Raw genomic sequence first — 227,521 nt, 5'->3', positions numbered from 1 at the left:
TCCCCCGATCCCAGCCATGGACCGATGTTCTCGTCAACAAGGCCCCGGTGAGGGCCGTTTCATTCACTTGCCAGCAAAAGCATCACCCATACGGCGCCTCCTGCTGAGCGCCTGCTGCACACAGGTCGAGCCCGACACCCCGGTCGCTCCCGGTCAACTGCGCGAAGACACCCGCCGGGCGGCCGAGCGGGCGAAGCAGACCTTTCGATGCGTACGGCCGTCGGCGAGCCGTCTGCCAGACGCGGTTGATCAGTCGCCCCCGGTCGGCGACCGGATCGGCGGTCACAGGCTGCGGTGAGGTGCGCTTGTCCGACTACGGATGGTTGCGGATCGTGGGAGTCGGTGTGTTCACGACTGCAGTGGCATATGCCTGCGATGCGCTGGAAGTCTCCCGCGAGGCGCCACAGTGATCGTGACCCCGGCTCTGCTCGTCGGCGGCATGCTCGTCGGTAGTCATCGGGCCGCCGCCGTCTGCTCGACTCGCGGTCCCGGCTTGTACCACACGACGGTGCCCGGGTTGCGTGCCTCCATCCCGATGCCCATCACCGTCCTGCGGCACTGCTCCTCCTTCATCTGCGCTCCCTCCTGCCCGTCGAACCAGGTATCCAAGGGAGTGTCATCCGCGCTGACGAGCTGCCTTAGGCCGGCATGCCGGCCCAGGCTGACGAGCACCCCCTTGAAGCCCTGATCCAGCACCGCAGGGGCGGTTCCCGCGATGCGGCTCAGCACGGTGTCGGCGGCCTGCACGCCAAGCGGTATCGCGGCCTGGCAGCTCATCCGCAGCGGCCGGCCCGACGGTGAACCGGCGTCACCCGCCGCCACAATACGGTCGTCATCGACGCTGGTGAGCGTTTCGTCGGTGAGCAGCCGACCCAGCTCGTCCACGCGCAACCCACTGGCCGCCGCCAGACCCGGCACGCCGAAACCGGCCGTCCAGATGGTGAGCGCGCTCTGCCGTACCGCTGAATCGGTGAGGACGACCGCGTTCGGACAAACCTCAGCCACCCCGGTCCCCTCCAGCACAGTGACACCGTTCTCCGACAGCCACATCGCGACGGACCGGCAGGCAGGAGCGCCGAGCGTGGGTGCCAGGGTCCTCCCGGCGACCAGAGTGACCTTGCGCCCTTGTTCGGCGAGCTCCGCAGCGGTCTCGATGCCGGTCAACCCGCCACCGACCACGGTGACCACGGCATCGGCCGGCAGCTCCGCCAAACCGGCGCGCAGCCGCTGGGCGGATTCGAGCTCGGCGACGCAGTAGGCGAAATCGGCCGCGCCCGGCACACAGGAGGGGACCGCGCCGGTGCTGCCGACCGCGTAGATGACGTAGTCGTAATCAAGCGCGTGGCCCGAGGCCAGCTCCACCTTGCGCAAGGCGGTGTCGATGCGGGTGGCGTGGTCGACAACCAACTCGATGCCGTCACCGAGGATCGTGCCGTAGTCGACCGAGGGGTCATAGTTGCCGGCCACGAACTGATGCAGCCGGATCCGTTCCACGAACCTCGAGCGGGAATTGACCAGAGTGATGTCGACGTCGTCGCGCAGCCTGAGATGGTTGGCCGCGACCGTTCCCGCGTACCCGCCGCCGATGACCACGATCTTGTGTGAGGTGCTGTGTTCAGTCATGCCCCCAAGACACCGAGGACCGCAGCGACGTGACAGGACACGAAAGTGACGCCCGCCACCCCACTGAGGAGCAGGCCGGCCTTCACAGCGCCGTGATCATCACCGGAGTTCAAGGCCAGCCGCCGGCGCCCGCACACCCACGCGCAACGCCACCGCGTCCGCGAACGCGGGGTGGGGGGGCCGACGACGTGCTCTTGGCTTCCCCATCGGAACTCCTGGGCGATGACGGGCACTTGACCGCCGCGGGCTGTCTGGGAGTACCCGGAACGCCTTGTGGCTGCCCAGAAGGCGGCGCACCGCGATCGGGCCGCTTCTCATTCGACCCGTTATTGCACAGTTGTGACGGTGAGAGCACAGCTCCGTCATGCGCCGTGGGAAAACTCCTTCTGATCGCGAAGAGCAGCAGGCCGAGCGGACCAGTTCGGGTCCCGGGGACGGCGGGTGGCTCCCGCGAGAGTCTCGTCGCAGCGTCATTCACATCCCTGGGGGAACCTCGATGTCCATTCGTAACCGTCGGAGCACCGCAGCCGTCCTCACAGCAGGTGTCGCCGCGCTGCTCGCCCTGAGTGGCGCGGCCGCCACCGCGATGGCCGTACCGTCCCCCGGCCGCGACGCCAGGAGCAGCGCCGCGATGGTCGCCGCGTCCGCGTCCGCCCACACGCTCAGCGTGCCCAGGGGTCTGACCATCAGCGACGGCACCCGCCATGTCTGGGTCAACGGCAAGTCGGTCGACTTCGGCACCGTCGTCCGTGACCTGGCCTGGAATCCTCGCGGCACCAAGGCCGCCTTCATCGACGGGCACGGCAACCTGGAGGTCTCCGACCCCGACGGCAGCCACCGCAGGACCGTCGCCGCCAACCCGGGCGGGCAGACTTGGTCCCACCCCACGTGGCAGGTCACCGCGGCCGACCGGGCGAACGGCATCCCCGCGAAGAACAACCTCATCTTCTCGGCCAAGGTCCACGGCAGCACCGTCCTGGAGCGCGTCAAGGCCACCGCCGACCACGGCACGCCTGCCAGGATCAGCCTGAACAGCGACGCGGACGGCGGCGGCCTCCCGAAGACCGACAACACCTGGCCCAACGTCGGCGGGACCTACGGCACTTCCGTCTACGAGAACACCCGCACCGGCGAGGTCTACATCCGTGACGACTACCTGCGTCAGCAGGGCGGTGCGCTGACCAGGGGTTCCGAGCCCGCGCTCGCACCCGACGCGGAGGAGGTCGTCTTCGTGCGCTCCATCGGCGGGCACGACCACCTCTTCGTCGACGACCTGAGCACTGGCAGCAATGCCGTCAAGGACATCACACCGCACGCCACCACCGACTACACCGAGCCCACCTGGTCACCCGACGGCAAGACCATCGCCTTCCGCGCCCCCACCGGCACGTACACCGTGACCAGGACCGCCCACGGCTTCGGCAAGCCCGTGAAGGTCACCCGGCACACCGGCCTGCCGGCCTACCGCGGCTGACCGCCGGCGGGCCGGCCGCCGGAGCGGGCGAGTTCGGCCCGCAGCTCTTCCAGATGCTGGTCGGCCGTGTCATGCGGCAGGTACTCGACCACATCGAGAAAGCGGAACAGGACCTGGGCCGAGGTGACGGCGAACTCGTAGTCGCCGAAGCCGACCACGGCGCCCAGCTCACCACGAACGGCACCCCGGACGACATGCGCGGTCATGTCGTCCGGGTTTTCCGCTGTCAGCCCCCGCCGCGCGTTGGGGCGCGCCAGATACGGGCAGACCATCGAGGCGTAGAGCATGCAGGCGCGGTGCCCCGGAGCTTCCAGCGTCGCCGCCATGTTGCGGTACGGCCGCCCGGCAGCGAGCGCCTCGCGGATCGCCGAGCTCTCCGCGGCGCCGACCACCCGCCACACCGGCCCCTTGGGCATCAGGGTGTTGCACACGGAACACAGCCGCCGTCGCGCGCACTCGGCGCTGCGCCCGTAGTCGGTAAGCGCGAACTGGGGTTCGTCGCCCTCCCACGGGGTGATGGCGGGTACCGGATAGCCACGGCTGTCCCGAGGCCGGGCCTCGACGCTCGCCGGCATGGGAACGGAATCGAATCGCACACCTCATGTTCAACCACATGACCCTCGCACCGCGACGGGCAATCAGGCATGCCCACACCTGGGAAGTCCCGGGACGGCGTTGCCCAGGCGGGCTTCCGGGCGTTGCTGGGGTGGAGTCCATGCGGGCTCCAGGTGGAGAACGGCAGGTCGTGCTCGGTCGGCTTCGACTTCGCGATCTTCTTGATCTCGCGCCGCTCGGGCAGCGTGAAGGTCTTCGGCCTGCCGCCCTTGTACTTCGGGTACAGCGAGTCGAAGCCGTCCGTGTTGAAGTTGTGGATCACATCCCTCACCCGGTCCGCGCTCGTGAACGACACGTCGGCGATCTTCGCCACCGGCATGCCCTGCGCGGACAGTAGGACCATCTGGGCCCGCCGCCATGTCACCACTGACCCGGTGCCTCTGAGGATGATCCGCAGCAGGCGCTGTTCCTCGTCATCGTCGATGTGTCGAACCTGAACTGTGTCGGCCACGCCGATCAGTTTCAGTGAACGCGCCGAATCGGGATCCGGTTCCCGATCGGCGCGTCGCGGACTGCATGCGGCGGTATCAGCCGAGGTGCCGGGCGAAGAACCTCAGCGTGCTCTCCAGCTCGAATGCCGGGAGTTCCCCGTGCTTGCCGGGGTTGGCGTGCAACGTTTTCTCGGCCGAGGCCAAGGCGTCGAACAGCGCCAAGCTCTGAACCCGCGGCACCCGCTCATCGTCCCACTGCACCAAGAACTCCACTGGGATGGTGATCCGCGCGGCGGCCTCGGCCGACGCCAGCACTCCGCCCAAGCCCAGTACCGCCGCGCGGACTCGCGGTTCGGCAGCGACGAACGGAACACCGAGTCCGCATCCCAGCGAAACCCCCCAGTAACCCACCGGGCCAGCGCCTATGTGCTCGAGTTGCTGAACCGCGTCCAGGACCGCTCGCCATTCCGGCACAGTCTGGCGGGCCACGAGCGCCTGGAAGCCGGCGATCAGCGGGGCCAACTCTTCACCGGCTTCCACGCGAGCCTGGTTCTCAGTCGCGATCCGGTCGTACTCCTCAACCTTCGGCCGGTCGCCATGGGCGGGAACGTCGACCGCCACAACCGCGAAACCGCATTCGGTCACGAAGCTGCGTGCACGAGCCAGGACGTCAGGGGCCTTCTTGTGCTGACCGCCACCGTGTCCCATCAAGACGACCGGACGAGTGGCGGCGGCACCTTCAGGCGTCCACAACACGCCAGGAATGTCGCCGAGGGTGAAGAGCTGTTCGCGGACGCCGTCGGACGACGTCTCAGATATGAAGCGCATAGCGGTTCATGCCTTTCGGGATGCCTCTGCGGGGGCTCCCTAGGCCATGCGAGGGAGGGAGGCCCGACCTGTCACAGCGTTGATCGGTCTCACCTCCTCAGTTCGCAGAAATGCACGGCGGCAGGAACGTATCACGCAGCACTCCACCCTGGCCCGGGCAGGGATGCCGACAGGGCAAACGCTGTCTGATGCGGCACTAGCCGCCTTCATCTCCCTGCCTCCAGCCACCACGAACTGCAGGAGCACCGGAGAGCGGGGACGGCGCGCGTGGCTCGGGGGCGGGGATGCACGTCCTGGCCAAGGCGCACGAGATACGGCTGGAACGGCGGTGGGGGGGAGGAGAGGTGGCCCGGGCTCACGAGTGGGGGCGGCAGGACGAGCGCATCGCCCAGGCCGTGGACAGCGCCGGACGCTACGGCATAGCCGAGTTCGCGCAAGAGCGGGGGCTGAGTCATGCGGCGTCGACGTGCAGCCGTCGCCGGCGGTCCGTGCCCGGCCCCCATCCACGCTGGTTGCCGTCGCACCCGTACCGCATCTGCACCGCAGGCACCGGGACTTCGGCATCCCTCAGGACGCCTCCACCGCCGCTTTGATGCGCCGCGCGAACGCGGGCGCGTCCTTGCGCGCGGCGCCCAGTGCGAAGCCCACCAGTAGCTTTCCGATGCCGTGGCCTTCGAGGACGTTGAAGATCCTCACCCTGGTGGTGCCCGGACCGGTGGACTCCAGGTCGTAGCCGCCTTCGTCGGCCGTCACGATGTTTTTCGAGGTTTCTGCCCAGCGGATTCGGTGAGGGGCCTCGAATTCGGTGATCCGGAACTTTCGGCCCGTCTTCATGCCGGCGTCTTTGACCGTGCTCGTAAAGACCGTGCCGACTGCTGTCGGTCCCTCCGGAGTCTTCGTGATCGCCTGGACCCTCGGGCTGAACTTGGGGTCGTTCGTGCCGTCGGAAAGGAAGGCGAAGACTTCCTCGATGGGACGGTTGATCTCGGCTGTCGCCTCAAACTGACCGGCCACGATTCCTCCTGTGCTGCGGTCGCTGGAGTTGCGGCTATGCGCACGCTGGTTTGCCGAGCACCCTCAGCGTATCGCCGCGGCTCCGCCCACCGCTCGTTATGGGCGCCAGGACGCCGACACGGAGATCGGGGACCTGTGCCGAGGCACTGACGAGGGGGGAACTGTTCAAGTTGCTGTGGGCCAGAGAATGAAGTCGGCGAACGCGCGTCGAGCGGGTTCAGGCCCGACTTCGTCCAGGGCGGCGCGCACGGCGTGCAGGTGGGCCGGGGCCATCTCCAGCGGGGGTTCGTCCGGCTGGTACGTGGTGCGGATCGGGTAGTCGACGCCGGGCTCGCGGGTCATCTCGATGTGGCAGCCCAGTACGTGGGTGACGGCACGGCGGTCGGCGAATGCGATCAGCCGGTCGATGGTCCGTGAGAAGGCTGGCCAGTCCTCGATGTACAGCCGTCCGCGGTAGACGGTGTCTCCGGTCAGCAGGAATCCGGTCCACGGGTCGTAGAAGGTGATGGCTGCGGCGTCATGGCCTGGGGTCGCGAGAGCTTCCAGCACCCGCCCGCCGAGGTCGAGGGGCCGTACCGCCTCCGGGTCGTCGGCGAACCCGAAGTACGTCCAGGACGCATCCCGATCGGCACCGACCACGATCGTGTCCGGTCGGTCGAAAAACTGGCTGTCTCCCGCGACGTGATCGCCGTGCGAGTGCGTGTGGAGTACGAGAAGGCCATAGGAGTCGCGGGGGTTGTGCGCCAGCCACGTCTCGACAAGGTCATCGACAGTCCGGCGCACCGGAAAGAATTCGGGTGACGCCGTGGCACCCGTGTCGATCAGGACCGCCTGGCGATTGCCGAACAATAGGTACAGGAACGGGGCCTCGTAGTTGATGGCCTTGTTCTGTCTGAGCAACACCGTGTGCTCGTCGTACCAGTGCACTTGAAGATCGGGGTCGGTGTTGTGCTTGGCCGACGGTGACCCGTGAATCCAGTCGACGCCCAGGGGCTTTGCGCTGAACTTCCGGACATCTGGTTCGCCCGTACCGGACACGATGCCTCCCGCAGTGCGTCGTCTTGGCGGGCCGGTACGTCGCACAGCTCGTCCGGGAAGGCACGCGGCTTGCGGCTCCAGCAGGGACGCTATCACCGGACATTGTGTACGAGGTGTGCGAGCGAGCAGCTGCCCGGTGGCGGATCAGGGCGCGGTGAACAGCGTCGGGAAGCGGGGCGCGAGCCAGGGTTTGCGTCCCCAGGCAACGACCTGCCCCCGCCCGATGGCCCGCCACGGGTTGCGGCGGCCCAGCGCGATAAGGAGGAAGGTCACGGGTTCGATCAGGATGGTGCAGTCGGGACGTCTTGGGGGCGCCGGGGTCACGTGCACGGCGCCGTCGTCCAGGCTGACGCCGAATGCCGGGCCGCCCCGGAGGCGGATGGCGTAGCGGACGCTCAGGCCGGCGATGGCGGCCGTGTCGGCCACGCGTGGCATGACTGAGAGCATGAACGGCATGCACAGCCCGACACGGTCGTGGTCGATCATGTGCGGGCGGTTCAGGGCGCGAGCGAGGTCGTAGCCGTGGCCCAGCATGTGTGTGAGCAGGTAGGACGCGAGGACGTGCCGGTCCATGGGACCCAGCGGCGTCACGAGTGCGGGGGCGCTCTCGTCGCTCGCGGCTCGATCCGCGGCGTCGAGGAACGCGGCGGCCTGCTCGACGATCATCGACGCCAGCGGTTGTGCCCGGCGCTCTGCGAACACAGTGAGGGACTGTGCGTTGGCGGCGGCCAGACTCTGCGGCGTACCGTCGCCGTAGGGGCGTGCCTGTCCGGATGCGAGGTGGGCCATCAGCTCGTTGGCCAGTGCCAGATGGGCGGCGGCCTCACCGACCGTCCACTGCGAATCCGGTACGGGAACGGTCGTGTCGGAGGCGTCTTTCAACAGCTTGGCGATGTCAGCGGCGGTCTGCCGTATCGCTCCTGCGAGCCCTCGGGGCAGTGGCCCCTGGATGTCCTGCTGCGCCGTAGGCTGCACGCTGCCCGTTCCCTCCCGCCGACCGCGCCCCTCGCGTATCCGGCGCGCCGTACCCAATCAGACCGGGGGACGCACGACAAGCCGTCGTACCTGATCGGGAGTGCCGGAGCCCTGACAGCCGCTCCCCGGCGTCTGGCCCTCCTCGCCCGGCGTATGGGCGGTGGCCCGCGGCTACACGGCTACGTAGCGTGCGGATGAGGCGACCGCTACGCCGGAGGACGTCCAGTGGAGACACGGGTCGATGAGATCACCGACGGCATCCGGAATTGTGGGCAGAGCCGTTCTCAAGGAGCCCGATGAGCGTCCTGGCCAGCCTGATCTGCCCGGAATCCAGCCCCGCCGAGGAGCACGTCGAGGCGGAGGGGAAGGAGGCCACGCGCGACTACGCGGGCGCAGTGCCGGACGCAGCGGTCCGACCGGTCGTTGCCCCGTTCCTATCAGGGCTGAGTCGGTCCGCATGCTAGATCGAGGCTAGAGGGAATGTCGCCGGCAGACCGGCGCCTGAGGTGGCTCGAATACTCGAGACCCTTCGGTCTCGTCGGCGGAAAAGACAGCGACATCTGCGACAACCCTTTTGCAGTACAACTGGTTTTCCGGGGAAAAGTCGTCCCCTACCTCGCCTCACTAATCTCTGCCGTTAAGGCGTCACGCAGGTGATCGCCGGCCGTACGAATCTTCTGGACGGCCGAATCCGACGGAATCTACGGCAGGAGCGCCAAGGCCCGCATCCTGGGCTTGGGCAATTCCGCGCTCATGGCAGGATCTGCCCGGCCCGCTGCAGGAAGCTCACCCCCACGCCATTCCCGACTCCCCTTGCGAGACGGCCTACCCCGGCGTCTTCGACTCCACGAAGAGCGTCTGCGTCAGCAACGAAAAAAGGCGGTGTCGACTTCTGCGAGGGCCGACAGACGTTCTGGCGGGCGTCGCCTCGCGGGGCGGCACACAACCCCGGTGTGAGAACCTCCTGGGACTATCCGCGGATGTGTCAACAGTTGCGATGCCCTCATCGCCGTGGGCGGTAGCTGGGGCACCCTCAGCGAGATAGCCCTGGCCCTGCGCGCGGGAAAGCCGGTCGCTTCCCTGCACGGGTGGGATCTTCCCGCGCAGTCCGTCACCCTGCCCGAAGCCCGGCTGTTCGCCGAGGTGGCCACGGCCGAGGAAGCCGTCCGGGCCGTCCTGCCCTCCGTCGCACAGGGCGATGCCGGATGACGGGGTCCGACCCGGTGAATCCGCCTGAGCCCCGCCGCTTTCCGCGTTGTGGAAGGCCTATGAACTCGCCCAGCAGTACTACGACGCCGACCTGGAACTGCACTCCAGCCGCATGAACCTCTTCCTCGTCGTCCAAAGCGCCCTGGTGGCCTTCGTCGCCAGCCAGCGCAGCGCCGTCGACCGGTACTGGCTGGCCCTCTTCGGCATGACCCTGTGCGCAGGCTGGCTGTTGGTGGCCGTCAGTTCCTACCAATGGATCAAGACATGGCACCCACATGTCCAGCCTCGGGCAACAGATCAAAGACACTACCGGCGTGGCCCCCTCGAGCCTGCTGTTCGAGCACGCTCACCGCCACAATGCCGTCGCACCGAGGGGGGCTTCTCACGCTGTCTGGAATGGTTCTCCTGGCACATCCGCCCCACCCTGATCACCTGCTGTCCCCGCCCTGTTCCTGGCCAGCTGGATCTACCTCAGCTGCACCACCTGAACCCGCATGCCTCGACCCCGCGCCAGCGGGCCTGTGCACGCCGGGCTTTGCGCACGGGGCCGGCCGTCCGCGCCGGCTGGTCCAGCGCCTCCAGGCCGAAGCCGCGGTCAAACCCGTTCAGGAGCGGCTCCAACTCCTGGGCGGCCCCGCACAGCGTGCACAGCCGTACGCCAGCCTTCTCCGCAGCGTCCAGGCCTCCTTCCAGCCTCAGCACCGACGCCTGGTCACAGCCCGGGGCATGCAGGACACTGCGGTCGAGCCCGCGTCGTCCGTCCAGCCGCTGCAAGACCCAGCCCGCCGACCGGCGGGCCCGAGCATCTCCCGCCCCCACGGCGCACTCTGCATCCGCTCCGAGGGCACATGGCCGTAGGAGACCCCGTCGACCGGGCTTAGAGGTCCTAACAAAGGCGTCGGACGTGTCTGTAGGTGATGAGGCAGGTGGCGAGGCCGAGGAAGGCCTCGTGGATGTCGTCGCGTCGTTCCCATCTGATGCGCAGTCGACGGAAGCCGTGCAGCCAGGCGATCGTTCTTTCCACGACATACCGAAAGATGCCCAGGCCGGAGCCGTGGGGCTGGCCCCGTTCGGCGATGACCGGGCGGATGCCGCGCTGCCACAGCAGGCGCCGGTACTTGTCGTGGTCGTAGCCGCGGTCGGCGAGCAGCGCGTCGGGACGGTGTCGCGGCCGTCCGACGGTCCCGGCGACAGCGGGGATCTTGTCGATCAGGGGCAGGAGTTGGGTGACGTCGTTGCGGTTGCCGCCGGTCAGCGACACTGCGAGCGGGATGCCCTGGGCGTCGACGATGAGGTGGTGCTTGCTGCCCGGTCGTGCGCGGTCGACCGGGCTGGGACCGCTTTTGGGCCCCGGCGAGCCGCTCGGACGTGGGAGGAGTCGATCACCGCCCGGGACCAGTCCAGCTTCTTCGCTGCCCGCAGCTTCTTCAGCAGCACGAGATGCAGTTGGTCCCACACCCCGGCCTCGTTCCAGGCGGCCAGGCGCCGCCAGCAGGTCATGCCCGAGCCGAAGCCCAGCTCCTGGGGCAGGTACTCCCACTGGATGCCGGTGTGCAGCACGAACAGGATCCCGCACAGGGCCTGGCGGTCCGGTACCCGCGGCCGGCCCTCGACCAGCTTCGGCCCCGGCACGGGCAGCAACGGCTCGATCAGCGCCCACAGTTCATCCGACACGATCCACGGCCGCGACTGACGTTTCCCCACGACCAGACCAACGAGCGGACAAGCCAACAGTCACACCATCAACCACTTCTGTTAGGACCTCTTACACGGAAGGGGCGTGCACCCACACCGTGTATCAGACCGGATCCACGCCGCCGTCCTCGGTGTTCGTCCAGGCCGGGACAGAGACCTCGTACAACCAGCCGCCGGAGGTCTGCCGGCGCGCGTGGAGGCGCGGCCGGCAACCTTCTGACGACCAGTCAAGACCACCCAGGCCGACGGGGGTTCATCGGGCGAAGGCATCGCGGCTCCCCGGCTTCAGGACCGGTGCTGGGTGCCTGATCCCGCCTCGACAAGTCGCCCCTGCTCCCATGCCAGCCGCACCCGCTCACTCCCGTCGCTCTCCTCGGCGAGCCGGATGACCGCCTGCTCGCCGCTGCCGTACAGCCCGACCCACTCATGCCAGGGCCCGGCGAGCGGTCGCATCCTCGGCCCACTCCCCCGGGCCGGCCACGAACTGCAGGCGCACCAGATGGGTCACGGCCATCACCCCAGGGCACGGGCCCGACGAGGTAGCGACCGACTTCGGGGTCGTAGTGGCGGAAGTAGTTGTAGTGGACGCCGGTCTCGGGGTCGTGGTACTGGCCGGGGAAGCGCAGCGGCGTGTAGCTGGTGGCGTCGCGGTTCCATGCCGTCGAGCCTCACGGCGTCATCAGGGTGTGCCACGCGATCGTGCCGTGCTCGTCGAGGAGTTCGGTGGGGGTTCCGACAAGGTCGGTGATGATGGCGAAGAAGCGGGAGTCCCGGGAGTCCGAGGAGGCGGAGGTGCTGGAACCCGCGGGTGCGTAGTCAGTCCATCCGTGCAGAGGTCCGGCCCGCGCAACCGTGCGGGCCGGACCTTTGTGAGGACGGTCAGAGGAAGTCCGCGGTGTCCAGCTCGAAGGCGAACGGCTCGGGGAAGGCGAGGGATGGCCGAAGGCGAGGGTGCAGCCGCTGCTGGTAGCCGCGTTCCCCGCGGTCACTGAACAGGGAGACCCGGCCCTTCTGGTTCATGCCTTGAGGCAGCGATTTGCCAGCCGGTGGCCTGAATGAAATTCTCCGTCCATCGCTTTTCAGATATCTCAAGCTGTTCCATATCGACTCCCGGGTGATATCTCAGATTCCCTCGGGGAGAGAGGCAAGGAATGCCTCGACCTCTTGTTTCACGTAGCGTGACAGTCCAGTCAGCATGCTCAGTGTGGTCTTGAGTTCACCGGCGAGCTCGGGATTGGCCGTCCACACCTCTGGACTCCTGGTGACGACTGCATACAGCAGGTCGCCGTCGAAGAAGCCGTCGGCTGCCTGTTTGGCTGCCTGTTCCTGAAGGATCTCCACGCCTAGGGGGAGCAGCCATGGCAAGCCAACGTTCTGGCCGATCAAACGCGCCAGCTCATGAGGCTCCAGAGTCCCGATAGGACGTCGGCGCCACTCGTGGACGGTCCTGACTAGCGATGTCGCGTCTGCGGGTGGGTCGCCCCAGCGCTCGCCGTCCAGTTGCTCCAGCGACTTGGTGCGATCGATGGACTGAGTCATCTTGGGATCCTTTCAGGGTGCGCCCGCTGTGACACACCGGGAATTTCTACATGATGTCAGTTGAGCTCACATCGCGCACCGCTGTCACCGATGTCCTATGGAGTGCAGAAATCCGTTCAGTCGATCGAGCTCTTCAATGGTTTCCTTGCGTTTTTTCATAAGGACCTCAAGTCCGCGTTCCGTTATCGAGGCAGGCGGATTTTGCAACTCCCTTTCAAGAGCCATCCGAACATTTTCCAAACCATTGCGCGCTCCCTTCAGGTCTGCAATGTGATCGAATGGTGTACCATCCGCTTTCCGCGCCACGACTTCACCCTGTGCCTCGCGACGAGCAGCGCTGTAGTGGTTGTGATTCGGTTGCGAATTAATCTCTCCAAGTGGGTCCTTCTTGATATTTTCGAGTTTCCTGATCGCGTCTATAGCGGGGTGTGTCAATTTAACGGCTGATCTTGGTTGTTGAGTGGTCAGTTGTTGCTCGGGGTGAGGCGGCCCTCGAAGGCGATCTGGAACGCGTTCAGGGGTGCTTTCCAGCGCATGGTCCACCGGTTGCGGCCCTTCCCGGTCGGGTCCAGGCTCATCAGGGCCATGTAGATGCACTTGAGGGCGGCGGCCTCGTTGGGGAAGTGTCCGCGGGCGCGGACGGCCTTGCGGATGCGGGCGTTGACGCTCTCGATCGCGTTCGTGCTGCAGATGACCTTGCGTATCTCGACGTCAAAGGAGAGGAGGACGGCGACGGGGCCAGGCAGGGCTAACAGCGGCTAACACAATGAGGTGGATCAGTTCTGGCTGCCGTGTCCGGGACGGGAGTTGAGCGTTCGGTCCGGTGTGGGGACGTCGCCGTGGATCGTGTCGGATGAACTGTGGGACCGTCTGGAGCCGCTGCTGCCGCGGCGTGAGCGCAGGTTCCGGTATCCAGGTCGCAAGCCGTTGCCGGACCGGTCGGTGCTGTGCGGGATCTTGTACGTGCTGCACACCGGGATCCAGTGGGAGTACTTGCCCAGGGACCTGGGCTTCGGGTCGGGCATGACGTGCTGGCGCAGGCTGCGGGACTGGAACGAGGCCGGCGTCTGGCAGCGGTTGCACGAGGTCCTGCTGGCCGAACTGAACGCGGCCGCACGTCTGGACTGGTCCCGCTGCGTGGTCGTCTCCTCGCACGTCAGGGCGCTAAAAAGGGGCAGCACACGGGCCCGTCGCCGGTCGACCGGGGACGAGCCGGCTCCAAGCATCACTTGATCACCGACGGACACGGCACCCCGCTCGCGGTCCTGCTGACCGGCGGCAACCGCAACGACGTCACCCAGCTCCTGCCCCTGCTCGACGCGATCCCGCCGGTCCGCGACAAGGTCGGGCGTCCTCGCCGGAAGCCGGACTCGCTGTTCGCCGACCGCGGGTACACGACATCTACCGCGACCAGGTCTGCGCCCGCGGCATCGTGCCCGCGATCGCCCGCCGCGGCACCCTGCACGGCACCGGACTGGGCACCAACCGCTGGGTTGTGGAGAGGAGTTTTGCCTGGCTGCACGGCTTCCGTCGCCTGCGCGTCCGCTGGGAACGGCGAGCCGACATCCACGCAGCCTTCCTCAAGCTCGCCTGCTGCCTGATCACCCACCGACAACCCAGGTCCTTGTGTGACTTGCCGACAGCCGGTTGAGAACTTCGTCGGGGGTGAAGCTCCAGCCGACCAGGCGCGGCCCGCTCCAGTTGATGCCGATCACGAGTCGATCCCGGGCGGCGTCGGGCAGCATGCGATCGCACCAGGTGTCCAAGGGCACGGACTCAACGCGGAGTCCATGCCCCCAGATCTTTGCTGCCCTCTGGGCGCGGGGTGAGGTCGACCAGAAGGGAAGACTCCGCGTGCCGTCCGCAGAGAGGTGTGTCGGGCTTCCGTTGTCATCCCGGACAAGCCAGACCACGCTGCTCTGGCGGACGTCTCGGAAGAATGCCGCCGCTTGCGAACCGCTCTGACTCATGGCCACCGAGCCTACCGTTCTCCAACACTCATTTGACCGGCGCGATGCTGCGCGGCAAGATCGGGCCCGCGATGCTGACTGTCCAACGGGCTCCCCGACGAGTGATCGAAGCCCGGGCGCAAGTGCAGTAGATGGTTCCGGACGCTGTGTCAGCGTCCGGAACCACTCTGAATGGCGACGCCCGATCGGGCCTTATTTTCTTTGTTGTTCAGGAATCTTAGTCACTCACCTTGTGCGGCTTTTTCGCCACAGAGGAGAGCGTGTGCTTCGCGTGCGGCGTCGTTGAGTTTCATATTGATGCCGCACTTGAACTCGCCTTGGATGGGGCGATACCAAGTCGTCACGGTGCCGTACGCCGGGGCGCTCTTTCCGGTTTTGTTGCTGACGCACCCGTAGGCGAAGTCCGCTGTCACGACATGGACTCCGAGATATCCGACGAAGTCGCCCTTCGTGTTCCCCGGGTCGGTGCTGAACAATCCCTCCTTCCCGGGGATGGGCAGGGTTTTTCCGGATTCGGCGAGGTCGGAACGGCCCATTTTTGCGCGGAGTGACGCGAGTACCGCATGGGCGTCCACTTTCCCGCTGGACTCGACCGAGGCTGTGACGTGGCGTACGGGAATGGCCGCGTAGGTGGTGAGACCGAGATGGCTGCCTGAAGTCACGCGAACCACCTGGGAGGCTGCCACGAGAGGCGTACTCTCGGACAACCTGCCCCAGTGGAACGTGGTTTCGGCGCACGTCCACGCGTGTACCGGGTTCTCCGCCTTCGGCGTGGCCGAGGCGCTCGTCGTGCTCTTCGCATCCTGCGAGGATGCGCATCCTGCGAGCAGGGTGGCCAGGCCGCTCAGGACGGCGAGGGAAGCCGCAGCTCGCCGTTGGAATGATCTGCTTTTCACGACAGCCTCCTCCTCAGAAGCAGTACTTCTTCTTGGCCAGCTTGGCCAGCCCGTTGGTGGTCGACTTGTCACAGCGAATGGATCCGTCGCTGGTTCCCGAGAAACTCTTCACCTTCTTGTATGCGGTGATGTGCCAGCTCTGCGCGGAGTCGCAGTGGAAGTGCGACCATTTGCCCCACGCTTTCCGGGTGCCGTTGTAGAAGATGTACAGGTGGTCGCTCGACGGGATCGTGAAGCTCGACGTAATGGACGACTTCTTTGTGGAGGCGTGTTCGTAGTGCAGATTGAGTCCGACGGCCACCTCCATCTTCCCGATGACGACGTTGGTCTTCTCCGACGTGTTGAACGTTGCCTCGGCGCCCGCGGTGACGACGGTCTCGACCTCTTCGGTGATGGAGTAGGACCGAGTGATGCCGGTGTTGTTGTACTTGTCGTTCTCGTGTGTGATCACGTACGCCTTGTGCGTGTAGCTCCAGGCTGTCCAGCTGCTGCCCGGATCGCAGGCGGTGACGATGGTGGGTGCCGCGGCGAACGCATGCCCCGTGGTGACCGCGGTGAATGCCAGGGCTCCCGCCAGGAGCGCGGCGAGTCTTTTCGTGCGCAAAGTTGTCTCTCTGTCCGGTGATCGCGGTGACGTTGACGTGGCCGCCGGCCGCCCGCCGTCCGTGCTCAGGACGTGGGCGGCCGGCCGGCGATCAGCCACTCACTGCGGGGTGTCGGTCGGGCGGATGGCGTTCACCGGATCCGCGTCGTCCAGGGTGTACGTCGTGTAGGCGGCGCCGTGGATGTCAGGCTGCAGGAAGCGGCCGGCCGCGGGCTGGTAGAGCCTGCCGCGGACCAGGACGAGGCCGCTGCTCTGGCGGTCGGCGAGCAGCGTGTTGCCGAACCAGCCGTAGCGGGCGGACGCGTCCGTCGCTCCGTACTCCGTGTAGGAGTGGACCGTGGCACTCCCATCGCTCGTCGAGAGTTCCACGCCGACGTCGCCGTGAAGGTCGGTCAGCTGCAAGGCGACGTTCTTCGTCGCTCCGGTCGTGGCCAGCAGATTGCCCTCGGGATCGGTCACCCAGCGAACCACCGTGGTGCCGTCGGTGCTCCACAAGGGGAGCGATGTTCCCGCGCCGAAGTGCGTGCTCGTGACGGACGCCTGCGTCCACGTACCCGTGGCGTTGCTGGCCAGCGTGGCGACGGACGGGCGGGCCTCGGCGTCCACGGACCAGGTGACACGGTCCGTGCCCTTGGTCGACTGGTACACGGTGCCGTTGGTGAAGTAGCCGACCGCGGTGCCGTCGTCCAGCTGCGTGGCCTCGCCCAGGGCGTCATAGGTGAGTGCGCCGGCACGTCCCATGGCGTCGTACGAGGCGGTGGCCGTAGATGACGTCGAGTTGGTTCCGTCCGTGCAGTTCGCCGTGGTGGTCTGCGACTGGGTGCGGTTTCCGGCGGCGTCGACGGTGTAGGCCCGCGTCGTGCAGGTAGTGCCTTCGTTGACGGCCGTTTGCGTGAGTCGTCCGGCCCGGTCGTAGTTGTAGTCGAGGACCGCGGTGGTGCCCGCCGTCCTGCTCTCGTGGGCACGCTGGTCCTGGACCGTGTAAGAGGCGTTGTCGGAGAGTTCCGCCGTACCGTCCGAGGCGGAGTAGGCGCGGGTCGTCGTGTTGCCGGCCTCGTCGTAGGCGACGGCGAGCGTGCTGCCGTCGGCGAGTGTGCCCGACTCCAGGCGGCCGTCGACTCCGTGCGTCAGCGTGAAGGTGCCCGCGATGGAGTCGGTGACCGTGACGACCGAGTCGCCGGCCGTAGTGGTGCCGTAGGCATAGCTGGTGCTGGAGGGCACGCTGTTGTTGACCTTGGTCCTGCGGTCCAGGGCGTCATAGAAGGTGGCCACGGTGTTGCCCGAACCGTCGTCATAACTGATGACGCGTCCGAGCTTGTCGTAGCCGTACGCCGCCGTCTTGCCGTTGGTGGTGATGGTGGCCACCAGACCGTTCGAGGCGTTGTACGTGCGCGTGGTGTCGGGTGTCGTCGTCCCAGTGCCACCGGAGACCGACGTATTGGTCAGACGTCCGGCACCGTCATGGGTGTACGTCGTCACCCGGGACGTTGCGGACGACGTCTCGGTCGCCTTGGCCTGGTTGCCCCAGCGGTCGTAGGTGACCGTCTTGGTGACGGCCTCCCCGGACGCGCTGCCGGACACGGATGCCGTGGTGACCTGGCACGTCCACCCGGCCCACTCCGCATGTCCTGAGCAGTCTCCGCTGCCGCTGCCGCTCCAGTACGTCGTCGTTGACTTGACTCCCTGAGAGGCGCTTGAGCCGGGGACGGTGCTGGTCGCGGTGGACCCGGACGAGGTGTAGGTGGCGGATGTGGTCAGGGCCAGGCCGCTTGCGTCGGTGACCGTCTTCGTGGGCAGCCCGCTGCTCCAGTCGTACTCCGTCGACACCGTCACCTTGTCGCCGTCGGCCGGGTATCCGTCGACGGAAGCACCCGTGGTGGTGCTCGTGACCAGACCCTGGGTGTCGGATCCGGCCGGGCGTCCCTCGTCATAGGTGTACGTGGCGTGCTTGCGCGCGGGTATCTCGGTACCGGCCGCGAGCTTCGCGTCCGACACCCCGCCGGAGAGGGCGTTCTGCAGGGTGACCCGGTGCAGCGGGCCGTATTCCTCCTTCTCCTCGGTGCCGTCGTCGCTGTAGACGTAGCGCGTGGACAGCCGCTCGGCCCGATCGGCGGTCGAGTATCCGGAGATACCGAGGCGTGCCAGTTCGATGTCGGCGCCGTCGGCGGTGCCGAGGGCCAGTTCGCGGTTGGCCGCACTGAGTTCGCGGACCACGTTGCCATAGGCGTCGTAGTCCTTGCTGCTCAGATGTCCGCCGTCGGTCGCGGTGTTGACCTCGTTGCCGGCCGCGTCCAGGTAGGAGACGGTGGCCAGGCGATAGTTCGACGAGCTCAGGTCCGAACCCAGGCTGGAGGCGGGCACGTTGTCCGCGGAGAACACGGCGGCGGCGTCGGTGGGCCGGTCGCTCTGTCCCCAGGACCCGACATCGCTGCTCGTCATCTGGTGCGGTGCGCTGCTGCCGCTGAGCGGGACGTCGTACACGACGGTCGTCACGCTCGTGCCGGCGGTAGACGAGGCCGAGCCCGCGGCGAGCGCGGGACGGGAGGCCGTGAGCAGCATGCCGGCCCCGGCGGTGGCGCTGTCACCCACGGAGCCGTAGGTGAAGGTCCACGCGAGCTGGCCCGGCTTCGTGTACGAGGTGACCCTGCTGTCGGAGTCGTAGCCGTAGGTGGTCTTCAGCGCGGATGTCACGCGTGGATCCCATGCCTGGGTCAGGCGTCCGGCCGTGTTGTAGGCGTAGGCGGCCACCGCTGTGGAGGTCGCTGTCGAGGCGCCGGGGTCGGCGGCCCACAGGTTGATCTTCTTGACCCGGCCGGTGTAGTCGCCGTCCGTGCTGGAGGTTGCCGTGGTCGAGTCGGCGTACACGTATTCCAGTGCACGGCAGCCCGCGACGGTCCGGTCGGTGAAGCAGTCCTTCGCCGAGACCGTGCCGCTGCCGGTGATCGCGTACTTCGGGCGGGCGAGAACGGAGTCACCGCTGATCACCGCTTGGGAGACGTCGATCTCGTCGGTGGCGGAGGTGTCGGCCACGGTATCCAGCAGCCAGGCGGTGGTCGAGCCGGACGGCTGCGTGTACGTCGCGACGGTGCCGACGTCGTCGGTCAGGGTGAAGCTGGTTCCCGTGACCGAGCCGGTCAGCGTCACGTCGGTGACATCGCTGGACGTCCAGCCGCTCGTGCCCTTGGTGAAGTCGACGGTCTCACCGTCCATGTCGGTCAGCCGGATGCTGCTGGTGCTCAGCTCGTCGATGCGCGAGTACCGGGCGGCCTGTACGTCGGCTCCCTGACCGGCGACCCATCCGTTACCGAAGACGGGGACGAGGGTGTCGGAATCGACGTCGTCGCTCAGGACACGCGACGCCGCCGTACGCTGGGCAGTCAGGCCCAGCAGGGACACATCGGTCTCGGAGATCGTGTAGTTGCCGGTGAGCAGATTGACCTGCCCGGGCCCGACCTTCTTCTGCGGGGCGGCGCCCGCAGCCCGGTCGAGCGTCAGCCCGACATTCTGGGTATTGCCCGGGGTCGTGCCGTCCGTGAAGGTGGCTCGTACGTCCAGGTCGGTGTCCACGCCCAGCGTCGAGGCGACGTTCCAGATCACGTCCGTGGCCTTGCCGTCGGTGACGGACACGGGCCATGTGATGGCGGTGCCGCTGCTCGCGGTCACCACGTCACCGGCCGGTACCTGAACCCAGTCGTCCACTCCGTCCGGGCGGTAGTACCAGGTCACCGAGGTGTAGCTGGTCTTGCCGCGAGCGCTCAGGGTGACGCGCCTTGCGGTACTGGTGCCCTCCTTCGGAGAGGTCACGGCGGCGCCGTCGGCACCCACACCGAACGTGTAAGCCGTGGTGGCCGCCGACAGGTTGCCGCCGGAGTCGACCGTCTTGGCGTAGAGGGTGTGCCAGCCGTTGTCGGGACTGATGCTGACCGTGAGCGCGTCACCGCCATTGCCGTCGGTGGTGTCGTCGACCCTGTTCGTCGCGTTGGAGTCGTCCAGGCTCCAGTAGTAGCCCTGGCCGTCCGCGGACGAGGTGTCCAGCGTGCAGTCCACGGCCGAGGCGGCCTTGGCGGTCCAGGTCTGCTCGTCGTAGGTCTCGCAGGAGACCGCCGGAGCGGCGGGCAGGCCGGTGTTGAGGGCGAAGGCGGTGTAGCCGGACCAGGCCCCGTAGTCCGTGCCGTCGTAGCCGCGCACCCTGAACCGCAGGTGCTTGGCCGCTGGGAACGCGGAGTCGGAGGGCACGGTGAGCTTCGCCGTCGAGCCGGAGGAGACCGACGACGAGGTGGCGGTGTAGGAGTACGCGGTGTCCGCGTACGCGGGATCGGCCGTGACCTCGAACTGCCCCTTGACCGAACTCCCGTCCGCGTCCGTGACCTTGGCCGTCAGCGTGGGGGTCAGCGACGTGACGTACCGCTTCCCGTTGTACGCGTTGACCACGGAGGGAGCGATGGCCGCCGAGGCGTTCACGGCATAGGAGTTGTACGTGACCGTCAGGTGCGGTTCCACCGAATTGTCGCCGGAGACGTAGTTCGCCGACCGGAACCGGCGCCAGGTGGTGGAATCCGCCTCATCGGCGCCCCGAACCTGAAGGCCGTAGTTGGCCGACCCGTCCGCCCACGCCTGGACGATGCCGTCGATATCGAAGTTCATCGTTCCGGCGGCACAGGACGAGGAGTAGCCGAGTGCCGCCTTGTTCGTCACCGCGTCGGTCGTGGTGGTGGACGGCTGGGTGGACCAGGTCACGTCCGACGACGACCAGGTCGACGTGATGCGCCGCACCTGCGTGCCCGCACCGGAGGTGGAACAGGTCGACGAGTAGTACGAGTACAGCGCAAGATTGGTGTCCAGGATGTGCTTGCCGCTGAACTTCGACACGTCGAACTTCAGGTAGGAGCGGGCCTTGTCCGTTCCGCCGTCGTACGTGCCCGACTTCAACTCGGCCGAGGAGACCTGGGAGTCGGGGTAGTCGGGGGTCTGTACCCACGTGTCCGTCGTCACCGCGAGCGTCGAGGTGGGGTCGACGGTCACCGGATAGGTGGCGGTGGCCAGGAAGTCCTTGTCCGGGTTAAGCACGAGGGTCTGCGAACCGTCGGACGCGGTCTCGATCCTCGTGTCCACCCGCTCGTTGTGCTCGGGCTCGCCGGAGGAGTCGTTGTGCGACGAGTCCCACATCATGGGTGCGGGGGCCTCGGCCACCAGCTTCCCGTCGCCGTCCTTCAGCAGCAGGTGGCCGGAGTCGGCCTGGGACAGCTTCAGACCCTGCAGATCCAGGGGGATCCGGTAGGACACCGCCGCGTCGGGCTGCTGAGTGAGGGCGATGTTCTCCGAGAAGCCCTGTGCCAGCGCGGTGACCTTCAGCGTCTGACCGTCGCCCAGGTCGTAGGAGGCCGTGTCGTCCTTTACCTTCGGGCTCGGCAGCTTCTCCTGCCAACCCAGGCCGAAGGATTCGCTGCCCTTGGCCACCGAGGCGAGCTGCCGGTCACCGCCGTCGGACACGGCGATGTCGGCTGCGGCGACCTGAGGCTGGAGAGCGTCACCGGTGTCGGACAGGGATGTGTCGACGTCCTGCCACTTCCCGTCCTGCTTCACGCGGATGGGACCGGCGTACGTGTCGGTCCGCAACGTCCCGTCCGGCAGCGCCCAGGTGGTCGCCGCGCTGGTGCGCTCCGAGAGCACCTCGATCTTCCGGTTCTGCAACCGGGCCATGAGCAGAGCCGACGCTTCGTCATGCCCCTCGGCAGCGCCGAGCGACGAGGCCGACGAACTGCTGATGGTGGCAGCGTCGTCGGCGACCGCGGTGGTGTCTGTGCCGGCGGTAGCCAACAGTGCGGCCTCGGCGATCAGCACGAATGCGAGCGAGCCGGAGATCCGACGCACCCGCCCCCGCAGAGGTGATCTTCCAGATACGCCCGGCGGCGCACCTGTCCTTCGAACACCCATTGCCCCTCCTTCATGTGATCTCCGTGTGGAGATCAGGAGGAGAGATGTATCCCGGCCAAGTCGCGGTGAGTGCACCCGGCATCGAGTCAGTCGGCCCGGAGCTGGTCAGGGCTGGCCGGTATGTGCCATATCGATCGATGTCGGCAGGGGGTTTGCAAGCCTCTCGGGGGCATTAAGTGCAAAGTAAGGGTAAGGTTAGAGTCAAGTGAAATGTTTACCAAATGCATGAGGGTGTAAAAGGTTGGGCCGCAAGTCGCCGTGGATGCAAGAGACTTCGACGGTTGGCGCGCCCGGATGGCGCGGTTCAACTGGATGATGCCGAGCGGGGCTTCTGGGCTGTATGCACTCTCTATATGCTTCTGTCGATTGGCTTGAACGTGCCGCTGATGCCTAACGAGCTCATGCATGGCTGGTCGCGGTGTACCAAGGGCGGATCCGTTCTTGGTACACACCTGAGAACCGCTGGGCCGCGTGGCGTTCTGCTGGTGTGAGGGCAGTCCGCCAGGTCTCCAGCAATCTGGAACGTGGTCGCCAACGGACGCGGGCAGCCGACGACGTAATCGAACGGATGGCGCATCATCAGCAATGCGCTACGCGCGAGGTGGCGCCGGGGCAGCGGTCGCCAGTTCAGGCAGAAGATTCATCCGGGATGTGGCCTACCCGCGACCGCGTTAGGCGGTCCCGCCTGACCCGTCTGACACTACGGACAAGCGCATCCGAGCACCTACCAGAACCGGGACGCTCTCGCTCATTTCGCCACCCCGGGCAGCCAGGTCACCCGCTGGGCAGCTGCGAGTTCCTCGCGCGCTTGGTCGAGTTCGAGTGATAGCTCGGCTGCGGGGCTCACGAGGGCGCGAACCCGCTCTCGTTCTGCGGCGAGTTCAGCCCTGGACTTCGCCAGGGCGTCTCTCAACGCTGTGTTGTCCTCGGCCATGCTCTGGGCGGCCTTCGGGGTGAAGTTCTGTGCCTGGGCCCGCGCCTTTAAGCCCCCGTCTCGACCGCCTGCTGGACAAGCTGCTTCAGGCCTTTAGGGTTGGCTCCCCTCAGCTCGCCGAGCTTGTTCCCGTCCTGGAAGGCCATGAAGGTCGGCACGACTGCGACGCCGACCTCCTCCTTGATGTCCTCCAGCTTGTCGACGTCAACCGTGTAGAAAACGACGCCGGAGTTTTCTGGATCTTCCGAGAGCTCTTCCAGCACCGGCCTGATCTTCCTGCACGGGCCGGACCAGGCTGCCCAGAAGTGGATGACGACCGGCCTGGAGCCGTTGACGATCTCCTTGAACTGGGTGCGGCTCGTGATGGGAGTGACAGACATGCTCAGGCACCTCGCTTCTCATGACTCACAGCGATCGAATAATCACCTACAGTGATATTAGCGCGAGAGGGCCGACCCGACCCGTCAGCCTTCCCGCCCGGCCGGCGAGCTGCTCGGCCACGCGCACCCGCAACCCTCACCGGCCTGTTTTCCGATACACCGCACAAGTCGGTAAACACCCGTCGTGCAGATCACAGTGGGCTCGGGTCTCCGCCGTATGGGTGCGCGGCCCGGACGTACTGCATTGCTGTGCAAGGGGACAGGCCGAAGAGGCGGATGAGGTGGACGGGGTCGGAGGTGTGTTTGGCCTCGTCGAGAATGCGGTCCATCCGCAGGCGTCCGACCTGCAGGCCCAGTCGGCGCAGTGGTTTGGTGATCGCCTGCGGGTTGACGGCGGGGTGGGTGTCGTCGACGGCGGTGCACACGGTCACGAGCAGATAGGGGTTGGTTCTGGTCGGCCAGCGGCGATGGCGTTCGGCCCGCCACCATCGGGCTAGGCCCTCGGCCTCCTGCTCGCGGTCCTGGTCACCGCGGCCAGCGTCCAGGACTCCAACGCCGGAACCCGCCTGCTCGACCATGTCGCCGCCCGCCACCCCACGATCCGCAAGACCTGGGTGGACGGCGGCTACCGCAAGCACTTCGTCGAGCATGCCGCCACCCTGGGTATCGACATAGAAATCACCGCCCGCGCCCCCGGGACCAGGGGATTCACCCCGATACCCAAACGCTGGGCGGTGGAGCGGACCTACGGCTGGCTGATGCTCCACCGCCGCCTGACCCGGGACTACGAGACCCTCCCGGCCCGCTCCGAAGCAATGATCCACCTGGCCATGACCGACCTCATGGCCCGCCGCTTCACCGGCGAGAACACCATCTCCTGGCGTGACCCGACATCACCGGATCAAATCCGCATCCCGGGATGAAATAACGGGAGAAAACGACCTCTGAGGCAGCCAAACAGCCGGCCTGCGCCCAGGGGCGGTCCCTAAGCAGGGCTGCCCCTGGGCCGCCAGGCGGATCGCCTCAGGCCACGGGCACGATCGGGACGCGGAACTGGCTGGCATCGCCACCGAGGAGCCTCGGGAGGGATGCGGCCGCCACTTCGTGGGGCTGGCCCAGTGAGACGCCGCTGACCTCGTCCAAGCGCGCATAGTGGGCAGCGTCGAGCTGCACGTCGAGCGCGGCCAGGTAGTCCTCCAACTGTGGCAGGGTGCGCGGTCCGATCACCGGAACCAGCGGGGTGGCGGCCCTAGAGGCGAACTCGCGGACCCAGGCGACTGCGACCTGGGCGGCAGGCAGGCCGGTCTCCTTGGCGACAGCGAGGACGCTGTCCACGACGGCCGTCTTGCGCTGGGTGTCCTCGGTGTGAACGATGCGACCCCAGTCACTCAGGCGCCCTTCGCTGCTTGTGCGGTACTTGCCCGTGAGCAGCCCGCCGCCCAGAGGCGACCACAGTGCGCCGCCGAGCCCGAGCGCTTCGGCCATGGGGAGAATCTCACGGTCCGCGGTGCGCTCCACGAGGCTGTACTCGAACTGCACGCCGATGACCGGTGCCTGGCCTCGCAGCTCGGCCAGGGTGACCGCGCGGGAGGTGCGCCAGGCGGGGAAGTTGGACAGTCCGGCGTGCAGGATCAGGCCGCGCCGGGCCAGGTCATCCAGACCCCGCACGATCTCGTCCATGGGGGTCACGGTGTCGGGCATGTGGACCCACAGCAGGTCGATGTGGTCGGTCCGCAGCCGCTGGAGGCTGTCCTCTACGGCCCGTCGCATGTTCTGGCGGCTGTTGCCCACGGCCAGCACCCCCGGGTCGACGCCGACCCCGTAGGTGAACTTGGTGGCCAGGGTGAAGTGGTGACGCCGGCCGGTGAGCAGTTCGCCGAGGATCTCCTCCGACTCGCTGCCCTGGTAGCTCTCGGCTGTGTCGAGGAACGTACCGCCGGCCTCGGCGAAGCGGTCGAGGATGCGGCGGGCCTCGTCCCGGTCTGTGCCGGCGGCGACTGTGGTGCCGAACGTGCCGGCACCGAGCGCCACCTCGGACACGCGAAGGCCAGTGGTGCGGCCGAAAGTCGTGTACTGCATGGAAGTCTCCCAAGGGACAGCGAGCTCAGGATCGGGGTGCCGGCCTGGACGTGACGAGGCGCGCAGGTCGACCCCCCAGCACAGGGTTCGATTTTGAGACTTATTCGTCAATATGGTGTTGCGGGTATGAAAGCGAAGCGAGTGAGGCGATGGTCGAGCAGGCGCTCGTGCCGTGGGGCCGGCCGTCAGCCGACCCCGTATACACGGTGCGGCCTCACCAGCACAGCGGCGCGACGCTCCGTCGCCATCACGTGGTCGTACTCCTCCCAGTCCCCGTGCCGCCCGCCGGCGGCGACGAAGATCTGCCTCAGGAGAATGCGGGTGCGCTCCGCGTCGAAGGCCGGGTGGTGGTCGTCAGGGCCGATGATCTCGGCCGTGCCCTCCACCGTGGCCCACGACCAGCCGACGCGCGCGGTCGCCGCGAGCCGTGGGCGGGCCCTGAGGTTGTTGAGCTTGACCTTGCCGGCGGCCACGAAGGCGACGACGCTCCCGTCGTCAAACGGGTGGGGCATGACGGCGAGGTTGACCACTGACGCGTGCACGGCGCCGTTCGCGCGCAGGGTCGAGACCACTCCGAGGCCGTCCGCGGAGGCGGCCAGGGTCTGAAAGTCTTGCAGGGTAGTCATGTGCAGCTCCTGGCGAGCATGCGCTCTGCAGTCCTGTGGTCCGCTCGTCGCCTGCTCACGCTGTGGGTTCGAAAAACATACGGACTACACTGGCAGCAGCCCGAGCAGAAGGAGGCGGCGGTGACGGTAACCGAATTCGACATCTTCGCGAGTGATGGGACGCGCGTCTGCTCGATCGCCGATGCCCTCGAACTCGTCGGTGACCGGTGGTCACTGCTGGTGATCCGGGAGCTGGGCTTCGACGTGCGCCGCTTCGACCAGATCCAGTCCCGCACCGGGGCCCCGCGCCAGATGCTCGCCGCTCGCCTGCGCAAACTCGAGGACGTGGGCATCGTCGAGCGCAGCAAGTACCAGGACCGGCCAGTGCGCTACGAGTACCTGCTCACCGCTGCCGGCCGCGAGCTCATCCCGATCCTGTCCATGCTGCGGCAGTGGGGAGAGCGGCACGCGCCGCCCCGTATAGCGAGCAACGGCCTGCCGGCCACTGCGGCCACGCCGGTCGAAGCCGACTGACCCCTCCCATCTGGCGCGCAGGCGTGCCGCCACCACCGAAGTCGTCGGGTCCCCTGCCAGGGGGCCCGACGACGGGCTGAGCCTCAGGCCGGGAGGAAGGGCTCGTCGTAGCGCGCGGCGTCCCTGGCGCCGAGGACGTGCTGGGCGACGGGCCCGATGGGAACCCGCAGCGGGACGGTGCCTGCCTCGACGAGGTCCGCAAGAGCGGATGCCACCTGTTCGGGGCTGCTCATCATCTCCGGCGGAATGCCACCCTCCAGCAGGGCCGCGTAGGGGTCGTCGTCCAGGGCGTACGTGGTCATGTTGTCCAGTGCGCCGGAGCTGATGGGACCGGGCTCGGCGAGCGTGACGTCGATGTCCAGCTTGGACAGCTCGATGGCGAGACTCTCGCCGAACGCTTCCAGCGCCCACTTGCTGGCCGCGTACGCGGAGTTGCCCGGCATGGCGATGCGTCCGCCCATGCTGGAGACGAGCACCAGGCGGCCGTTGCCTCGCCGGCGCATCTGAGGCAGCAGTGCCTGCACGACGCGGAGCGCGCCGACAGTGTTCTGGGCGTACAGCCGCTCGATCTCTTCGAGCGGGCTCGCCTCAACGGCAGCACGGAAGATCACACCCGCATTCGAGATCAATGTGTCGACCTCGCCGGCCTGCTCGACAGCGGCATCCACACTGGCCTGGTCGGTGACGTCCAAGCGCAGACGCTGCGCGACATCGAGGCCGTCCAGGGTGCGCGGGTCGCGGGCGGTGGCGACCACGCGGTGGCCACGCCTGGCCAGCTCGGCAGCGGTGGCTCGGCCGACACCCTTCGAGGCTCCGGTGATCAGGATCGAAGTCATGACGTGCTCCTTGTTCACACTGCGGGGACAGCCCTCGGGCCGCCCGCATCAATGGTGAGTTCGATTTTCGAACTTTATAGTGAGTTCCGTTTTCGAACTCTCTTGTTCAACGGTACCCCAGTGAGTCAGAAAAGTGAACTGACTCGGGGGCTACTCCCATGCGGCACCCGCGCGGGCCAGCTCATGGGCCCCTGACCTGTGTGCGCAGCCCGCCGACCACGGGAGCAGGACCCCCGAAGAGCCCCAAGAGAAGGTTGAAGTACTTCAGGGCGCCGGTGACGTCGCGATAGGCGGCGGAGTGGCCCTGTCACGGGGTAAATCAGACGGAGACCTGCAGGGGCTGCAGGGTGTCCACGGAACCGGCGCTCGCGGGTCAGCGCCCGTACGCCAAGCGCCGACGGCCACGGCAGAGGCCGCGGCGATTCTTCCCGTGCGGACCGTGTGGAGAGTGGTCTCCCGGTGCTCGATCGTGTCTCGGGCCCTCTCCTGGTTCTCCCAGGCCCACCAGCCGCCCGAGTCAGGCACGCTGAAGAAGGTCATCCGGAACACGAGGCGCTGCCACCCGGCCCGGTACGACGACCTCGAGACGCGGGCCTCCACCTTCGGCAGGACGCGGCTGGCGGGACGCTGGAACGTGGCGTCGGCGCTGGGGTGCTACGCGCCCCCCAACCTGACCGTGTAGTCGGCCAGTTGCGTTCGACAGGGCGGCGACGGAGGCCAAGATCGGGAACAGTAGCCAGCCACGGCGAGGTAGTCGATCAGGTGCATTTCACGACCAGCGCCTGTTCGCGTAACTCCTCCCGGCAGCGGGGGGAGGAACTATCGCGATCAGGCCCTGTGGGTATCGTCTGACTCTGGTTGATCTGCTATCGAGCCGCCTTGCCCGTCGTGGTGTTCACGGTCTCACCGCCTTGACCGAGGAGCGCTTGACAGGCCGCGTCCGCGCTGTCGAATATCCGGCAGCTCATACCGACCCCGGTCAGATCGAGCAGACGTCGCACCACTTGACTGGGAGCGGCCAGGGACACGGATCCGTCGATGCTCCGAACCTCATTTATGGCTCGTATGATGACGCCCAGTCCAGCGGAGTCCATGAACGGCACTTCCGCCAAGTCCAGCACCAGGTGACGGCGTCCATGCACTACCTGGCCCGCGAGCTGGTGCTGCAGGACGAGGCCCGTGTCGACGTCCAGCTCCCCACTGATGGTGATGATCGCGGCGTCGGAGCTGATCACGGACACCTCTACACTCAGACCTGCCGGCTCGGTCACAAGCCCTCCTCGAACGGGGTATACGCGGCAGCAGCTCTGCTACCCCGTCCGACTGCCTTCATCCCTGGACTGCAATGGGCCGTGGCCTGACGGGGCCACGGGCGATCGGACGGAACACCCGGCGTGAGGTCAGTGGCTGGAGGCGATACGCATCGGCCCCGCAGACAGGAGGAGCAGGGTTCCACTGCTGAGTCTGAGGGGCCGGTGCATGACTCACGTACCCTGCGGTGCGCCCGATAAGCCGGATCTCTCCCAACTGCCGCACATAGGCCTCTCTTTCACGCCAGTGGGCCCGGCCGTATCGGCCGGGCCCACTCATGGCTCGTGCGTGGCGCGCTCCTCGCGCCGGTGTCCTTCGTCTACCAGCGGTACCAGCGGCCCCTGCGGCCTGCGCTGTCCGCGGAGCGCACGACGAAGCCGAGCAGCCACACGATGAGCACGATCACCGCGATCCACCACAGTGCCTTCAGGGCGAAGCCCGCGCCGAAGAGGATCACAGCCAGCAGAAGAACCAGAAGCAGGGGAACCATCGTTATCAACCTCCTGGCAACCGGATGCCCTTACTCCAGCCCTACAAGCACACAAAATATGAGTTACTTCCAAGGAATGAGGGGCATACGCGCTGTCGCACGCCGTGGACGGTTCCCCCTTTCTCGCACCTCACGCAGCGTGCATCGCTCAAAGCCATGCCGTGGCCCCGGGTTGGACCGGTACGGGACGCGCACGCTGCCGGCACCCCAGACCGGCGACCGAGGGAGCTCAGCTCCACGACCGTCATCGAAAAGGCCGAGCGCAGGCCGAATATAGGGAGCGCACGGCTCTGTAGGTCCCGTGAACCGCAACCGGCGGGCGAAGCTCACCGCCGACAAGAGCTTGCCGCGCTCGCCGGCCTCGGTCTGGAGTGGGCCGCAGCCTGACGGAACAACGACGGCGCCCGCCCCGGGATGCCGCCCCGGGGCGGGCGCCGTGTTTGGTCGTGGGCCCAAAGGTCTTGGACGGCACGCAGGACCTGGTCCACCCGGGCCATGGCCCCAGGGGCAACGGAGCCGAGGAGCTTCGCGCCCTCGAACCGGTTGACCCGGTGATGTTGACGGCGACCGCGGTGCACGGGATCGGGTCGCCGATCACCACCGACATGGCGGTATCCGGGTACTTGCCGCTGTCGTGCAGCACGATCACGAGCACCGCGCCGTACGTCTCAGGACGGGCATCAGGGATGCGGCCCAGGCGGCGGATGCCGGCGCCGTGGTAGCGCAGGGCGCCCTTCAGCTCCACCAGGGCCGCGTGTGGACGATCGCGAAAATTCCCAGGCGGAAGTTCACGTAATTCCCCAGCTACTGACGTGAGCTGATGGTGAGGCAGACCGTAAGCTGTTTCCAACCTCAGCTTGAGCAGGTCAGATGCAAGGTGAGGACCGCACCCGCAGCAACCGCTTCCAGCGCTGAACACTTCGCGAAGCGCTGCAGGCGGTCGCGAACTGGCAGGTCGCTAACAACGACGACGAAAGACGGATCAGCGCGCCGGCTCAGACGTGCCTCGCACCTGGTCACGGCTGGCGACCACCAGGTATCCATCGCTCTCGGGGTCGAAGTTGGTGGACTGCACCGTGAGCCCAACGCTCCGCATCTGCGCCACGAGGTCCTCGTACCGGTAGGGCCAGATGGACAACCGCTCCGAACAGGCTCGTACTGCCCCATCCCGCTCGATCTGGGCGACCACGATCTCGAGGAAGTGTTCCTGCTCCCAGCGCTGCTCGATCTGCCAGTAGTAGCTGACGACCGCATCGCGGTCGTTGCGGCGGATGAGTCGATCGCGGACGTCTACCCGTGAGCCGGCGGAGCGCACGAGCTCCCAGTTGCGTGAGTGGAGCACAAGGCGTCCGCCCGGCTTCAGCAGCCGCGACATCGCGTCCAGTGCGGTCAGGCGCCCGGCTGTGCCCTGGGCGTGCCCGAGCGAATTGCCGACACAGAACACCAGATCGAACGTGGAGTCCTCCAGGTGGTCGGGCAGCTCGTCCCAGCTCGCGCGGAAGGCTCGAAGCGAGACACCCTGCTCGTCGGCGGCCTTTTCGGTCCGGCGAACCATCCCACTGCTGGCGTCTGCGGCGACCACGTCAAGGCCAAGGCCCGCAAGACCGACGGCGAGCTGGCCGGTTCCACACGCGCAGTCGAGGACGCGCGCGTTGGGCGGCAGAGAGCCCACGACATCGCTGTAGTAAACCGCGGCTGCCTTTGCGGGGGTCAACCTGTCGTCCCCGATCAGCCACTCGTATACGTCGGAAAGCGCCCCATAACCAGCCACCGCGATAACCTCCATCACCCGCGACACGCGGGCTAGACCGCGCCTGCGATTCGGACCTTGCGCCTCGCACTGTGCCGGGCCGTGTCAGCGAAGCATTGAGCAGGACCCAACCACTTCCGGCCGCTGAGACTCCACCGGATTTCGTGGGAAAGCGCGGCACGCCGCACCGACGCAGATCCCCACTGCAGCGGCGCCCCATCGGCCACGATGGGGACCGCGGCCGGCAAGGGCGTGTTCACTGCGGAGCGCTTTAGGCACAGCCATCCAAACTGATTGCCGAAACGCCGCGTCCGGATGAAGGACCGCCAGCGACCGCCTCTACTGCCACGTATCCCGACGACGTCCACCGGTTTTTCCTATTCGGTCTTGTCGGTGGGGTCCTAAGAGCTCATAACACGATCTTGGTGGTGTCATCGAGGCATCGCGTTGGTCGGATCCATGCTGGGCCGCTCCGGCGAGCTGCCAGGCTACGGACTGGTCCTGGAGAGCGGCGCTCTCTGAAGGCCGGCTGGTCTCTTGGCGATGCGGCTCGGGCTTCCGATACGTTTCGTGGCATGAGTGGCAGCTTCGACGTGGCCCACGCTCTGGACGGCGGGATTGCCGACCAGGAGCGGGCCTGGACATTCATCCGCAGCTTCGCTGCCGCTTGGGGCGATGCGCTGGCCGAGGACGACGGCACGCCCAGGGCGGAACTGGCGCAGGCCGAGGCGATGCTCGGCTGCTCCCTGCCGACGGCGCTGCACGAGTTCTATACGCTCGCGGGTGGCCGGACCGACCTGGTCGCCAACCAGGATCCGCTGCTGCCGCCTCACGAGGTGTTCGTGCATGACGAGTGTGGCGGTGTCCTCGTCTTCCGCAGTGAGAACCAGGGCTGTGCCTTCTGGGGCGTGCGCCTTACCGACCTTGATCGGGACGATCCTCCGGTGCTCGTTCAGGCGCGGCACGGCTGGGTGCCGTTCTTCGAGCGGGTGTCCCTGGCCTGCGTCGAACTCGTACTGAGCGAGGCACTGTTCGGCGCTGGAGGACGGCTGTATAACGCGTGCGAGCTGCCCGCGGACCTGCTTGGTGCGGTGCCCGAACGCTTTCAGCGGGTCCAACTGCCGGACTACCCAATGTGGACAGGTCCGGAGGACTCCCCCGTGCGTTGGTTCTCTGCCCCGGGCAGGCTGCTGCGCCAAGATGGCCTGGGCGTCCACAGCTGGCTTCACGTCCGGGGCCGGACCCGCGCCGATCTGGATGTGATCTGCGCCGCCGTTCCTGGGCGGTGGTCCTTGGGATACACCGAGTCACTCAGCTCCGACCCGCTGCCCTTCTGATCTGCTGCGGACCTTCTTGAGGCGTCTCCAGCAGATGAGGCCGCAGGCCAGGCAGGCGAGGGCGTCGTGCAAGTCGAGGCGTCTTTCCCAGCGGACGGCCAGGCGCTTGAAGTGGTGCAGGAGCGAGAAAGTCTGCTCGACGACGTAGCGGAGCGTGCCCAGGTCCTTGATGTTCGGGGCGCCCTTACGGGAGATCACCGGCAGGATGCGCCACCTGCGCAGCTGACGCCGGTTGGGGTTGCTGTCGTAGCCCTTGTCGCCCAGAAGCGCGTCGGGCCGCCTGCGCGGACGGCCCGGCTTCCCGGCAACGAGCGGGATGCCGTCGACCAGGGCGAGGGTCTGGGTGACGTCGTTGACGTTGGCCGCGGTGGTGATGACCTTGCGCGGGGTACCTTTCCCGTCGCAGATCAGGTGGTGTTTACTGCCCGTCTTGCCGCGGTCGACCGGTGACGGGCCGGTGGCCTCACCCCTTTTTCGCGCGGATGTGGGAGGCGTCCACGCAGGCCCGCGTCCAGTCCAGGGCGTCGGCCGCGTGCAATTCGGCGAGCAGGGTGTGGTGCAGCGTCTCGAAGACGCCGGCTTCGTGCCACCGGCCCAGTCGGCGCCAGCAGGTCTGTCCGGAGCCGAACCCCAGCTCCAAGGGCAGGAGTTGCCAGCTGACGTCGCTGTAAAGCATTTACAGGATGCCCTGCAGACACAGCCGGTCATCCACCGGCTTCGGACCGGGTGCCTTCTGTGGCCAGGGCGGCAGAAACGGCTCGATCAACGCCCAGAGGTCATCGCCCAAAATCCACGGTCGAACACTCACACCCTCCCAAACGGCCGAATCGTCACACCGGTCACGCCCGTCCCGCTGCGGCAGCGGAACGCGCATCTACGACGGCCAGGGCGATTCATCGGCGGCCGGGGCGCCTTCCAACGGAAGGCGATCGCGGTAGTACTCCGACTCCAACCAGTCCTCCCTCACGAAAACCGGCCGCGACATCCGCACGCCGCCGACCTCCTGTGAGCGCAGAAGGACCCCCAGATCGGTCAGGGCGAGGGAGTCATCGAGGGTGTACAACAAGCAACTCCCGTGCTCGGCGGCGTAGTCAAGGAGGAACTGGTCCGCCTCCTCGGAATCCCGGCCGGCCAGTGCAAAGCCCGCCAGCGAGACCTGCGGACCCGTGACCGCATCCAGGGCAATGCACGCCAACGTGCCCGCGTCGTAGAACACCTTCACCCCGCTGGCGAAATCTTCCTGCTCGTAGGGACCGCCCACCCGTTTCTGCGGCTCAGAGACCCAGAGCGCGTCGGCAACCTCGGCCGGGCTCATCCCGAACCGCAGTGGCCCCAGCCCGGCTCCGGGCAGCAACTGCCAGTTCTCCCGTCCCCCGTTTGCGCTCACGTGATCCACCCCTTCAAATGGCCATCCCCGGTGTCCTGCATCGCGTGCGAGACCAGCGCCCAAAGTGCCACCTGAACTGACCGAGCACCAACTGACGTGCTTGGGCACACCGCGTCCCTCAGCAAGATCGTGTTACGAGTTCTAAGCACGCTTGTTCGGGCGGTAGCTAGGCCCATTCATGATCACCTGATGGCTGGTGTTGATGAGCCGGTCCAGGAGGGGCTCGGCGACGACGGGGTTGGGGAAGAGGGGATACCAGTCGCTGGACGCCCTGTTGCTGGTGATGATCAGAGACCGTCACTGCCGCTCGGAGACGAGTTCGTGGAGGTCGTCGGCCTGGGCCGCGGACAGCCGGCGCATGGTGAAGTCGTCGAGCTGCCGCTGCCCGTCGGCTACGCAGTCCGGCTGCGGGCCTTGCGGGAGGTGATGGGTACCCTCGACCAGCAACTCGCGGTGCTCAACCAGGAGATATCGACCCGCCTTGCTGACGACGTGGGCTACCGTGCGATCCAGAAGATCGGCGGAATCGGGCCGGTGCTGGCCGCGGTGTTCGTCACCGAGATCGGCGACGTGACCCGCTTTCCCGCCCCGAAGTACCTGTGTTCGTGGGCCGGGCTCACTCCGCGCCACCGCGAGTCCGACCTGAAGGTCACCTGCGGCCGGCTGACCAAGCAGGGCTCCAAACTGGTGCGCTGGGCGGCCGTCGAGGCCGTGCAGCACGCCCCCGAGAACACCCCGATGCGCGCCCACAGGGACCGCATCGAGGCACGCCGCGGTAGTCAGGCACGCAACCTCGCCAAGGCCGCCGCGGCCCGCAAGCTGCTCACCCTGGTCTACTACGGACTGCGCGACGGCGAAGTCCGCTTCCTGGCCCGCGCGGACGAGGCGTGATTAGCATCCGGACCGCGACCGACGCGCGATCGCCGCTAGTTCTGGCCTCCGCACTGCGGCAGGGCCGTTTCTCTGAATTGATTCCGTCGGTCGTGTGCCGAACGACACCATGCCGCACCGAACATCACCAACACGGGCGCGGCGAAGGGATGAACGGCAGCCGGAGCGCCGCCAACTCAGCATCACACCTGGTGAAGAGCACACCCCACAACACCCGCCCGGCGGGGCCACAGCACACCACCCAGGAACGGGGACATCCCCGCACCGCGATTCAGCACGGCCTCACGCCGGATCCATCCGACAAACCCGGACACGCACGGCACTGGACCAGCCCCGCCCTTTCAGGGATGAACTTGGCGGTGAGGAGCTCCGCGAACTCAGTCGTCTCCGTGATCAAGGAAGAGCCGGGCCAGTCCGGGAAGACGGGAATGCATCTCCGAGGCGTCGTCGAAATCGAAGCTCTCGCCCATATCAGCTGGCCCGTGGTCAGCTCGGGGTCCGCAGAACTCGTCGTAGTCGTCGTAGAAAGTGCAGTCGTCCTCGTCACCGTTGATGCGCTCGTAGGCGTAGGAGGCCGCGTAGTTGACCGTCTCGTTGAACAGCGCCTCGTCGCTCCCTGCGGCCGCCGCAGCGATGACGTCCGGATGCTGGGCGAGAACATCGGGTGCAACAGCGGCCCGGTCGTACCACTCTCGGCCCTGGGCGATGAGGCCGGCGCGGAAGTCCATGAAGGCGTCGTCGGAGCAGCCTCCACCGATCAGATAGCCGGCAGCCCACACGTCCCAGCGGTAGAGCGCCCCGTGGAGCTGATCGAAGCACTGCTGGTATTCGAGGACCGTCTGCTTCGAAGTCGCCGCGAGCCGCTCGACCAGGGTCGATGCGAACGCTTGGCCCGGGTCTTCGGAGGTCGAAGCGGCGTCGGTGCGTACCGTTTCGATGACGGTCCAGAATTCGTCGATGTTCATGGCCGCACCCTCTCACCTGGCGCTGACAGCCGACTCCGGGGTCCGGTCGTGGCAGTAGGCATGGGAAGGTCAACGGTTCGCGGAACCCGCCGGTCGATCTGGGCGAGCTTGTCGTCCGCTCCCGCGAGGGTGACCTGGAGTCCTTCGACCTCGCCGAGCCAGCCCTCTCGCTCGGCCTCCGCGATGCGGGCGATGATGTTGTCCCGGATATCGACGATCCATGCCCGTTGGGCAGGGTCGGGCCAGTGCATCGAGCATCGCAGACAGGCATTCTCATGAATGCAAGGGGTTGAGAAGGCCCGTCCGCAGAGCCCGGTGGCGACCTTGCGCCGTTCGAAGTGACCAAGGAACTCCTCCCATTCGGCGTCAGTCGGGGTGCGGTATTCCTCGCTGGGCCGCAGTGCCCGGCGGCGAGCCAGGAAGCCAGGTGGGACTTGATGGTCTCCTCCGGATAGACGGCTTTTAGCCGATGGTGACGCTGATGTCCTGGTGGCCGGCGATGACCTGGGCGATATGCGGTGGCAGCCCGTTCATGATGGCGTCGGTGATGAAGATCCTTCGGAAGTCGTGCGGCGTGCAGTGCAGTGGTGTGCCGTCGGCGTCGACGAGCCCGGTCCGCGTCAGAGCTTGGTCGAGCAGAGTGGAGATGCGTTCGCGGCCGATCCGGTGCGGTCCGGCGCCGACACGATGCTGGCACACCAACGGGGCCGGATCCATCCAGACCAGCTCGTGGTAGTCACAGGCACGGATCAGCGGCACCGTGCCGCCGGCGCCGCTGAATCTGCAGATGATCGTCGACAGCACGTCGGCCAGTTCCGGGCCGACGACCAGGAGTCGTTCGATGTCCGCGCGTTCCTCAGCCCGCTCAAGACCCTGCGACAACGCCGGCCCGAGCAGAAGCTGTGCGTGGTGCTGGACAACCTCTGCCCGCACAAGCACGCCGCAGTCCGCACCTGGGCCGCCGACCACGACGTCGAACGGGTCTTCCTGCCGACCCACAGCCCCTTTCTGAACGCGATCGAGTCAGAGTTCGCCGCCCTGCGCTGCGTCGCCCTCCACGGCCCCGACCACCGCACCCACGCCGAACGAACGCCGCCCTCGCCGCCTCCATCCGCCGGCGCAACGCCCACGCCGAACCAAGACCCGTTTCGCGCCCGGGTCACCGATCCGCCAGCAGACCGATGACCCGGCCGAAGCCGCGTGACCCTGCCCAGCGACAGCGATCTTTGCCGGATGCGCATGGGCGGACGGGCGGCCACGGCCTGACCGGCGAGGAACGCATCCAAGGTCAGGTCACCAGGGCACGACGCCGCTGTCGTCGAACAGCTGGCCGCTCGGGCCGTCGTCCGGCAAGGCCGCCAGCCGGATGGCGATCGCCGCGCCCTGCTCGGGGGTCTGGGTGCCGCTGAATCCGTTGAGGTCGGTGGCCACGTAACCGGGACAGGCGTTGTTGATCAGGACGTTGGTGCCGCTCAGCTCCTTGGCGTACTGGATGGTGACGGCGTTGAGGTAGGTCTTCGTCGGCGCGTAGGCCCCACTGATCCCCCCAAGATCCACGCCGGGCGTGGTCTGCAGGGTCAGGGAGCCGACGTGGCTGGACTGGTTGACGATCCTCGGGTGCGTCGAACGCAGCAGCAGGGGGAGCATCGCGTTGGTGACCCTGATGACGCCGAGGACGTTGGTCTCCAGCAGCCGCCGCACGGTCTCCAGGTCGATGGTCGTCGGTTCCTCCGGCCAGCCGCCGGCAACGCCGGCGTTGTTGACCAGTACGTCCAGCCGTCCTGCCCGCTCCTCGATCAGGTGGACTGCGGCGGCCACGCTCCCGGCGTCGGTCACGTCCAAAGGCACGCCGAACGCGTCAGCACCAGCCGCACGCAACTTCGCCACCGCGTCATTGCGGCGTTGCTCGTCCCGGGCGCCGACCCCGACGCTCCAGCCCCGCGCCCCCAGCCCGGCCGCGATCTCATACCCGATTCCCTTATTCGCGCCAGTGACCAGCGCGATCGTCTTCTCACTCATGAAAACGAGCATGCCTGCGCTGCAGCCGGGCACCAACACCCACTCGGTAGTGCAGCGATACCCGAGCGGTATCGGTCTCGGCGGTCTGCCGTCCTAGCCTGGTCTCATGGACATACGCGAGCTGCGGTACTTCGTCGCCGTCGCCGAGGAGTTGCACTTCGGCAAGGCTGCCCAGCGCCTCGGGATAGCCCAGCCGCCGCTGTCCCGCACCATCACCCAGCTCGAGCGGCGGCTCGGCATCGCCCTGCTGGAACGCAACAGCCGCAAGGTCACGCTCACCGAGGCCGGAGCCGTGCTGCTGGCCGAAGGACGCGCAATCCTCAGCGCAGTAACCGCGGCCGAGCGGCGCACCCAACGAGCCGCCACGGCACACCCCAGCCTCGTCCTCGCCGTCAAATCCGGCACCGGTGGTGAACTGCTGACCAAACTCCTCGACGCCTACGCCGCCGAGCCCGGCGCAGCCACCGTCGATCTGCTGATCTGCGAGGCGCACCAGCACCGGCAGCTGCTGCAGGAAGGACAAGCCGACGTGGCTCTGCTGCACTTGCCCTTCGACTCGGCAGCCGGGCTCGACACCGAAACCCTGCGCACCGAGGGACAAGTCGCGATCCTGCCGGCCTCACACCCGCTCGCCAACCGCCCCCACCTCCGGATGGCCGACATCACCACACTGCCCGAACTCCCGATGGCCCGCTGGCCCGGCCCCGACGGCAGCTACCCACAAGGACCGGGCGCGGAGATACGCAACCTGACACAAATCTTCCAGCTGATCGCGCTCGGCCGCACCACCGTGGTCATCCCCGAGTCAGCCGGCACCGACCTGCGCCGGGACCTCACCGCCGTACCGGTCCTGGACGCTCCGCCCGTAACCACGGTGATTGCCTGGCCGCCGAACAGCCGCCTTCGCGCAGTCGCCGACCTGGTCCGCGTCGCCACACTCCTTTAAACCCGGATCAGGAGGGCGGCCACCCCACGACAGCCTCGATCAAGCAACCGGCAGCTCAACACCCCTCCCCCGGCAGGATCATGTCCTGACGGACTGCCGCCCCGAGCGGACATCAGCACCACGATCACCCGCCGCAGCTGCCCTTCACCGTCCCGCCAATCCGCTGCAAACGGCAGCCCTCCCCCCTGCCGACCAGCCGACCCACGAACTCGGGCCACCTCCCACAACCAACACCAAACAAGATCCTGCAGACAATCCCCTGACCACCGGCCAGCACATCGATCACCCGGCCCACGACGCCAGACAAGACCACCAGCTGCCATGGCCGGGCTCATGGCCGGGCCGACCACGGCGCCTTCACCCCGGGCGCTCAGTGAGCTCTTTCAGAGTGACCACTGATCGAATGATGGCTGGGCCGAAACACGCTGGATGCCCCATAGGCAGGCTTGCTGTCGATGTCGCCGAGGCTGCATGCGTAGGACCTGACCGGCTGATCACCGATGTCACCGAAGCTGGTTGAGGCGGCCAGGGGCTGTCAGTGGCTGGTGGCAGGATCACCGACATGGTTTTCGTACGTACTACTCCGCCGCGGCCCGTGGACGTGACCGCGGTCTTTCCCGAACTGGTGCCGTTGGCACGTCCTGCGATGCGCCTGCACCCTCGTCCCGGATCGCCTTCGGCCAGGGAGAGTTCGGTCGGGGGGCCGTTGCTGTGGCCGGCGGAGGAGCCGTGGCCGCACTGCGAAGCCTCGCACCTGCACGTGGACAGCGGGTTCCGCCAGTCGCCTGCCGACGTGCGGCTCATGAGGCGCAGCCAGACCCGGTGGCACCGTGATCACGATGGTCGTGGTGGGATGACGCCCGAGGAGGAGGCGATCAAGGAGCGGAACGCCGCGAGGCTCGCGGAGCGCCTCGACGCCGGCCCTCCGCCCGCGGACTGCCCGGTCCCCATGCTGCCCGTGGCCCAGCTGTATCTGCGCGACATACCCCTGCTGCAGCCGCCCGGACAGTCCGATCTGCTTCAGGTCCTGTGGTGTCCCTACGACCACGATCCGGATTACAAGCCGTCGACCTCGCTGTTCTGGCGATCCGCCGCCGCGGTCGTCGACATCCTCGCCACACCGCCGGAGCCGTACGAGGTGAACCATGAGGGCTATGTGCCGGAGCCGTGCACGCTGGCACCGGAAGCAATCACCGACTACCCCAACAGCCTCGATCTGAGCCCGCAGACACGGCTGATGCTGGCGGACTGGAGCAGATGGCAAGCAGCCGGCGCCGACGTGGACAGCTCCTATGCCGATTACCCGCGAAACCTCTATGACACCCATCTGGCAGACGCGCCCGGATGGAAGGTCGGCGGCTGGCCTCCATGGGGCCGCACCGACCCCAACCCCCGATACTGCACTGTCTGTGATGCGCAGATGGTCCCACTGCTCACCATCGCCTCCTACGAATGGGACGGCGGCGAGGGCCACAGCTGGGCACCCCACGAAGAACAGGCCGCCGCCTACGCCGCCAACACCACCGGTCATTGCTGTGGCCAGGACCCCTCGCAGCCGACCAAGGTCGAAGTCGGCAGCACCGACAACATGCAGATCTACGTCTGCCCCGCCTCCCCCGAGCATCCGCACACCGACCTGATCCAATGAGCTGCCCAGCCTGTCACGTCCCCCCGCAGCAACCAGCGACAGAAGTACCGCCGCGTACGAACTCACCCCGACACGCGCCCTCGCTGCTTGACAGACGACATTAGGAATCAGGGATTGCGCAGCCGACTGCGCAGCCCCGCACGGGCGTTGCGCCATCGGGCTGCGCAACCGGCCCGGGGATCCTGCGCAGTCCAGTTGTGCCGGGGCGGCTGCGCAGTCGACCCGGGTTTCCCGGTCTTCTCTTGCGCAGGTCCGTCTGGCGCACTGCGCAGGGGTCTGATGCGGCCCGGCCGGCTTGCGTCTGCGCATCGGTGTCCGGGCCCTGTGGCCCGGCGGCACGTGATCGCACAGCCGGCGCCGGTCCGGGACTTCAGCGCCGGACACGCTGGCCTGCCGCCGGCGCCGGACCGGTGGTCGGGGTCATGGTCGGGCCGACCACGACCCCGACCATGGACTTCGTGTCCCCATCGTGACCATGGTCGGGGGTTCGTGGTCGGTGGTCGGGTCGGGGCCGCCGGGTTTTGTCTTGGTCACCAGTAGTGGCGTCGGCCAGCGACCGCGTGACCCATGGACCCCATGATCCACATCACGGCGCCGACCACGGCCAAGATGATGCCGATGGTCCACAAAATCGATATGCCGGTGAGGAAACCGACGACAAGCAGGATGATGCCGAGAGCGATCATCACGTACCTCCTGGCGTGGGCTGATCTGCTGGCTCCCGAGTGCCCCGAATCAGCAACATCAGCCCAACTCCAGGGACGGCAACCAGAACCCCTACTGGTGCACGTACGGCCGCCAGTCCTGAAACCGGTCGACAACGTTTTCCGGCGATTCGACCCACGGCCCGGCACTGGCGTCGAATGGCGCGGCTCTCGTGATGGCGCGGAAGGGTTCCGGCGACGACAACCACCTCTCGCGGGCCGGCTACGGCAACGGCGGCTGGTCGCCACGGCCCCGCACTGCGACGATTGGACAAGCGCATCGTCATGACACGGCAGGGGGCGGGAAGCGACGAGCGGCTGTGGTGGACGCCGGACACCTTCCACACTCAACTGCCGGTGCATGACGGCTACACCAGCAGCAACATCCCGCGATCATCGCCGTCAATTTCACCGACCTGTGAACCCCGGCCGTGCCTACGACATTGCGACGGCACTGTCCCCCCCCCCCCACACACACAGCGCGATGCAGGGAGTTGGACGTCTGAGTGCCTGTTTCTGAACCGGCCCCGGGGCCTCTACACCGGGGCCGCTGCGGCCCCTCCCTCTGCACCTTGCTGAGGATGTGGCAGAAAAACCACGTGGCGCATGGGGTGCTTCTTCAGGGGGTCTTCCGTGCGTCGCCCCTCCGCCTCGGGCGTTGGTCCGCAATGATCACTCAGAGCGATCACTTGATCGGCGTCCGGATTCAGTAGGGAGAGGCTCACATGCTGGAAGGCATCGACGACGACATGAAGAAGACCATTATCGAGGAACTGGCCCTCGATGTGGATCACCTCGGGGACGCGTTGAACAACCGCGCGACGCTTGACTGGATCACGGACGATCTTGGCAGGGTGAATCTGGCTGCGAGGTTGGAGCAGATGTACGGCGTCGAGGACGTCGCTTTCGATAAGTGGGTCACTGTTCAGGACGTCATCGACACCATCCATTCGCTTCAGACAAGGTGAGGCCAGCAGCGGAGCGGGAGCCAGCCGTCGCAGAGCTGCCGGGCTTCCCGGTCCCTGGATGACCCTTCTGATGAGCTGCCACAGCACGTACGCCGCATCTGTCACGCGTTGTCACGCGAGCCCCACCGGTATCCGTTCGGGGAGCGGTCACAGTGACCGCTCCCCGAACGGATACCAAAGCTCTCATTCCGGGCTGTTGGCCGTTGACGTGCTGGTATCGGGTTCAGAAACAGGCACTGAGGCGGGTTGACGCCCCTGCACCCCACCGTGGTCAAGCAGCAGGTCGTCTGCCTGCGACGAGAGCACCGCATCGGACCGGTGCGGCTTGCCGCCCGATGCGGGATCGCAGCCTCCACCGCCCACCGCATCCCGTACCGCCACGGCCTGCCAGCCCAGGCGTGCGCCGGTCTGCCGAGCCGGGATGGGCACCCCTGTCACCCCGCGCATATACCCACGCCTCACCGGCGACCCTGCGAACAACCGGCAGCGGGTGCGAGGCACGGCTCGCCCTGGTCGAACCTCTCATGGATGGCAAGGCGGTGCCGTGCCCTCTCGACGCCTCGCTGCCGGGCGAGATCGGCGACGTTCTCGATCTCGGAAGCCGGCGTGAAGACGAGCGGACCGTCGCCGGCACAGCCACTCCCCTCGGGCACCGCCTTCCCCACATCCCCGCACCTCAGCAGGCCTTCGATCCCGCCGAGGTACGGATCAGCCCGTCCACGGCCTTGATCTGAGCGGCGACCTCACGGACCGGAAGCCCGTCCCGGGCGGCGCGGGTCAGCGGCACAACGCTGTCCAGGCCAGCACTTACCGGCGTACCACACGCCGACAGGTAAGCCGCGGTCACCTTGGCAGCGAACAGGGGGAACGACCAAGCCGTCCTTCCGCGACGGACGCTAGTTCAGCACGATGCGCCAGCGGTTGTCGGCGGTGCCGTCGTCCGCGTCCTGGACCGCGAACGCGCCGACCGCGGTGGAGTTGCCCGCGATGGCGAGCAGTTTGCCGCTGTTCACGTTGCGGATCTTGTAGGTCCCGTCGCCCTGGTCGAGCAGGGTCCATTTGTGGTCGGCGGTGCCGTTGTCCGACCACTGCAGAACGGTCGCGCCGTCTGCCGTGTCCATGTTCAGGACGCCGAGCACCTTGCCGCTGTTGGCGTTGCGGAAGCGGACCGCGCTTCCATCAGTGATCATTTCCCAGTCGTGGTCGGCGGTGCCGTTGTCCGTCCATTGCAGAGCGCGGCCGCCGTTGGACGTGGACATGTTCTGGATACCCAGCAGGAGACCGCTGCTCACGTTGGCGAGACGGACGGTATTGCCGGTGGTGTTCCAGTAGACGGTGTAGTTGAAGCCGTGCGCGTCGTAGAACGGGCCCAGGTTGACGGTGGAGCCGCCCGCGGTGGCGGTGAAGGCGAGCGAACTGCTGCTGGTCCGCTTGACCGAGGACGTGTTCAGCGTGGGGAAGGAGCTGAGAGCGGTGTCGCCGTAGTTGCCGGCCAGGACCACCGGCCCGTAGGTGATCGCGGCGACGTTCGCGTTGTCGTTGGCCGGTCGGATGCCGATCCGCATGGGCAGGCGGACGGTGACCGTGTCGCCGGAGGTCCACGAGCGATTCAGGGTGGCGTAACTGCCGGGCGTGGTGGTGATGTTCTGCGCGACCCCGTTGACGCTGATAGTGGCCCCGGTGGTCCAGCTCGGTATACGGATACGCATCGCCCACGTTCCGCTGACACTGCCGGTGACCTGAAGGGTCGTCGTGTCGCTGACAGGGTAGGTCGTCGTCTGGGTGACGGTGATACCGCGCTCCGTCCAGGTGAGCACCGACGGCACGAACATGTTCACGGTCAGCGTCGTGTCGTTGTGGAAGTAGATGCAGTCCATCAGCCTGGTGTGCATCTCCAGGCCCGTGCCCTGGCAGCACCAGAAGGTGCCGTAGTCGGTGCTCCAGGTGCCGCCGCCCAGCGCCGGGCCCACACCGCGCCGCCCTCCCGGTTTGAGGGGGGTGAAGTAGGTGACGTGGCCGTGGTCGTCGGCCGGGTTCTGCTGGCCGATGATCTGGTTCAGCCATGCCCGCTCGTAGTAGTCGAACAGCGCCACGCGGTTCGGGTCCAGCGTGAACAGCTCCCGGGTGAGGGTGAGCATGTTGATGGTGTTGCAGCTTTCGCACGTGTCGTTGGTCAGGTAGCCGGCGATGGCGTTCGGGGCGCGGAAGTGCTCCGCCTGGCTGTTGCCACCGATGGCGTAGGTGTGCGCGTTGACAGTGATGTTCCAGGCGTTCGTGGCGATATCCCGGTAGCGGGTGGTGCCCGTGGCCTTGTACTCCCGGGCGGCACCGATCCACTTGGGCACCTGGGTGTTGGCGTGAATTCCGTTGAGCTGGTCCTGGTTGGCCGCCAGCGGGTCGAACACCGCGGCGTGGTCGAACCGCTGGGCGACGGTGAGCCACCGCGCGTTGCCTGTCTGCTGGTAAAGATCGGTCAGCACGGCGTTCATGCCGCCGAACTCGACGCGCAGCATGGTCTGCATCTGCTGGGTGGTCAGCCGGCCGGTGCGCCAGTCGACCCATCCGGCCAGGGCGAGGAGCACGTCCCGGGCTTGGGTGCTGCCGATGTGACGCCATACGTCCAGCAGACCGGTGAGGGTCTTGTGGATGGTGTAGTACAGCACCTCGCCACTGGTTCCCTGCTCGAGAGCAGTGAAGTTGGACTCGGGATAGCCGGAGAGGTACCCGGGGTTGAAGCCGGCGGCGCTGTTGTTGGCCTGGCACTTGGCCAGTTCCGCGACCATGTAAGTGGCCTTGTCCCGGCAGGTGGTGTCCCCGGTCACCGCGTACGACTGTGCCCATGCCGTGAGGAAGTGTCCCTGGATGTGGGTGCGGAAGCCGAAATTGGGCGCGTCCCAGCCGCCGTTGGCGGTCGCACCGTTGGTGGACAGCTTGTGCGTGGCGCGGAAGTTGTACAGCAGCCGGTCGACATCGATGAACCGCAGGTAGTTCTGGGTGCGGTTCTGGTTGTCCAGCCACCGGCTTGCCGTGAGCCGTACCTGGCCGAGTTCGAAGGGGTGCGCCAGAACCCCGATGTCGGTCCTCGCGGGGGCGATGGCCGCTCGGGCGGAAGACGCACCGAGGAAGGATCCGGTGGCAGAGGCGGCCACGGTGGCTCCGGTCAGTTGCAGGAGACGACGCCTGCTGACGGAGGAAGACATCTTGAGCCTTTCGATACGGCAGAGCGACTGCTTGGACATTTGATGTGCCGGCTCACACGTCCGACGGTGGGCGTGGCGCTTCACGGGCTTGTGTGCTGCCGACGCGGCGCCCTACGGCCGACAGGTCGACGACATCTTCCGCATGTGGTTCGACTTTTCGAACGGCGTCCGAAATATAGAACAAGGATCTTCGCTGACACATGGGATGGATTAAGGGATATGGACGTTGCTTGTGTCTAGCCGTGTGACACAAAATTCTTGCCGGCTGTCGGTCGTCCCGTAGTTCTGCGGCCACGTGCTGCGGGGGCAGTTCCACTCCCCGGTACACGATGGCCCGGGAAGGGCCGTGCAGCCGCTCTGCACATGCGGGTTGGCGGTCAGCTTCGCGTAACCGGCGGTGTAGGGCGCGGCGCCGACCTTCACCTTGGCGGCCATGCGGGCGAGGTCAGCGCCGGCATGGAGGAGGCCGGGTGTGCCAAGGCTCCGCCCGCGGCCCCGCGGGGGTGGCGACGCCGGCGAGGCCGACGGATGCGACGCGTGGTCTTGAGCATGGTGCGCCGACTGATCTGTCGTGTCGCGCGCATGCACTGGAGACGGGGCGGATGTGTCGGATGTATTGACGCGCTCTCTTTCCCGGAATTAGCCTCTGCCCGATTTCACGAACAGAGTTCGATATATCGTCAACATGCCTGATTGGACAGCGAGTTGGCTAGAAGGCTTCCGGCCCAAGCGCCACCCATCTGAAACGCATTTACGGGCGCTGAGAAGCACAGACACCGGCCCGCGCCGCAACCGCCCCACCCGGGCGGACGCACGTGCTCGCATGCCCTGACCCGCCGTCACCACGGCGCCCTGGGCGAAGCGATGAAACACCGTCGTTCGGATCCCCCCTTCCGGCCCACGCGGTGCCCGGGTCCTGTCCCGCCCCCTCCCAAACCAAGCTCCCCGCCACCCCGATCCCCCTCCGCCCGACGGTGGCACCCGCACCCAACAGGAGATCCGATGCCTGCGCTCCGCGCCCGGCTGATGCGCTCACGCACCACCCCCCACTGGGAGACACGATGAGAGATCGTCACTCCACTGCCGCATGCCGCCGGGCAGCACGCGTTCTCGCCATGCTGCTGGGCCTGATCGGAGCACTGCTCGCTCCTGGTCCGGTTTCCGCGGCACAGGCGGCCCCCAGCACGTCCGCCATCGAGCATGCCGCCGTTGCGTCGCTGCCCACCAAGCTGCGTGGCGTCAACCGCTCCGGCACCGAGTTCATGTGTGTGCAGAACCGGGGCATCTTCGACGGCCCCGCTGACAACGCCTCCATCCAGGCCATCAAGAACTGGCGGGCCAACGTCGTCCGTGTGCCGCTCAACGAGGACTGCTGGCTGGGCATCAACGGAGCCAACCCCGCCTACAGCGGCGCCAACTACCGTGACGCCATCTCCGACTACGTCTCCCGGCTCCGCCAGGCCGGCCTCTACGTCATCCTCGAACTGCACTGGAGCAGCGGTCTTCACATAGGCATCGGTTCCAACTGCTGGGCGTATGCCTCGCGGTGCCAGAAGCCAATGCCCAACAGCGACCACACCCCGGACTTCTGGAAGTCGGTAGCCAACACCTTCAAGAGCGACCAGGCCGTCGTCTTCGACCTGTTCAACGAGCCCTTCCCGAACCTGTTGATGTTCGACGCCAAAGCCTCGTGGAGGTGCTGGCGCGATGGCGGTTCGGCCTGCATCGGCTTCCTCTACCCCGTGGCCGGTATGCAGACTCTCGTCAATGCCGTGCGGTCGACGGGCGCGACCAACTACATTATGGTCGGCGGCATCAACTACGCCAACGACCTGTCGGGCTGGCTGACGTACGCGCCCTCGGATCCCGAGGGCAAGCTCGTGGCGTCCTGGCACTCGTACAACTTCAACAGCTGCAACACCCAGAGCTGCTGGGACTCCCAGATCGCACCCGTCGCCACCCGCTACCCGCTCGTGGTGGGCGAGATCGGCGAGGACGACTGCGCCCATGCCTACGTCGACACCCTCATGAACTGGCTGGACAGCCGGGATCTCGGCTACCTGGGCTGGACCTGGAACACGTGGGACTGCAAGTCCGGCCCGTCGCTCATCACCGACTACGACGGAACCCCGACGGCCTACGGGCAGGGCCTCAAGAACCGCCTCGCATCCGGCTGACCAAGTGCGCGAGGGGGTCTGTACGCTCACCGGGCCAGACCCGCTCGCTTTACAGACCCCCGCTTACGAGAGCGAGGGAGTGTCAACTTGCGCGCCCTGTCTCACATTCGGTGGTGACGGAGCGTACCGCTATCCGAGGAGGGTGCGGTGGCGAAGAAAGCAGGAACCTCAGCCGAACCGGTGATAGACGACGTCAGCGAGATCCGCACGGTCGGAGGCGGAGACATTGGTCAGGTGGCTGTCGAACGGGCCCACCTTCGACACCGAGCAACCGCGGCGAAACACGATCTGAAGACCGTGCTCGGGCTCCCAAGCGCACTCGCACTCCACGGAGACATACACCTGCCGGTCGCCATGGGCGTCCTCCCGCTGGACCGACACCTCGCCTCCGGGCCGGACATGCGACCAGACGTCGTCCGGGCCAGCGACGGACACGAAGTCCTCGTCGCCGCTCACCTCGGCCTTCACATCCAGGTAGTACTGGAAGACCGGCACCGACGCGGACTTCAGAGCCGACTCGTCAAGCCCCAGAAACGCGCTGATGGCCGCCTCGAAGTCGACCTTGGCGTCGTCATCGTCATAGCCGGCGACGACGAACCGGCACAGGGCGTCCCCGAAGACGGGAACCGGAAGCGGCGGACTCACGTAGTCGCCAAAGTCAGCATCGGCGGTCACAGGGCCGAGGCCGGGGATCTCCATGCAGGCACTCTACGGCCTCCATCGAGAGCGCACGGAACAGCAGATGGCTGCCGGGTGAAAGATCTTGGTGACCCATCATCTTTTCGCGGGCGAGCCACCAGGATGGGAACCTCGCACCAGCCCTTGCTCAAGTCGCTCGTGGAGCGTGCTCAGGTGCCCCCGCCCGCCATTGGTCTTCAGTCATCCGCCAGACGACATCGATCCCCACTTCGCCAGGAGCGCAAGGGCCTTCAGGCGCTTGTGTGCGTTCGATCTCAGTGAAACCCAAGCGGCGGGCGACGGCTCCACTGGCTGAGTTGGCTGCATCGTGATGGATCTCTATACGGTCGATGCCCGCCAGCTGGAAGCCCTGGCTGACAAGACCCGATGCAGCCATCGTCGCGAGGCCTTGTCCCGTCCAACGAGGGTGAATCCAGTAGCCGATGTCGAGGCCGCCCGCACCGATGCGGCGATGCAGGCCACAACTGCCGATCACCGTGGCACCTGACGTGATCGCATAACCGAAGGCTTGCTTGGTCTCCCACTCGTCGTGGCTTCGGGCCAGGAAGTCGACGGTTTGCCGCCTGTCGTGGTTGTTCGCCCAGGGCATCCACGGCACGAGATGGTCCAGGGATTCGTGGATCGCCTGTTCCAGGGCGTCGAGATCGGTCATGCGCCACCGGCGCAGTTCAACCCGGTCAGAACTGAGATTTTCGGAAGGTTCTTCCATGCCCCGGATGCTCTCGCAGCCCAGCTGGGGCCTACAACGCAATATCACCGGCCCGCTTCCAACCATGCACGGTCACGCGCAGCGGCCAGGAGTGCCGTCATTTCTGGTGAACATCCGCGGAGACGCGGTCTCCTGACGGCCTCCCGAACCGGTGGACAAACGCTGCTACTCGAAGGGTTCTGGTACGACTTCCGTGAAGCGCGCACGCTGAGTGACGGCCGCTGCTCCAATCAGGCTTCGGGAAGTTGCCTGAAAACGACCGGGGCCGATCTTGGTGTGGTCGACAGTGCAGCGTCGTGGAAGAGACATCGCCTCCCGCGGAGGGCCTGCTGTTACCGTCCATCGCGCACATGTCGGTGCCGTCTGGATGTGAGCCACGAGGCGATACGCGTCAACGTCAGCAGTACGTCGGCCGGGGCGGCATGCCCGGACTGTGGAAGCGAGTCGACCCGGGTGCACAGCTCTTACCTGCGGTTTCCCGCGGACGTGCCGAGCGAGGGACGTCTGGTGATCCTGCAACGGCGAGTTCGGCGGTTCTTCCGTCCGCAGTCGTCGTGTGCTCGGCAGACGTTCGCTGAGCAGTTGCCCGGGCTGACCCGGCGGTACAGCAGGTGGACGGAGCGGTTGCGGTCGACTCTCGCCACAGTGGGGCTCGCCCTCGCCGGCCGGGCCGGCGCCCGGATGGCGCGGGCCTTCGGGGTGTCCATCAGCCGCAGCACACTCTTACGGCTGGTCAGTGCCTTGCCCGAGCCCGAAGTCTCGACCCCGCGGGTAGTCGGTGTCGATGAGTCCGCCACTCGCAAGGGACGGGTCTACGGCACGGTGCTCGTCGACGTCGCGACCCGTCGGCCGGTGGATCTGCTGCCTGACCGGGAGGTGTCCAGCCTGGCCGCATGGCTGGCGTAGCGACCCGGGATCGAGATCGTCTGCCAGGACCGCTCGCCGTTCGTCGCGGAAGGCGCCACAGCCGGGGCACCCCAGGCGACGCGGGTCGCCGACCGCTGGCATTTGTGGCACAACCTCGGGGAGGCTGCTCAGCGGGCTGTACCGGCCGCCTTCCATCCACGCTATGACGCCACACTCGATCCAACTTGTCACGCTCAGCAACATGACCGGCGCTACTGACATACCAGCGCACAGAGCCGCCCGTCGACGCCAAGACCAACCGCCTCGCCCGCGCCGTCGACATGCTCAGGCACAGCCAACCGCCGTAACCCACACCATTAGAGATCTCTAGTGCTGTCCGTGCCCGTTGATAACGTGCTTCGTCCAGTCGTGGAGTTCATGAAGGGACGCGGTACGTGCGGAATGTGACATCCCATCAGGTCGCCGAGCAGCGGTTGGCCGAGGCGCTCGACGACATCAACGGGCGGGCCTACACGCGGTGGCACTCGCTGCGGTACGGCAGCATCTCGCCGATGCTGATCCGGGCCATGGCGGACGAACTGCTCGACCATGTCGCCGCGCGAACGGTGACGGAGCCGGGGCTCGACGCTGCGGCCGGCACGGTCGCCGTCACCGCCGCGGAGTGCGTGCACGGAGTGCTGAGCATCATGTGCTTCCCGAACGGGGACCAGGAGATCCGGTTCCCCCTCATCGGAGAGATGATCAGCACGGACCCGGACGACGACGAGTTCGGGGACGGGCCCCTCACCTTCCGGGACGTCGTCACGGAGGCGCCCACCGCGCGGACCTGGCTCGACATGTTCGAGATATGTGTCGTCAGCGGGCATGTGTGGGACTGGGAGAGGGTCACCGGGCTGCTGCTGCGCGGCGACTACGCGCCCGCCATCCGTGACGGCGTGCCCTACAACCAGTACACCTCCGTCTCCGAGCCCGCCGACCTCGCCGCCATGGACGCCCTGTGCCCCTATCTCACCGAGGCGGCCGGCCATCTGCCCCGCGACTGGCCCACGGTTCCGCTGCGAAAGCCGGACGCCAAGGAGCGCACGGAGGCCGCCCGGCGGCTCGACGAGGTCGGCGACGCGCTGAGCGCGGACCAGCGGCTGCTCCGCGTACTCCTCGACGACGACCAGCACGCCTTCGAGGACGCCCTCGTCGCCCGGCTGGTGGCATACCGGGAGAGCGTCGAGGCCCATGCCGGTGATCCCGCTCCCCGGTCCCTCCTCCCCCTCGGCACCCTCGCCCTGGCCTGCCTCGCCGTCCAGGTCCACGGGTGGGAACTCGGTGTCGAGTCCGGGTATCTGCCGTACGGTGTGCTGGGATCGCCGGACGCGCCGCGCCGTGCGGCGGAGAGGAACCGGAACAACTTGGGCTACTGGGCCGCCAAGTAGCCCACCCAGGGTGCGGAAGTGGGCCTGGCCCCGCATCCAGGACATCGTCGTGGAGAGGGACTCGCCCCCAGCGAGGCAGCGCGTACCTCTGTGCCACAGCCAAGGACAGAAGACCACCCCCACCTCGGCGAACGCCATCTGCCGGATCCCCACGACCTGCGACCCCCGTAGCCCCGACGGCGCCGAGCCTCAGTCCATGCCTTTCACGGTGATCCCAAAGGCATGGACCAAACTAGGACGGCAGCTGGCGCCCGGCCGCAGCCGATTCGAGCTCGCCGGAGCCCTGGAGTTGACGCATTGCAGCCCTCCGGCTCCCCGCGGGGCCGCCGTCGTCCCGGTCCCCTCCACCATCCGGCCCTGCTCGCCGCGCCGGTTCGTGACCGCCGCCCTACGCTCGGGGCATGCAACGCCGCCTGATGCACATGTCTGCTGAGGCCCAGGACGCTCTGCGCACCGCGCTGGAGGAACTCCGCGCGGAGCTGAAGGTCCCCCTGAGCTTCCCCAAGCGCGTACTGAAAGCAGCCGACAAGGCCGCGGGTGAGGCGCGCCTGCCCGACAAGGACGCCACCCACCTGCCGTTCTTCACGATCGATCCGCCGACCTCGAAGGACCTCGACCAGGCCATGCACCTGGAACGGCGGCCCGGCGGCGGCTACCGCGTGTACTACGCCATCGCGGACGTGGCGGCCTTCGTCAAGCCCGGCGGCCCGGTGGACGCCGAGGCGCACGACCGGGTCGAGACGCTGTACTTCCCCGACCTCAAGGTGCCACTGCACCCGCCCGTCCTGTCCGAGAGCAAGGCCAGCCTGCTGCCGAACGAGAAGCGTCCCGCCCTGCTGTGGCAGCACGACCTCGACGCGCACGGCAACCTGACCGACTCGTCCGTGAGTCGAGCCATGATCCGCAGCCAGAGGCAGCTCGACTACGCGAGCGCCCAGCAGGCCCTCGACAACGGCACGGCCGGGGATTCCCTCAAGCTGCTGCGGGAGATCGGCGAACTGCGCGAGGCGGTCGAGGTCGCGCGCGGCGGCATCTCGGTGAATCTGCCGGACCAGGAGGTCACCCTCGAGGACGGATCGTTCCATCTGCGCTACGTCGCGACGCTGCCGGTCGAGGGCTGGAACGAGCAGATCTCCCTCATGACCGGGATGTCCGCGGCCCAAATCATGCTCGACACGGGTACCGGCATCCTGCGAACCCAGAAGGAGCAGGCCGATCAAAACGTGATCAAGCGCCTGCACGACATCGCGAAGGCCCTGGGCATCGTCTGGCGTCCCGGCATCTCGTACGCCACGCTGGTCCGCAAGCTCGATCCCCAGAACCAGCAGCACATGGCCTTCCTCACCGAGGCCACGAGCACGATGCTCAAGGCGGAGTACACCGTCTTCCGCGACAACCAGAAGCCGGCGTACACGATGCACGCAGCGATCGCGGCCCCGTACGCCCATTGCACGGCTCCGCTGCGGCGCCTGGTCGACCGGTACACCGGTGAGCTGTGCGTGATGGCGTGCGCGGACAAGGCCCCACCGAACTGGGTGCTCGACGCCCTGTCCTGCATCCCGTGCGACATGGCACGGGGGAAGGGCGGCCTGGCGGACCGGCAGACCGTGGACCTGGCCGAGGCCGCGGTGCTCAAGGACCGCGTGGGCGAGGTGTTCGACGCCGCGGTCATCGACACCGACGCGGAGCGGGGCAGGCCGCGTGAGGGCAAAGTGTTCCTGGCCGACCCCGCCGTGCTGGCCAAGGTCGTCTCGACCAACGGCCTGGATCTCCAGCTCGGATCCAGCATCAGGGCCAGGCTCAAGCAGGCGGACCCCGCCGCCGACGAGGACAAGGTCCTCTTCACCGTGTCCTAAGGGCCAGCCGTAACGGCACTGTCCTTGGCCCTGCTCCCGCAGTTTCTCGCCAACCGGGGTCAGCAGGTGGCCAATGGACCGACGGTCGGCGGTCGGCTGTCGGCGGTCGGCGGTCGGCGGTCGGCGGTCGGCGGTCGGCGGTCGGGAGGGACATGCCGGCTTCCAGGGCGTGAGCCAGGTACTTTTTCCGCGCTGAGCGCGACAATATGCGCGGCCACCTCAGATGAGGTCGCTTGGATTGGCCCCGCAGAGGACGACGCAGGCCTTCTCGCCCTTGCCGGGCCGCGGTAGCTGCGGGCCGGCACGGTGGAGCGGTCGGGCGTGTTCTGGTCGGGTGAGCTGAGGGCCGCGAGGGCGGTAGCGGAGCCAAATTCGACTGCCACCTTGCGGTGATTCCACAGTGCCTGTCGGGCCCGGGTGATCTCTGCGTCCGGGACGAGTACGGAGTGCACTCGGTCCTGTCGGGCGGCATGCAGGGTCATCCGGGAGGTTCGGCGTGCGCCGAGGGAGTCGGCGGCGATCGAGTCCACGGTGAGATCGGGCCGTGTCCGGCTGGGTCGGTGGCGCGCTCGACGAGACGGGGAATCTGCTGCGGCACAGGGTGGAGTTCTTGATGTACCAGTTCCACGGGGGCGACGCGATGGGGGAGCCCGTCCTTGCCGCGAACTTCGATAACCGGCGTCCATCCCCTCCGTCGTTAGAGATCGCCTAGTCCGTCCGACCCGTACTGCCAAGGTTGGAGTGCACCAGGCAGTCTTCGGGTTCGTACCGCGGCACTTTGCTACTGACTGGCTCGCCTTCTATCACCCAACCGTCGAAGCCTTCGCGGACGAAGATCCGGACGGCCCCAGGCTGTACCGCAAGTGCCTGCCGGTAGTCCTCAACCACCCGGTCGGCGAGGCCTGGAGTGGATTCCAGGACCTCCGCGGGCAGTCTTCGTACGAGGCCCTCTACGGCACAGTACGTGCAGCGTTCCGCTACTCGGCGGCGCACCGTGCGCCAGCGCATCGAGCGGTTGTAGCCAAGAGCGACCAGCCCCAATGTCCCGTCGCGGGGAACCATCACGGACAGCTCGCGCAAGCCGCGCGTCCCAAGGATCCGGGCGACCTCGCGGTCCAGGCTCACCGCCGTCCGGGACAGCACCACGTGTCGCGACCGATGCCGCCAGCTACCCATCGTCCCCCTCCCATCGCACCGTACCCCCAGGGTAGTTCGACTCGTCCACCCATTCGGTGTGCACGGCTCTCACGCAGCCGAACCGTGTTACAGGCAGCGGACCTTCGGCGATTTCTACAGGCTGCCCAGTCGCTTGTTCATGGTGTCGAGTGTCGGCCAAGGAGGACCGCCGCGCAGTGCGCTCAGGAACTCTTCTCCAAAACGCCTCCCGTTCGGAAACTGGTCGCGAAGCTCCCAACGCCACGCGGCGACCATGGCAAGAACGAGCTGTCGGCACTCCTCCAGAAGCCCTTGGTCGACGTTCGGGTAGTGCTCGCAGACCGGCTCGGGAACATGGGCGAGGTCGAACTCGACGGGTCCGCGGCAGCACGTCTCAAGGTCGATGAACAAAGGGCCGTTCCTCGTGCTGAGCACATTGCCCGGGTGCGGCTCGCCGTGGAGCAGCTGCTCTACGGCGCCGCGCTCCTCGATCGCGCGTCGCAGACTGGCTAGCCTGCCGCTGAGGAAGACGCGGTCTGCGCCGGCGAGCGCCGGGGAGCGGTCCGGGTCTGCGACAACGTCTTGCGCCTCCCTGATCCGGTCAGTGAACCTCGGGCTCGGCACATCGACGTTACGCATGCCGGCGTGCAGCTGCTCCAGCGCCTTGGCGTAGTCGACCGGTGAGAAGTGCGGTGCCACGGGCTCGTAGTAGGTCCACAGCGTCACTGCGAATCCATCGCGCGTGTACACACGCGGGCCCGCCCGGGGCTCCAAGGGGCACATCGGGCATCCGACCTCGGTGAGCCGCTGAGCGAGCTCGACTTCGAACTGTGCAACCTCTTGTCCCACAGGGGCGACCCGGGCAAAGACGTTGCATGGAGTCAGCCGCAGTGCCAGCTTGTTCGAGTTGTGGAGAACGATCGCGTCGTCGGCCGACAGGTCGAGCAATGCGGCGACCGAAGTCGCAGCCGCGATCGCACGCGTGACGTCGCTGATCTCCACCCTCGAATCTTGGCACAGACGAGCAAGAGCGGTGCCAACCATCGTGGCTCGGCACAGCTATCGGAAGGCGCACCCCTAGCCCGCTTGACGGTCACGGACTTCACTGCGGGAGCAGGCAGTGGCTCACCGGGGGCGGGGACGCACCCAGCGCCGCTTCTCCATCGCCGCTGGCCTGCTCCAAGAAGGGCCAACGCTCACGCCTGATCTACCGGCCCACGCGGCACGCCGACCACAAGCGCGGCGGCAGACACAGCGTCACCTGCACCGACCACCGCGACCTGCTCCTCGCCGCCCACCAGCAACCCGGCGCACCGATCGTGCTCGTGCGGGACAACCTCAACGAGCCTGGAGACCGCCGGCTGCGGGAGTTCATCGCCACCCACGAACGGGCTACCTGCTACTTCCTGCCGTCCTACGCACCCGATCTCCCACCCCGTCGAGGGCATCTGGTCACTGCTGAGACGCAGCAGCCAGGCCAACACCGCATTCACCGACCCCGACCACCTCACGAGCACGCTTCGGCACCGTCTCCGTCAGATCCAGTACCGCAAGCAGCCTCGTGGAGGGATGTCTCGCCGAAAGCGGCCTCACCTTGACGGCATCACGGCAACAACGTCAGTAACGCACGCGGGGTGTGCGACAAGCTCACGACGCGTGCTCGCGGGCCGTCCGCAGGATGTTTGCGGGAGCCTGTCCGCACTGGGCCCATGCGATGCCGGCACCGGCGTGCATACGCACGACCTGGTCGTCCAGAGTGATCGGCAGGTGGATCTGGGCCTGCAGCGAGACCGCGGTGGTCTGCGCATCGGCGGGCGCGAGTTCTGCGGCGAGGACGACGAACTCGTCACCGCCGTACCGGAAGACCGTGTCGCCTTCGCGTGCGGCCTGGCGAAGCCGCCGGGCGACTTCGATGAGCACGCTGTCCCCCGCGTCGTACCCGAAATGCGTGTTGAGTGCCTTGAAGTCGCGGAGAGCGAAGAAGATCACGGCGAGGCCGCGGGGGTCGTCAACCACGGGAGCCCCTACGTGACGGTGCGCGGTCCCAGCAGGGTCGGCGTCGTCGAGGAACGGGCCGTCGAATCCTGGCGCGGCGGCCTCGGGCCTTAGTTCCCGCAGTGTGCAGAGCCGGGCCTCCATGCGGGCGTGCAGCTCGGCGGCGTTCGGCAGGCCGGTGAGGGCGTCGTGCGAGGCGCGATGGGCGAGATCGAGCTCGCGGCGCTTGCGGTCATCGATGTCCTCGATGTGGGTGAGCAGCAGTCGAGGCCCCTCGCTTGCGTCCGCGACCACGCTGTTGCGCAGTGAGACCCACAGGTAGGTTCCGTCGCGGCGGCCGAGGCGCACTTCCGCGTACCCGCCCTCGGGGCTGGTGGTGAGGAGGGTGCCTATGTCCTCGGGGTGGATGAAGTCGGAAAACGAGTAGCGGCGCATTGCCGCGGCGGGGCGGTCCAGCATGCGGCACAGTGCGTCGTTCGTCCGGAGGATGCGCCCGTGGTCGCCGCCCATCTCGGAGACGGCCATGCCGTTGGGGGCGTACTCGAAGGCCTGCCTGAAGCCCTCTTCGCTGGCGCGCAGGGCCTTCTGCTCCCCCTCCAGCCGGACGAGTGCGCGCTGCATGTCGGACCGCAGGCGCGTGTTGGTGATCGCGATGGCGGCTTGCAGGGCGAACTCTTCCAGGTTCCGGCGCTCGTCCGGCCTGGGGCGGCGGCGGGTGAGGGGCAAGTCCACCGAGATCACACCGATCAACTCATCGCTGGGGACGCCGGAAGCATTCGGGTAGTACATGGGTGCGAACAGCCGGTCGGAGGGATGCCATTCGTCCTCGAATTGAGGTTCGGGGCCCTCGGTGTACCACTGCGGCACGTCGTCATCGTCCAGGACCCAGCCCTCGGTGTGGGGTATGAACCGCAGGCCGCCCCACTGCCGGCCCATGGACAGCCGGCGCTCCCAGGATTCGCGGGAGCCGACCCGGCCGGTGATGAGTGCCTCGGCGGAGGAGTTGCCGGCGAAGGCGGCGACGATGAGGTCGCCGTCCGGGCGGACCAGATTGACGCACGCCAGCTGATATCCCAGATGAGCCACGACGCCATCAGCGACTGACTGCAGGGTGTCCGGGAAACTGCGGGCGAGATGGAGGTCTTGTACCGCGGCCTGGAGATCGTGGCTCTTGTCGATGGCGAACGCGCTGCGCACGCCGTACTCGGCGACCACCGACAGATCAGCCTCCTGGAAGGCCTGGCCGGCGCGATCGCGAAGGAGCACAGCCATGCCGATGACGCGGCGGCGACCGTGCAGCGGTACCAGCACGGTGTGGCCCCCGCCGAATTCGCCCCCCTCACCGAGCAGTTCCGGAAGGGCAGTACCGCCGACCGGCGTGTCGGCGGTGACCGGCAGGGCCCCGTTGAGTACGTCGAAGAGCGCGCTGCCGGGACGTACCTCGCACAAGGCGGCACCGGCTACGGCGTGCAGCGGGTACACCTGTTGCAGCCGCAGCACCAGCGGGCCCTCGTGTTCTGCGTCGCCCACCGAGGCCGGGTCCCGTAGATAGACCATGACCGAGTCGGCGATCGCGGGAACGACGGCCCGGCCCAGCCGCATCGCGATGTCCTCCGCATCCCGTCCTTCCGAGATCCGGTGGACCGCCTCGGAGATGCCCCCGGGCGCGCCGGCCGGCGGAGACTGCGATTCGAGGGCAGGCAAGGATGCGTCCTGGCTGGTCGGCGGGTTGTTCGGGATTGTCCCGGACAACGCGTCAACCGCTCGTCCCGCTTCCGGCACAACAGCAGAGGGAATCGCAGACGACGACCAGTAGCCCATCTCGTCGGCGGCCTGCTGAACGGCCTCGTGCCCCTCGTCCAGCACGGCACGCGCCTTGTCCAGCGCACGGTCCACGTCGTCGAGCGCGGCACCGTCCGAGCCGAAAGCACTCAACTCGGGCCCGGACAGCAGTGGTTCCTGCGTCTGCGTCTGCGTCCGGGCGGGCTCGTCCTCCCCCATGCGCAGCCTCAGCTCGGCCAGCTCGGTTTCCAGCTCATGGATGCGCCGCGCCGCGTGGTCGGCGACCTGCTGGGCAATCCCCCGCTCCCGTTCGGCACGGACCAGCTGCTCACGCAGTTCCGTCTCCTGCCGTTGCACCCGGGACAAAAGCTCCACCACCCCCTGGCCGCCCGGGGTCCCGATCGCCGCCGCCTCCAGCGCGTCAGCACGGCGTGTCAGCTCGGCGACTTTGGCCTGGGCCTGACCGAGCATGACGAACAGCAAGGTAGCGATCGACAGCGCCTGTTGCCGCCCCTGCTCGCCGGCTTCATAGGCCTGCCGGGCACGCTGCATCTCCTGAAGAACCTCGATGGTGCGGTCCTTGGCCGCCAGCAGCTCCCCGGCGGGCACCAGCTCCTGCGTGTCCCCGACCGCTGTGGGGCTGGCGGCCGCCCGGTCCCACCACGACCTCGCCTCACCAAGACGTCGCTGGGACAGGCCGGCCTCTTCATCGGGGAAACACACGTCGGCCACAGCCTCGACGAGATCCCACTGCAGCGACTGACCAGCCAGCTGGTCACGCAAGCGACGTAACTCAGGCACCACCCCGGCCAGGAAGTGCTCGGGCATCAGCCGCGTGTGCAACTGGCGGACCGACACCCGTGACTCGTCGAGCCAGGACCGCACCAGCACGACCAGCTCGTTGATCTCAACGCACGAGCCCCGAGCCGGCCCCCACGGCCGACCCGCCCGCTTCCCTTCGCCGGCCACTCGCTCTCCCCCATGCATTTGTTCGCCGGACAACCCCCTGTTGTCACTGAAGAAACATCCAACCGTCCCACCTGCGCGTCCGCCCGGAGATCCTCGTAATTCGTCAACGACCCCACACGAACCAGGCGGTGCCCTCATGAAACCCACCCTGTCGGCGTTGCTGCTCCTCGCGCTGGCCGTCGCCGTCCTCGCCTCCGCCGCCGCAGCAGCGATCGCCTTCGCTCTCGCCCGCTGGGAAGGCGCCGCACTGCCCACCGCACTGTCCCGCAGCGGCATCACCTTCGCCGCGAGCCTGACACTGTGCCTGGCCGTCCTTGCGGCGCTGAACCGGACGTAGCGCCCAGTGGATCACGGCCCTTCGGTGCCCAGGTCCTGCCTGCCCGGCAGCATGGTGGAGAGCGCGGTCGCGGGCGGGCCCCGTCCGCTACCCCCGCTCAAAGCCGCCAGCGCACTCACCGAGCCGCCCCGGTTCACGCCTGGTGCGCCCCGACCGGGGCGCACGGCGCTGCGCTGCTCAGTGGGTGAGGCGACAGCCGGTGACAAGACCGGCCCAGACGCGGACGATCTCATCGGCATCCCGGCCCGTCCCAGGGACCAGCAGCGCCCGGCAGCGGACAGCCTCCCGCCCGCCATCCGCGCCATCAGGTCCTCGAACACCATCTGCCATCTGGCAGGTACCACGCTGTCCCCCGCGGCCACCGCAAGATTGTCAGTCTTCACAAACCGATGATCAGCGGTGGCCGCACCCGTCCCCGCGCCGGCCTCCACCAGCCAGATCACGAGACCACTATGGGTCTTGGATCTACGAGTCGAACCAGCGGTACCAGATGGGCGTGCCTACGCCTGCGTGCCAGCTCTCGTGAGCGGCACGGCGCTGTTCGGGCGTCGTCAGCGACTCCTCGTGGGCGAGCCAGTCGAGGTACCACTCCGCGAATGTCGCGGCTCGGTGGTCATCGTTGAGCAGCGGGTTCAGGCGATCGCACGTTGCACGCCCGTCGAACCACACGGTCCCTCGCATGGGCCCGCTGACCACGAGAAGCGTGTAGAAGCCGCAGCCGTCGTCGTGGAGAAAGACGGCCCCGGTGACCCGAGCGGCTTCGATCGCATCGGCGGCCTCCTGCCAGGCGTTGTGATCGGCTTGGTAGACCGCATCGGACAGGTAGTCCTCCCGCTTCGGCTGGCGGTCCCACGCTTCCTCGCTTGCCGCCAACGCGGTGTCGTGGTCAGGAAAGGGGACATGCAGCTTCTCGTGGTCCCCATACCGAGCGCCTTCCCAATCCCAGCGCGACCCGTTGAACTGCAGCTTCCGCACCCGGCCGCCCGCACTGACATGTAGCAGATACTGGCGGTAGTCCTCGGGGAACTCCACGCCGAACTGTTCCTCAGCCTGGCGCACCTGCGTCTCGCTCAGGACTTGCGGGAGCTCCTGTCTGCCGAGACCGGTGCTCTGGCGTGCATAGAGAGTGACGGTCCGATCCCGCACCTCATCCCAGTTCACTGCCTGCATGCCCGGCAAGATAGCCGGTCGACTGACAGTCGCGTCGGCCTGACCCCGGCGCCAGCGGCCACCGCAACAGCCCGGTAACGGAGATCACGATCTACGGCTGGAGTATCAGGCGGCTGAACCTCGTCACCGAGCACGGCGCCGACCTGGACGCGGCGGCGATGTGGCGGGCGCTTTAGACGGAGATCGGGCCGAGGGACGAGGTCGAGTCCGCCGCGTCGCCGCTGGACGATGACCGAGCCCTTCCTGCCCCCGTCGCCGGGCCGGCCGACCGGCCCGGCATGGGGGCCGCGAGGTGCCCTGGAGTGGCCGGGACGTGTGAGGCGTCGCAGCCTGGATACGCGGTGTGCACGGACACCACGACCCGTCCGGAAGACGCTCCTTGCCATGACCAGCGAAAAACCGCTCGACCCGCACTCGAAGATCACCCTCCGGGTCAACGGCAAACCCCATACCCTGCTCGTCGACCACCGGCGGGTCCTGCTGGACCTGCTCCGTGAGGACCTGGGCCTCACCGGGTCCAAGAAGGGCTGCGACCACGGCCAGTGCGGCGCCTGCACCGTCCTGGTGGACGGGCGCCGCGTCAACGGCTGTCTGCTGCTCGCCGTCACCCTCGACGGCAGCGAGGTCACCACCATCGAGGGCCTCGGCGGCGACGGCGAGGAACCGCACCCCCTCCAGCGGGCCTTCCTGGAACGCGACGCCTTCCAGTGCGGCTACTGCACACCCGGGCAGATCTGCTCCGCGGTGGGCATGATCGCCGAGGCCGCTGCCGGTCACCCGTCCCACGTCACCGACCCGGCGGAGCCCTCCGGCCGGCCCGTGCCGCTGGACGGGCCGGAGATCCGCGAGCGGCTCAGCGGCAACCTGTGCCGGTGCGGCGCCTATCCGCGCATCGTCGAGGCGGTGGAGGACGTGATCGGGTGAAAGGCTTCGGATACCTCAGGCCCACCGGCGTCGAGGAGGCAGTCGAGGCCTACGCGGCCCACCCTGGCGCCCACTACCTCGCCGGCGGCACCAACCTCGTCGACCTCATGAAACTCGGCGTGGAAACCCCTGGCGTCCTCATCGACGTCGGCCGGCTGCCGCTGGACTCGGTCGAGGAACTGCCGGACGGCGCGCTGCGCGTAGGCGCCACCGTCCGCAACAGCGATCTCGCCGCCCACCCGCTGGTCCGCGACCGCTACCCGGTACTGTCCCAGGCGCTCCTCGCGGGCGCCTCCGGACAGCTCCGCAACGCCGCGACGACCGGCGGCAACCTGCTCCAGCGCACCCGCTGCCCCTACTTCCAGGACCTCGGCAAACCCTGCAACAAGCGGCAGCCGGGCAGCGGCTGTGGTGCCCGCGACGGCCTGCACCGCGATCACGCCGTGCTGGGCCACTCCCCGCACTGCATCGCCACCCACCCCTCCGACATGGCCGTCGCCCTGGCGGCCCTCGACGCCCGGGTCGAGCTGTACGGCGCCGAGGGCGGGCGCAGCATCCCGGTGGCCGACTTCCACCGGTTGCCTGGGGTCCGTCCGGAGCGGGACACCGAGATCCGCCCCGGTGAGCTGATCACCGGCGTCCTGCTGCCGGCCGCCCGGGCCGGTGTGCCCTCCGCCTACCGCAAGGCCCGCGACCGTGCCTCGTACGCCTTCGCCCTGGCCTCCGTGGCCGTCGTCCTGCGGGTCGCGGACGGCGTCGTGGACCAGGTGGGGCTCGCCTTCGGCGGCCTCGCCCACCGGCCCTGGCGAGCCCACCACGCGGAGACGGCGCTGCTGGGCGCGGCGGCGACCCCCGAGGCCTTCGAGGGCGCCGTGGCCCTGGAACTGGACCGCGCCGAGCCGTTGCGCGACAACGCCTACAAGGTGCCCCTCGCCCGCAATCTCGCCCTGGACGTCCTGAACCGCCTCGCCCCCGCACCCGCGACGGCCTGACCTCTTCCGGACCCGGCCGACCCCAGGAGAACCGATGGCGAACGACCCACTGGAGCATGGTGGCCCGCTGCCCGGGACCGATCTGCCGCACGACGATCCGATGGCCGCCACCGGGCTGCCCCGGGACGATCCGCGGGCCGGCGCCGCTCTGCCGCACGACGACCTCGTCACCGGCGCCGTCTCCGCCGCCTCGGGTGAGTCCGGCGAGGGCCGGCAGCCCCGTACCGGCGCCCTGGAGCAGAATGCCCACCCCACCCCGCGCACCGGCACCGCCCTGGGGGCGCCCGCCGGGCGGCGGGAAGGGCGGGAGAAGGTCACCGGTAACGCCCGTTACGCCGCCGAGTACCCGGTGCCCGGCGGCGTCCACGCCTGGCCCGTGCCGGCGGCCGTGGCCCGGGGCCGGGTCACCGGCGTGGACACCTCGGCCGCGCTCGCGCTGCCCGGCGTCCTCGCCGTGCTGACCCCCGGCGACGCCCCGCGCCTCGGCGAGACGGACGACGCCACCCTCGCCGTCCTGCAGAACCGCCACGTGCCGCACCGGGGCTGGTGCGTCGCCCTGGCTGTCGCCGAGACCCTGGAGGCGGCCCGCGCCGCCGCCCGGGCCGTCCGCGTCGGCTACGCCACCGAGCACCACGACGTCGTACTCCGCCCCGACCACCCGGACGCCTACGAGCCCGAAGGGGGCGCTCAGCCGGTCCGCCTCGAACACGGGGACCCGTACGGCGCCTTCGCCGCCGCCGATGTCCGCCTGGACACCGAGTACCGGGTGCCGCCCCTGCACAACCACCCCATGGAACCGCACGCGAGCACCGCGCACTGGGACGGCGACCGGCTGACCGTGTACACCTCCAGCCAGGGCAGCACGACCGTCCAGTCCGTGCTCGCCGGTCTCTTCGACCTGCCCGAGGAGCACGTCACCGTGGTGGCCGAGCACGTCGGCGGCGGCTTCGGCTCCAAGGGCACCCCGCGCCCCGACGTCGTCCTCGCCGCCATGGCCGCACGGCACACCGGCCGGCCGGTCACGGTGGCCTACCCCCGCCGGTACATGCCCACCGTCGTCGGCCACCGGGCCCCCACCCTGCACCGGCTGCGCCTCGGCGCCACCGCCGAGGGACACCTCACCGCGGTGCTGCACGAGGTCACCACGCACACCTCGCACGTCAGGGAGTACGTGGAGCAGGCCGCGGTGCCGTCCCGCGTCATGTACGCCACCCAGCACCTGCTCAGCTCCCACCGGGTGGTGCCGCTGGACGTCCCCAGCCCGTCCTGGATGCGCGCCCCTGGCGAGGCCCCCGGCATGTACGCCCTGGAGTCGGCGGTCGACGAACTCGCCGGGGCCCTCGGCGTGGACCCCGTCGAGCTGCGGATCCGCAACGAGCCGGAGAGGGAACCCGGCAGCGGCAAGCCGTTCAGCAGCCGGCACCTCGCCGAGTGCCTGCGCGAGGGCGCCCGCCGCTTCGGCTGGGAGCGGCGCGACCCGCGCCCGCGCTCCCGGACCGAGGGCCCACTGCTCATCGGCACCGGAGTGGCCGCGGCGACCTACCCGGTCCTGATCCGGCCGTCGACCGCCACCGCCGAGGCCCTGCCCGACGGCACCTTCCTCATCAGGGTGAACGCGGCCGACATCGGGACCGGCGCGCGCACCGTCCTCGCCCAGGTCGCCGCCGACGCCCTCGGCGCGTCTCTGGACCGGGTGCGCACCGAGGTGGGCCGCAGCGACCTGCCCCCGGCGTCGCTGGCCGGCGACTCCTCCGGCACCGCCTCATGGGGCTGGGCCGTGCACGAGGCGTGCGCCGCCCTGGCGGCCCGGCTCGCCGAGCACCCGGGTCCGCTGCCCGCCGAGGGGCTCCTGGTCCGTTCCGACACCGCCGGCCGGGCGGACGCCGACTCCCCGTACGCCCGGCACGCCTTCGGCGCCCACTTCGCCGAGGTCGCCGTCGACACCGTCACCGGCGAGGTACGGGCCCGCAGGATGCTCGGCATCTTCGCCGCAGGGCGGATCCTCAACGCCCGCACCGCGCGCTCCCAGTTCGTCGGCGGCATGATCATGGGCCTGGGCATGGCCCTGACCGAGGGCAGCACCATGGACGCCCCGTTCGGCGACTTCACCGAGGCCGACCTCGCCTCCTACCACGTGCCCGCCCACGCCGACGTCCCCGGCATCGAGGCCGACTGGATCGAGGAGGACGACCCGCACCTCAACCCCATGGGCAGCAAGGGCATCGGCGAGATCGGCATCGTCGGGACCGCCGCCGCCCTCGGCAACGCCGTCCACCACGCCACCGGCATCCGGTTCCGCGAACTCCCCCTCACCCCGGACCGCGTCCTCACCGGCCTGCTGGCCGAACGGTGACGACCGCGACGAGGGACACCGGAAGGGGAACCGCCCGAGTGCCGGGACTGCTGTGGGAGTACGAGGGCTACGAGCCCGCCGAGGAACGCCTGCGGGAGTCTGTGCACCCTGGGCAACGGCTACTTGGGTGCGGCTCTTCCTCAGTGAGCTGGTGATGACGTGGCGTAGGTGGGCCTGGACGGCGGCGGTGTCGGGCTGTTCAAAGACTCTCGTTGACCATGCCCATGTGCGCGTCGAAGACGACCAGTTGGACGCCGGACAGGCCGCGGGCGATCAGTGAGCGCAGGAAGGCCACCAGCCGGCGCCGTCCTGGCGGTGGCCACGTCCAGGCCGAGGATCTCGCGGTGTCCGTCGGCGTTGACCGAGCAGGGTCGCAGCTCGTGGCCCATCCGGTGGTAGTCCCAAATCAGCGTTGCGTCGTCGAACTGCTCGTCGGCGATCTGGCGCTGCTGGTGCTCCGGCCGCTGGCACCCTCTGGCTCATCCTTGCTGGCCCGTCGGATGCCCTCAATATTGCGCAGCTGGTGGCTCAGCCCGTGCTGGCGGGCCACCTATGCCGCCTGATCGAGGACGGACAGCCCACATTCCGGGTCGCCGCATCCGACAGAAATGTGCCCTACGCAGTGTCCAACCGCACCCGCTGCATCGGGAAGTCCCGACCGTGCCGGTGGTACGCGCGACGTCGATGGAGTGCAGAGCCTGCTTCAGGTTGTCGGCACGGCGGTGGGCCAGGGCCAGCTTCTGGTGGGCGACCGACCAGTCCTCCATACGGAGCCCGGATACTTCTTCCCCGCGTGGGCAGCAACGTGGTACTCGATCGGCGTCACTGCAAAGAGGGGGACTCGGGTGGCGGACGATGACGACCCGCCGACGGGGTGGGACGAGGGCGAGCGCCGGATGTGGGAGGCCTACCGGCGCGGCGAGTGGTGCGAGGGTGTGCCGGAGGTACGGGGAGAGGCCGTGCGCGAGCTGTTGCTGATCACTCCGCCCCCGCGCTCGGGCCACCTCGCCCGGCTCCGGCTGCGCGGCGTGCGGATACGCGGGGAGCTGGACCTGTCCGAGGGCGTCGTACGCGGGGCCGTACGCCTGCGTCGGTGCCGGCTCGACGGGGCGCCGCGCCTGGACGGCGCACAGTTGGAGGCGCTCGAACTCGACGAGTGCCGGCTCCCCGGGCTGCGGGCGCACAGCGTGCGGGTCGCCCAGGAGTTCAAGGTCACCCGCTGCACGGCGAACGGGACACTGGACCTGCGCTCGCTGACCGTCGGCACCCATCTCTCCCTCGACGGCACCAAGGTCCGCCCCGGTCCCGGGGAAGCCGCCATCGACGCCCGGTCCGTCGCCGTGGACGAATCCCTGTCGGCGACCGGTCTGGAATGCGCAGGCACCTTCTACCTGACCAATGCCCGCGTGCAGGACCTGCTCATACTCCGGGGAGCGACGATCAGCACCCCCAGGGGAAATCTCCAGATGTCCGAACTCACCGTCGGCGGCGGCCTGTACATGGGTCGCGGCTTCTCCTGCGCCGGAACCGTCAACCTCTGCGGGGCCTCGATCGGGGCGTCCCTGGAGCTCCTCGACGCGACCCTCACGGGCCCGGGCTTGGACGCGGGCGAGTACGCCCTTCATCTGGGCTGCGCCCAGGTCGGAGGCGATATCCAGGCCGAGCGGGGGCTCGTCGTCGACGGACCGATCACCCTCGCAGACACCTCGATACGCGGCAGCGTCGTCCTCAAGGGCGCCCGCCTGAACCACCCTTCGGGTACGGCGCTCACGGCGGCCCGCGCACACATAGGCGGCGACCTCGACTGCCGGGACGGCCTCTCCGCGCACGGCACCGTCGACCTGTGCGACGCTCGGATCGGCGGCTCGCTCCTGCTGGACGGGGCCGAACTGACGGCACCCGCAGACGACTCGAGCGCCCTGAGCGCCAATGGGATCGACGTGGGCGGGGTGGCACACTTCGGCCGCGGCCTCACAGCTCACGGCAGGATCGGCATCAGTATGCCACCGTCCGCAGTTACGTGTCCTTCCACGGCGCGATCCTGGACGCGGCCGGAGCAGAGGAGGCCCTCGCCTGCCGGGGCACGACGGCGGCCCAACTCTCCCTGCAGTTCGCGGAGTCGCCCAAGGGACACGTTGCCCTCAGCCGAACCAAAGTGATGCTGATCCGGGACAGCCCTGCCCACTGGCCGACATCCCTCAGAGTGGACGGCACCGTGTACGACATGCTGCGTCCCACCCTGCCCGCCGCAGAACGCCTCCCCTGGTTGATGCGGGACCCGGAGGGTTTCAAGCCCCAGCCCTACGAGCAACTGGCCGGCGTCTACCAACGCCACGGCCGGGACGCCGACGCCCGGACCGTCCTGGTCGCCAAGCAGCGCAGCCTGCGGCCGACCCTCGCCTCCCCCGCCCGGCTGTGGAGCCTGCTGCAGGACGCAGCGGTCGGCTACGGATACCGCCCGCTGCGGGCCGTATGGCTGTTGCTGTGCCTGCTGGCCGCCGGCTCGGCACTTTTCGGGACCTGGCACCCCGAACCCGTGGGCGGCGGACCGTACCCGCGCTTCCAGCCGGTCATCTACACCCTCGATCTCCTACTGCCGCTGGTCGACCTCGGCCAGGAGCGGGCATACGAGCCGTCCGGCGCCATGCAGTGGGTGGGGATCGTCCTCATCGGCACCGGCTGGCTACTGGCCACCACCGTCGCGGCCGGCGCAGGTCGAGTCCTACGGAGAACCTGACTCGATGGTCACCACACTTCCATGATGACTGCGGCGCATGGCCAATCCGGCCACACACTCCCGGCAAAGCTCCACCATGTCGGCGCCTAGAACTTCTCACGAAACGCGTGGCGGGGAACGTCAGTCTCGTTGGTCATGAGTCAAAGTGGTTCGCAGGCGGCGGCATTCTTCCGAGACGTTCGCCAGAACCAAGTCGTCTGGTTTGTCCAGGATGATGACGGAAGCCCAACTTCCCTCTCCTGGACGGCACGCGAAGTCTTCCCTTCTGGTCGACCTGGGCCCGCGCCCAGAGGGCAGCGAAGATCTGAGGACAGGGGCTCAACCGATTGGCGGCTGGGTCCGAGGGGAACCGAATCACCGCCTCGGGTCGGCGTGCGGCGAGACACGCGGAGTCGTCGGCTTGCCGGGCTCGGACTCGGCATCGCCGAGGTAGTAGACAGCTCCGGATTCACGACGCTGTGTGCTCACGATCACCCAGCCCACGATCTGCCCCCGTGCGTCGCGAACTTGCCAGGGATCCAGACCGGCCCCCCAGAACACCTGCTGGTCGCTGCGTTCTCCGGGGGCGAGTCGGCCGCTCATGTCATGGCAGTCACGTCCACGGCTGTCACCGCACTCGAACAGGACAGCTGGGGAGCCGGTGTCATTGACGAAGGCGACGGAACTGAAGTTGGTGGGGTCCGTGGGATCCATGGTCGCCGGATCGCAAGCACTCAGAACTCCCACGACCAGCGCGGCGACCGGCCAGGCTCCGTGCCGACGAGTACCCAAGTCGAACCTCCCGTTCGGCGACGAGAGCCTACCGAGGGCGAATGTTGCCTGATGCTGTATCGGCGGATCATGCTGCCCTGCTCCTTGTGGCCGACGTGGTCGGTGCCGTCGAGCGTGGCCCGTACGGCCGATCGATGTGATCACTCGATCGTGAGTTCTTCCGTGTTCGCGCCCGGGGGACGCGATGCTCGAACGGACGGCCTGTGACCGGTGCCGCCGGGATGTGCTGTGGGTGGGGGAAAGCATGACGCGAGAAGTGGGACGGCGTGCGGGCTTGGACGAGCAGGCCGTGCTGCTGGTGGCCGGGCTGGCCGATCTGGCGGTGAGCACGCTGGGTTCGGCCGTGGGGACGGTGCGGGGGTTGCTGCGCCGCTCGGACGCTGCTGAGCTGGCGGCGCAGGCCGAGCACGACCTCGCGGCACGTGGGCGCCTGGTGTTGGACCGGTACGCGGCCGTCCCGCCAGCCCACCTGGAGGTCCTGGCTCGGCACGCCCTGGCTCGGAAGACCGCTGCTGATGACTGACCGGTGGGAGCAGGCCGCGTTCAAGATCCGTGTCGACGAGGTGGTGCGCCGGTTCGTCGCCCAGGAGGCCGATCTGTTCGCCGCGATCGATCCGCTGCTTGCCCCGGTGGCCGAGGAGTTGGAGGCCGCGGCCGCGGACGGTAAACGGCTGCGGGCGGCGTTTTGCTACTGGGGCTGGCGCGCGGTGGGACAGCCGGACAGCGCCGCGCTGGTGCGGGCGGCGGCGTCCATGGAGCTGGTGCACGCCGCCGCAGTCGTGCATGACGACCTCATCGACGACAGCCCGCTGCGGCACGGGCGACCCACGACTCATGTCACCCTGCGCGGCGCCGTGCGAGGTCGTCCGCGCACCGATGCCGCCGCCAGGTCGCTCGCGATGCTGGTGGGTGACCTACTGATGGCACTGGCTGGGCAGTTGTTCGCCACCAGCGGCCTGCCCGCCGCGTACCTCGCCCGCGCCCGCCCTCTGTGGTCGGTGATGGCCCGCGAACTGGTCGCGGGCGAGTGCCTGGAGATCCTGCGCACCGGAGCCGGTCCGACACCGAGGCGTCACTGAAGGTGATCCGCTACAAGACCGCCAAATACACCGTCGAGCAGCCGCTGCTGATCGGTGGTGCTCCGGCCGGGGCCGGCGCGCGGCTGCGTGAGGGCTACTCCGCGTACGGGCTGCCGCTGGGCGAGGCGTTCCAGTTGCGGGACGACCTGCTCGGCCTGTTCGGAGACCCGGAACGCACCGGCAAGGCCAACGCCGACGACGTACGCGGCCACCGCCCCACCGCGCTGCTGGCAGAGACCTGGCGCCTCGCCGGCGCCGACGACCGCGAGAGACTGCACGCCCTGCTGGGCCGTCGCCGTCTGGACGCGGATGCTCTGAACGCGGTCCGTGAGGTGATGCGCCGACTGAAGGCACCCGACCGCGTCGAGGAAATGATCAGCGCACGGGTCGAGGAGGCGCTCGGCGCGCTTCACGAGCTGGATGCCCCCACTCACGCCGGCGCTGCCCTGACCGCGCTGGCGCAGTCGGCGGCGGACCGTCTCTCTTGACCCTTTGCACCCGGTGTGGCGCAACCCTGCTGCCATGTCCGGCCGCTGCCGTCTCCGGCCGCTCATGGACGATCCCGTGGAAGACAAGGAGCCCCGCCATGACATACACCGAGGCATCGATGGACGCCCTGCGGCAGGTCGGTGACGAACTCGCCGACGCCACCGTCGCCGCACTGTTCGAACGTGGCCAGGTAGGCACGTTCAACACCCTGATGCGCTACGTCTCCACCGCCGGCGCTCCCCTTCCAGAGGGTCTGCCGGACGTGGCGCGCGAGTACCTTGAGGCCACCCGAATCCCGCCGCCCTGGGTGGACTGGTCGGAAATGGAGAAGGCCCGGCTGTTCTTCATCGACAACAACGTGCACATCTCCACCGCGCTGTCCTTCGCCTCCATGCCCGCCTGCTACGTCGTACCGCATGTGGCGAAACTGCTGTCGGCCACCCACGGGCTCAAGTACCCCTCCAAACGCATGGCGGAGACGGGCCAGTTCACCGTCTACCTGATGCAGCCCGACGCCTTTGAAGCCGGCAGCCGCTTCATCCCCGCCGTTCAGAAGGTCCGCCTCCTGCACGCCTCCATCCGCCACCACCTGGGGCGCGAGAACCGCTGGGACACCGACGCTCTGGGAGTGCCGATCTGTCAGGAGGACATGATCGGCGGGCAGATGTTCTTCTCCCTGCTCGTGCTGGACAGCCTGCACCGCCTCGGCATCCACATGTCGCAGGAAGGGGCGGAAGCCTACTACTACGCGTGGCAAGTGGTCGGTGCGATGCTTGGCATCGACCAGGACGCGGCCCCCAAGACGCTCGACGAGGCCCGCCGTTTCCTGGACCTGTACATGATCCGGCACATGGGGCCTTCCGAAGAGGGCGCGCATCTGACCCGGCAGCTCATCGACCTCTACGAGGAGATCGTGCCCGGCACCTTCTTCGACCCGATCGTCTCCGCTCTCATCCGCTACCTCATCGGCGACACCTGCGCCGACTGGCTCGACGTGCCGCACACCCCGTGGGACACCGTCGTCAAGGCCGTGCCCCATCTCCTCGGCGTCCTGGAGATCATCGAGGACCGCTCCCCCCTCGGGGCCTGGGCCCTGGACCGTCTCGGCCACCTTACGACTGTCTTCGAGCTGTCCTCTCTCACCCGCGGACGCGTCATGCACTACGCCATCCCCGAGCAGCTCAAGAAGGACTACGGCATCTCCAGCGCGATGCCCCGCACCCGCCGGTGGACCCCACCAGCCGCCACAGTCTCCTGACCGCCACGTCGCTCGAACTCCCTGCGTTGTTCTGCGGGAGGCGGTGAGCCGACGAGGGTGAGGCTGCAGAGGAAGCAGCTCGCTGACCTTCGGCCGCTGGAGGGGTGGAGGCGGCTGGAGGTGTCCGGGTCCTCCTCGAAGACGACCGGGTCCTCGACCCCGGCCTCGTCCAGGACGGGGTTCTGACGGTCGGTCGACTGCCGGTCGTCGACACCCGCTTGTGGACGAGATTGGCCGCGTTGTCCCTCGCTTCTGGCCTTCATCGGACGCCAGGTGTCATCCAACCCCGTCTTCAACCGCCGTCGGATCTCATTGGATCTGAGTTGCCATCAAGCCCGGAACGCCAGGGTTCATTGGACGCGCGCGGCGCCCGTCGTTATGCGATCGCTTGCGAATACCATCCAGCCGGGCGAGAAGACCGGTGTGGCTGTCCTCTGGCACTGAACGTTGACCGTTTGTCACTGATCCGTGAGCAGCCGTCTCGGGACACTGAGTGTTGGCCCCGCTGGCTAGGGAGGGCCGACCGCCTGCCCCGATCAGGCGACCCGCCAGTGACGACCTGACCGTGAGGCAGTTGAACTCGGGAACGAAACCCCCTGCTCCGCTCAGCCAGAAAGCGATCCTCATGCGACGCGTTCTCACCACAGTCACTGCGCTTGCCGCAGTCACAGGCGCCGCCTTCTCCGCACCTGGCGCGGAGGCGGCGGCACCTCGTCAGCCCGGGCCGGGGCAGGTCAGCTTCTGGTCGGACCCCAACGAGCAGGGCACCAAGTGGACCTACACGGCGCCTGGCTACCAAGAGGCATCGCCGTACGTGAAGCGGCACGCCTATTCATTCAGCTCCAACACCAGCGTCAGCGTGTTCGCCATCAGCCACCGTGCGGACGGCACCTGCCTGTACCGCGAGATCCGGCCCGACGATGTCGAGAACAACTGGACGAGTTGGGCCACCAAATTCGACGGGGTGAGCGACAGCAATATGGGGTGTTCCCCGGCCTGAGGTCGTCACACGAACAGCACGCCGGTCCGCTCCCGAGTCGGAGCCGGCCCGGCTTGTCGCACCCCACCGGAAGGCAGACGCTTATGAGGCAGTCCCGGTGTCTCCGGTTCGCGTGTGAGTGGTCAGGCCGGTCAGGACCAGGCTGAGCCAGCGGGCACGGGCGGCGGGTGGCTGGTCGGTGGGGGCCGTGCTGAAGAGCAGGTAGATGTCGTCGACAGTGACGTCCTGGTGGATGTCTCCGTCGGCCTGTCCCGCCTGGATCAGCGCGGCCAGTGCGGCGCCGGCGCGGGCTTCGGCATCCCGGTCCACGGGGTCGGCACCGAGGGCGCGGGCAGCTGCCTTGACGGCGTGGTTGACGGCGATCGCCTCGGTGACGCGGGCAAGGAAGTCGGTGATCTCGTCGACGGCGCGGGCGCCGGTGGCGAGGCGTTCACGGGCGGCCTCGGCGGCCTCGGCCACGTGCGTGGTGTATTCGGCGACCACTGCGGCGACCAGGTCGGTCTTGGTGGGGAAGTGCCGGTACAGGGTGCCCACGGCCACGCCCGCCGCGGCGGCGATCTCGTCCATGCCCGTGTCGGGGCCGTGCAGGGTGATCTGTTCGCGGGCGGCGTCGAGGATCTTCTTGCGGTTGCGGACCGCGTCGGCGCGCGGTGCTCGGGTCTGGGCCATGGGCTCTCCTGCGGTGGGCATCTCGGCTTGCATTAACGTGAACCAGGGTTCATGATGGATGGTGAACCGAAGTTCATCTTACTCCGACAGGAAGTCCCCATGACCGCCAAGACCGCTCTCGTCACCGGTGCCTCGTCCGGCATCGGCGAGGCCACCGCCCTCAAGCTCCAGTCCCTGGGGTACACCGTCTACGGCGCCGCCCGCCGCACCGACCGCCTGCAGCAGCTGGCCGACCGCGGCATCCGCCCGCTGGCCATGGACGTCACCGACGACGCCTCCATGCGCGCCGGCATCGACCGCATCGTCGCCGAGACCGGCCGCATCGACGTGCTGGTCAACAACGCCGGCTACGGCTCCTATGGCGCCATCGAGGACGTCCCGATGGACGAGGCCCGCCGACAGTTCGAGGTCAACGTCTTCGGCGCCATGCGCCTGGCCCAGCTCGCCCTGCCGCACATGCGCGCCCAGCACTCCGGCACGATCGTCAACATCACCTCCATGGGTGGCAAGATCTACACCCCGCTCGGCGGCTGGTACCACGGCACCAAGTTCGCCCTCGAGGCCCTCAGCGACTGCCTGCGCCTGGAGGCCAAGCCCTTCGGCATCGACGTCGTCGTCATCGAGCCCGGCGGCATCGCCACCGAATGGGGCGGCATCGCCGCCGACCAGCTGGAGAAGTCCTCCGCCGCCGGTGCCTACGCCAAGCAGGCCGACGCCGTCGCCTCCTCACTGCGCTCCGAGGCCAACGCCAAGCGCAACTCCCCGCCCCAGGTGATCGCCGACGCGATCGGCAAGGCCGTCACCGCCCGCCGTCCCAAGCCCCGCTACGCCACCGGCTTCGGCGCCCGCCCGCTCATCGCCCTGCGCCGCATCGTGTCCGACCGCGCCTTCGACACGGTCATCTCCCGCGCCACCGGCCTGCCCACCTGACCCTCACCGGGCCCGCCTTCGCCAACAGCCCTGCGCCGCGGTCACCATGGCGCGGGACGAACCGAACCTCATGTCTTCACCGCAGGCCGTACCGTGCCTTCACCGGTTTCCCCGGCGGCAGCCGTCGTCCTGCCGCAGCGCCTCCGCCCTCATCTGCACCGCGGCCCGCCCGTCCCCGGCCGCGTGCTGAATCGCCGGCCCCCTGCCCCTGGCCCTGCCTGCGACGCCGGACACCTCGCGTCCCACCGATACAGACCTGGTCGAGGCAGCCGTCCGGGCCCCGCAGGCACCTCCTGCTCCTAGCAGCCCGCCGCCTTCCTGCTACGCACGTCACCTCAGACCGGGGCCGCTCATGAGCGGGGGCGGTCCCGCCGCGCCGGATCCGTGGGGACGGGACCGGCGCGCCGCCCGGGCCCGGCGGCAGGATCCTCCCCCGGTCCGCCGCCAGGCCCGGGCCCCTCCTTCTTCCTTCTCCCTCCGTCACGAAGTCCCGAAGTGGGTACCCCCATGTCCGCAACAGCTCCCAAAACCTCCGCCGCCCCGAGCGGTGAAGCCAACCGCTGGAGGGCGCTCGTCTTCATCGCGCTCGCCCAGCTCATGGTCGTGCTCGACGCGACCATCGTGAACATCGCCCTGCCCTCCGCCCAGGCCGACCTGGGCATCTCCGACGGCAACCGGCAGTGGGTCGTCACCGCCTACGCCCTCGCCTTTGGCGGTCTGCTCCTGTTCGGCGGCCGCATCGCCGACCTGTGGGGCCGCAGGCGCGCCTTCCTCATCGGCCTCATCGGCTTCGGCGCCGCCTCCGCACTCGGCGGCGTGGCCACCACCGGCGCGACGATGTTCGGCGCCCGCGCCCTGCAGGGCCTGTTCGGCGCGGTCCTCGCCCCCGCCGCGCTGTCCCTGCTCGCCGTGATGTTCACCGACGCCAAGGAACGCGCCCGGGCGTTCGGCATCTACGGCGCAATCTCCGGAGGCGGGGGCGCCGTCGGCCTGATCCTCGGCGGCTTCCTCACCGAATACCTCGACTGGCGCTGGACGTTCTTCGTGAACATCCCGTTCGCCCTCATCGCCGCGGCCGGCACCTGGCTCGTCATCCGCGAGCCTGAAGGCGGCCGCAACCGCTCCCCCCCCTCGACATCCCCGGCGTGCTCCTGTCCGCCCTCGGACTGGTCTCCCTGGTCTACGGCTTCACCCGTGCCGAGTCCGACGGCTGGAGCGACGCCCTGACCATCGGCCTGTTCATCGCCTCGGCAGTCCTGCTGCTCGCCTTCGTCGTCACCGAGTCCCGCGTCAAGGCCCCGCTGCTGCCCCTGCGCGTGATCACCGAACGCAACCGCGGCGGCGTCTACCTCTCCCTCGGCCTCGCCATCATCGCCATGTTCGGCATGTTCCTCTTCCTCACCTACTACCTGCAGGTCGTCAAGGGATACAGCCCGGTCAAAACCGGCTTCGCGTTCCTGCCGTTGATCGCAGGCATGATCGCAGGCTCCACCCAGATCGGCGCCCGCCTCATGCCCCGCATCGCGCCGCGCCTGCTGATGGGCCCCGGCTTCCTGACCGCGGCGGCAGGCATGCTCCTGCTCACCCAGCTGGAGACCGGCTCCTCCTACACCGGGCTGCTCCTGCCCGCGCAGCTGCTCCTCGGCCTGGGCATCGGAACGGCGTTCATGCCGGCCATGTCCCTGGACACGTACGGCGTCCAGGCCCGCGACGCCGGCGTCGCCTCCGCCATGGTCAACACCTCCCAGCAGGTCGGCGGCGCTATCGGCACCGCCCTGCTCAACACCATCGCCGCCTCTGCGACCACCGCCTACGTCAAGGACCACATGCAGGCCGCCACCACCAAGCCCCAGCAACAACTCGTCCAACTGCAGGCCATGGTGCACGGCTACGCCAACGCCATCTGGTTCGCCGTAGGCATCCTGATCGCCGCCGCCGCACTCGCCCTGACCCTCGTCAACGTGAGCCGATCGGCAACCGACTCGACCACAGACGACGCCGAGTCACACATGCCAGTGATCACACACTGACAGGCTCCCTCGCCCGCGTACGTCGGCCCGGCCGCCACCCAGCCCGTGCTCCGCGCTCGCATTGCGCCAGCAGCCTTGCGGGACGCGGAGCCGCTCCCGTCTGCCGCCGTGGCATCATCCACCGGCCAACCCGGTTCGCCCGATCCGGCGATGGCACCACACATGTCGCATCCGCTGCCGACGACGCTGGCGCTGAGCTGCATCAAGACAACGCGCTTGAGCTCCTGGGACTCGTTCTCGGGAGGGTGTGGCTCTGCGGCGGGTTGCTGCACGACTCGCCGCAGAAGTTGTCGGTGTGGGCATTTCCTGTGGTGATGCCGTCCGGGCAGAGGCACTGGACGGTTCTCGATGCGGCCCGGGAAGCCAACCGGCCAGCTGACCAGGGCCCTGAACCAGAGCGCGTGCCCTGGCCGTCAGCCGGACGCCACTTCCGAGATCAGCACCCGCACGCGGGTCTCGATCGCGTCGCGGATGGGGCGTACGGCCTCAACGCCCTGCCCGGCCGGGTCGTCGAGCTGCCAGTCGAGGTACCGCTTGCCGGGGAAGACGGGGCAGGTGTCGCCGCACCCCATGGTGATCACGACGTCGGAAGCCTGGACGGCCTCCACCGTGAGGATCTTCGGGGTCTCGGCGGAGATGTCGATGCCGACCTCCTTCATCGCCTCCACGACGGCCGGGTTGACGGCGTCCGCGGGAGCCGAGCCGGCGGAGCGAACCTCGATGCGGTCGCCCGCGAGGTGGGTGACGAAGGCGGCGGCCATCTGGGAGCGGCCGGCGTTGTGGACGCAGACGAACAGCACCGACGGACGCGGCGCGGCGGAAGAGCTCATGAGCGGGGGCTTTCTCGGGAGAACGGATCGGTCAGGAGACGGCGGGTTCCGGCTGGCCGTGCGCAACGACGACTTCATCTCGGACGGGAGCAGGACGGCCGTAGACCACAGCGACGGCCCCCAGCCCGAACACGGCTCCCAGCAGCTGGGCCGCGATGAACGGGGCGACGGAAGCAGGGGCGATGCCGGCGAAGGTGTCGGTGAACGCCCTGCCGATGGTCACCGCAGGGTTCGCGAAGGACGTGGAGGAGGTGAACCAGTACGCGGCCCCGATGTAGGAGGCCACCGCGGCCGGGGCGAGCGCGGCGCGCCCGATCCGGCCCAGGCCGAAGATCAGGAGGATCAGCCCTGCCGTCGCGACGACCTCGGCCAGCAGCAGGTGACCGGCAAACCGGTCGTGGGCAGAGAACTTGACCAACGGCTGGGCGAACATCGCGTCGGCCAGAATCGTGCCGCCGATGGCGCCGGCGGTCTGGGCGGTCACGTATGCGGCGGCGTCCCGCAGGGCCAGGCCGTCCGGATCACGACGGCCGGTGAACCAGGCGACGAGCGTGACAACCGGGTTGAAGTGCGCGCCGGAGACGGGCCCGAGCAACAGGATGAGCACGCCCAGGCCGAAGACCGTGGCGAGGGAGTTGGCGAGCAGTTGCACGCCGACGTCGTGCGACAGCTCGGTGGCCTGGATGCCGGAGCCGACCACCACCGCCACCAGCAGTCCGGTGCCGATCGCCTCGGCGGCGACGCGGCGGCCGAGGGAGGCGTTCACGCGGTGGCTCCGGCGGGCTGCGGGGTGGTCAGGAACGCGGCGAGCTTGTCCAGGACGCCGGGCAGCACCCAGTAGTAGACCCAGGTCCCGCGGCGCTCGCAGTCGATCAGGCCGGCCTGGCGCAGGAGCTTGAGGTGGTGGGAGATCGTCGGCTGGGACAGGTCGAAAGCCGGGGTCAGCTCGCACACGCACACCTCCCCGCCCACTCCGCGGGAGGCGATCATCGACATCAGGCGCAGCCGGACCGGATCGCCCAGGGCCTTGAAGACTCTCGCCAGATCAGCGGCCTGGTCCTCGTCCAGGGGCGCGGCGGACAGGCCCGCGCAGCAGGCGGCGTCCTGGCCGACCCCCTCAAGCTCTTGTTTCGACATGCCTCTATGTTGACGTTTTTCAATCCAAGGCGCAAGGTTGCATCAACGAACGTCAATACAAGCCGTTCCGGGCCTGTGCTGCGGCCCGTCACCTGGGAGTGAATCATGAGCGAGCAGACCACCACCGACCTGCGCGAGACCGTCCGCCAGCGGTACGCCACGGCGGCCCTGAAGGTCACCGACGGCAACGCCGCCTGCTGCGGACCTGAGCCGGTCGAGATCGACGACAACTTCGGCTCCACCCTCTACGCCGCCGACGAGCGCGACGCCCTGCCCGCCGAGGCCGTCGCCGCCTCCCTCGGCTGCGGCAACCCCACCGCCGTCGCCGAACTCCGCGAGGGCGAGCGCGTGCTCGACCTCGGCTCCGGCGGCGGCATCGACGTCCTGCTCTCCGCCCGCCGCGTCGGCCCCACCGGCAGGGCGTACGGGCTCGACATGACCGACGAGATGCTCGCCCTGGCTCTCGCCAACGCCGCGAAGGCCGGCGCAACGAACGTCGAGTTCCTCAAGGGCACGATCGAGGCGGTCCCGCTGCCTGCGAACACCATCGACGTCGTCATCTCCAACTGCGTGATCAACCTGTCCACCGACAAGCCCGCCGTCTTCGCCGAGACCTTCCGCGTCCTCAAGCCCGGCGGCCGGATCGGCGTCTCCGACGTCGTCGCCGACGACACCCTCAGCACAGAACAGCGAGCCGAGCGCGGCGACTACGTCGGCTGCATCGCCGGCGCACTGTCCTTCGCCGAATACCGCGCGGGTCTGGAAGCGGCCGGGTTCACGGACATCGAGATCACCGCGACCCACCAGGTTGCCGACGGCATGCACTCCGCCATCGTCCGGGCCACCAAGCCGGTGGCGGCAGTCGTCCGGACCGAGGTGCCGGAGTCGGCCGATGGCTGCTGTGGAGTGAACGCGTGTTGCACCCCGACCGAGACATCCGCCGACCCCGCCCTGAGCGTCACCGAGGCCAAGGACGCCTCCGGGTGCGGCTGCCAGGGCTGACGTGGCGGCGGCTGCGGGTCCGCCAACGTCCGAGCCTGCCGCCTGGCGTTACCGGGGCAGGGTCTGGGTGACGCGCCACAGCCGGCGCGGCAGGTCGCCCTCCTCGAAGGCGTGGACCTCCTCCAGCGTCCAGCCGTCGGCGAGGGCGTCGACCAGGGCGCGGTCGAAGAAGTGCACGGCGAAGCCGCCGTGTTCGAAGATGTCATCCCCGCGGGCGGTGCCGGCGCCGTAGTGGGCGTCGCCGGTGTGCCGGACGGTGTAGACGAAGACACCGCCAGGCCGCAGTACGCGCCGTACCTCGCCGACCAGGGCGTGGATCTCCTTCGTGGACAGGGCCATGCACAGCAGCATGTGCGCGAAGACCGCATCCACCGACGCGTCCGGCATCCGCAGCGGGTCCCGCACGTCGTGCACGGCGGTGGTCACCCGTTCGGCCACCTCCAGCCGCTGGGCAGCGTCGCGCAGCTGCTCCAAGCCCGTGACGGAGAAGTCGGTGGCCTGGACGGTGAAGCCCTCGCGGGCGAAGTGCAGCGCATCCCGGCCGTGCCCGGCGCCCAGCTCGAGCACGTCCCGGGCGCCGATTGCGTGAAAGACCGCGGCGGCATGGACGGCCGGAGTAGACGGCTCGGCCCCGTACATGCCGGGATGGGCGGTGTAGGTTTCCTGCCAGTGCTCCCGCTGGGCATCGGCCAGGTCCTGCCCGTCGTCCGTCATAGACGTCATCCTCTCCTACTGGCGAAGCGAAGCGCAGGCCGAAGATCCGGCTTGCATCGGGGCCCTGGCATCCCTCACCGGTCGTACACAGCCGAGCCCGCCATCGCCCGAATCAGCGACGGTGCCACACCTGTTGCACTCGATACTGGGTCGGGTGAACCCCGCCGGATCGCCGCTGTACCTTGCCGCGCAGTTCTCCGCGTCAGGGCCGGCGGGAGTGGGATGACGGCTCCGACTGCGGGGCGCCTTCGCGCTGTTGGGCAGAGACCCAGTACAGCTCCTGGGAGATGGTGATCAGTTCCTTGCGCTCCTCACGCGATCCGACCATCGGCTGTGAGCCGTTGAGCGGGACCTGTGCGGTCTCCGGCAGGAACTTCACCGTCGCCAGGCCGATCACCCCGGCCAACATCAGGTAGTAGGCGGGCATCATGTCGTCGCCGGTGACGTTGATCAGGGCTTCGGTGACGAGCGGGGTGGTGCCTCCGAACGCCGCGACCGCGATGTTGAAACCGATGCCCATCGCGGCGTACCGGACAGCTGTCGGGAAGAGCGCCGGCAAGGTGGCGGCACTCGGCGCCGCGAAGCAGGCAAGAAGCGTGGAGAGGATCAGCACGCCGAAAATCGGCGGCCACGTCCCGGACATCTTGATCAGCAGGAAGGACGGCACAGCGAGCACGATCATCGCGGCCGCCGAGACCCCGTAGACGGGACGCCTGCCGATCCGGTCGCTGAGGCGGCCGATGAAGGTGATCAGCACGACGATCCACACCATGCCGGTCAGGACCAGCACGTCGGCCGAGCTGCTGGAGCGGTTCAGCGTCTCCGTCTGATACGTCGGCAGGAAACCGGTGACCATGTAGTTCGTGACGTTGTACAGGAGCACCAGCCCCATGCAGATCAGCAGCGGCCGCCAGTACTTCGTGACGATGGATTTGAGCTCGCTGCCCGCCGACTTCTGGGCCACGCTCTTCTCGTGCTCATCCAGCTGCTGCTGGAAGGCCGGCGACTCCTCCAGCTTGAGCCGCATGTAGAGGCCGATCACACCCAGCGGTCCCGCGATCAGGAACGGCAGCCGCCAGCCCCAGGCCAGCATCTGATCGTCGGTGAGCGCCAGGTTCAGCACGGTCACCAGTGCGGAGCCGAGTGCGTAGCCCACGAAGGTGCCGAAGTCGAGCCAGCTGGAAAGGAATCCGCGGCGCCGGTCCGGTGAGTACTCGGCCACGAACGTGGTGGCGCCGCCGTACTCGCCTCCGGTGGAAAACCCCTGCACCATCCGGGCGACGAGCAGCAGGATCGGCGCGGCGATGCCAATCGTCGCGTAGCTGGGGATGAGACCGATGGCGAAGGTGCCGATCGCCATCATGATCATGGTGGTGGCCAGTACCTTCTGGCGGCCCAGGCGGTCGCCCAGAGGGCCGAAGACCAGACCGCCGAGTGGCCGCACGACGAACGCGGCCGCGAACGTGGCGAAGGACGAGACGACCTGCGCGCCCGGAGAGGCTCCCGGGAAGAAGACCTTGCCGATGGTGGCGGCCAGGTAGCTGTAGACGCCGAAGTCGAACCACTCCATGCAATTGCCGAGCGCCGAGGCGCCGACCGCGCGGCGCAGCAGCGGCGGCTCGACGACCTGTACGTCGTCAGTTCGGAAGGCGTACTTCTTGCGCCGCAGCCTGCGCGTGAGCTCCTCGCGCACCTGCCGGGGCAGTTCCGCGACCGCCTTCGACACCTGCGCCGGCCTCGGATCGGACCCTCCGTCGGACACGGCACCGGCCACGTTTCCATCCTCTCTCCACCATATGCAGCTTCGCTGAGGCGAATTCTGCGGCAGGCCCGAGCCCGCCGCATGCCAGGCTTCTGCCCGTGGTCGTTGAGGTCACACGTGTGGGATCGCCGACCCGGAGGGGGATACCGGGCACCGCCCCTGGCGCCTTGCCGTGGCACAAAGGGCCGGGTCCGGGCCACACGGAGTCCGGCTCAGAGGGCGTGGGCGCCGTGGCGGAAGAGCCATTGTGAGCTGGGTGTGGCCCTCCTCGTGGGACGCGTTGAACTGCCAGTCTGGTGATGGTTACCTGTTTGAATTTCTGCTGCGTTCCCCGCCGCAGCCACCGCCGACCGGGGCTCCCGCGGGTTCCGGCTTTACTGGTGTGTGAGCACGCGGAACATGTTGCCGTCGGGGTCGGTCAGCAGCACCGCGCCGTCTTCGCCGTGGGCGGAGTCGAGACGTTTGGCTCCGAGGAAGAGCAGACGCTCGACCTCCTCCTGCTGATCGCCGTCCGGTGCGAGGTCGAAGTGCAGGTCCTTGCCGGGGTCCGGCATCAACGGCGGACCGCCCCACGTGATCTTCGTTCCGCCGTTCGGCGACTGGATGGCGGTCTCCTCGTCCTGGTCCCAGACCAGCGGCCAGCCCAGCGCCTCGCTCCAGAAGTAGCCCACGGCCTGCGAACCATCGCAGGCGAGCGCTCCGATGAAGCCACAGCCGGAGAGGAACCTGTTGCCCGGCTCGATGACACAGAACTCGTTGCCTTCGGGGTCGGCGAGCACCACATGGGACGCGTCCGGTCCCTGACCGACGTCGGCGTGCTGCGCGCCAAGGTCGAGCGCCCTGGCCACCGTCTCCTGCTGATCCTCCAGGGAGGAGCTGGTCAGGTCGAAGTGCAGCCGGTTCTGGGCGACCTTCTGCGCCTGGGTGGGACGGAAGCCGAGGCGGTAGCCGGCGTCATTCCCGGACATCAGGGCGACGCCGTCGTAGGAATCGTCGGCTCTCGCCAAGCCCAGGACCCCGGACCAGAAATGCGCCAGGCGCTCCGGCTGGTGCGCGTCGAAGGAGAGTGCGATGAGTCGGCTGGTCATTCCGCCACGCTTCCTGGGTCCGTTGAGTGCCAACTGTCGTCAGGGCGCCATGTCAGCGCCTCAAACGAGGATAGGCACAGCTCTCCTGCGTCGAAGTGCTCCTTTTACCGTGACGGTGGAGGAGGCGGTGTCGATGGTGTCGCTGATCGAGGAGTTGGAGGCGCGGGAAGCCGCGGCCCGGGTGCGAGTCGAGGAACTCGAGTCCCCCATCGCGGAGTTGACGGTGCGCCTGGAGGCCGAGCGGGAGGCGTGGTCCCGGTTGCAGGTGACGCGGGCGACGGTGGCCGAGGTGGTCGCGGAGATGTCCGGTTCGGACGGGGCATCGGTCGCGGAGCAGCCCGTGGAGCCGGCGGCGGTGGCCAGCCGGTGCGAGTGGTCGGGGCGATCATGGTGCCGCACTGACGGGAGGTGCTGTCGCTGGATGCGCTGCCGGATGTGTACCGGGCCATCGTGGAGGTGATGGCGGACGCGTCGACTCCAATGCAGGCGAAGCAGATCGTGCCGCGGATCGGGCTGCCGTCGGTGACGGCGAAGATCGAGGGGACGCGGGGGAAGCTGAAGCGGCTCCATGGGCGCTTCCCAAACAGCCGAACGCATCGCATGGACGCCCTACTCCCGCACGGCCATCGCCATCGCGGAGGCGCGGTCCGAGCAGAACGGCTCCGAGCACATCGACTGCGACGACCTGCTGATCGGCCTTGCCCAGGTCGGTCGCTGATTGGCCGCCAACGTCCTGACCGAGGCCGGCTTCGACCCGGCCGCCCTCAACGCCACGACGGCGGACACCCACTCATCGCAGAACGGCTCACCAGTATGCGCATCACCAGGACGGCCAGGGCGCCGACGGCGGCGTAGGCAACCAGTACGGCGGGGCCGGCAGTACGGCGGGTCCGGCCTGGCGGATGGCGCTGCCGCTGCCGACGAAGAGCCCGGCGCCGATGACTCCGCCGATCGCGATCATGGACATCTGCCGGTTGCCCAGCGCGCCGCGCAGTGGGGTGGAGCCGTGGGTGTGAGCGGAAGGTTTCACAGGGTTCCTGACCTTGGGGAGAGGGGCGGGAACCACACGATATGCAATCAGAATTGCAGGATTTAGTATTGCTGCAATTGAATTTACGCCACGGGTTGCGGCAAGCGGGTCCGCGTGAGCGGCCGGCGCAGCCCCACCGGCAGGAGGTCGGAGGATGGCGGCAGGCATCCGTGAGCAGGAACTCGCCGGGCTGCGGTGGCTGGTCGTCTCCGGGGAGCGGACGGAAGTGTTCCGAGCCCTGGGCCGGGCAGCACCCGCCGAGGTGCACGCCGTCCAGGACGCCCTGCCCGAACGCTCCGCGCTGCGCCGTTGGGCGGCGACCGAGCGGGGGCGGAGGCGGGTCGGCCGACTGCTCGACGCCACGCACGCCGCGTGCGGGCGGCAGTTGGCCGAGCTGCGCGCCCTCGCCGCCGGCGCCGGCGCGGACTTCCACGATCTGCTGCTGGCCAACCTCCGCGGCGACCTCGGGGTCGACGACGGCACCGGCTGCACGGACCTCGGCTCGCGCCGGACGCGTTCGTACGTCGCGCACAACGAGGACGGGGCGCCCGCCCTCGACGGCCGGCTGCTGCTCACCCTGCTCGTCGACGAGGATGTGCCGGTCACGGTCCAGTGGTATCCGGGCTTCCTGCCCGCCAACACCTTCACGGCCACCGGCCACGGCCTGGTCTGGGGCATCAACCACGTCCAGGCGACGCGTCCGGCTGACGCCCCGGGACGGCATTTCGTCGCCCGCGCCCTCCAGCAGGCCCCGACCCTGGACTCCGCCGTCGACCACCTGCGCACCCGCCCCTGCACTGGCACACCAACCACCTGCGCCACCTGCCCGACCCGGCCGACGCGCCCAGCGCCGCCGAGGACGCGAACGACGGCGCGCGGGCGGCACACAGCCTGGGCCAGTTCGAGGAGAGCGTCGCCCGCGGCAAGGTCCTGAGCGGTCTGCCGGTCCCCGCCGACGACCCCGGCGCGCAATGGTTCCTGGACGCCCTCACCTCGGCGCCGCTGCCCCAGGGGGTGCACCGCACGGCCGCGGGCACCGACCCGCTGATGACCCTGTGCTCAGTGGTGGCCGACCTGACCGACGACCGGATCACGGTGCGCGGACCGGTCGGGAAGAGCGCCGAGATGGCGCTGTCGGACTTCTCGCAGGGGCGTGCCGGCGCCGCCACCGGGTGACCCCGCGACCGCGGCACGGCCGCTCCGGGAGAGAATTCCTCGTATGGCCACAGCATCGCGGCGACCTCCGCAGACCTACGACGCGCTCGTCGCCACACTCCACAACCCGGCGACGTCGCTGACCCGCTCCCAGCGGCTCCTGGCCGAGCGCGTCATGGCCGACCCGGAAGGCGTGGCGTTCATGACCATCTCGGAGCTGGCGTCCGCCGTCGGTGTCAACGAGGCCACCGTGGTGCGCTTCGCCACCAGCCTCGGCCTCGAGGGCTACCCCGGGCTGACCAGACTGTGCCGGGAGCACCTGCGCGAACAGGTGCACCTGCTACGCCGCTACGACAACCTGGAGCAGCTGGGCGCCGACGGCGGAAACCTGCTCGAACAGGCAGCCGCGGCGGAAGGGGCCAACATCGCCCGCACCTTCGCCCGGATCAACCCCGAAACCTGGCAGGCCGCCGTCAAGGCGCTGGCCGAGGCGCCCCGCGTCCACGTCATGGGCCTGCGCAAGTGCCACGCCCCGGCCTATCTGCTCGGCTACCTGCTGCGGATGCTGCGCGAGGACGTCGAAACCGTCACGCTGGGCACGGGCACACTCACCGACGACCTGCGCCGGGTCCGGGAGGGCGACTGCTTCGTGACCATCGCGATCCGCCGCTACAGCGCCGAGACGGTGCGGGCCGCGGCCTGGGCCCGAGCACGCGGAGCCCGCTGCGTGGCGCTGACCGACAACCCCTCTTCACCGCTGGCGTCCTCGGCCGAGCAGGTCTTCTTCGTCGATGCCTCCAGCCCGTCGGTGCTGCGCTCGCTGACCGCGTTCACCGCACTGGTCCAGGCGCTCGCCACCGGGGTCGCCCAACTGCGCGGGCACCAGGTGCGTTCGACGTTGCTGCAGGAGGAAGAACTGCTGGAGGAGTTCGGCGCCTACGTCCCGGAGTCGCCCCAGCCGTGAGCCGCCGGGCCGGCGCCGCACACCGTCCGCGGCCCGCCCGGCGGCAGCCCGCCTCAGCCGCGTGCCGTCAGCGCGGCGAGCGCCCCGCGCAGGTGCTCCAGGGAGGCCGCGATCCACGGCAGCCGCAGCGGGTCGTCGCTGCGCAACGCCTCCCAGCGCTCTGCCTCGGACTCCCCGTACAGCAGGCTGGTCGCCACCCGGGCGCGCAGTCCGCCGACCGCGTCCCCGAACGCCTCACCGGCGAGCACACCGACCCCGTGCTCCTCCAGCAGGGCCGCGGCCAGCCCCGCACCGGTGTCGATGCCCCGGGCGGCGAGCACCGGCCGTATCGGCTCGAAGTCCGGGTAGAGGTAGAAGCCCGCCTCGGGACGGCGGCAGACCGCACCGGCCGCCGTGAACTGCTCGTACACCGCCGCTGCGACCGTGGCATGCAGCCCGCGCGTGGCATCGATGTGGGCCAGCACCTCGGGGGGATCCTGCAGGATGTGCGTGGCGGCGGCCTGCATCGGCGCGGCCAGGCTCGACCACACCTCACTGGCCACCCCGACAAGCTCGCCCATCAGCCGCTCGCCCCAGGGACCCGACGGCACCCGGGCGAACCCGATGCGCCAACCGCCCAGAGCCATCGACTTGCTCAACCCGCTGGTGACCACGGTGCGTTCGGGCAGATAGTCGAGGGCGCTGGGAGCCTTGCCGAAGTGGCACACCTCGGCGTAGATCTCGTCGCAGACCACTGCGAGACCATGCCGCTCGGCGATCTCGCAGACCGCACGCAGGTGCTCCTCGCGGGCGATCGTCCCCGTGGGATTGTCCGGCACCGTCACCACCAGGACGCCGGGGTTTGCCCCGGCCGCGCGGGCGTCGGCCAGCGCCTGCTCCAGCAGGGCCGGGTCCGGAACGCCGCCCGCCTCCGCGGGAATCGGCACGCTGATGGTCTTCTTGCCCACCAGTGCCGTCTGGGCCGCATAGCTGACCCATGCCGGGCACGGCAGCACCACGTCCCCCGGCAGCGCGGCGAGCAGCGCGAACAGCAGCGCCTTGCTGCCGGGGGCGAACAGCACCTGCTCGGGTTCCGTCTCCACTCCACGCCGGCCGAACCACCCGGCAGCGGCCTCGCGGGCCTCCAGCGACCCGACGACGGCCCCGTATCCGTTGCGCCCGGCCGCCGCCGACAACACCTGCGCGACCGAATCCGGTACTGGCAGCCCCGCCTCGCCGAACCCGAGGTGCAACACCCTCTCCCCCGCCGCCCGGCGGGCCCGGAGTGTCTCGTTGATGGCCAAGGTCGCCGAATGCATGGTCACGGCGCCCCACTAGCATGCCGTCGACGATCCGTGCCACGCTCGGCCGCACCGTCGGCCGAACCGTCCGCTGCCGGGTTCGCGCCCCGGGCGCCGGTCCTGCGGCGCGGGCGAGGTCGTACAGGTACGTGCGCTCGGTGTCGTCGAGCCGCAGGGCGTGGGCGAGGGCGTCCAGCACGCTGTCGGAGACTCCTTTGAGGTTGCCGCGCTCAAGGCGTGTGTAGTACTCGACGCTCACCCCGGCGAGCAGGGCGACCTCACTCCGGCGTAGACCGGGCACTCGCCGCTGGCCGTACGCCGGCAGACCCGCCTGCTCGGGCGTGATCTTGTCGCGTCGGGAGCGGAGGAATGCGCTGACTGCGTCCCGGTTGTCCATGAGGACAGGCTAGGCGGGCCGCGCGACGGGTGGGGGGCCCTGCCAGTACCTCTCACAGCAAGGACTCCCCCGTCACGGCCGTCTCCCGTTGCATGGTGCGTGCCCCGATCACCCCGGGGCGCGACCGGTGCGAGGAAGCACACGTCCCGGTCGGCCGACCTTTCCCGTACCGAGTTCCGCATGAGGGCTTGAGTACCTGAACAAGACTGAAAGGGCACACACGATGAGCACTCAGACCGAGACGGTGACGGAGAGTCCTGCGGATGTCGTGCGCGGGCTGTATGACGCACTGGGCAAGGGCGACGTGCCGGGCGTCCTGGCCAAGCTCGATGCCGACGTGATCGTCGACGAGCCGAACCAGCTCCCCTACGGCGGCGTGCACCAGGGCCGCGAGGTGTTCGTGGAGTCGATCCTGGGCGCGATGATGGGCTACGCCAACGTCGCCATCACCGATGCCAACGTCTTCGAGGGCCCAGCCGGCGTCGTCGGAACACTCACCGGAACGTTGACGGCCCACACCACCGGTGAAAACTTCCCGCTGACCATGGTCGAGATCCACCAGGTCGAGGACGGCACGGTGCGCAAGATCGACGTCTACACCAAGAACCCCCACGAACTCGCCGCGTTCTACGCGCGCGCCGAGGCGGGCACCCGCTGACGACGACACGCTTCACAGTCCGGCCGAGTTGCCTCACAACACGCGAGCAGCTCGGCCGGCTCATGCCCAGGCCCGGGCCGTCGCATCGACGCCCCTCTTGCCGGCATCAGCGATACCGCGGCCGGCCACTCGGACTGCGCGCGTGGCCTCAAGCCGACTCGAAACCGTAGTCGGCAGTCCGCTGATGCCGACGGCGAGGGCGACGACCGCGTTCTGTTCGTCGGCGTGCCGGTCGCGGCACTGGCGGCGGACGCGGCGGACGCGGGCGAGGACCGAGGCAATCCGGGCCAGCGTGGCGGTCGGCTGCCCGGAGTGCGGAATGCTCTGGACGCTCGGAGTCGAACGTCCAGTCTCGGCAACGTACTGCTCTCCCCGCTGCCGAAACCAGGCCTGGAATGGGCGGCGCACACAGCCGCGCGGGGTGTGAGGCCGGACGTCCGACGGTCATGAGGCCACTCCACGCGCCGGGACCGCACGCCCTCTCCGACGGCCTCCGGTCATCTGACGGTGCGAAGTGATGGGCCGCCAGGGCAAGTTGACGTCACATACAGGACGCCGCACCCGGGCCCGGAGCGGTGGTGTCCGGATGCCCGCGATGATCGGCAGTGTGACCCGGGAACGCTACGGCGAGCTGGTCAAGCGGGGGCGGGACTGGGTCGCCACCATGAACAGCGCCCAGTGGCGGCCCGGCGCGCGGCCTTGAGATCGAACCGATGCGCTCATATGGGGGTGCGCATTGCCGAGCTCCCGCCCGATCGGATAGATCGAGCGGGATCTCGGCGCTTCCGGGGGTTGCTCAAGGTGGTGTCCGAACGTGAGCGCCGGTTGAGGCGATTGTCCGGCAGGCCCCGGCCATCGCTTTCGACTACATGACGGTCCGATTCGAGCTGGCGTGGAGGGAGCCGAGCAGGTCAAGGGCCTGGGCGCCGGGGCTGCCGGGTTCGGCCTGGTAGATGACGAGTTGCTGGCCCGGAGCGTCGCGTACGTCGAAGGCCTGGTAGGTCAGGGTCAGGGGTCCGACGTCCGGGTGGAGGAAGTGCTTGGCGTCCTGGGTCTTGCCACGCACGGCGTGGGAGTCCCACAGGCGGGTGAAGTCCGCGCTGTGCTCGGTGAGGGTGCGGACGAGTTCGCGCAGCCGTGGGTTGTCCGGGTCGAGGCCGGCCGCCTGGCGCAGGTGGCACACGGTGGCCTGTGCCGTGTGGCTCCACCGGGTGTAGAACTGTCGGCCTACCGGGTCGAGGAAGGCCATGCGGGCCAGATTGTCCGCCTGCTCGAAGGGTGAATGCAGGGCCTCGGCCAGGGCGTTGGTTGCCAGGAGGTCCAAGGTCCGGTTGATGACGAACGCCGGGGCGCCCGGGTAGCCGTCCATCAGCTGGCGAAGGGCGGGACTGACGCGGTCCGTGGTGTGGGTGAACTGGTTACTTGGCACGGTCCCGGCCAACTGGTGCAGGTGCGCGTGTGCGTCGGGGCCCAGTCGCAGGGCGCGGCCCAGTGCGTCGAGTACCTCGGCCGAAGGGTGGCGTTCGCGCCCCTGTTCCAGGCGGGTGTAGTAATCCGCGTTCACCCCGGCCAGGACGGCGACCTCCTCGCGGCGCAGTCCACTGACTCTGCGCACGCCGTAGCTCGCCATGCCGACGTCCTGCGGCCGCACGGCTGCCCTGCGTGCACGTAGGAACTCTCCCAGGTGGTTGTCGGTCATGCCCCCAGGCTAGGCCGCTGGGCCGACATGCTGCCTGGGTGTGGCGCACCCAGGCAGAACACGTCCTGGTCGGCGGTCTTCGACCTGTCCAGACTCGGTCGGGCAGGACAGATCCGCACCCATGGACAAGGAGAGTCCGCCATGACAGGGAACACGCAGGACGGCAACGCCGACGTGGTCGGTATGTGGGTGACCGCGGACGGTCACATCCGCCAGGAGTTGCGGGCGGACGGCCGGTACGACGAGGCCCGCGGTAACCGGCGCAGCGCGTACACAGGCCGCTACACGGTGACCGGCAGCCACCTCGATTACGTCGACGACTCCGGGTTCACCGCGACGGGCGACATCCGCGGTGGAGTGCTCTACCACGAGCACCTCGTGCTCTACCGAGAGGGAAAGCAGGCATGACAGACACAGCCAAGGTCGTGGCAGTCACCGGGGCAAGCAGCGGCATCGGAGAGGCGACCGCCCGTCGGCTTGCCACCGACGGCCACAGCCTGCTCCTGGGAGCACGGCGAACCGATCGTCTCGATGCGCTTGCCAAGGAGATCACCGCCGCGGGCGGCACCGCGGCGTTCCAGCGGTTGGATGTCACGGATGCCGCCGATGTCCGGGCCTTCATCTCCGCCGCCCGCGAGCGCTACGGCCGAGTGGACGTGGTGGTCAACAACGCCGGAGTGATGCCGCTCTCGCCACTGGAAGCCCTGAAGGTCGACGAGTGGGACCGGATGATCGACGTGAACGTGCGGGGGGTCCTGCACGGTATCGCCGCCGCCCTACCCGCGATGCGCGCTCAGGGCGGCGGGCACTTTGTGAACATCGCCTCCGTCGGCGCGTACGAGGTCTCTCCCACCGCCGCCGTCTACTGCGCCACCAAGTTCGCTGTCCGCGCGATCTCCGAAGGACTACGCCAGGAGTCCACCGGGAACATCCGAGTCACCCTCGTCTCCCCGGGCGTGACCGAGTCTGAACTCGCCGACAGCATCTCCGACGCTGCAGCCCGGCAGGCCATGAAGACCTACCGCGCCGTAGCACTGCCTGCCGCCGCCATCGCAGACGCCATTGCCTACGCCCTTTCCCAGCCCCCGCAGGTCGACGTCAACGAAATCGTCGTCCGTCCCGCCGCAAGCGCCCAATGACCCGCGGTAGCACCAGAATGAGTTGCACGCGACAGTGTCGACTGCACCGGCGCTGAGCTGCACAAAGTGGACTCCACTCGCCTCGCGCTCGCCACGCGGGCACACCCCGGAGAAGCCGGCATCTCGGGTCGGCGCTAGACAAGTTGAGGGCGACGACCGGCTGGATCGAGACCGCGGTGGCCACCGGCCGGACCGATCTGGACGAGCCCCTCGCCCAGCTGTTGCGGGACCAGTAGCGATGGCCGGGCGAGGAGTACGCGCCCATGTCCGGGTGACGCGGCGCGCAAGGCGCCGATGGAGGCAAGGCCAGCCGGGGCAGCCCGGCCCAGTTGTGCCAGTCGACCAAGCGTCACGGCTTCTGGAGCGCGTTCTCCGAACCGGAACGCCCGGACACCCGCAGCGGTCCCAGGCACGCCGTCCGTGCCCGTGTCCGTGTCCGTGTCCGCGGACATGGGCACGGACGGCGGAAAGCAGGAGGCGTAGCCGTAGCTGAGTCAATCCGGCAACGACAACCCCTCCTGGTTGTCCTTCCGGCTGGGAGGGACGTCGGGCCGCGAAGTCACCGTGGCTGGTTGTGCAGTGGCGCCGCCACCCGGCAGCGCGGACACCTGAGTCCGGGCGACCACAACCATTTCCGCACCTCGCGGGTCAACCTGTGAAGCACGGCGGGTCGGGACCCTCCCGGCGCACGGGAAGGGTTCGGTCGGATGGCACGACGATCACGGGTACGCGCGGTCGCGACGGCGGCGGCGGGCGCGGTGGCGCTGGTGGCGGGGGTGTTCGGCACGGTTCCGGCCCGCGCCGACACGGCGGACGCCGCACGAGAGATGACGGTCAAGTTCGCCGAGCACGAGCTCTTCATCGGGACGGAGCCGCCGAGCGTGGCGCTGTCCTACCGGTGGAAGGTGGCCGGCGGGGGCACGGCACACCACGTCCACCTGACCGTCGACCTGTCCAAAGTGGCCGACTTCGCCGAGCCGGAACCGTCGGAGCACTGCGAGGGCAACCTCTGCACGCTGGACCTGGCATCCGCCACCTCGGACTTCCACGCCTTCAGGCTGGTGCCGAAGCCCGGTGCGGCCATCGGCAGCAGCGGCACCGTGACCGTCTCCGGCACGGCGTCGGACGCCACCGTCACCGGCGACCACCTGACCCTGACCAACGGCAAGACGCAGCTGAAGGTCAGCGCGTCCGCCGAGCAGCTGGACCAGGTGCCGGGCGACATGCTGACTTTTCCGCTCGACGTGTGGAACAACGGCCAACTCCCGGCGGCCAAGGGGGTGGAGCTGCGGATCGACACCACCGCCGGGCTGCACCTCCAGGGCCACTGGGCCAACTGCCGCGACGTGCCCGCGAGCGGCCGCGGGGGGCACATCGTGCGCTCGACCCTGTGCGACTTCCCCACCCCGGTGGAGCCCGGCCGGCAGTACGCGTTGTCCTCGCCGCTGCGCGTCAAGGTCGGCGACGAGGCCCTGCGCGACAAGATTTTCTACGAATTCACCCCGCTGAGCAGCGCCGCCCCGGCGAACGGCCCCGGGTCCCCGCTGACCCTGGTCCCGAAGGGCGCGATGCCGTCCGACGGGAACAGCGCCCCGTACTTCACCACCTACGTCAACAGCGTCAACCACGCCGACTTCGCCGTCACCGGGGACACCGTCACCGGGCGGCGCGGCGGTCACGCCACGCTGCACGCCACGGTGATCGACCGGGGACCGGCGGTGGTGGAGGACCTCCTCGACGAGGACGCATGGCTCCCGGTCCTCGTCAAGCTGCCGCCGGGCACGAAGGCCACGAAGATCCCGGACAACTGCCAGCCGCCGCCCACGGACGACGGGTCGGACCCCGGCCCCCGGATGGGCCGGTCCTCCTACCAGTGCGACTTCGGCGACCCCGCCCCGGGGGACAGACACGACTTGTCGTTCACCGTCGCTATCGGCCCCCGTACCCCAGCCGTCTCCACGGGCCAGGTCCGCACGCTGGAGGTCATGAAGGGGCTCGACCCCGACGCCTCCAACGACAGCGCGGCGCTGACCCTGCGGCTGGCGCAGGGCGGCTCCGCGGGCGGCGGTACGCCCAGCGGGCCCGGCTCCGGGGGCTCGGCCGGAGCGTCCGGCTCCGTTTCGGGCGGCCCTTCCGCAGGGTCCGGACCGCTGGCCGACACCGGATTCGGCGGCGGCGGGATCGTCTGGGCGGCCGGCGCGCTGTTGCTGGCCGGTGGTGTGGCCGTAGCGCTCTCCCGCCGGTCCCGCGGCGGAAACTGACACGTCGCCAGGTTGTCAGTACCAGTGCAGGGTGCATTGCCCGTCTTCTACGGAGAGCCGGCGATGGTGTGTACCACCGCCGGCTGCCCCGCGACTACGAAGCTCACGGTCCGCTCTGCCGCCACGATCTACCTTGCGCTGATCGCTCTGATGGCCAGCCCACTCACCAGAGATCCGCCCCAACCCGGCAAGGGCTCTAATCCCTCATCAAAACCGCATCTAGTGACGAAACATCAGGAGAAAAAGCTCTCTCAGGACCCTCCGCCCGCTTCGAACCCCGCGAAACGTGAGTTTTCCGTCATGGCCGACGGGCAACTTCACCTGGGAGCATGATTGCCCATCGGGTGGACGGGGGGAATGCGGGATGACCACTGCGCACAGACGGGTTCGTGCGGCCATGATCGTTGGGGCGGTGCTGGCGGCCGCCGGCTGTTCCGACGGGGGCGGTGACGACGCCGCCTCCAGCCCCTCCGCGACGACGACCGCGACGGCCCCGGCCACCACCCCTTCGACGGTCTCGCCCACCCCTGCGGTCAAGCCGTCAAACGCCTACCCCACAAACGCGGCCGGCTGCCATCCGAACGCGAAGTGGAAAACGGCGAAGGCGGTTGACTGGGTCGACTGGGGGCAGATCGGCACGCCCGCCCTGGGCCCGGGAGAGGTCCGGTTCCCCAAGTCCATACCCGGCTTCGACGGGCCCCTGTGCGGCCGGGTGACCGTCCAGGTCGAGTACTGGCGCGTCAACTACCGCCCGTCCAGCGCCACTTCGGCCGCCGACCCGCTTTCGAGGGAGGTGAACTACGACTACGTCCTGCAGTCCCTCAAGCGCACCGAACTGCACATCGACGGCCGCAAGGTCCACGATGTGAAGCCGCCGAAAGGCTTCGCCTCGGCCAAGGCCAGCTCCTGCGACGGTTTCCTGGAGGCGATCTACGTAGGCGCCCCGCTCAAGAACCGCGAACTGCCGACCAAGATCAGCACGGGCGACACGATCATCGGCGACGACGTCACCTTCCCCACCAAGCGCGTGGTCAACTACCACGTGTTCGCGCCGTCCGCGCCGCAGCTCTGCGACGACAACGGCGTCCCCACGGCGTCCCCCGCACCGTCCGGCTACCCGTCGTCCGGATTCGGGCTGCCCACGCCGTCCTACCCCTCCTTCGAACTCACCCCGAAGAGCTGAGCGACCGGGGGCTACGCCGGCAGGCGCGCCGGCGCGAAGCCGTCGTGGCCCTTGCTGCCCACCGTCTACAGCGCCGTGACCGTCTGCAGCGCCGTTCCGGTCAACCTCGGGTGGATGCCCATCAGTTCGATCACGGCACGCTGCCCACCCTGTCCGGCGTGGTGACCCTGGGCTGCCCGCGCTGGTGAGGCGGAGCGCCCACTCCAGGTACCGCGGGTTGTTGCTCTTGTCGGCGTCGATGACGACCCGGTCGAAGGGGGCCGGTTCTCGTCAGCGAGCTTGGGCAGCGAAGGCGAGAACGACTTGAGCGACACAGCCTCGGCTGGGTCTGCGCCTGGGAAGACGGCTCGCTGATCGGCTTCGTCAACGTGGCCTGGGACGGAGGAGTCCACGCCTTCATCCTGGACACGGTAGTCGCCCAGCACCGCAAGCGGAGCGGTGTTGGCGGCGCGCTGGTCGCAGCTGCAGCTCACGACGCTCGTGCCGCGAAGTGCGAGTGGCTCCATGTTGGCTTCGAGGAGCACCTTCGAGGCGAGAACCGGTATCAACAAGCCCTCACCAGACCCCCGCCTCAATCTTGGACAGCACCGAGAGTGACTGCACCACACAAGAAATGGCCCAGAGCTCTCGCAAAGTGACACAGCCATGCCGCTGCCCGGACCGGTGAGTCCGGGCAGCGGTGTGCCGTCTTGGGGTCAGGGCGTCAACTGCCAGCGTGCGATGTATCCGACGTCGATGGATGCCCGGTCCTGCACGCGCAGTTTCCAGGTGCCGTTCAGCGGCTGCGCGGAGGCGTCGACGGTGAAGGTCTGGTCGACGTTGTCGGCGGAGCCGCCGCTGCGGTTGAGCAGGGAGTAGACGGTGCCGTTGGGGCCGACCAGGTCGACGGTCAGGTCACCGCGGTAGGTGTGGACGATGTTGACGTAGACGGAGGTGGTCGCAGAGGCGTTGCCGTCGCGGCCGGTGATGGTGACCGGTGACTCCACGGCGGGCCCGTTGTCCGGTATGTCCACGCGGGTGGCGTTGGCGTACACGTAGGCGATCCGCCAGCTGAAGGTCTTCGAGACGGACGCTCCCGTGCTGTCGCTGACCTTGACAGTGACGTCGCCGGTGCCGAGCGTCGTCGGCGTGCCGGTGATCAGACCGCTGGGGCTGATGCTCAGGCCGTCGGGCAATCCGGTGGCCTCGTAGGTGAGTGTGGCTCCGGTGTTGGTGGTGTAGGCGTCGAGTTGAAGGCTGACCGCCTGGCCGATGCCGCTGGTCTGGTCGGCGATCGGGGCGAGGTTGACGCCGAGGGCGATGCGGTTGCCGACGTTGATCGCGGCCCAGGCGTCGGCGACGGCGAGGTAGGTCGGGCTGTAGGCGCCGAACAGGTCGGCGGCAGCCGACAGGGTGGCGGTGCGGGCCCCGGCGTAGTTGGTCGTCGAGGTCATGTAGGTCGTCAGGGCGCGGTACCAGATGGCGGCGGCGTTCTGGATGCCGATGCCGGTGACGGGCTGGCCGTCGTAGGTGGGACTGTCGTAGGAGACGCCGTTGACGGTCTTGGCGCCGCTGCCTTCGGAGAGCAGGTAGAAGAAGTGGTTGGCGGGGCCCGAGGAGTAGTGGACGTCGAGGCCGCCGAGGGAGGGGCTCCAACTGTCGGCGGAGGCACCGTCCTTGGAGGGCTTGTCCATGTACCGCAGCGGGGTGCCGTCGCCGTTGATGTCGATCTTCTCGCCGACCAGGTAGTCGCCCGGGTCGGCCGGGAGGTTCTCGTAGAACTCCACGGCGGCGGCGAAGATGTCGGAGGTCGCCTCGTTCAGGCCGCCGGACTCACCCGAGTAGTTCAGGCCGGCCGTGGCCGCGGTGACACCGTGGCTCATCTCGTGGGCCGCGACATCCAGGGCGGTCAGCGGGTGGTTGTTGCCCGAGCCGTCGCCGTAGGTCATGCAGAAGCAGGAGTCCTGCCAGAAGGCGTTGACGTAGTTGCTGCCGTAGTGGGCGCGGCTGTAGGCGGCGACACCGTCATTGCGGATCCCGTTTCGGCCGTACACCTGTTTGTAGTAGTCCCAGGTGGCCGCGGCGCCGAACGCGACGTCCACGCCCGCGGTCTGACGGTTCGACGGCAGGCCATTCCCCCAGACATCGTTGTCGTCCGTGAAAAGGGTGCCGGTGCCCGAGGTGCCCTGGTTGAGGTCGTACGTCTTGTGCCCGGCACGGTCGGGGTCGGTGAGCTGATACGTCGATCCCGACTGGGTCGTGCCCAGCGGGACCGTGCCGACGTACTGTCCGGTGCCGGTGCCGGTGTCCACCTTCTCGGCCGCCAGGAGCTGTTTGCCGGTGGTGGCGTCGGTGACGACCTGCAACTCGCTGGGGGTGCCGTCCCGTTGGACGCCTTCGACGACGCTCTCCCAGGCCAGGACGGGCTTTCCGGAGCCGGCCCAGATCACCAGGCGGGGCTTGCGCTCGACCTCGGAGCCCTTGACCCGGGCGCGCTTCGAGGCTGCCTCGGCCTTGTCTGCGGCAGCGGCTGAGTGGATCCTCGGGCTGAGCGAGGGCACGGCAAGGGCCGCCCGGCTCGGCCTGGTGACGGTGGTGCGACCGCTGCTTTCGTGGACGACGAGATCGCCGCCGAGGACGGGCAGGCCGGCGTAGGTGCGCTCGTAACGGGTGTGCGTGGTGCCGTCGGCGTCCGTGATGACGTCCTTGACGACGAGTTTCTCCTTGACGCCGAGGCCGATACGGCGTGCGGTGTCGGCGGCCGTGCTCTGGGCGTTCTTCAGCAGAGCGGTGCGGCGGGCGGGCGACAGGGACGCCGGCAGGGCACCGGCCCGGGGCTTGGCGGTGATCTTCGCGGGGCTCGGGTCGGCGGCGGGGGCGGCGGTGGCGTGGCCGGGAAGGGTCAGGGCGAGTAGAGACCCCAGGGAGGTGAGAGCGAGGGCGGCGCGTCTGCGCCCGGTAGGGGTGCGGTCTCGCAGGGGCAACGGTTTCTCCTTCGATATGACGGCCCATGGGGGCCGCGGGCGGCACAGAGCGGCAGAGGCGCCGGCCTGGAGGCTGCACGGCATGCGGGTGGAAGGAGGTGGGGGGTGAGGGTGGGGCTGGGGGTGACGCTGCGGGTGTACCGCGTGGTGAATCTGTCAAGGAATGGTGAACTTCCTGCAGAAGACTGACACCACACAGCCAAAGTGTCATGCGCCGGTCAAGTTATCGGCTGGAAATGGCTTTGGAGATCAGGCAAATCGGAACGGACGACGCCGATTTTCGGCCGCACCGGACGCGGGACCGTCGTCATCGTCGCGGATGTCGACGGGCGGAGACGCGCAGGGGGCGTCGACTGGGCGAACGGGGCCCAGGTGGTGCCCAGCCGTGGCAGGATGACCCCATGCTGATCCGAAAGGGCAATGCCGCGTAGGCATCCCAAGGCCGTCCGCGCACAGCGGTGGCGGCCACGATGGCAGTGCCCGGTCCTGAAGGTCCACGGCGTTTCCGCGCAAACTCGTGCAGCGATCCGCCGGGTCGAAGACCAAGAGATGTGGCCCAACGCGGTCGCCAACGCGCTCTCTCGTATCGAGTGGGCTTTCAAGCAGCCTGGCCGGTACCTGGATGCCTCCGCGTTCTGCTCGCCCGGGATAAACGATGCCCGGGATGACTTGGAGTGGGCGATGCGGCACCTTCCTCCGGGAGCCCAACGAGACCTGGGCCGACTGATCACGCGCATCGATGAGGAGTTCGAGCGCCGTACATTGCCAGAACCCCACTACATCGAGTTGGCGACGTGCGGCTGGTGGTGGACCAGAATGCGTGAACGCTGACGGACCTGGAGCTCGTGTACCTGCCCTCGAATCAAACGACACCGTCACCCTCCGCGACCTCCCCCCAGATCGATACTGCTGGCGGGGTGGCGCCTGGCGGGAAATGCCCGCCGCGTCGGACGATGCTGGTTCCGGCAGCGGTGAGAACGCGGGTGAGGCGGCGGGGCCGGTGTAGTCGAGCCGGCCCTGCCGCAGCACATGGTCCGCGACCACGAGGACCTCGCCGCTCGTGGTAGCTTCACGGCGGAGGCGCTCAGGTGCCGGCCCCGGACGAGATGTGCGCCGTACCCGGCCTGCCAAGACGACGCACTCAGGAGGCGTCATGGCCGCAGGCACATCCTTCATTGCTTTCGACAGCCCGGTCCCCCGGCCTCGCGAGTTGGACGTCCGCTGGATCCACGGCTCACCGTCGTCCAAGCACAACACCGACCCGGACATCCAGGTCTATGCGTACGACGAGCACACGGTCATCCTGCGGCAGAACATGGCGATCGACTACGAAGCGCCGTTCCTGTTCCTGCTGTTCGGCAACGCGCGGGCGGTGCTGATCGACACCGGAGCCACCGCGTCCACCGAGTTCTTCCCCCTGCGCCAAGTGGTTGACGAACTTGTCGAGGACTGGCTCGCCCGCCACCCCCGACAGGACTACCACCTGCTGGTGCTGCACACCCATGCCCACGACGACCACATCGCGGGCGACAGCCAGTTCGCCGACCGCCCCGACACCACCGTGGTCGACGCGGACCTCGCCACGGCCTGGAAGTACTTCGGATTCGACGAGGACGCCACCGCCGTGGCTCGGGTCGATCTGGGGGGCCGCACGCTCGAGTGCCTGGCCACTCCTGGACACCACGAGGCAGCGGTCACGTTCTACGACCCGTGGACCGGGATCCTACTCACCGGCGACACCGTCTACCCCGGCCGGCTCTACGTCCAGGACTGGTCCGCCTTCACCCGGACCATCGACCGCCTGATCGAGTTCTCCGAGCACAGACCCGTCACCCATGTCCTGGGCTGTCACATCGAAATGACCACCGAAGCGGGCGTGGACTACCCGGTCCGCACCACCTACCAGCCCCACGAACCCCCGCTGGAGATGACCACCGGCCACCTGCGCGAAATCCGCGCCGCGCTCAACGAGATCGGCGATCAACCCCGCCGACTCGCCTACCCGCTCTTCGTCATCTGCCCGGACGACTGAGCCACGCCCCAGGAGCACCGCCCGCCCGGCCGCAGCCAAAAGCCAGGTGACCGTGGAAGCCGTGCACGTCCTCGGCGACCGTCAAGGTGGGCCCCGCAAGAACCGTCCAGTAGGCCAGCGTGTCAGTGATTACGGCCTCGCTGACGAGGACGCCGACAGGTGCCCTCGGTGTGACCCTGCGTCAGGGGTGGGCGGGCCGATCGGCTGAGCACGGAACGGTAACAAAGCAATGATCATGTGTAGTTGAATGATTGCGCACCGTAGCATCGCTGCCCCGGGTCGTCGCGTTTGAAGTCCCGGTGGGGGCAGGGGGCGTTGTGACATTCCATTGTGGGGCGCGTTCACGGTGGGCCCGCGTCGTGGTGGCGGCCGGTGTGTGTACGGGGCTGCTCGGCGTACTGCTGACCGGCTGCTCGGCCGGCGGATCGCCCAACTCGGCAGAGTCGAAAGGCCCATCCGCGTCCGCGGCGGACAGCGCCACACCGTCGCCCTCCCTCACCGAACCCTCCTCCCCACCCGCGGATTCCCCTGCGGTCGAGACCGCGGCCCCTCCCCCGTCGCCCTCCACAACCGACACACCGCGGAGTGAGCCGACCGGTGCTTCCGCGCTGTGGGGAAAGCAGTACAGCGGGACAGCGCAGGTTACGGTCGATGTGTACGACTACTGCAGCGCCGATGGTTCACGGCGGTTCGCGGACACCAAGACGTACTCCATGAACACCACACTGAACCTCCACCGCCCGCGCTCCGGCGGGGGCGAGACCGAGGCCAACCCGTTTTCCTTGCTGCTCGCGGTGGGACAGCCTTCCGAGGCGGGAGCGGTCTCGTTCGGGTCGTCGGCCATCAGTACCGGTTCGAGCCAGGATCTGGCGGGGAACCCGCGTGACCCGGACCTGCTGCTCACCTATTGGGAGTTGGAGTGGGACGACGGCGAACTGAGCGGACGGCTCACCGCCCCCCACACCGAGCAGGCTGTCGCCCTCAACCTGCTCAACTGGCCCAATCTCGTCGTCCCCTGCCGCTCCGACCTCGGCGAACTGCCGGGCGGATACCCGCACGCCGTGGCCGAGGGCACGACGCTCGACGGAGCGGTCGACAGCGACAGCGCGGCCCTGACAGCGCAAGGCAGCACCGGCGACGGCCAGTTGGAGTTCCGCTTCGACTTCTCCGGGGCCTCGACGTGATCCGCGCGACGGGACGCACGGCGCACTCGGCGGCAGCGGGAGACGGAGGACATCGTGGCCGGTGACGACCTCGACCGGTGGGGTGTGCAGATAGCCCGATGGGCGGCACCTGACGAAACCGTTCTCGCCGCGCAGATCACCCGCGATTACGCCGCCGGCGGGAAAGCACGCAGGGAACTGTTCCGGACCGGCGGGCTCGCGCCCGGCGGGTTCGGCGGCGGAATCACTACCGTGCTGCCCGACCTGCTCGACGCCCTGGCCTACGCCGCCGACGCGGTGAAGGCAGCCCTGGGCAGCCAGCAGTTCGCCAATGCCGTCTCCGCAGCGGCGCTGATGGTCAGCCTGCGGGCGCAGCGCACCGGGCAGGAGCCGCGCCCACCGTCCCATCCCCCAGACACGCCCGCCGCCGACGAGCAGGCGCGAGGGGGCAACGGAGGGCCTACGAGTGCCCGCACCGACGAAGAGAACGCGGGCAGCCGCACCCCGAGCGCGCCGCCGCAGCCCTCCGGCGAGGCCGTGCTGGCCGCGTTGCGCATGTGCGGGCGGCTGCGCGCCCGGGGAATCGCTCCTGCCACCGCCGAGGAACTCGTAGCCCAGCTGACCGCCCAGCTGGTCGCCGCCGGGGACCGCGCCGGCGCCGCGGCCTTCCTCGACGCCCTGGTGGCGAACGAGCCTCCCGAACCGGCCGTACGCGGATCCCGACGCTTGCCTACCCCCGTGCACCGTCTGACCGGTGCGCTCTCGGGCCTGCTGCGCCGCCGCACAGCACCCGCAGCCGAGCCGATGCAGGGGAGGCCTCCCACGACCTCGGAGGAGACCAACGGCGCATGAGCCCGGCGCATCCCGGTCGCTCGGCCCAACCGGCACCCGGGCCCGCCGGCCGGCCCACACGGCTGTGGGGGCCTCCGCCCTGGCTCTGGCTGACCCTCGGACTGTTCGCGGGTCAGGTCCCGTTGCTGGTCGACTGGCTGGCGTGGACGGCGTCCTGGAGCGGCACCGAGCACGGCCGCGGCCCTGCCCTGCTGACGGTACTGGCACTGACCTTCGTGCAGCTGCTCCCCGCGGTCTTCCTCCTGGCCGGCGCGCTCTCCGTGGTCCCGCCCCAGCCACGCACCTGGTGGGTCGAGTGGCGCTACAAGCTGCAGTCGCCGGAGCACGAACCGGACGGCACACCGCACGTCTACGACCAGATGCGGCGCTTCCTCACCCTCCAGGCACCGAGCACCGAACTGCGGGTCACCGTGCGCCGCGACCTGCTCGCCCGTGTCTATCCCGGTGGTTGGCGCACCACACGAGTCGGCGTCTTCAGCCCGCTGGTCAGCCTGTGGGAGAGAGACCGGGAGGCGGCCGAAGCGGTCCTGCTGCACGAGATCGGCCACATCCGGTACGGCGAACAACATGTCGCCGGGCTCGGCAGCCCGTTCACCGGCCTGGTCAGGGTCTGGCCGTACGTCTTCGCGGTGTTCGGCCTGCTGCCCGTGGCGCTGCTGCTCGCCTCCGGGAACGCCGCCGCTCCCCTGCTGTCCGCTCAGATCGTCCTGGTGGTCCTGGCCGTGCCCAAGATCCTCCTGATCGTGGTCGGCGCTCTGTGGACGGCGGAACTGACCGCGGACCGGTATGCGGCCGGGACAGCCGCACCAACAGCGCAGCAGCGGGCACTGAACGCCCTGGCACAGTCCCCCCACGACGCTCTGGCCGGCTCTACCACCCGCCCGTCCGCATGCGGCTGTGGTTCACCGACGGCACCGAACAGCCGGTGCCCCAACTCCTGCTGGTCCTCCTGTGGCCCGCGGCGGTCCTCGCCGAAAACCTGCTGGACCTGGGCGGCGCCGAACTGGCCTACCGTCTGCTCGACGACGCGACGGCCGCAGACGCCACCCGCAGGTCTGTCTCACTCGCCCAGGAACAGCTCGCCTCGGGTCCCACGTGGTGGGCGACGCTGGGCACGCTCGCCGCCTGGCCCCTCCTCACCGGCGTCTGGGCACGGCTGTGGGGGTGGCGCGGGCGACCGGTGGGCACCTTCTCACCCGCCCTGTACGCGACCTCCGCCCTGCTCCCCGTGGGGATTCTGGTCCTCGGACTCCTCCCTGCCGGCCCGAAACCCGGCGCACCCTCCCAGGCCGACTCCCGCGCCCCGGATGCCACAACCGCCCCTCCGGCAGGCGGCAGCACGACCTGGGGAAGCATGCCGCCGACGCCCTGCCCCAGTCCCTCGAGGCCCGCGGCGCCGATCCGACCCAAAGGGCTCCCGTCCTTCCACAGCCCACGGGTGGCGGACACCACGGGCTCCGCCTCACCCACCGACAACCGGATGCGCTCCTTCCGCACGCTCCGCGTCACCTCGACAGAACCGCTGTCCGGGTCACTCGCGCAGGCTCAAGACGTGGCAGACCGTCTCACCGATGTCCACTGGACACTGAGCCCGGACGGGACGCTCAGCGCCTCGGGCGCCGACCTCCCCGAACTGCGCACCGCCGTGGTGCACGACGGCACACGCCTTCTGCGCGGCGAGCGCACCCGGACCACGGACGTCAGCGCCACCACCACCTGGGTGGACGCGCGGCTGCACACACAGACGGGCCGCACCGCACGACTCGACCTGATCCGCGCGGCGACCGGCGTCACACACGCCGTCGTCGCGTGCCGGGAATTCGACTCCACCGTCACCACCGCCGCCCGACTGACCCTGCAACTCGAAGAGCGATGAGCAGACGCCAGCCGGTATCCGCAGTCAGGCGGAATGCACGAGCATGATCGACTTCGTCGCGGGAGAAGTCCCGGACGCCCTCGGTCGAACCGCTGATGCGACAAAACCGCCCGCCGGTGTCCCCCGTGGCGGGCGGCTTGCGCCGTGGTGTTCAGAGATCAAGATCGGTGGCGGCGACACAAGCGTCCTGGGCCGCTGGACGACACCGGCCAAGGGCCGGCGACGGGATTCGAACCCGCGTTGCTCTCTTTGCAGGAGAAGTAGCCGCAACCTGCGCACCTGAACGACGTTCACCGTAATACGGCAGTCCCGGACGAGCATCTGAATTACACCGGGGCGTGACCGTCGGCGACACGCACGAAGCCAAATCGCAGCGAAACGTGGACGGACCCCATTCCGCCTGGCCCGCAGCGCCCGGCTCGGACCGGTTACGTCAGTGGCATGGCGCTGTAACAGTCCTGACGGAGGCTCATGGCGACGCACCTCCGATCTCCTCAGCAACTCGCCCCCCACGTGACCGTGTTGACCGAACGACCGCTCCCCGGACGGCGCACGCCCCGGGGTTCGGACGAGGAGGAATTGATGGCTGCAGAGCAATCCCCCGCATCCCGCCGCAGCTTCCTGAGATCCGTAGGCGCCACAGGCGGTGCCGGAGTGCTGTACTCGGCGATGGGCGCACTCGGGCTCGCCCCGGTGCCCGACGTACGGGCGGACGAGTACCGGCCGCCCCAGCGAAGCGACTTCACGCTCACAGGGCGCGCCGGCAAGAAGGTGCTCGTGCTCGGCGGCGGCATAGCCGGCCTGGCGACGGCGTACGAGCTGGGCAAGGCCGGTTACGACTGCCGGATCCTGGAGGCCAACGACCGCCCCGGGGGCCGCAACTGGACGGTCCGCGGCGGCACGAAGCTGACCGACCTCGACGGGCGTACGCAGACGGCGTCGTTCACCAAGGGCCAGTACATGAACGCGGGCCCCGCCCGGCTGCCGCAGTCCCACGTCACTCTCGAGTACTGTCGCGAACTCGGCGTCGAACTCCAGGTGTTCACCAACCAGAACGCCAACGCGTACATCTACCACGAGAGCAGCGCCGCCCTCGCGGGCAAGCCCATGCGCTGGCGCACCGCGAAGGCCGACGTCTACGGCTACCTCTCCGAACTGCTCGCCAAGGCCACCGACCAGGGCGCCCTTGACGCACAGCTCACCGCGCAGGACAAGGAGCGGCTGATCGCCTTCCTGCAGAGCTTCGGCGCCATCAAAGGCAAGGCCGACGGCTACGCCTACACCGGCAGCGACCGGCGAGGCTACTCCGTCGAACCGGGCGCGGCCTTCGAAGAGGGCACGGTGCTCGGCCCGGTGCCAACGTTGTCGGACGTCGTCGCCAGTGGCGTGGGGCAGCGCTTCGCCTTCGAATTCGGCTACGACCAGGCCATGTTGATGTTCCAGCCGGTGGGCGGCATGGACGCGATCCCGTACGCCCTGGCCAAGGCGATCGGCGGGCACCGCATCACCTATGGCTCCACGGTGCAGGAGGTCAAGGACCTGCCCGACGGTGCCGAGGTCACGTACCAGGACGCCGGCGGCCACAACCGCACCCAGCGCGCCGACTTCGTCGTCGCGGCCATGCCGCCCATGGTCATGGCCCGCCTCAAGCACAATCTGGGGACGAACGTCACCGCCGCGCTGAAGTACGCCGTCCCGACCCCCGTCGGCAAGGTCGGGCTCGAGTACCGCAGCCGCTGGTGGGAGACGGACGAGCACATCTACGGCGGCATCACGCCGACCGACACGGACCTGTCGACCATCTGGTATCCCTCGTACGGCTACCAGGGCCGCCGCGGCACACTCATCGGCTACTACAACTTCGGTGCCAACGCCGTCGCGTACAGCGATCTGCCGCACGCTGAGCGCGTCACGCGGGCGGTGAGCCGGGGCGTGAAGATCCACGGTGACAAGTACCGCACCGAACTCGATCACTCCTTCAGCGTGGCCTGGCATCGCACGCCGCACATCGAGGCCGGCTGGGTGGGCTGGCCCTCGCAGACCGGTCCGGAGTACAAGCTGCTCAACCAGCCGGCCGGGCACGTCTACTTCGCCGGCGACTGGCTCAGCCATGTCATCGCCTGGCAGCACGGCGCGTTCACCTCGGCCCGCAAGGTCGTGACCGACATCCACACAAGGGTGATGGCCGCTTGACGCTCTCCCTCCTGAAGGAGGGAGAGCGTCAACCGCTCCTTCAACTCCGCAAACACCCGCGCCGTGCCCACGTGATGCACACGAGCCTGCTCATACAGCAGCGCGGCCGCGGCCGCCCGCGTCCGCTTCCCCCGCGTCGCCTGAACGATCCGCCAGTTCACCGTCGGGTCTACCTGCTCCAGCAGCAGTCCAGGGCCTATGCCTCGACCTTGATGCCGTCACCTCAAAGCGACAGACGTACGGCCGAGCCGCGTTCCGCCTCCTCCCTGTCCGGATCCTGCTGCGATCATGACCTGGGGAATCACGGAATCGCGGGCTGAACCACTTACACGCCCGCTGACAGGAAGGAACCGTCGCCGGACCGGACATCACCGCCGATGCCATCGACCTCACGCTGTTCGCGACGGTGCGGCGCGCTGACGAGCCGGAGTGATCCCCGCAGCCGGCTTCGTGTTCCTCCCTGCCGCGGCATAGGTCGTCAGTCGAGGCCTTCGATGATGCGGAAGTCACGCTCGACGCAGTCGGCGAGTACGGCCAGCGCCTCCTGGTAGGCCGCACTCGCGCGTGCGGCCACCGCCTGTTCGAAGCTGTCGAACTCGATCAGGATGGTGCGCTCGGCGATTCCGGCGTCGTGTACGACGACCCGGCTGCCGCGGGAGAGCACCTGCCCGCCCGCGGCCCTGACGGCTGGACCGGCCAGCTTGTCGTAGGCAGCAAGCCTCTCAGGGTCTGCGATGGTGCGGTAGACGCTGACCCAGTAGCCCTTGGCCACGGTTACCTCCTGTGTTCGGAATTGATGATCAGAAGCATGCTCGGGTCCATGGCCGACGCGCCTTGGGCCAGCGAGCCGACGGAGACGCCGTCGAAGTCGGACGGCTTCGATCAACCGGCTGGGGCTGCGATCGGTTGAGGCTCGCGTGAGCGTCGGGGGGCGATGACGAGCCAGAGCCGGTCGAGTCGATGACTGGCATCGCGGAAGGGCGGCGGTGCCCGGACTGGAATGAAGCGGAGCCGACAAGCAGGTCCGAGTCGCACCAGTACGACGTGACTGGCCATCAACCCTTCGCCTCTGCCCCAGATGCCGTCAGAACTGGCCCGGCTCTCACCGGAGCAGTCGGACCTGCTGCGCACCGGCACCCTCGCCTTGACCGCCCGGGCCTCATCGCATGACCGTGCGCACGATCGCCGCCTGGCCGCCGACTCGGATCCGCTCTCCCGTGCGGTCGCGGTGGACGGTCGCCGTGATGGTGGACGGGCTGCCGAGGTGGTCACCCATGTCGACAGCGAGGCGGTATGTACCGAACCCGGCAGCATGCGCTGCCAGGCAGGCCGTGCTGTTGGCGTTGGCGATGTCCTCGGGGACGCCGATCGACGGGGCGAACATCCGGGCTGCTGCTCGGCCGTGTCGGTCCGGGGGTGAGTAGGCGTAGCAGCCCAGCAGACCGTAGCGGTCACAGGCTGCGCGCAACAGGGCGAAGTCCGGCGTGAGTTCGGCCAGTACGGCGCGGGATCGGAGGGGCAGCAGAAGCCTCGGCCGCCCGTTCGACGCCACGCAGGCGTCGCCGGCGACCGCGTCCTTGGGCCGTCCGAAGCCGCTCGCGACTGCCCTCAGTTCGGGTCCACCGGCGCTGCGCAGGCTGACCGGGCCCGGGTCGAACGACGCGGTCAGGCCGTCACCGTTTCTTCTTGCCCGACCGTCGAAGCTGCGGTGGGCCGTACGCAGGACGGCGCGGTAGTCGTGGTCGCCGCCTTCCCGTTCGGCGAGCACGGCGAGGGCGGCGACGGTGCCGTGGCCGCAGGCGGGCAGTTCGTCCTGGGCGGTGAAGAACCGCAGTGTGTACGCGGGCCGACGACGCTCGATTCCGGTCGCGCGGAGGAAGACGGCGTGCGATGTCCCCAACTCCGTGGGAATGCGACGTCGCTCCTCGTCGGTGAACGGCCCATCATCCACAACGGCGGTCGGGCTGCCACCCGCGCCGTCTCGCTGACACGCGTCGACGACCGCTACCTCGGACATGGCACCGGGCCGGTGGTCAGCAGCATGGTCAGGTCCAGTGCGGGCGCGCTGTGCGTCAACGCCCCGACCGAGATGAGGTCGACGCCCGTCCCGGCGATGGCGCGAACTGTGTCCAGGCGGATGGTGCCCGAGGCCTCCAGCAGGATCCGGGAAGCATCGGCCCGCCCGACCCGGACCTTCACGACCTGCTCGATGTCGGCCACCGGCATGTTGTCGAGCATGATCCAGCGGGCTCCGGCGTCGAGGGCCTCCACGGCCTGGGTGACGGTCTGCACCTCGACATCGCTCTCCACCATCTGCCCAGTGCGCGCCAACCCGCGCCCGACCGCCTCGATCGCGGCGGTCACCCCGCCCGCCGCGGCGATGTGGTTCTCCTTGAGCAGGACCATCGCCGCGAGATCGAGGCGGTGGTTGTGGCCACCGCCCGCGGTGACCGCGTACTTGTCCAGGGCGCGCAGGCCCGGCGCCGTCTTGCGCGTGTCCAGGATGCGCGCCCTGGTCCCTGCCACAGCTTGGACGTAGCGGTCGGTCAGCGTCGCGATGCCGCACATGCGCTGCAGGAAGTTCAGCGCCGTACGCTCCCCGGTGATCAGGCTGCGCGCCGGACCGGACAGGTGCACCAGGACCTGGCTGTCGGCCAGTCGGGCGCCGTCGGCGACGGCCGGCTCGACCTTGACCTCGGGGTCGACCTGAGCGAAGACCTCGGCGACCACGGGGAGGCCGGCTGCGATGCCGCTTTGCCGGGTGCGGATCTCGGCCGTGGCCGCCAGGTCCTCGGGAACGCTTAACTCGGTGGTGATGTCCTTCCCTGACGCGTCCTCGGCCAGGGCGGCAGCGACGGCGGCCCGTGCAGCCGCCGAGGGAAACTCGGTCGTGGTCATCTGGTCTCCAGCTCTGAGTGGACGTGGGCTTGGTGGCGGCAACCGCTGACGAGGCAGCACTGAGGTTCCGCCGGACCGGTTCACAGGACCTGGAGGATCCTGCACTCGATCTCCCGCGTGCCGGTCGCCCCTCCCCGCCACGCACAGGCTCCGGATGAGTCGTCCGTGCGACTCGGCACCGACCTCGAACTCCGGACACTGTGCGCATGTACCGGTCCTCCCAGCCGGTCTCGCCTCCGTCGACAGGGGACTTCAGGAACGCCGCTCGCCCAGCTCGTCAGGGCAGGTGCCACAACAGCCCCCTCTGATTCGATTTCCGAAGCGGTCACCGATGCTAGCGTGTCGGAATCCGAAGCATCAACCCTGGAGAGCTGGACACCCCGACATGGCAACACCCAGACCTGGCAGTCCTGTTCGCGGCTCGACCACCGGCCGCCCCCTCATGGCCGCACTCGATCTGTTCGGGCGGCGGTGGAGTCTGCGCATCCTGTGGGAGCTACGCGAGGGCCCGCTCGGATTCCGCCCCTTGCAGAAGCAGTGCGACGACATGTCCTCCAGCGTGATGCGGCAGCGCCTGACCGAACTGCTGGACGCCCAGGTGATTCACCAACTACCGGACAGCCGCTACGAACTCACCCCGCTGGGGCAGGAGGCGCGCCAGGCCCTCAACCCCCTCGCCCGGTGGGCGGAACACTGGGCGGCCACGATCGACCCGCAAGAGCCGGACCACACCGACGACCAGCCCGCCGGCCGCAGCCCACATCCGGACACCATGGACGACCGGACGCCGGAGACGGACTCCGCGGACTGACGTTGGTGTCGATGGACGGGCTGGTCAGCACCAGCTCGGAATCCGTGCAGCCGCGGAACTGGCCGAGCTTCGGCCGGGACCGGGCGAAGAAGAAGATCTCCGCCGCCCGCATCCCCTACCGCCTGCCGCGCCCAGCCGAGCTGCCGGACCGGCTGACGGCCGGGCTCGGCGTGCTCCACCCGCTGTTCACCGCCGGGCACACGGCCCCCTCGGGCCCCGCGCTCATGCGCACCGACCTGGCCGACCGCGCGCTGCACCTGGCCGCACCGACTCGACGGGTCCGTGGACTCATTCGGGTGAAATCCGAAGACCGGTCGTCGCATATGTGGGAGGCATATCCCAAGTCACCCGCACACCCGCACAGAGACAACCGAGGTGGATCACATGAACGTCATCGCGCCCAGGCCCGTCGCCCAGGACAAGGGAATGGGCTGGCTTCCCGACCGAGTCGACATCCGTGACTACACCAAGAACACCAACGGCGTGCCCGAGCTCCTCGAGCGGACCGGCGTGCTCAAGGCAGCCCTCGGACCGCTGCCTTCCCGGGTCGACCTCCGCTCGAAGTGCTCCCCGATCGTCGACCAGGGCCGCCTCGGATCGTGTACGGCCAACGCCGCGGCGGGAGTGCTGGAGTACTTCGAGCTTCAGGCGTTCGGCAACTACATGCCCGCGTCCCGGCTGTTCATCTACAAGGCCACTCGCGACTATCTGCAGTGGACGGGGGACTCCGGAGCGTTCCTGCGCTCGACGATGGGGGCGCTGAGCCTGTTCGGAGCCCCGCCGGAGCGGTTCTGGCCGTACAACGTCTCGAAGTTCGATGTGGAACCCACCTCGTTCTGCTACTCCTTCGCCAGCAACTATCAGGCCCTGACGTACTACCGTCTTGACCCGCCCAACGTCTCCCGGCAGGACGTCCTCGCCGACATCAAGGCCCATGCCGCCGCGGGCCTTCCCGCAATGTTCGGCTTCCCGGTGTACGCGAGCATCGACTCCGCGCCCAACGGGGAGATCCCCTATCCCGCAAGCGGCGAGTCAACGAACGACGGTCACGCCATCGTGGTGGTCGGTTACGACGACAACCGGGAGATCACCAACCCGATCGACGGCAGTACGACGCGCGGCGCCATGATCATCCGCAACTCCTGGGGTGCCGACTGGGGGGAGGCCGGCTACGGCTACATGCCCTACCAGTACGTGCTCAACGGACTGGCTCAGGACTTCTGGGTGCTCGTCAAGGCCGAGTACCTCGCGACGGGCAATTTCGACATCTCCGCCGGGTAGCGCGGTGCGCGTCGGCCGTCACAAGTACAGCAGGCGGTCCGGGACTTGATTCGGCCACGCCGCCTCGGGCCGGTTGAGCCAGCCCGAGGTGGCGTGGATTTTGGCTGCACCCCATCCACTTGGATTCCCCATACCCTCCTGCGAGGGACGGGTCTCGTCGGGCGAGTCCAGGCTCTTGCGGACCATGCCCGGAGGAGGCCGTGCACCGCGGTCTCGCCCTGGCTGGACGCACCCGCTCACATGCACCAAGGACCGAGAGCCTCAGGGCGCGACGAGTCGCAGGAACCGGAGACGTCGAGTGGACCGACGTCCTGATTTCGAGGGACCGGTCTCGCGGCTGCCGAGCCGGTGTAACGGCGCTCTGCGATCCGCTCAGCCGAAGCGGCCATTGACGTAGTCAGCGGTGCGCCTGTCCTGCGGGGAGTTGAACATGGCGTCGGTCGGGCCGTGCTCGACGATGCCGCCCGGTTCGCCCTGCTCGGCGAGGAAGAAGGCACACCGGTCGGAGACCCGGGCCGCCTGCTGCATGTTGTGGGTCACGATGACGACCGTGACCTCCTGTGCCAGGCCCTGGATGGTTTCCTCCACGCGGCGCGTGGACGTCGGGTCGAGCGCCGAGCACGGTTCGTCCATCAGCAGCACCCGTGGCCGTACTGCGAGCGCCCGTGCGATGCACAGACGCTGCTGCTGGCCTCCGGAGAGCGCGCCACCGGGTTGGCGCAGTCGGTCCCGGACCTCGTTCCACAGACCGGCGCGTATCAGGCACTCCTCGACCAGCGCGTCCTTGGCCGCGCGGTCGGCCTTGACGCCGGTCAGCCGTAGTCCGGCCACCACGTTGTCGTAGATCGACATGGCGGGGAAGGGGTTGGGTTTCTGGAACACCATGCCGATGTCCCGGCGTGCCTGGGTGAGTCTACGTCCGGGTGCGTAGAGGTCGGCGCCGTCCAGCAGTACCTCGCCGGCGAAGGCCGCGCCGCTGATCAGTTCGTGCATGCGGTTGAGGGTGCGCAGGAAGGTGGACTTGCCGCAGCCGGACGGGCCGATCAGCGCCGTGACCCGCCCGGCGGGCATGGTCAGGGAGACGCGGTCGAGCACCTTGTGGCTGCCGAACCACGCGGACACACCGCGGGCGTCGAGTTCGGCGGGGCCGACGCCCGCGGTCGGACCCGCAGGGGTCGTGAGGCCGAGGGCGCGGACGGCGGGCTGTTCGACCGTCTCCGCCTCGCCCTCGGCTCCTGCCGCTGTGTCGTACTCGACGGTGTTCAGTTGTGCGGCCTCTGCCGCCTCTTCGGTGGCGGCGGTGGTGTCGGTCATGTTGAGAACCTCAGTCCTGGGCGGGTCAGAGCAGATTGGGCAGGAGCCGGGTGACCTGTTCCGCCACCTGGAGACCGATGGCGCCGAGCAGTCCGGTGAACACGATCCAGGTCTGGCGGCGCCCCCAGCGGAACCAGGCCCAGACCGCCGCCGCGGAGGCGGCTGCCAGCGCCTGGAGCCAGAGCAGCACCTGCCACCAGACGACGGAGTCGCCGCGGAGCGGGAGTTCGCTCGACGGGAGGGAGTCGGGGGCGATCCGCAGGGCCGGTGTGTCGGCCGCGGCGCCGATCAGGTCGGCGTCGAGACGCAGTACGCCCTTGGGGAGGTACGGCGGCCCGGTCGCGGTCATGAGGACGACACGGCCCTTGCCCGCGGCGGGGGCGGTCGGAGCTCGGTCGCCTGCGTGGCGCTGGTCGAGGACGCGGAAGGTGAAACGTCCTTGGCCCGTCGTGATCCGAAAGGTGTCGCCGGGGGTCAGGTCCGCCAGGTGCCTGAACGGTCCCCCGTAGGCGGCGGCCCGACCCATGATCACGCTGGTTCCGGCCTGGCCGGGCAGCAGGGTGTCCCGGCGGTGGCCGGGGCCCTTGGCCAGTACGTCGGAGTCCGTACCTTCGAAGACCACTTCGTGGACGTGCAGTTTCGGGATCTCCAGGAGCATCAGCGGTGTGCCCGGCGTCAGCAGGCGTCCTTGCAGGTCGCTCTGGGACACCGCCACTGTTCCGGCGGCGAGTTCGGCGCGCAGCTTGTCGAAGCCGGACGACTGGGCGGCGCGGTGCTGCAGCGGGCTGAGGAGGACCAGTTGGGCGCAGATGCCGATCAGCAGCACGCTGATCGTCAGCAGGGCGCCGGCGGCCACGAAGGGGCCGAGCAGGGCGCGCTTGCTGCCCTTGGCCGCGTTGCCGCCGGGGGACGGACGGAGGGCTTCCTGCGTCCCGGCGGGCGTGTCGATCGTCGCGGTCACCTGTGGAACCTCCCGCCGAGTCGGCGAGTCGTACGGCGGACGAAGGCCTGCGCTGCGGCGAGTGCCGCGGCGCTGCCGCGGGGACGCCAGCCGGCCGCGAAGGGCGCGATCAGTCCCGCGAAGGCGCCGAGCCCGGCTCCGACGGGCAGGGCCAGGCGGAGCGGGACAGCCGGGTCGGCCGGGGTGAGGCCGCTCGCGGTGCTGATCAGGTCGGGCGCGGTGCTGCCGTGCGGGGCGGTGGAACTGCCCGACGGGGAGGCGCTGGTGCCGGTCGGGGTTTTGGCGGTGGAGCTGGTACCCGAGCCGCCGGTGGTGGTGCTGTCCGCTCCCCCGGTGCCTCCCGTGCCCGCGCCGTTCACGGAGCCGGTGGTGTCACCGGCCGTGGTGGCGCCCTTGTACGACTCCAGCGTCTTCGCGGCGGCGAGCGCCTTGGCGCGCTGTTCGCTGTCCAGCGGTGCGTAGCCGGGCGGCAGGTCGCCGAGGTCGATGCCGGTGTGCTGGCCCGCCCGCACGGCGTAGCGCAGCAGGTCGGCGTAGCTTTTGCGCTCCGCGGGCTTGATCTGGCCGGGGCGGACCACTGCGTCGACCAGCATGGTCACGGGGTAGGCGCCGGTGCGGGAGGCGGTGACGGGTACGACGGCGGGGCTGCCGGTGGCGGAGGCCGCCGCGGCGGTCAGGGACGCCGACGTCGGGGCGATGTACTGGCCGGCGGTGTTGCGCAGGCTGGCGGTCTGCAGACCGTAGCGTGCGGCGGAGGCGGCGTCGGTGACGACGAGTTGGAAGCGCTGGCCGACGTTCTGGGGGCCGGGTGACTTCCACATCGGCGGGTTGGCGTTCGCGTCCCAGCTGGACTTCCACAGCTGGTCGCCGCGGCGGGCGTGCTGGGCGGCGAGGAGCATGTCGTCCACGTAGGGGTGGAAGTCGGTCATGCCCTGCTTGACGGTGGCCTCGGCGGAGCCCGGCGGGATCGTGGTCCACGGGTCGGCCTTGGGGTAGTCGTCCCGGGCCGCGGTGAAGCCGTAACCGGTCGGGTTCAGGTCGGCGTTGGTGCTGTAGTACGGGTTGACCTGCGTGCCGTACTCGTCGGGTACGCCGGCCAGGAAGCGCCGGGCGTTCTTGTCGACCAGGACGTAGTTCCACAACTGCCGGGCCGCATCGGTGTGGCCGAGCGCGACCTCGAGGTCGGTGTCGGTGCTGGGGTTCTCGGCGATGGACTGGTTGGCGTACTCGGGGTTGAGGTCCAGGAACTCCGGGTCGGACAGCAGACCGGCGGGGTTGTTCTTCGCCCAGCCGTAGCCCGGGGCGGCGGTCACGGTGGCGGTGCCACCGGAGTAGACGGTTCTGACCGCTCCCCAGGGAGAGTTGCGGTACGACTCGGTGAGCAGCTTGGCGATCAGCCGCGGAGTGAGCTTCATCGAGGTGAACCGGGTTCCCTCCAGGGCCTTTTGGTCCTTGGTGGCGGTGGAGCCAGGTTGCCGTTCGATGGTGAAGCCGATGACGACGCCGGAGAGCGCGACCGGGGCGTAGGTCACCTTGCCCGTGGGCGGGGTGGTGCCGTCGTCCGAGCCGAGCGGTCGGGTGACGAATCCGAGGGTGTCCGCGCCGGAGGCGATGCGGGCGCGGGTGTCGGCGTCGCCGAGCTGGGTGAAGCCGTAGACGGTACCGGTGGTGCAGAGTCTGGCCTGCCAGCTGGTCATGGCCTCGGCGACGAGTTCGCTGCCGATGGTGTCCTGCTCCTCGGCGCCGATCTTGCAGGAGGCGCCGACGGGGTTGAAGCCGAGCTTGACGGCGATGCGGTTCTTCCAGTTGGTCGAGGACACCGGTGAGCCGGCGTTGACCTGGGTCTGGTCCTCGTAGGGCCTGCCGTCGAGGTCGAGGTGGCCCTGCGGGACGATGACCAGCCAGCAGGAGCGGCCGCTGACGGTGCCGTCGGCCTGGGTGACCGGGGCACCGCAACCGAGCTGCGGGGCCTCGTTGGCGGTCTGCGTCTCGAAGATCTCCGAACCGGTGCCGTCCGCCTCGGTACGGGCGAAGTCGATCTCGTTGGTGGTGGAGTGGTTGAACAGCTTGTTGTTCTGGGTGCCGCTGATGATGACCGTGCCGTCGACCGCCTTGAAGGGCACCTCGCCCAGACCGTAGGGCATGGTGGAGCCGTAGGTGTCGTCGTCGCCGTAGTGGCCGGGCCTGGCCCGGTAGACGACGGCGCGAGTGTCGTCGTCGCCGTTGCCGGGCCAGTTGGAGCGGTCGGTGGTGGGTGAGGCGCCGTACTCGCACTGGGTGCGCGGCGGGCCGGGGTTGCCGGGGACGGTGCCGTCGTCGTCGCCCCAGCACTGCATGATCTGGACGAAGTCCGTGTTGAACTGGCTTCCGGCGAAGGTGGTGGGTGTGCCGCCGCTCCAGGAGACGGTGACGGCCCGGTCCGTGAGTCCCTGGGTCTGGCTCACGGTGAACTTCGTGCCGGCGAACTCGCCGCGCCCGGAGACGGTGACGGCGGAGCCGGTGGCCGATGACGTTGCGTCGGCGGGCGCCGCTCCCGCACCGGGCGCCACCGCCACGGAGACCAGCGCGCCCATGAGGGCACCCGCGGTCGCTCCCACGAGTATGCGGACGAGCTGATGTGTCCTCACTTCTGCTCCCCCTTGTCGGCCCTGGCCGTGCCGGCTCGGCGGCCGGCCAGCACGTGTGCGGTGACGGCGGGCACCAGAACCACCACGAGCAGGGTGATCCCGGCCAGGACCATCAGGGTCTGGCTGGCGCTCCAGCCGTCGTCGGCCGACAGGGAGACCGGGGAGGCGAGCACGGTCGTGGCGCCGCTGCCGCCGGTGGCGGACGCGTTGACGGCCTGACCTGTGTCCGGGTCGACGCTCGCGCCGCTCGAAGGGCCGCTCGATCCGGCCCCTCCCCCGGTGGCCGCCGTACCGCCGCTCGCCCCGGCCACGGAGCCCGAGCCACCAGTGGTGCCACCGGAGGAACCACCGCTCGAGCCGCCGCTGTTCGCGGTCGTCTGTCGGGCACCGCCGGAGCCGGTGGCGCACTGCTGCGTCGCGCCCTTCTTGTCGCAGGCGGGTGGCATGGGTGCGGTGGTGGCCAGCCGGTTGGTGCCGTCCGCACTGAAGGTGGGGTTGTTGCAGCCCTTGACGTTGATGTTCTTGGCGACCACGCCCGGAATCTTGCGGATCTGGTCGAAGCCCGCCTTGACCAGGTTGATCGGCAGCGGCGAGTAGCCGAGTTCGGGCGCCTGTTGCTGGCCCTGGCACATGAAGTAGTAGGAGAACGCGCCGAGTGTCGTGCCCTTGGCGGTGGTGAAGGTCCCCTGCACCCTCAGCGGGAGGATCATGTACGAGTAGCTGGAGAGCACGTAGGAGCGCGGATCGCTGTCGGTGTAGACGGAGTCCAGGTTCTGGGTGAGGTAGTCCGCGGAGCTCTTGTTGGTGTTGATCTTCGCCTTGAGCAGCGACACCGCGACGTTCTGCGCGGTCGGTTCGGTGTAGTAGCCGGCCGCGTTCAGCAGCTTGGCCACGGGGTAGTGCGCGTTGAGGGCGTAGGAGTAGTTGACGTACCCGATGGAGCCCTCGCCGTAGCCCTGGGAGATGTAGCCGGCCACGCCGAGGTCGCCGGACTGGGCGATCATGCCGGTGACGGTCGGGTAGTACGAGGTCTCGCCGCAGGCGTTGCTGCGGCCGACCTTGGCGCAGTACGCCTTCCACAGCGCGGCCTGCCGCTTGGCCATCCAGAGCGTGAACTGGGCCGAGGCGCCGGAGCCGTCCGAGCGGACGACGGGCACGATGGCCCGGTGCGGCAGCTTCAGGCCCGGGTTGTCCGCGCGGATCGAGGAGTCGTCCCAGTACCGCACGGCCGCGGTGAAGATCTTGGTCAGGGTGGGCTGGCTCAGCCGCAGGTTGGTGACCCGCTGACCGTTGATCGTCAGGTGGTACATGAAGGCGGTGCCGCCCGCCACGATCGGCATGTACGCGTACGACCCGGCCACCGGCCGCTCCGGGGCGGACCCGTCCGTGGGGTTGGTCTGGAAGGGGATGTCGGAGACCGCGAAGTCCGTGGTGCCGGCCAGGAACTGCTGGCGGCCGTAGGAGGAGCCCTGCGGGGTGTAGGAGATCTGCATGCCGTACTGCCGGACGTCGCGGCGCCACTGGTCGACGGCGTTGAAGGCCCAGCTGGAGCCGGCTCCGCTGATGGGGGTGTAGCTCGCGGCGGTCGCGGGAGCGGCGGCGCCGAGCAGCAGGGCCGCGGCCAGGACGAGCGCCGCGACGGCGGCTCGCGGGATGGAACGTATCCGACGGAGCATCAGTCCACCTCGGTGGGAGCGGGATTCGGGGCCAGGGGGGCGGTCGGGCCGTCGACGGCCCTGGTGGCTGCCTCAAAACGGTCCAGGTCGTACCGTGAGCGGCGGGCCGCACGCCGGGTCTGGCGGGGGCTCAGCTGTCCGGGACCGCGGCCGCCGACGACGCGGGCGAGTGAGAAGAGAAGCAGGACCAGCGCGAGCAGCACCAGCGCGGTGCCGAAGGCGCGGGTGATCATGGCCGGTTGGGGCGATCTGACGAAGGTGAACACCGCCAGCGGCAGGGACATCATCGGGCCGTGCGTGGGGTCGGCGTTGAGTGCGGCCGTCGCTCCCGCCGTGAGGAGCACCGGCGAGGTCTCGCCGATGCCGCGCGCGGTGCCCAGGATGACGGCGGTGGCGAGTCCGGAGCGTGCGGAGGGCAGCACCACGTGCCACACGGTGCGCCAGCGCGGGGCGCCCAGTGCCTCCGCGGCCTCGGTGAGAGTGCCGGGCACCAGGCGCAGTACAACGTCCGACGCCCGGATCACGATCGGCAGCATCATCACGCTGAGGGCGAGCCCGGCCGCCAGGCCCGACTTCTCGAAGCCCAGCATGAGGATCCAGCTCGCGTAGACGAAGAGGCCGGCCACGACCGACGGCAGTGCGGTCATCGCCTCCACGATGGTGCGCACGAAACGGGAGAACCGTCCCGGCACCTGGCCGAGGTAGACGGCGCAGGTGATGCCCAGCGGAATGGTGACGGTGAGGGCGATGGCGATCTGGACGAGGGTGCCGACGACGGCGTGTTTGACGCCGCCGACGGTGACCGGGTCCAGCGGACCGGCCGCTTGCATGTCCTGCGTGTAGAAGCTCGCATGCGGCAGCGCGTGCCAGCCGCGGGCCATGGTGAAGCCGATGACCAGGGCCAGGCCGGCGAAGAGCAGGGCGGCGGCGGAGCCCAGGACGACGGTCAGCAGCCGGTCGCGCACGGCGGGCGCGGCGGAGGCTCCAGCGGCCGAGGCATCCATCCACACCAGTACGGCGTAGACCACCAGGAAGATCAGGTAGGCCACGATGGTGAAGCCCAACACCCCGGAGAGCGGGGCGAGTTGGCCGAACAGCAGCCAGGCCAGGGTGAGACCGGTGGTGGCCGCGCCGCCGAGGGCGAGCAGGTCGTCGCGGCGCGCTCCGCCCAGCCGGCGGTGTTCCTCCGGCTCCGTCAGCGGCTCGGGCCGCGGTACGACGGTGGTCGTGGGACCGGGGCCGGGCGTCGGAGCCGGGGGCTTGTCCAGCGTGGTCGTCATGGGCTCAGGCCTCGCTCTGTGCGCCGGACCGGGAACGGGCCACGATCGAGGACGCGGTGAAGTTGACCACCAGGGTCAGCAGGAACAGGGCGAGCCCGGCCGCCATCAGCGCGGAGACACCGAAGGCGGAGGAGTCGCCGTAGTGCAGGGCGATCAGGGAGGACACGGAGTTCGAGCCGGTCTGCAGGATGTGCGGCTGGATGGTGAAGACCGGCGAGATGATCAGATAGACGGCGATGGTCTCGCCCAGGGCCCGGCCGAGTCCGAGCATGGTGCCGCCGATGATGCCGGCGGCCCCGTACGGCAGGACGACGCTGCGGATCATGCCGGCCCGTGTGGAGCCGAGCGCGTACGCGCCCTCGCGCTCCCCCGCCGGTGCGCGGCCGAACACCTCACGCATCACCGAGCACTGGATCGGCGCGACCATCAGCGCGACCACGATGCCCGCGACGAACGTCGAAGCGGTGTACACGCTGGCGGAGGCGAGCGGGTCGTCCTGGTGCGCGCCGTCGACGTGCAGGAACGGGATCCAGCCGAACCAGGCCGACAGCCACCGGGACAGGCCGATCACCTTGCTCTGCAGGAAGAACAGCCCCCACAGGCCGTAGACCACCGACGGTACGGCGGCCATGAGGTCGACCAGCGCGATCAGGGTGCGCCGCAGCCGGGCCGGTGCGATCTCGGAGATGTACAGCGCGGTCCCGAGGGCCAGCGGCACCGACACCACGACGGCCACCGCCGCGATCAGCAGAGTGCCGGTGAGTACGGCGGCGATGCCGAAGTCATGGGTGTCCGGTTCCCACCGCTGGGTGGTGAGGAAGGAGAATCCGGCGGTGCGCAGCGCCTGCAGGGCACGCAGCAGCAGGAACAGGCCGACGGCCGCCATGATGGCGAGCACGGCGAGGCCGGAGCCGCGCAGCGCGCCCCGGAAAATGCGGTCACCGGTGCCCCGTGCGGTGGACAGCGGCCGTGGCGTGTCCTCGCCCGGCGCGGTCAGCGGGTGGCCCAAGGTCCTTGTGCTCCTTCCTGGTTTCGGCTGTTTCGGGTACGACGGCGCCCGGGGCCGGAGCCGGCGCGGTGCCGGCTCCGGTCCTTCCGGGGGTGCTCAGTAGCTGGTGATGCTGATGCTCTTGGACTTGGCGTTCACGTGGCTGCTGCCGCCGTAGCGGATGCTGAGCGTGTGCGTGCCCTTGGAGAGCTTGGCGATGGTGATGGTGACCTTGCCGCCGCTGAGGGTGCCGCTGCCGACCTGGGTCGAGCCGTTGTAGATCCGGACGGTGCCGGTCGGGGTGGTGCCGGTGGCGCTCACCTTGACGGTGATCGCGGCGTGCTGGGTGTGGCTGACGCGGGTCGGGGCGGTGACGGTCAGCGTCGGGGTGGCCTTGACGACGGTGAAGGAGACGTTCTTGCTGGAGGCGGCATGGGCGCTGTCACCGCCGTAGCGGATGCTCAGGGTCTTGCCGCCGACCGCGCCGAGCTTGGTGGTGGCGACCCTGACGGTGGCCTTGCCCGAGGTGTTCAGGGTGGCGGAACCCACCTTGGTGGAGCCGTAGTAGGCGGCGACGGTGCCGGTCGGGACGGCGGCGTCGCTGTGGCCGACGGTCACCGCGACCGACTCTGTGGTTCCGTAGGCGGGCTTGGCCGCCGAGGCCGTGGCGGTGACGGTCGTGGCCGTCTTGACCGTCGCGGTGGCCGTGGTCGCGTCGCTGTTGCCGTTGATGTTCGCCGCGTAGACCGTGACGGTGTACGTGCCTGCGGCGAGGCCGGTCAGGCCGGCACCGGTGGTGGAGGCCGCTACGTCCTTGTAGGCGTAGCCGCCGACGGGGGCGCCGGTGCTGTCCTGCACGGTGACGCGGTAGTCGCTCACGGTGGCGCCGGCGGCGGGGGCCCACGACAGCTTCAGCGTGCCGCCGCCCGGCGTGGCGGTCACGGTCGGGGCCGCGGGGACTGCCGTGGAGAGGTTGGCATCCTCCAGGCCGCCGCGCTTGACGTGCTTGTTGGTGGGGTCGGCGACGCCGTTGTAACTGACGTTCAGGAAGCCGAACTTGGCGATCACGGACTGGGCGGCGGCGGAGTCCAGCGCCGCCGTGTGACCGGCGTCGGTCACGAAGACGTCGTAGAGGGCCTGGTTGAAGAAGACGCTGGTCGGGTCGATGGCCCGGGTGGAGACCACGTTGGAGACGTCACGGCCGAAGGTGGTGTCGGCGAAGAAGTCCGAGTTGGAGGAGAGGGTGCCGTCGCCGTTCTGGATCACCGGCGCGGTGTAGGTGCCGCTGTTCTCCTCGTCCAGCGAGCCGACGAACGCGCCGCCCGTGACGGCGGTCGAACTGCGGTCCGGCGCCGTGCCGTTGTGCTGGGCGACGAAGCTGGCGACGGAGAGCGGGACGATGTCGCCGTCGTTCTCGATGACGTTGTTCAGACGGTTCTGCTGGACCGCCTTGCCGTCGTAGTCCAGCGTGTCGACGTTGCTGCCGAGCTGGGCGTCGGTGACTCCGATGGCCTTCTGGAAGAAAGTGCGGGTGCCGGCACCGGAGTTGGGGATGAACGGGTGGATCTTCACTCCGTTGATCTCCGTCAGCGCGCCGGTGTAGATGTCGTGCAGCTGCTGCTTGGTGAGCTGGGCGAGCGCGGAGCCCTTGGCCGCGTAGTCCACGGCGTCACGGGCGAAGGGGATCGCGGTCAGCGCGGTGCCGGAGACGGCGGGCGCGCTGGTGTTGCGGGCGAAGTCGATCTGGTCCTGGATGCCGACGGTGCCGTCGCTCTGGCTCGCGGAGACCGCGTAGTTGCCGCCCGCGACCGAGTCGCTGAGGGCGAGGCGGCCGGCATTGGCGCCGTTGGGGCGCAGGAACTTCGGGCCGCTCGTCCGGGTCTGGATCTGCGAGGTCGTGGAGCCGGTGCCCGGCTCGGTGGCGTCGTAGGACGCGAGGGTGTAGCCGTCCGCGGTGACCGCGGTCGAGGCGTAGCTGGTGCCGTTGACGGTCTCACCGGCCAGCGCGTCCAGGACGTCCTGGGTGACGTCCGAGCCGACGCCGACGAGCTGGTGGGCGGTGATGCCTGCGCCCGGGTCGGCGTAGGCGGCGGTGGAGGTGAGGGCGAGCGGGGTGGCGACCGTCGCGATGACGACGGCGGTGGCCACGACCGAGATACGTCTCTTGCGCATGGGTGAACTCCTCGGAAGGCGTGCCCGCAAGGCCCACCGCATCCGGGCGGGGGCGCGCGGAGGCGGTGGACGCGGGCAGGGGAAAGCGCGGGAAAGCGGAAGACCGCGGAACTGAACGACCAGAAGGGACACCGCTGGTGCCGGTCGGACGTCCGGAGGGAGAGGAAGGTGCCTTGGCGTGCCCGCGCACGTGGGGGTCACGGCCGGGAGGAGTGAGCGCGCGTGTGAGTGTCGGTCCGACTCAGCAGCAGGCCACGGCGACGCCGGGGCAACAGCTGGCGCTGCCCACACGCATCAGATCGACGACGCGACGTCGAGTCAGCGTCGGAAAGGATGTCCGAATCACGGCGGGAACAGTAGCAGCGACCTCCACAAAGACAACACAAGTTGACGACCGTCTCGCATGTCGACACAACCCACGCGAAAAATGAGGGTTTCACCCCGGTTTACTCACGTCACTTTTGAGACAGGGGCGACCTCACAGACTGGCCGCCGCGCTACCTGCCGCTCACAGTTCCGCCGCGCACACCGACACCCCACCTCCACCAGGCAGACGCCACCGTCCACGCATTCCCTATAATTCCTATCGGATTACTAGGAATAGCTGCCCGGTCCTCCCGGCGGAGGAATACACCACGCCAACCGACAATCCTGAGGAGACCACCCACCATGGGCGTTGCCACCATGCCGACCCAACCCGCCCCGGCGTCCGACCGCATGGGGCCCGGCCGCGCCCACTGGCTGCATGTGGCCCGTGAGACGGCGGACGACCTCGCCACGGACGCGGCGGCCAGGGAGCATGCGGGCAAGGCCCCCTTCGGCGAGGTCTCCGGACTCCGTGAATCCGGACTGCTGACCCTGCTCATACCGGCCGAACTCGGCGGAGGCGGCGCGGACTGGCCCACCGCGTACGCGGTCGTCCGGGAGATCGCGTCCACCGACGCCGCGATCGCCCAACTTCTGGGCACGCACTACTTCCTGTCATGGAGCGCCCGGTCCTTCACCGAACCCGACCTCGCCACTCGGATCGAACGGCTGTCGGCAACGGAGCAGTGGTGCTGGGGAGGAGGCCTCGCCGCTCAAGGTCCCCCGCTGATCCTGACCAGGAAAGGCAGAGGCTATGTACTCGAGGGCCGGCAGAGCTACGCCACCGGAGTTCTGGTCGCCGACCGCCTCGCGGTGCGGGCCGAGCGGGCCGGCAGCCGCGAACCAGTCGCCGTCGTCGTCGCACCCGCCCATCCCGGCGTGCGGATCGACCCCGCGGAAGGCTTCGGACAGCGGCTCGCGGCCGGAGGTGACGTGGAATTCGACGCCGTACCCGTCACCGTCCACGACGTGCTCGGCTCCCTTGCCGCCGACGACGACGTACTTTCACCGTCGGCCGCTCTGGCCTCACCGATCGGGCGTCTCCTCTCCGTCCAACTCCTTCTCGGCCTCGCCGAAGGCGCACTCGCCGAAGCGCGCGAGTACAGCAGGGCGGGCCGGTCGTCCTGGCACCCTTCCTGGCCGGACGACTCTCCCCAGGATCCGCACGTACTGACCACCTACGGGGAGCTCACGATCCTCACCCGCTCCGCCGCCGCACTCAGCGATCTGGCACTGGCAGCCGTCCACGGAGGCCTGGCACGCGGCGAAGACCTCACCTACGACCAGTACGCCGACATCTCGGTTCAGGTGACGATGGCCGAGGCCGCCGCTTCCAGGGCGGCGCAGGAATCCACCAGCCGCGCCCTGGACGTCGTCGGCTCCCGCTCCGCCTCCGCACGGCTGGGCCTCGACCGCTTCTGGCGCAACGCCCGGGCCCACACCCTGCACAGGCCCGTCGCCCACCAGTTCCGCGACGCCGGGGACTATTTCCTCAACGGCGCCCATCCCCCGTTCGTACTGCCGGCCTGATCGGGAAACCAGTGACGCCGGATCAGGCGGCAAGGGCCACCGGTCGCCGACCGGGCAAGGCCCGAGCTTTTGCACGGTACGGGCCTGATCAGGTCGAGTGCGCGGTCGGGACGGAGGGTCGTCCACCGCCCATGCTACTTGCACCGTGCGGGACCGGAGCCACGACTCTAATCAGTCGGTGACCCCGGCCAGGCGCTCAGGACACAGGGTTGACATCCCAGTCGGTGTTGTCGTCTGAGACGTCAACCGAACGCCCTACTTGGCCGCCCGGTCCTTCCAGCAGCGTCTCGAAGGTGATGTGGTCCTTGAAGCAGAGCGTTGAGTACTTCGCCAGGCAGGCCTGGAACACGGCCACGTTCCTCAGCCGGTAGCGAGCCCCGCTCATCTCGAGCGGCGTACCCGTTCCTTCGATGCTTTCGAACCCTGCACCGTAGAGGATGTCACCCCAGGTGGTGGTGCTGCCTTGCAGGTAAGTCGCTGTCGGGGCCGCGAGGGTTCCGTCCGGCAGGGTGCAGCGGTTGATCGTCAGCGTGAGGTCGGCCGCGTGCGTGCCAAAGGCAGCGTTGTCCACCTCGTAGTGCAACACCTCGGAGGAACAACTGCTTGTGGCGTGGGCGGTACAGGTCAGCAAACCGGTTACGCCCATGGTCATGGCAACGAGTGCAGATCCGACCTTGAGCTTTCGTAACTTCACTTTCCCCCATCTCCGCGGGGCGGGTGCCGCGATGCCGCACTGCATCCCCGTCGTCTGTTGAGCGGTTCTGGACTCATGGTGCGAAAGGGCGCAAGCGGGGATGGCATGTTCACGCAATTCATGCAAAGAACAGACAATCGGGTCACTTCATCACCACATTGCCCATTGTTGATCAAGTATCTCTTTGGTTCCGTCGGCGTCGTCACTCGACGCTGTTGACCAGGGGATTGTTGTGCCACCTGTCCGCAGCGTGGGTCATCAGAGGCGGCGACAGCACGTCGCTGCAGAAAAGATCTACGTGCTGGACAGCTGATGAGGCTCCTTCAAATGGAGAATCCCCGGCATCGCTCTTCGTCTTCACTTGGTTGCGGGCGCGCCCAAGAAGCGGTCCGCCTGATGGACCGCAAGAATCGGGGACTTCGCGGACAGTCAGCGGACAGTCAATGGCGGCCGTAGCCGGGCTGCGGGCAGCATTCTCCGATCACTTCTCCGCGGCTGTCGATGCGGCGAGAGGTCGTACGCTGGGTTGCTCACCCGTCCGGCTTCGGCCTGTCGCCCTGCTGCGCGATAAGGCATCCTCATGCCCATGCGAACGGGGGACACACGTGGTGACGGCGGCAACAGCAGGCGTGGACGCTACAGAGCATGGGCCCTGGTTGCGGGAGCTGTCGCGACTGTCGGACTGGTCTTGGCGAAGTCGGCTCAGCGGGGCGGCGGAGCGAGCGCCGAACACATCCTGGGGATCGCCGGCACCGCCGTGGGCCTCGTCGTCGGCGTGGCGTCGCTGTACATTTCGTGGCTCGGCTACCGGGCCGATCGGCGCGAACACGCCGACAGCCTCGGCCTGACGGCCATGACCGACGAACTGGCGTTGGCGGTGCGCACCCAGTGGCAGGCGGAGGCGAGAGTCCGGCGCCTCGATGAACCGTACGCACTGCCGGTCCCTTGGCGGCCCGCCCGTGCCGATCTGGTCGACCCCTGGGACATTCTCGTACGTACGTCCACCGGGGCGCCCGCCGACCAGACCGCACTGCCGCCCGCCTGGACATCCGGCCCCGAGGGCCTGGCCGGCAGCGACGGCGAGATCGTTGAGGTCTTCACCGCCCGCGTACCGGGCAGACGCCTGCTGATCCTCGGTGAGCCGGGCGCGGGCAAGACGATGCTGCTCGTACGCCTCCTGCTGGGTCTGCTCCAGTCGCGCGAGGCGGGCTCGGCGGTCCCGGTCATCTTCCCGCTGGCCTCCTGGGATCCCGACCGCCGGGAACTCGACGCATGGCTGGCCGATCGTCTCGCGACCGACTACCCGGGCCTTGCCGCGCCAGTTCCCGCTCCGGCCACAGGCGGAGTTGGGCAGGTAACGTCGCGTGCCCGAGCTCTGCTGGACCGGCGCCTGATCATTCCCCTGCTCGACGGACTGGACGAACTGCCCGCGCACACCCGAGCTGTGGCCCTGGACGCCGTGAACCGCGCACTGCCTCCGGGCACCCCCCTTGTGCTGGCCAGCCGCACCGCCGAGTACCGGGACGCCGTCGATCCGCCCGCTGACGCAGGCGTTCCCGTGCGCCTCAGCGGGGCAGCCGGCATCGAACTCGATGCCGTGGCTCCTGAGGAGGCCGCCGCCTACCTGCGCCGCGACGCCGGCGGAGAGGGTACCCCTTCCGCCGAGCGGTGGCGGCCCGTGCTCGACCTCCTGCCCACCGATACCCCCGTCGGCCAGGCCCTGCAGACGCCCCTGACACTGTTCCTGGCCCGAACGATCTACAACCCGCGTCCCGGCGAGCGCCTCACGGCGTTACCCGACCCGGCCGAACTGTGCGACACCACCCGCTTCCCCACCGCCACAGCCATCCGCGCCCGGCTCTTCGACGGTTTCATCCCCGCCGCCTACCGCCCCCTTCCCGGCCACCAGGTGCGGTGGACCAGCCGCCAGGCCCAGCAGACGCTCACCTTCCTGGCCCGGCACTTGGAGGTCGATCTGCACGGCGGAGCCGACCTCGCCTGGTGGCAACTGCGGCTGGCCGTGCCCAGAACCACGCGACGGCTGCTGTCGGGCGCGGTCCTGGGTGCGGCGATGTTCCTGCTGACGCTCCTGGGCACAGGCCTTGCCCTTCTGGGACTTCTTACCGGGGGCAGCCTCGGGCAACTCGTGGCGCTGTTCTGCTCCGCGCCCAGTGTCACGCTCCTGTTCGGGGACTGGGACGGTGGCCTGCTGGGGCCCCCGCTCTGGATGTTGGCCATGTTGGCCGCCTACCTGCCCGCGGGATGGCTGCTCAGCCACGTGTTCCGGCTGCGAGAACGAAACACACCCACAGCTCGGGGCCACTGGTCCTGGAACCGCAGCCCCCTCCTTCTCGGGCTCGGGACCTCCCTCCTCGTCGGCACAGCCCTCGACGTCCTCCTCGACAGGGTGGCCGGCGTCGGCTGGGGTGCCGTGGCCGGACTTGTCTGCTGGCTGGTCACGTCATGGAGCGCCGCCCCAGCCGACCTCTCCTCGGTCACAAGCCCGGAGGAACTGCTCCTCCAGGACCGCAGGGCTTGCCTGGGTTTCGTACGCACCGGCGCCCTCCTCGGACTCCTGGCCGGACTCCTCCTGGGCACCCTGCTGGGGTATCTGAACGGTGACCTGCGCGACGGCGATCCCGTCAGCAGACTGATCGAGAGCACTGTGATCGGCTGCAGCATCGGCTTCTGGAGCGGACTCGTGCTCGGTCTGGCCGCCGCTCTCCACCGCACCGCCTGGGGCGATTTCACCCTGAGCCGTCTCTACCTGGCCGCCCGGTATCACGGGGCTCTGCCACGCCACCTCATGACGTTCCTCACCGACGCCCACCAGGTGCGGGGCGTCCTGCGGCAGGTCGGACCCATCTACCAGTTCCGCCACATCGACCTGCAACGCCGTCTCGCCCGCCACCCCGAAGCGCCGCCGCCACCGGCCCCGCCCTCGGCGACACGTCCAGAAGACGCAGAGGGACGACCGTTGACGTAGCGGGCGCCTCACGCCGGCGACACTCGCAGGCGGGCATGACTCGGGCGCGTCCGTCATGCCAGGCCGAGCGGTCCGCCCAACGCCCTTTCGGGCGCTGCGAGAAGATCCGGGTCCGGCTCGTATGGAACGCGCCCGGAATGCATCTCGCCCCCCCCTGGCAATCGGCACCGCCGTCGGGCTGATCTTCCTCGTCGAGCGCCCGGACAGGACCATGTCCGCGTCGCTGGCCATCGGCACTCGTATGCGTCCGCTCTACATGGGGTTCGGCAGCTCGAACCGCTTTGATCGTGGACGTCGCCATCGCCGTCGGCGCCGGCCTTTTCGTCAAGCTCGTCTCCGCCCTGCTCGTCACCTTCGGCGCCTTCATGCCGCTGCGCGGCGGAGACGCGGAGGCGGACGGCCGACGAGGGCGGCAAGACCGTCACAGGATTCTGGCCCGCGTTGATGACCGCCTTCATCAACGAGTGCGGCGACCTGACGCAGATCAACCAGCGCGGCACGACGCCCGGCGGCCGGTGTCATCCTCCGGCACTACTGGAGCGCAAGGAATTGGCCAAGGCTTCTCAAAATCGACCCACAGGGATCTATTAGGCAAGGCTTGCCTCATCTAGTTTCAGGAGGTACTTCTCCGCTCATCCAACTGGAGTCCCCCCTAATGTCCAGTTCCCAGGTAGCCCTGCTCGGCGCCATCGCAGGGTTCACCATCTACCTCGGCCTGCCCCTCGGCCGACTGCGCAACCCGAGCCCCCGGCTGCGCGCAGGTCTGAACGCCGTCGCCATCGGCATCCTGATCTTCCTGGTCTGGGACGTCCTGACTCACGCCTGGGAGCCGGTCGACGAGGCGCTGGGCAAGCACGACTGGGGCACCGTGGCCTCCGGGGGCCTCACCCTCGCCGTGGGCCTCGGAGTCGGGCTGATGAGCCTGGTGTACTACGACGGCTGGATCGCCCGCCGTGCCGCCTCCGCAGCGCGGCCCGTCGGCCCCGGTGCTGCCGCCTCCGCCGAGCTCGCCCCCAGGGTCCGCAGCCAGGCGGGCTCGCTCGCGCTGATGATCGCCACCGGCATCGGCCTGCACAACTTCGCCGAGGGCCTGGCCATCGGCAACTCCGCAGCCCAGGGCGAACTCTCCCTGGCCGTACTCCTCATCATCGGCTTCGGCCTGCACAACGCCACCGAAGGGTTCGGCATCGTCGCCCCACTGGCCGCCGAGGGTGAACGCCCCTCCTGGGCCACGCTGCTGCTGCTCGGCCTGATCGGCGGCGGCCCGACCTTCCTCGGCACCGTGGTCGGCCAGCACCTGGTCAACGACACCGTGTCGATCGCCTTCCTGGGGCTGGCCGCGGGGTCGATCCTCTACGTCGTCATCGAGCTGCTGGCCGTCGCCCGCAAGGCCGCGCTGAAGACCCTGACCACCTGGTGCATCCTGCTGGGCCTCGTCCTCGGCTTCGCCACCGACGCCATCGTCACCGCCGCCGGGGCCTGAGGCTCCCGTACCGTCTCCCGTCAGCTGCCCGCGAGAAGAGTCGCGGGCAGCTGACGTGCGTATTCCCTGTGAAGTTCTGAGCGTTGAACCAACGGCCGGGGGATGCGGACCACTGGTGTACGCGTGGCGCGCCCTCGCCGGCGCGAGCGGAGTGCTTCGCCTTGCGTGGCCGTCGGCCCCGAACTGAGCACGCGGTGACACCATGCACGCGTTCCTGTTACGCACCGCCCGGCCCTGCCTGGGCGGTCAGAGTGAGCGAGCCGTCGCCAGTGTGTGGCGTGTCGGCGCGATGGGCACCTCGATGGTTCGTACCTGCACCTCGTACGGGCCCGCGGCAGTGAAGAGGGCCTGCAGCCGCGCCGGCCGAACACGCCGGGCCCATCAGGTAACACCGGCAAGCCGAACACCTCCGTCAGCGGCTAGGACCCGCCCGTGCCGATCTTGTTACAGGCCCTCAGCTGCCGAGCGAGCCGATGAAGCCGTCCAGCCGGGAGACGACTTGCCGCAGAACCTCAACCGATCCTGCGGCATCGCCGGCAAGCTCCAAGCCATGGTCCGCCGAGGGCACTTCCAGGACATCGTGTCGCAGGGACGCAGCAATTCGTGAATCCCAGAGCTTGTCGGCGCTTCCGCCGATGAGGAGGGTCGGCTCCGTAGTTCGCTGGAGAGCCGCGGCAACGTGGTCGATGGTCAGCACCGGGGTGAGCCAGGCTGCCGGGATGTTCCTGTCGGCTGTGATGCCACAGGCGAGAGAGCCCAGGGACTTGCCGACGACAAGCCGACAAGCCCCCGCCTCGGCTTCGATGGCCCCGGCGACCTGCCGTTCCACCCATGCGATCCGGTCGTCCACCGTGAACTGCGCGAACCCATCGGGGATCTGCCACCACAGCTCCTGGACCGTCCAGCCGTGCTGGAGCAGGACGCTCCGGGCGAAGTGCAGCAGCGGCCGGGCAGGAGAGTAACCGACACCTGGGACGACCACCGCGACACGATCTCGGCCTCCGTCGAAACGGGTGGGCATGGCGAAGGGCACGGGATCAGACATGGCCGCAGAATACTCGTCAGCTGATCACGTGACTCCCGGTGCGCGAACGCCACCACGGCCACCACCTGGGGAATTACGTGACCATAAACCGGGGTAAGTACGTGGCCGCCGAGTGACCAGCTCACCCTGCCATCTCGGCGCTCTTCGTCGGCATTTGCTCCTACGGTGAGGCGCCGGCGGGCCCAGCGCAGCATCTCCTGGTCCACCCGAGGGCGGCCGGTGCGGGCCAGGGCGGTGCGGACCGCTTCCAGATGCGGAAACAGCCTCTCGGTCAAGCCCTCACGCGTCAGCCAGGATCCCGGCGACATGACTGCATGTCACCGACGCATGCCAGCATGACCGTCCCCATGGAAGGCGTGCGAGGACTCCAATGGCGCCGCCCCGGCCAACCGGGAATCAGGCCGCGACGAGTTCCCTCTCGCGTTCCGGCATCTTGACGTCGGGCTTCTTGTTCGGCAGCGAGAGGCGGAAGACCTTGCGCCATGCGGAGAACACCTGCTTGGGCAGCGGCCCGGTGACGTACTCCAGCTCGTACTTCTCGAACAGCGCGCGCACCTTCACCGCGACCTCGGCGTACCGGTTGCTCGGCAGGTCCGGGAAGAGGTGGTGCTCGATCTGGTGCGAGAGGTTGCCGGTCATGAAGTGCATGGCCTTGCTGCCGCTGATGTTCGCCGAGCCCATCATCTGGCGCAGGTACCACTGGCCGCGCGTCTCGCCCTTGATCGACCGGCGCTCGAAGACCTGCACGCCCTCGGGGAAGTGCCCGCACATGATCACCGAGTGGGACCAGAGGTTGCGGACCAGGTTCGCGGTGAACGTGGCGGCCAGCGTGGGCAGGAACGACGGGCCCGACAGCAGCGGGTGGATCACGTAGTCCTTGAGCACCTGCTTGTGGATCTTGCGGCCCACGGCCTTGGCCCGCGCGCGGAACTCCGGGTTGTTGCGGCGGCGCTTGTGCAGGTTCTTGCCGAGCTCCAGGTCGTACGCGGCGATGCCGTACTCGAAGAAGCAGGCGTTGAGGAAGTTCCACAGCGGCTGGCCGAGGTGGAACGGCTGCCACTTCTGGTCCTCGTCGACGCGCATGATGCCGTAGCCGAGGTCGTTGTCCTTGCCGATCACGTTGGTGTACGTGTGGTGCAGCTCGTTGTGCGAGTGCTTCCACTGGTCGGCCGGCGAGACGTGATCCCATTCCCAGGTGGTGGAGTGGATCTTCGGGTCCCGCATCCAGTCCCACTGGCCGTGCAGGATGTTGTGGCCGATCTCCATGTTGTCCATGATCTTCGCCACGGAGAGGCCGGCGGTGCCGATCAGCCACGCGGGCGGGAACATCGAGAACAGCAGGACGCCCCTGCTGACCAGCTCCAGCTTGCGCTGCGCGGCGATGACTTTACGGATGTAGGCGGCGTCTTTCTCGCCGCGGCCGGCGATCACCTCGTCGCGGATCGCGTCCAGCTCGCGGCCGAGCTCCTCGATCTGCTCCGCGGTCAGGTGGGCTGTGGGGTCGATGGCGGTCAAGGTGCTCCTACCGTTCGATGTCGCAGGGGCCCGCGGCGGCGGACACGCAGGTCTGGATGAGGACGCCCGGCTCGGCCTCGGTGATCTCGCCGGTGCGCAGGTCGCGGACGGCGCCCGCCTTGAGCGGCGTGACGCAGCCGAAGCAGATGCCCATACGGCACCCGGAGGGCATGAGCACGCCGGCCTCCTCGCCGATGTCCAGCAACGGTGTGGCGCCGTCCGCGGCGACGGTCTTGCCGGTGGTACTGAACGTGACCTCGCCGCCGTCGCCGGTGGCGACGATGCTGGGGCGGAAGCGTTCGGTGTGCAGGCGCTCTGGGACGCCGTGCTCGCTCCAGTGCTTCTCGGCGGCGTCGAGCAGGCCTGCGGGCCCGCAGGCCCAGGTCTCGCGCTCGGCCCAGTCGGGCACGAGTTCGTCGAGACGGGCGATGTCGAGCATGCCGTCCGTGTCGGTGTGCACCTCGGTGAGCCGCAGTTTCTTGTCCGCGACCAGGTCGTGCAGTTCGCTGCGGAAGATCACGTCTTGCGGCTGTGGCGCGCTGTGGACCATGACGACGTCGTCGAACTCGGTGTCGCGCAGCATGCCCATCACGGGCGTGATGCCGCTGCCGGCCGTCAGGTAGAGCACTTTGGCGGGCTTGGTCTGCGGCAGCACGAAGTCACCGGTCGGCTGGTCGAGCTGGATCAGCGTGCCCGGTTTCGCCCTGCGGACCAGATGGTTGCTGACCTTGCCGTCCGGGATCGCCTTCACAGTGATCGTGACGCGGCCGTCCGGGCGGTCTGTCGGCGAGGTGAGGGAGTAGGCACGCCACAGGCGCACCCCGTCGACGTCGACCCCGATCCGCACGTACTGACCGGCCGTGTGGCCGCGCCAGCCCCGTCCCGGTCTGATCACGATGGTCGCGGCGTCACCCGTCTCGGGGTGGACGGCCTCGATGCGCCCGCGCAGGTCAGCGCCCGCGCGTAGCGGGCTGATCAGGTCGAGGTAGTCCGACGGCAGCAGCGGCGTCGTGACCATCTCGAGCAGTTTCCACGCCCGGCTCCGGAGGGCTGTACTCGTCATGATTCCAGCTTGCTGTGCCTCAAGGCGTAAAGTCCTGACCGCAGGACGTGAATCTGGTCGGTTGAATTGTTCGCAGGGAACAAAAACGTGAGCCATGCAATGCGGAGGGTCAGCGAGCTGGCCCTGGATGAGACGACGGTCACCGCGCTTCGGGCCGCGCTGAAGACCACCGCCGACGAGGTCGTCCAGGCGATCATCGACGAGGTCCCTTCGTACGCCAACGCCCTTTCGGGCAGCATGGGCGGCACCATCCGCCGCGCCGTCCGCACCGCTCTGGGGCACTACCTGGACCTCGCGAGCGGGAACGCCACGGGCGGTGACGCCGGTGACGCGGCCTATGAGCTGGGCCGCGGCGAGGTGCGCGACGGCCGTTCGATGGACGCCCTGCTCAGCGCCTACCGTGTCGGCGCCCGCGTGGCCTGGCGGTGCCTGGCAGCGGGTGCCGTACCGGCAGGTCTGCCCGCCGCCGAGGTCGCCAAGTTCGCCGAGCTGACCTTCGCCTACATCGACGAGCTCTCCGCGGCGAGCGCCGCGGGGCACGCCGACGAACTGGCCGCCCGGGGCAGGGCCCAGGAGCGCCACCTGGAACAGCTGGCCCGCGACATCCTCGCCGGGGCGAGCCCGGACGAGCTGTCGGCCTCTGCTCAACGGGCCGGATGGCAGCCCCCGGTTTCGCTGACCGCGGTCCTGCTGCCCGCCGACCAGGCCCGGCCTGCCTACCGCGCGCTCGACCCGAGCACCCTCGTCCTCGACGATCTGCCGGACGCCACCGGTGTGCTGCTCGTGCCCGATGCCGACCGATCACACCTCCTGCGGCAGCTGATCGACCGCAGGGCCGTGGTCGGCCCGCCCCGGCCATGGACACGTGCGTCCGCCTCGTACGCACGCGCCGCACGCGCCCGCTCCCTCTCCTGCGACATCCGCGACACGGAGGACCACCTGCCCGAGCTGGTGCTGAGCGCCGACGCGGACGCGTTCGCAGACCTGCGTGCCCGAGCCCTCGCACCTCTGCGGACCCTGCCCGACGCGACCGCACGGCGGCTGGAGAAGACACTGCGGGCATGGCTGCTGCACCAGGGCAGACGGGACGAGGTGGCAGCGGCGCTGTTCATCCATCCCCAGACAGTCCGGTACAGGATGTCGCAGCTGCGGGAACTGTTTCCCGATCTCGCATCACCACACCGCATCCTTGAACTGACACTGGCCGTCGGCCTCCCGGTCAGCTGACGCATGCTTGGACCGTCCACGACCACGTCTGCGCGAGGCCCCGGAACCGTACCTCGTTCCTACCGGCACACCGCCTCATGCCGAAGGAATACGAAACTCGAATTCGGGACGGTCCCACGGCACGGCGGGCGGGTTCGCGAACACGGTTCCGGTCCGCACCGCACCGACGCGGTGGTAGAAGTTCTCGGCGGGAAGATGCGACACGACCCTGAGACGGTCGAGCCCGGCGGCACGGGCCTCGGACTCCATGTGCGCGACGAGCTGTCGTCCAATACCCCGCCCCTGCACGTCGTCTGCGACGAACAGCAGGTCGAGCTCCGGTGGATCGAGGACGAGCGAGTAGAACCCGAGGACCCGACCTCCGGGCTCGTCGGCGCCGACGGCCACGAAGGCGCGGTGGGCTTCGATGTAGTCAGGACCGACCCGGTAGCCCGCGACTGCGGCCGCGTACTCACCCTCGTAAGCGCCTGAACCACGCACGAGCCGTGTGAGCCGTTTGGCATCCCGCGCGACAGCCCTCCGTATCGTGATCGGCTGACTGACCGGGGAAGTGCGTGAACCCATCCGGAGAGTATTTCGCACCCGGAAGCACCTTCCCGCGGCGGGTCGGCTCCTCGCACAGGGCGCTCTGACGCCGCCTCCGAAAACCGCTCGCCCAGGTCCCGATCGGCGCCGTCCCCGTCCCGGCCGCCGAGACCAGTCACTCCAAAGCATTCGATGCAAAGATTCCATTGCAAGCACTCCTTTGCATCGTTATCTTTGTAAGCATGAACGAGCCCCAGGACTCCCCCGTCCGCAATCTCGATGCCCGATCCCTGCGCGGGCTCGCGCACCCACTGCGCATGCAACTGCTGGACGCCCTGCGCTTCGGTGGCCCGGCCACCGCGTCTCAACTCGCCGAAAAGCTGGGCGAGTCAAGCGGTGCGACCAGCTACCACCTGCGACAGCTCGCCGCTCACGGCTTCATCGAGGACGCCCCCGAGCGCGGCAAGGGCAGGGAACGGTGGTGGAAGGCGGTCCACAAGGGCCTGCGCTTCGACGACGAACTGCTCACGAACTCCAACCCGGACGTGCGCGGGGCTGCCGACCTGTACCTGCACGAGGTCGCCACCGCCCAGACCCGGGAGCTGTCGACCTGGCTCGGCAACCGCCAGGCATGGCCGGAGGAATGGAACCGCACCTGGGACATGAGCAGCGACACCCTGCGGCTGACGCCCGAACTCACCCGGGAACTCGTCGAGAAGATGCACGCGCTCGTCGACACCTACCGCGACCGGGCCGCCGACGAGGACGACTCCAACACCGCCCAGGTACGCATCCACACACACGCATTCCCCCTCACCACGGAATGAAAGGCCACAGCCCCATGCACCCCGAGACCCACCTCGCCCTGCACGACGCCCGCGCCGCGGAACTCCGCGCCGAGGCAGACGCGTACCGTCTCGCCGCCACGGCTCGGCACCCCCAAGACCTCCGCACCCGTCTCGGCTGGACCCTCGTGGAACTCGGCCTGCGGCTGGCCGCCGCCCCCAAGACGGCAGCCGCGATTCCTTAGCGCCGTTCGCCAACGCCGCCTCCGGGGAACCTGACCGCAAGCATGGGGAATTGACTGACGCCAAACCCACCTGAGGCGGGGAATTCAGCTCGGGGATCGCTTGGCCGTGCTCAAGGGAGAGATCATCATGTGGGAATGTCTGAGAACTCATCCTCTGCGGCACCGACTGTGCTGCGACTTGCCCAGTACACGAAGGCGGACCAGGAGGAGATCCTCGGCAAGAGCGATGACCCCTTCGGTGTCGCCTGGACAGGTCTGACCTGGCGGCCGAAGGAAGATCACTTCGGCATCCGACGCGACGCCCGGCTTGTGGCACACACCGGCCTGCTACGACTGCCTGTCGCGATCGGCGCCACCGAGACAGAGGTGGTGGGGGTCGGCGGAGTCGCCGTCGCACCCGACATGCAAGGCCAAGGCCTGGCTCGGCTCGTCGTCACAGCTGCCCTGGAACACGCCCGGACCATGGGTCCCCAGTACGCACTCCTGTTCTGCCGGCCTCCCCTCATGCCGCTCTACCAGCGCCTCGGGTGGCACCCGCTCGACACGGACGTACTCGTCGAACAACCCGAAGGCCGACTGGCGACCATGCCGCTGCGGACCATGGTGACGCCCCTGCGCGACGACGTCCGCTGGCCATCGGGACCAGTGCGGCTGTTCTCGCTCCCCATGTGACGGTGTACCAGCGCGGCAGCCCGCGCGTAAGGGCCGTCATAGACGGCAGTTTCCCGGGTTTCGCCCCGGTGACAGGCGGCGGGCATGGGCATCCCGTAATCGCCGACGGGGGGATCTGCCGGGCCCGCGATCTCCCCGCCCCGTGGCCCGCGCGACAGAAGTAACCGATTCCCTGAACACACGCGCGGGCTGGAGTTAACCTCGTCTTCCACTCGCGTGAACTGACGTGCGTCGAACGTGACTTCGGGGGATTTCTTGTTAGGAGAGCGGCCGGTGCCGGCGGACGATGCGGCTGCCGCGCTGCGGCAGACCGGTGCCTCCCCACTGCGGGTCGGCGACCCAAGGCGCGTCGGCCCCTACGCGCCGATGGCGTTGCTCGGCAGTGGTGGCATGGGACGGGTCTTTCTGGCCCGCCCCATGGACGACAGCCCCGGTCTGGTCGCGGTGAAGGTGATCAGGCCTGAATACTCCGAGGATCCCAGGTTCCGGCGCCGGTTCGAACGGGAGGCGTCGGTGCACGCCCGTCTTCGTACACCGCACGCTGCACGACTGTCCGGCACGGGCTTCGACGACGAACTGCTGTGGATGGCCACCGAGTACCTCCCCGGCTTCGATCTGGCGGAAGCCGTACAGGAGGACGGCGCCCTGGAGCCCGCCGCGGTCTGGCGGCTGGTGGCAGAGCTGGGGCAGGCACTCGCAGACCTCACCGACGAGGGAATCGTCCACCGGGACCTGAAGCCGTCCAACGTACTGCTGTCCGTCCGGGGCGCGCACGTGATCGACTTCGGTATTGCGAAGGCCGCGGACGCGAGTGCGATCACCGGTACCGGAAACCGAGTGGGGACTCCCGCCTACATGTCGCCCGAGCATCTGAGGGAGGGACGGTCCGGCACGGCGTCGGACGTGTTCTCGCTGGCCGGGACGCTGGTCTACGCGGCAACAGGGCGGGCGCCGTTCGGCGACGGGACCGGCGTCGACGTGATGCACCGGGTGGCGTTCGAGGACCCCCGTCCCGAGGTGATCGGTCAGATCTCGACGGCGGACGCGGAGCTCGGTTCGCTGCTGACCGCCTGCCTGGCCAAGGAGCCCGAGCGGCGGCCCACCCCACAGGAGCTCATCGACGCGGCCGGAGCGCGCGCCGTCCTGTCCAGCTGGCCGGAGCCATTGGGCGGCAAGGTGCTGGCCCGGCAGCGGGCATACGAGGCGCTGCACCGCGTGCCTGTCGCAGGCATGCCCCGTTCAGGGTCTCCGGGTGATCTGCCGCCGGTCCCGTCCGCGCAGGCGCCCGAGCCTGCTCCACCTGTCGTGGAGCCGCCGGTCAAGGCCGAGGGCGGCCCGGCGAGAGCCCCTGCCCAGGCGCGGAGAAAGCAGTGGCTGATCGCCGTCGCAACCATCTCGGCCTGCGCCATTGTCGCTGTGGCCTTACTGCTCACACGCCAGAGCCCTCCCTCCACCGACTCCGCGAGAGGCGGTGTCACAAAGGCCGTCGGCACCGCGCCCGGTGGCGGCTCCAGCGCCCAGGTCTCCCCCAGCACGAACGGACAGCCCCGCCCGAACGTCGACGGCGTCGCGGTCAAAGAGCGTGAGAGCAAGACCGGCTCAGCCCTGCGGCCCGGCGCGTCAGGCTCAGCCGACGGCCGGCACGACGTCGACGCCTCTGCTCCGGGTGCCACGCCGGACACCTCCCTCTCCCCCGTACCGTCCGCCGACAGCCCGTCCGCCGGCGCCGACCCCGCTCCCTGGCTCTCCGACTGCACGTATTACTCCGGCAACGGACGCACACGCCTTGGCGACAGCGGCAAACGCGTAGAGCAGGTTCAGTGCATGCTCACCAAGCGCGGGTACAGCGTGGGAAGCACCGGCGTGGACGGCGAGTTCGGATCCGACACGGAAACCGCAGTCCGGACCTTCCAGACCGACCGCGGGCTGAAAGCCGACGGCATCGTGGCACACGACACATGGGGCGCGCTGCGCAGCACAACTTGACGCTCCGTCGGCTCGCTCGCCGGAATCGTTCCGCAGATCATGCCGTCCGCGCAGCTCAAACAGCCAACCGAGACGAGACCGCCGTCGCCCGCGGTCGGGGTTAGGTGCGGGCGGATGAAGAACCGGTGGGCGGCCCCGGTCCGGAGCCGCCCACGGGTTCGGGCCCTCGTCAGTTCCAGGGAGCCGCGGTGAGCCAGCTGGTGTCCTGGGCCCATGACGTCGTGGAGTCCCAGGCGTTGGTACCGCCGTTGCTGGCTATGTAGACCGTGTAGTTGTAGTGGCGGAGGTACTTCGTCGGGAAGTTGACGGACTGGAACGAGGTGCCGACGCCGCTGTTACCCGTGGTGGGGCAGAAGGTGGCGTCCTTGGCGAACGCGCTGCCGCCGTCGTCGAAGTTCAGGTTGAGCTGGTAGTTGTAGTGGCGCAGGAACTGGCCGGGCTTGTCGACGGACTCGAAGGACAGGCAGGAGGTGTTGGCCAGTCCGGCGCGGACGATCCAGGTGGCGTCGGCCTTGTCGGTGGCGGAGCTGGCTGAGGTGATGTTGGAGATGACGACCTTGGAGTCGGCGTCGTTGTGGCGCAGGTAGTGCGAGGTGCAGCAGGGCGAGGTGGTGGCCTTGAGAGAGATCCGGGAGCCGGGGGTGAGGGTTCCGGTGCTGGTCGAGCCGCTGCTGTAGCCGGCGGCGGTGATGTTGGCCTGGACGGCGTTCTCGGTGGCGTCCGAGGGGTAGCCCTGGGTCATGACGCCTTCGTAGAAGGTGCCCTGGGCCCACTTGCTGTTGTCACCGCCGATGCCGAGGATGATCGCGCCTTCCTTGTGCATCGGGTTGTAGCCGGAGACGGTGGGGCGTATTCCGTTGTAGAAGGTGGACAGGCCGCCCGACTGGGCGTCGCCGCCGCGCAGGGCCCACTGGTTCGCACCGCCCTTGAGCATGGCGGTCAGGAACCGGTGGTCGACGCTCGGGTCATTGGCGTTGAATCCGCGGTTGACCCCGGAGAACAGGCCGTTCTCCAGGTCGGCCATGACCCAGGGGCCGTTGTCGCTGCCCCAGCCCCATGCCTTGCTGTTGCCGAAGTAGAGGGCCTCCATGTGGCCGTTGCCGGTGTCCAGGTTGTTGGTCTCGGCGTTGCCGTAGTCGAAGCAGCAGCCGCCGTTGAAGTGCTTGCCGTTGAAGATCGCGTACATGCCCTCGGGCTGGTCGCCGGTGGCGATGCCGTTGGTGTTGTTGTTGCGGTAGCCGGTGCCGGGGGCGATGTAGACGCCGTACGCCTTGTGTCCGGCGACGGTGACCGGCGCCTCGACGGCGTTGGCGAGGTTGTCCGGACCGCCGGCGGCTCCCCCTCCGGGTGCCTGGGTGAGGTTGTTGCCCTTGGGGGACTGGTCGTAGATGACGGTGATGACGCAGCTGGTGTTCGCGCAGAAGGAGTCCTGCGCGGCGGCGTCGGCGACACCGCCGGCGGTCAGCAGGCCGATGTCCTTGGTCGCGTTGTCGGAGGCGCGCCTGACCTGGTACAGCGGGCCGTTGTACGTCCCGTACAGGGCGCGGGTGGTGCTGTGCGCGGCGACGCAGGGGGTGTTGCCGGCGGCGTAGATGTCGCACGGCCCCTGGGTGGCGGCCTGCGAGGGGGCGGCCGTCGCGGTGAGCAGGCCGGCGGCGAGCGCGGCGGTGGCACCGGCCGCGAGAAGCGCGCGTCTGACGCTGCGTATCCACGGTGGCTTGATCATGAAGGACTCCTTCGCGAGGTGGGTTGTGAGGTGAGGCGTCGACGAACCCGTGGTGACCGGCTGTGTGACGGCGCGGGTTGCGTTGACGCTCCGGGGCCGGTGCGGCTTCAGCCGTCTTCGGCACCGCCCCGGAGGCTGGTTGATCGTCGGATCCAGGGAGCGACGGGTGGCGGCGCAATGGGCGATCCCGTCATGGGGGCTTGAGAGAGAAGCTGGGATTCATCTCCCCTGCCCACCCCTTACGACATCGCCGTCGCCGTCGCCGGGAGGGAGATGTCGGTGTCGGGTCAGCTCGTCACACGGAAGGTGGCGTCGCCGCGACCCGTCTCGGTGGTGATCGGGTCGAGCTTCAGGTAGTAGGCGTAGTGGCGGATGTAGCGGTCGGGGAAGTTGTACGACTGGAACGACGACCAGGTGGAGTCGGCGAGCCCGGCGACCTTGCGGAAGGTGGCGTCCGCGGCGAACTGGCTGCTGCCGTCGTAGAGGGCCAGCTGGAAGTCGTAGTTGGCGTGCCGCAGGAAGTAGCCGGGGTGGTTCACCGACTCGAAGGAGACGGTGCCAGTGCCCGCGAGGCCGGGCCGCAGCCGGAACTGGGAGTCCTCGACGGGGCTGACGTTCGGGTCGATGCGCACGTCGAAGTTGATCTGGCGCACGTATCGGTCCTGGAAGTTGTACGACTGGAGCCGCTGCGCCGGGGTGTTGGGCCAGCGGGCGAGCACGCGGCTCTCCTCGGCGGCCGTGAGGGTCATGATCGCGCCGTGCCGCTTCGGGGTGCCGCCCATGTCGTAGCTGGTCGCATCCTGCAGCCGGTAGGTGCTGACGTCGAACGGGTTGGTCGTCAGAATCGGCCGGTATTCGCGGACGCCCTGCGGGTTGTTGTAGTCGATGTAGAGGGCCCACTCGTTGCGGTCTCGGAACTTCATCCAGACCGGGCCTTCGACCACGTTGCCGGTGAGGCCGATGCTGGAGAGGTTGCCGAGGTTGGTCCACGTCCCCAGGATCGAGTTGCTGCCCTCGACGTTGTTCTGGCCGTCGCCGGAGACCCGCAGGTAGCGGTAGGGGCCGGTACCGGCGGGCACCTCCGTCATCTGGGTGTCGACGACCGGCGTGCTGCCGGGCGGGTCGATCCAGATCTGCGGGGTGGTGATGGTGCGGAAGTCCTTGGTGCGGGCGGCGTAGATGCGGTACTTGAAGATGCCGTTGACCGTGGCGTTCGTCGCCCAGTACAGGACGTAGTCGTTGGTCTCGGGGTTCCAGATCGCCTCCGGCGCCCACGCGTTCTTTCCGCCGGGGATCAGTCCGGCGGCGCCGAGCAGCCACGGCTTCGACCAGGTCACCAGGTCGGTCGACTCCCACACCACGAAGTTGGGGCTGCCGTTGGTGTACGTCGAGCCGCAGCGGATGCACAGATCGGTAGCGATGATCCAGTACTTGCTCCCGTCGGGAGAGCGCACCAGTGCGGGGTCGCGCACCCCCTTCGTGCCGATCGTGGAGTTGAGGACCGGCGCTCCGCCGTTGAGGTCGTTCCAGTGCAGGCCGTCCGTGCTGTGCGCGAGGTACAACATCTGACCGGTCGCGGAATCGCCGGTGAAATGCACCATCAGGTAGCCGGGGTCGGCGGCGGCCGCCCGCTGGGGTGTGGTGAGGGCTTGGCCGGCGAAGAGGAGGCAGACGGCGAGCAACATCACCGTCAGCCGGGCGCGGAGCGCAGACATCGGATCTCCTGTTGGGTGCGGGTGCCACCGCCGGGCGGAGGGGGATCGGGGTGGCGGGGGGAGCTTGGTCTCGGAGGGGGCGGGACGGGACCCGGGCACCGCGTGGGCCGGAAGGGGGGATCCGAACGACGGTGTTTCACCGCTTGGCCCAGGGCGCCGTGGTGACGGCGGGACAGGGCGTGCGAGCCCGTGCGTCCGTCCAGGTGGGGCGGTTGCGGCGTGGGCCGGTGTCTGTGTTTCTCAGCGCCCGTGAAGGCGTTTCGGGTGGGTGGCGCTGGGGCCGGAAGCCTTCATAACCAACTCGCTGTCCAATCAGGCACGTTGACGATATATCGAACATCGTTCGCAAGATCGGGCAGAGGCTAAATCCGGAAAAGAGAGCGCGTCAATACATCCGACACATCCGATTAACCGAACGTACAAATGAGCGATCCGGTACTCCCCCGGCCCCCTGGGCGTGGCACGCGACGGGAGACGCGACGCGTCGCTGACCAGGTCCGCAACGGTCTCCGGCGTGGCAGCAGCGGCGGTCGGCCTCCGGGCCTTCGACGAGCACCTCTACAAGCGGCGCAACGTCGTGGAGCGGTGTTTCAACCGGCTGAAGCAGTGGCGCGGCATCGCCACCCGCTATGACAAAACCGCTGATTCCTATCAAGCAGCCGTCACACTCGCATCCCTGCTGATGTGGGCGTGCCATTTGACGACAGGGCCTAGCCCCCGGCCCCGGCCCCAGGGGGCCACGTCAGACAGCCAGAACCGAGGCGAGTTCTTCGGTGGCGTGGACCAGTTCGGCATCCTGATCGTTCAGCAGTCTCGGGATGGCAGCGCTGTGTGCGCGGACCGCGCGGCGGGCCGCGTCTTCCCAGACGACGTAGTGGCCATGGCGGCGCCGGAGTTTCGGGTATGCGGCGGCCGTGGTCTCCCACTGGCGCGCGCCGGCGATCTTCCGCAGCAGATCAAGAATCTGGGCCCGGCAGGTGACCTCGGGGCGCTGGGCGAGGTGCCACAGGAAGGGGACCGTGACTGCGGTTGCCTGGTCGACGACGAAGCCGTATCGGCAGATCCGGTTGCGCAGCCTGTCCAGCGCGGTGCGCGCTGCGCCCGCGTCACCCGAGGCGAGGGCGGCGAGCAGGAAGGGGATGGCCGCAGCGGACCCGGTGGCGTCCTTGATCTCGCGCCAGGGCACCTGCGCGACGTCTCCGAGTGTGGCGGCCGGCCGGTCGTGTCCCACAAACATGCTCATCGTGTCAGGGCGTCGCCGTATCGTCCGGCCGGGCGCCGCGCCGGGTGGGCAGCATGGCCCAGACGGTCTTGCCGGTGGGGGCGGAGCGGGTCCAGCCCCAGTGTTGGGACAGGGCATCGATGATGTACAGGCCGCGGCCGTGCTCATCGAGCTGGTCCGTCGTCCTCGGGCAGGCCGGCAGCGCGCTGCCCGGGTCGGTGACGGCACACACCAGGTGGTGGGGGCGCAGGGTCAGCTTCAGCCACACCCCGGGCTGGGCGTCGCCGAAGTCTTTGTCCGACCCGGCGTGCACCACGGCGTTGGCCACGAGTTCGGAGACGATGCTCAGCGCGTCGTCACGGCAGTGGTCCAACTCCCAGCTGGACAGGGTGCGGCGGGTGAAGGCGCGCGCCTGGGCGCATTCTTGGCCCGAATCGGGCAGACGCAGGGCGGCCGTCCGCGGCGCGCCATGCATGCGCACATCCAGCGGCGCACTCCGGTCGGCCGTGCTCGTAGCCGGGCTGAACAGGGCTGCTCGGTGCGCGGGCGACACAGCGCCTCCCTGAGAGGACGTCAGGACGGGGCGTCTGCATGGAGGTTGACGCCTTGGCTATTATCCACGCCGAGAGCGACTCCGTGCAATTTCACGGGAAATTGCGCGCGTCGAGAGGAAGACCGGCACCGCACGCCGCCGGCCCGCACCCGTGGGGCGACAGGCGGTCGGTGTGACGAGACACATGCAAGGAGAGCGCCATGCCGTCAGTTCAGAATGGGGTGCGGGCCAGTTCGCTGGGCGTGGAGTGGATCAAGAGCCGTCACAGCAACGCCGAGGGAAACTGCGTCGAAGTGGCCGCCTTGCCCGACGGGGGGATCGCCGTGCGCAACTCCCGTGACCCGCACGGGCCAGCGCTCGTCTACACGCCGGTCGAGGTGGCCGCCTTCCTCGCGGGAGCGAAGGACGGAGAGTTCGACCACCTGCTGTGACACTCTCACCGCCGACCGCTTCGGCCGAGCCATGCCCGGGCAGACGGCAACAATGCGATAATGCGGACTGCCCATATCTGCCCACGGGGAGTCACGATGCACTCCGAGTCACCGCGCATCTCCCGCCTCGAACCGTATCTGAATCGCACCGAGCCCGCTCCGACGTTGCTGAAGATGCTGGTCGGCGTGCAGCTGGCGGGAATCCGCGAAGACGCCGGCCTGGCGCAGGAGCAGGCCGCCCGTGCCGTGGGGTTCAGCCCCGCGAAACTGTCGCGCATCGAGGCGGGCAAGGGCCGCCGCCCGCCCACCGAGGGCGATGTCCGAGCCCTGCTGGAGCTGTACAAGACAGGGGACTACGAGACGTCGGTGCTGCTGCAGTTGTTGCGGCGGGCCGGGGAGCCGGGATGGTGGCAGCGCTTCGACAAGCGGCTGATGCCGGAGTGGTTCGACCGGCTGGTCGGCCTGCAGGAAGCGGCGCAAGCGATCCGTACGTTCGAAATCCAGTACGTTCCCGGACTGTTGCAGACTCCGGCCTACACCCGCGCCGTGGTGGAGCGTGGCCTGCCCTCGGCGCCCGCCCGCGAGGTGGAGCGCCGCGTCGAACTCCGCACACGGCGCAGCAAGTTGCTGCAGCGCGCCGATGCGCCCGGGCTGTGGGCGATCGTCGACGAGTCGGTGCTGCTGCGCGTCCTGGGCAGCCGCGAGGTGATGCGCGGGCAGCTGGAGCACCTGATCACCATGGCACAGCTGCCTCATGTGACGATCCAGATCGTCCCCTTGGACGTGACGAACGCCTCCGCGCCGGCCATCCCCGTCACCTACCTGCGCTTCGGCGGCCTCGACCTGCCCGACATCGTCTATCTCGAGCACATCAGGAGCGCCACCTTCCTGGAGGATCGCGAAGAGACGGAGGAGTACCGGTTGACTCTGGACCGGCTGGGCGACGAGGCCCTCAACCCCCGCGAGTCGCTGGCCCTCCTGCGCGACACCGTCGAGCGGCGCTACGCGGGGGAATGACCCCCGCGCGCCTCACTACCGGAGCCGGCCCACCCCGCCGAACTCGATCCACTCCTGGGTGAGCTGACGCGGCGCCGCTTCGTTGTCCGGCCGCCAAGTGGACACCTCCACCAGGCCCGGCTCGAGGATGTCCGTCCCCTCGAACCACTCCGCGACGTCCTTCTCCTGCCGCACCCGGCCCCAGTGTCCCTGCGTGGCCTGATCCATGAAATCGGTGACGAACTCCCGCACCTTGGCGTCCTCGCTGACCAGCTGACACATCACCAGACAGCTGCCGGGCACGAGCCGTTCGACCACGCGCCGCACCACCGCCGGCGGCCCGTCACTGTCGCTGTCCGGGATGCAGTGGAACACCGAGTTGAACAGCACCGCCACCGGCTGCGAGAAGTCGATCAGCCGCTGGGTGTCGGGATGGGAGAAAATCGCCTCGGTCTCACGCAGGTCGGCCTGGATGACGGCGGTGCGCTCATTCTGCTCCAGCAGCGCACGGCCGTGCACCAGGACCATCGGGTCGTTGTCGACGTAGACCACACGCGAGGTCGGATCGACCTGCTGTGCCACCTGGTGCACGTTGTTCTGCGTGGGAAGCCCCGATCCGTGGTCGAGGAACTGACGCATGCCGTACTCCCGCGCCAGCGTCCCCACCACCCGCTGCAGGAAACGCCGGTTGTTCAGCGCCAGGGCACGCGTGCTCGGGACCACCTTGTCCAGTTCCTCGCAGGCAGCCCGGTCGACGGCGTAGTTGTCCTTGCCGCCCAGGTAGTAGTCGTACATACGAGCGGCCGTCGGCACCGTCGCATCAATCTTCGTCGACAATTGCTTTCCCGACTCCATCGTCGCCCCCACTCCCGCACCATCCCGGCGCACCAGCATGCAAGGCAATACATCCTAGAGACACCGCAGTTGGCCCAACCACCCGATTGATCAAACCCTGCTGAAACTGCAGCCTCTGCCGCCCCAGGGGTACGTCGGGTAGTCCAGCCAGCCGGTGACTTGCGAGCCCAGAAGGAGGCCGAAACCGGTCCCGGGCGGGCACCCACCTGCGGCCCCACCGCCTACGCCCCCCACGCCAGCGCCGCAACGGGGTGTAACAACGGCTAACACAATTCAGCGGTCGGCCGTCAAAGCCACTTGCCTGCTCGTCAACGAGCAGTTGCTGTCGCCTGGCTTGCACGCCTGCTCGTCAACTGCGCCCAGGAGTAAGACGATTGCCTCACCCAGCAGCATGTAGTGTCCCGTAGCGTGCTGGCTGAACAACGACACCAACTCATCCTGCGGTCCCTGCGTTCCGGCGGCACCGCCTCCGTGGCCGACCTCGCCGAGCAGCTTGACGCCAGCGCGGCAACCATTCGCCGGGACCTCCTCAAACTGGAGGCGGACGGGCTGATCACCCGCGTACACGGCGGAGCAGTCATCGAGGAGAATCAACCGCCCTTCAACGAGGCCGCCGAAGTTCAGGTGGCAGAGAAGGACGCCATTGCCGCCCGAGCAGCCGCAATGATCGAGGACGGTCAGTCGGTCATTCTCGACAGCGGCACAACGGTTCACCGGCTGGCACTTCAACTGCGCGGTCGCCGAATCACTGTGATCACCAATAATCTCGCTGTGTATGAGGAACTCATCGCGGACGAGAACGTCGACCTGATGCTGCTGGGGGGCATGGTCATCCGTGAGTCACGCATGCTGGACGGCTTCATGGCCGAGGACAACCTCCGCCAAGTTCACGCCGACTGGCTCTTCATGGGTGCTTGCGGCCTCCGGCCTGGGGGTCAGGTCATGGACACCACCGTCGCTGAGGTGCCCGCCCGCCGCGCCATGATCGCCGCCAGCGACAAGGTGGTCCTCTTGGCTGACAAGACCAAGTTTCCCGGAACCGGCATGGTGAAGATCTGCGGTCCCGAGGACCTGGACGTGATCATCACCAATGCATCCGATGACGACGCGACCTGCGTAGCCTTGCGGGAAGCCGGTGTAAAGGTCGTGCCGACAGCTTCGGCCATTATCGACGGCTGATTTGTTCACTCCGCGCTCTCCGGCTGCCTCGAAGGCGATCTTCGATCAGTCGAGGAATTCGGCCGAGGACGTGCCGCCTGTGAAGCAGCGGCGTGACAGACCAGTCAAGGGCATGACTGGGCCTCCTTTCCTGCATGTTGGAAAAGTCTGATGACCTGTCTGGTCGCGAACCACAGAAGGACCGCGGCGGCAGCCAATGCGACGACTCCGCAGACCGCGATCGTCGGGTTGACCCAGGCAGGGACCAGGTCCGCGTGCGCGTTGCACATGTCGTGCAGCGGGAAGACCTTGCTGAATTCGGCGGCGTGGGAATGCCGGTACGCCTCGTCGTATCGTTCGTGGTGGACGAAGAGGCAAGTCTTGCGGGTGTCCAGGCCAGTGGCGAACAGGCCTCGGATCCATGCGGGACGCCGACGAAGAGCGCGACGGAGCACAGGCGCGTCCACCACATGGGACGCCACCACGAGCCGTCCCGTACGCCGGTGACGAGGCGGAACAGGCTCCACGTGTTCCACACCAGCCATGCGCCGAGTACGGCGATGACCGTGAGGAGTCCTAGTGCCTTCATGCCATCTTGCCTAGCTCTCTGCTGCGTTCGGCCTCGTCAGCGGGCGCGCGTCGGCGCCGTCGGCGTACTTGGCGATCACGGGCGGCCTCGGCCTGACCCGAGCCCGCGCCGCCGGCCAGTAGCCGTACGTCATGAAGGCTCTTCCTGCTCCGCAAGGTCCTTGATCGCCTCGAGGCGGCGGTCCCACTGGGCAGCTAGGGCGTTCAGCCAGTGGGTCGTACGCTCCAAGGGTTTCACGTGCGCTTGGTAGCGGACTTCCCGTCCTGTGCGGTGGCCGCGGACCAGGCCGGCACGGTCCAGGACGGCCAGATGCTTGGCCACCGCCTGGCGTGTCACCGGGAGGGCTGCGGCGAGCGAGGTGGACGTCGCGCCGCCTTCGCCGACGAGGGCGTTGAGGATCTGGCGGCGGATCGGGTCGGCCATCGCCAACAGGACATCCTCGAGGGCCCGTTCGTCGTCGTGTGTGCCGGTCATGCCTCGGTGTGCTCACACTCTGCGCGCAGCAGGTCGAGTTTGCCGGGCCAGTTCAGGCCGTTCGCGCGCCGACGGTCAGCCGCCTCATCGGTGGGCAGCGCGAGGCGCGCGAAGCCGGTCTCGGTCATCGTCAGCCGGGTGCCTGCGCTTGCCTCGTCCACGGTGAGGGTGAACTCGACGAGCGTGGCGTTGGAGTCCGTCGGTTCTTCGCCTGCGGCGCCCTGCGACCAGCGCCAGGAGAAGGTGTGCGGCGGCTCGACCGTCTCGATTCGGGCAGGGATGGCACCGTGGACGCCGTGGTCGAACAGCAGCAGCCCGCCCGGCCGCAGGTCGATCTTCACGGGTTCCCCGCCGCCGAACCACTCCCCCAGGAAGGCCGGTTCGGTCAGCACCGACCAGACCCGTTCCACGGAAGCGTTGATCACGATGGTGCGTTCGATGGAGTCGGGAATCACGGCAACCTCGTCTCGTCCGGATGCGCTACCAAACGGTTCCACATCCGCCACCGAATGCGCAACCAGATGGTTGCACATATGGAGGTCGAGCCTACCCGGGTCGCCATGCCACAGGCGCCACAGACCGCCAACGGCGTAACCTCGGCGGCGCGTTCGCCGGTGACCAGGTAGACGACCCGGCGCCCGACCGACACCGCGTGGTCGGCGAACCCCTCGTAGGAACGGTGAACCGAGGGCGCTCAGCTTGCCCGGATGCCATCGGCCCTACTCTCCGCGCCAACGGAGGTGAACCGCAGCGTTGGCACTGAAGTGACCCAGAACCACTTTCCAGAGGCCACGACACGAGGGCCTCAGAGAGGCGTCTTCTTGTCCCCTTCGTCAATCTACGGTCAGGTGTTGTCACATACGGGGCTCAGGTGTGACCGGCAGGTATGCGGACGCGGTCCTGTGGGATTCCGGGGGCGGAGACAACGAAATCGTTTCGTGCCGCTTTCATTCCTACGGCTGCTTCCGGTATGACCACGCCGAGCAGGAGCAACAGTGGCAGGGTCCAGCCGTCGCTTGCGCCGTGGAGGAGACCGATCGTCAGCGGCCCGGCGCCTGCGAGGAGGTATCCGCTGGTCTGGGCCATGCCCGACAGTTGTGCGGCTGTCTGCGGATCCGGGGAGCGCAGGGTGAGCAGGGTGATGGCCAGGGGGAAGGCGCTGCCGGTGGCGAGGCCGAGCAGGATCACCCACAGCCATGGGGTCTGCGGGGCGAGGAGGATGCCGGTGAGCGCGATGATTTTCAGGATGGCGATGGTGATGACCAGGGGTTTTTGGTCTTCTAGACGTGCGGCGACGACGGGGATGAGGTAGCCCATGGGGATACCGATGAGCAGCATCACCGACATCATCGTTCCGGCCTGTGCGGGGTGCACGCCGGTGTTCTGCATGATTTCGGGCAGCCAGGACACCAGGACGTAGAACGTCAGCGACACCAGGCCGAGGAAGGCGGCGACGGCCCAGGCCAGCGGGTTGCGGCTGACGGTGGGGCCGTGGGTGCGCTGGGGGCGTTTACGGCGTTTCCCCTCTCCGGGACGTGCGAGGGGTCCCCACAGGATGGTTCCGGCGGCTGAGGGGATGGCCCATACGGCGAGGGCGATACGCCATCCTGCGGCGCGGTCGACGGGGACGGCGAGGCCGGCGGCAGTGGCGCCGGACGCGGCCATGAGGGTCATGGCGAGTCCGGTGAGGGAACCGACGCGGTGGGCGAAGTGCTGTTTGACGACTGCGGGGAGCAGGACGTTTCCGATGGCGATGCCGGCTCCGGCCAGCACGGTTCCGGCGAACAGGGCCGTCGCGGAGGGGATCGTGCGCAGGAGGATTCCGGTGGTGATGAGGGCGAGGGCGAGGGTGATGGCGCCTTCGGTGCCGATGCGGCGGCTGAGGGGTGGGGCGAGGGCGGCGAAGATGCCGAGGCACAGGACCGGGAGTGTGGTCAGCAGGCTGGTGGTGAAGGCGCCCAGATGGAAGGTGTGTTGGAGGTCGGTGAGCAGGGGTGCGATGCAGGTGATCGCGGCGCGTAGGTTGACGGTCAGGAGTATGAGTCCGGCCAGTGCCCAGATGCGGGCGGCGCGAAGTGTGGGCGACGTGCGCATGAAGTTTTTCCCCGTTGACATGGCAGCGGCTCCCCCTTGAGTCGGTAGGGGGAGCCGCTGGTGTTGCGGGCCGCCAGGGGTGTCCCCGCGGCGCGGGTGTGTCAGGCGTTGATGAGGGCCTGCTTCGCCTTCGTCTTGGTGTGGAAGGGACAGGCGTTGAGGGCTGCCGCGTTCGCGGTTGCGTTCGTGTCGCCGAGGAGGGTGAGGATTTCCTGGCTGAGCAGGTCGGGCTTGCCCTTGAGGGCGTCGGCCAGCTGCTGGTCCTTGGAAAACACCATTTCGGCGGCGATGTTGTCCATCACGATGCGGGCGAGGTTGTCGAGTGCGACATGGACCGCATTGGGGATGGAAGGCGCCTCGCAGACGAGGTCGATCAGGTGGCTGTCGACCATGCCCTTGTCCATCAGATGCTTGATGATGATCGAGTTCTGGTTCAGCTCGGACGTCGTCCACATCGACAGGACGACCACGTACAACTCGTGCCAGGCGTCCGCGCCGACCTTGTCCTTCCAGCGGCCGAACAGGTCCTTGACGGCTTCGATCTGGACTTTCGCGGCCCAGTACATGTTCGTTTTGATGTCGTCGGCGATCTTCCCGGTGAACTTCTGGAAGCCGGGCATGTCGAAGGTACGGCGACGAGTGATCTCGTTGATGTAGGTCAGGCCGGCATCGAGGATGTGAGCGCAGGACGTTTTCAGGTCGGCGGGGAGGTCGGCGTCCTCCAGTGTGCGCCGTGCGGCGTCGACGTCGGTGCCGAATGCCTGGAGCGGGGTGATCCAGTCCGTGTTCGAGGGTCCGGCGTAGGCGACCAGTTGGAGGTCGCGGGCGTCCATGTCGGTCTGTCCCGCCGGGACCTTGGGGTCCAGGGACGGTGCGATGACGGAGAAGATGCCGAGCGGCACGTGGGCGATGGATTTCGCCAGCTGGAAAATCTGCGAGATCGGCTCTTCGATGAACTGCTGGCCCTGGTGGACCAGGGTGTATTTACCGCCCTGCATGCCGTTTTCCACGACGATGACCGGACCGAGTTTCTGAAGGACGTTGGCCCGCAGCTTGTCGTAATTGGTGCGCATGTCGGTGTCGACCTGGAGGATGTTTTTCCTCGCGGTCGTCGTGTCGGCGACTGTGTCTCCGTTTCCGGTGGGAGTGGCCGCGTCGGCGGCCGTGGCGACTGCCGCCTGTGAGGCGGTGCCGGTCAGGAGAGTGGCGGCCGCGGCGGTGCCTGTAGCGCCGATGAAGTTTCTACGCGTGGTCACGTGCTGTTTCCCCCAGCTGCGATTTTTACGTCTCTGACCGGGCATTCCGCCGAGGTCAGAGATGACGGGTTTTTGTCGCGCCCGACGAAAAAAGACGCTACTGCCCCCAACTGGCTGGAAAATAGGAGTTGATGACACAGGGATCACACATCGGTGCTATGCGAACATATAAACCGGATGGAATGGTTTCGGATGCATGACCAAAAGAAGGGGCGCCCGAGCTGAAGCCCGGACGCCCTGCGTCGTGCAGGAAGGTGTCTTACGACAGGTCGGAGACCGAGGAAACCACCACCCCGTAGAGTTCCGTGATCGTCGCCAGGGCGCTGTCGTGGATCTGGTGCGCAGGGAGGGCGGTGCCGCCGCCCCTGACGTGTGTGGACAGGGCGCGGGTGCCGCAGGCGTTGGCGACGACCGTCGGGTGCAGCCCTTCCAGGAAGGCGCCCTGGGCGGTGAACAGGATGCACATGTTGGTCATGAACCCGGCCAGGATGACGTTCTTGCGGCCGGTCTTCTCGATCTGCTGGGCCAGGTCGGTGTTGTGGAAGGCATTGGGGGCGGACTTGATGACGCGGCCCTCGCCGTCCACGGGGGCGACGTCAGCGATGATCTTCCCGCCTTCGGACTCCACGTCGTAGCCCTGGTCCTGAACGTGAATGACGGGGGTGCCGGCCTCGCGGGCGGCAGCGAGGAGCTTCTTGCCCTCGGCGACGGCCTCGGCGTGACCGTCCAGCTCCATGACGCCACCGGTGTAGGTGTTCTGGAAGTCGACCAGGACCACTACGGAGTCGGTCAGGGAGGCGGGAGTCTCGTCGAAGCCGTTGAGTTCGCGCAGGGTCGTCGTAGCCACGGGGAAAACCACCTTCGTAGTTCGGGCCGGATGTCGTGCCATGAGGCGGGGTGATCGCCCCGCGTCGCAGCCGGGCCACCTCATGACGTTTACGACGCTAACACATCTCGTAAGCGATGTTAACTTCCGGCTGAGGTTTTCCGGTGCCCACGGCATAGGGCTCCCAGCTCACGCGTGTAAGCGGAACTAGCACTTACTGTTAACATGTCTTCATGACGACGGCCCGAGAGCGCATCCTGGAAGCGACCGCGCAGCTACTCGCCGAGAGTGACGCGCTGGCCATCTCCACACGCGCCATCTGCGAGCGCGCCAAGGTGGGCGGCCCGGAGATCTACCGCCAGTTCGGGGACAAGCAGGGACTGCTCGCGGCGGTGGCCGATGTCGGCTTCGAACGGTTCCTGGCCAACAAGAGACGGAATCCTCTTACGGCCGACCCCGTCGCGGACTTGCGTACGGCATGGGACAGTCACGTCGCGTTCGCCCTGGCCAACCCGCACCTGTACCGGCTGATGTTCACACCCAGCGGCGAACCCAAGCCGCAGGCGGTCAAGGAGGCCCAGGGCCTCCTTCTCGAAGCCCTGAAGCGCTGCGGTGACGCCGGGAGACTGCGTCTGGCACCCGAACTGGCCGGACAGTCGATTCTGGCCGCCAACGTCGGTGTGTGCCTGATGATGCTGTCCTTCCCCGAGCTGTTCGGGAGTCTGGACATCTCGCAGGCGGTGCGCGACGCCGTGATCGCAAAGGTCACCGGCGACGAACAGGAAGACACTCGGATCAGCGCCGCGACCGTTCTGGCCCGCGCACTGGCAGGAACCCTCACCGGCACCGCGCCCGTGGACAGCGCCACCATCGAGCAGGTGGCCCGCGCCCTCGCCACCTGAAGCCAGCAACACGCAATACGAAGCCACCGCCGACTCTTGGACGACGCTGTGGGCAGCCTAACTCTTGAGCAGGCGGGGGCTTCTTGCGAGTCAGGCACGGCAACGCAGCGTGTCGAACGGCGGGTTGGCCTCGAAGTCCGCCCCAGAAGGCATTCCGGCTCGGTTCCCCGCAGCAGCGTCGAACCAGTCCTCGGTCCGCTCCCCCACATGCCGCTCCAACACGGCAAGGATCAGCCGAGCGTCGTCACACTGTTGCCGATCTTGTACGCGGCGGGCGAGGCCTTCAGCGCATCGAGCACGGGCTCGTACCGCTCCAGCCCGGCCACCCACCGCCAGCCCGCGATCGCCGCCGTCCGGGCCGCGTCGAACGCGGCCTCGGCCCGCTCCAGTTCATCGGGCGGAACATGAGCTGCACGCTGGCGAAGTCGCGGGTCACCTCCCCCAGGGAGCTGACGTCCGCCTTTCAGCAGATCCAGCGTCTTGTCGTCCAGGCCCGCGTACGGGCGCCACTCCACGTTCTCCAGCCCGCCGTACAGCTTTGGCCCCGCGCCACTGAACATGAGCTCGTGATGTCGGCCCAGCGGGGCCGAGCCAAACAGTGGCGCGGCCATGTCCCCTCAGCCCGGCTGGCCGTGGGAGCCCGCCTCGAGAGTCGCGCGAAGGGTGGCCAGGGTTGCGGCGATGCGGGTCAGTTCGCCAGGGGGAATGGCCGCGGTCAGGGAGGCGAGTTCGCTTTCGACGATGGGGCGGGAAGCGGCCAACTGCTTCTTACCCTCCGGTGTGAGGCGGAGGACGGACGAGCGACGGTCCTGGGGGTGCGCGACCCGCTCGCACCAGCCCGCGGCCACCAGCCGGTCGACCGCCTTGCTGACGGCCCCCACGGTGATCGCCACTTCGCCCACTATGTCGAGCACGCGGCACCCCGGCACGCGGTCGATGATCTCCAGGAACTCGAACTGCCCCAGGCCCAGCCCTTGTTCGGCGCGCAGCCGGGCGCCCACCGCGTTGTAGAGCCGGGTCTCGACGCGGACGAGGTCGGTGAAGATCGGGGTGACGTGGCTCACAAAAACCTCCAGTAGATTCCTGGGAATCATCTTCCTTGGAATCCGGTTGGACTCAGGCAAGTGGATTCCCAGGAATCCATCCTTGCACCCCGACCAGGAGGCCCGGCATGTCCCGACAGCAGCGCGACGCCCTGGACGCCATGCTCCGTTCCGCCCCTCGCAGCGAGGAGCGGCCCACTCTCGAGCAGCAGCGCAGCGGTTTCACCGCAGCTCTCACCCGCCCCGCGCCGGAGGGCGTGGCCACCCGCAGGACCGTCCTGGGCGGGCAGCCGACCCTGGAGCTGGAGCCGGCCAAGGTCTCCGGCGGCGGCCGGCTGCTCTACCTGCACGGCGGCGGATACGTCGTCGGCTCACCCGACACCCATGCAGGGCTGGTCGGCGAACTGGCCCGCCGCGCCGGGCTTCGAGCGCTGTCGGTGGATTACCGGCTGGCGCCCGAGCACCCCTTCCCCGCGGCCGTCGACGACGGGCTCGCTGCCTATCGCGAGCTGCTGGCGGCGGGTACCGACCCACGCGACCTCGTCATAGCCGGTGACTCCGCCGGCGGCGGTTTGAGCATCGCCACGCTGCTCGCGGCCCGGGAGGCCGGGCTGCCGCAACCAGCCGCCGTGGTCGTCTTCTCCCCCTGGGTCGACCTCACCCTCGCCGGAGCAAGCATCCGCTCCAAGGAGGGCGCCGACCCCATTTTCACCGGGGACGACCTGCGCGCCTACGCCGATCTCTACGTCGGCGCGGGCGACCGGGCGCACCCCTTGGCCAGCCCGGTGTTCGCCGACCTCACGGGACTGCCCCCACTACTCGTGCAGGTCGGGGCAAACGAGGTGCTGCTCGACGACGCGGTCCGGCTGGCCGGCCGCGCGGGCGCCGACGACGTCGAGGTCACGCTCGAAGTCGGGCCCGGCCTCCCTCACGTCTTCCAGCACCACTACGGCCGCCTCGACGAGGCGACCGCGGCACTCGACCGCGCCGCCCGCTTCATCACCGCCCACCTGAGCACCGGGCAGCCGGGCGCCGACCGTCTCGAACCGGTCCACTGAAGCCGGCCTCGCGGCCTCCACGTGATTTCCGGTGGTGGCGAGCGCGGTCGCCCATCTCAAGAAGGCCGGGTAAACACCTGCCCGCGCGGGTCGGTGACGGGCTCCAAGGGCGAACAGCCGATTGCGACGCCGTCGTCGCCACCGGCGGGGTGCGCTCCATCCCCCGGTCACCACCTTTCACACCCGTAGCCCGACCGCTATTTCAGGGTGGTCAGTGCCGTCCCTTGATACGTGGCTCCGGCGTTCCAGAGCAGGAAGGAGTTCATGCCGTCCCCGGCCGCCGCTCTGATCTGGTCGGCGACTTCGGTGGGGCCGTAGTGGACGCCCAGGGAGAAGTCCTGGAGCCAGGGGACGACCGTGGCTCTGGTGCCCTTGACCTGCTTGGCGAAGTCGGCCAGTGACCGGTTGACGATCTCGTACGGGCTGGCGTTCGGACTGGCGATCCCGTACTCACCGGCGGCCCAGTGCGAGGGGTAGACCATGGGGGCGATGTAGTCGGCGTGTCGGGCGATGGCGGGGATGTCCTGGGCGATCTCGGTGGGCCGGGTGGCGGCGATGCCGAAGACCGAGACCCCGAGGTATTTGCCCTCGGGCTGGATGCGGCGCTGGGTGTCGGCGACGAACTCGGCGATGGACTCTTCGGGGGTCTGGTCGCCCAGGCCGGGGAAGCGCAGTGTGGACAGCTTCCCGTCGGGGCGGCGCACGTAGTCGTACAGGATGTCGTCGAAGCCCAGCTTCGCCGCTTCGGTGGCCAGGGCGATGTTGTACTGGCGGACCTCGGGGTCGGCGAAGTTGGTGAACGAGAGCGTGCCGTAGTGGCCGCCGTCGTACGGGCTGCCGTCAGGGGCCTGGACCAGGCGGTCGTCCTTGCCCTGGCGGTAGGACGCCTGGGCAAGGATGGGATCGCGGAAGGCGACGATGCGGCCGATGACACGGGCTCCCATCCCGTGCAGGGTGTCGATCACCTTGCGTGCGTCGTAGCGGTCCTTCACGGCGCCGATCTCGCGGGCCAGCGGCACGGAGGAGTCGTAACCGACCTCGCCGTTTTCGTCCTTGATGTCGAGCTCGACGGCGTTGAGCTTCTTGTCCTTGACGAGCTGGAGAACCGGATTGCGGACCTCGGACGAGGACCAGCCGATGGCCGTCAGGTGCGCGGCCCGGGTGAGGGGATAGGGCGCGACCGCGTTCACGTGCTCGCGGGCGACGTTGCCGGCCTCGTCCCTGGCCGCCACCTCGATACGGGCGGGGGGCTTTTCGAACCGGCGGGAGAAGGTTCCGTCGTCTCCGACGGGCACGGGCGCACCGGCTATGGAGACCTTCACCTGGCCGGCGTCCTCGACCCGGCCGCGTACCGTCACCGGTGCGCCGGGCCCGGTGGCCCGGACAGGTGACAGCCGCAGTTTCGGGGCGGTGGTGTCCACGACGAACGTCCGGGACATGTCGTCCAGGAACGGCAGGCCACTGCGGGATGTGACGGTCAGTTCGTGCTTCCCCTCGGCGAACGACGGGATGTCGAGTATGAGGCGGCCGTCGGATTGGTGGGTGTGCACCGGATTGCCGTCGAGCCGCACCTCCAGCTCGGCCAGGTCGGCCCCTTCCTCGGCTGTGACGGCAAGGCGCGGGTTGCGGACGTCGGCTCGACCCAACACGTCCTTGCTGCTGAGCCCTTCGAACCGGATCCGGCTCGAGGAGGCCTGTATCGCGAAGGCCCCGACCGCCGCGCAGACCGGGACCAGCAGGGAAATGGCTATGACCGTGAATCGCGTTCGGAGTCGTTTTCCGCCCATGTTCACTCTGCCGTTCTCGAAAAAGGGTTCCTTGCGATATGGCATAGCCGCCACGCCGTCCACCCAAGAGGTTCCGGGCGGGTAATCATGCATTCGGCCTATCGTGCCGCGGTGTGCACCACGCTGTTGCCCGAGGCTTGGAGGCGACGGGAAGCATCTCGTTCACTCCGGAGGCATCATGCGTCAAACCCACCGAAGCGGCACCGCGGTCGTCGTCGCATCGGTCATCCTGCTGGCCACGGCCTGCTCGGCAGCTCAATCCCCGCCGGAAAGGCGCCAGGACGGGCCGTCAGTACGGGCGCGCGAGGCCGGCGCGCAAGCAGCGGTTGCCGACCCGGCGACGGTGCAGGCCGACGAGCTCGGTGCGGTCCCGGTGCTGATGTACCACCAACTGGTTGCCGAGCCCAGGAGTGTGTATGACCGCACGCCGCAGGATTTCCGCGCCGAGCTGGAACGGCTGGCACGGGAGAGATACGTACCTGTCACCGCGCGGGAGTTCAGCAGTGGGAAGATCGACATTCCCGCCGGCACCCACCCCGTGGTGCTGACTTTCGACGACTCGACAGTCACCCAGTTCCGTCTTGACGCTGATGGCCGGCCCGCGTCCGACACCGCGGTGGGCATTCTGCTGGACGTCGCCCGGAAGCACTCCGGATTCCGCCCCGTGGCCACCTTCTTCGTCAACGCCGACCCGTTCAGCGAGCCTGGCGGCCGAAAGTCCTTGGACTGGCTCGTCAAACACGAATTCGAGGTCGGCAACCACACCCTGCGGCACACCACCCTTGGGACGGTGGACGACGACACCGCCCAGAAGGCCATCGCCGACAACCAGAGGGCGATCACGCAAGCCGTGCCCGGCTTGTCCGTGGTGTCGATGGCGCTTCCCAACGGTTCGATGCCCCACTCCCGGCAACTGGCGCTGCAGGGAACCGCCGACGGTGTGCGCTACGAGCATCAGGGCGTCTACCTGGTGGGAGCCGACCCCGCCCCTTCCCCCTTCTCGACCGCCTTCGACCCGGGCGCCATCCCGCGGATCCGCTCCCAGGACGCGACCGGCCCAGAAGCCCAGTTCACCTCGACGGTCTGGCTGGACAAGCTCCGTGACGGGACGGTCAAGCGGTACACCTCGGACGGAGACCCGAAGAAGATCAGCTTCCCCAGGTCCGAGGCGACCCGCCTCGCCCCGGCGCACCGGCAGGCCGCCCGGCCGTACTGAACGGGGAAAACGGGATCCGGACTTCAATGATCAAGAGGGCGGCAGTACGAAGACATCGCGGTTACGGCGCAGAGACACAAGCGCGGCTTTCGGCGGCTGCGCGAGCCACCCTCAGGCGAGGGAGGCACCCGGACACTTCCTGGAGGCACGCGACGCCGGCCTCCCCGTCGATGTGGTGTGGCCGCACCGTGCCGCACTCACCGAATGACCTGGCTCCTAGCAGCCCATGTTGCTCACCGGCGACTCCTACCGGGCCCGGGTCCGACGTGAGCTGCCGGCCAAAGGCCGGGGCGCACGGGGGTAGGCCGTCACAGAGTCCACCAGCAATAAAGGCACAGGTCCGCGGCCCGAGCCCGTCTGGCCAGGCCGGCCAGGGCCTCCAGAACCACCGCTGCCGTCACCGCATCAAGTCCCACGACCCCACCGGCTGCAGACCAAGCCTCGGCCGCGGTCACAAGGTCCCTGCCCGGACCGGTCCGCCGGCCTCGATCACGGCAACGGCGGACTCATCATCGGCGGCAGAGAAGTAGTCGGCGTCCGGCATGCCACGGATTCTGACATCCGCCACTGACGATCAACGCCTCCCGACCTGGTCGGACCTCGACCGTAACCTCGCGCAGCAGGGCCCCCGGTAGGGCGGCCCGGCGTCTTCGTCCGAGGCTCGGGGCACGGGGCACGGGCTCCGCGGCTGCCTGCGACGCCGGAGCCTCCTGAAAAATACGGTTGAAGCAGACGAGGCAGCTGAGAACCTGCCGTCATGACGGACAAGGCAGGCGGGCTCGAAGGTCAGACGGTTCACCCGGGCAAGTACGCACGGGTTGAGAGGGAGAGACGGTTCTTGCTGGCCAACCCGCCCGAGCCGCGGTCGGTGACCGTCAGCCGTGTGATCACCGACCGGTATCTGCTGGGAACACGACTGAGACTACGGCGTGCCGAATTCGCGGACGGCCGCTGCGAGCTCAAGCTCACCCAGAAAGTCCCGATCCCTCGGCCCGGCGCCGTTCAGGGCCTGATCACGAACACGTACTTGTCGCCGGCCGAGTACGAAGTGCTCGCCTCGCTGCCGGCCGCACTGCTGTCCAAGGCCCGTTTCAGCGTCCCTCCGTTGGGCGTTGACGTTTTCAACGGCCGCCTTGAGGGCTTGGTGCTAGCAGAGGCCGAGTTCACCAGCGACGAGGAAGCGCAGTCCTTCGTGCCGCCTGCTGAGTGCGTGGTGGAGGTGACCAACGACGCCCGCTTCACCGGAGGGCGCCTCGTCCGGTCCTCCCGCCAAGAGCTGCTTGGGTGGTTGGCCGAATATGGCATCCATCCGGCTGGTCCCTAGCGGGTGCGGGTCAGGAGGTTGGTGACGGCGCATAGTGGTGGGCAAGACGGGTGCGAGGTCGCGCAGGCGAGCCTTGGCTTCGGTGGGCCGGTGCCCCGCTGCGTTGCGACCTGAACGGCGGAGGCCCGCACCGGTCTTCAGAGTGCAGACAGTGGGAGCACCACCCGTCGGCCCAGCCCAAACTCCTCGGCCTCGTCGGTGCTGACGACCGCAACGGTTCCCGCAGGGACCCCAGGCAGCGTGGCCACGCGGGACGCCACCGCCAGAAGGTCCCCCTCCCCAGCTCCGGTGACGAAGAAGACGAAGACGTCCCCGTCCTCCTCTCCCTCATCGAAGACTTCCACGACACCTTGGTCTTCGAGACCGGACAGGAAGCCCTCGACCTCTTCGATCCAGGGAAACGGGTAGGAGCCGTCCGGCAGGTCGGGCGTCGGCAGCAACGGCACGTGGATCTCAACAACCATGGTGGGCACGAAGGCATCCTGCCGTCAGACCCTGCGCCTGGCTCAACCCGGGGGCGAGCCGCGTCAACAGCCCTGCTGAGGTTGAAAAGGGCTCACTGACGATCATCCTGTTGAGCTCGGCGCAGCAGATCAGGGTGGATCGACCTCCGCCGCCCCGGAGCGTCATCGTCAGGGCCGCCCCGATATCCGAACCGAACCCCGATGTGCATGCATGTCGCAGCGGCCGTCGATCACTGGCGGAGGTGCTTCCACCGGCCACCCCCGCCTGGGAGTCCGCTCCGGAAGTGGCGGTTCGATCCTCAGCCGGTGCGCATCAGTCAGCGGCATCACCTGACAGACAAAAGCCGGGGCCTTGCGGAGGGAGCATGGGCGTGCCTCGGCCGCCGCCTGTCGTCCCGCCCCCCTGGCCAGCACCCGGAGCGCCGCGCAAAGTGGTTCGCTGGTGGAGCAGTGGCCGGCATGGCGGACGCCTGGGGGTTCAGTGCGGTGCGGACAGCCACTGGCTGAGCCATCCGAATGCCGCGGGGTACTCCGCCGACCAGGTGTTGTAGTTGTGCCCGCCGCTGGGCAGCACCAGCGTGCGGACCTCCACCGGGGTGACCCTCGCGGACGCCTGGAACGTCTCGATGTACGACGGTGGACTGAACCGGTCCTGCCTCGAGGTCGCCAGGAAGAGCCTCGCGCGGGCCTTGGTGTGCCGTACCAGGTACGTCGGGCTGTTGAGCCTGCGCACGGCCGGGTCCGGGAGGACAGACTCGTCGCCGGTCAGCGGATCGGGGTCGAGGGCGGCGCCCGCCCCGAAGACCTTGGGGAACTGCAGGGGCAGTTTCGCGGCGCAGAACCCGCCGGTCGAGAAACCCATCAGGCCCCAGCCGCGCGGTCCCGGCAGCGTGCGGAATTTGTGGCTGACGAGGTCCGGGACGTCGACCGTCATCCAGGTCGCCACCTTGCGGTTGGGCAGGTCGCTGCAGTCAGTGTCCACGCTGCCGGGGTTGACCACCGGCATCACAAGGATGAAGGGGTGCACCTTGTTCTGCTTGAGCAGATCCGCGAACGCGCCCGGCATACCGCCATGCTCCAGCCAGGACTGCGGCGATCCCGGGACACCGTGCAGCAGCATGATGACCGGGAACCGCTTCTTCGCGTAGGCGGCCTCGTGGTACTGCGGCGGCGTCCACACGAGCACCTCACCGGACAGCGCGGATCGCCGGCCATGGAAATACGTGTCCAGTACGCCACCCTTGGTGCTCTTGCTGAACTTCGCCCGGTGGACTGGAGGCCCGGGCATCGCGACGGCGTTGGTGTTCGCGTTGCCGAGCAGGTCGTCCCAGGACGCATACAGGCCGTAGCTGTTGTTGATCCAGGTGGCCACGACGCCGATGGCCGTGAGCTGACACAGGCCGATCATGACGGCGTGCACGAGCCAGCGCACCGCTCTGGGTCCGCGCACCTTCGGCCACAGCGCAATCGCGCCGACCATCATCACGACCGTCGCGACGATGAGTACTGCGAAGAATGACGTGCTGGTCAGGGACACACAACCACCTCGCGTTACCACCTTGCCCACAACCCACCGAGCAAGAGGGATCTTCGCGATCAACGGTTCCCTGGAGCAGTATCGGGAGTCGCTGGCAGAGGACCTCCGCCCGCCCCGGCCCGCCACCCAGCCCGGCATCCGCACCCGGATTCCCGGCAGGGACCACTTCGTATCGCTCATGCCGGTGTCGACGGTCCGGTCGTAGGCGGTGCCTGCTCACGCCCAGCGCCTCAGTGCGCCTCATACATCCAGACGATCCAGCCAGGCGTCTTGACCGTCAGCCAAGGAGAAGCCCAGGGGCAGCGGCTCAAAGCGACAGTGGAACGTCATGCCGTTGTCACGGCCAGCGCCTGTCACACGGTGGTCCCACGCATCCGGGACATCCGCGTCGCCGTCCACGGCCAGCTCGAAGAAGGTGGTGTGTCGGGGGAAGCGGCGGATCGGGTGCGGGGTGCGCTCCTCAGCGACGGGCCGCAGGACCCGGACGGATGCCAGCCCGCACTCCTCGGCCACTTCTCGCAGCACGGCCTCTTCCAGAGGCTCGGCTGGTGCCACACCGCCGGCCGGCACGTGCGTGCCGGGCGGCAGGTCTGCGTCGTGGTCGAACACCAGCAGCTCCGCCGGCCGTCCCGGGCGGCGCCGCAACACATAGGCGGCCACTCGGACGCGTAACGTCAACTCCTGCACGCCCGCAGCGTAGGGGCTAGTTGTTGCGGGTGGGCTGTTGTTGAGGGCATGACTCGCTCCCACCGGGTTCGACCATCCGGCAACCCGGTGGCGGGGGCGGCTCTAGTCAGCCACAGCGGGCACCATGAGCCTTACGTGCTCCGTTGTCAGTCCTGGCCTGTTGAGGCGATGAGATCGAGCAGGCCGGGGAATCGTTGGTTGAGGTCGTCGACCCGAAGGCGGCTGCGCCGTTCCAGTCCGTACTGCCTCTGGTGAATCACACCGGCTTCGCGGAGGACCTTGAAGTGGTGAGTGAGGCTGGACTTCGGGCGGTCGAAGCCGAACCAGCCACAGGGGTGGTCGAACTCATCGGAGTCCAGCAGGAGCTTGCGCGCCACGGTCATGCGCAGCGGGTCGGCGAGCGCGCCCATCACGATCTCGAGCCGCAGCGCATCAACGGGTGGCTCCGGCAGGAGTGGCGGCCTCTCGGACTCGGTCACGGCGTCAGGCATGCGGCCATCATAGCCGGTTGTACGAGAATTCTCGTACTGCTACGGTCCTGTACGAGTTTTCTCGTACAAGGAGGTTGGTGGTGGCAGTTACTCACGCGGTCCCGGTGCGGACTGGAACCGGATGGCAGCTCGTCAGGGCGGCATGGGCGGTGACGGCCGTGTTCGCCCTGTCCAACTCACCAACCCCGCTGTACGTGTACTGGCAGCATGAGATGGGCTACTCCTCAGGCACCCTGACGATCGTCTTCGCCGCCTACATCGCGGGCCTGGTGGTGACGCTGCTCGTCGCGGGACGGGCGGCCGACCGGTACGGCCGCAAGCGGGTGGTCGTCCCGGGAATCCTGATTGCGTTGGTCTCGGCCGTGCTGTTCATGACCGCGGGGAGCGTCGCGGCCCTGGTCGTGGCGAGGCTGCTCGTCGGTGTCGCGGTCGGCATCGTGGTGTCCGCCGGCATGGCCGCGGTCGTTGACCTCGGCGGGGAGGACCGCCGTCACATGACATCGATGCTGGCCTCGATCGCCATGGTCTTCGGCGCCGGTCTCGGGCCACTCCTGGGCGGAATCGTCTATCAGGCCACACCCCGACCGGTTGGCTGGGTCTTCACAGTGAACATCGTGCTGCTGGTCGTCGCCTTGCTCGGGTACATCGGATTGCCGCTGGAACGTCCGTCGAGCCAGGCCGCAGGGTTCTTGTGGCCGCGTCTTCCCCGTGTGCCCGCGCGGAATCGTGTGCAGATCGCCGGCGGTGCGGCGGTCTTCGCCCCCGGCCTGACCGCCACGTCGTTCGTGCTGTCCCTCGGCCCCTCACTGCTGGTGCTCGCGGTCGGAACCACCTCGCCGCTCCTGGCCGGCGGGACAGCATGCGTGATGTTCCTCGCCGCCACCGGATCGCAGATCGCCCTCAACAGGCTTGCCGTACCTCGCCTGTTCGCCCTGGGGACCGCAGGCACCGTCCTCGCGATGAGCGCCGTCGTGCTCACTCTGTTCACCAAGAACCCGGCACTCTTCGTCGCCTCGGCCGTCCTCGCAGGCAGCGGGCAAGGACTCGGCCAGCTCGGCGGCCTCCGACTCATTGCCCACCACGTCGAGGGCAACCGGCGCGCCGAGGCCAACGCAGCACTGAACATCAGCGCCTACCTCCCCGCCGCGATCCTCACCGTCGCCACCGGATACGCCGTCAGTGGATGGGGCATGCGCCCCGCGGCCATGACTCTCGCGGCCACCCTGGCGGTCCTCGGACTCCTCCTCGGCGTGGCCGCCTACCGCGCCAACGCACACCACAGCCTGGCCGGAGGTACGCACACAGTCCCCGCCACACGGTAGATCTGGCATCACCCGGCCTCGACTCTGCAGGGCTCTGATCACCAACCGCCCTGTCCCTCGGCCTCCCTGTAGCCGACGGGCAGTGCCTCATCACCGATACGACCGCGTGCCTTCCGCGTCCTCCAGCCCGCAGGGAGCCAGACCCGTGGCTACCCGTTTGGCATGCGCGGCTACGTCTACCTGGGCACCGTCACCGCTGATGCCCCGCTCGTCTGGGTCCGGCCCTGAAAGACGTCACCGGGCAACCGGAACTCAACCGTTCGCCCGCTCCGCCGCGCTGCGTTCCACACAAAATTCGTTGCCCTCCGGGTCATACAGCGTCACCCACCCGGTTCCGTCAGGCCTTCGGTGATCCCCCTGAAGCGTCGCTCCGAGCGAAAGTAAACGCTCGACCTCCTCGTCCCGGGTGCGGTCCTGGGGTTGGAGATCCAGATGTACACGGTTCTTCACGGCCTTGCGGTCATCGACCCTGACGAACAGCAACGTGGCGGCGGCGGTCGTGACCATGGCTTCCGGGTCGCCGGGAAAGTCGTCATCAGCGAGCGAGCCGTCCAGGACCTGAGCCCAAAAGCCCGCAAGAGCGTACGGGTCCGCGGCATCGATGGTGATGTGTCGTATCAGAGAACTCATGCACCAAGCCGATCATGAATCTCTCCCACCGTCCAGAGGCGGCCGGCCTCGAAACCGACCGCCTCACCAGGCTCTTGCCATGATCGATGACAACGGGTCAGGCGCTCGCAGGGGCGCCCGTCCTCACCTCGGGCGGGCGCATCATGAAGACGTCGACCGGGTCTTCGGTCTCCACGACGAAACCGTGACGCTCATACAGCCGACGGGCAGCGCTGCCCCGCAAGACGTTCAAGCCCACTGTCACATCCTGCGTATCCGCCCGCTGCAATACCGTGCGCAACACCGCAGACCCCAGCCCGCGGCCCTGACAGTGCGGAGCCAGGTAGAAATGCTCCAGCCACAGCCTGCCTTCGGCGGGCCGTACGGTGACACATCCAGCAAATTCACCGCCGAGCATGATGACCGACGTGTGCTGCGGGGAAAAGGAGTCCCGCAACCGCTGCCGTACCCGGTGCTCGTCATAGCGCCCCAGGCGCTCCAAGTCCGCACGCATCACCGCGGCCCGCAACTCCGCGATCACCTCGACGTCCGCCGCCACCGCACCACGCAATACCCAGCCCTCGTGGCCCACCGACGCGGACCCCCCAGACACTGCCATCCCCGAGCCCCCGTCCCTCCCCCACACACCATCACCCACGACCGGAGTATCCCAGCCCACTCACCCGCCAGAGATACCCACACCCCTCGAGAGAGGTTCGATCGTGTGCTGATCGATGCGCTGTCCCGGCCGGTCGGACGGGCGGATCAGCGCAGTCCGGCGAAGAGATCGTTCTCGGGTACGGCCGCTCCGGTGGCGTCCTGGACACGTACAAAGGTCTCCACGCCCATCAACCCGGCGAACCGCTCCTTGCCCATCTTGAGGAAGAAGATGTTCTCGCCCTGACTGGCGTGCGCGGCCAACGCGTCGAACTTCTGGCCGCTGAACCCGGTCGTGTCCACCCACGTGGTGATCTCGTCGTCCGGGAGGCCGATCTCGGCCATCGCGGCGGCCTCGGCAGAATCCGGCTCCGGCATGTTCTCGCCGAACTCGCGCATGACCTCTCCGAAGCGCTGCATCATCGAGCGGGGCGCGGTTGTCCAGTACACCTTCGGGGACAGCTCGCTCATCTCCAGCGCCGCCATGGTGATGCGGTGGGCCTGGATGTGGTCGGGGTGGCCGTAAAAACCGTTCTCGTCATAGGTGACGACCACATCAGGTCGGTAGTGCCGCATGAGTTCCGCAAGGCGGGCCGCGCCTTCCTCCACGGGGGTCCGCCAGAAGGAGCCGGGCGCGTCGTTGCTCGGCCAGCCCATCATCCCGGAGTCGGTGTAGCCGAGCATCTCCAGATCGCTGACCTTCAGCACATCACAGCTCGCCTCGAGTTCTTGACGACGCATCAAGGCGACTGCCGCCGGATCGTGCCCGGGCTCGCCCGGCTTGACACCTCCCGGTCCATCACCGCAACTGCCGTCGGTACACGTCACCAGCACCGTGCGGATTCCTTCCGCCGCATACATCGCAAGGACCCCTCCGGTTCCGGTGGCTTCGTCGTCGGGGTGGGCGTGCACTGCCATCAGCGTCAAGGGCCGGTCAGTCATGAGACAGTCCTCCATCAGAAATACGTCTTGCTTCAAATAGCGACGGCAGACGTGCCGCGCTCCTGAGGCCCGGATCCTGCGGGGACGGACGATCTTGCGTCCTCCATGCCCCTACGGCGCCGGCCCCTCGGCCGATGCAACCGTGCCGGCCGACGGCCTGTTCCCGTCGCGGCCGCTTTGCAATCCAGACGTCGGCGTCCAGCGCCAAACGAGTCACCGGCGAGAGCTCGTACCTGTTCCCGCCCGGTACAGCCACCCTGGCGGCGGCACCTTACTGGGTCCGATGTGCCGTTGGAGCGAGGTCAGGGCGGCGCCGGTCACGACAGCGGACCTTGCGGTGCGACCGGGGCCGGAGGTCAGCCGTTGAGGTTCTGCATCAGCTCGGGGGCGTACCGGTCGCCGGAGACAATGCCCCGTGGGGCGACGGCTTCGATGGTGGCCAAGTCCTCATCGTTGATCGTCACGGAGGTGGCGGCGACGTTCTCCTCCAGGTAGCGGCGGCGCTTGGTGCCGGGGATGGCGACCGCGCCCCGGTGCAGTACCCAGGCGAGAGCCAGCTGGGACGGCGAGACCTGCTTGGCGGCGGCGATGCGGCGGACCTCGTCGACCACGGCCAGGTTGCGGGCGAAGTTCTCGCCCTGGAAGCGCGGGTCGGTACGGCGGAAGTCGTCGGCGGCGAAGTCGTCAGGGCTGGTGATCTCACCGGAGAGGAACCCGCGTCCGAGCGGCGAGTAGGCGACCAGGCCGATCCCTAGTTCGTTCAGGGTGGCCATGACGCCGTCGTCCTCGATGCCGCGCTCGAAGAGCGAGTACTCGGTCTGGACGGCCGTGATCGGGTGGACGGAGTGCGCGCGGCGGATGGTCTGCGGGGCGACTTCGGACAGGCCGATGTAGCGGACCTTGCCGGCGGCCACCATGTCGCCCATGGCGCCGACGCTCTCCTCGATCGGCACCTGCGGGTCGACCCGGTGCAGGTAGTAGAGGTCGACGTGGTCGGTGTCCAGGTGGCGCAGGGAGCGGTCCAGGGAGCGACGGATGTACTCGGGGCGCCCGTTGAGGCCGACGAGCGTGCCGTCGTCGGTGAACTCGACGCCGGTCTTGGTGGCGACGACGGCCTGCTCTCGGCGGCCGGCGAGGGCCTTGCCGAGGAGCTGCTCGTTGATGAACGGGCCGTAGCCCTCGGCGGTGTCCAGCAAGGTCACGCCCAGTTCCAGGGCGCGGTCGATGGTGGCGAGGGACTCGGCCTCGTCGGTGCTGCCGTAGAAGGCGCTCATGCCCATGCAGCCGAGTCCCTGGGCGGAGACGGTGAGGCCCTGGCTGCCGAGGGTGCGGAGTTCCATGGTGATGTTCCTTGCTGTTGCGGGTCGTCCCGCGGTGGGTGATGGGTTGGTGGCGCGTCCGGTGTGCTCCGGTCTTCGACCCGGGCCGGGTACGGCCGGGCCCCCACTCGGACGCTCCGCGGGGCGGTCAGCGCACCCAGGTGCCGGTGAGGGACTGGACGGCGGAGCCGTCGAGGTCGGCGAGGGTGGTGGCGACGAAGTCGCGGGCCCACTGCGAGGTCTGGATGCGGAAGGGCGGGCGCGCGGCGGTCAGGGCGTCGACGATCGGCGCGGCCGCCTCGTCCGGGGTCTGGGCGTTGCCGAACGACTGCCGGGTGCGACTGATGTAGGCCTCGAGCGCCGGGGCGTAGGGTCCGGCGGCGGCGAGCAGCGTCGGGACGTCCAGGCCGAGATTGGCGACGAACTCGCTCGCCACCGCGCCCGGCTCGACCACGCTGACGTCGACACCGACGGTGGCGGCGACCGGCGCGAGGGACTGCATGAAGCCTTCGACGGCGAACTTGGCCGCGCAGTACGCCTCGTTGAAGGGCTGGCCGACGGCGCCGCCGACGCTGGTGACGGTGATCACCCGGCCCTTCGACGCTCGCAGGTGCGGCAGGGCGGCCCGGGTCACCGCCACCACGCCGAAGAAGTTGACCTCCATGGCCGCGCGGACATCCTCGACGCTGCTCTGCTCGATGGTGCCGACCTGGGCGGCGCCGGCGTTGTTGACCAGCGCGTCCAGGCGGCCGTGCTCGGCGACGACCTCGTCCAGGCAGGCGGTGCTGCCGTCGGGGTCGGTCACATCCAGGCGCTTGACCTGGATCCGGTCCGCAACACCCGCCTCACCGGCCGCCTTGAGCAGGGCCTCGGCCTTGCCGGTGTCGCGCATGGTGGCAATGGTCTGCCAGCCCGCCCTGGCGGTGCCGATGGCGGCGGCCAGGCCGATTCCGGAGGACGTACCGGTGATCAGAACTGTCTTCGGGGAGGTCATGAGGGTCTTCCTTGCCTGGGGAGCACAACGGGCCGACACCCGTAACCGGGGAGTTCCCCAGTTATCCGCAACGGTAAACGGGGAACTCCCCGGTTGTCCAGCTAGACTGGCCTTCCGAGGAAGGGAGCAGCCGTGACCAGCAAGCCGAGCGTGTTGCGCGCCGATGCCCGCCGCAACCGGGAGCGCATCCTCGAAGCGGCCGTGCGCGCCTTCTCCGAGAAGGGCCCGGACGTCGCGATCGACACCATCGCCAAGGCCGCGGGCGTCGGCTCGGCCACCCTCTACCGCCACTTCCCCACCCGCGAGGCACTCGTCGAGGCGACCTACCGCAACGAGCTGGCCCGCGTCTGCGACAGCGCCGTGAAGCTGCTCGCCGACAACCCGCCCGACCGGGCGATCCGTCTGTGGATGGACGACTTCATCGACTACCTGGCCGCCAAGCAGGGCATGGCGGACGCCCTGCGGGCCGCGGTCGCATCCGGAGCGGACCCCTTCGCCGAGACCCTCGACAAGCTCGGCACCGCGCTCGGCACCCTGCTGCACGCAGGCGCCGACGCCGGTCTCCTGCGCCCGGACGTCGACCCCTTCGATGTCGGCTTCAGCCTGGCCGGCGTCGCACTGATCACCAGCGCTCCCGACCAACGCGAACGGGCCGATCGCCTCCTCGACCTCCTCCTCGACGGCCTCCGCTACGGAGCCGAAGGGCCGACGTCCGGCTCATGACGCGGCATCGGCCGCATCCACCTCCCCCACCAGAGCGCACCAGGCGATTGGTTCAGGCGTTGTAGCCACCATGGGCGTCCAGCACCGCGCCTGTGACATAAGACGCGGCGGGGCTCGCCAGAAAGGCGATCGCCGCGGCGATTTCGTCGGGGTGACCCATGCGTTGCAGGGACAGCGAGCCGACCAGGGCCTTGAGGGTCTCGGGGCCCGGCCCTTCCATACCGCCCTCCATCAACCCAGCCTCCACGACGTTGGCCGTGATCTCCCGGGGCCCGAGGTCCCACGCGACCCCCATGGTGTACCTCTCGATCCCTGACTTGGTCGCCGAGTAGTCGGCAAGGCCCGGGGCACCGACCCGGGAACCCAGTCCGGAACTCACCGTGATGATGCGTCCGCCCGCGCGCAGCACTCGGGAGGCGGCCCGGATGACGGCGATCACACCGAGGTAGTTGGTGGCGTGCATCCGGTCCAGTGCAGCGGTGTCGGCGTCCGGGTCGTCCACCGTGCGGCCCTGCTCCACCGAGATCGCCGCGTTGTTGACGAGGATGTCCAGGCCGCCGAAGTGCGCGACCACGTCGTCGATCAGCGCCGGCGCCTGAGTCATGTCGGCCTGGTCGGACTTGAGGGCAATGGCCTTCGCTCCCTTGCGGTGCACATCGTCGACGACGGCCTGCGCCTGCTTCTCGGAGCTGACATACGTGAAGGCGACGTCGGCACCCTGCTCGGCCAGCAGTCGTACGGTCGCGGCTCCCAGTCCGCGCGACCCCCCGGTGACCAGTGCGACCTTGCCCTGGAGTGGCTTGCTCATGCTTCTCACCTCGTTGATTGACCCTTCCCAGCTGTCGCAACACTAATTGTTACGACAGTCTGTCGCAACCTTCGCTGTTACGACTGCACTGTCGTAACATAAAGCGTTGCGGCCGAGAGGGGGGTTCATGAGCGCCAACAGCAGGTTGACCATTGCCGCCCACGCGCTGGCCTGGATCGGTCTCTACCAGCGCCAGGGCCACGAGGTCGCCACCTCCGAGCAGATCGCTGCCAGCGCGAACACCAACCCCGTGGTGATCAGGCGGCTGCTCGGCGAGCTGCGCCGGGCCGGGCTCGTGGAGTCCCGGCGGGGCGTGGGCGCGGGCTGGTCGCTGGCGCGCGAGCTGGAGTCGATGACGCTGCTCGACGTGTACGAGGCAGTGGAACCCGGCCCGCTGTTCGCGATGCACCGCACCACCCCGGACCAGGAATGCGTGGTGGGTTACGGCATCCAGCCGGCGATGCAGGGCATCTACGAGGGCATCGAGAAGACCCTGAGACACGAGTTGTCCCGCGTCACGCTCGAAACCGTACTCCGGGACGTACTCGCGGCACCTCGCTAGGTGTTGCGGGTCATGACGTTGTTGACGGTGGGTTTGGGGCGGTCGGCGGGGCGGGATCGGTCGTGGACGGTCTGGCGCGGATGATGGCTTGGTCTCCTCGTGGACCGAACAGGTGCAGGATCTCCACGGCGCTCGTGTCCGCGGGGCCGAACCAGTGGGGCTCGGTGGTGTCGAACTCGGCCACTTCGCCGGGCCGCAGCGTGAAGTCCTGCGCCCCGAGGATGAGGCGTAGCCGACCGGCGAGGACGTAGAGCCATTCGTAGCCCTCGTGGGTGACCAGTTCCGGCTGGCGGGGTGCCAGTACCTGCTTGAAGACCTGCACTCGGCCCGGGTACTGCGTCAGGGGCACGAGGACGCTCCCGCGCTCCTTGTGCAGGGGCCGGAGGTGCACCCGAGGGTCACCGCTGGCCGGCGCCGCCACCAGCTGGTCGAGTGCGACGCGGTGCGCTCGTGCCAGCGGGATGAGCAGGTCCAGAGTCGGGTGCCGCTTGCCCGATTCCACCCGGGACAGTGTGCTGACCGAGATCCCGGTCGTGGCCGCGAGTGCCTCGAGCGTGAGTCCCCGTTCCCGGCGCAGCCTGCGCAGCCGGGGCCCGATGCCATCGAGAATCTGCTCCAGCTCCGCGTCCCTGGATCCTGTGTTCATCGATCCAGTTTTGCAGACTTCGCAAAATTGATGGCCTACGGCCGTCGCCCGGGCCGAGCCTTGCCGGGCATTGTTCCCGGACATCAGAGGTAGACCGTGATCGCGACGACACACCCTGTTCAACCCATGCTGAGCGCGCGCAGACGCTGGACGGTACTGGCCGTCTGCTGCCTGAGCATGTTCCTGGTGGGCCTGGACACCACCATCGTCAATGTGGGTCTGCCAGCCATCGGGCGCGGCCTGGATGTCGACACGCGCGGTCTCGAATGGACCGTGGACGCCTACACCCTCGTCCTGGCCAGTCTCCTGATCTCCTCCGGCGCACTGGCAGATCGCTTTGGACGCCGCCGGGTGTTCCAGTGCGGGCTGGCCGTGTTCGGCGCGGCCTCACTGGTCTGCGCGCTCGCCCCGTCGGCGGGCGTACTCATCGCGGCTCGCGCCCTACAGGGCATCGGTGCCTCGATGCTCAGCCCCGTGGCGCTCGCGATCGTGGTGAACGCGATGCCCGACCCGAAGGAACGGGCGCAGGCGATCGGCGTCTGGGCGTCAGTGTTCGGACTGAGCATGGCCGCCGGACCCGTCACGGGCGGCGCGCTGCTCGCCGGGCTCGACTGGCGGGCGCTGTTCTGGATCAACGCACCCGTCATCGTGGCCGCTCTGCTGCTCAGTGCAGCGTTCGTGCCGGAGTCCCGGGCACAGCGGGCCCGGCGACTCGACCTGCCCGGCCAGGTCCTGCTGACCATGGCCCTCGCAGTCGTGGTCGGCGTCCTGATCGAAGGGCCGCGCTTCGGCTGGACGTCGCCTGCGGCACTGGCGGGATACGCATGGGCTGCCGCGGCGACAGCCGGATTCGTGTGGGTCGAGTCCCGCCGACGTGAGCCGCTGATGGATCTGCGGCTCTTCGCGCGCCCGGTCTTCAGCGGTGCCGTCATGGGCGCGGTGGCGGTCTTCGTCGCCCTGAACATGACACTTCTGCTGAACACCCTCTACCTGCAGCACACTCGGGAATGGACGCCGCTGGCCGCCGGCGTGGCGACCTTGCCCTTGGCCGTCGGAGCGACCGTCTGCGCCCCCTGGTCCGGCCGCATGGTCGGCCGCGCGGGACCGCGGCTGCCGCTGCTCCTTGCCGGCGGTTTCATCACGGTCGGCGGGCTCTGCCTGGTCCGGCTCACCCCGCACACGAGCGTGCTCCTGCTTCTGGCCGCATACTCGCTCATCGGCATCGGGTTCGGCTTCGCCAACGCCCCGATCACCAACACCGCGGTCAACGGACTGCCACCCGCCCGTGCCGGCGTGGCCGGGGCGATCACCTCCACCGCACGGCAACTCGGCTCCGCCCTCGGTATCGCTCTCGCCGGCGGCCTGGTCACGGCTACCAGCCCGGCGGGGCTCGCACACGCGTCCCGCCCGGGCTGGATCCTGGTCGCCACCTGTGGCGTACTGCTCTTCCTCGTCGCCCACGCATCACGGCCGAAGGAGGCCACCACCGGCCCCACCTCCCCACAAGCGCGGTGAGCCGCGTGACTCACCGCAACGCACCGTTGTCCGTTGAAGGGCGCCGCCGCCTCGTGGAGCGCCGCCGAACTCGCCCCATTGCTCACGTCGCCGCTGAGATGGGAATCTCCCGGGCCTGCGCCTCGAAGTGGGTGAACCGCTACCGCAGATTCGGCGAGGTCGGGCTCTTGGACCGCTCCTCGACGCCACGACACCAACCGACGGCCACCCCAGACGAAGTAGTAGCCCAGGTCGAGGTCCTCCGACGCGCCCACAAGTGGCCGGCGGCCCGCATCTCATTCGAGCTCACACAGGCCGGGACACCCGTCAGCCGACGGACCGTGAGCCGACATCTGGCCCAGCTGGGGCTGAACCGGCGCCGGTTCATCGACCCAGACGGGGCGTCGAACAGGGAACCCCGAAAGATCATTGCTCGTCGACCAGGGCACCTGGTCCACATCAATGTCAAGAAGGTCGGTCGCATCCCCGACGGTGGCGGATGGCGCGTTCACCGCCGCGGGAGCGAACAAGCCAAGTCCGTCGCCAGACGTAAGAAGAAGACCGAACGCGGCGGCTACGTGTACCTGCACTCAGCCATCGACGGATTCAGCCCACTTGCCTACACCGAAGCCCTGCCGGACGAGAAGGCAGCGACAGCGGTCGCGTTCCTGCACCGGGCACGAGCGTGGTTCGCCGCTCACGGAATCACCCGAATCGAACGGACAGTGACGGACAACGGCTCCTGGTACCGCGCTGACGCCTTCGCCAGATCCCTGCTCGAGGCCCGGCACCAGCGGATCACGCCGTACACCCCACGGCACAACGATGAAGCGCCCCGGTACCTTCGTCCCCCACCAAGGCGCCGCCTACCAGCAGATCGTGCATACGGAAGGGAAGGGAGGGGTTCGTCCGTTCGTCCTGCCGCCGTATCGCCAACCAATGTTGGGGGCAGTGGCATCGGGCGGGAGTGAGGCAGCCTGAATCAGGCCGCAAAACCGATGTTCGAGACGTACTCGTACTGCCCCCACTCGCTGCCCAAGTCGACCACGGCATCGCTGACCCAGGCGTCGTCCAAGGCCGCGTCATCGTCCGCGGCCCACGCCTCGACAATGCGGTCCCAGTGCCGCACATTGAGGGTCCTGAAGCTGAGCTCACGCTGACGCGGCCGCGGGACCTGGGACTGATTGAGCGGGTGGAACTCCACCCGGGTGCCGCGTCCTTCCCTGTTGAGACGGTTGAGCAGGTAGCGGGCCACGTTGTGGCGGCGCACCGTGTAATACACGGACTCAACGCGCTCCAGGTTCTTCCTCGACGGATTCCGCCTGCCGTCCAGCCAGGCCTTGAGGGTGCGGTCGGTGACGGTGAGGCCGGCCTCGCGGGCCGCTGCGCGGGCGTGGTCGGTACGGGTGAGGTAGTGCAACCGGGCCAGGAGTCCGCGCCGCTGGGTGATCGGGGTGGAGATGAAGTTGGCGAGCGAGTCGAGCTGTCGGGCCACGGCTTGATGTCCCTTGACACCGCGTGCGCCGAATTTGCCGAAATCGATATTCCTCTCCGGCATTCTCAACTCCTCGCACTTCTGGTGATTTGGGAACACTCACAAGCGTCCACTCCAACGCGACGCGATACTACAGGAATTCGGCCCTCGGATTGCCGCTGTCGCGCGTTCGGCCGGAGTCCCGGCAGCGTGCCACCTGCGGGCCACCTCGTTCGAGTATGTGTCCCGTACGCGCCGTGTGCCTGCCTGTGGCGGGTACAGCGCGCCCGGATGAATCTCAGTGCCTCCGTCATGTCCACGGGACTGGTGCGCAGCTGTGGCGAGCCCGCGCAAAAAACCGTTTGGCGGACCACGGCGGCCCCTGCTACTTTCGCGGCGGCCGTGCGAGAGAACGAGGAGGTGGTACCCGTGAACGTATCGACATGGGTGCTCTCCTTGGGGGTCACGGTCGGGCGATAGGTCGTCCGGGAGCGCCGTTCAACAGCGCCCCGAAAGGCAACGACCATGACCCTTCACTTCACTTCCGAACAACGCCTCGCCGACGGTGTCCTCGAACGCGAACTCACCCTCGGAGAGATCCCCGGCATCCTGTGGACGCCCACTTCCGCATCCGCACCGACGCCGCTGATCCTGCTCGGCCACCCCGGCGGGCAGCACAGGATGTACCCCCGGTTGGTGGCACGGGCCCGGCAGTGCGCGGCGGATGGCTTCGCCGCGGCCACCATCGAGCTCCCCGGGAGCGGTGACCGACCCCGTTGGGCCGCCGCCGACCAGGCCCGCGCCGAGTTGCGCCGCGCCATGGAAGCCGGCGAGCCGGTCAGCAACGAGATCATTGACGCCCTCATCCTCCCGCTCGTCGACAGGGCGGTCCCGGAGTGGCAGGCCACCCTGGACGCCCTCCTGTCGCTACCCGAAATCGGCGGCCCGGTCGGATACTCGGGGGGAGTGATCTCCATCGGGGTTCGCCTTGCGGTGGTTGAGCCGCGGATCGTGGCCGCCTGTCTCTTCGCCGGGAGTTTCGTCCCGCGCGCCACGTTCGAGGAGGCCCGTCAGGTCACCATTCCGCTGCATGTCCTGCTGCAGTGGGACGACGAAGGGAACGACCGGCAGGCGGCCCTGGACCTGTTCGACGCCTTCGGCTCCAAGGAGAAGTCCCTGCACGCCAATATGGGCGGGCACACCGGCGTCCCACAGTCTGCGGGCGACGCCGCGGCCCGGTTCTTCACCCGGCACCTGAAGTGAGACAGCGCCGCCAGGCCACCAGCAGACGGTGAGCATGGTCGGCCAGGATGCTGCTCGGCGAGGGCAGGTCCTGGCTCGTGCCGCGGGCCTCTGCCCACTCTGCAGAGGCCCGCGCTGCTCGAAGCCACCCGAGGCAACCCGCCTTCTGAAACGAGCAGTCGCGCCAGAGATAGGCGGTTGCCGTGCGGAACAATCTGCTTCCACTGTCCGTACTATCTCTACACGCCAGCCCTGTGCTGCGGTGCAGCTCATGTCGTCGCTCAGCACACGGGGGCCACTCCCCTGGGCTCGCTGCGGCCGCCGCAGGCCTGTTTCGGCCGCAACCTCAAGGAAAGGTCGGCATCATGTCCGAGAACACGACCGCTTCCACGGAACTGACCTCGCAATACGCGGCACAGGTCACCAGCGACCTCGAGCGCAACCTCAAAGAGCAGGAACGCGTCAGTGGAGAAATTGCCGCGCTGCAGGAGCAGTTGACCACCTTGCAGCACGACCACACCGTGCTGATGAACATGCAGCAGGCGCTCGGCATCACCCTCCGCTCCGACAAGCCGGCCTCCGCGCCCGAACAAGCCGCCGTCCCCGCTCCCCGCAAAAAAGCCGCCAAGCGGTCGAGTGGCACCACCCGTGCCACGAAATCCAGCGCGGCGCCCAGCCGGTCACGCACGCGAAAGTCGGCCGCCAAGGCCCCGGTCGAAGCTACGACAACGACACAGCCCTCGCTGGTCGACCTGATCCGCCAACACCTCGCCGAGCAGAGCGAACCACGCTCCACGGCCGAGGTCGCCGCCGCCCTCGACCAGGCCCACCCCGACCGCGGCATCAAGAGCACCGTGGTGCGCACCACCCTCGAAAACCTCGTCGCCAGGGGCCAGGCCCAGCGCACCAAGCAGGGCAACTCCGTCTACTACGTCGCCCCGGACAGCCGCCGGTCCACGCCGTCATCCCCGACCGAATCGCAGCAGCAAGAAGAGGCTCAATCTGAAGCGCAGTAAGCGGGCCATGGCCGGCAGCGCGAACAGGTCCCCGCTAGCGGCGGAATAGGCAACCTGCCGCTTGACTCACCGTCAGCGCGGTGACCAGTTCGTCCAGTCCGCTGTACCGCAAGTCGAAGATGTCGGAACTCGTCGGCGGGTCCCCGACCGGTCGGTGAACGTACGCTGTGCGCATCCCCGCAGCCTGAGCCCCGCGAAGGTCCCAGGCGTGGGCGGCCACCATGAGGATGCGTTCTGGTGGGCATCCGGCGGTGTCGATGGCGAGCTGGTAAACCTCCGGCGCCGGCTTGTACGCCAGGACGGCTTCGCTGGACAGGGCTTGGTGCCAGCGCAGCCCGGCATGTGCGTTGAGGCGCAGTAGTGCGGTCCGTCCGGCGTTGGAGAGCCCGAGCACGGGGAATCGCTTCGCCAGCCGTTCGAGTCCGGCGACAGAGTCCTCCCAGGGAGGCAGGCGCTGTCCCGCTGTGGCGAGCCGGGCGATGGTCGCAGGGTCGGCGAGTCCGGCATGGTCGGCCACCCGTTGGGCTGCCTCCGCATCGATGATCTCGGTGTTGGCGTACGCACGATGCCCTTGCGCGATGCGTCGCTGCTCAAGCTCTACATGGTGCTGCCACAAGGTGAGCATCTCGTCGACCGACGCGTCGCCGGACGCAGGCGAGGCCTCGCGGATTGCCGCTCGAAGCCCGCTGGTTTCGTCGACCATTGTTCCAAGGACGTCGAAGACGAGTACCTCGATGTCGCGGATCTCGGGCATCCGGTCTCCTGTTCGTGGTGGTGTCAACAGCTCAGCAGGTGACGACCTTGCCCCAGCCGCCGTCACTGGTCAAGACGGTGACACAGAAGAGCCTGGTTCAAGCGGCGCACCCCCGCTGAAGCTGTGCGGGGTCACCTTCTGGAGCGGTGCCGAGGGCATCGGCACGACCCGGCTGAGCACCGCCACCCGTGGGATGCCGTCCGCTCCGGCCGGCGACCGGCTGCCCGCCACGACCGCCCGGGACGCGGTCGGTGCGCCGCCCCGCGTCGTCTCCGTCTCCTCCGACTGCTCGCACGGCCGTACGGTCGTCGTCTCCCCGGCTTCCTCGGTGCGCGTCCGCAAGGCGGCGAAGGACGGCGACCGCCGCATCGTCGTCCTCTCTCTCGTCCCGGCGCGGCCCCGGACCCCTGCCAAGGTGCACATCTACGCCTACGACGGCACCCGCCCGATCGGCCAAGTCCTGACAACGGTGGGCTGATGCACGCCGGGGCCGGCGACTGGGCCGAGGTGGCGAGTCCTCTGACGCCAAGTCGTGCGTGACCGCAGCCCAGCCGGCACAGCCTGCTGTTCCACTACGCGCCGGCCGGGCCGCCGAAGAAGTCATCGGCCCTCGACGCCCTTCCCGCCGCCGCGGCGACCTGCCGTAGACCGCACAATGGGTCGTGTGGTCCACGTCCCGATCGGTCGTCATCTGCTCCGCGCCAGGGATCTCGCGGACGCCCGCTACAACGAGCCGCTCACCGTCGCCGACATGGCGGCGGCCGCCGCGCTGTCGCCCGCGCACTTCAGCCGCTGCTTCAAGGCCGCGTTCGGCGAGTCGCCGCACCAGTATCTGCTGACCCGCCGTCTCGAACGGGCTGCCTCCCTGCTGCTTGCCACCGACTGGACGGTGGCCGCGATCGGTGTCGCCGTCGGCGCCCAGAGCATCGGCTCGTTCACGACGAGTTTCCGCAGGATGTACGGGACGAGCCCGCAGGCCTATCGGGCCGCTCATCCGCCCGCCGCACGGCATGTGCGCATCCCGCGCTGTGTGGCGATGGCCTATGGGCGGCCGCAGCACCGCACGTTTCGAGAAGACACGACATCACCGGCTGCCTAGCGTCGTTCCCAGGCAAGCGACCAAGGAGCAGCCATGACCACGATCAAGATCGCCAATGCGCAGTTCTGGGTGCACGACCAGGACGAGGCCCTGGACTTCTACACCACCAAGCTGGGCTGGGAGGTCAGGGCGGACGTGACGATGGAGGCCTGGAGCTTCCGCTGGTTGTGTGTCGGCCCGCCCGGCGGAGACGGCCCGGCGCTGGTGCTGATGCCCGTACCGGGGCAGCCGATGCTGGATGAGGCGAGCAGTGCGCAGCTGTCCGATCTGGTGGCCAAAGGTGCGGGTGGCACGCTGTTTCTGGAGACCGACGACTGCAAGGCCGCCTATGACGAGTTGTCGGCCCGAGGGGTCGAGTTCAACGACCCGCCGACCGTGCAGCCGTACGGAATCGACACGTCCTTCCGCGACCCCTCGGGCAACAACATCCGGCTCACGCAGGTGCTGGAATTCGATCCGGATCGCCACTGACCCCCCGGCGGACGCTGCCGCCAGAAGGGTGCACCCCAGCTGTCAGCCGGGGACATCAGGGACACGATGAGGGGTACCCCTCAGGTGGAGGTCCGTGATGTTCGAGGCAGGCGACATTCGTGAATGGCGTGGTCACGGCGTGGTCGACCCCCGCGGTCACAAGATCGGCACCCTGGAGGCCGTCTACGTCGACACCGCGACCGACCAGCCCTTCTTCGCGACGGTGACCGTGGGTCTTCCCACCCGTCGACGCCTGGTCTTCGTGCCGCTGTCCGGTGCGACCGTCGGGCCCGGCTATCTCAAGATCACTCACCCCAAGGACGTGGTGAAGAAGGCTCCCGCGATCGACACCGACGGTGAGTTGCCTGCCGAGGACGAGCCGGGGATCTTCGCGCACTACGAGCTCGACTACGCCCCGGGAGCAGGCGGTGAACGCCGTCTGGCCCGTCGCTGACCGCAACGCCGAGAAGGCGATGACGCCACTGGAGCACCGATGAGTCTGTTTCTGTTCCTCATCCTCGTGGCCCTCGTTCTGGGCATCATCGGGTTCGCCGCGCACGGTCTGTTCTATCTGCTGATCATCGGCGCCGTCGTGCTGCTCGCCGACCTCACGTACGGCGCCGTGCGCTTCCGCCGTGGCGGCAGGAAGCACCGCCTGGCGCGCTGACCGCTTTCAGCAGCTCCAGGCGATGGCCGCCTGGTCACATGTCATCCAGGCGGCGGACGTCCTCCTCGTCCCAGGTTCGCGTGTCGCGCGGCTGGGTGTAGGGCTCGGCCTCGGGCGGAAGTCCGCCGGCGATGGCCCGCTGCCGCACGGTCTCGGCGTCGAACTCCAGGCCCAGGAGGATCGCGAGGTTGCTGATCCACAGCCAGACGAGGAAGACGATGACGCCGGCCATGGTGCCGTAGGTCTTGTTGTACGAGGCGAAGTTGGCGACGTAGAACGCAAACCCGGCGGAGGCGGCCAGCCAGATCGCCAGGGCCAGCAGGCTGCCCGGCGTGATCCACCGGAAGCCCTTGACCTTGGCGTTCGGGGTGGCCCAGTACAGGATCGCGATCATGACGGTGACCAGCACCACCAGAACGGGCCACTTGGCGATCGACCACACCGTCAGCCCGGTGTCCCCGATCCCGAGCGCCTGTCCGGTCTGGCGGGCCAGCCCGCCGGTGAAGACCACGATCAGCGCGCTCATCACGGCCAGCACCATGAGCACCACGGTCACGCCGATCCGCACCGGCAGGACCTTCCACACCGGACGGCCCTCCGGCATGTCGTAGACGGCATTCGCAGCGCGAATGAAGGCGGCCACGTAACCGGACGCCGACCACACCGCCAGCACGATGCCGACGAGGGCCATCACCGAGCCGGTCCCGGAGTTGTTCTGGAGCTGCTCGACGGCACGCGTGATGATGTCGCGTGCCGAGCCGGGGGTCAGCTGCCTGATGTTGGTCAGCACCTTGTCGGTGGCCGACCTGCCGGTGATTCCCAGCAGGGAGACCAGCACCAGGAGGGCCGGGAACAAGGACAGCACGCCGTAGTAGGTCAGCGCCGCGGCCCGGTCCGCCAGTTCGTCGTCCTTGAACTCCTTCAGGCTGCCTTTGAGTACGGCGGTCCAGGCGCCCTTCGGCAGCTTCGCCGGCGTGTCCGGAGCAGCGCGTTCGACATCCCGGTCCGGTCCTGCCTCCTCCGGCGACGGCACCGGCGCCCGGGCGGCCGGGGCCTCGTCGGATCCGTTCTGGTGTTTCCGGCCTGGAAGATGCAGCTTGGTCATATCCGCCGGGTATCCCCACGGCGCCCGCTCAAGCCGACGCGTGTCTGCCGGCCACGGGGTCGGGGCGCGATCCCATCGGCGGTGGCTGGTCGATCAGCTTGCGCGTCCGTCCTTCTCGGCTCGTGGCTTGGGTCTGTCGGGTGGGTCCAGGGTGAATACGGTGATCCACTCGGCGTCCGCGGCGTGGTAGCCGAGGCCGGTCAGGGTCTCGGAGGCGGCGCGCATGTGCCCGGCGCCGTAGACGACGGCGATCGTGAACGCTCCGGTCCGTCCCGCGTAACCCCGGTCGAAGTCGGTGAGGGCCTTGGCCAGCAACCGGTCGCGGCGCCGGAGGACCAGGTCGTCAAGGCCTGGCCAGAAGTCGGCCACGGCCTGCTCGCTGTCGCTCATCAGGTCCTCCACCGCGAGGTGCCGGGCGAGCCAGCGTCGCGTCCCCAGCAGTCGCATGCCGGCCGTGACGGCCGGCACCACCGTGGCCACCATCGCGCGTTCCTTCAGGGGCAGCCGACGGAACCCTTCCTGGAATTGCGCACCGCTCATGTCGGGGCACACCACGGGCAGCCCGAGCGACTCGAAGTCGATGTCCTGCACCACCAGACCCAGGCGTTCATGACCGTCCAGCCGCTCGTACGACGCCACCAGGGCGTCGGCGCCTGGAGAGCCTTCCCCGACTCCCTCGGCGACCACCAGGTCGCAGTCGCGGCGCAACCGTGCCGCCACTTCCCGGTAGAAGGCGGCCTCCCCGAGGTGAACCATGGGGAAGAGCACAAAGGTCAGCCCCGTCCCCGGCCGCGTGAACCTGATGGCGGCCGATCGCACCCCGGCCAGGCCGGTCACCTCTATGAACTGCACGTCCGCCCCCCTTCGCGCCCGCCTCTCCCCCACCACCACGCCGGGACCCGCCTGGGGGTTCGAACAGCTCAGTGTTGCGGGCGGCCGGCAAGGGGGGCTGTGGCCGCTACCTCTGCTCGCCAGGCGTTCCCGAGGGTTGGGCTGTCGTGGCGTGTTCCCCTTGCGTCGAGGCTTCCGCGGTGGACGAAGTGATCACCTCGGAGTGTCGGCCGCCCCGGTCCGTGAGGCCGCCCGTGAAGGCGAGGCCGAGGCCCGCCATCGCGAGGGCGGCGCCGACGAGGTTGGGGGAAGCCCAGCCCCAGCCTGCGGAGATGGCCAGTCCGCCGAGCCAGGCGCCGCCCGCGTTGGCCAGGTTGAAGGCGGAGTGGTTGGAGGCCGCGGCCATCGTCGGCGCGTTCTTCGCCTTGGCCATGAGGAGCATCTGGACGGGCGTGGTGACGAAGGCGCCCATCGCGCCGATGAAGGTGATCGTCACCAGGGCCGGGACGGTGCTGTGGACGGTGAAGTAGAAGGTCACCAGTGCTGCGGCGAGCAGGGCGAGGCCCCCGTACAGGGTCGGGCGCAGGGCACGGTCGGTGAGGGGGCCCGCGATCAGGGTGCCGAGCGTCATGCCGACGCCGTACAGGGCCAGGACCAGGGTGGTCGAGGAGTCGGAGACGCCCGTGAGGTGCGTCAGCATCGGCACCAGGTAGCTGTAGACGGCGAAGAATCCGCCGAATCCCACCACGGCGGTGGCCAGGCCGATGGCGACCTGTCTGTTGCCCATGGCCCGCAGTTCGTGCCGGATGCCGGACTGGCTGCCTCGGGGCTGGTGGGGGACGAAGAGGGCCAGTGCGGCGAGGGCGACGAGGCCGATGACGGCGACGGCAGCGTAGGCGGAGCGCCAGCCGAGCTGCTGACCGAGAGCGGTGCCGGCGGGCACGCCGACGATGTTCGCGACGGTCAGTCCGAGGAACATCCGGGAGACGGCACGGGCGGCTCGCTCGGGGGCGACCAGCCGGGAGGCGACGACCGCGCCGACGCCGAACAGGGCTCCGTGCGGCAGGCCGGCCAGGAAACGCGCGGCGAACAGGAGACCGAAGTCGGGTGCGAGCGCGGAGGCGATGTTGCCGACCACGAACAGCCCCGACAGCAGCAGCAGGAGCCGTTTGTGCGGTATGCGCGCACCGATGCCGGTCAGTACGGGGGCGCCGACGACGACACCGAGCGCGTACGCCGACACGAGGTTGCCGGCGTGGGGCACCGACACACCGAGGCCGTCGGCGATCTGGGGCAGCAGCCCCATGGTGGCGAATTCGGTGGTGCCGATACCGAAGGCGACGACAGCCAGGGCCAGCAGAGCCAGAGGCATGGTGCGGGTGGACCTTTCAACGCAAGCGGTGCAGGGACGTGGGAGCGGAGAACCGCCGAGGTCGTCCAGATCCCACGGCCGGCCGCGTCGAGCACCATTGCCCCGCGCACCCCCATACAGGGCAAGCCCATGAACAGTGCAGCAGCGGCAGGAGACCGCGCATTCCAAGATCGAGCCGCACCCTGGCGTGATCTACGTCATGACGGTTCCGGCCGGCCGGACAGCGACGTGTCGCGTCCGGCCGGCCGGAACCGTTGCGCCGATCAACCGCCCGTGCCCGCTCGGGGCAGCGGGCGGATGCGGCTTCAGCCGGTGTAGGCGGCGAAGATCTTCGCGAACTCGTAGGGGGACTGCGGGATGTTGGTGCACTTGTAGAGCGCGCCGGTGCAGGCGTTGCGGTCCCGGGTGGCCTCCCAGAAGGCGAGCTCCCCCAGGTGCTTGCCCTGCGCGAAGGAGACCAGCTGGCGGGCGTCGGCCTGGTCGTAGATGTGGCCGTCGTCGTTCTGTCCGAGCATCGGTGTCACTCCGACCATCGCCCACAGCCGGGCGTCGGTCCTGCTCGGGTAGAGCGACTTCAGTTGGGTGAAGGTGCTCTGTGCGGCCTGGACGGCGGCGTCGCCGTAGTCGGTGCTGCGGTAGTAGTCCATGGCCATGACGTTCACCACGTCCAGGTCGACTCCGGCGTCGCGCGCCGACTGCACGACGTTCAGGCCGTCCGCGGTCAGTCCCTCCGGCAGGACGGGCAGCGTCAGCGAGATCCGCAGCCCCGGGTGGGCCTGCTGCAGGCGCGCCAGGGCCTGGGAGCGGCGGGCGACGGAGGCCGGGTCCGCGGAGGCCGCGCCTTCGATGTCGAAGTCGACGTACTTCAGGCCGTAGGCGGTCACCACCGCGTTGTACTCGGCGTACAGCGCGTCCACCGAGCCGCAGGCCTGGGCCAGTTCGATTCCGCTGGCACCGCCGAAGGAGACCTTGACGTCTCCCCCGGCGGCCCGGATGGCGTCGATCTGGTCCTTGGCCCAGCCGTCGCGCGGGTCGTAGGCGTTGAACCACATCGCCTTGCAGCCGGAGGCGGTGATGAAGGCCATCGTGTAGTTCCTCACGCCGCTCGCCGAGGCCATGTCGGGCATGCTCGGCGTGGGCCACGCCCCCATGTCGATGTACGGGGCGGTGAACAGGCCGCCGCTCGGCTGCTGGCCGCCGGCGGAGGTGGTGCCGCTGACGGCTGCGGAGTAGGCGGACACATTGCCCGCGGCGTCACGGGCCCGCACGCGGAAGGCGTAACTCGTGGCGGCCTGCAGGCCGGTGGCCGTGTAGGAGGTGCCGGTCACGGTGACGGGCGTGCCGCCGTCGCGTGAGATCTCGTATCCGGCGACGGATCCCGAGTCGTCGGTCGCGGCGCTCCACCGCACGGTCAGGGAGGAGGCGGTCGCGGAGCCGACGGTCACTGCGGCCGGGACACTGGGCGGTGTGGTGTCGGTGTTCGAACCACCCGTGCAGGACGCGCCGTTGAGCTTGCAGCCGGTGGGCGTGCCGGTGCCGTTGGACACCCATCCGAAGGAAGCGGAGGCGCCCGGCGCCAAGGTGCCGTTGTACTCACGGTTCTTGAAGGTGTAGTGGTTGCCGCTCTGGGTGAGCAGGGCGTCCCAGTACGAGCCGACGGTGGTGCCGGAGGGCAGGTCGAACTCGACGCTCCAGGCCGTCAGGGTGGTGCTGCCGGCGTTCGTGATGGTGTAGGCGCCCTGGTAACCGCCGTCCCAGGTCGACGCCTTGGAGAAGGCGGCGTTCGGTGCGCCCGCGGCGGAAGCGGGTGGGGCCAGGACCAGCAGGAGCAGCCCGGCGAACAGGGTGAGAAGTACCGATGGTCTTCGCATGTGCTGCCTCCACTGGGGGGTGGGCGCGGGGGTGGCGTGTGAAGCCGCAGAGTTGGTCCATACCAATGCTCTGGCATGTACATACCGATCAGCCGTCCGGCCGTCAAGGCGTGCGCCCGGTCCGAACGTCGTGGAGCGTGGCGGTTTGGCAGGGAGTCCGCTCGCGCTACCAGGTCGGGCTACTGCGGAAGTACGGGCCGTCGACGGCGACCCGTCTCGCGGAGCGGCTGGGCGTCAATTCCGGGACAGCCAGCTATCACCTGCGCCAGCTCGGCGCGGCCGGTTTGTGCTCACGCCCGTCTGGGCCAAGGTGTCCGGCAACGGGCCGACAGCCATCGGCCTGACGGGCAGCGTGCAGGGAGCAGCGGCAGTCGCGGGAAGCCTGATCGCCGCGGTGGCCGCGCACCGGCTGCCCCGCAGAGCGGTGTTCTTCACGGGATTCCTGCTGGCCGGGGCACCGAGATTCCTGATCCTCGCCGCCGATGCCCCCTTGGGGGCCGTGCTGGCCGTCTTCGCCGTCAGTGGATTCGGTTCGGGCTTCCTCAACCCGGTGCTGGGCGCCGTCCTCTTCGAACGGGTGCCGCGCCGGATGCTGGGGCGGGTGAACGCGCTCGGGGATTCGCTGGCCTGGGCCGGTATCCCTCTCGGCGGACTGCTCGCCGGGGCGGCGGTGGCCTCCGTCGGCCTGGTGCCGGTGCTGCTCGCGTGCGGGACCGTGTACTTCCTCACCACGAACCTCACGGGCCTGCGGCCGGAATGGCGCGAGATGGACCGCGGCCGCAGCCGAGGCCTCGTCACTCCGCACACCGACGAAGACGCTCCGCGCGGCAGCGCGAACGCCACGACATGACATGCGCAGGCGGGGCGAGCCTTTTCCGCTTCCTGCCTCTCACGTGCCATGACCGGCTCCTGCCGCCCTCGGGGCGGGCATTAACCTGGCGGTACTGCTGTTCCACCTGAGGACGCCTGCACAGCAGCCCCGACCGGCGTCACCCCGGAACAGTCGAGAACGGAACGGGCGACATGAGCGACACACAGACCGGCAACCGCATACAGGCCGCTGTACCGACTCCGGACAGCGACCTGCTCGAGCGGATACGCCGGCACCGGCGGCACACCCTGGAACTGCTGACCGTCTGCGCCGTCGCTCTCGTCCCCTGGACCGTGCTGCTCGGGGTGACCCTGCCCTCCGGGTACCGGGTCCACCACTGGCGCGTCACGTGGGTGGGATTCGACGTCCTCCTCGTGGTCGCGATGGCCTCCACCGCTCTTCTGGGATGGCTGCGGCACCGCGCCGTCATCCTGGCGGCTCTCGCAACGGCCCTGCTGCTGATCTGCGACGCGTGGTTCGATGTGTCTCTCGCCTTCGGCACCTCGGAGATCTGGCTGTCTGCGGCGCTGGCCGTGTGCGCCGAACTGCCCCTGGCGTTCTATCTGATCCGCCGGGTGATGGGGATGATCTCGCTGGCGCAGTGGCCCTCCGCCACGGCCGTGGCGTGCAGCGATGAGCAGGCCACCGACCTGGACACCCTGACCCCCTGAGGAATCCGCCGCTTTGCCGGGCTTCAGGTCGTGGGCTGCTGTGCCCTGGGCGTGACCTTCTCCGGGTGCGGATGCGACGGCGCCACCCGCAGCAGTCGGGCCGCCCAGCCGGGCAGCTGCCAGTTCCACGGGCCGAACAGTGACACCAGCGACGGAACCAACAGCATCCGCACGATGGTCGCATCCAGGAGGATGCCGATACCAAGGCCCGTCGCCAGCGTCTTCAGATCGGTGCCGGGGCCCGAGGCGAGCGCGGCGAAGGCGAGGAAGAGGATCAGGGCGGCGCTGGTGACCAGCCGGCCGGTGCGGCCGATCCCCTCGATCACGGCGGCGTCGGTGGAGCGGCCGGCGTCGTACTCCTCGCGGATGCGGGAGAGGATGAACACCTCGTAGTCCATGGACAGGCCGAACAGGAACGCGAAGACCATCAGCGGGATCCAGAAGGTGATCGCGCCGGTGGCCGCGATGCCGAAGACCGTGTCGGAGCCGTGACCGTCCTGCCAGAAGATCACCATCACGCCGAGGGTCGCCGCGAGTGAGAGCAGGTTCAGCAGGACCGCCTTGAGCGGCAGCAGCAGCGAACGGAAGGCGCGCACCAGCAGGACGTACGTCAGCAGTGCGATGATCGTGAGCATCAGCGGGAAGTTGCCGTAGACGGCGTGCATGAAGTCGATCTGTGCCGCGCCGATGCCGGCGACGCCGATGACGCCGGGCAGGCCGTCCGCGGCGGTCTTGACCCGTTTGACGACGCCGACGCTCTTCGAGTTCACGGTCTCGTGGTCGGGAATGACGACGACGATGCTCTGCCCGGCGCGGTTGCCGGCCGGCCCGGAGGGCACGAGCACGCTGCTCACACCGTCGATCTTGGCGAACCGGGCGGCGGCCGTGCGGGCCTGGTCGGTGCGGACCAGGACCTCCATGGGGGTCAAAGCACCGGTCGGCACACCGCCGCGCTCCAGGGTCTGCAGGCTCTCGTAGGCCGGTCCGCTCTTGGCCAGCGACTCGGAGGAGGCGAGGCCGATCTTGACGCCGAGGAAGACGCCGGTCAGAGCGAAGAGCGCGCCGAGCGCCACGGCGGCCGCGATCCAGCGCCGTCGTACGACAGCAGCCGTCCACCGGCTCCAGAAACGGCTGGCCCGGTTCTCGTGCCGGATCTTCGGCCAGTCGACCTTCGGCCCGATGCCGCCCAGGATCGCCGGGGTGAGCGTGAGCGTCGTCAGCACGCTCGCCAGCGGGATGAGGGCTCCGCCGTAGCCCATGCTCCGCATGAACGGGACCGGCAGGACCACCAGCGCCAGCAGACCGATCGCGACGGTGACGCCGCTGAACAGCACGGCGTGTCCGGCGCGTTCCATCGCGACGACGACCGCGTCGTGGTTCTCCCGGCCGTGGTCGCGCTCCTCGCGCCAGCGGGTGACGAACAACAGCGAGTAGTCGATCGCCACGCCCAGGCCGATGAGGGCGACCAGGAACTGCACGATGAACGACACATCGGTGGCGTAGGTGAGCGGCAGCAGCATCACGAAGGTCGCGAGGATCGACACCGCGGCCACCACCAGCGGCAACAGGGCCAGGAAGGACGCGAACACGAAGGCGAGTACGGCCAGCGCGCCGACGGCGCCGAGGAGCGTCTCCCCGAGGACGCCCGGCCCGCCGCCGTTGTCGCCGCCGGAGGCCAGCACGTCCTCCCCCGTCACGCCGACCGCAGCGCCCGTCGGCGCGGCGTGCTGCGCCGCAGACCGGATCGGATCGGTCAGCAGCTTCTGGCTGGGCGACGGGTTGAACCGGTAGAACACCAGGGCGTAGGCCGTGCGGTCGTCCTTCGTCCGGAACGCCTTGTCCCCGGTGTTCGCCTCGTCGATCACGCGTAGGCCGGGGGCTGCCGTGCCGACGGCCGTGAACATCCGCCCGACGTCACTCTCGTGACCGGTGATCGTCTGACCTGCGGGGAGCGTGACCGAGACCAGATAGGGGTTCGTGTCGCCGCCGCTGCCGAAGGCGCGCTCGATGCGGTGAGCTGTCACCGTGCCGGGCTGGCCGGGCAGGGAGAAGTCGATCGTCAGCCGGTCCGTCGTCCGGCCGGCCAACAGGATGCCGGCGACGAGCACCAGTCCCCAGAACGCCACAACCGCCTTGCGATGCCTCAGAACGAACTCGGCCCACCGTCGCATACCCGGACCTTCCCCACGTTTAGGTTGCGGGAGTTTAGCGCTGTGCCCCCTTCTTCCACTATCAGATGGATCGATGAAGTTTGCTGCGATCCGGTCTCCGTGTCGGCCTGAGCCGTCGTACGGGCGCTCGGCCGGCGGTGGGCTCAGCTCCGACCGGTCAGCCCCCCTCCCAGGGCACCAGGGCTGCCCGCGCCGGAGAAGATCACGACGGGGTGGGCCGGTGTCTGGTGGAGGACCCACAGGCCCATCAGGGTGGCGAGGGTGAAGACCACCGCGATCAGGGCGGCCGGCACGAGGCGGCGGCGGCGCTCGCGGCGCAGCCAGTCGCCGCGGGCCGTGCGGTAGGTGTCGGGTGCGGTGTGTCCGGGCCGTACGGTCGCCGCATCCGCTGCCGACGACCGAGGCGCCGTACGTCGAGTCGCGTATCGACCGGCCCGAGCAGGCCGACTAGCCGCGGGTGGGACGGGTTCATGAACACGCGGGGTTGGGTGCGGAGAGTGCGCCGGTATCTGCGTGAGCTGACCGGGGAGGCGGAGTACGGCCGCTACTGCGAGCGGCACCGGCGCCATCGTCCGCTCGCTCCGGTCCCCACCCGCCGCGCATACCAGGTGCTCCGAGCTCTCCACCGCGAGGAGCACCCGCACAGCCGCTGCTGCTGGGGGCGGGTGCGCATCCATGGGTGATGCGCACCCGCCTCACGCGCGAGGAGGTTCACCGTCGAGGGCGGGATGCTGGGCCATCTCGATGCTGAGTTGTGCGCCCAGTTCCGCGAAGCCCAGTGCGGCCGCCACACGTCGGGAGGCCGGGTGCCGGGCGCGCCACTGTGGCAGCAGCCCCGCGGTGAGGGCGTGCGCGACCGTTGCGGAGCCCGTCACCCTGGCAAGTCCGCGCCCTCGCGCCTGTGGTGCGGTCAGTACGCTGACGTGGGCGGTTCTGCACGGCCAGGTTCGGTATCCGGCGGCGGCGACCACCCGACCGCGCTCACGGACCACGAACGCCGGCGACGTGATCTCGTCCAGACCGGCCTCACCGGCGTCCTCCGGTCCCGCCATCCTTTCCAAGTGCCTCAACTCGGGGTCTCCAGCGGGTAGTTGGTCCACCGGCAGCGCACCGGGGCGCACGGGCCGGAAGCGCTCCGATGACACGTACGACAACGCCGCCGGGCCGAGCACTCCGCTCACGGGCAGCACCGTGCGGACCGCTTCCGCGTCCACGGCAGCATCCACCGGGAGTCCCCGCACTGCGTCGCGAACGATCGCGCCGACGGTCTCGCTGGGCACGGTCACGATCGCAGAGCCGCACAGAGCCACTACGCCGACCCAGCCCGCCGGGCACATCCCGGATTCCGGGGAGACAGCCACATGGACACCGCCCCGCGGCGGAAACAGGACCGGTACTCCGGCGAGGTCCTCCCACAGTCGGCGGGCTCCGGCCACCAGCGGATCGGTCCACATGGCCTCGATCCTGTCAGAGGCAGGAGGACAGCCGGCGGTCGGCGTCCGATAGGTCCTCCCCTGGTGTGGCCCGTACAGCAGCGTGATTGGCTGGCCCCGGGCAGTGCAACAACACACCGGAGGGCACGCAGGCATGAGCAACGGCTACACCTACGAGTACAAGGTCGTCAGTTTCCGGGAGTCGCTGATCGGCGACGCGCTGGACAGCGACAAGCTGGAGAAGGTTCTCAACAAGCATGCCGAGGACGGCTGGGGCCTGAAGGCGATCACCTCTGCCGACGTCAAGGGGCGCATCGGCCCCGGCGCGGTCGAGGGCCTGCTCCTCACCTTCGAGCGGCCCCGCGCATAGCGCCGACTGCATCATTGTTTCCAGCGTCGGGTCCGCGCACTGCGCGGGCCCGACGCTGTGTCAGCTGTGCCCGCCTGGGGTGCTGAGCGCTGCGGCGCGCAGGGCGGCTGCCACGCGGGTGACCGGTTCGCTGGGTGGGTGCGGGAGGCGGGCGAGGAGCAGCCGCCGTTGTTCCTGGGGTCCGCCGCGCACCGGGAGGATGCGTACGCCCGGCGGGGCGGCGGGGGCGAGTGTCGCGGGCACGGCGGTGAGGCCGCACCCGGCGGCGACGAGACGGAGTTTGGCCAGCCAGTCGCGGGCGGTGTGGGCGATCTCGGGTCGTTCGTCGAGGCCGGGCCACACTCCCATCAGCCGGTCCTCACCAGAACCGGCGCTCCCGATCCAGCGCTGCCCGCGCAGGTCGGCGACGTCGACGAAGTCGCCACGGGCCAGGGGGTGACCGGCGGGCACCGCGAGTTGCAAGGCACGTTCGCCGAGCGTCTGCAGGGTGAGCGGGGGCGACTCGGTGTCCGGCGGGCGGAACGGCGGCAGCGAGGCCAGGAGGGCGAGGTCCAGGGTGCCGGCCCGCAGGGCGCGCACCAGCGCAGGAGTGGTGCCTTCCCGGCTGACGACGTCGAGCCCCGGGTCCGTGCGGCGCAGCATGGCCAGGGCCGCGGGCAGCAGCACGGCTCCCGCGCTGGGGAACCAGCCCAGGCGGACCGTGCCGGACTGCTCGGGCAGGCCGGACAGTTCGCGTGCGGTCGCGTCGATCTCGTCGAGCACGGTCGTTGCGCGGCGTATCACGACGCGGCCGGCCGCGGTCAGGCGTACCCCGTCGCGCCGCCGTTCCAGCAGCTCCGCGCCTGCCGCCCGTTCGATCGCGGCGATCTGCCGGGACACCGCCGACTGGGTGTAGCCCAGCGAGGCGGCGGCCGCGGTGAAGGTTCCCTGTTCGGCCACCGCCCGGAAGACACGCAGCGCGGTCAGCGACACATCCCTGAAGTCCATGACGATTACGCATACTAGCTGTGCTCAACTTTCGTTGGACTCATGGAGCCCGGCGTTTTTAGCTGAGGGCATGAATGCTTCACGAATCGCTCTCGTCACCGGCGCCAACCAGGGGCTGGGCCGCGCACTGACCGAGGGGCTGGCGGCCCGTATGAGCCCGCACGACCTGGTGCTGCTCACCGGGCGCGACCAGCGGCGCGTGGCGGACGCCGCCCGCGCGGTGGCGCAGCTGCCCGGTACCCGCAGCCAGGTGCAGGGACGCGTTCTGGACGTCAGCGACACCGACGCCGTCACCGCTCTCGCAGCGGAGCTGCGCGCGCGGTCCGGCGGCGTCGACGTCGTGATCTCCAATGCGGTCGCCCGTGTGCTGCCGGAGGAGTCGCAGGCCTCGCGGGCCGACGAGTTCATCGACGTCTCCAATACCGCCACCCACGCGATCCTCCGCTCCTTCGCCCCGATCCTGCGCCCGGGCGGCCGTCTGCTCGTGGTGGCCAGCAGCCTGGGCACCCTCGGCCACCTCGACCCGCGGCTGCACCCTCTGTTCGACGGCGCGAGCCTCGATCAGGTCGAGTCCGCCGTCGAGTCCTGGCGCAGCCGCATCCACGACAAGACCGCCGAGGAGGCGGGCTGGCCCCGGTGGCTGAACGTGCCCTCGAAGGTCGCCCAGGTCGCCGCCGTCCGAGCGGTGGCCGCCGAGCGCCGCGAGCGCGACCTCGCCACCGGCACGCTGATCGCCTCCGTGTGCCCCGGCATGGTCGACACCGCCACCTCCCGCCCCTGGTTCAGCGACTACAGCCAGGCCCAGTCGCCCGCCCAGGCCGCCCGCGCGGTACTCGACCTGGTCTTCGCCGAGCACGTCGATCCGGAGCTCTACGGCGAACTGGTGCGCTTCGGCAAGGCCCTGCACTGGCACGACGGCACGCCCCCGGTGGAGCAGGACCGGCTGCTCACACCTTGAGCGCATGGGGGTGCAGCAGCCCGGGGAAGGCGCTGCCGGCTCCGGGCATCGCCGCCGCCGGTCCCGACTTGCCCCAAGCAGCACATGCCGGTCGGTCCCGCGCGGGAGCGTCAGTGCCGGGCCGCGGTGGTGATGCTGCCTCCGTGTTCGCGCCAGGCCTGTTCGCGGAGTTCGGCCGACAGCCGTAGCTCCACCGCTGTGCAGGCCAGTGCCTCCGTCGCGGCGAGCAGCACGCGGCGGGCGCGGTCGGAGGCTGCTGCGGCGGCGAACTCGGGGGTGTGGTCGGAGCCGTCCGCATCCATGATCGCGACGAAGGGGTGGATCGCGGGCACGCGTCCGCTGACGTTGCCGATGTCAGAGGAGCCCAGGAACACGCCGGGCGCCGGCGGTGTGAGCTCGATGCCCGCGCGGGCCAGGTGCCGGGCGAACCGCAGGGACAGGGGCGCGCTGTCGCGGAAGTGCTCGTAGCGCGGTGTGGCCCGTCCGAAGGTGACCGTCGTGCCCATGGCGCGGGCCACGCCCTGCGCGCAGGTCAGCACCTCGCCCGAAAGGTCCTCCAGGGCGGTGGTCGTCGCGGCGCGCAGGCCGAAGAGGCCTTCCGCGTACTCGGGGACGATGTTCGTCGCCAGGCCGCCGTCGGTGACGATGCCCTGGACGTGTGACCCCTGCGGGAGACGGGGGCCCATGGCGGCGAGGGCGTTGAACAGCTGGATGAGGGCGGCGAGGGCGTCGATGCCCTCGGTGGGGTTCCCGGTCGGGTGGGCGGCACGGCCGTGGAAGCCGATGCGGTACTGCGTCTGGGCGGTCAGGGGCGCCCACTGCCAGTTGTGGACGCCGGGATGGAACATCAGGGCGGCGTCGACGTCGTCGAAGACGCCCGCCTCTGTCTCGGTGACCTTGCCGCCGCCGCCCTCCTCCGCGGGCGTGCCCACGGCCCATACGGACCCCGCGCCGTCACCGAGGACGGCCCGTGCCGCGAGCGCGGCGCCGAGGCCGGCCGCGGCGATCAGATTGTGGCCGCAGGCGTGCCCCAGGCCGGGCAGTGCGTCGTATTCCAGGAGGAGGGCCACCGCCGGCCGGCGGACGGTTCCCGCTCGCGCGGCGAAGGCGGTGGGCAGTCCGGCGAGCTCCCGCTGCACCGTGAACCCCTCGCGTTCGAGCTCGCCGCTCAGCAGCCGTACCGCCCGGTGTTCCTCGAATCCGTACTCGGGGTCGGCGTGCAGGGCCAGGGCGACCTCCCACAGCCGTTCCGCGCGGGTGGCCACCTCCCTGACCACCCTTCCGAGCGCCTCGTCCACCGCGTCCGCCACACCGGCCTCCCGAGGTTTTCCAGATACGTGTGTCTCTGTTCGGGTTCCAACAAGTCGGCCTCCCACACCGTTAACCCGCTGCGGGACGGGGCACTCGGGGGCTCCGGCGGATCCGGACGGGGAGCCGCCGCTTCTTGGCTGGAGGTGAAGAGGATGGGACACGGTGGAAACGTCATCGACGAGCTGATGACCGATCACCGGGAGGTCGAGGAGATCTTCGGCCGGATCGAGGCACTGCCGTCCGGCGACAAGGACCGCAAGGTGTATGCCGACCAGGCCACGATGGAACTCGTCCGGCACTCGGTGGCGGAGGAGGAGTACCTCTACCCGGCGGTGCGGGAACACCTCGTCAACGGCAACACCATGGCGGACCGGGAGATCGAGGACCACGCCGGGGCCGAGCAGATCATGAAGGATCTGGAGAGCTGCGACGCGGACGACCCCGAGTTCGACCGTCTCGTGGGGAGGCTGATGAGCGAGGTCCGCGCGCACATCGCCGACGAGGAGGAGAACCTCTTCCCTCAGCTGCGCACGGCATGCTCGCCGGAGGCCCTCGACGAGCTGGGAGACAAGATCCGCCAGGCCAAGAAGCTGGCGCCGACCCGGCCGCATCCCTCCGCACCCGACACTCCCCCGGCCAACAAACTGCTGGCGCCGGGAGCAGGGCTGGTCGACCGGATGCGTGACGCGCTGAGCGGGCGCGGCAAGCACTAGTGACGGGACACCGCCCGCCACCTGGACGGCCTGCTCTCAGGCCGGCAGTGCCGGCTTGAGCAGGGTCATCAGCTGGTCCTGGTGGAGTGCGGTTACCGGGGCGAGCAGGTCGGGGTGGCGCAGCAGGGCCGCGGCCCTCCGGTCGCTCTCGTCGGGGGCCACCAGGCGCCGGAACGCGGCGGGCGTTGTAGCCGTATGGCTGCCCTCGGCGAGAGCGGCCACCGCGAGACCCGCCAGTTCGGGGTCGCTCAGCAGACAGGCCGCCCAGCTGGCCACGACCTCGTCGACCCAGGTCCGCCAGGCATGAGCGTCGGTGTGCTGGCCGTCCGGGTCGTCCGCGCCGGCGATCCAGTCCAGCCGGGCGGATCCTCCGGGGCCGGCCATGCCGACCAGGGCGGCGTCCACCGGGGTGGGGTAGCGCAACCAGGCCGCGACCGTCACGGCCTGGCGGGCCTGCACCTCACACAGGGCCGAGGCCAGTGCGCCGCCGCCCGAGGGGTAGGCGCAGGTCAGCCACTGGGCGGTCGCCGCGATGAGCGGGGAGAGGTCTGCGAGCACTGCGAGGCCGTCCGTACTGCGTGGGGAGAGGGCAGGAGATGGTGAAAAACGGTAGCTCGCCGGCTCGGGCAGGGACATGCCCGCATCGGGTCCGGTGACGTGGCATCGACCACAGCGGCGCGGGGAACCCGGTGGGTCTCTGCACACGCCCACACCTGGGAGAGGGTCATGAGTCTTCTGCGTCTGGTCGGCCGCCCCATGCTCGCCTCCATGTTCGTCTCCGGCGGTCTGAACACGCTGCGCGCTCCCGAGGAGGTCGCTCCCGTCGCCGAGCCCGTCGTCCAGCCGGTCACCGAGCGGGTCGAGGCCCTGCCCGACCGCACCGAGCAGGTCGTACGGCTCAACGGAGCCGTGCAGGTGGTGGCGGGTCTGCTGCTGGCGAGCGGCCGTCTGCCCCGGCCGGCCGCGCTCGCCATCGCGGCCACACTGGTACCGACCACGCTGGCGGGTCACCGTTTCTGGGAGGCGGACGACCCGGAGGAGCGCGCCCAGCAGCGCATCCACTTCTTCAAGAACCTGTCGATGCTCGGCGGTCTGCTGATCGCCGCCGACGACACCGCAGGTGCTCCTTCGCTGGCGTGGCGTGGCCGGCACGCCGCCCATGATCTGCGGCGGGATGCCCATCTGGTCCGCCGGTCCGTGCGGGCCACGGCCCGGCCCGCCGCCGCGGTCGGCGGCGCCAGGGCCCGGCTGGCCCGCTGATCACCTCACCCCCGGGCGAGGAACCGCTCGAGGGCCGTGGTCAGTTCCGCCGGCTTCTCCACCGGCAGTTCGTGGCCGGCGTCGATGATGCGGACTTCGGCGTCCGGGTAGGCCTTGGCCATGCGCAGCATCTGGTGCACCGGCAGCTGGATGTCGTGGTAGCCGTGGATCAGCAGGGTGGGGATGCGGATCTCCCCGAGCCGGTCCAGGACGTCGAAGGCGCGCATGGCGCCGTAGAGCGTCATGACGACCTCGCGCGGGTTGGCGGCGGCCGCCTTGATGTAGGCGCGGACCTCCTCGCGGGGATGGCCGGGGGCGAAGGCGCGCTGGGTGTTGGTGGCGACGAACAGCTTGTAGGGGACGAGCGTCGAGGCCGCCATCAGCAGGCCCCGGCCGCGGCTGTAGGTCATGCGGGCGATGGAGCCGACCAGCACGAGCCGCTCGACGCGCTCGGGGTGGTCGAGGGTGAGGGTCTGCGCGGTCATGCCGCCCATCGAGTGGCCCACCAGGACGGCGCGTTCCACTTCGAGGTGGTCGAGCAGGGCGAGGACGTCGGCGGCCAGTTCCGCGATCGTGGGCACCCCCGCGCCGCTGCTGTCGCCGTGGCCACGCAGATCGAGGCGGATCACCCTGCGCTTCTCGGCGAAGTGCGCCATCTGGTGGTCCCAGCGGTGGCGGTCGGCCGTCCAGCCGTGGATGAACACCAGGGGCACGCCGTCGCCGTCGCGGGGGCCCTCGTCGTCGTACGTCAGCGTTGCGCCGTCGACTTCGAGCTGCGGCATCGTGCCTCCTGGATACAGTGCGGTTACTGGCGAGTACGTTAGCGGTCGGCGGGGCCCTCGTCACCGGCGTTCGCCGAGGAAGTCGAGGATGTGCCCGAAGACGTCGAGGGCGGCGCCCCGGCCGAGGAAGGTGTCCAGGTGGCCGTAGCCGGGGATCTCGGTGTAGGTCACGTCCAGGTGGGGGTGGCGGCGGGCGAGGACGTCGTGGCACAGCTGCTGGGAGTCCAGCCAGAGGCCGTTGTCGCTGCCCGCGAGGAGCAGCAGCGGGGTGTCGATGCGGCCGGCCGCGTCCAGCGCGTTGGGGGGCAGGACCGCGTAGCGGTGGTCGGTGTCGTGCCAGCGGACCACGGTGCGGGCCAGTTCGATGCGGCGCAGGTGGGGCAGGATCCACAGAGGTGCGGGGCCCAGGAGTTCGGCCAGCCGGTTGTGGGTGGTCTCGGTCAGGTGCTCGTGGACGAAGAGCGAGGCGCCGGTGCCCCATGCCGAGTGGTGCAGGATCTGGCAGGTGGGGTCGGGGCAATCGGCCTTGCGGGAGGCCAGTGCGAACAGGGGCGTGTACTTGGACCGCAGGCCCACGGTGCGGAAGTCGACGGGGATGTGGTCGAGGCGGGACTTGAGCAGCTCTGCGGCCAGGGACATGCGCAGCGAGGTGCGGCCGGCGAGTTTCGGGGTGAGGAAGACGCCCTGTGCGACCACGCCCGCCAGGCCGGGGACGAGGCCCGCCGTCAGGCTCAGGGACAGGGTGAGGGCGCCGATGCAGTGGGCGACGGCGAAGAGCGGACGGTCCTCGCCGATGCGGGCGCGGATGTGGGAGACGGCGGCGGGGATGTCGTACAGGGCGACGTCGTCGTAGGTGTATTTCCGGCCGGTGGCGTTGTAGGGCAGGCGGCAGCTGCCGCGCCAGTCCAGCAGCCACGGCTCGTAGCCGTCGTCGATCAGGACGTCGACGAGGTTGCGGATCTCGGGCAGCAGGAACATGTCGGCGGAGGCCGTGTGGCCGTGCAGCAGGAGCACCGCGGGGCGGTCCCGCTCACCGGTGTCGATGCGGGTCAGGCCGAGGCGGACGCCGTCCAGGGCGTGGAAGGGGATCTCCTCGACCCGCCGCGGGTCGAGACGGTGGAGCAGGGGGCGCGGGGTGGGGGTGGTTCTGACCTTGCGGAGGGCCGGCCTGGTGGTGGGTTTCGTCGCCTTGAAGATCATCGGTTGTGCTCCGTGGGGTGCGGGGTGCGGCGCAGGTCGAGGAGGTCGGCGGCGGCCCGGGTGAAGGGGCCGAGCAGGCCGCGGCCCATCTGGAGGCCGAACCAGGCGAGCCAGGTCAGTTTGGCGGCTCGCTGCTCCCGGCCGGTGAGACGGGGGTCGACCTGGATGCCGTCGATCTGGTCGCGTACGTAGCTGTCCGCGGGTACGACCAACTCGCCGGCCAGGAGGGCGGGTTCGCCCTCGCGTCCGATCTCGACGGTCAGGGCGCGGGTCTGGCGCCACAGGTCGCGGCGGGCGCGGGCGTGCTTGCGGCCCTCCAGCCACCAGCTGCCGCCGTCCGTGTCGCGCAACAGCAGCCGGTAGCGCAGGAGTTGGTGGGTCAGGCCGTGGTGTTCGGGGATGCCCTCCTCGGGGCGGATCCATACGTCGCCGCGTTCCACGGTGAGCGGCTCGGGGTGTGCGGCCGGGCAGGTGAGGTGTCCGCGTACGTCGATACGGCGCTCGGTGACCAGCTGGTGCATGCTCGCGATGGAGAGCGTGAGGGCCATCGAGCAGGGCGTGTCGGCGGCGGTCGCGACCGGGCCCACCTGGCCCTCGGTGGTCTCGGTGAACCAGAGGTGGGGCTGGTCGTCCTTGTGCGGCAGCCGGGCCAGGCCGTCGCCCGCCAGCCGCTCGAAGGTCTTGAGCTGTGCGCGGGCGTCGTAGCGGGTGGCCGGTTGCAGGCCGAGGGCCTCGACGAGATGGGCGGTGCGTTCGCCGGTGGCCGCCGGTCCCTTGAGTGTCGCCTCGCACAGCTTGAGTGCGGTGGGGCTCTGCAACACCCGGGACAGGAAGGTCAGTTCGGGTACGGGTTCGGCCTGCAGGCGGGCCAGGGTGTCGGTGCGCCAGTCGTCCCAGTCCTTGACGCGCACGTGCATGCCGCCCAGGGCCATGTCCTGTACGACGTCGTCGAGGGTGTTGGGCACGCCGGTCAGGTTGTAGTCGAAGCCCCACGCGTCGGGTTCGCAGATGACGCCGACCGCGACCCGGCTGACCCAGTCCACCGGGGCGACGTTGAGGTATCGGAAGGCGGGCACGGTGCGGAAGCGGCCGAAGGCCGAGACGAGGCCGCTGGAGAGGTCCTGGGGGTTGTAGGCGCCGGTTCTGGTGTGGCCTCCGATGCCGCCCGGGCGCAGGGCGGTGACGATCAGGCCGTGGTCGCGGGCGCGGCGCAGCGCGACCTCCGCGGCCCACTTGGTCTGGTCGTAGCCCGCGATGAGGCGGTCGGCGTGGGCCAGCGGGTCGTCCTCGCCCATGGAGGTGATGCCGACCTCGTTGAACACGGCGATGGAAGAGATGTGGTGCAAGGGTTTGGGGCGGCCGGCGGCCGCCAGTTCGGCCAGGGCGAGGGTGCTGAGGACGTTGCTCGCGCGCAGTGACTGGTAGCCGCGCAGGAAGTCCACGGCCGCGGCGACGCCCACGATGCCGTCCAGTTCATGGGACAGCTCGTTCCACCGCTCCTCGCTCAGACCGAGGTGCGGGCGGCGGATGTCGCCGGGCAGCACGGTGATGCGGCGGCGGACCTCCGTCGACCAGGGCAGCCGGTAGCTGCACAGGGCCTCGCCGAGCCGTTTCTCGGCCGCTTCCTGGTCGGCGGCGCGGACCAGGCAGTACACATGGGCGTCGCTGTGGCGCAGCAGGTCCAAGAGCATGTGGCTGCCGAGGAAGCCGGTCGCGCCGGTGAGCAGGAGCCGGCGGGGCGGCAGGGGCTCGGGAGCGGAGATGAACGGGAGGCGGTCGGCCAGGGCCAGGTCGGCCAGGATCTGGTCGAGGTCTTCGCGGCGGGCGGTGGTGTGCGGCGCGTGGGCAGGCTCGCCCGAGCCTGCGACCGCGGGCGGTGGTGTGCGGGGAGACGGGACGGGCAGGGCCGTGGTCGCCCCGGCCTTCGGGTCTGTTGCGGTGGTGACCGCGGGGGCGGTGGCCCTGATGCCGGGGATCCGTGCCCAGCGGCGGGCGAGGCTGCTGGGGCGGGCGTCGGCGAACACCTCGTCCAGATCGACCTCGATGCCCAGTTCCTCCTCCAGTTCCGCCACGAGTTCCACCGCGTTCACGGAACTGCCGCCGGCGTCGAAGAAGTCGGCGTCGGGCGGGAGATGCCCCTCGGGCAGATGGCGGCCGGCCGCCGCGGCGATGACGGCGGCCAGCACGTCGACGTCCGGAGGCGGGGGCGGATCCGTGTCGGGCGCCCCAGCCGTGGCGGTGGCGGAGTGCGCGGGCAGGGCAGCCGGCACGACCCGCGCCAGCAGGTCGCTCACGCTGAGGCCGCCTCCGCCGCGCTCGATCGACTCCGCCGTCGCCCGCTGACCTGCGTACGCCGAGGCGTCCTGGTTCGTCTCACGCATGAGCGCCCTTCACCATGTCTGGGGTTCCTTTCGTCTTGTTCTCTGCTTCGTCACCGGTCACTGCTGCTTCGTCACCGGTCACTGCTGCCAGGAGCGGAACGCCCGCAGGTGTTCGGGCGTGACCACGCACTCCAGGCTTTCGTCGTCCTGCTCTCCCCCGCCCAGGGCGGCCAGCAGCCGGCGGGCCGGTGCGTTGCGTTCGGTGCGCTGCGCGGTCAGCCGGACCTTGGTGCAGCCGAGTTCCTCGGCACGGTCGGCGAGCCACTGCAGCAGGCGTTCCTCGACGCCCCGGCCGAGGGCGCGGCAGCTCATCAGCCAGGCCGGTACGTCGAGTCGGTCGCCGTCCGCGCGCAGGGCGAGGAGGGCGATCTGGCCGTAGTCGCCGAAGCGGTCCCGGGCAGCGGCCGTCCACACCTCGCCGTGCTCGCGCCAGCGGGCGACATCGAGGCCGTCGTCGGAGCGCGGGTGGAGGGTGAACTGGTTGGTGCGGCGCACCAGTTGCTCGGCCCGCGGGACGTCGGAGGCGGTCAGGGGCCGGATGTCGACCTCCAGGTGCAGCCCGGCCAGAAACTCCTCGAAGCCGGCCTGCTCGCGGACGGTGTCCCGCTGCCGTTCCTGTTCGTAGAAGCGGGCGCGCAGTGCGTCCTCGGCGGTCGCCGCGTGAGGCACCAGCGGCCACAAGCGGCCCAGGAACGCTTCGAGTTCGGGGGTCGGCGGGCAGGTGACCGAGAGCACCTGGGGCAGGGCCGAGCGGACCTTGGCGATCTCGGCGGGGTTGTCGTCGAGGAAGAGGAAGCTGTCCAGGCCGAGGTTGAGCGTGCGTGCCGCCTCGGCGAGGCGGTCCGGCTTGGGGCCCCAGGCGGCGGACAGCACGCTGAAGTGTTCCGGCTTCAGCAGGCTGTCCTGGCGGTCCAGGACGGCCCGCACGGTGTCCTCGTCGTTGTTGCTGACCAGGACCAGCAGCGCGCCGGCCGCACGCCATTCGAGAAGCCTGCGTGCCAGCAGGGCCCGGGGGCCGGTCAGGTCCACGGCCTCGGGGCCGGTCTCCCCGGCCACCCCGCCCCACAGGGTCTCGTCGCCGTCCACCGCGATCACCTTCGGGGCCGGGCGGCGCACGGCCTGCACGACCTCGGCGAGGCGCAGGGCGACGGCCGCCTGGAACCGGGGGGTGAAGGGGAGGTGGGCCAGGCGCTCGGTGCGTTCGTCGAAGCGTTCCCCGACGGCGTGCCGACCGGTCCAGTCGTCGGGGCGCAGTACCGCTGTTGCGGGCAACTCGGCTATTTCGGCGGCCAGTTCCTGCTCCCAGCGCTGGAGGCGCTCGGGGGTGTGTGCGGCGGGCAGGAAGCCGACGATGAGAGGCTTTCGGGTGCGCTCGGCCAGGTCCCGCAGGGCTGCTGGGTAGGCGGCGCGCAGTTCGGCGAGGAGCGCGTCGTCCACCGGCCCGAACCGCTCCAGGTCCGCCGCCCGCAGCAGCACCACGCCCACTGCCGTCGCCGGGTCGGCGAAGACACCGGCCGGATCCCGCAGGCCGGCCAGCACGTGGTGGTACGGGGCTTCCGCGACGGTCGTCGCCGCGCCGTACCGTGCCCCGTCGTTGAGGGCCGTCTCGCACATCAGGGGCAGGTTGCCGAGGGCGAAGGTGGCGGCGAGGGCGAGTGCGGGGCGCGAGACGTCTGCCGCGGCGGCCTGTTCGACGAGGGCAGGCCGTTCGATAGCAGGAGTCGTGCCCACCGGCCGGGAGGCGTCCTCGGCCATCTGCGCGAGCAGCCGCAGCAGCTCCTCCCCCAGTCCGGTGGCCGTGGCCGTGTCGAGGATGTCGAGGTTGTGGTCGAGCCGGACGCGGCCGGCCTCCGGCGTCACGGTGATCATGAGGTCGAGGTCGGAGTGGCCGGTTCCCACCGGCAGCACGTCCAGGCCGGTGAGGCGGCCCGCGGCGCGGACGTAGTTGAAGTACACCTCCACCAGCGGCGCATTGGGCCGGTACAGGCCCTGCCTGGCCAGCACCGGCAGGACGTCCGAGAACATCGCGCCCTTCGTGAGGATCTTCTCCAGGCGGCTGTCGGTGCGGCGCAGCACGTCCTCGATCCGCTCCTGCGCCCTCGCCTCGGCGGGGAAGGGCACCGGTACGCCGAAGAAGCCCACCGCGTCGAACGCGTCGGCGTGGATACGGGTGTCGACCGGCACGGCGAGGACGAAGCGTTCCCGCTTGCGCAGCCTGGCCAGCAGCACGGTCAGGGTGCCCAGGCAGAAGGCTGCGGGCGTGACGGCGAGGGCGCTCGCGGCCGCCGACACCTGTTCCATGAGGCCGTCGGGGATCGCCACGCTCACGCTGCCGGCCCGGTAGGAGCGCGCGGCCGGACGCGGGTGAGTGAGCGTCAGGTCGAGGCGCTCGCTGCCGTGGAAGGCCTCGCGCCACTCGGCGGCGCCGGTTGCGGGGCCCTCCCCCGGCTGCTGTGCCTCGATCAGCAGGTCCAGGTCGCGGTTGGTGACCGTGCCCGTGAGGGCGGTGCCGGACAGTTCGGTGTCGATCTCGGCGGCCACGAGCAGCAGGGACTGCAGGTCGCTGACCGCGTGGTGGGCGCCGTACAAGAGGATCTGGCCGCGCTCACCGCCGTCGAGGAGTTCGAACCGCCACAGCGGGGACTGCGCGAGGTCGAACGGCGGCTCCAGCAGTCGGCGCAGCCGGTCGGCGGCGTCCAGTTCGTCGGCTGCCGGTACGGCCGTCCAACGCAGCAGCGGCCGTGCGGGTTCCCGCTCCACCCGCAGCTGCCTGTCGCCCTCGCTGCCGGTGGCGATCGCGGTGCGCAGCGCTGCGTGCCGGGCGGCCAGGCGGGTGAGGATGCTGGTGAGGGCGGCACGGGTGGTCGGGGTGGTGAGCCGTACGGCGAGGCCGACGGCATGGGCCGCCGCCGGCATTTCCGGCCGGGCGCTGCGCAGCAGGCGCACGACGTCGCGGGTGGCCGGGCGCTGTTCGCGTTCGGGCACCTCGGTGGCCGCTTCGATCCGGGGCGCCGCTGTGCTGCGTTCGGGCAGGGCCGTGGCCAGGGCCTGGGCGAGGCCTCGGATGTCGGTGGCCGAGAAGATTGCGGTGGGCGGGAGTTCGGCGCCCAGCTCGCGGGCGAAGGCGTTGCGCAGCCGCACCAGCATGAGGGAGTCCAGGCCCAGTTCCTTCAGGGCCGTGGTGGGCAAGGCGTCCACGGCGCCGCCGGAGACCTGGCCGACCCTGGCGCGCACATATGCCTCGAGCCGTTCCGTGCGCTGTTCGTGGGTGGTCGCCGCGAACACCTGCTTGACCAGGTCGTCGGAGCCTTGCGGGCCCGTGGGGACGGTGGCCAGGTCGGCGAGGAGGGGGCGGGTGCGTGCGGCGTCGGGGTCGAGGGCGAGCAGTTCCCAGTCCAGGGCGAGGGGGGCGAGTTGGCGACGGCCGGTGGCCAGGACGCGGTCGAACAGTTCGCCGCCCTCGGCGGGAGTGAAGGCGACCAGGCCCGAGCGGCTGGTTTCCGCGGCGCGGATGGCGTCGGCGGCGACCATGCCGACGCCGGTCCACGCGCCCCAGTCCAGGCTGAGCGCGCGCCGCCCGGCGAGGGAGAGGTGGTGGGCCCAGGCGTCGAGGAAGGCGTTGGCCGCCGAGTAGGGGCTCTGTCCGGCCGAGCCGAGCAGTCCGGCCGCCGAGGCGAACAGGACGAGCTTGTCGGCCTCGGGGACGAGTTCGGTGAGCAGGGTGGTGCCCAGCACCTTCGGTGCCAGGACGTTCAGGACGCGTTCGTCGCTCAGGTTCGCGACCGTGGCGTCGTCCAGGACGCCCGCGGTGTGGACGACCGTGGTGATCGGTCCGGCTTCCCGTCGTACGGCATCCAGAGCAGCCGTCAGGCCCGCGCGGTCGGCCACGTCTGCACGGACGACGTGCACGGTGACGCCGCGCTCTTCCAGGTCCTGGATCCACACCGATGCCTGCGCATTCGGCGCGCTGCGGCCCAGCAGGGCCAACTGCCGGGCGCCGCGCCGTACCAGTCGCTCGGCGGCGACGCGGCCGAGGCCGCCCAGACCGCCGGTGATCAGGTGGACGCCGTCCGGGGTGGCGCCGTCGCGGGCGCCGTCGTCCGGACGGGTGCGGGCCAGGCGCGGCACCAGGCGGTCCGCGCCGCGCAGCGCGACGAGGCGTTCGTCGTCGGCGTACCGCAGTTGCGTCCACAGGGCGTCCATGCCGTCCGTGGGCGGCAGGTCGATCAGGGTGGTCCTCAGCTCCGGGTGCTCCTGGGCGAGGGCGAGGCCGAAGCCCCAGGCCAGGGCTTGTTCGGGGCGGGTCACCTGGGTGCTGTCGCCGACGGCCTGGCTGCCCCGGACGATCGTGAACAGGCGGGGCGCCGGGCCCTGTGCCCGGTCGGTGAGCGTCCGCACCAGGTGCAGGGTGCTCACGCAGCACAGCCGCGCCGCCTCCTGCGCGGTACGCGCGTCGCCGATCGCGGGGGCGTCGAGCGCGGACAGCTGCACGATGCGCTCGGGTGCCGTGTCCGCGAAGGCGTCGTCGAACAGGCGGGTCAGGTGCTGCGGATCGGCCGGGTCGAGCACGTACCGGCCGGGGCCCTCGATGTCGTAGGCCTGGCCCCTTCGGGCGATCACATGGGGCACCGAAGCAGCGTCGAGCCGTTCGGCGAGTTCGGCGGCGACACCTGTCTCGTCCGCGAGGATCAGCCAACGGCCCTGCGTCGGCGCCTGTTGGGCGGGTTTGCGCGGCTGCCAGCGGGTCTCGAACAGGGCGCCGTCCAGTGGGGAGAGCGCGGCGAGCTCGAACTCCTCGACGGCGAGGAGGAGTTGCTCGTCCTCGCCGTACAGCCACACGTCGAGGGTTGCTCTGTCGCCGTCCACGGAGCGCAGTCGGCACGTCGTCCATGCGGGAGCCGTCCCGCGTCCGGTGAAGTGCAGCCGTCCGGCTGCGGCGGGTACGAAGGCCCGGCCCGCGGGTGTGTCGTGCGGCAGGGCGGCCGCATGGAAGGCAGCGTCCAGGACGGCCGGGTGCAGCAGATGGCCGGCGGCGGGCCGCGGGGCAAGCCTTCCCCACGCGGCCGAGTCCCCGGAACGGCCCTGCTCCAGACCGCGGAAGGCCGGGCCGTATTCGATGCCGAGCGCGGCGAGTTGGGCGTACACGGCGGACAGGTCGGCCTCTTGGCCGCACTGCTCGCGCAGGGCGGCCGGTGCTTCGCGTTCGTCCTGGGCTCGGTCGCCGCCGGCCGGGGTGACGCGCCCGGTGACATGGCGCTCCCAGCGCGCGGAGGCCGCGGCCGAGGCGATGGTGAAGTGACGCGAGCCGTCCTCGGCGGGCCGCAGGACCAGTTGCAGCCGCACCGGCCGCTGCGCGTCCAGACGCAGCGGCCGCTCGAAGCTGACGTCGGCCAGCGCCACTTCGCCGCCGCCCCGCACGGCCGATGCGGCCTCCAGCGCCATGTCCAGGAAGGCCGCGGCGGGCAGCCAGACCTCGCCGGTGACGCGGTGGTCGGTGAGATAGGCGAAGCGGCCGTCGCGCAGGTCGATCTCGGTCTGGAAGATGTGGCGGTCCGCCTCGTCGCTGGCCTCGATGTGTGTGCCCAGCAGCGGCGAGAGGCCGCCCGTCGGGGAGGCCGGCGTGCGCCAGTGGCGTTCGCGGGCGAAGGCGTAGGTGGGCAGCTCGACGCGGCGGCCGGCCGGGAAGAGTGCCTGCCAGTCGGGGGTGTGCCCGGCCGTGTACAGCTCCCCCAGCCTGCGCAGCAGGTCGTCGAGGGTGCCCTCCTCGCGGCGGAGCGAGCCGACGCTCACGGCGTCGATTCCGGCCTCGGCGGCGACCGACTCGATGGCGGAAGCGAGCGAGGGGTGCGGGCTGAGCTCGACGAAGTACCGGTATCCGTCGTCCAGCATCCGCCGGATCGTGTCGGCGAAGCGGACCGGCTCACTGAGGTTGCGGTACCAGTACCCGGCATCCAGCCGGTCTCCCGGCACGGGCTGCGCCGTCACGGTCGAGTACAGCGGCGTGCCGGCCGGGGTGCCCCGGACGGTGTGGATGCGGTCGAGCAGCTCGTCGCGCAGCGCTGCCATCAGGGGGGTGTGCGAGGCGAAGGGGGTGGACAGCCGCCGCGCGGGGATCCGCAGCTCCTCGCACCGACCGCGCAGCTCGCTCAGCGCGTCCGCGTCTCCGGACACGGCCGTGGCCTGCCCGCTGTTGACCGCCGCGACGAACAGCCGCCCCGCATACGGCTCCAGCAGCCCCTCCGCCCGGGTGCGCGGGAGCTCCAGTGCGAGCATGCCGCCCTTTCCTACCAGCGGTACGGCCGCCTGGGCGCGTCCGCACACCACCGCGACGGCGTCCTCGAGGGTGAGGGCGCCGGCGCTGTAGGCGGCGGCGATCTCGCCCAGGCTGTGCCCGACCACGGCGTCCGGTGCGACACCGAGTGCGCGCCAGGCGGCGGCCAGCGCCGCGTTCACGGCGAACAGGGTCGGCTGGAGGTACTCGGTACGGCCGAGGGGGGCGAGCTCTTCCGGTGCGCGCAGGACGTCGAGGACCGACCAGCCCGCGTGCCGGCGGACCGCCTCGTCCACACGGGTCAGCTCCGCCCGGAAGGCATCCGAGTCGGCCATCAACTGCACGCCCATACCAGCCCATTGGCCGCCGTGCCCGGCGAAGACGAAGGCCACCTTGCCGGACGGCTCCTCGCGACGCACGGCCACGGGCCGACGCCCACCGGCCAACTCCTCCAGCTCTGCCAGCAGTTCTTCCCGGTCACCTGCCACCAGGGCGGTGCGCCGCTCGAAGTGGCTGCGGTGCCTGGCCAGGGTGTGGGCCACGTCCGATAGGGCCGTGTCACCGGTCAGGTGCTCGGCGAGCCGTGCGGCCTGCCCGCGCACCGCGTCCTCGGTGCGCGCCGACAGCACGAACAGCCGCTTGGACGGCGCGGGTTGGTCCTTGGCAGCGGGTTCGTCGACCGGCGGCGCCTCCTCCACGATCACGTGTGCGTTGGTTCCGCTGATGCCGAAGGCGCTCACTCCGGCACGCCGCAGCCGTTCTCCGGCCGGCCAGGCCACCGCCTCCCGCAGCACGTGCAGCCCGCTGTCGGCCCAGTCCACATGGCGGCTGGGGGTGTCGGCATGCAGGGTGCGGGGCAGCATCCCGTGCCGCAGCGACTGGATCACCTTGATCAGCCCGGCCACGCCCGAAGCCGCCTGCGCATGGCCGATGTTGGACTTGAGCGAGCCCAGGTACAGCGGCCGGCCGGCGGGGCGCGAGGCGCCGAAGACCTCGGCGAGGGCGTTCGCCTCGATCGGGTCGCCGAGCGTGGTGCCGGTTCCGTGGGCCTCCACGTAGTCGATGTCGGCCGGGGCCAGTCCGGACAGCTCCAGGGCCCGCCGGATCACCTGTTCCTGCGCCGGACCGTTCGGCGCGGACAGCCCCTGGCTGCGACCGTCCTGGTTCACGGCGGTCCCGCGTAGCACGGCCAGCACCTCGTCCCCGTCGCGGCGGGCGTCGCTGAGCCGCTTCAGTACGACCATGCCCGCGCCCTCGGCCCAGACCGCGCCGTCGGCGGCGTCCGAGAAGGACCGGCAGCGGCCCGTCGGGGACAGGCCGCGCAGGCGGCTGAACTCCACGAAGGTCTGCGGGGTGACCATGAGCGTCACCCCGCCCGCCAGGGCCAGGTCGCACTCGCCGGAGCGCAGCGCCTGCGTCGCCAGGTGCACCGCCACCAGGGAGGACGAGCAGGCCGTGTCGACGGTCAGGGCCGGGCCGTTGAGCCCGAGCGTGTAGGCGAGCCGGCCCGAGGCCACGCTCAGGGCCGAGCCGGTGCCGACGTAGCCGTCCAGCTCGTCGAGCCGCGCCCCGGCCAGATAGTCCCCCGAGAACATGCCGACGTACACGCCGGTGGTGGTGCCCGCCAGCTCGGCGGGCACGATCCCGGCGCGTTCCACGGACTCCCAGGCCGTCTCCAGCAGCAGCCGCTGCTGCGGGTCCATGGCCGCGGCCTCCTTCGGTGTGATGCCGAAGAACGCCGCGTCGAAGGAGTCGATGTCGTCGAGGAAGCCGCCTTCGCGGGCGTACGACTTGCCCGGTGCCTCAGGGTCGGGGTCGTAGAGGGACTCCACGTCCCAGCGCCCGGCCGGGAACGGGCCCACCGCGTCACGGCCCTCGGCGACCAGCCGCCACAGTTCCTGCGGGGAGCCGACCGCGCCCGGCAGGCGGCAGGCCGTCGCGATGACGGCCACCGGTTCGTCGGCCGCCGCCGTCGTGCGGGAGTGGCGCCCCTCCGGCACGGTGGGGCGGAGCTTCCCGTCGCCCGGTGCGAGCGCGGTGGCCAGCAGGTGATCGGCGAGGCGGGCGGGAGTGGGGTGGTCGAAGAGCAGGGTGGCGGGCAGCCGGACGCCGATGCGGGTGCCGAGGCGGTTGCGCAGGTCGACGGCCGTCACGGAGTCCATGCCCAGGTCGCGCAGCGGCTGGTCGGCGCGCACGGAGCGGGGCGAGGGCAGGCCCAGGGCGTGGGCGGCCTCCTCGCACACCAACTCCAGGACCCGTGCGGTGCGTTCGGAGTCGGTCAGCCGGGCCAGACGGTCCGCCAGTCCCCGGCCTGCCTGCCGGTCGGGGCGGGACGAGGACAGCAGGGAGGTCCACAGCGCACCGGTGGCCGCCGCGTTGTCGCGCAGACGGGGCAGGTCCAGGTGCCAGGCGAGCAGGTGCGGTGCGCCACGGCGCAGGGAGAGCTCCACCAGAGCGCGGCCCTGCTCGGGGGTGAGGGCGCGGTGGCCCAGGCGGGCCATCCGCTCCAGGTCGGCGTGTTCGGCGGCAAGACCCTCGCCGGCCCACGCGCCGAAGGACATCGAGGCGGCGGGCAGGCCCAGCGCCCTGCGGTGGTGGGCCAGTTGGTCGAGGAAGACGTTGGCGGCCGCGTAGTTGGCCTGCCCGGCGTTGCCGACGACGCCGGCGGCCGACGAGATCAGCAGGAACAGCTCCAGCGGCAGGTCGGCGGTCAGCCGGTGCAGATGGGCTGCGCCGTCGACCTTGGGGCGCAGCACCTGGGCGAGTCGCTCGGGAGTCAGCTCGGCGATCACGCCGTCGGCGAGGACTCCGGCGCAGTGCACCACACCGCGCAGCGGCAGCGCCTCGCCGATGCCGGCGAGCACACCGGCCAGGGCGGTCGCGTCCGCCACGTCGCAGGCTGCAATCTCGACGTCGGCACCGAGTGCGGACAGCTCCTCGATGACCTCGGCGGCCCGAGCGTCGGCGGGACCCTGACGAGACGTCAGGAGCAGCCGGGGAGCTCCCTGTTCGGCCAGCAGGCGGGCTATCTGGCGACCGACCGCGCCCAGGCCGCCGGTGATCAGCACCGTGCCGTCGGTGGGCACGAGAGCGGGACGGCCGACGAGGTCGAGGACGACGGGCCGGCCGGACGCCTCCCGGCGACGTACCGCCTCCCGCGCGGCGGTGACCGGGAAGACCTGCGGACGTACGGGCGCGTGAACGGCGGCGCGCAGGGCCTCGGCCACCCGTTCTCCGTCGGCCGCGAGGGAGACGGCGGCCGCGGCGGTGAACGGCAGCTCGTCCGGAACCACGGCGACCAGCCGCGCGTCCGCCACCAGCTCGGACCCGGGTGTGGCCCCGGTGAGGACGACGACCCGCATACCGCAGGCCAGGCCCGCGGCCTCGGGGCCGACCTCGGCGAGCACACCGGCGCTGGAGATGTGCGTGGGATGCAGGCCGACGGCGTGCACCTCGATCCGCACCTGGGCGGGTCCGAGCGCCTGACGCGCCGCCGGGCGCAGGCTGACGTCGTCCGGCAAGCCGGCCAGCTGGTAGCAGTCCCCGGCCGGGATCCGCAGCACGTCGGCGGGGCGGGCGCGCACCAGTCGCGGTGCCAGCAACTCGCTCTTTCTCAAGGCGAGTTCGGGCTCATCGGCGTACGTGAGGGCGGCAACCATCGCAGCCGCGGCATGACCACTGTCGATGTCGCCGTCGAGGTCGAGCAGGGTCAGTCCGAGGTCCGGGTGCTCGCTGCGGGTGCTGCGGGCCAGGCCCCACAGCACCGACTGCGCCAGGCCCGGCACGGAGTCGGAGTCGCCGGTCGCGACCGCACCGCGGGTCACCCAGAGGGTCCGCGCGGGCGTCCCATCGGGCGGGAGGGCGATGAGTCCCTGCACCTCCGCGAGGGCTTGGGCCGCCAACTCCCCTCCCACAGCTGCCGGTTCGGCCTCCGCAGCCGGGTGCGGCCACAGTCGTACGACGGTGTCGGCACCCGACTCGCGCAGCTCGACTCCCGCCGCCGTGAGGCCCCGTACGATCGCCTCGACGTCCGGGTCCGAGCGGTCACCGATCACCGTCCAGGTCGCACGCTCGCCCGTGACCGGCGCTTCGGGCAGTGCCGTCCACGCCACTTCGTACAGGTGCCGGGCGTGTTCCGAGCCCGCACGCAGGTCCGACGGGTCGGCGGACCGCAGCCGTACGCCGTCCAGGCGCCCTGCCAGGAAGCCGTCCGTGTCCCACAGCGTCACGTCCAGGACGAGGTCCGTCCCGGAGCCACCGGTGCGCCGCACCACCGCGGTCAGTTCGCTCGGCCCGCCCGGCGGAATGACACAGCGGCCCACCGCCACCGGCAGCAGCGCCCGCCCCGCGGACGCGTCGAAGGCGGCGGCCGCCTGCACTGCGGCATCCAGGAGCGCCGGATGGACCGGATACGCCTCGGCCGCATCCCCGGTCACGGGTGGCAGCGCGAGCCGCGCCAGCAGCTCGTCCTCGCCGGTGGCGACCACCGACCGGACGCCCCGGAAGGCGGGGCCGTAGTCGAGCCCGAGCGCGGCGAGCCGCTCATAGGTGTCCTCGCGCCAGACCTCCTCGGCCGTCTGCGGCCATACGGGCGGCGACGCGACGGCGTCAGGGCCGGGCCCGGCCGCCGAGGCGGTGGCGTGCAGCGTCCAGCCCGCCGTCTCCTGGCCGCGCGGGCGGCTGTGCACGGTGATCTCCGGCACGGGGGCGGAGGTGTCCACCTCGACCGACACCTCGACCGTGCCGGTATCGGGCAGGGTCAGGGGCGCGAGCAGCAGCAGATCGGCCAAGTCGTCGGGAGCATCAGGGCGGGCCACGGCGAGCGCTGCGCGGCACAGCTCCATGAGGGTGGTGCCCGACACCACCGTCTGCCTGAACACGGTGTGGTCCGGCAGCCAGGCGGCGGTGGCCCGGGACCACTCGTTGCGGAAGGTCCAGCGGGTTGCGTCGGCCGCCTGTAGCTGAATGCCGAGGACGGGGTGGGCGGCGCGGTCGAAGAGGGCGGGTCCCGATGCGGTGGTGTCGGGGTCGGTCCAGTGGCGCTGTGTGTCCCAGGCGTACGTCGGCAGGTCGGCGGCGCCGGTGTCGACAACGAGGCGCCGCCAGTCGATCGGGCGGCCCTGCACATGGAGTTCGGCGGTCGCGCGGTCCAGGCAGGCGGGTCCGGGTTCGTCGCGGCGCAGTGATCCGACGGCGACCAGGTCGTGGCCATGTTCCTCGCCGACGGTGGTGACAGCGGTGAGCAGGGAGGGGTGGGGGCTGAGTTCGACGAAGCAGCGGTAGCCGTCGGCCGCCATCCGCCGCACGGTCGGCCCGAAGCGGACCGGCTCGCGCAGGTTGGAGTACCAGTAGCCGGCCTCCAGCTCGTCGGTGACCGGTTCGCCGGTGACCGTCGAGTACCAGGCCACGGATGTCGGGGTCGTCGTGACGCCGTCGAGTTCGTCGAGGATCGTGGCGCGGACCGGGTCGACGTGGGCGGTGTGGGAGGCGTAGTCGACGTCCAGACGGCGGGCGAACACCTGGCGCCGGTCGAGGTCGGCGAGGAGGGTCTCGAGTGGTTCGACGTCGCCGGCGATCACGGTGGAGCGGCCGCTGTTCACGGCGGCGACCGACACCCGGCCGTCCAGTGCGGCGAGGAGTGGCTCGACCTCGGTGTGCGGGAGGGCGACGACCGCCATGGTTCCGGTGCCGGACAGCTCCGTCAGCGCCTGGCTGCGCAACGCGACCACGGCGGCGGCGTCGTTGAGGCTGAGCGCCCCGGCGACGCAGGCCGCGGCGACCTCGCCCTGGCTGTGCCCGATGACCGCGTCCGGTCGTATGCCGCGTGCCCGCCACACGGCGGCCAGGGAGACCATCACGGCGAACAGGACCGGCTGGACGACATCCACGCGCGCCGGCGAGGGCGCGGCCGCGTCGCCCCGCAGGACCGAGGTGACCGACCAGTTGGTGAACGGGCGCAGGGCCGCGTCGCAGCGGTCGAGTTCGTCGGCGAACACGGGGTCGCTGTCGAGCAGATCGCGGGCCATGCCCGCCCACTGGGCGCCCTGGCCGGGGAAGACGAAGGCCAGCTTCCCGGTCGGCAGCGCCTGTTGGGGGCCGATGGTCAGGTCTGGGTCCGGTTGTCCTGCCGCGAGTCCGCGCAGGGCGGCGAGCAGTTCGTCCCGGCTGCTCGTCTGAAGGACTGCCCGGTGCTCGAAGTGGGTGCGGTGGTGGGTGAGTGTCGATGCGACGGCGGACAGCGGCAGTTGCGGTTGCCGGTCGAGCGCCTGCCGGAGGCGTTCCGCCTGTCCGCGCAGGGCCTCGGGGCTGCGGGCGGAGAGCGGGAAGAGGGTCTGCCCCGTCGGCTCTTCGGCGCCGGCCTGGGCCGAGTCCTGCGGTCCTTCCTCCAGGACCACGTGCGCGTTGGTCCCGCTGATCCCGAACGCGCTCACGCCGGCCCGCCGCACCCGCTCGCCGTCGCGAGGCCACGCCCGGGGGCCGGTGACGAGGCTCAGGCCGCTGTCCGTCCAGTCGACGTGCCCGGTCGGGGTGGCGGCGTGCAGTGTCGCGGGGAGCACGCCGTGCTGGAGCGCCAGCACGGTCTTGATGACACCGCCGATGCCCGCCGCGGCCTGCGTGTGCCCGATGTTGGACTTGAGCGAGCCGATGTGGAGGGGCCGGTCCGCGGGGCGGCCGGGGCCGAAGACGGCGGCCAGCGCCCGTGCTTCGATGGGGTCACCCAGGGGGGTGCCGGTGCCGTGGGTCTCGACGTGGTCCAGATCGCCGGGCCGCACTCCGGCCGCGTCCAGAGCCGCGCGCAGCACGCGCTCCTGTGCCGGGCCGTTCGGGGCGCTCAGCCCCTGGCTGCGCCCGTCCTGGTTGATCGCGGAACCCTTGATCACGGCGAGGATGCGGTCGCCGTCCCGGCGCGCGTCCGCGAGCCGCTTGAGCAGCACCAGACCGCAGCCCTCGGCCCACACCACCCCGTCGGCATCCGCGGAGAACGGACTGCACCGCCCGGACGGCGACAGTCCGCGCAGCCTGCTGAACTCGACATGCGCGCGTGGCGTCACCAGCAGCGAGGCACCACCGGCCAGCGCCAGGTCGCACTCGCCTTCCGCAAGCGCCCGCGCCGCCAGGTGCAGGGCGACGAGCGAGGACGAGCAGGCGGTGTCGACGGTGACCGCCGGTCCCTGCAGGCCGAGGGAGTAGGCGATGCGTCCGGAGGCCACGCTGGACGCCGAGCCCGTGCCGACATGACCGTCGAGCTGCCCCAGTGAGGCGGAGGCGAGGTAGCCGCTGTCGTACAGGCCGACATAGACGCCGGTCGAGCTGCCGTTCAGCGTGCCGGGCACGGTCCCGGCGCGCTCGATGGCCTCCCAGGCGGTCTGCAGCAGCAGCCGCTGCTGCGGGTCCATGGCCGCGGCCTCACGCGGGGAGATCCCGAAGAAGGCCGCGTCGAAACGGTCGATGCCGGTCAGGTAGCCGCCGCGCAGTGAATACGCCGTGCCGCCGGCCTCCGGGTCGGGGTCGTACAGCCCCCGGGTGTTCCAACGGCCGGCCGGTACGTCGGTGACGACGTCCGCACCCGAGGCCAGCAGTCGCCACAGCGCCTCGGGGTCGTCAGCGCCGCCCGGGAAGCGGCACGCCATCGAGATGATCGCGATGTCGTCGTCCCGCCGCGCAGACAGGTCGGACCGCGCCGGGCCGGTGGTCGCCGTCGCGTCGGGCGCGTCACCGACCACCGCCTCGGCCAAGGCCGCGACGGTCGGATGGTCGAAGACCAGCGACGGGCTCAGCGTCCGGCCGGTCCGCTCGGACAGCTGTGCCGCCAGCGTCACCAACTGGCGTGATCCCAGACCGAATTCCGCGATCGGCCGGTGCGGGTCGACGGTCAGCGGGTCGAGCCCGGCCGCCTCGGCGACCGAGGAGACCAGCCAGGCCCGCACGCTCTGAGCTGTGGTGAGGGACGGCTCGGCGGGCTGCTTCGCGGACTCGTTCGCAGGCATCGGGGCAGGTGTCCTCGTGAACTCGGGCTCGGTGGTGTTTTTCCGTACGAGCGAAACGGCCGGCTTGAGGGCACGACGGAGCCCTGGGCGGCCGAACGGGCAGGTGCCGTACAGGAATTGCGTCGCGGGGCGGTGCCGGCAAGTGGATGGTGTCAGCGCGCGGCAGGTGCGGTGACCGAAGAGAGGGTGCCGGCCAGGTGCGCTTCCCGGGTCGCGTGGCGCTGGATCTTCCCGCTGGAGGTCTTGGGGATCGTGCCGGGGTGCACCAGGACGACCTCGCGCACGGACAGGCCGTGGCCTTCGCCGAGCGCGCTGCGGATCAGGTCGGTGATCTTCTCCGAGTCGCCTGCGGCGTCCGGTGCCACCTCGGCGACGAGGACGATCTGCTCCCCCTCGACTCCCGCGTCGGCGGGGACGGAGAAGGCGGCGGTGCAGCCGGGGCGCAGGGCCGGGTGGCACATCTCGGCGGACAGCTCCAGGTCCTGCGGGTAGTGGTTGCGTCCGTCGATGACGATCAGGTCCTTGAGGCGGCCGGTGACGAAGAGTTCTCCCTCGCGCAGGAATCCGAGGTCGCCGGTGCGCAGGAAGCGGCCTTCGCGGCCGGTCAGGGTGGCGCGGAAGGTCTCGCGGGTGGCCAGGGCGTTGCGCCAGTAGCCCTTGGCGACGCTGGCTCCGCTCACCCAGATCTCGCCGACCCGGCCCTCGGGAAGTTCCGTGCCCTGTTCCGGGTCCGCGATGGTCACCGTGAGACCGGGGCCGGGACGGCCGCAGCCGACCGCGGCCGCGTCCGCCTCGCCGGTGTGCGGCCCGTGGTCCTCGGCGGCGAGGAGAGTGGGCGGGGCGCCGACGGAGGCGCCGGTGACCATCACCGTCGCCTCGGCGAGGCCGTAGCAGGGGTAGAAGGCCTCACGGCCGAAGCCCGCGGGCGCGAAGGTCTCGGTGAAGCGGCGCAGGGTGGCGGCGCGTATCGGTTCGGCGCCGTTGAAGGCGACCTTCCACGAGCTCAGGTCGAGGCCGTCGACGAGTTCGTCGGTGGCGTGCTTGAGGCTGAGTTCGTAGGCGAAGTTGGGGCCGCCGCTGGTGTGCGGGCGGTAGCGGCTGATGGCCCTCAGCCAGCGGTCGGGTTGCTGCAGGAAGTGCAGCGGGGAGAAGAGGGTGGTGGTGAGGCCGAGGTAGACGGTGTTCAGGACCGGCCCGATGAGTCCCATGTCGTGGTAGACGGGCAGCCAGCTGACGATCAGTTCGCGGCCGTACTCCTCGATGACCTCCGGGGTGTGCCCCATGAGTTCGGTGATGAGCCGCTCGTTGTCGAGCAGGTTGCCGTGGGTGACGGCCACGCCCTTGGGGGCGGAGGTGGAGCCGGAGGTGTACTGGAGGAAGGCGACCGAGTCGGGGGTGAGATCGGGGGCCCGCCAGGCCTCGGCGGCCTCGTCGGGGATGTCCTCGGTGGCGAGGCGGGTGATGTCGGCCAGCTCGGGCAGGTGCTCCGCCATGCCGGCCAGGGCAGTGACCACGTCCCGGCCGCCGAGGATCACCTTGGCGTCCGCGTCGGCCAGCAGACGGCGCATACGGATCAGGGCGCGGTGGTTGTGCGCACGGCCCTGCGGGGGCACGCCGGGCACGGCGACGACACCGGCCGCGAGGCAGCCCAGGTAGTCGCTGATGAACTCCAGGCCGGGCGGGTGCAGCAGCATGGCCCGGGAACCGGTCAGCCCGCGCTCCTGAAGCCAGGCCGCGACGGCCCGGGAACGGCGGGCGAGCCGCGCGTAGGTGATCTCCTGGATCTCTCCGTCGCAGTCGCCGGAGACGAGGTAGCGGTAGGCGGTCCGGTCGGGCTGTTGCGCGGCGTGCTCAGTCAGTAAGTCGACCAGGGAACGAGCCATGGGAAGAGTGTCACCTGTCTGAATCGGTGGGGAGGGAACTGGAGTTCGAGAGCAGCGCGACATGTGTGCGCGGCAGCCGCGAGCGGCCCGGCCCCCTTGCCGGACTGCGCGACTCGACCAGCCGTCCGGGGAGTGGCGACACGCCGGCTCCCCGCGCCCCGTACAGCTTGCTACCGGCGAGTAGCACTCTAGCAACTCTGTTCGGCCCGTCGACCCGAACTCTGTAAACGCTGGGTATCAAACGGGAGTTGGACATACGGAAGGCCCGGCCGCCCGTGGCGTGCACGGCGGCCGGGCCTGAGGGCGGGAGGCCGTTATCAGCCGCCGTTCAGGCGGCCGCGCAGCAGTCCCTTGCCGATTTCCGCGCCCTTGCGGCTGTCCGCCTGGGCCTTGCGGAACAGGTCGGCCACCTCGGTGTCCTTCTCGCGCTCCGCGTCCTGGATGTAGGTCTCCAGGCGCAGGGCGTTGCTCAGGCACGCCTCCACGTACCAGATGAGGTTGTAGTCCTTGTCCGGTGTACCGGTCACGCCGCCGGTCTCCGTGCTGCTGGTCATGCGGGCCTCCTCCAGCGGTAGTCCTTGCGGGGCTGTCCGAGTACCCGTCCCGCACCAGGCAATCAGCCGACGTCCCACAGGAAACGGTGCGTGTGGATGCCGAAGTACGGAAAGGACTGGATCTGCCGGACCCCTTCGATCGGCCGTACGACGTCGTTGACGAAGTCCAGCAGTTCGCGCGGGCCCGGCGCGACGACCTCGGCGAACAGGTCGAAGCCGCCGGAGGTCAGCACCGCGTAGACGACCTCGGAGCGAGCGGCCAGTTCGTCGGCGACCGCGCGCGGGTCGCCGTCCACGCCGATGCCGAGCAGGGCCATGGCCTGTCCGCCCATGGACATCGGGTCGGTGACGCCGACGACCTGCACGGCTTTGGTGTCCAGCAGCCGCTGCAGACGCTGGCGGGCCGCGGAGGCCGAGAGGCCGACCCTGGGGCCGAGGTCGGCGTAGGCGATGCGCCCGTCGGTCTGCAGTTCGCGCAGGATGGCCCGGTCGATGTCGTCCACGTGTGTCGCTCTCCTTTTACGCCGGCTCGCCCGGTCCCGTCGGGCCGGCTCAGCCTGCCAGGTCGGCCAGGGCGGCGGCGAAGACCTCGGTGTGGAGGTCGACGTCCTGGGCGGTGGTGTCCGGGCACATGAGTGCCATGTTGTGGAAGGGGGTCAGCAGGATGCCCCGGTTGGCCAGATAGAGGTGGAGGAAGTCCTCCAGTTCGGGGTCGCCTGCGGCCGCGGACTCCGTGCCGGTGCGGGGCGCGGGCGAGGCGAAGCGGTATTCGGTGCGGGCGCCGAGCCGGCTGACCGACCAGGGCAGCGCGTGGGCGTCGACACCCGCGCGGACGCCCGCTTCGAAGCGTTCGGACAGTTTGGCCATGCGGGCGAACGCGTCCTCCGTCAGGACGTGTTCCAGCGTGGCGCGCATGGCGGCGACCGAGAGGGCGTTGCCGGCCAGGGTGCCGCCGACGCCGCCCATGTCGACCAGGTCGAGGTCGGCGCGGCCGAGGAGACGGTCCGCGAGCTCGGCGGACAGACCGTACGCGCCGGCCGGGATGCCACCGCCGATGGCCTTGCCGATGGTGAGGAGGTCGGGTTCCAGGTCCCAGGCGGCGGTGCAGCCGCCCGGGCCGGCGGAGAAGGTGTGGGTCTCGTCGTTGATGAGCAGGGTGCCGTGGCGACGGGTCAGCGCCCGGACGCCTTCGAGGTAGCAGGGTTCGGGCAGCACGATGCCGATGTTGGTGAGGGCGGGTTCCATCAGGACGGCGGCCACATCGCCGTGGGCGAGCTCGCGTTCCAGTTGTTCCAGGTCGTTGAATTCCGCGACGCGGCTGGTGAGCGTGACGTCGCAGGGAGCGCCGACGTTTCCGGGGCGGGCCGCTCCCCTGCCGTCAGGGCCGACGACGATGAGCGACTCGTCGACGCTGCCGTGGTAGCTGTAGCTGTTCACCAGGATCTTGGGCCGGCCGGTGACGGCCCGGGCGAGCCGGATCGCCCACCGGTTGGCGTCGGTCGCCGTCAGCGAGAAACTCCAGCGGGCGAGGCCGAAGCGGCGGGTCAGCTCGGCACCGACCCATTCGGCGTCCTCGGTGGGCAGCATCGCGGTGGCGCCGCCCAGATCGGCGAACCGGCGCTGGACCGCATCGGCCACGACCGCCGGGGAGTGACCGGCCATCGCTCCGGTGTCACCGAGACAGAAGTCGACGTACTCGTGCCCGTCGATGTCGGTGACGCGGGCGCCGCGGGCGGTTGCCAGATAGCGGGGAAAGGCACCCGCCGTCTTGTTCATCCACGTCATCGGCACGCGCCCGAAGAGATGGTCGGCCCGCGCATAGGCGTCCTTCGAGCGCGGGCAGCGGTATGCGGCCTGCTCCTTCTCACGGGCGAGCAGGTCCTGCAAACGGGCGCGGTCCATGGAATCCCCGACTCTGGATACGACAGAACACGCGGAGCGTACGACGGAAATCCTTGGCTGAACAAGGTATTGCCGCTGAATCGCTTGGTGAAGCGATAGAATCGCGCGCACCGCACCGTACCGAGCGGCGTCCGGATGGCGGAGAATCACTCACCCGTACGAGAGTGATCGGCGACTTCGCGCAGCGGCACACCGAGACGATGCGGGCGGCCGCGTGGCTACGGGTGCGTGCGACGAGGAGCGGGCCGTTCAGACGGTGTGGTCGGCGAAGGCGCCGCCCGGGGCGAAGGCCAGGGAGGCGAAGCGTTCGCCGATGCGCAGGTGTGTTTCGGCGTCCGGGTGAAGCTGGTCGGGCAGGGGCAGTTCGGCGTGGTCGGACTCGCCGTAGAGCTCGCGGCCGTCGAGGTAGTTCAGGTTCGGGTCGTAGTCGGCCCGCTGGGCCACGATGCGGGCCAGCTCGTCCCGGATGACACCGAGGGCCAGTTTCCCGCTCGCGCGTTCCCCGGGATCGCCCATGGCCTGGAAGTGGAGTTGACCGTCGCTCAGGGAGGTGAAGTCCAGGACGCTGGGGCCGGGTGTGTCCTCGTGTATCGGACACAGGATGGGCGAGACGACCAGCAGCGGTGTCGTGGGATGTCCTTCACGGATGGTGTCGAGGAAGCCGTGGACGGCGGGGGTGAAGGCGCGCAGGCGCATCAGGTCGGTGTTGACCAGGTTGACGCCGATCTTCACGCTGATCAGGTCGGCCGGGGTGTCGCGCAGGGTGCGCGCGGTGAACGGATCGAGCAGGGCGCTGCCGCCCAGGCCCAGGTTGATCAGGTCGACGCCGCCCAGGGAGGCGGCGAATGCGGGCCATGTGGTGGTGGGGCTCGCCGCGTCGGAGCCCTGGCTGATCGAACTGCCGTGGTGCAGCCACACCTTGCGGCCGCTGGGCGGGCCGGGCTCGATGGGGGCGTCGGTGCGCAGGGCGACCAGTTCGGTGGTCTCGTTGTGCGGGAGCCAGATCTCGACGTCCTTCTCCTCGGCGGGCAGGTCGGGGAAGCGGAGGGTGCCCACGGAGCCGTGCCGCAGTTCGGCCGTGCCGGCGACCATGTCGATGGTCACGGTGTTGCCGCCCTCGACGCTGCCCCGGCCGGCCGGGCGGCCGTCGACAAGGAGGTCGTAGAAGCCGTCCGGACGGGGCGGGGCGCCGACGTAGATGCGTTTGGTCGGCAGGGCGTCGAGTTCGACGGCCGTCGCGCGCGTGCGAAACGCCAGCCGTACGCCTGAGGGCTGGGACTCGGCGCCGGCCAGCTGCGGATCGGTGCACTGGGCGCGGGCCCGGGCGGGCAGCCGGTGGGGCAGCACGCCGTGCTCGGTGCGCTCCACGTCGAGGGCGCCGCGCAGCAGTTCGGCGGTGACGGGCGTGGTGATCCAGTCGTGCTCGGTCAGCATGTCCTCAGCCTGTCCGTCAAAGGGTCGGGGTGGTGGGCCAGTTGCGCAGCAGCGCGTCGAGGGCGTCCAGGATCCGCGTCCAGCTCTCCTCGGAGTCGGGGGCGCTGTGGCTGAAGCCACCGGCCGTCTCCAGACTCGAGTAGCCGTGGAAGACGCTGCCAAGCAGCCGGACGGCATGCGTCTGGTCCGGTTCCGTCAGGTCGTAGCCGCGCAGGATCGCGCGCGTCATCCGGGCGTGGCGCACGCCCGCGCTGGCGGCCGCGGTCTCGGGGTCCAGCCGCATGCGCGCCGCGGCCGCGCGGCCGGGGTGTTCGCGGCCGTAGTCGCGGTAGGCGTTGGCGAAGGCGATCAGGGCGTCCTTGCCGGCGCGGCCCGCGAGAGCGTCGGCGGCCCGGTCGGCGAGCTCCTCCAGGGCGAACAGGGCGATCCGCGTCCTGAGGTCCTGGGAGCTGTTCACATGCGAGTACAGGCTCGCCACCTTGACGTCGAAGCGGCGGGCCAGCTCGGAGACGGTCACCTGGTCGAAGCCGACCTCGTCCGCCAGCTCCGCTCCTGCCCGGACCACCCGTTCCGTGGTCAGCCCGACGCGCGCCATGGCCGCCCTCCTCTCTCACCAGAGCCGATTATGCATTTGCCTAAAGCATTTAGGCAACTTACCGTGAGGTTATGGAACCGCTGACCGAGCAAGAGATCCGCGCCGCCTTCGTGAACTGCACCAAGGGCGAGGCCAGGCGCCTGCCCGTCCCGCGCGACCTGGCCGAGCGGCCCTGGGAGGACCTGGACTACCTCGGCTGGCGCGACCCCCAGGCCCCGGGCCGCGCCTATCTCGTCACCGAGTGGAGTGACGGCCGCCCCCGAGCCGTCGCACTGCGCAGCTCCGCCCCCGCCATGGGGCAGACGCGGCGCAGCATGTGTTCGATGTGCCTGACCACGCACGCGGGCGGGGTCTCCCTGATGGTCGCCCCCAAGGCGGGCAGGGCCGGGCAGCAGGGCAACTCGGTGGGCGCCTACATCTGCACCGACCTCGCCTGCTCGCTGTATGTGCGGGGCAAGCGGGACGCGGGCATCGGGGCGCGGCTGCACGAGACGATCACCCTGGAGGAGAAGATCCGGCGCACGGTGGCGAACGTCGCCGCGTTCGTCGCCAAGGTCGGCTCGGCATAAGCTCGGCGAATGGCGAAGTACTTCGACGTGCACCCCGAAAACCCCCAGCCGCGCACCATCACCCAGGTCGCCGACAGCATCCGCGCGGATGCGCTCATCGCGTATCCGACGGACTCCTGCTACGCCCTGGGCTGCCGGCTGGGCAGCCGTGACGGCATCGAGCGGATCCGTACGATCCGCAAGCTGGACGACCGGCACCACTTCACCCTTGTGTGCCAGGACTTCTCGCAGCTCGGCCAGTTCGTACGGGTCGACAACGACGTGTTCCGCGCCATCAAGGCGTCGACGCCCGGCAGTTACACCTTCATCCTGCCGGCGACGAGGGAAGTGCCGCGCATGTTGCAGCACCCGAAGAAGAAGACGGTCGGTGTGCGGATCCCCGACCACGTCGTCACCCAGGCCCTGCTCACCGAGCTGGGCGAGCCGCTTCTGTCCAGCACGCTGCTCCTGCCCGACGAGGAGGAGCCGATGACGCAGGGCTGGGAGATCAAGGACCGTCTCGACCATGTGCTGGACGCGGTGGTCGACTCCGGGGACTGCGGCACCGAGCCGACGACGGTCATCGACTTCTCGGGCGGCGAGGCGGAGATCGTACGGCGGGGGGCCGGGGACACCTCGCGGTTCGAGTGAACTCCAGCATCTGCCGAGGCCGGGGGCCCTTTCGGCAGGTTGGGTGGCACGTGCAACGATGGCCGCGGCCGGCCCCGTCGGGCCGGATGAGTCGGTCGGCGCCGAGCGCGCAGAGAGGCAGCCCCCCATGACCTCCGTACAAGGAATCACCGTTGACATCCCGACCCCGGACGGAGTCGCCGATGCCTATGTGGCGCACGCCGCCGACGGCGGCGCCCGGCCCGGCGTCCTGCTCTACATGGACGCCTTCGGGATCCGCCCCCACCTGAAGTCGATGGCCGACCGGATCGCCGAGGCCGGCTACACGGTGCTGGTGCCCAACGTGTTCTACCGTCATGGGCGCACGCCGGTAATCGAGTTGCCCGAGTTCATCGACCCGGAGGCCCGTCCGGAGATCTGGGGCAAGGTCGGCCCGCTGCTCCAGTCCGTCACGCCCGACCTGGCGATGCGGGACGCGGCCGCGTATCTGCAGTGGCTGGCCGACTCCCCCCTCGTCGCGGACGGCCCGGTCGCGCTGACCGGCTACTGCATGGGCGCGCGGCTGTCCCTGCTGACCGCCGGCACCTACCCGGACCGGGTCGCCGCCGCGGCCGGGTTCCACGGCGCCCGGCTGGCGACGGAGGACCCGGACAGTCCGCACCTGGTGGCCGAACACATCACCGCCGAGGTGTACTTCGGGCACGCCGACAACGATCCGTCACTGCCCCCGGAGCAGATCCAGCGCCTGGAGGACGCGCTCACCGCGGCAGGTGTCCGGCACCGCTGCGAGGTCTACCCGGGGGCGCACCACGGGTTCACGCAGGCCGACACGGCCGCCTACGGCAAGGAGGCCGACGAGCGCCACTGGGAGGCGCTCCTCGACCTTCTCCGGCGGACCTTCTGACAAGTCGCCGCAGGCGCCCGCGGGTTCGTCCCGCGGGCGCCTTTTCTTTCCCTGACGTCATCCTTATTGACATGCACGCAACTCCGGTGCCAGTTTGAGAGCGCTCTCAAGAACAGGTACGGACCAATTCGGCCCATCGCCTCAAGTGACCCCACACACGGAGGTGGAGCGTGCACCACAAGCTCACTCGCCGTCTGACGGCCCCCACAGCCGCAGCCGCACTCGTCGCCGCGGTGATCGCGATCCAGGCACCCTCGTCCGCCAGGGCGGCGGTGCCCGACACGATCCCGCTGCAGGTGACCAACAACTCCGGCCGCGCCGACGCGGTCTACGTCTACACGATCGGCACCCTGCTCTCGACGGGACAGCAGGGCTGGGCGGACGCGAACGGCACCTTCCACGCCTGGCCGGCCGGGGGCAACCCGCCGACCCCCGCGCCGGACGCGTCGATCGCGGGACCGGCCGCGGGCCGGTCGAAGACGATCCGGATCCCCAAGTTCTCCGGACGCATCTACTTCTCCTACGGGCAGAAACTCGTGTTCAAGCTGACCACCGGCGGTCTCGTGCAGCCCGCCGTGCAGAACCCGAGCGACCCCAACCACGACATCCTGTTCAACTGGTCCGAGTACACACTCAACGACTCCGGCCTGTGGCTCAACAGCACCCAGGTCGACATGTTCTCCGCGCCCTACGCGGTGGGCGTCCAGGGAGCGGGCGGGAGCACGACCACCACCGGCCACCTCAAGCCGGGCGGCTACAACGGCGTCCTGAACGATCTGCGCGGGAAGTCCGGCGGCTGGGCCGGGCTGATCCAGACCCGCTCCGACGGAACGGTACTGCGGGCACTGGCACCAGGACACGGACTGGAGTCCGGCGCGCTGCCGGCATCGGTGATGGACGACTACATCAACCGCGTCTGGCAGAAGTACACATCGGCGACCCTGACCGTGACCCCGTTCGGCGACCAGCCGAACACCAAGTACTACGGCAGGGTCTCGGGCGGCGTCATGAACTTCACCGACGGCTCCGGCAAGGTGGTCACGACCTTCCAGAAACCGGACGCGGACAGCGTCTTCGGCTGCCACAAACTGCTCGACGCGCCCAACGACCAGGTACGCGGCCCCATTTCACGCACCCTGTGCGCCGGCTTCAACCGCTCCACCCTGCTGGTCAACACCAACCAGCCGGACGCGTCCTCGGCCAACTTCTACCAGGACGCGGTGACCAACCAGTACGCCCGCGCGATCCACGCGCAGATGGCCGACGGCAAGGCCTACGCGTTCGCCTTCGACGACGTCGGCAATCACGAGTCGCTCGTCCATGACGGCAGCCCGCAGCAGGCGAACCTGACCCTCGACCCGTTCAACTGACGACGAAGGGCCTCACCCCGCGGCGGACGAGGGTGAGGCCCGGCTTCGTGCGAGCGGGCTCAGCCGGTCGTCAGCGCGGTGTCGTCGACGACGAAGCTGGTCTGGAGCGAGGAGTCCTCGACACCGCTGAACTTCAGGGTGACGGTCGACCCTGCCAGCGACGACAGGTCGAAGGACTTCTGCGCGTACCCGGAGGCGGCGTTGAGGTTCGAGTACGTCGCCAGGGTCTTCGAACCGGCGGTGACCGTCAGCTTGTCGTAGGCGACGCTGCTGGTGGTCTCCGACGTGTCGATGTGCAGATAGAAGGTGAGCGTGGCCTTGCAGCCGCTCGGGATGGTCACCGACTGGGACAGCGTGTCGGTGTGGGTGGAGCCGTAGCCGTCCAGCCAGGCGTAGTACGAGCCGCCGTGCGCCGATTCACCGCTGTCGTTGGTGATGACGCCGCTGGTCGCGGTCCAGGTGGTGTTGCCCGACTCGAAGCCCTGGTTGCGCAGGAGCTGGGCCGAGGTGCAGCCGCCGCCTCCGCTCGAGCTGACGGTCCAGGTGAAGGAGGCGGTGCCGGTCGCGCCGGTCGAGTCGGTCACCGTGACGGTGGTGCTGTAGGTGCCGGCCGTCGTCGGCGTACCGGAGATCACGCCCGTGGAGCTGTTGATCGACAGACCGGTGGGCAGTCCGCTCGCGGCGTAGGTCAGCGAGCCGCTGTTGGTGCTGCTCGCCGAGATCTGCAGGCTCACCGCCGTGCCGACGGTGGAGGACTGACTGCCCGGGTTGGTGACCGTCACGCCCGAGGAGGGCGGGGTGATGTGGCTGCCGACGTTGATACCGGCGAAGGCGTTGCCGACACCGGCGTACTGCGTGGAGCCGGTGCCGTACAGGGCGGCGGCGGCATTGAGGGCGGCGGTGCGGGCTCCGGCGTAGTTGGTGCTGGACGTCATGTACGTCGTCAGCGCCTTGTACCAGATCTGCAGGGCCGCGGCCCGTCCGATGCCGGTGACGGCGACGCCGTCGGAGGTCGGGCTGTCGTATGTCACACCATTGATGGTCTTCGTGCCGCTGCCCTCGGACAGCAGGTAGAACATGTGGTTCGCCGGGCCGGAGGAGTAGTGCACGTCGAGGTTGCCGACGCCGGAGTACCAACTGTCCGCGGAGCCGCCGTCCTTGCTCGGCTTGTCCATGTAACGCAGCGGCGTGCCGTCGCCGTTGATGTCGATCTTCTCGCCGATGAGGTAGTCGCCGACGTCATTGCTGTTGTTGGCGTAGAACTCCACCCCGGTGCCGAAGATGTCGGAGGTGGCCTCGTTGAGGCCGCCGGACTCGCCGCTGTACTCCAGCCCCGCCGTGTTGGACGTGACGCCGTGGCTCATCTCGTGTCCGGCCACGTCCAGCGAGGTCAGCGCGTGGGTGCCGCCGGAGCCGTCGCCGTAGGTCATGCAGAAGCAGTCGTCGTCCCAGAAGGCGTTGACGTACGCCGTGCTGTAGTGGACGCGGGAGTAGGCGGCGACGCCGTCGTTCTTGATGCCGCTGCGGCCGAAGGTGTTCTTGTAGAAGTCCCAGGTCTCCTGGGCGCCGTAGGCCGCGTCCGCGCCCGCGGTCTGCGTGTTGGACCCCGACCCGGTCCCCCAGACGTCGTCGGAGTCGGTCATCAGGGTGCCGGTGCCCGAGGTGCCGTTGTTGAGGCTGTACGTCTTGTGGCCACCGCGGGTGGTGTCGTAGAGCTGGTACGTCGAACCCGACAGCGTGGTGTTCAGCGTGACCGTGCCGCTGTACTGCGTGTTGCCGGTGCCCGTCTTGATGCCCTGGTAGCGGTAGAGCTCCTTGCCGGTGGTGGCGTCCGTGATGACGTGCAGCTGGCTGGGTGTGCCGTCGTCCTGGAAGCCGCCGACCACCGTCTCCCAGGCCAGCTTCGGAGTGCCGCTGCCCGCCCAGATGACCTTGCGGACGCTGTCGGTGGTGGGCCGCTCGGCGTGCAGGGACCTGGCCGCCTTGAGGGCCTTGGTCTGGGCGGCCGCCTTGGTGAAGGTCGCCGTGGTGGAGGCGACCTTGATGGTGTGCTTGTTGTTGAAGGTCGTGCTCACCGTGCCCGCGGCCAGGGAGGCCGGCGGGGTGTGCACGACGAGGTCGCCGCCGAGGACGGGGAGGCCGCCGTAGGTCCGCTCGTAGCGGGTGTGCAGGGTGCCGTCCCTGTCCTTGACGACGTCCCTGACGACCAGTTTCTCCTTGGCGCCGAGGCCTATCGTGCGGGCGGTCGCGATGGCCTTCTGCCTGGCGCTCTTGATGAGCGCGCTGTGCTGCGCCGGGGTCAGCCTTGCCTCCAGTCCCCCGGCGCGCAGGGGGCTGGGATGGGGGGCGGCGGGTTTCGCGTGCGCCGGGACCGACTGGATGCCGACGGCGAGGAAGGCCGCGGTGGAGACCAGGGCTCCGACCGCTGTCCGCTTGCGGGGGATGCGTCTCACTCGTTCTCCTACTGCTGCGGCCGCGTGGGGCGGCCGGTGACAGACCGGGCAGACGGGTGTACCGCCCGGGACGAGCCGAGCTGTGCGGGATCGTCACTGCTTGGTGAGAACGTGGGGGGTGGGCGCGGCAGTTGGGGAGGAGGATGACAGCCTTGACCGGTCCATGTCAGCAGGGTTCCGGTCAATCGAGGGTTATCCCTCTGTACGACGAGGCGGCCCGCCCGCCGGGGATGCGGGCAGACCGCCGGGTGACACCGGAAAGTCAGCTGAGGCCCAGGGAGGACAGGGCGGTGGTCCAGTCGCTGGCGATGGCGCTGCGGGCGTCGTCGAGGGTGACCGTGCCGGCGCAGACGGCCTTCTTGAGCTTGTTCTCCACCGAGTCCTTGCTGTAGGCGGTCTCGTCGCCGTACCGCGGCTCCGGCCACAGGTTCTGCGCGTCCTTGGGAGCGCCGCCGAGCTCGAGCGGGACGAGGTGGTCCTCCTCGTAGTCCGAGGTGCTGGTGTCCGAGTAGCCGTACTCCGCTATCTGCTTGACCTTCAGGGCGTTGGTGTACGAGGTGGAGGGGCGCACGGTGGCAGTCCAGCCCGACACACAGATCGTGGAGTCGATCGTGTCCTGGGTGACGTCGGGGTTGTAGGCGCCGGGCTGGCAGGTCGGGTCCGGCAGCGGCAGATAGGACTGAGAGCAACTGGCCGCGTGCGCGGCCGAGCCCGTGCCGATGATGAGACCGGCGACGGAGAGCGTGAGGGATGCCGTGGTGGCGGTGAGGCGGCGCATGGCACGCATGGGGGTTCTCCCGCGATGGGCCCGGGATTCCGGGCGGGTGTGTGCATGACAGCACCACCGGGTCTATGCGGGTAGAAATACGAAGTGAAGAATCAGTGACCTCACTGAATCCTTGCCACCCCTTGGCTTTCGGCCGCCCAACACCTGGGATGCGCTTGGGCGTTCGATAACTTGGGGGTAACTCGCGGCTCGGTGTCGGTTCCACGCTGCGCCTCGGTGATCCCTGCTCACGCCGCGGCCATGCGGAAGACATTCGGGGCGACGCAGGACGGCTGCGGCCCGCTGCCCGCGGGGTGCCGGGACGTCCCGTCCGTTGCGGCCGTGGCGCCCTATGCTTCTACGGCCCCAACCTCCCGCCGCGGAGGGGGCGGCTGCATGTCACCAGCGGGCGGACGGGAGCCAAGTGCGATGGGGGAACTGGCAGAGCTCGAGGAATGGATCGCCGTGATCGATGCCTGTATCGAGCCCATCGCGAGCAGGCCGGTGGATCTCACCGACCCCGACTGGATGCGGAAGGTCCAGGAAGGCCCGCGTCCGCTGGACGAGGCGGGCATCCGGGCGGAGGCCGAGGGAGCGCTGCGGGACGTGCTCTCGCTCTACGAGGAGGGCGGCGACGACGTCCGGGCCGCCCTGCGCGCCCTCCTGGAGCGCTGCCACTCGTTCTGTTGGGCGACGACACTGCCCTTCGAGTCCACACCGCAGGGCTTCCGGCAGCGACTGCTGGAGATGTCCGTGGAGGATCAGGGCCGCGACGCACGGGACATGATGGTCGCCCTGAACGATCTGTGCGGGCAGGCACACAGCGCCCATATCGACATCCGTCCGCTTCTGCTGAACGTGGCCGCGCTCTCCAGTGACGTCGACAAGTACGGGATGGGTTCCACACGGTCCATCCTGCTCCGGGCGGCCGGCAGGGAGCCGAGCGGGCTCTGGTGAGCACGCGGGTGATGATCCTGCCGGCTTGTTCAGTCACGCGGAGAGGGAGAGGTCGAGACGGGCAAGGTGGCTGACACGGGTGCGGTCGAGTGGGTGGCCGTTCCACCAGGATCAAGCGCGGTGGAGGTCCGTCGGCTCCGGGGGCCGTCGCCTGGCCGACGGCAGCCGAGTCCTGGCCATCGGGATCGTCGCAGAACTCGCTGATGTGGATCTTGTAGCCGGTCCACCAGGAGCCCTGCTTGAGGCCGTAGCGCGCGTCAGTGTCGTACGGAGAGGCCGGCCGCCCGGCCCAGGTCACGGTGCGGTGGTAGTTCTGCACCCACATCGTGCGCAGGACCTGCACCGCCGGAAGCTCACGCAGCCAGGCCGGGCACCAAGGGCGTGCGCCGCCTCCAGCAACGCGAACCGGATGGTGGACGGCCGCTCGGTCGCCGTCACCTTCAGCAGCGAGGACCGCACGGTAAGGGTGTGGGACCTGGCCTCCGGCCGCCCGATCGGCGAACCGCTCACCGGCTACGACGGCGAGGTCTGTGCAGTGGCGACGGGGGTGGTGGACGGCCGCCCGGTTGTCGTCGGCGGCTGCGGGGACGGCGCCGTGCGGCTCTGGGACCTGCCCACGGGCCGACCCGTCGGCCACCCCCTCGCCGGCCACACCGAAGTGGTCACAGCGGTGGCGACGGCGGTGCTGGACGGCCGCCCGCTCGCGGTGAGCGGCAGCCGGGACGGGACAGTACGGATGTGGGACCTGGCCACTGGTCAGCACGTCGGAAAGCCCCTCACCGGACACAACGGCCCGGTGCAGGCGCTGGCGACGGAGGTCATAGACAGTCGCCCGGTCGCCGTCGTCGGCAATGGGGACGGGACGGTGCGGGTGTGGAACCTGGCCACCGGCCGCCCGGTCGGCGAACCCCTCACCGGCCATGTCGACGGGGTGTGGGCCCTGGCGACCACGGTGGTGGACGGTCGCCCGGTCGCCGTCACCGGCAGCCCGGACAAGACAGTGCGGAGGTGGGACCTGATGACAGGCCGGCCCGTCGGAGAACCCCTCACCGGCGCCGCCGAAG

General features: G+C 69.2%; 190 protein-coding genes, 25 pseudogenes and 1 riboswitch (1 of these 216 cut by a window edge). Of the genes and pseudogenes, 96 read left to right on the top strand and 119 right to left on the bottom strand.

Going from position 1 to position 227,521, the window contains the following annotated elements:
- Positions 1–453: 453 nt before the first annotated feature.
- Positions 454–1,623 (bottom strand): NAD(P)/FAD-dependent oxidoreductase, encoded by a 1,170-nt coding sequence (locus ABT254_RS20490; RefSeq protein ID WP_351471768.1) that lies wholly within the window; start codon positions 1,621–1,623, stop codon positions 454–456.
- A 496-nt stretch (positions 1,624–2,119) separates the two neighbouring features.
- On the opposite strand from ABT254_RS20490, the gene ABT254_RS20485 reads away from it, so the two are divergent.
- Positions 2,120–3,097 carry a TolB family protein gene (locus ABT254_RS20485; protein ID WP_351471766.1) on the top strand — a complete coding sequence of 326 codons (978 nt, stop codon included), beginning with the start codon at positions 2,120–2,122 and terminating at the stop codon, positions 3,095–3,097.
- Here ABT254_RS20485 and ABT254_RS20480 read toward each other — a convergent pair.
- The 6 genes and pseudogenes from ABT254_RS20480 to ABT254_RS20455 form a co-directional block, all read right to left on the bottom strand.
- Positions 3,085–3,528, bottom strand: coding sequence for a hypothetical protein (locus ABT254_RS20480; protein WP_351471763.1), 444 nt, complete (start codon positions 3,526–3,528; stop codon positions 3,085–3,087). The genes ABT254_RS20485 and ABT254_RS20480 overlap by 13 nt on opposite strands.
- A 290-nt stretch (positions 3,529–3,818) precedes the next feature.
- Positions 3,819–4,163 (bottom strand): annotated as a pseudogene (locus ABT254_RS20475) (helix-turn-helix domain-containing protein); the annotation flags it as partial.
- 76 nt (positions 4,164–4,239) lie between these two features.
- Entirely contained in the window at positions 4,240–4,971 is a 732-nt protein-coding gene (locus ABT254_RS20470) for a dienelactone hydrolase family protein (protein ID WP_351471760.1), read from the bottom strand.
- A gap of 567 nt (positions 4,972–5,538) precedes the next feature.
- Positions 5,539–5,985, bottom strand: coding sequence for an SRPBCC family protein (locus ABT254_RS20465; protein ID WP_351471758.1), 447 nt, complete (start codon positions 5,983–5,985; stop codon positions 5,539–5,541).
- A gap of 165 nt (positions 5,986–6,150) precedes the next feature.
- Positions 6,151–7,023: an MBL fold metallo-hydrolase gene (locus ABT254_RS20460; RefSeq protein ID WP_351471755.1), complete on the bottom strand. Its 873-nt coding sequence runs from the start codon at positions 7,021–7,023 to the stop codon at positions 6,151–6,153.
- 144 nt (positions 7,024–7,167) lie between these two features.
- The gene (locus tag ABT254_RS20455) at positions 7,168–7,998 is read right to left on the bottom strand and encodes a maleylpyruvate isomerase family mycothiol-dependent enzyme (RefSeq protein WP_351471752.1); all 831 of its coding nucleotides are present in this window, start codon (positions 7,996–7,998) and stop codon (positions 7,168–7,170) included.
- Between the two features lie 972 nt (positions 7,999–8,970).
- Here ABT254_RS20455 and ABT254_RS20450 point away from each other — a divergent pair.
- Positions 8,971–9,207, top strand: coding sequence for an SLOG cluster 4 domain-containing protein (locus ABT254_RS20450; protein WP_351472011.1), 237 nt, complete (start codon positions 8,971–8,973; stop codon positions 9,205–9,207).
- Between the two features lie 46 nt (positions 9,208–9,253).
- Positions 9,254–9,478: pseudogene (locus tag ABT254_RS46560) on the top strand (RipA family octameric membrane protein); the annotation flags it as partial.
- A 200-nt stretch (positions 9,479–9,678) separates the two neighbouring features.
- On the opposite strand, the gene ABT254_RS20445 reads toward ABT254_RS46560, so the two are convergent.
- The 8 genes and pseudogenes from ABT254_RS20445 to ABT254_RS20410 form a co-directional block, all read right to left on the bottom strand.
- Positions 9,679–10,026, bottom strand: a complete 348-nt coding sequence (locus tag ABT254_RS20445; protein ID WP_351471749.1) for a DUF6233 domain-containing protein — start codon at positions 10,024–10,026, stop codon at positions 9,679–9,681.
- A gap of 67 nt (positions 10,027–10,093) precedes the next feature.
- Positions 10,094–10,884, bottom strand: a protein-coding gene (locus ABT254_RS20440) for an IS5 family transposase (protein ID WP_502972006.1) whose coding sequence is annotated in 2 segments (ribosomal slippage) — positions 10,094–10,566 and positions 10,566–10,884 — 792 coding nt in all. Because the reading frame shifts where the segments join, the coding sequence is not laid out codon by codon here.
- 303 nt (positions 10,885–11,187) lie between these two features.
- Positions 11,188–11,355 (bottom strand): hypothetical protein, encoded by a 168-nt coding sequence (locus ABT254_RS20435; RefSeq protein ID WP_351472023.1) that lies wholly within the window; start codon positions 11,353–11,355, stop codon positions 11,188–11,190.
- 61 nt (positions 11,356–11,416) lie between these two features.
- Positions 11,417–11,681, bottom strand: a pseudogene (locus tag ABT254_RS20430) (RHS repeat-associated core domain-containing protein); the annotation flags it as partial.
- A 100-nt stretch (positions 11,682–11,781) separates the two neighbouring features.
- Positions 11,782–11,922 carry a hypothetical protein gene (locus tag ABT254_RS20425; RefSeq protein ID WP_351472020.1) on the bottom strand — a complete coding sequence of 47 codons (141 nt, stop codon included), beginning with the start codon at positions 11,920–11,922 and terminating at the stop codon, positions 11,782–11,784.
- Between the two features lie 102 nt (positions 11,923–12,024).
- Complete coding sequence (locus ABT254_RS20420; protein WP_351471747.1) at positions 12,025–12,441, bottom strand: contact-dependent growth inhibition system immunity protein; 417 nt, start codon at positions 12,439–12,441, stop codon at positions 12,025–12,027.
- Positions 12,442–12,525: 84 nt separating this feature from the next.
- On the bottom strand, positions 12,526–12,984 hold the full coding sequence (locus tag ABT254_RS20415) for a polymorphic toxin type 28 domain-containing protein (protein ID WP_351471744.1): 459 nt from the start codon (positions 12,982–12,984) through the stop codon (positions 12,526–12,528).
- Positions 12,906–13,163: pseudogene (locus ABT254_RS20410) on the bottom strand (transposase); the annotation flags it as partial. The gene ABT254_RS20415 and the pseudogene ABT254_RS20410, both read right to left, overlap by 79 nt.
- A gap of 64 nt (positions 13,164–13,227) precedes the next feature.
- Here ABT254_RS20410 and ABT254_RS20405 point away from each other — a divergent pair.
- Positions 13,228–14,092, top strand: a pseudogene (locus ABT254_RS20405) (IS5 family transposase).
- Here ABT254_RS20405 and ABT254_RS20400 read toward each other — a convergent pair.
- The 6 genes from ABT254_RS20400 to ABT254_RS20375 form a co-directional block, all read right to left on the bottom strand.
- Complete coding sequence (locus tag ABT254_RS20400) at positions 14,043–14,411, bottom strand: DUF2750 domain-containing protein (RefSeq protein ID WP_351471741.1); 369 nt, start codon at positions 14,409–14,411, stop codon at positions 14,043–14,045. The pseudogene ABT254_RS20405 and the gene ABT254_RS20400 overlap by 50 nt on opposite strands.
- Positions 14,412–14,632: 221 nt before the next feature.
- The gene (locus ABT254_RS20395; protein WP_351471738.1) at positions 14,633–15,307 is read right to left on the bottom strand and encodes a hypothetical protein; all 675 of its coding nucleotides are present in this window, start codon (positions 15,305–15,307) and stop codon (positions 14,633–14,635) included.
- 13 nt (positions 15,308–15,320) lie between these two features.
- Positions 15,321–15,911, bottom strand: a complete 591-nt coding sequence (locus ABT254_RS20390; RefSeq protein WP_351471735.1) for a hypothetical protein — start codon at positions 15,909–15,911, stop codon at positions 15,321–15,323.
- A gap of 99 nt (positions 15,912–16,010) precedes the next feature.
- Positions 16,011–21,752, bottom strand: a complete 5,742-nt coding sequence (locus ABT254_RS20385) for a DNRLRE domain-containing protein (protein WP_351471732.1) — start codon at positions 21,750–21,752, stop codon at positions 16,011–16,013.
- A gap of 1,074 nt (positions 21,753–22,826) precedes the next feature.
- Positions 22,827–23,159, bottom strand: a complete 333-nt coding sequence (locus ABT254_RS20380; protein WP_351471730.1) for a thioredoxin family protein — start codon at positions 23,157–23,159, stop codon at positions 22,827–22,829.
- Positions 23,160–23,350: 191 nt separating this feature from the next.
- Positions 23,351–23,752 (bottom strand): hypothetical protein, encoded by a 402-nt coding sequence (locus ABT254_RS20375; RefSeq protein WP_351471728.1) that lies wholly within the window; start codon positions 23,750–23,752, stop codon positions 23,351–23,353.
- On the opposite strand from ABT254_RS20375, the pseudogene ABT254_RS20370 reads away from it, so the two are divergent.
- Positions 23,660–24,082, top strand: a pseudogene (locus tag ABT254_RS20370) (transposase); the annotation flags it as partial. The gene ABT254_RS20375 and the pseudogene ABT254_RS20370 overlap by 93 nt on opposite strands.
- A gap of 100 nt (positions 24,083–24,182) precedes the next feature.
- On the opposite strand, the gene ABT254_RS20365 reads toward ABT254_RS20370, so the two are convergent.
- Positions 24,183–25,238 (bottom strand): aldo/keto reductase, encoded by a 1,056-nt coding sequence (locus ABT254_RS20365; protein ID WP_351471725.1) that lies wholly within the window; start codon positions 25,236–25,238, stop codon positions 24,183–24,185.
- 185 nt (positions 25,239–25,423) lie between these two features.
- Positions 25,424–25,864, bottom strand: coding sequence for a TIGR03618 family F420-dependent PPOX class oxidoreductase (locus ABT254_RS20360; RefSeq protein WP_351471723.1), 441 nt, complete (start codon positions 25,862–25,864; stop codon positions 25,424–25,426).
- Between the two features lie 120 nt (positions 25,865–25,984).
- On the opposite strand from ABT254_RS20360, the gene ABT254_RS20355 reads away from it, so the two are divergent.
- The gene (locus ABT254_RS20355) at positions 25,985–26,377 is read left to right on the top strand and encodes a winged helix-turn-helix transcriptional regulator (protein ID WP_351471721.1); all 393 of its coding nucleotides are present in this window, start codon (positions 25,985–25,987) and stop codon (positions 26,375–26,377) included.
- 83 nt (positions 26,378–26,460) lie between these two features.
- Here ABT254_RS20355 and ABT254_RS20350 read toward each other — a convergent pair whose 3' ends face one another.
- A complete protein-coding gene (locus tag ABT254_RS20350; RefSeq protein WP_351471718.1) occupies positions 26,461–27,213 on the bottom strand; it encodes an SDR family oxidoreductase in 753 nt (250 codons plus the stop codon).
- Between the two features lie 469 nt (positions 27,214–27,682).
- Here ABT254_RS20350 and ABT254_RS20345 point away from each other — a divergent pair, with 469 nt between their 5' ends.
- On the top strand, positions 27,683–27,895 hold the full coding sequence (locus ABT254_RS20345) for a hypothetical protein (protein ID WP_351471716.1): 213 nt from the start codon (positions 27,683–27,685) through the stop codon (positions 27,893–27,895).
- Positions 27,896–28,079: 184 nt separating this feature from the next.
- On the opposite strand, the gene ABT254_RS20340 is transcribed toward ABT254_RS20345, so the two are convergent.
- The 3 genes from ABT254_RS20340 to ABT254_RS20330 form a co-directional block, all read right to left on the bottom strand.
- A complete protein-coding gene (locus ABT254_RS20340) occupies positions 28,080–28,484 on the bottom strand; it encodes an STAS domain-containing protein (protein WP_351471714.1) in 405 nt (134 codons plus the stop codon).
- 359 nt (positions 28,485–28,843) lie between these two features.
- Entirely contained in the window at positions 28,844–29,014 is a 171-nt protein-coding gene (locus ABT254_RS20335; RefSeq protein WP_351471711.1) for a DUF5670 family protein, read from the bottom strand.
- A gap of 982 nt (positions 29,015–29,996) precedes the next feature.
- Positions 29,997–30,800 carry a class I SAM-dependent methyltransferase gene (locus ABT254_RS20330; protein ID WP_351472005.1) on the bottom strand — a complete coding sequence of 268 codons (804 nt, stop codon included), beginning with the start codon at positions 30,798–30,800 and terminating at the stop codon, positions 29,997–29,999.
- Positions 30,801–31,339: 539 nt separating this feature from the next.
- Between ABT254_RS20330 and ABT254_RS20325 the strand changes: the two genes are divergently transcribed.
- Positions 31,340–32,101: an SMI1/KNR4 family protein gene (locus ABT254_RS20325; protein WP_351471709.1), complete on the top strand. Its 762-nt coding sequence runs from the start codon at positions 31,340–31,342 to the stop codon at positions 32,099–32,101.
- Here ABT254_RS20325 and ABT254_RS20320 read toward each other — a convergent pair.
- From ABT254_RS20320 to ABT254_RS46555, 3 genes and pseudogenes are all read right to left on the bottom strand, one after another.
- A pseudogene (locus ABT254_RS20320) lies at positions 32,072–32,975 on the bottom strand (IS5 family transposase). The gene ABT254_RS20325 and the pseudogene ABT254_RS20320 sit on opposite strands and share 30 nt — an antisense overlap.
- Entirely contained in the window at positions 32,976–33,488 is a 513-nt protein-coding gene (locus tag ABT254_RS20315) for a hypothetical protein (RefSeq protein ID WP_351471707.1), read from the bottom strand.
- Positions 33,489–33,629: 141 nt separating this feature from the next.
- A pseudogene (locus ABT254_RS46555) lies at positions 33,630–33,863 on the bottom strand (ATP-binding protein); the annotation flags it as partial.
- A 51-nt stretch (positions 33,864–33,914) separates the two neighbouring features.
- On the opposite strand from ABT254_RS46555, the gene ABT254_RS20305 reads away from it, so the two are divergent.
- Entirely contained in the window at positions 33,915–34,379 is a 465-nt protein-coding gene (locus ABT254_RS20305; protein ID WP_450750275.1) for a transposase, read from the top strand.
- 377 nt (positions 34,380–34,756) lie between these two features.
- Here ABT254_RS20305 and ABT254_RS20300 read toward each other — a convergent pair whose 3' ends face one another.
- A complete protein-coding gene (locus ABT254_RS20300) occupies positions 34,757–35,344 on the bottom strand; it encodes a DUF4240 domain-containing protein (protein WP_351471701.1) in 588 nt (195 codons plus the stop codon).
- Positions 35,345–35,806: 462 nt separating this feature from the next.
- A complete protein-coding gene (locus ABT254_RS20295) occupies positions 35,807–36,313 on the bottom strand; it encodes a tyrosine-type recombinase/integrase (RefSeq protein ID WP_351471698.1) in 507 nt (168 codons plus the stop codon).
- Between ABT254_RS20295 and ABT254_RS20290 the strand changes: the two genes are divergently transcribed.
- Positions 36,218–36,529 carry a transposase gene (locus tag ABT254_RS20290; protein WP_351471999.1) on the top strand — a complete coding sequence of 104 codons (312 nt, stop codon included), beginning with the start codon at positions 36,218–36,220 and terminating at the stop codon, positions 36,527–36,529. The genes ABT254_RS20295 and ABT254_RS20290 overlap by 96 nt on opposite strands.
- Before the next feature lie 108 nt (positions 36,530–36,637).
- On the opposite strand, the gene ABT254_RS20285 is transcribed toward ABT254_RS20290, so the two are convergent.
- On the bottom strand, positions 36,638–37,375 hold the full coding sequence (locus ABT254_RS20285; RefSeq protein WP_351471696.1) for an SDR family NAD(P)-dependent oxidoreductase: 738 nt from the start codon (positions 37,373–37,375) through the stop codon (positions 36,638–36,640).
- A 94-nt stretch (positions 37,376–37,469) separates the two neighbouring features.
- Between ABT254_RS20285 and ABT254_RS20280 the strand changes: the two genes are divergently transcribed.
- Positions 37,470–38,309: a LysR family transcriptional regulator gene (locus tag ABT254_RS20280; protein WP_351471693.1), complete on the top strand. Its 840-nt coding sequence runs from the start codon at positions 37,470–37,472 to the stop codon at positions 38,307–38,309.
- Between the two features lie 562 nt (positions 38,310–38,871).
- Positions 38,872–39,957, top strand: coding sequence for a hypothetical protein (locus ABT254_RS20275; RefSeq protein ID WP_351471691.1), 1,086 nt, complete (start codon positions 38,872–38,874; stop codon positions 39,955–39,957).
- Between the two features lie 530 nt (positions 39,958–40,487).
- Here ABT254_RS20275 and ABT254_RS20270 read toward each other — a convergent pair.
- Positions 40,488–40,643, bottom strand: a complete 156-nt coding sequence (locus tag ABT254_RS20270; RefSeq protein ID WP_199931992.1) for a DUF6131 family protein — start codon at positions 40,641–40,643, stop codon at positions 40,488–40,490.
- A 743-nt stretch (positions 40,644–41,386) separates the two neighbouring features.
- On the opposite strand from ABT254_RS20270, the gene ABT254_RS20265 reads away from it, so the two are divergent.
- Together ABT254_RS20265 and ABT254_RS20260 are read left to right on the top strand one after the other, a co-directional pair.
- Positions 41,387–41,629, top strand: coding sequence for an acyl carrier protein (locus tag ABT254_RS20265; RefSeq protein ID WP_351471688.1), 243 nt, complete (start codon positions 41,387–41,389; stop codon positions 41,627–41,629).
- A 270-nt stretch (positions 41,630–41,899) separates the two neighbouring features.
- A pseudogene (locus tag ABT254_RS20260) lies at positions 41,900–42,061 on the top strand (IS481 family transposase); the annotation flags it as partial.
- 464 nt (positions 42,062–42,525) lie between these two features.
- On the opposite strand, the gene ABT254_RS20255 reads toward ABT254_RS20260, so the two are convergent.
- Positions 42,526–44,829: a beta-L-arabinofuranosidase domain-containing protein gene (locus ABT254_RS20255; protein ID WP_351471685.1), complete on the bottom strand. Its 2,304-nt coding sequence runs from the start codon at positions 44,827–44,829 to the stop codon at positions 42,526–42,528.
- 1,061 nt (positions 44,830–45,890) lie between these two features.
- Here ABT254_RS20255 and ABT254_RS20250 point away from each other — a divergent pair.
- Positions 45,891–47,006 carry a glycoside hydrolase family 5 protein gene (locus ABT254_RS20250; RefSeq protein WP_351471682.1) on the top strand — a complete coding sequence of 372 codons (1,116 nt, stop codon included), beginning with the start codon at positions 45,891–45,893 and terminating at the stop codon, positions 47,004–47,006.
- 168 nt (positions 47,007–47,174) lie between these two features.
- Here ABT254_RS20250 and ABT254_RS20245 read toward each other — a convergent pair whose 3' ends face one another.
- Entirely contained in the window at positions 47,175–47,705 is a 531-nt protein-coding gene (locus ABT254_RS20245) for a DUF6985 domain-containing protein (RefSeq protein WP_351471679.1), read from the bottom strand.
- Positions 47,706–47,832: 127 nt separating this feature from the next.
- Positions 47,833–48,414 carry a GNAT family N-acetyltransferase gene (locus ABT254_RS20240; RefSeq protein WP_351471676.1) on the bottom strand — a complete coding sequence of 194 codons (582 nt, stop codon included), beginning with the start codon at positions 48,412–48,414 and terminating at the stop codon, positions 47,833–47,835.
- Between ABT254_RS20240 and ABT254_RS20235 the strand changes: the two are divergent.
- The 4 genes and pseudogenes from ABT254_RS20235 to ABT254_RS20220 form a co-directional block, all read left to right on the top strand.
- Positions 48,307–48,897 (top strand): annotated as a pseudogene (locus ABT254_RS20235) (hypothetical protein); the annotation flags it as partial. The gene ABT254_RS20240 and the pseudogene ABT254_RS20235 overlap by 108 nt on opposite strands.
- A 162-nt stretch (positions 48,898–49,059) precedes the next feature.
- Positions 49,060–49,320, top strand: a complete 261-nt coding sequence (locus ABT254_RS20230) for a hypothetical protein (protein ID WP_351472017.1) — start codon at positions 49,060–49,062, stop codon at positions 49,318–49,320.
- A gap of 395 nt (positions 49,321–49,715) precedes the next feature.
- The gene (locus ABT254_RS20225; RefSeq protein WP_351471673.1) at positions 49,716–50,708 is read left to right on the top strand and encodes an immunity 49 family protein; all 993 of its coding nucleotides are present in this window, start codon (positions 49,716–49,718) and stop codon (positions 50,706–50,708) included.
- Positions 50,709–51,109: 401 nt separating this feature from the next.
- A complete protein-coding gene (locus ABT254_RS20220; protein WP_351471670.1) occupies positions 51,110–52,564 on the top strand; it encodes an RNB domain-containing ribonuclease in 1,455 nt (484 codons plus the stop codon).
- 1,290 nt (positions 52,565–53,854) lie between these two features.
- Here ABT254_RS20220 and ABT254_RS20215 read toward each other — a convergent pair.
- Positions 53,855–54,721: a phosphotransferase gene (locus tag ABT254_RS20215; RefSeq protein ID WP_351471667.1), complete on the bottom strand. Its 867-nt coding sequence runs from the start codon at positions 54,719–54,721 to the stop codon at positions 53,855–53,857.
- Between the two features lie 127 nt (positions 54,722–54,848).
- Here ABT254_RS20215 and ABT254_RS20210 point away from each other — a divergent pair.
- A pseudogene (locus ABT254_RS20210) lies at positions 54,849–55,343 on the top strand (transposase); the annotation flags it as partial.
- A gap of 23 nt (positions 55,344–55,366) precedes the next feature.
- On the opposite strand, the gene ABT254_RS20205 reads toward ABT254_RS20210, so the two are convergent.
- Positions 55,367–56,911, bottom strand: coding sequence for a diguanylate cyclase domain-containing protein (locus ABT254_RS20205; RefSeq protein WP_502972005.1), 1,545 nt, complete (start codon positions 56,909–56,911; stop codon positions 55,367–55,369).
- Between the two features lie 1,690 nt (positions 56,912–58,601).
- Between ABT254_RS20205 and ABT254_RS20200 the strand changes: the two genes are divergently transcribed.
- Positions 58,602–58,802 carry a hypothetical protein gene (locus tag ABT254_RS20200; protein WP_351471664.1) on the top strand — a complete coding sequence of 67 codons (201 nt, stop codon included), beginning with the start codon at positions 58,602–58,604 and terminating at the stop codon, positions 58,800–58,802.
- 465 nt (positions 58,803–59,267) lie between these two features.
- Here the strand turns inward: ABT254_RS20200 and ABT254_RS20195 are convergent, their stop codons facing one another.
- Positions 59,268–59,972 (bottom strand): SMI1/KNR4 family protein, encoded by a 705-nt coding sequence (locus ABT254_RS20195; RefSeq protein ID WP_351471661.1) that lies wholly within the window; start codon positions 59,970–59,972, stop codon positions 59,268–59,270.
- 384 nt (positions 59,973–60,356) lie between these two features.
- On the opposite strand from ABT254_RS20195, the gene ABT254_RS20190 reads away from it, so the two are divergent.
- From ABT254_RS20190 to ABT254_RS20180, 3 genes are read left to right on the top strand one after another with little or no spacing between them, the layout of a single operon-like run.
- A complete protein-coding gene (locus ABT254_RS20190) occupies positions 60,357–60,896 on the top strand; it encodes a (2Fe-2S)-binding protein (RefSeq protein WP_351471658.1) in 540 nt (179 codons plus the stop codon).
- Positions 60,893–61,888 (top strand): FAD binding domain-containing protein, encoded by a 996-nt coding sequence (locus tag ABT254_RS20185; RefSeq protein WP_351471655.1) that lies wholly within the window; start codon positions 60,893–60,895, stop codon positions 61,886–61,888. The genes ABT254_RS20190 and ABT254_RS20185 overlap by 4 nt, the downstream gene beginning before the upstream one ends.
- Before the next feature lie 34 nt (positions 61,889–61,922).
- Entirely contained in the window at positions 61,923–64,241 is a 2,319-nt protein-coding gene (locus ABT254_RS20180; protein ID WP_351471652.1) for a xanthine dehydrogenase family protein molybdopterin-binding subunit, read from the top strand.
- A gap of 214 nt (positions 64,242–64,455) precedes the next feature.
- On the opposite strand, the pseudogene ABT254_RS20175 reads toward ABT254_RS20180, so the two are convergent.
- Both ABT254_RS20175 and ABT254_RS20170 read right to left on the bottom strand, forming a co-directional pair.
- A pseudogene (locus ABT254_RS20175) lies at positions 64,456–64,609 on the bottom strand (transposase); the annotation flags it as partial.
- Between the two features lie 38 nt (positions 64,610–64,647).
- Positions 64,648–65,005 (bottom strand): annotated as a pseudogene (locus ABT254_RS20170) (hypothetical protein); the annotation flags it as partial.
- Positions 65,006–65,086: 81 nt separating this feature from the next.
- Between ABT254_RS20170 and ABT254_RS20165 the strand changes: the two are divergent.
- Together ABT254_RS20165 and ABT254_RS20160 are read left to right on the top strand one after the other, a co-directional pair.
- A complete protein-coding gene (locus ABT254_RS20165; protein ID WP_351471649.1) occupies positions 65,087–66,400 on the top strand; it encodes a hypothetical protein in 1,314 nt (437 codons plus the stop codon).
- Positions 66,401–66,465: 65 nt separating this feature from the next.
- Entirely contained in the window at positions 66,466–66,978 is a 513-nt protein-coding gene (locus ABT254_RS20160; RefSeq protein ID WP_351471646.1) for a hypothetical protein, read from the top strand.
- A 354-nt stretch (positions 66,979–67,332) separates the two neighbouring features.
- Here the strand turns inward: ABT254_RS20160 and ABT254_RS20155 are convergent, their stop codons facing one another.
- Positions 67,333–67,671: a hypothetical protein gene (locus tag ABT254_RS20155; RefSeq protein WP_351471644.1), complete on the bottom strand. Its 339-nt coding sequence runs from the start codon at positions 67,669–67,671 to the stop codon at positions 67,333–67,335.
- Between the two features lie 322 nt (positions 67,672–67,993).
- Between ABT254_RS20155 and ABT254_RS20150 the strand changes: the two genes are divergently transcribed.
- From ABT254_RS20150 to ABT254_RS20135, 4 genes and pseudogenes are all read left to right on the top strand, one after another.
- Positions 67,994–68,272 carry a polyprenyl synthetase gene (locus ABT254_RS20150; protein WP_351471642.1) on the top strand — a complete coding sequence of 93 codons (279 nt, stop codon included), beginning with the start codon at positions 67,994–67,996 and terminating at the stop codon, positions 68,270–68,272.
- Positions 68,265–69,316: pseudogene (locus ABT254_RS20145) on the top strand (polyprenyl synthetase family protein). Before ABT254_RS20150 ends, ABT254_RS20145 begins: the two are co-directional and overlap by 8 nt.
- A gap of 98 nt (positions 69,317–69,414) precedes the next feature.
- Entirely contained in the window at positions 69,415–70,575 is a 1,161-nt protein-coding gene (locus tag ABT254_RS20140; RefSeq protein WP_351471639.1) for an oxygenase MpaB family protein, read from the top strand.
- Between the two features lie 565 nt (positions 70,576–71,140).
- Positions 71,141–71,575, top strand: a complete 435-nt coding sequence (locus ABT254_RS20135; RefSeq protein WP_351471636.1) for a hypothetical protein — start codon at positions 71,141–71,143, stop codon at positions 71,573–71,575.
- Between the two features lie 81 nt (positions 71,576–71,656).
- On the opposite strand, the gene ABT254_RS20130 is transcribed toward ABT254_RS20135, so the two are convergent.
- Positions 71,657–72,244, bottom strand: coding sequence for a TetR/AcrR family transcriptional regulator (locus ABT254_RS20130; protein WP_351471633.1), 588 nt, complete (start codon positions 72,242–72,244; stop codon positions 71,657–71,659).
- Between the two features lie 99 nt (positions 72,245–72,343).
- On the opposite strand from ABT254_RS20130, the gene ABT254_RS20125 reads away from it, so the two are divergent.
- Together ABT254_RS20125 and ABT254_RS20120 are read left to right on the top strand one after the other, a co-directional pair.
- Complete coding sequence (locus ABT254_RS20125) at positions 72,344–73,174, top strand: oxidoreductase (protein WP_351471629.1); 831 nt, start codon at positions 72,344–72,346, stop codon at positions 73,172–73,174.
- A 507-nt stretch (positions 73,175–73,681) separates the two neighbouring features.
- Positions 73,682–75,204, top strand: a pseudogene (locus ABT254_RS20120) (MFS transporter).
- Positions 75,205–75,617: 413 nt separating this feature from the next.
- Here ABT254_RS20120 and ABT254_RS20115 read toward each other — a convergent pair.
- The 3 genes from ABT254_RS20115 to ABT254_RS20105 are packed head-to-tail and all read right to left on the bottom strand — an operon-like array spanning position 75,618 to position 77,171.
- Complete coding sequence (locus ABT254_RS20115; protein ID WP_351471626.1) at positions 75,618–76,034, bottom strand: arsenate reductase ArsC; 417 nt, start codon at positions 76,032–76,034, stop codon at positions 75,618–75,620.
- 31 nt (positions 76,035–76,065) lie between these two features.
- Positions 76,066–76,800 carry an aquaporin gene (locus ABT254_RS20110; protein ID WP_351471623.1) on the bottom strand — a complete coding sequence of 245 codons (735 nt, stop codon included), beginning with the start codon at positions 76,798–76,800 and terminating at the stop codon, positions 76,066–76,068.
- Positions 76,797–77,171 carry an ArsR/SmtB family transcription factor gene (locus ABT254_RS20105; protein WP_351471620.1) on the bottom strand — a complete coding sequence of 125 codons (375 nt, stop codon included), beginning with the start codon at positions 77,169–77,171 and terminating at the stop codon, positions 76,797–76,799. Before ABT254_RS20105 ends, ABT254_RS20110 begins: the two co-directional genes overlap by 4 nt.
- A 105-nt stretch (positions 77,172–77,276) precedes the next feature.
- Between ABT254_RS20105 and arsM the strand changes: the two genes are divergently transcribed.
- Positions 77,277–78,173 (top strand): arsenite methyltransferase, encoded by an 897-nt coding sequence (gene arsM / locus ABT254_RS20100; RefSeq protein ID WP_351471617.1) that lies wholly within the window; start codon positions 77,277–77,279, stop codon positions 78,171–78,173.
- Positions 78,174–78,221: 48 nt separating this feature from the next.
- Here arsM and ABT254_RS20095 read toward each other — a convergent pair whose 3' ends face one another.
- The 3 genes from ABT254_RS20095 to ABT254_RS20085 form a co-directional block, all read right to left on the bottom strand.
- Positions 78,222–78,887: a class I SAM-dependent methyltransferase gene (locus ABT254_RS20095; RefSeq protein WP_351471614.1), complete on the bottom strand. Its 666-nt coding sequence runs from the start codon at positions 78,885–78,887 to the stop codon at positions 78,222–78,224.
- Between the two features lie 202 nt (positions 78,888–79,089).
- A complete protein-coding gene (locus tag ABT254_RS20090; protein ID WP_351471611.1) occupies positions 79,090–80,661 on the bottom strand; it encodes an MFS transporter in 1,572 nt (523 codons plus the stop codon).
- Positions 80,662–81,023: 362 nt separating this feature from the next.
- The gene (locus tag ABT254_RS20085) at positions 81,024–81,737 is read right to left on the bottom strand and encodes a VOC family protein (protein ID WP_351471608.1); all 714 of its coding nucleotides are present in this window, start codon (positions 81,735–81,737) and stop codon (positions 81,024–81,026) included.
- Positions 81,738–81,846: 109 nt separating this feature from the next.
- Between ABT254_RS20085 and ABT254_RS20080 the strand changes: the two genes are divergently transcribed.
- Positions 81,847–82,197: a hypothetical protein gene (locus ABT254_RS20080; RefSeq protein ID WP_351471605.1), complete on the top strand. Its 351-nt coding sequence runs from the start codon at positions 81,847–81,849 to the stop codon at positions 82,195–82,197.
- A gap of 108 nt (positions 82,198–82,305) precedes the next feature.
- Positions 82,306–82,455, top strand: a complete 150-nt coding sequence (locus ABT254_RS20075) for a hypothetical protein (RefSeq protein ID WP_351471602.1) — start codon at positions 82,306–82,308, stop codon at positions 82,453–82,455.
- Positions 82,456–82,557: 102 nt separating this feature from the next.
- Here ABT254_RS20075 and ABT254_RS20070 read toward each other — a convergent pair whose 3' ends face one another.
- On the bottom strand, positions 82,558–82,767 hold the full coding sequence (locus ABT254_RS20070) for a hypothetical protein (protein WP_502972001.1): 210 nt from the start codon (positions 82,765–82,767) through the stop codon (positions 82,558–82,560).
- Between the two features lie 154 nt (positions 82,768–82,921).
- On the opposite strand from ABT254_RS20070, the gene ABT254_RS20065 reads away from it, so the two are divergent.
- From ABT254_RS20065 to ABT254_RS20055, 3 genes are all read left to right on the top strand, one after another.
- The gene (locus tag ABT254_RS20065; protein WP_351471599.1) at positions 82,922–83,701 is read left to right on the top strand and encodes a C45 family autoproteolytic acyltransferase/hydrolase; all 780 of its coding nucleotides are present in this window, start codon (positions 82,922–82,924) and stop codon (positions 83,699–83,701) included.
- An 80-nt stretch (positions 83,702–83,781) separates the two neighbouring features.
- A complete protein-coding gene (locus ABT254_RS20060) occupies positions 83,782–83,943 on the top strand; it encodes a hypothetical protein (protein WP_351471596.1) in 162 nt (53 codons plus the stop codon).
- 43 nt (positions 83,944–83,986) lie between these two features.
- Positions 83,987–84,886 carry a MurR/RpiR family transcriptional regulator gene (locus tag ABT254_RS20055; protein WP_351471593.1) on the top strand — a complete coding sequence of 300 codons (900 nt, stop codon included), beginning with the start codon at positions 83,987–83,989 and terminating at the stop codon, positions 84,884–84,886.
- A gap of 53 nt (positions 84,887–84,939) precedes the next feature.
- Here ABT254_RS20055 and ABT254_RS20050 read toward each other — a convergent pair whose 3' ends face one another.
- The gene (locus ABT254_RS20050; RefSeq protein WP_351471993.1) at positions 84,940–86,184 is read right to left on the bottom strand and encodes a pyridoxal phosphate-dependent aminotransferase; all 1,245 of its coding nucleotides are present in this window, start codon (positions 86,182–86,184) and stop codon (positions 84,940–84,942) included.
- Positions 86,185–86,203: 19 nt separating this feature from the next.
- Positions 86,204–86,563, bottom strand: a pseudogene (locus tag ABT254_RS20045) (helix-turn-helix domain-containing protein); the annotation flags it as partial.
- A 223-nt stretch (positions 86,564–86,786) separates the two neighbouring features.
- Between ABT254_RS20045 and ABT254_RS20040 the strand changes: the two are divergent.
- Positions 86,787–87,221: a nuclear transport factor 2 family protein gene (locus tag ABT254_RS20040; protein WP_351471590.1), complete on the top strand. Its 435-nt coding sequence runs from the start codon at positions 86,787–86,789 to the stop codon at positions 87,219–87,221.
- Between the two features lie 865 nt (positions 87,222–88,086).
- Here the strand turns inward: ABT254_RS20040 and ABT254_RS20035 are convergent.
- On the bottom strand, positions 88,087–88,920 hold the full coding sequence (locus ABT254_RS20035; protein ID WP_351471588.1) for a helix-turn-helix transcriptional regulator: 834 nt from the start codon (positions 88,918–88,920) through the stop codon (positions 88,087–88,089).
- 141 nt (positions 88,921–89,061) lie between these two features.
- Between ABT254_RS20035 and ABT254_RS20030 the strand changes: the two genes are divergently transcribed.
- The 6 genes and pseudogenes from ABT254_RS20030 to ABT254_RS20000 all read left to right on the top strand — a co-directional run.
- Positions 89,062–89,328, top strand: a complete 267-nt coding sequence (locus ABT254_RS20030; RefSeq protein WP_351471586.1) for an Atu4866 domain-containing protein — start codon at positions 89,062–89,064, stop codon at positions 89,326–89,328.
- Complete coding sequence (locus ABT254_RS20025; RefSeq protein WP_351471583.1) at positions 89,325–90,059, top strand: SDR family oxidoreductase; 735 nt, start codon at positions 89,325–89,327, stop codon at positions 90,057–90,059. The genes ABT254_RS20030 and ABT254_RS20025 overlap by 4 nt, the downstream gene beginning before the upstream one ends.
- A gap of 140 nt (positions 90,060–90,199) precedes the next feature.
- Positions 90,200–90,295 (top strand): annotated as a pseudogene (locus tag ABT254_RS20020) (DUF6192 family protein); the annotation flags it as partial.
- A gap of 471 nt (positions 90,296–90,766) precedes the next feature.
- The gene (locus ABT254_RS20015; RefSeq protein ID WP_351471580.1) at positions 90,767–92,320 is read left to right on the top strand and encodes a hypothetical protein; all 1,554 of its coding nucleotides are present in this window, start codon (positions 90,767–90,769) and stop codon (positions 92,318–92,320) included.
- 397 nt (positions 92,321–92,717) lie between these two features.
- Complete coding sequence (locus ABT254_RS20010; RefSeq protein WP_351471577.1) at positions 92,718–93,503, top strand: hypothetical protein; 786 nt, start codon at positions 92,718–92,720, stop codon at positions 93,501–93,503.
- 293 nt (positions 93,504–93,796) lie between these two features.
- Positions 93,797–94,141, top strand: a pseudogene (locus tag ABT254_RS20000) (GNAT family N-acetyltransferase); the annotation flags it as partial.
- Between the two features lie 57 nt (positions 94,142–94,198).
- Here the strand turns inward: ABT254_RS20000 and ABT254_RS19995 are convergent.
- Positions 94,199–96,466, bottom strand: a complete 2,268-nt coding sequence (locus tag ABT254_RS19995; RefSeq protein ID WP_351471574.1) for a M4 family metallopeptidase — start codon at positions 96,464–96,466, stop codon at positions 94,199–94,201.
- Between the two features lie 1,074 nt (positions 96,467–97,540).
- A riboswitch (guanidine-III (ykkC-III) riboswitch) is annotated at positions 97,541–97,608 on the top strand.
- 11 nt (positions 97,609–97,619) lie between these two features.
- Here ABT254_RS19995 and ABT254_RS19990 point away from each other — a divergent pair.
- From ABT254_RS19990 to ABT254_RS19965, 6 genes and pseudogenes are all read left to right on the top strand, one after another.
- A complete protein-coding gene (locus tag ABT254_RS19990; protein WP_351471571.1) occupies positions 97,620–98,498 on the top strand; it encodes an MBL fold metallo-hydrolase in 879 nt (292 codons plus the stop codon).
- Between the two features lie 713 nt (positions 98,499–99,211).
- Positions 99,212–99,682 carry a hypothetical protein gene (locus ABT254_RS19985; RefSeq protein ID WP_351471568.1) on the top strand — a complete coding sequence of 157 codons (471 nt, stop codon included), beginning with the start codon at positions 99,212–99,214 and terminating at the stop codon, positions 99,680–99,682.
- Between the two features lie 54 nt (positions 99,683–99,736).
- Positions 99,737–100,513: a hypothetical protein gene (locus ABT254_RS19980; RefSeq protein ID WP_351471566.1), complete on the top strand. Its 777-nt coding sequence runs from the start codon at positions 99,737–99,739 to the stop codon at positions 100,511–100,513.
- Positions 100,510–101,343: pseudogene (locus tag ABT254_RS19975) on the top strand (M48 family metalloprotease); the annotation flags it as partial. The gene ABT254_RS19980 and the pseudogene ABT254_RS19975, both read left to right, overlap by 4 nt.
- A gap of 59 nt (positions 101,344–101,402) precedes the next feature.
- Positions 101,403–102,389, top strand: a complete 987-nt coding sequence (locus ABT254_RS19970) for a hypothetical protein (protein WP_351472014.1) — start codon at positions 101,403–101,405, stop codon at positions 102,387–102,389.
- 582 nt (positions 102,390–102,971) lie between these two features.
- Positions 102,972–104,582, top strand: a complete 1,611-nt coding sequence (locus tag ABT254_RS19965) for a flavin monoamine oxidase family protein (RefSeq protein WP_351471563.1) — start codon at positions 102,972–102,974, stop codon at positions 104,580–104,582.
- A 478-nt stretch (positions 104,583–105,060) separates the two neighbouring features.
- Here ABT254_RS19965 and ABT254_RS19960 read toward each other — a convergent pair whose 3' ends face one another.
- From ABT254_RS19960 to nadC, 3 genes are all read right to left on the bottom strand, one after another.
- Positions 105,061–105,354, bottom strand: coding sequence for a DUF1330 domain-containing protein (locus tag ABT254_RS19960; protein ID WP_351471560.1), 294 nt, complete (start codon positions 105,352–105,354; stop codon positions 105,061–105,063).
- 387 nt (positions 105,355–105,741) lie between these two features.
- Positions 105,742–106,599, bottom strand: a complete 858-nt coding sequence (locus ABT254_RS19955; RefSeq protein ID WP_351471557.1) for a PhzF family phenazine biosynthesis protein — start codon at positions 106,597–106,599, stop codon at positions 105,742–105,744.
- Positions 106,587–107,480, bottom strand: coding sequence for a carboxylating nicotinate-nucleotide diphosphorylase (gene nadC, locus ABT254_RS19950; RefSeq protein ID WP_351471554.1), 894 nt, complete (start codon positions 107,478–107,480; stop codon positions 106,587–106,589). Before nadC ends, ABT254_RS19955 begins: the two co-directional genes overlap by 13 nt.
- A 385-nt stretch (positions 107,481–107,865) precedes the next feature.
- On the opposite strand from nadC, the gene ABT254_RS19945 reads away from it, so the two are divergent.
- Both ABT254_RS19945 and ABT254_RS19940 read left to right on the top strand, forming a co-directional pair.
- Positions 107,866–108,291 (top strand): winged helix-turn-helix transcriptional regulator, encoded by a 426-nt coding sequence (locus ABT254_RS19945; RefSeq protein WP_351471552.1) that lies wholly within the window; start codon positions 107,866–107,868, stop codon positions 108,289–108,291.
- A 384-nt stretch (positions 108,292–108,675) separates the two neighbouring features.
- Positions 108,676–109,572, top strand: a complete 897-nt coding sequence (locus tag ABT254_RS19940; protein ID WP_351471550.1) for a C1 family peptidase — start codon at positions 108,676–108,678, stop codon at positions 109,570–109,572.
- A 372-nt stretch (positions 109,573–109,944) separates the two neighbouring features.
- Here the strand turns inward: ABT254_RS19940 and ABT254_RS19935 are convergent, their stop codons facing one another.
- The 7 genes from ABT254_RS19935 to ABT254_RS19905 all read right to left on the bottom strand — a co-directional run bounded on the left by ABT254_RS19935 (position 109,945) and on the right by ABT254_RS19905 (position 120,590).
- A complete protein-coding gene (locus ABT254_RS19935; RefSeq protein WP_351471548.1) occupies positions 109,945–110,886 on the bottom strand; it encodes a phosphate ABC transporter ATP-binding protein in 942 nt (313 codons plus the stop codon).
- Positions 110,887–110,911: 25 nt separating this feature from the next.
- On the bottom strand, positions 110,912–111,847 hold the full coding sequence (locus ABT254_RS19930) for a sortase (RefSeq protein WP_351471546.1): 936 nt from the start codon (positions 111,845–111,847) through the stop codon (positions 110,912–110,914).
- Entirely contained in the window at positions 111,844–114,474 is a 2,631-nt protein-coding gene (locus ABT254_RS19925; protein ID WP_351471543.1) for a hypothetical protein, read from the bottom strand. Before ABT254_RS19925 ends, ABT254_RS19930 begins: the two co-directional genes overlap by 4 nt.
- Positions 114,471–116,150 carry a substrate-binding domain-containing protein gene (locus tag ABT254_RS19920; RefSeq protein WP_351471540.1) on the bottom strand — a complete coding sequence of 560 codons (1,680 nt, stop codon included), beginning with the start codon at positions 116,148–116,150 and terminating at the stop codon, positions 114,471–114,473. The genes ABT254_RS19925 and ABT254_RS19920 overlap by 4 nt, the downstream gene beginning before the upstream one ends.
- Positions 116,150–117,430, bottom strand: coding sequence for a phosphate ABC transporter permease PstA (pstA, locus tag ABT254_RS19915; RefSeq protein ID WP_351471538.1), 1,281 nt, complete (start codon positions 117,428–117,430; stop codon positions 116,150–116,152). The genes ABT254_RS19920 and pstA overlap by 1 nt, the downstream gene beginning before the upstream one ends.
- Before the next feature lie 4 nt (positions 117,431–117,434).
- Positions 117,435–118,439: a phosphate ABC transporter permease subunit PstC gene (gene pstC, locus ABT254_RS19910; protein ID WP_351471535.1), complete on the bottom strand. Its 1,005-nt coding sequence runs from the start codon at positions 118,437–118,439 to the stop codon at positions 117,435–117,437.
- Positions 118,440–118,535: 96 nt separating this feature from the next.
- Positions 118,536–120,590, bottom strand: a complete 2,055-nt coding sequence (locus tag ABT254_RS19905) for an Ig-like domain repeat protein (protein WP_351471532.1) — start codon at positions 120,588–120,590, stop codon at positions 118,536–118,538.
- 669 nt (positions 120,591–121,259) lie between these two features.
- Between ABT254_RS19905 and ABT254_RS19900 the strand changes: the two genes are divergently transcribed.
- Positions 121,260–122,486 (top strand): acyl-CoA dehydrogenase family protein, encoded by a 1,227-nt coding sequence (locus ABT254_RS19900; RefSeq protein WP_351471529.1) that lies wholly within the window; start codon positions 121,260–121,262, stop codon positions 122,484–122,486.
- Positions 122,487–122,682: 196 nt separating this feature from the next.
- Here ABT254_RS19900 and ABT254_RS19895 read toward each other — a convergent pair whose 3' ends face one another.
- The gene (locus tag ABT254_RS19895) at positions 122,683–123,138 is read right to left on the bottom strand and encodes a hypothetical protein (RefSeq protein ID WP_351471526.1); all 456 of its coding nucleotides are present in this window, start codon (positions 123,136–123,138) and stop codon (positions 122,683–122,685) included.
- A 730-nt stretch (positions 123,139–123,868) separates the two neighbouring features.
- Here ABT254_RS19895 and ABT254_RS19890 point away from each other — a divergent pair.
- From ABT254_RS19890 to ABT254_RS19880, 3 genes and pseudogenes are all read left to right on the top strand, one after another.
- Positions 123,869–126,166 carry an NACHT domain-containing protein gene (locus ABT254_RS19890; protein WP_351471523.1) on the top strand — a complete coding sequence of 766 codons (2,298 nt, stop codon included), beginning with the start codon at positions 123,869–123,871 and terminating at the stop codon, positions 126,164–126,166.
- Positions 126,167–126,287: 121 nt separating this feature from the next.
- Positions 126,288–126,652: pseudogene (locus tag ABT254_RS19885) on the top strand (TMEM165/GDT1 family protein); the annotation flags it as partial.
- Positions 126,653–126,821: 169 nt separating this feature from the next.
- Positions 126,822–127,649 (top strand): ZIP family metal transporter, encoded by an 828-nt coding sequence (locus ABT254_RS19880; protein ID WP_351471521.1) that lies wholly within the window; start codon positions 126,822–126,824, stop codon positions 127,647–127,649.
- A gap of 454 nt (positions 127,650–128,103) precedes the next feature.
- Here ABT254_RS19880 and ABT254_RS19875 read toward each other — a convergent pair whose 3' ends face one another.
- From ABT254_RS19875 to ABT254_RS19865, 3 genes are all read right to left on the bottom strand, one after another.
- Positions 128,104–128,694 carry an alpha/beta hydrolase gene (locus ABT254_RS19875; protein WP_351471519.1) on the bottom strand — a complete coding sequence of 197 codons (591 nt, stop codon included), beginning with the start codon at positions 128,692–128,694 and terminating at the stop codon, positions 128,104–128,106.
- A 396-nt stretch (positions 128,695–129,090) separates the two neighbouring features.
- On the bottom strand, positions 129,091–130,209 hold the full coding sequence (locus tag ABT254_RS19870) for a fatty acid desaturase family protein (RefSeq protein WP_351471516.1): 1,119 nt from the start codon (positions 130,207–130,209) through the stop codon (positions 129,091–129,093).
- 7 nt (positions 130,210–130,216) lie between these two features.
- Positions 130,217–131,272 carry a ferredoxin reductase gene (locus ABT254_RS19865; RefSeq protein WP_351471513.1) on the bottom strand — a complete coding sequence of 352 codons (1,056 nt, stop codon included), beginning with the start codon at positions 131,270–131,272 and terminating at the stop codon, positions 130,217–130,219.
- Between the two features lie 87 nt (positions 131,273–131,359).
- Here ABT254_RS19865 and ABT254_RS19860 point away from each other — a divergent pair, with 87 nt between their 5' ends.
- A complete protein-coding gene (locus ABT254_RS19860; protein WP_351471510.1) occupies positions 131,360–132,499 on the top strand; it encodes a PucR family transcriptional regulator in 1,140 nt (379 codons plus the stop codon).
- 75 nt (positions 132,500–132,574) lie between these two features.
- Here ABT254_RS19860 and ABT254_RS19855 read toward each other — a convergent pair whose 3' ends face one another.
- Positions 132,575–133,063 carry a GNAT family N-acetyltransferase gene (locus tag ABT254_RS19855; RefSeq protein WP_351471508.1) on the bottom strand — a complete coding sequence of 163 codons (489 nt, stop codon included), beginning with the start codon at positions 133,061–133,063 and terminating at the stop codon, positions 132,575–132,577.
- A gap of 203 nt (positions 133,064–133,266) precedes the next feature.
- On the opposite strand from ABT254_RS19855, the gene ABT254_RS19850 reads away from it, so the two are divergent.
- The 4 genes from ABT254_RS19850 (at position 133,267) to ABT254_RS19835 (ending at position 136,712) form a co-directional block, all read left to right on the top strand.
- Complete coding sequence (locus ABT254_RS19850; RefSeq protein WP_351471505.1) at positions 133,267–133,851, top strand: ArsR/SmtB family transcription factor; 585 nt, start codon at positions 133,267–133,269, stop codon at positions 133,849–133,851.
- A 14-nt stretch (positions 133,852–133,865) separates the two neighbouring features.
- Positions 133,866–134,054: a hypothetical protein gene (locus tag ABT254_RS19845; protein ID WP_351471502.1), complete on the top strand. Its 189-nt coding sequence runs from the start codon at positions 133,866–133,868 to the stop codon at positions 134,052–134,054.
- A gap of 135 nt (positions 134,055–134,189) precedes the next feature.
- On the top strand, positions 134,190–134,726 hold the full coding sequence (locus ABT254_RS19840) for a GNAT family N-acetyltransferase (protein ID WP_351471499.1): 537 nt from the start codon (positions 134,190–134,192) through the stop codon (positions 134,724–134,726).
- 273 nt (positions 134,727–134,999) lie between these two features.
- Positions 135,000–136,712, top strand: coding sequence for a protein kinase domain-containing protein (locus tag ABT254_RS19835; RefSeq protein ID WP_351471496.1), 1,713 nt, complete (start codon positions 135,000–135,002; stop codon positions 136,710–136,712).
- Between the two features lie 169 nt (positions 136,713–136,881).
- Here the strand turns inward: ABT254_RS19835 and ABT254_RS19830 are convergent, their stop codons facing one another.
- Both ABT254_RS19830 and ABT254_RS19825 read right to left on the bottom strand, forming a co-directional pair.
- The gene (locus ABT254_RS19830; RefSeq protein ID WP_351471493.1) at positions 136,882–138,438 is read right to left on the bottom strand and encodes an alpha-L-arabinofuranosidase B; all 1,557 of its coding nucleotides are present in this window, start codon (positions 138,436–138,438) and stop codon (positions 136,882–136,884) included.
- A gap of 287 nt (positions 138,439–138,725) precedes the next feature.
- On the bottom strand, positions 138,726–140,153 hold the full coding sequence (locus ABT254_RS19825) for a glycoside hydrolase family 43 protein (RefSeq protein WP_351471491.1): 1,428 nt from the start codon (positions 140,151–140,153) through the stop codon (positions 138,726–138,728).
- A 456-nt stretch (positions 140,154–140,609) separates the two neighbouring features.
- On the opposite strand from ABT254_RS19825, the pseudogene ABT254_RS19820 reads away from it, so the two are divergent.
- Positions 140,610–140,841 (top strand): annotated as a pseudogene (locus ABT254_RS19820) (transposase); the annotation flags it as partial.
- 54 nt (positions 140,842–140,895) lie between these two features.
- Here the strand turns inward: ABT254_RS19820 and ABT254_RS19815 are convergent.
- Together ABT254_RS19815 and ABT254_RS19810 are read right to left on the bottom strand one after the other, a co-directional pair.
- Complete coding sequence (locus ABT254_RS19815) at positions 140,896–141,396, bottom strand: hypothetical protein (protein ID WP_351471488.1); 501 nt, start codon at positions 141,394–141,396, stop codon at positions 140,896–140,898.
- Positions 141,397–141,400: 4 nt separating this feature from the next.
- Positions 141,401–141,850 (bottom strand): ATP-binding protein, encoded by a 450-nt coding sequence (locus tag ABT254_RS19810; protein WP_351471485.1) that lies wholly within the window; start codon positions 141,848–141,850, stop codon positions 141,401–141,403.
- A 278-nt stretch (positions 141,851–142,128) separates the two neighbouring features.
- On the opposite strand from ABT254_RS19810, the gene ABT254_RS19805 reads away from it, so the two are divergent.
- Both ABT254_RS19805 and ABT254_RS19800 read left to right on the top strand, forming a co-directional pair.
- Positions 142,129–142,359 (top strand): DUF397 domain-containing protein, encoded by a 231-nt coding sequence (locus tag ABT254_RS19805; RefSeq protein ID WP_351471482.1) that lies wholly within the window; start codon positions 142,129–142,131, stop codon positions 142,357–142,359.
- 96 nt (positions 142,360–142,455) lie between these two features.
- On the top strand, positions 142,456–143,376 hold the full coding sequence (locus ABT254_RS19800) for a helix-turn-helix domain-containing protein (RefSeq protein WP_351471479.1): 921 nt from the start codon (positions 142,456–142,458) through the stop codon (positions 143,374–143,376).
- 15 nt (positions 143,377–143,391) lie between these two features.
- Here the strand turns inward: ABT254_RS19800 and ABT254_RS19795 are convergent, their stop codons facing one another.
- The gene (locus ABT254_RS19795) at positions 143,392–144,210 is read right to left on the bottom strand and encodes an SAM-dependent methyltransferase (protein ID WP_351471476.1); all 819 of its coding nucleotides are present in this window, start codon (positions 144,208–144,210) and stop codon (positions 143,392–143,394) included.
- Positions 144,211–144,618: 408 nt separating this feature from the next.
- Between ABT254_RS19795 and ABT254_RS19790 the strand changes: the two genes are divergently transcribed.
- The gene (locus tag ABT254_RS19790) at positions 144,619–145,389 is read left to right on the top strand and encodes a DeoR/GlpR family DNA-binding transcription regulator (RefSeq protein WP_351471473.1); all 771 of its coding nucleotides are present in this window, start codon (positions 144,619–144,621) and stop codon (positions 145,387–145,389) included.
- A 697-nt stretch (positions 145,390–146,086) separates the two neighbouring features.
- Here the strand turns inward: ABT254_RS19790 and ABT254_RS19785 are convergent.
- The 6 genes and pseudogenes from ABT254_RS19785 to ABT254_RS19760 form a co-directional block, all read right to left on the bottom strand.
- The gene (locus tag ABT254_RS19785; RefSeq protein WP_351471470.1) at positions 146,087–146,431 is read right to left on the bottom strand and encodes an ArsR/SmtB family transcription factor; all 345 of its coding nucleotides are present in this window, start codon (positions 146,429–146,431) and stop codon (positions 146,087–146,089) included.
- Complete coding sequence (locus tag ABT254_RS19780; RefSeq protein WP_351471467.1) at positions 146,428–146,964, bottom strand: SRPBCC domain-containing protein; 537 nt, start codon at positions 146,962–146,964, stop codon at positions 146,428–146,430. Before ABT254_RS19780 ends, ABT254_RS19785 begins: the two co-directional genes overlap by 4 nt.
- Positions 146,883–147,110 (bottom strand): annotated as a pseudogene (locus tag ABT254_RS19775) (hypothetical protein); the annotation flags it as partial. The gene ABT254_RS19780 and the pseudogene ABT254_RS19775, both read right to left, overlap by 82 nt.
- 188 nt (positions 147,111–147,298) lie before the next feature.
- Positions 147,299–148,525, bottom strand: coding sequence for a CynX/NimT family MFS transporter (locus ABT254_RS19770; protein WP_351471464.1), 1,227 nt, complete (start codon positions 148,523–148,525; stop codon positions 147,299–147,301).
- A gap of 101 nt (positions 148,526–148,626) precedes the next feature.
- Positions 148,627–149,781, bottom strand: a complete 1,155-nt coding sequence (locus ABT254_RS19765) for a hypothetical protein (RefSeq protein ID WP_351471461.1) — start codon at positions 149,779–149,781, stop codon at positions 148,627–148,629.
- 259 nt (positions 149,782–150,040) lie between these two features.
- Positions 150,041–150,628 (bottom strand): isochorismatase family protein, encoded by a 588-nt coding sequence (locus tag ABT254_RS19760; protein WP_351471458.1) that lies wholly within the window; start codon positions 150,626–150,628, stop codon positions 150,041–150,043.
- Positions 150,629–150,840: 212 nt separating this feature from the next.
- Here ABT254_RS19760 and ABT254_RS19755 point away from each other — a divergent pair, with 212 nt between their 5' ends.
- A complete protein-coding gene (locus tag ABT254_RS19755) occupies positions 150,841–151,509 on the top strand; it encodes a TetR/AcrR family transcriptional regulator (RefSeq protein ID WP_351471456.1) in 669 nt (222 codons plus the stop codon).
- A gap of 230 nt (positions 151,510–151,739) precedes the next feature.
- On the opposite strand, the gene ABT254_RS19750 is transcribed toward ABT254_RS19755, so the two are convergent.
- Positions 151,740–152,120: a hypothetical protein gene (locus ABT254_RS19750; protein ID WP_351471453.1), complete on the bottom strand. Its 381-nt coding sequence runs from the start codon at positions 152,118–152,120 to the stop codon at positions 151,740–151,742.
- 6 nt (positions 152,121–152,126) lie between these two features.
- The gene (locus tag ABT254_RS19745) at positions 152,127–152,573 is read right to left on the bottom strand and encodes a MarR family winged helix-turn-helix transcriptional regulator (RefSeq protein WP_351471450.1); all 447 of its coding nucleotides are present in this window, start codon (positions 152,571–152,573) and stop codon (positions 152,127–152,129) included.
- A gap of 107 nt (positions 152,574–152,680) precedes the next feature.
- Here ABT254_RS19745 and ABT254_RS19740 point away from each other — a divergent pair, with 107 nt between their 5' ends.
- The gene (locus tag ABT254_RS19740) at positions 152,681–153,610 is read left to right on the top strand and encodes an alpha/beta hydrolase (RefSeq protein ID WP_351471447.1); all 930 of its coding nucleotides are present in this window, start codon (positions 152,681–152,683) and stop codon (positions 153,608–153,610) included.
- 197 nt (positions 153,611–153,807) lie between these two features.
- Here ABT254_RS19740 and ABT254_RS19735 read toward each other — a convergent pair whose 3' ends face one another.
- Complete coding sequence (locus tag ABT254_RS19735) at positions 153,808–155,259, bottom strand: putative glycoside hydrolase (RefSeq protein WP_351471444.1); 1,452 nt, start codon at positions 155,257–155,259, stop codon at positions 153,808–153,810.
- Positions 155,260–155,575: 316 nt separating this feature from the next.
- On the opposite strand from ABT254_RS19735, the gene ABT254_RS19730 reads away from it, so the two are divergent.
- Together ABT254_RS19730 and ABT254_RS19725 are read left to right on the top strand one after the other, a co-directional pair.
- Positions 155,576–156,613, top strand: coding sequence for a polysaccharide deacetylase family protein (locus ABT254_RS19730; RefSeq protein ID WP_351471441.1), 1,038 nt, complete (start codon positions 155,576–155,578; stop codon positions 156,611–156,613).
- Positions 156,614–157,370: 757 nt separating this feature from the next.
- Positions 157,371–157,937, top strand: coding sequence for a CYTH domain-containing protein (locus tag ABT254_RS19725; protein WP_351471438.1), 567 nt, complete (start codon positions 157,371–157,373; stop codon positions 157,935–157,937).
- Positions 157,938–158,074: 137 nt separating this feature from the next.
- On the opposite strand, the gene ABT254_RS19720 is transcribed toward ABT254_RS19725, so the two are convergent.
- The 4 genes from ABT254_RS19720 to ABT254_RS19705 form a co-directional block, all read right to left on the bottom strand.
- Positions 158,075–158,401, bottom strand: coding sequence for a hypothetical protein (locus ABT254_RS19720; RefSeq protein ID WP_351471990.1), 327 nt, complete (start codon positions 158,399–158,401; stop codon positions 158,075–158,077).
- Positions 158,402–158,879: 478 nt separating this feature from the next.
- Positions 158,880–159,938 (bottom strand): alpha/beta hydrolase, encoded by a 1,059-nt coding sequence (locus tag ABT254_RS19715; protein ID WP_351471435.1) that lies wholly within the window; start codon positions 159,936–159,938, stop codon positions 158,880–158,882.
- Positions 159,939–160,178: 240 nt separating this feature from the next.
- On the bottom strand, positions 160,179–160,625 hold the full coding sequence (locus ABT254_RS19710) for an NUDIX domain-containing protein (RefSeq protein ID WP_351471432.1): 447 nt from the start codon (positions 160,623–160,625) through the stop codon (positions 160,179–160,181).
- A 146-nt stretch (positions 160,626–160,771) separates the two neighbouring features.
- Positions 160,772–161,116 (bottom strand): ArsR/SmtB family transcription factor, encoded by a 345-nt coding sequence (locus ABT254_RS19705; protein WP_351471429.1) that lies wholly within the window; start codon positions 161,114–161,116, stop codon positions 160,772–160,774.
- A gap of 80 nt (positions 161,117–161,196) precedes the next feature.
- Here ABT254_RS19705 and ABT254_RS19700 point away from each other — a divergent pair, with 80 nt between their 5' ends.
- Positions 161,197–162,438: an MFS transporter gene (locus ABT254_RS19700; protein ID WP_351471426.1), complete on the top strand. Its 1,242-nt coding sequence runs from the start codon at positions 161,197–161,199 to the stop codon at positions 162,436–162,438.
- Positions 162,439–162,690: 252 nt separating this feature from the next.
- Here ABT254_RS19700 and ABT254_RS19695 read toward each other — a convergent pair whose 3' ends face one another.
- From ABT254_RS19695 to ABT254_RS19675, 5 genes are all read right to left on the bottom strand, one after another.
- A complete protein-coding gene (locus ABT254_RS19695) occupies positions 162,691–163,068 on the bottom strand; it encodes a VOC family protein (protein WP_351471423.1) in 378 nt (125 codons plus the stop codon).
- A gap of 97 nt (positions 163,069–163,165) precedes the next feature.
- Positions 163,166–163,666: a GNAT family N-acetyltransferase gene (locus ABT254_RS19690; protein ID WP_351471420.1), complete on the bottom strand. Its 501-nt coding sequence runs from the start codon at positions 163,664–163,666 to the stop codon at positions 163,166–163,168.
- Positions 163,667–163,812: 146 nt separating this feature from the next.
- Positions 163,813–164,646 (bottom strand): PIG-L family deacetylase, encoded by an 834-nt coding sequence (locus ABT254_RS19685; protein ID WP_351471417.1) that lies wholly within the window; start codon positions 164,644–164,646, stop codon positions 163,813–163,815.
- Between the two features lie 356 nt (positions 164,647–165,002).
- Entirely contained in the window at positions 165,003–165,986 is a 984-nt protein-coding gene (locus ABT254_RS19680; RefSeq protein WP_351471414.1) for an aldo/keto reductase, read from the bottom strand.
- A 127-nt stretch (positions 165,987–166,113) separates the two neighbouring features.
- Positions 166,114–166,998 (bottom strand): SDR family oxidoreductase, encoded by an 885-nt coding sequence (locus ABT254_RS19675; protein WP_351471412.1) that lies wholly within the window; start codon positions 166,996–166,998, stop codon positions 166,114–166,116.
- 93 nt (positions 166,999–167,091) lie between these two features.
- Here ABT254_RS19675 and ABT254_RS19670 point away from each other — a divergent pair, with 93 nt between their 5' ends.
- Entirely contained in the window at positions 167,092–167,682 is a 591-nt protein-coding gene (locus ABT254_RS19670) for a TetR/AcrR family transcriptional regulator (protein WP_351471409.1), read from the top strand.
- Positions 167,683–167,734: 52 nt separating this feature from the next.
- On the opposite strand, the gene ABT254_RS19665 is transcribed toward ABT254_RS19670, so the two are convergent.
- Positions 167,735–168,490, bottom strand: a complete 756-nt coding sequence (locus tag ABT254_RS19665; protein ID WP_351471406.1) for an SDR family NAD(P)-dependent oxidoreductase — start codon at positions 168,488–168,490, stop codon at positions 167,735–167,737.
- A 127-nt stretch (positions 168,491–168,617) separates the two neighbouring features.
- Between ABT254_RS19665 and ABT254_RS19660 the strand changes: the two genes are divergently transcribed.
- Positions 168,618–169,052 (top strand): Rrf2 family transcriptional regulator, encoded by a 435-nt coding sequence (locus tag ABT254_RS19660; RefSeq protein WP_351471403.1) that lies wholly within the window; start codon positions 168,618–168,620, stop codon positions 169,050–169,052.
- A gap of 10 nt (positions 169,053–169,062) precedes the next feature.
- Here ABT254_RS19660 and ABT254_RS19655 read toward each other — a convergent pair whose 3' ends face one another.
- Positions 169,063–169,698, bottom strand: coding sequence for a helix-turn-helix domain-containing protein (locus ABT254_RS19655; protein ID WP_351471400.1), 636 nt, complete (start codon positions 169,696–169,698; stop codon positions 169,063–169,065).
- 126 nt (positions 169,699–169,824) lie between these two features.
- Between ABT254_RS19655 and ABT254_RS19650 the strand changes: the two genes are divergently transcribed.
- Together ABT254_RS19650 and ABT254_RS19645 are read left to right on the top strand one after the other, a co-directional pair.
- Entirely contained in the window at positions 169,825–171,213 is a 1,389-nt protein-coding gene (locus ABT254_RS19650) for an MFS transporter (RefSeq protein WP_351471398.1), read from the top strand.
- A gap of 5 nt (positions 171,214–171,218) precedes the next feature.
- A pseudogene (locus ABT254_RS19645) lies at positions 171,219–172,207 on the top strand (helix-turn-helix domain-containing protein); the annotation flags it as partial.
- Here the strand turns inward: ABT254_RS19645 and ABT254_RS19640 are convergent.
- Complete coding sequence (locus ABT254_RS19640) at positions 172,175–172,750, bottom strand: transcriptional regulator (RefSeq protein WP_351471392.1); 576 nt, start codon at positions 172,748–172,750, stop codon at positions 172,175–172,177. The pseudogene ABT254_RS19645 and the gene ABT254_RS19640 sit on opposite strands and share 33 nt — an antisense overlap.
- Positions 172,751–173,191: 441 nt before the next feature.
- Between ABT254_RS19640 and ABT254_RS19635 the strand changes: the two genes are divergently transcribed.
- A complete protein-coding gene (locus tag ABT254_RS19635) occupies positions 173,192–173,929 on the top strand; it encodes an alpha/beta hydrolase family protein (RefSeq protein ID WP_351471390.1) in 738 nt (245 codons plus the stop codon).
- A 344-nt stretch (positions 173,930–174,273) separates the two neighbouring features.
- Positions 174,274–174,924 (top strand): hypothetical protein, encoded by a 651-nt coding sequence (locus tag ABT254_RS19630; RefSeq protein ID WP_351471388.1) that lies wholly within the window; start codon positions 174,274–174,276, stop codon positions 174,922–174,924.
- Between the two features lie 34 nt (positions 174,925–174,958).
- Here ABT254_RS19630 and ABT254_RS19625 read toward each other — a convergent pair whose 3' ends face one another.
- A complete protein-coding gene (locus ABT254_RS19625) occupies positions 174,959–175,678 on the bottom strand; it encodes a haloacid dehalogenase type II (RefSeq protein WP_351471385.1) in 720 nt (239 codons plus the stop codon).
- Between the two features lie 193 nt (positions 175,679–175,871).
- On the opposite strand from ABT254_RS19625, the gene ABT254_RS19620 reads away from it, so the two are divergent.
- The 5 genes from ABT254_RS19620 to ABT254_RS19600 all read left to right on the top strand — a co-directional run bounded on the left by ABT254_RS19620 (position 175,872) and on the right by ABT254_RS19600 (position 177,915).
- A complete protein-coding gene (locus ABT254_RS19620) occupies positions 175,872–176,156 on the top strand; it encodes a hypothetical protein (protein ID WP_351471382.1) in 285 nt (94 codons plus the stop codon).
- Positions 176,157–176,333: 177 nt separating this feature from the next.
- Complete coding sequence (locus ABT254_RS19615) at positions 176,334–176,777, top strand: helix-turn-helix domain-containing protein (protein WP_450750372.1); 444 nt, start codon at positions 176,334–176,336, stop codon at positions 176,775–176,777.
- A 33-nt stretch (positions 176,778–176,810) separates the two neighbouring features.
- Complete coding sequence (locus tag ABT254_RS19610; RefSeq protein WP_351471376.1) at positions 176,811–177,248, top strand: VOC family protein; 438 nt, start codon at positions 176,811–176,813, stop codon at positions 177,246–177,248.
- Between the two features lie 97 nt (positions 177,249–177,345).
- On the top strand, positions 177,346–177,702 hold the full coding sequence (locus ABT254_RS19605) for a PRC-barrel domain-containing protein (protein ID WP_351471373.1): 357 nt from the start codon (positions 177,346–177,348) through the stop codon (positions 177,700–177,702).
- 39 nt (positions 177,703–177,741) lie between these two features.
- Entirely contained in the window at positions 177,742–177,915 is a 174-nt protein-coding gene (locus tag ABT254_RS19600; protein ID WP_351471370.1) for a hypothetical protein, read from the top strand.
- 34 nt (positions 177,916–177,949) lie between these two features.
- Here ABT254_RS19600 and ABT254_RS19595 read toward each other — a convergent pair whose 3' ends face one another.
- From ABT254_RS19595 to ABT254_RS19580, 4 genes are all read right to left on the bottom strand, one after another.
- A complete protein-coding gene (locus ABT254_RS19595) occupies positions 177,950–179,020 on the bottom strand; it encodes a YihY/virulence factor BrkB family protein (RefSeq protein WP_351471367.1) in 1,071 nt (356 codons plus the stop codon).
- A 93-nt stretch (positions 179,021–179,113) separates the two neighbouring features.
- Positions 179,114–179,872 (bottom strand): hypothetical protein, encoded by a 759-nt coding sequence (locus ABT254_RS19590; RefSeq protein ID WP_351471364.1) that lies wholly within the window; start codon positions 179,870–179,872, stop codon positions 179,114–179,116.
- A gap of 106 nt (positions 179,873–179,978) precedes the next feature.
- Entirely contained in the window at positions 179,979–181,223 is a 1,245-nt protein-coding gene (locus ABT254_RS19585; protein ID WP_351471361.1) for an MFS transporter, read from the bottom strand.
- 305 nt (positions 181,224–181,528) lie between these two features.
- A complete protein-coding gene (locus ABT254_RS19580) occupies positions 181,529–183,094 on the bottom strand; it encodes a cellulose binding domain-containing protein (protein WP_351471358.1) in 1,566 nt (521 codons plus the stop codon).
- A 65-nt stretch (positions 183,095–183,159) separates the two neighbouring features.
- Between ABT254_RS19580 and ABT254_RS19575 the strand changes: the two are divergent.
- The 3 genes and pseudogenes from ABT254_RS19575 to ABT254_RS19565 all read left to right on the top strand — a co-directional run.
- Positions 183,160–183,378, top strand: a pseudogene (locus ABT254_RS19575) (helix-turn-helix domain-containing protein); the annotation flags it as partial.
- A 2-nt stretch (positions 183,379–183,380) separates the two neighbouring features.
- Positions 183,381–183,944, top strand: a pseudogene (locus ABT254_RS19570) (MFS transporter); the annotation flags it as partial.
- A gap of 173 nt (positions 183,945–184,117) precedes the next feature.
- Positions 184,118–184,636, top strand: a complete 519-nt coding sequence (locus ABT254_RS19565) for a hypothetical protein (RefSeq protein WP_351471355.1) — start codon at positions 184,118–184,120, stop codon at positions 184,634–184,636.
- Between the two features lie 23 nt (positions 184,637–184,659).
- On the opposite strand, the gene ABT254_RS19560 is transcribed toward ABT254_RS19565, so the two are convergent.
- Complete coding sequence (locus tag ABT254_RS19560) at positions 184,660–186,807, bottom strand: MMPL family transporter (protein ID WP_351471352.1); 2,148 nt, start codon at positions 186,805–186,807, stop codon at positions 184,660–184,662.
- 143 nt (positions 186,808–186,950) lie between these two features.
- Positions 186,951–187,316, bottom strand: a complete 366-nt coding sequence (locus ABT254_RS46550) for a hypothetical protein (RefSeq protein WP_450750429.1) — start codon at positions 187,314–187,316, stop codon at positions 186,951–186,953.
- Here ABT254_RS46550 and ABT254_RS19550 point away from each other — a divergent pair.
- Complete coding sequence (locus ABT254_RS19550) at positions 187,278–187,490, top strand: YbdD/YjiX family protein (protein WP_351471349.1); 213 nt, start codon at positions 187,278–187,280, stop codon at positions 187,488–187,490. The genes ABT254_RS46550 and ABT254_RS19550 overlap by 39 nt on opposite strands.
- Before the next feature lie 12 nt (positions 187,491–187,502).
- Here the strand turns inward: ABT254_RS19550 and ABT254_RS19545 are convergent, their stop codons facing one another.
- Positions 187,503–188,261: a GNAT family N-acetyltransferase gene (locus ABT254_RS19545; protein ID WP_351471346.1), complete on the bottom strand. Its 759-nt coding sequence runs from the start codon at positions 188,259–188,261 to the stop codon at positions 187,503–187,505.
- 133 nt (positions 188,262–188,394) lie between these two features.
- Here ABT254_RS19545 and ABT254_RS19540 point away from each other — a divergent pair, with 133 nt between their 5' ends.
- On the top strand, positions 188,395–188,610 hold the full coding sequence (locus tag ABT254_RS19540; RefSeq protein WP_266964598.1) for a DUF4177 domain-containing protein: 216 nt from the start codon (positions 188,395–188,397) through the stop codon (positions 188,608–188,610).
- A gap of 60 nt (positions 188,611–188,670) precedes the next feature.
- On the opposite strand, the gene ABT254_RS19535 is transcribed toward ABT254_RS19540, so the two are convergent.
- Positions 188,671–189,597 carry a LysR family transcriptional regulator gene (locus ABT254_RS19535; protein ID WP_351471342.1) on the bottom strand — a complete coding sequence of 309 codons (927 nt, stop codon included), beginning with the start codon at positions 189,595–189,597 and terminating at the stop codon, positions 188,671–188,673.
- Between the two features lie 70 nt (positions 189,598–189,667).
- Between ABT254_RS19535 and ABT254_RS19530 the strand changes: the two genes are divergently transcribed.
- Positions 189,668–190,555, top strand: a complete 888-nt coding sequence (locus ABT254_RS19530) for an SDR family NAD(P)-dependent oxidoreductase (RefSeq protein WP_351471339.1) — start codon at positions 189,668–189,670, stop codon at positions 190,553–190,555.
- Between the two features lie 110 nt (positions 190,556–190,665).
- Here the strand turns inward: ABT254_RS19530 and ABT254_RS19525 are convergent, their stop codons facing one another.
- Positions 190,666–191,865 carry an amidohydrolase gene (locus ABT254_RS19525; protein ID WP_351471336.1) on the bottom strand — a complete coding sequence of 400 codons (1,200 nt, stop codon included), beginning with the start codon at positions 191,863–191,865 and terminating at the stop codon, positions 190,666–190,668.
- A gap of 153 nt (positions 191,866–192,018) precedes the next feature.
- Between ABT254_RS19525 and ABT254_RS19520 the strand changes: the two genes are divergently transcribed.
- Positions 192,019–192,579 (top strand): hemerythrin domain-containing protein, encoded by a 561-nt coding sequence (locus ABT254_RS19520; RefSeq protein WP_351471333.1) that lies wholly within the window; start codon positions 192,019–192,021, stop codon positions 192,577–192,579.
- A gap of 36 nt (positions 192,580–192,615) precedes the next feature.
- On the opposite strand, the gene ABT254_RS19515 is transcribed toward ABT254_RS19520, so the two are convergent.
- Entirely contained in the window at positions 192,616–193,137 is a 522-nt protein-coding gene (locus ABT254_RS19515) for a hypothetical protein (RefSeq protein WP_351471330.1), read from the bottom strand.
- Between the two features lie 168 nt (positions 193,138–193,305).
- Between ABT254_RS19515 and ABT254_RS19510 the strand changes: the two genes are divergently transcribed.
- Positions 193,306–193,839, top strand: a complete 534-nt coding sequence (locus ABT254_RS19510) for a DoxX family protein (RefSeq protein ID WP_351471327.1) — start codon at positions 193,306–193,308, stop codon at positions 193,837–193,839.
- Positions 193,840–193,844: 5 nt separating this feature from the next.
- Here the strand turns inward: ABT254_RS19510 and ABT254_RS19505 are convergent, their stop codons facing one another.
- The 10 genes from ABT254_RS19505 to ABT254_RS19460 all read right to left on the bottom strand — a co-directional run bounded on the left by ABT254_RS19505 (position 193,845) and on the right by ABT254_RS19460 (position 218,829).
- On the bottom strand, positions 193,845–194,621 hold the full coding sequence (locus ABT254_RS19505; protein WP_351471325.1) for an alpha/beta fold hydrolase: 777 nt from the start codon (positions 194,619–194,621) through the stop codon (positions 193,845–193,847).
- Between the two features lie 60 nt (positions 194,622–194,681).
- A complete protein-coding gene (locus ABT254_RS19500) occupies positions 194,682–195,821 on the bottom strand; it encodes an alpha/beta hydrolase (RefSeq protein ID WP_351471322.1) in 1,140 nt (379 codons plus the stop codon).
- On the bottom strand, positions 195,818–198,202 hold the full coding sequence (locus ABT254_RS19495; RefSeq protein ID WP_351471319.1) for an SDR family oxidoreductase: 2,385 nt from the start codon (positions 198,200–198,202) through the stop codon (positions 195,818–195,820). The genes ABT254_RS19500 and ABT254_RS19495 overlap by 4 nt, the downstream gene beginning before the upstream one ends.
- 78 nt (positions 198,203–198,280) lie before the next feature.
- On the bottom strand, positions 198,281–212,461 hold the full coding sequence (locus ABT254_RS19490; RefSeq protein ID WP_351471317.1) for an SDR family NAD(P)-dependent oxidoreductase: 14,181 nt from the start codon (positions 212,459–212,461) through the stop codon (positions 198,281–198,283).
- Between the two features lie 152 nt (positions 212,462–212,613).
- Entirely contained in the window at positions 212,614–214,344 is a 1,731-nt protein-coding gene (locus ABT254_RS19485; RefSeq protein WP_351471314.1) for a fatty acyl-AMP ligase, read from the bottom strand.
- A 317-nt stretch (positions 214,345–214,661) separates the two neighbouring features.
- A complete protein-coding gene (locus tag ABT254_RS19480; RefSeq protein WP_099926203.1) occupies positions 214,662–214,898 on the bottom strand; it encodes a hypothetical protein in 237 nt (78 codons plus the stop codon).
- 62 nt (positions 214,899–214,960) lie between these two features.
- Entirely contained in the window at positions 214,961–215,401 is a 441-nt protein-coding gene (locus ABT254_RS19475; protein WP_351471311.1) for an Lrp/AsnC family transcriptional regulator, read from the bottom strand.
- Positions 215,402–215,450: 49 nt separating this feature from the next.
- The gene (locus ABT254_RS19470) at positions 215,451–216,800 is read right to left on the bottom strand and encodes a transaminase (RefSeq protein ID WP_351471308.1); all 1,350 of its coding nucleotides are present in this window, start codon (positions 216,798–216,800) and stop codon (positions 215,451–215,453) included.
- Between the two features lie 249 nt (positions 216,801–217,049).
- Positions 217,050–218,234 (bottom strand): GDSL-type esterase/lipase family protein, encoded by a 1,185-nt coding sequence (locus tag ABT254_RS19465; protein WP_351471305.1) that lies wholly within the window; start codon positions 218,232–218,234, stop codon positions 217,050–217,052.
- 16 nt (positions 218,235–218,250) lie between these two features.
- A complete protein-coding gene (locus ABT254_RS19460; protein ID WP_351471302.1) occupies positions 218,251–218,829 on the bottom strand; it encodes a TetR/AcrR family transcriptional regulator in 579 nt (192 codons plus the stop codon).
- A 71-nt stretch (positions 218,830–218,900) separates the two neighbouring features.
- Here ABT254_RS19460 and ABT254_RS19455 point away from each other — a divergent pair, with 71 nt between their 5' ends.
- The 4 genes from ABT254_RS19455 to ABT254_RS19440 all read left to right on the top strand — a co-directional run bounded on the left by ABT254_RS19455 (position 218,901) and on the right by ABT254_RS19440 (position 222,281).
- On the top strand, positions 218,901–219,398 hold the full coding sequence (locus tag ABT254_RS19455) for an FBP domain-containing protein (protein ID WP_351471299.1): 498 nt from the start codon (positions 218,901–218,903) through the stop codon (positions 219,396–219,398).
- A 9-nt stretch (positions 219,399–219,407) separates the two neighbouring features.
- Positions 219,408–220,028 (top strand): L-threonylcarbamoyladenylate synthase, encoded by a 621-nt coding sequence (locus ABT254_RS19450; RefSeq protein WP_351471296.1) that lies wholly within the window; start codon positions 219,408–219,410, stop codon positions 220,026–220,028.
- A 127-nt stretch (positions 220,029–220,155) separates the two neighbouring features.
- Positions 220,156–220,911, top strand: a complete 756-nt coding sequence (locus ABT254_RS19445) for a dienelactone hydrolase family protein (protein ID WP_351471294.1) — start codon at positions 220,156–220,158, stop codon at positions 220,909–220,911.
- A 170-nt stretch (positions 220,912–221,081) separates the two neighbouring features.
- Positions 221,082–222,281, top strand: coding sequence for a glycoside hydrolase family 64 protein (locus ABT254_RS19440; RefSeq protein ID WP_351471292.1), 1,200 nt, complete (start codon positions 221,082–221,084; stop codon positions 222,279–222,281).
- A 59-nt stretch (positions 222,282–222,340) separates the two neighbouring features.
- On the opposite strand, the gene ABT254_RS19435 is transcribed toward ABT254_RS19440, so the two are convergent.
- Complete coding sequence (locus ABT254_RS19435) at positions 222,341–224,734, bottom strand: M4 family metallopeptidase (RefSeq protein WP_351471290.1); 2,394 nt, start codon at positions 224,732–224,734, stop codon at positions 222,341–222,343.
- Between the two features lie 262 nt (positions 224,735–224,996).
- Positions 224,997–225,521 carry a hypothetical protein gene (locus ABT254_RS19430; protein ID WP_351471287.1) on the bottom strand — a complete coding sequence of 175 codons (525 nt, stop codon included), beginning with the start codon at positions 225,519–225,521 and terminating at the stop codon, positions 224,997–224,999.
- 408 nt (positions 225,522–225,929) lie between these two features.
- Between ABT254_RS19430 and ABT254_RS19425 the strand changes: the two genes are divergently transcribed.
- Together ABT254_RS19425 and ABT254_RS19420 are read left to right on the top strand one after the other, a co-directional pair.
- On the top strand, positions 225,930–226,457 hold the full coding sequence (locus ABT254_RS19425) for a hypothetical protein (RefSeq protein ID WP_351471285.1): 528 nt from the start codon (positions 225,930–225,932) through the stop codon (positions 226,455–226,457).
- A 409-nt stretch (positions 226,458–226,866) separates the two neighbouring features.
- Positions 226,867–227,521, top strand: partial view of a WD40 repeat domain-containing protein gene (locus tag ABT254_RS19420; protein WP_351471282.1) — the 5' portion only. It continues 1,178 nt past the right edge of the window; the window shows 655 of its 1,833 coding nt (coding positions 1–655); it begins with the start codon at positions 226,867–226,869; its stop codon lies off the right edge, out of view.

Source organism: Streptomyces sp. NPDC001137 (assembly GCF_040298885.1).
Lineage (GTDB): Bacteria > Actinomycetota > Actinomycetes > Streptomycetales > Streptomycetaceae > Streptomyces.
This window is presented reverse-complemented; position numbering and strand designations above follow the sequence as displayed.

Excerpts from the sequence above, each read along its gene's own strand:
- ABT254_RS20490 (WP_351471768.1), bottom strand. The coding sequence starts at position 1,623 with ATGACTGAACACAGCACCTCACACAAGATCGTGGTCATCGGCGGCGGG.
- ABT254_RS20485 (WP_351471766.1), top strand. The coding sequence starts at position 2,120 with ATGTCCATTCGTAACCGTCGGAGCACCGCAGCCGTCCTCACAGCAGGT.
- ABT254_RS20470 (WP_351471760.1), bottom strand. The coding sequence starts at position 4,971 with ATGCGCTTCATATCTGAGACGTCGTCCGACGGCGTCCGCGAACAGCTC.
- ABT254_RS20435 (WP_351472023.1), bottom strand. The coding sequence starts at position 11,355 with ATGCGACCGCTCGCCGGGCCCTGGCATGAGTGGGTCGGGCTGTACGGC.
- ABT254_RS20425 (WP_351472020.1), bottom strand. The coding sequence starts at position 11,922 with ATGAACCAGAAGGGCCGGGTCTCCCTGTTCAGTGACCGCGGGGAACGC.
- ABT254_RS20420 (WP_351471747.1), bottom strand. The coding sequence starts at position 12,441 with ATGACTCAGTCCATCGATCGCACCAAGTCGCTGGAGCAACTGGACGGC.
- ABT254_RS20400 (WP_351471741.1), bottom strand. The coding sequence starts at position 14,411 with ATGAGTCAGAGCGGTTCGCAAGCGGCGGCATTCTTCCGAGACGTCCGC.
- ABT254_RS20380 (WP_351471730.1), bottom strand. The coding sequence starts at position 23,159 with ATGTCTGTCACTCCCATCACGAGCCGCACCCAGTTCAAGGAGATCGTC.
- ABT254_RS20365 (WP_351471725.1), bottom strand. The coding sequence starts at position 25,238 with ATGCAGTACACGACTTTCGGCCGCACCACTGGCCTTCGCGTGTCCGAG.
- ABT254_RS20360 (WP_351471723.1), bottom strand. The coding sequence starts at position 25,864 with ATGACTACCCTGCAAGACTTTCAGACCCTGGCCGCCTCCGCGGACGGC.
- ABT254_RS20350 (WP_351471718.1), bottom strand. The coding sequence starts at position 27,213 with ATGACTTCGATCCTGATCACCGGAGCCTCGAAGGGTGTCGGCCGAGCC.
- ABT254_RS20335 (WP_351471711.1), bottom strand. The coding sequence starts at position 29,014 with ATGGTTCCCCTGCTTCTGGTTCTTCTGCTGGCTGTGATCCTCTTCGGC.
- ABT254_RS20330 (WP_351472005.1), bottom strand. The coding sequence starts at position 30,800 with ATGGAGGTTATCGCGGTGGCTGGTTATGGGGCGCTTTCCGACGTATAC.
- ABT254_RS20325 (WP_351471709.1), top strand. The coding sequence starts at position 31,340 with ATGAGTGGCAGCTTCGACGTGGCCCACGCTCTGGACGGCGGGATTGCC.
- ABT254_RS20305 (WP_450750275.1), top strand. The coding sequence starts at position 33,915 with ATGGGTACCCTCGACCAGCAACTCGCGGTGCTCAACCAGGAGATATCG.
- ABT254_RS20300 (WP_351471701.1), bottom strand. The coding sequence starts at position 35,344 with ATGAACATCGACGAATTCTGGACCGTCATCGAAACGGTACGCACCGAC.
- ABT254_RS20285 (WP_351471696.1), bottom strand. The coding sequence starts at position 37,375 with ATGCTCGTTTTCATGAGTGAGAAGACGATCGCGCTGGTCACTGGCGCG.
- ABT254_RS20280 (WP_351471693.1), top strand. The coding sequence starts at position 37,470 with ATGGACATACGCGAGCTGCGGTACTTCGTCGCCGTCGCCGAGGAGTTG.
- ABT254_RS20275 (WP_351471691.1), top strand. The coding sequence starts at position 38,872 with ATGGTTTTCGTACGTACTACTCCGCCGCGGCCCGTGGACGTGACCGCG.
- ABT254_RS20270 (WP_199931992.1), bottom strand. The coding sequence starts at position 40,643 with ATGATCGCTCTCGGCATCATCCTGCTTGTCGTCGGTTTCCTCACCGGC.
- ABT254_RS20265 (WP_351471688.1), top strand. The coding sequence starts at position 41,387 with ATGCTGGAAGGCATCGACGACGACATGAAGAAGACCATTATCGAGGAA.
- ABT254_RS20255 (WP_351471685.1), bottom strand. The coding sequence starts at position 44,829 with ATGTCTTCCTCCGTCAGCAGGCGTCGTCTCCTGCAACTGACCGGAGCC.
- ABT254_RS20250 (WP_351471682.1), top strand. The coding sequence starts at position 45,891 with ATGAGAGATCGTCACTCCACTGCCGCATGCCGCCGGGCAGCACGCGTT.
- ABT254_RS20245 (WP_351471679.1), bottom strand. The coding sequence starts at position 47,705 with ATGGAGATCCCCGGCCTCGGCCCTGTGACCGCCGATGCTGACTTTGGC.
- ABT254_RS20240 (WP_351471676.1), bottom strand. The coding sequence starts at position 48,414 with ATGGAAGAACCTTCCGAAAATCTCAGTTCTGACCGGGTTGAACTGCGC.
- ABT254_RS20220 (WP_351471670.1), top strand. The coding sequence starts at position 51,110 with ATGCAACGCCGCCTGATGCACATGTCTGCTGAGGCCCAGGACGCTCTG.
- ABT254_RS20200 (WP_351471664.1), top strand. The coding sequence starts at position 58,602 with ATGAAACCCACCCTGTCGGCGTTGCTGCTCCTCGCGCTGGCCGTCGCC.
- ABT254_RS20195 (WP_351471661.1), bottom strand. The coding sequence starts at position 59,972 with ATGCAGGCAGTGAACTGGGATGAGGTGCGGGATCGGACCGTCACTCTC.
- ABT254_RS20190 (WP_351471658.1), top strand. The coding sequence starts at position 60,357 with ATGACCAGCGAAAAACCGCTCGACCCGCACTCGAAGATCACCCTCCGG.
- ABT254_RS20180 (WP_351471652.1), top strand. The coding sequence starts at position 61,923 with ATGGCGAACGACCCACTGGAGCATGGTGGCCCGCTGCCCGGGACCGAT.
- ABT254_RS20160 (WP_351471646.1), top strand. The coding sequence starts at position 66,466 with ATGCTGCGTCCCACCCTGCCCGCCGCAGAACGCCTCCCCTGGTTGATG.
- ABT254_RS20155 (WP_351471644.1), bottom strand. The coding sequence starts at position 67,671 with ATGGATCCCACGGACCCCACCAACTTCAGTTCCGTCGCCTTCGTCAAT.
- ABT254_RS20150 (WP_351471642.1), top strand. The coding sequence starts at position 67,994 with ATGACGCGAGAAGTGGGACGGCGTGCGGGCTTGGACGAGCAGGCCGTG.
- ABT254_RS20140 (WP_351471639.1), top strand. The coding sequence starts at position 69,415 with ATGACATACACCGAGGCATCGATGGACGCCCTGCGGCAGGTCGGTGAC.
- ABT254_RS20130 (WP_351471633.1), bottom strand. The coding sequence starts at position 72,244 with ATGGCCCAGACCCGAGCACCGCGCGCCGACGCGGTCCGCAACCGCAAG.
- ABT254_RS20125 (WP_351471629.1), top strand. The coding sequence starts at position 72,344 with ATGACCGCCAAGACCGCTCTCGTCACCGGTGCCTCGTCCGGCATCGGC.
- ABT254_RS20115 (WP_351471626.1), bottom strand. The coding sequence starts at position 76,034 with ATGAGCTCTTCCGCCGCGCCGCGTCCGTCGGTGCTGTTCGTCTGCGTC.
- ABT254_RS20105 (WP_351471620.1), bottom strand. The coding sequence starts at position 77,171 with ATGTCGAAACAAGAGCTTGAGGGGGTCGGCCAGGACGCCGCCTGCTGC.
- arsM (WP_351471617.1), top strand. The coding sequence starts at position 77,277 with ATGAGCGAGCAGACCACCACCGACCTGCGCGAGACCGTCCGCCAGCGG.
- ABT254_RS20095 (WP_351471614.1), bottom strand. The coding sequence starts at position 78,887 with ATGACGGACGACGGGCAGGACCTGGCCGATGCCCAGCGGGAGCACTGG.
- ABT254_RS20085 (WP_351471608.1), bottom strand. The coding sequence starts at position 81,737 with ATGACCAGCCGACTCATCGCACTCTCCTTCGACGCGCACCAGCCGGAG.
- ABT254_RS20075 (WP_351471602.1), top strand. The coding sequence starts at position 82,306 with ATGGGCGCTTCCCAAACAGCCGAACGCATCGCATGGACGCCCTACTCC.
- ABT254_RS20065 (WP_351471599.1), top strand. The coding sequence starts at position 82,922 with ATGGCGGCAGGCATCCGTGAGCAGGAACTCGCCGGGCTGCGGTGGCTG.
- ABT254_RS20055 (WP_351471593.1), top strand. The coding sequence starts at position 83,987 with ATGGCCACAGCATCGCGGCGACCTCCGCAGACCTACGACGCGCTCGTC.
- ABT254_RS20050 (WP_351471993.1), bottom strand. The coding sequence starts at position 86,184 with ATGCATTCGGCGACCTTGGCCATCAACGAGACACTCCGGGCCCGCCGG.
- ABT254_RS20040 (WP_351471590.1), top strand. The coding sequence starts at position 86,787 with ATGAGCACTCAGACCGAGACGGTGACGGAGAGTCCTGCGGATGTCGTG.
- ABT254_RS20035 (WP_351471588.1), bottom strand. The coding sequence starts at position 88,920 with ATGACCGACAACCACCTGGGAGAGTTCCTACGTGCACGCAGGGCAGCC.
- ABT254_RS20030 (WP_351471586.1), top strand. The coding sequence starts at position 89,062 with ATGACAGGGAACACGCAGGACGGCAACGCCGACGTGGTCGGTATGTGG.
- ABT254_RS20025 (WP_351471583.1), top strand. The coding sequence starts at position 89,325 with ATGACAGACACAGCCAAGGTCGTGGCAGTCACCGGGGCAAGCAGCGGC.
- ABT254_RS20015 (WP_351471580.1), top strand. The coding sequence starts at position 90,767 with ATGGCACGACGATCACGGGTACGCGCGGTCGCGACGGCGGCGGCGGGC.
- ABT254_RS20010 (WP_351471577.1), top strand. The coding sequence starts at position 92,718 with ATGATCGTTGGGGCGGTGCTGGCGGCCGCCGGCTGTTCCGACGGGGGC.
- ABT254_RS19990 (WP_351471571.1), top strand. The coding sequence starts at position 97,620 with ATGGCCGCAGGCACATCCTTCATTGCTTTCGACAGCCCGGTCCCCCGG.
- ABT254_RS19985 (WP_351471568.1), top strand. The coding sequence starts at position 99,212 with ATGAACACCACACTGAACCTCCACCGCCCGCGCTCCGGCGGGGGCGAG.
- ABT254_RS19970 (WP_351472014.1), top strand. The coding sequence starts at position 101,403 with ATGCGGCTGTGGTTCACCGACGGCACCGAACAGCCGGTGCCCCAACTC.
- ABT254_RS19965 (WP_351471563.1), top strand. The coding sequence starts at position 102,972 with ATGGCTGCAGAGCAATCCCCCGCATCCCGCCGCAGCTTCCTGAGATCC.
- ABT254_RS19955 (WP_351471557.1), bottom strand. The coding sequence starts at position 106,599 with ATGTCCGAGGTAGCGGTCGTCGACGCGTGTCAGCGAGACGGCGCGGGT.
- nadC (WP_351471554.1), bottom strand. The coding sequence starts at position 107,480 with ATGACCACGACCGAGTTTCCCTCGGCGGCTGCACGGGCCGCCGTCGCT.
- ABT254_RS19945 (WP_351471552.1), top strand. The coding sequence starts at position 107,866 with ATGGCAACACCCAGACCTGGCAGTCCTGTTCGCGGCTCGACCACCGGC.
- ABT254_RS19940 (WP_351471550.1), top strand. The coding sequence starts at position 108,676 with ATGAACGTCATCGCGCCCAGGCCCGTCGCCCAGGACAAGGGAATGGGC.
- ABT254_RS19935 (WP_351471548.1), bottom strand. The coding sequence starts at position 110,886 with ATGACCGACACCACCGCCGCCACCGAAGAGGCGGCAGAGGCCGCACAA.
- ABT254_RS19920 (WP_351471540.1), bottom strand. The coding sequence starts at position 116,150 with ATGCTCCGTCGGATACGTTCCATCCCGCGAGCCGCCGTCGCGGCGCTC.
- pstA (WP_351471538.1), bottom strand. The coding sequence starts at position 117,430 with ATGACGACCACGCTGGACAAGCCCCCGGCTCCGACGCCCGGCCCCGGT.
- ABT254_RS19905 (WP_351471532.1), bottom strand. The coding sequence starts at position 120,590 with ATGCGCAAGAGACGTATCTCGGTCGTGGCCACCGCCGTCGTCATCGCG.
- ABT254_RS19900 (WP_351471529.1), top strand. The coding sequence starts at position 121,260 with ATGGGCGTTGCCACCATGCCGACCCAACCCGCCCCGGCGTCCGACCGC.
- ABT254_RS19895 (WP_351471526.1), bottom strand. The coding sequence starts at position 123,138 with ATGACCATGGGCGTAACCGGTTTGCTGACCTGTACCGCCCACGCCACA.
- ABT254_RS19880 (WP_351471521.1), top strand. The coding sequence starts at position 126,822 with ATGTCCAGTTCCCAGGTAGCCCTGCTCGGCGCCATCGCAGGGTTCACC.
- ABT254_RS19875 (WP_351471519.1), bottom strand. The coding sequence starts at position 128,694 with ATGTCTGATCCCGTGCCCTTCGCCATGCCCACCCGTTTCGACGGAGGC.
- ABT254_RS19865 (WP_351471513.1), bottom strand. The coding sequence starts at position 131,272 with ATGACGAGTACAGCCCTCCGGAGCCGGGCGTGGAAACTGCTCGAGATG.
- ABT254_RS19855 (WP_351471508.1), bottom strand. The coding sequence starts at position 133,063 with ATGGGTTCACGCACTTCCCCGGTCAGTCAGCCGATCACGATACGGAGG.
- ABT254_RS19850 (WP_351471505.1), top strand. The coding sequence starts at position 133,267 with ATGAACGAGCCCCAGGACTCCCCCGTCCGCAATCTCGATGCCCGATCC.
- ABT254_RS19845 (WP_351471502.1), top strand. The coding sequence starts at position 133,866 with ATGCACCCCGAGACCCACCTCGCCCTGCACGACGCCCGCGCCGCGGAA.
- ABT254_RS19840 (WP_351471499.1), top strand. The coding sequence starts at position 134,190 with ATGTCTGAGAACTCATCCTCTGCGGCACCGACTGTGCTGCGACTTGCC.
- ABT254_RS19830 (WP_351471493.1), bottom strand. The coding sequence starts at position 138,438 with ATGATCAAGCCACCGTGGATACGCAGCGTCAGACGCGCGCTTCTCGCG.
- ABT254_RS19825 (WP_351471491.1), bottom strand. The coding sequence starts at position 140,153 with ATGTCTGCGCTCCGCGCCCGGCTGACGGTGATGTTGCTCGCCGTCTGC.
- ABT254_RS19815 (WP_351471488.1), bottom strand. The coding sequence starts at position 141,396 with ATGAGCATGTTTGTGGGACACGACCGGCCGGCCGCCACACTCGGAGAC.
- ABT254_RS19810 (WP_351471485.1), bottom strand. The coding sequence starts at position 141,850 with ATGCATGGCGCGCCGCGGACGGCCGCCCTGCGTCTGCCCGATTCGGGC.
- ABT254_RS19805 (WP_351471482.1), top strand. The coding sequence starts at position 142,129 with ATGCCGTCAGTTCAGAATGGGGTGCGGGCCAGTTCGCTGGGCGTGGAG.
- ABT254_RS19800 (WP_351471479.1), top strand. The coding sequence starts at position 142,456 with ATGCACTCCGAGTCACCGCGCATCTCCCGCCTCGAACCGTATCTGAAT.
- ABT254_RS19795 (WP_351471476.1), bottom strand. The coding sequence starts at position 144,210 with ATGGAGTCGGGAAAGCAATTGTCGACGAAGATTGATGCGACGGTGCCG.
- ABT254_RS19785 (WP_351471470.1), bottom strand. The coding sequence starts at position 146,431 with ATGACCGGCACACACGACGACGAACGGGCCCTCGAGGATGTCCTGTTG.
- ABT254_RS19780 (WP_351471467.1), bottom strand. The coding sequence starts at position 146,964 with ATGTGCAACCATCTGGTTGCGCATTCGGTGGCGGATGTGGAACCGTTT.
- ABT254_RS19770 (WP_351471464.1), bottom strand. The coding sequence starts at position 148,525 with ATGCGCACGTCGCCCACACTTCGCGCCGCCCGCATCTGGGCACTGGCC.
- ABT254_RS19755 (WP_351471456.1), top strand. The coding sequence starts at position 150,841 with ATGACGACGGCCCGAGAGCGCATCCTGGAAGCGACCGCGCAGCTACTC.
- ABT254_RS19750 (WP_351471453.1), bottom strand. The coding sequence starts at position 152,120 with ATGGCCGCGCCACTGTTTGGCTCGGCCCCGCTGGGCCGACATCACGAG.
- ABT254_RS19740 (WP_351471447.1), top strand. The coding sequence starts at position 152,681 with ATGTCCCGACAGCAGCGCGACGCCCTGGACGCCATGCTCCGTTCCGCC.
- ABT254_RS19730 (WP_351471441.1), top strand. The coding sequence starts at position 155,576 with ATGCGTCAAACCCACCGAAGCGGCACCGCGGTCGTCGTCGCATCGGTC.
- ABT254_RS19725 (WP_351471438.1), top strand. The coding sequence starts at position 157,371 with ATGACGGACAAGGCAGGCGGGCTCGAAGGTCAGACGGTTCACCCGGGC.
- ABT254_RS19720 (WP_351471990.1), bottom strand. The coding sequence starts at position 158,401 with ATGGTTGTTGAGATCCACGTGCCGTTGCTGCCGACGCCCGACCTGCCG.
- ABT254_RS19705 (WP_351471429.1), bottom strand. The coding sequence starts at position 161,116 with ATGCCTGACGCCGTGACCGAGTCCGAGAGGCCGCCACTCCTGCCGGAG.
- ABT254_RS19695 (WP_351471423.1), bottom strand. The coding sequence starts at position 163,068 with ATGAGTTCTCTGATACGACACATCACCATCGATGCCGCGGACCCGTAC.
- ABT254_RS19690 (WP_351471420.1), bottom strand. The coding sequence starts at position 163,666 with ATGGCAGTGTCTGGGGGGTCCGCGTCGGTGGGCCACGAGGGCTGGGTA.
- ABT254_RS19685 (WP_351471417.1), bottom strand. The coding sequence starts at position 164,646 with ATGACTGACCGGCCCTTGACGCTGATGGCAGTGCACGCCCACCCCGAC.
- ABT254_RS19680 (WP_351471414.1), bottom strand. The coding sequence starts at position 165,986 with ATGGAACTCCGCACCCTCGGCAGCCAGGGCCTCACCGTCTCCGCCCAG.
- ABT254_RS19665 (WP_351471406.1), bottom strand. The coding sequence starts at position 168,490 with ATGAGCAAGCCACTCCAGGGCAAGGTCGCACTGGTCACCGGGGGGTCG.
- ABT254_RS19660 (WP_351471403.1), top strand. The coding sequence starts at position 168,618 with ATGAGCGCCAACAGCAGGTTGACCATTGCCGCCCACGCGCTGGCCTGG.
- ABT254_RS19655 (WP_351471400.1), bottom strand. The coding sequence starts at position 169,698 with ATGAACACAGGATCCAGGGACGCGGAGCTGGAGCAGATTCTCGATGGC.
- ABT254_RS19650 (WP_351471398.1), top strand. The coding sequence starts at position 169,825 with ATGCTGAGCGCGCGCAGACGCTGGACGGTACTGGCCGTCTGCTGCCTG.
- ABT254_RS19640 (WP_351471392.1), bottom strand. The coding sequence starts at position 172,750 with ATGCCGGAGAGGAATATCGATTTCGGCAAATTCGGCGCACGCGGTGTC.
- ABT254_RS19635 (WP_351471390.1), top strand. The coding sequence starts at position 173,192 with ATGACCCTTCACTTCACTTCCGAACAACGCCTCGCCGACGGTGTCCTC.
- ABT254_RS19630 (WP_351471388.1), top strand. The coding sequence starts at position 174,274 with ATGTCCGAGAACACGACCGCTTCCACGGAACTGACCTCGCAATACGCG.
- ABT254_RS19625 (WP_351471385.1), bottom strand. The coding sequence starts at position 175,678 with ATGCCCGAGATCCGCGACATCGAGGTACTCGTCTTCGACGTCCTTGGA.
- ABT254_RS19620 (WP_351471382.1), top strand. The coding sequence starts at position 175,872 with ATGCCGTCCGCTCCGGCCGGCGACCGGCTGCCCGCCACGACCGCCCGG.
- ABT254_RS19615 (WP_450750372.1), top strand. The coding sequence starts at position 176,334 with ATGGGTCGTGTGGTCCACGTCCCGATCGGTCGTCATCTGCTCCGCGCC.
- ABT254_RS19610 (WP_351471376.1), top strand. The coding sequence starts at position 176,811 with ATGACCACGATCAAGATCGCCAATGCGCAGTTCTGGGTGCACGACCAG.
- ABT254_RS19605 (WP_351471373.1), top strand. The coding sequence starts at position 177,346 with ATGTTCGAGGCAGGCGACATTCGTGAATGGCGTGGTCACGGCGTGGTC.
- ABT254_RS19600 (WP_351471370.1), top strand. The coding sequence starts at position 177,742 with ATGAGTCTGTTTCTGTTCCTCATCCTCGTGGCCCTCGTTCTGGGCATC.
- ABT254_RS19595 (WP_351471367.1), bottom strand. The coding sequence starts at position 179,020 with ATGACCAAGCTGCATCTTCCAGGCCGGAAACACCAGAACGGATCCGAC.
- ABT254_RS19585 (WP_351471361.1), bottom strand. The coding sequence starts at position 181,223 with ATGCCTCTGGCTCTGCTGGCCCTGGCTGTCGTCGCCTTCGGTATCGGC.
- ABT254_RS19580 (WP_351471358.1), bottom strand. The coding sequence starts at position 183,094 with ATGCGAAGACCATCGGTACTTCTCACCCTGTTCGCCGGGCTGCTCCTG.
- ABT254_RS19565 (WP_351471355.1), top strand. The coding sequence starts at position 184,118 with ATGAGCGACACACAGACCGGCAACCGCATACAGGCCGCTGTACCGACT.
- ABT254_RS19560 (WP_351471352.1), bottom strand. The coding sequence starts at position 186,807 with ATGCGACGGTGGGCCGAGTTCGTTCTGAGGCATCGCAAGGCGGTTGTG.
- ABT254_RS19550 (WP_351471349.1), top strand. The coding sequence starts at position 187,278 with ATGAACACGCGGGGTTGGGTGCGGAGAGTGCGCCGGTATCTGCGTGAG.
- ABT254_RS19545 (WP_351471346.1), bottom strand. The coding sequence starts at position 188,261 with ATGTGGACCGATCCGCTGGTGGCCGGAGCCCGCCGACTGTGGGAGGAC.
- ABT254_RS19540 (WP_266964598.1), top strand. The coding sequence starts at position 188,395 with ATGAGCAACGGCTACACCTACGAGTACAAGGTCGTCAGTTTCCGGGAG.
- ABT254_RS19535 (WP_351471342.1), bottom strand. The coding sequence starts at position 189,597 with ATGGACTTCAGGGATGTGTCGCTGACCGCGCTGCGTGTCTTCCGGGCG.
- ABT254_RS19530 (WP_351471339.1), top strand. The coding sequence starts at position 189,668 with ATGAATGCTTCACGAATCGCTCTCGTCACCGGCGCCAACCAGGGGCTG.
- ABT254_RS19520 (WP_351471333.1), top strand. The coding sequence starts at position 192,019 with ATGGGACACGGTGGAAACGTCATCGACGAGCTGATGACCGATCACCGG.
- ABT254_RS19510 (WP_351471327.1), top strand. The coding sequence starts at position 193,306 with ATGAGTCTTCTGCGTCTGGTCGGCCGCCCCATGCTCGCCTCCATGTTC.
- ABT254_RS19505 (WP_351471325.1), bottom strand. The coding sequence starts at position 194,621 with ATGCCGCAGCTCGAAGTCGACGGCGCAACGCTGACGTACGACGACGAG.
- ABT254_RS19500 (WP_351471322.1), bottom strand. The coding sequence starts at position 195,821 with ATGATCTTCAAGGCGACGAAACCCACCACCAGGCCGGCCCTCCGCAAG.
- ABT254_RS19495 (WP_351471319.1), bottom strand. The coding sequence starts at position 198,202 with ATGCGTGAGACGAACCAGGACGCCTCGGCGTACGCAGGTCAGCGGGCG.
- ABT254_RS19490 (WP_351471317.1), bottom strand. The coding sequence starts at position 212,461 with ATGCCTGCGAACGAGTCCGCGAAGCAGCCCGCCGAGCCGTCCCTCACC.
- ABT254_RS19485 (WP_351471314.1), bottom strand. The coding sequence starts at position 214,344 with ATGGCTCGTTCCCTGGTCGACTTACTGACTGAGCACGCCGCGCAACAG.
- ABT254_RS19480 (WP_099926203.1), bottom strand. The coding sequence starts at position 214,898 with ATGACCAGCAGCACGGAGACCGGCGGCGTGACCGGTACACCGGACAAG.
- ABT254_RS19470 (WP_351471308.1), bottom strand. The coding sequence starts at position 216,800 with ATGGACCGCGCCCGTTTGCAGGACCTGCTCGCCCGTGAGAAGGAGCAG.
- ABT254_RS19465 (WP_351471305.1), bottom strand. The coding sequence starts at position 218,234 with ATGCTGACCGAGCACGACTGGATCACCACGCCCGTCACCGCCGAACTG.
- ABT254_RS19460 (WP_351471302.1), bottom strand. The coding sequence starts at position 218,829 with ATGGCGCGCGTCGGGCTGACCACGGAACGGGTGGTCCGGGCAGGAGCG.
- ABT254_RS19455 (WP_351471299.1), top strand. The coding sequence starts at position 218,901 with ATGGAACCGCTGACCGAGCAAGAGATCCGCGCCGCCTTCGTGAACTGC.
- ABT254_RS19450 (WP_351471296.1), top strand. The coding sequence starts at position 219,408 with ATGGCGAAGTACTTCGACGTGCACCCCGAAAACCCCCAGCCGCGCACC.
- ABT254_RS19445 (WP_351471294.1), top strand. The coding sequence starts at position 220,156 with ATGACCTCCGTACAAGGAATCACCGTTGACATCCCGACCCCGGACGGA.
- ABT254_RS19430 (WP_351471287.1), bottom strand. The coding sequence starts at position 225,521 with ATGCGTGCCATGCGCCGCCTCACCGCCACCACGGCATCCCTCACGCTC.
- ABT254_RS19425 (WP_351471285.1), top strand. The coding sequence starts at position 225,930 with ATGGGGGAACTGGCAGAGCTCGAGGAATGGATCGCCGTGATCGATGCC.